Below are 230686 nucleotides of genomic sequence, written 5' to 3'. Positions count from 1 at the left end.
CGTCAATCCTGGCAGCCTCGGCCAGGGCCTTTGGTATGGATTTAAAATGCTGTCTCAGCAGGAAAATGGCCAGGGCGCTTCCAAAGAACGGCAGCATGATGCCCACCTTGGTATCGGTGAGTCCCAGGTCAGCCAGGGTCATGAAGTTAGGGGTGATGAGCACGTCATTGGGAATGATAATCTGCATAAAAATGACTGCAAACACCAGGGTCTGCCCCTTAAAATCCATGACAGCCAGCGCATAGGCGGCCAGGGTGGAGGTGACGAACTGCACACAGAAGGTCACTGCCACCAGAATCAGCGTGTTCAGGTAATACTGGGCAAAAGGAATGGCATTCCACACATAGGCCAGGTTCCCAAAGGTAAAGCTGCTGTTGGGAAGAAAGGTCATGTGGAAGGTGGGTTCGCTGAAGGCAGTCCCCACCAGCCATACCAGGGGAGCCAGCCACATAAGCGCCAGGGCCAGGGCGAAAACAGAAATTGCAGTACTTTTAACTTGTTTCATACCGGCTCCCTCCTTTAATTATAATGTATCTTCTTATCCTGGCTGATGAACCTTGGCAGGGACACCACAAGAAGAAGTCCCAGCATGATTACGGTCAGGGCCGATGATACGCCGTAGTTGAAATTGGTGAAGCCCTGCTGGTAAATATAGTACAGAAGCAGGGTGCTTGCATTGTTGGGCGCTCCCTCTGTCATGATGACCACATGGTCCACCAGCTTAAAGCAGTTGGTGAAGGCGATGGTGGACACAAACAGGAAGGTGGGCGCCAGCAGGGGAATGGTGATGCGCCTGAACACGGTCCAGTTGCCTGCCCCGTCAATCCTGGCAGCCTCCATCACCTCGTCGGATATGCTCTGGATACCGGACAGGAAGAATACCATCAGGTATCCGGCCTCCTTCCATACATACATCACCGCCATGGCCGGGAGCACCGTATTCTTGCTGGACAGCACATTCATGGGTTTTAACCCCATGGCTATCAGCAGCTGGTCAAAGAGTCCGTTCTTTGCCATGTAAATAAACATCCACACGCTGGCAATGGCAATCATGGGCATGACCACCGGGTAGAAATAAGCCGTGCGGATAAATCCCACCCGTTTGCCCTTGCGGTTTACCAGAACCGCCAGGCCGAGGCCCACCGCCATACTGGGAATCACCGTCATAAGGGCGAATACGATGGTATTTTTCATCACCTTCCAGAACAGCTTGGAACCGGCCAGCTTCACATAATTCTCAAGGCCGATGAACTCGGCGCTGTCCATACCAAGCTTGTACTTTGAAAGGCTTAAATACAGGCTCCTGAATATGGGGAACACTGTAAATGCCAGCATAAATATAAGCGCCGGGGCCATCAGGGCCCAGGCCGTCGCATTATTCCTGATTTCACGCTGCTTCTTTGTCTTGGTTTTCATCCTCTCACCAGCCTTTTCATATTCCGCCTGCCGGGCCGGGTTTTGTGACACACCCCGGTCTCTTAAGGCGCTGTGTATGCCCGGTCATGGAGGCGGAAACCTTGCCTCCGCCCCACATGGCACCGGGCCACAGCGCCTTACTTGTTCCTAACAGGTATTACGTTCATGTTTCATCCGGTCTATTGATACTCGGACAGAACCTCCTCTGCCTGTTCCTGGGCTGCATCCAGGGCCTCCTGGGCAGACATATCGCCGACCACGGCTGCCTGGATGTTATCATTTAACACCCTCCAGATTTCAGCTGCATTGTATGTAGTAAGCTCAGGCTTTGCGTAGGGAAGCTGCTCGTAAGCAACAGATGCCTGGGGAACCTCTGCATAATAATCCTTAATCAGGTCCGTGTCAAAGCAGGACTGCCTTGTGGCCACATAACCAGTATCCAGGCTCCACTGCGCCGCCCTGTCCGTAGAGGTCGCGAACTTGATGAACTTCCAGGCAGCCTGCACCCTGTCCTCGGAAATGCCGCTGGAGATATAGAAGTTGCCGCCTCCTGTAGGCGCTCCCACTCTCTTGTGGGCCGGAAGGAAGGCTGTCCCGAAATCAAAGTCCGCATTGTCATGGATATTCGCCATATTGCCTGTGGTGTGGTAAATCATGGCCACCTCCCCTGCAAGGAACTGGGTGGGCAGGTCGGTCCACTGTACAATACCCTCCGCCATGCATTTGTACTCATTCTGAAGGTCCAGCCAGAACTGAAGCGCCTCCACATTCTCAGGCGTGTTGAAATACACGCTCTTCCCGTCCTCGCTCATCAGGTTCTGTCCGTCGGTGCTGTTCTGCAGGCAGAAGCCTGTAAACGCCCACTGTGCGGAACCTGAGTTCAGAGCGATTCCCACGCCGTAGCGTCCGTCGTCCGTCAGCTTCTGGCCGTACTCAGCCAGCTCTTCCCAGGTGGTGGGAGGCGCTTCCGGATCCAGCCCCACTTCCTTGAACGCGTCCTTGTTGTAATACAGCACCATGGTGCTTCTCTGGAACGGTATGGAGTAAATCTTTCCGTCCACATAGGAGTCTTCCATGAAGCCCGGAAGGAAATCATCGATATAAGCCTTTCCCTCATCTCCGTCAGCCTCAATCAGTTCGTCAAGAGGCATGGCCATGCCGGTGGAAGCCATGGTGAAGCGCTGGGTGGCAAGGCTTACAAACACATCCGGAGGCGTGCCGCCCTGCATGGCTGTCTGAATCTTTGTCACTGTATCGTCATAATTGCCCGTATAAACAGGCTCCACGAAAATATCAGGGTTCTCTGCATTGAAATCCGCACAGATTTTCTCAATCAGCTGCGCCGCGGAACCGCCCACATTGACCGGGTAATAAAAGGTAAGGTGCAGCGCGCCGTCGTCAGCCTTGGCTGCATCATCCTTGGAGTCATTCGTGCCCCCCCCCGGTTTCCTTAGACTGCTCTGCCGGCGCCCCGTCAGTCCCGGTACTTCCTCCCTTTCCGGAACATCCTGTGACGGCAAGGCCTGCTGCCATGGTCATGGCCAGGACTGCTGCTGCAATCTTCTTTGTTTTTTTCACAATACATACCTCCTCTTATACTATTGGGAATTTGTCATCAGTTCTGTAATTTCATCATAGCATTGTATTTGAAACGTGTCAATATTATTTTAAGGCATTTTGCACATTTAATTTATGTTTTAAACGGATTTTACATTAACTTTTTCTACTTTTTGCATGTTTTTTACATTTTAACGTATTTTAATCAATCCATCCTATATGTGATTGCCCATTTTTATTGAATCGTAGTTACAACAGTTTTACAAATTCTCCGACATATGGTAAAATTGAACCAAACGTATTACTCGAAAGGAGAGCCGGCAGATGACTACCATCAAAGACATTGCAAAGGCGGCCGGGGTGGCCCAGGGCACTGTGTCCAACGTTCTCAACGGAAAGGGAAATGTGAGCAGCGAAAAAATAAGGCAGGTCATGGACGCCGCCGCCGCCCTTGGCTATGTGCCCAATGAACGGGCCAAGCTGCTGAGGAAAGGCCATTCCAATACCCTTGCGGTCATTCTACCCAACATCCGTTCCAAACAATATATAGACTTTTATCTGAGTTTTAAGGCGTATGCTGAAAGCCACGGCTACAGCGTGTCCCAGTACCTGACCAGCGATGACAACCGGGAAGCGGAATACGCAGCCATCCAGGAGGTCCGTTCCTCCATGGCCCAGGGCATGGCCGCTGTTTCCTGCTGTTCCTTCACCGACGTAAATCCTTACCTGGACGAGCAGGGCATGCTGGCAGACCATGTGGTGTTTGCAGAACGCCGTCCTCCCTTTCCGGCCCCCTATGTGGGCTTTGACTACCACAAGGCCGGAAGCGAACTGGCGTCAAGGGCGCTGGAGCGCGGCTTTTCCAGCCTGTGTCTTCTTACAGGCAGTCTCCAGCTGCCCCATGAATCCGACTTCTGCAACGGATTCATGGGAGTCATGGGTTCAGCCGGCTGCCGGGTAAACCACATTCAGACAGACCCGTACCGCAAGCTGCAGAATATCATGCAGATGTTCGGCGGCGCTGCGCCCCAGGCCATTTTTATTTCCAATTACGGCTTTGCCGAGAGTGTCAAGGATATATGGAACACCTTTTATTCCGGGGACAGCCCTGAGATTTACACGGTTTCCCCCATGTTCACCATGCCGGAAAATGACTTCCAGAAATATGAGCTGAACTACCGGCAGCTGGGAAAGATTGCGGCAGAATGCCTGATTGAGGACATAGGACAGGAAAAAAAGGCAAAAACGGAGGCCGCCGGAGAACAGGAGGAACCAGGCCGCCGGGCAAGGCCCCACAGCAGTCATCCCTGTCTGCTGCTGGAAAATTCCGGTTTCAGGGACTGGTTTGCAGGCATCCTTATCCCTTCCTCCAAGAAGCCCCTAAATGTACTGACCCTGGACAGTCCCAGCGCTTACACCATGCGCAACCTGTCCCGCATTTACACAAAAAAGACAGGGGTTCCCGTGAACATCACCATCTATTCCTATGAGGAGATATACGAGGCATTCAACCACATGCGCCACGACTCGGTCTTTGACGTGCTGCGTCTGGATGTGACGTGGCTGTCCTGGTTTGCGGACAAAATTCTGCAGCCCCTGGACCAGATTGACCCCCACATCTCCAGCTGCCTGGACACCTTCCTGGACGGGACCATCAACCAGTATTCCATTGTCAGAGGAAGGGTATACGCCCTGCCGTCCACCCCCAGCGTACAGCTGCTTTATTACCGCAAGGATCTGTTCGAAAGTCCCATCTACCGCAGGATGTACCACGAAACCTACCGCCAGGAGCTGAGGCCGCCCCAGGATTTCAAGGAGTTCAACCAGATTGCACGGTTCTTCACTAAGGCCTGTACCCCATCCTCCCCGGTGGAATATGGGGCCACCATGACCCTTGGCTCCACCGGAGTGGCTGGTTCCGAATACCTGGCCCGCCTGTTCAGCCACCAGGAGAATCTGTACGGCGGGGACTGCCGGGTCACGCTTAATTCCCCTGCAGCCATCGGCTCCCTGAAGGAGCTCATTGCCCTGAAGGAATACTCGGACCCCAAGTACTGTTCCTGGTGGACCAACACAGCCACCACCTTTGCCGGAGGCAATGTGGCCATGGCCATCCTGTACAGCAACTATGCCTCGGACCTTTTAAGCCACTCCTCCCGTGTGGCGGGAAACATCGGGTACGCCCTGACGCCGGGCAGCAATCCTGTCATTGGAGGCGGTTCCCTGGGCGTGGCCAAGTATACCAGACGGCCCGAAGACGCCCTTTCCTTCATCAAATGGATGTGCAGCGAGCCGGTGGCCTCTGCAGCCACTCTGCTGGGCAGCGTGTCTCCCTGCCGCAAGTCCTATGACAATTACGAGATACTCAATACCTTCCCCTGGCTGAACCTGGCCAAGGACGGGTTCGGCCTGGCGCACGGGCGCCGCACTCCTGAATTCTCCACCCAGCCCTTTGATGAGCGCAGCTTCCTGAGCATCATAGGCATGGCAGTAAAAAATGCCTACAGCCAGGTCATGACGCCAGAGGACGCACTGAATTATGCCCAGAAGCTGTACGATGAGCAATTCCTCCATACTGATTTATAATAAAAAGCGTGTCTTAAACCAAAGGTTCCAGGCAGACTCCCTGATTATGGGGCGCGGCCTGGAACATCTGTGTTTAGACACGTATCTGATTGGTTTTCTGATTGGTTTCCTGATTGGTTTCCTGAATAATTTTCCGTTTGGTTTCCGCGGGCTTCGTACCTTCCCCCTCTCAGCACAGCTTTGCCATGACAGATGCCGAGGTCTTTTCATTGTTCACGCTGCACCGGTCGTAGTAGGTCCTGTAATATTCCGTATACAGCATGTCAATCAGAAAGAGCTGGCTGATTTCCGCCGAGGACGAGCCTGCCTGCAGGGGGCTTTCGTTGGCGCCGCACAGGAGCGTCAGGTCCGCATAGGCCGTAAGCGGGGATTTGATGAACCGCGTTACGCAGACAATGGCCGCCCCTGCCTGCCTGGCCAGCTGGGCCACATGGATGGTATCCTTGGTCGCCCCGGAATAGGAGAAAATAACAGCCACCTCGCCCCTGGACATGGTGGATGCCATCATGGCCTGCATATGGGAATCAGGCGAGCAGTAAACCTTCGGCTCAATCTTAAGGAACTTATCCGCCGCCTTCATGGCCGTTGTCATGCTGGTGCCCACTCCGTAAAAGCAGATGCGTCCGGCCTTGTGGAAGGACTCGATAACCCGTCTGAACACGGCCTCCTTTAACAGGGACTGAGTCTCCTTAAGGGCCTTTATATTGGAATTCAGCACCTTCTCCGCCACCTGTGAGAAGGAGTCCTCCAGGCTTATGTCGCTCTCCATCTGTCCGAACCCCTGCTTTCCTTCATGGAGGCTCAGGGACAGAAGCATCTTAAACTCCTGGTATCCTTTGCAGTTCATGGTTTTGCAAAAGCGGAACACACTGGTATCCCCTACCCCGCAGGCCTCAGCCAGCTCCGTGATGGACATGAACAGAACTTTCCTGGGGCTGCCCAGGATATAATCAGCCACCTTTTTCTCCGCTTTTGTAAACTGGTTATACCCGCCTCTTATTTTCAACAAAAAATCTTCTGCCATTTTCCTTCCTCCTTATGCCGCCCGCCCTATGAAAATTTAATTTAATCTTATTATAAAAAAAAATATTTCTTTTAGCAAGAAATGTAGTAAAATTAAATTAAATAATTGCCATTTTCAAAGAGGGGGGCTGTATTATGAGGCGTATTTCGAAAAAAGAGCTTTTGTCCATCCCCAACCTGATGGGGTATTTCCGTTTAATCATGATTCCTGTATTTGTGTGGCTGTACCTGAAAGCCTCCACAGACGCAGACTATTACAGGGCTGCCATTGTCATGGGCGTCTCCTCAATCACCGACATGTTCGACGGAATGATTGCCAGAAAATTCAACATGATTACAGAGTTCGGCAAATTTCTGGACCCGCTTGCGGATAAGCTGACCCACGGGGCCATCCTGCTCTGCCTGTGGAGCCGTTATCCCCTGATTCTGCTCCTTCTGGTACTCTTTGTACTGAAGGAAGGCTTTATGCTGGTCATGGGAGCCATCAAGCTCAGGGAAGGCAAGAAGCTGAACGGCGCCAAATGGTTCGGCAAGTGCTGTACCGCACTGCTCTTTGTGGTGCTGTTCCTCCTGCTGCTCTTCCCCCATATGTCCTTAATTGCGGTCAATGCGCTGATTCTGCTGTGCGCGGCAGCCATGGCCATTACCCTGCTGCTCTACATACCCGTATTCCGCAGCATGTGATGCAGGCTGCATGTGCTTTACTGCCGGGCATCCTTATACACCCTTTTCAGGGTAAATCCTCTTCCCCTTACTTCATTAATCTGGTTGATAATCATGAAGGCTTCCGGGTCCTCATCCATAACCAGATTGTTAAGTCTGGGCAAGTCCCTCCTGGAAATGACTGCCAGTATCATTTCCTGCTCCCTGTGGAGATAACCGGTCTCCATGTGCAGAAGGGAGGTTCCGCAGTCAATGCGCTCCGCTATGAGGCGGTTGATTTCCTCATGCTTTCTGCTGACAATCTTCACCTGTATCCTGGCATTACCCGACATTAGGACCTGGTTAAGCACCATGGTGTATACAATAATCAGTATGATTCCGTAGAGAATGGCGTGGGAATCAGCCGCAATCAGCTGGAGCCCCAGAACCACACAGTCCATAAGATACAGGGTCATGGACACATTTACATCCAGCTTTTTCTTGAGCACCAGGGCAGGTATGTCCATGCCTCCGGTGGATGCTCCGGCCCGCATCACAATACCGATTCCTCCGCCAATGAGCAGGCCCGCATATAGCACTGCCACCAGCTTCTCCTCCAGCACAAAGCCACCGAATCCGCTTCCCTCCAGCACGCCCAGGATGACCGGGTATATAATGGTGCTGAGTACGGTCGTCAGGGCGAACTGCTTCCCCAGCACCCATGCGCCCAGAAGGAACATGGCCGCGTTGAACACGCTGACAAAGAGACTGATGGGGATGCCCAGGGTATGGTTCACAAAGAGGGCCAGTCCCGTGGTCCCCCCGGTAATCAGCCCGTTTGGCACGATAAACAGCACCACTGCCGCTGCGTACATCACATTTCCCAGCACAATCTCTCCCAGGCTGAATGCAATCCTGGCCGTTGTTTTTTTCTTTTCCATGATTTTAGTCCTTTCTCACTGCATCGGAATAAATTCGCAAATTAAAAGACGGCAGATTTCTCTGCCGTCCTGATGCTCCGATTCTTCTATATATAGGCTCCCGTTTCTGCCCGGGCCCTTCCCTGTATGCTTTCAGTACCATTATGTTCTGTCCGTTCTCTGTTCCGTATAGTAAATCCTGCATTTTATGGTAGCATGTTTTTTCGAACCTGTCAAGGACCCCTTCCATCCGGCCCTTCCTTGTGCTAAACTGTAGGTATAAGAAACCATATAATAAGCGCTCAAAAGAAGGAGGAACACCTATGAAAAAACTGATTCGCTGCGCCAACCAGTACATCTGGGAGTCCGACTGGAAAACCATCGGACTGTTAAAATTCTGTCTCCTGTCCCTGGGCATCTGCATCGGCATGACCGTGCCTGCGGAAAAGAAAAAGACGGTCCTGCGAGCCGTCTTCCTATCTTTTGTCATAAGTTATATACCGCTTACAGCCAGGTTCATCCGGATTATCCGGTCTGACGAGGGAGACTGGTAGAATCCCCCTTTCCCCGCAGCAGCGGGTCCCGGTTCAGCACCTTCAGATATATGCCGCAGAGCAGGATTTGGAGCAGGGTGGAGGCAGGTGTGGCCAGCCCGATTTTAAACAGGGACACCGGTACCAGGCGGCTCATGAGATAGGATACCGGTATGCGGACCCCAAAGGCCCCTGCGATTCCCTGAAACATGACAAAGGCAGTCCTTCCGCACCCGTTAAAGAAGCCTGTCATGCAGAACATGAAGGACACCAGCAGACAGTCAATGGCATATGCCCGCAGATAGTCCGCTGCCGCCAGCACCACCTGCCGGTCCCTGGAGAAAACGCCTGCCAGCACATCCCCATGGAAAAATGCAAAATATGCCAGGAACACCCCTACCCCCAGGGAGGTGAGTATGCCGTACGCCAGGGCCCGTTTGGCCCGGTCCGGCCTTCTGGCGCCGATATTCTGGGCTACAAACGCCGACATGGCCTGTCCGTAGGCAGACGGCACCAGCAGTACGAAACCGCAGAGTTTTTCAGCCACGCCCACACCGGCGGACGGAATCACTCCCAGCGTATTGACAATGGCGGATATGACCAGGAAAGATATGGACACCAGCACATCCTGGAAGGCAATGGGGAATCCCAGTTTTACCACCCGGCCGGCCAGCTGTCTGTCATAGCGGATGCTCTCCTTGCGAAAGGCAAAGGGGAGCTTTTGTTTCTTTATAATCATAACTGACAGCACCACGCTGACTGCCTGGGCAAAGACCGTGGCTATGGCCGCTCCGGCGGAGGCCATGTGGAATACTCCCACCAGCAGCAGGTCCCCTGCGATATTTACCAGACAGGCAATGGACACGGATATAAGGGGAAGCCTGGAATTTCCCAGTCCCCTGAATATACTGCCCAGCAGATTGTAGGCCACGATGAACAGCGAGCCCGCGGAACATATCTTCACATACACCGCCGTACTGTCAAAGGCCTCCCTGGGCGCCCGCATCCATGCAGTGCAGGGAACCGCCAAAAACTGCATGGCCCCGGTGACCAGGATGCCGATAACTGCGAATATCCATATGCTGGCGCCCATGACCCGGCCGGCTTCCTCAGGCTGCCCCTCCCCAATCCTCCTTCCCAGAAGAATGGTGGTACCCATGGCCAGCCCCACAATGGCCGTTGTTATGGTCTGCATAATCCAGCTGCCCGTGGACACAGCAGACACCTCCGCGGCATGGCTGAACTGCCCCACAATCATCATATCCACTGCCCCGTACATGGTCTGCAAAAACAGCGCCGCCAAAACCGGCAGCGCAAATCCCATCAGAGATGTAAGAATGTTTCCCTCTGTCAAGCTGTGCTCTCTGCTCATGATACCCCCTGTTTATCCACAATCCGTTTTATCCACAATCCTGTTATACCAAATGGGCTTTATCCCCAAAAACAGTGTGCTTTTGGCGTAAAAGCCGGATGGAGAATTAGCATACCACATTGCCCCTGCAGTGTCAACAATTTGTATAAAAACCATTTTTATACTTGATAATTTTTGTCAACTTTGTTATAATAGTATATATGATTTGTTACATTTTTAACAATAAGGTGGCCTTACTATGATGATAACACGTGAATCCGACTATGCAATCCGCATCATCCGCGCCCTGAAGGATGGGGAACAGCTTACCATTGAGCAGATATGCCTGCGCGAAAAGGTGCCGAAGCAGTTTGCATACAAGATACTGAAAAAGCTGGAGCGGTCCGGCCTGGTGTCCATACGCAGGGGCGCCGGTGGCGGGTGTATGCTGAGCCGGAGCCTGGAGGGCCTGACCCTTCTGGACATTATACAGGCTGCGGACGAGGAATTTTTTCTCAACCCCTGCCTGGGCGGTCAATTCCAGTGCGGCTATGCCGCCAATTCCAACGGCTGCAGTGTCCACTGGGAACTGGCCAGGGTGCAGCATGTGCTGGAGGAGGAACTGCGGCGCACATCTCTGGAACAGCTTTTCAACGGACCGTGCTGATATCCGGCTGCTCCATCTGTTCCCGGCTTTCCCACCTTCCCCGGCTGTCTCAGCTATTCCCGGCCAGTACAGCCTTTTTATTCGTTTCTAAAGTAGATAATTTTTATCCACTTTACAATATATTAACCCACCAAACCATACAGTTAAACAGGAGGTATCCATCATGAATCATTGTTACAGCTGCACCACCTGCAAAAGCGCAGACAAACCACTGGAAGGTTACATAGCAGGTCTTCCCATGGAAACATCCCACCACAGGGTTGAAGGACAGTCCGTCAAATGCGGCTTCGGCCTGCAGGGCGTATGCTGCCGCCTCTGTTCCAACGGTCCCTGCCGCATCACGCCTGAAGCGCCTCATGGAATCTGCGGCGCTTCCGCCGACGTAATTGTGGCCAGGAATTTTCTCCGCGCCGTGGCTGCAGGTTCAGGCTGCTATATCCACGTAGTGGAGACAACCGCCCTGAATTTAAAGCAGACAGCCCTGTCCAAAGGCCCCATAAAGGGAATGAATGCCTTAGAGCATCTCTGCGGACTCTTCGGAATCCCCCAGGGCGACCCGCACACCCGTGCCGCAGCCGTGGCCCAGGCAGTTTTAGACGACTTATATCTTCCTGACTACATCCCCATGAAGCTCCAGCAGAAGCTGGCCTATGCCCCCCGGCTGGCCAGATGGAAGGAGCTGGGAATCCTGCCCGGAGGCGCCAAGTCCGAGGTCTGCGCAGGTGTGGTAAAATGCTCCACCAACCTGAATTCAGACCCAACGGACATGCTGCTGCACTGCCTTAAGCTGGGCATTTCCACCGGCGTATACGGGCTGATGCTGACCAACCTGATCAATGACGTTATGCTGGGCGAGCCCGAAATCATCCCTGCCCCGGTAGGCCTTGGAGTCATTGACCCGGACTACATCAACATCATGATTACCGGACACCAGCACTCCATCTTTGTCCATCTCCAGGAACAGCTTAAGGACCCCAAAATCCAGGAGATGGCGAAGGAAGCGGGAGCCAGGGGATTCCGTCTGGTGGGATGCACCTGCGTGGGCCAGGACCTGCAGCTGCGGGGCGTCCACTATCAGGATATATTCAGCGGACATGCAGGCAACAACTACACCAGCGAGGCTGTCCTGGCCACAGGCGCCATTGACGCTGTACTCAGCGAGTTCAACTGCACCCTTCCGGGCATTGAGCCAATCTGCGACCGTCTGAATATAAAGCAAATCTGCCTGGACGACGTGGCCAAGAAGCAGAATGCCCAGTTAAAGCCCTTTGTGTTTGAGGACCGCGAACGCATCAGCCGTGAAATCCTGGATGAGATACTGGAATCCTATAAAACCCGCAGAGCGGAGGTTCCTTTAAACCTTTTCCCGGAGCACGGCAATGCCAACACCATCACCGGCGTCAGCGAAGTATCCCTGAAAAAGTTCCTGGGCGGCAGCTGGAAACCTCTTATTGACCTTATTGCATCCGGGGATATCAAGGGAATCGCCGGGGTGGTCGGATGTTCCAACCTGACAGCAGGCGGCCATGACGTGCTGACCGTGGAACTGACAAAGGAGCTGATTGCCAGGGATATTCTGGTGCTGACAGCGGGATGTTCCTCAGGGGGCCTGGAAAACTGCGGTCTCATGACACCTGAGGCAGCCAGCCTGGCAGGTCCCAGACTCCGGGCGGTCTGTGAATCCCTTGGAATTCCTCCGGTGCTGAATTTCGGCCCCTGTCTGGCCATCGGAAGGCTGGAAATGGTTGCCACGGAACTGGCCCAGGCCCTTAACATCGATATTCCTCAGCTCCCCCTGGTGCTCTCAGCCGCCCAGTGGCTGGAGGAACAGGCACTGGCAGACGGCGCTTTCGGACTGGCCCTGGGCCTGCCCCTCCATCTGGGACTTCCTCCGTTTATCACCGGCAGCAGCCTGGTGACAAAGGTCCTCACCGAAGACATGAAGTCCCTTACAGGCGGACAGGTAATCGTAAACAGCGACGCTGTCCGGTCCGCGGATATCCTTGAACAGATTATCATTGAGAAAAGACAGGCATTAAACCTATAGGAGGGGTGGCTATGAAACGGATATGGATTGACGCCGGCAAGTGCGACGGCTGCCTGAACTGCACACTTGCCTGTATGAATGCCCACAGGGCGGACAAAGGCAGTATATATGATTTGGACCTGACAGACCCTTCCAATGAAAGCCGCTGCTTCATACGGCGGCAGCCGGACGGTTCCTACCGCCCAATCTTCTGCCGCCACTGCGATGAACCGGAATGCGCCAGCTCCTGCATGAGCGGCGCTCTATCAAAAAACCCGGAAACAGGAATGGTGGAATACGATGAAAAACGATGCGCCGGCTGTTTTATGTGTGTGATGAACTGCCCCTTTGGTGTCCTTAAGCCTGACACCTCCACCAGAAGCCGCATCATCAAATGCGACTTTTGTAAAGACAGCGGCGGCGAACCCAGCTGTGTAAAGGCCTGTCCCAAAAAAGCAATCTGGATTGAGGAGGTGCAGTCATGAGATATGTTATCGTAGGAGCCGGCCCTGCCGGCATCAGCGCAGCCAGGACACTGCGCCAGCTGGACAGGGACGGTGAAATCATCCTGGTATCAAAGGACAGCCAGGTCCACTCCCGCTGTATGCTCCACAAATACGTGAGCGGCCAACGGGATGCAGAGGGAATCAGCTTTATCTCTCCCGGCTTTTTTGAAGAAAATAACATCACCTGGCACCCCGGTAAGGCCATGGTGGGGCTGGACTGCGGTGAAAGCTGCATCCGTCTTGACGACGGCTCTTCCCTCTCCTATGACAGGCTCCTCCTGGCCAGCGGCGCCTATTACCTTCTTCCGCCCGTACCTGGTCTTAAGGAGGCGGGAAATGTCTATGGCTTCCGTGATTTATCCGACGCCCAGGCCATTGACAAGGCTGTAAAGCCCGGGACCAAGGCGGTGATAATCGGCTCCGGCCTGGTGGGCATGGACGCAGCCTACGCCCTTATGGAGCGTGGAATCTCCCCTGTAATCGTGGAAATGGCTGACCGCATCCTTCCCTTGCAGCTGGATGCCAAAGCTGCCGCTGAGTACCAGAGGCTCTTTGAAGACCACGGATGCAGCTTCCGGCTGTCAGCCAGGGCAGCCCGGACCCGCCTGGATTCCCAGGGCAATGTAAGCGCCCTGGTTCTGGAAGACGGGGAAGAGCTGGCCTGCGACTTTATCATTGCAGCCGCAGGGGTCCGCCCGGAAATCCGTTTTCTGGAGCACTGCGGCGTGGAGACAGGCAGGGCCGTCACGGTGGACCGGTATCTTGCTACCTCTGTTCCAGGAATCTATGGAGCCGGGGATGTATGCGGCCTGTCCGGCATCTGGCCCAATGCCATGAAGCAGGGCGTTATTGCCGCCAAAAACATGTACGGCATCTCCACTCCCTATGAGGACACATATGCCATGAAGAACACCATGAACTTTTTCGGCCTGCCGGCTCTCTGCATCGGGGACATTAACCGGCTGGACAGCACCACCATGACCATAACAGAGGAGGACAGCAAAAACTACAGGAAAGCCCTGGTGGAGGACGGCGTACTGAAAAGCATACTGTTGGTGGGAAATATATCCGGCAGCGGCATTTACCAGTATCTGATTAAAAACCAGATTAAGCTGCCAACAGACGGCCGGAGCATCTTCAGACTGTCATTTGCTGACTTCTATGGCTTTGACACCTCAAAAGGAGCCTATACATGGGACACGGACCTGTGCCTGGGATGATTTGGTTCACATTTTGGTAAACTGATAACTGCTTGGGGACAGCCTTCACCCCATGCATCACAAAAACCCCCGGAAGATTATCTTCCGGGGGAATCTTACTGTTTGGGCATAATATCAATTCAGATATATCAATTTATGATAAATAAAGGTATAAGCTTACCGGGATTATTCGATGATGCTTACAACTCTGCCGGAACCAACGGTTCTTCCGCCTTCACGGATAGCGAAACGAAGACCCTGCTCCATAGCTACTGGATGAATCAGCTCTACGGTCATCTCTACGTTATCGCCAGGCATACACATCTCAACACCCTCTGGCAAATCGCAAACGCCAGTAACGTCAGTTGTTCTGAAGTAGAACTGTGGACGGTAGTTGTTGAAGAAAGGAGTATGACGGCCGCCCTCGTCCTTGGTCAGAACGTAAACCTGAGCGGTAAACTTGTTGTGGCACTTAACGGAACCTGGCTTGCACAGACACTGTCCTCTTTCGATTTCAGTTCTCTGAACGCCACGCAGCAGAGCGCCGATGTTATCGCCGGCCTGAGCCTCGTCAAGCAGCTTACGGAACATCTCGATACCAGTAACAACGCTCTTGCGAACATCCTCATGGATACCGATGATTTCAACTTCGTCATTCAGGTGCAGAGTTCCACGCTCTACTCTACCGGTAGCAACAGTACCACGGCCGGTAATGGTAAATACGTCCTCTACAGGCATCAGGAATGGCTTGTCTGTCTCACGAACTGGGTCTGGTACCCACTCGTCAACAGCCTTCATGAGCTCAAGAATCTTGTCGCCCCACTCGCTCTTGGGATCTTCCAGTGCTTTCAGAGCAGAACCCTGAACTACAGGAGTGTCATCGCCTGGGAACTCATATTCATTCAGCAGGTCTCTGATTTCCATCTCTACTAATTCAAGCAGCTCTGGGTCATCAACCATGTCGCACTTATTCATAAATACAACGATATAAGGAACGCCTACCTGACGGGACAGCAGGATGTGCTCTCTTGTCTGAGCCATAACACCATCGGTAGCAGCTACAACCAGGATAGCGCCGTCCATCTGAGCAGCACCAGTAATCATGTTCTTAACGTAGTCAGCATGTCCTGGGCAGTCAACGTGTGCGTAATGCCTGTTCTCTGTCTCATACTCAACGTGTGCAGTAGAGATAGTGATTCCACGCTCTCTCTCTTCTGGAGCCTTATCGATATTCTCGAAAGCAACAGCCTCGCCGGTACCTAATCTCTCATGAAGAGTCTTTGTGATTGCTGCGGTTAAAGTTGTTTTACCATGGTCAACGTGTCCGATGGTACCAATGTTACAATGAGGTTTGTTTCTTTCAAACTTAGCTTTAGCCATTTTATAACGTCCTCCTTAATTTGCGCCCTGTATAGTGGGCTATTATAGTTAATGTCAGGCTATCAACCATTATATTCTATTTTCCTTTAGTTTACAAGCCTTTTATCAAGAATCTATCTTATTTCTTGTGGTCGGAAAGTACTTTTTCCTGTACATTCTTCGGAACCGGTTCATACTTATCAAAGAACATGGAATAGTTTCCGCGTCCCTGTGTTCTGGAACGAAGATCCGTAGAATATCCGAACATTTCTGACAGCGGAACGTATGCGCGGACCATCTTGCCGCCTCCGATGTCTTCCATACCCTCAATACGTCCACGGCGTGAGTTGATATCACCGATAACATCACCCATGTAGTCTTCCGGCATGGTTACTTCCACCTTCATGATAGGCTCAAGCAGGATTGGGTTGCCCTTGTGCATAGCTTCCTTGAATGCCATGGAACCGGCAATATGGAATGCCATCTCAGAGGAGTCAACCTCATGGTAAGAACCATCGTATACATCAGCGTGAACGCCCAGCACTGGGAATCCGCCAAGGATACCGGTCTTGCATGCCTCTTCAATACCTTCTCCTACAGCAGGGATGTATTCCTTCGGAATAGCACCGCCCACAACGGAGGAAGTGAACTTGAAGGTTTCTTCTGCGTTTGCTTCCATTGGTGTGAAGTGAACCTTACAGTGACCGTACTGTCCACGTCCGCCGGACTGCTTCGCATACTTGCTGTCAACATCAACAGCCTTGGTAAATGTCTCCTTGTAAGCAACCTGAGGCGCGCCTACGTTTGCCTCAACGTTAAACTCACGGAGCAGACGGTCAACAATAATATCCAGATGGAGCTCGCCCATACCGGAGATAATGGTCTGGCCAGTCTCTTCATCGGTACGTACGCGGAAGGTCGGGTCCTCCTCAGCCAGCTTAACCAGCGCATCGCCCATCTTATCCTGGCTTGCTTTGGTCTTAGGCTCGATAGCGATATCGATAACCGGCTCTGGGAATTCCATGGACTCCAGGATAACCGGATTCTTCTCATCACAGATGGTATCACCGGTGGAAGTCACCTTAAAGCCAACTGCTGCTGCGATATCACCGGAGTAAACCCTGTCCAGCTCGTTTCTCTTGTTGGCGTGCATCTGAAGGATACGTCCAACACGCTCCTTCTTGCCCTTTGTTGCATTCAGTACATAGGAACCGGAGTTCAGGCTTCCTGAATACACGCGGAAGAATGCCAGCTTACCAACAAATGGGTCGGTCATGATTTTGAATGCAAGAGCAGCAAATGGCTCATCATCAGAGGAATGACGCTCAACCTCGTTGCCGTCCAGGTCAGTACCCTTTATAGAAGGGATATCCAACGGTGAAGGCATAAATTCGATAACTGCATCCAGTAACTTCTGAACGCCCTTATTTCTGTAAGCAGTACCACAGCATACCGGAATAGCGGCACACTCACAGGTAGCTTTCCTTAAGGCTTTCTTAAGGTCATCATTGTCAGGCTCCTCGCCCTCCAGATATGTCATCATTAAATCGTCATCCAGCTCGCAGATTTTCTCTACTAACTCGGAACGGTATAACTCGGCATCATCCTTCATATCCTCAGGGATATCAATGATGGATATATCGTCGCCCTTATCATCATTATAGATGTAGGCTTTCATTTCAAACAGGTCAATGATTCCTTTGAAATCATCTTCCTTGCCGATTGGCAGCTGAATGCAGATTGCATTCTTGCCAAGTCTGGTCTTAATCTGGTCTACTGCGCCGTAGAAATTCGCACCCAGAATGTCCATCTTGTTGATGAAGGCCATACGGGGTACATTGTAGGTGTCTGCCTGACGCCATACATTCTCAGACTGTGGCTCTACACCGCCCTTTGCACAGAACACGCCTACAGCGCCGTCCAGTACACGCAGGGAACGCTCAACCTCAACAGTGAAGTCAACGTGTCCTGGAGTATCAATGATGTTGATACGATGCTCTAATGCACCTGGCTTCGGCTTGCAGTTTTCCTGCAGGGTCCAGTGACAAGTGGTTGCAGCGGAAGTAATGGTGATACCTCTCTCCTGCTCCTGAGCCATCCAGTCCATGGTAGCAGTACCTTCATGGGTATCGCCAATTTTATAGTTTACACCAGTGTAATACAGAATACGCTCAGTCGTTGTGGTCTTACCAGCATCGATATGGGCCATGATTCCGATATTCCTGGTTCTCTCCAATGGATATTCTCTTCCAGCCAAGGGATTTTCCTCCTTAAATAATCAAACAGGTTAAACACATTCCAGAGATTAGAAACGGAAATGTGAAAATGCCTTGTTTGCTTCTGCCATCTTGTGCATGTCTTCTTTCTTCTTTACAGACGCACCTGTGTTGTTGGCAGCATCCATGATTTCATTTGCCAGTCTGTCCTTCTGGGTCTTCTCGCCTCTCTTACGGGAGTAGAGGGTAATCCAGCGAAGAGCCAGTGTCTGCCTTCTCTCAGGCCTAACCTCGATTGGCACCTGGTAGGTAGCTCCACCGATACGTTTTGCCTTAACTTCCAGAACAGGCATGATGTTGTTCATTGCTTCTTCAAAAACTTCCATAGCGTCCTTGCCGGTTGTCTCTGCAACACGGTCAAATGCGCCGTATACAATTTTCTGTGCAACACCCTTCTTACCATCTAACATAATGTTGTTAATCAGCTTGGTAACAACCTTGTTATTGTAGATTGGGTCTGCCAGAACGTCTCTTTTCTGAGTATGTCCTTTACGTGGCACGTTACTTCCCTCCTTAATAGAACTGTTAAAACCTGCGCTGCAGATTCCTAACAGCGTTTCATTAAATCATAGGTACTCACATTGAGCGCCTGACGAGGTCTCTCACGAGTCCAGCGATCAAGTGCACCTGCGAAACGGACGCGTCTTTTTGCGCGACACCACGCATGGTGCTTCCTTGTATCTCCCGCCTGGCCCACTTATGTGTCTCATGCACGGTACTACAATATATAATCCTGCAACCTACAGGTCAATATCATCATTCCGGCATAATTCCTACAAGTTAAATTTGCGGTCTAACTAAATTATTTCTTCTCTTTTGGCCTCTTAGCGCCGTACTTGGAACGGGCCTGCCTTCTGTTTGCAACACCTGCTGTATCCAGGGTACCTCTTACGATATGATATCTGGTACCTGGAAGGTCCTTTACTCTTCCTCCACGAATCAGTACAACGCTATGCTCCTGAAGGTTGTGACCCTCTCCTGGGATGTAGCTTGTAACTTCGATGCCATTGGAAAGACGTACTCTGGCAATCTTTCTGAGTGCTGAGTTAGGCTTCTTAGGGGTAGCTGTCTTAACAGCTGTACAAACACCACGCTTCTGTGGAGCGGAAACCTCTGTAGCCTTTTTCTGTAAGGAGTTGTAACCCCTCTGCAGAGCAGGTGCAGTAGACTTCTTAACGCTGGTCTGTCTTCCCTTTCTCACTAACTGGTTAAATGTTGGCATTCTTTTCACCTCCTGTGATATTGTCTGCGGTTGCTGTATATCAGCTTTTTGCGCACGAAAACATTACGTGTTTCAGCACGCCATATCATTATATACATGCAAAAAAATTCTGTCAAGGAATTTCTTTATTTTTTTCGCAATTTCCAGCTCCAATCCCCTTGAAACACGCCTGGCAGGGCAGTATATGCCTTAATAACAGCAAAAAACAGCAGAATCCGCACACAAAAAAAATGCTCCGGGAAGAAACATTTTATGTCCCTTCCCAGAGCATTATGATTATTCTTCCTCTATGACAGCGTCTTCCTCATCCACATCCGCCATATCGTCCATTCCCAGCACTTCCTCGGCAACATTGTCCTCAGTGAGCCCGCTGCCGCTCTCATCCTCAGAGGAGAGTACCAGTTCGTCGTCCTCAGACAGCATGATTTCATCGGAAATCAAATCGTCTGTGTCCAGCTTCACCTTGCGGTAACGCTTCATGCCCGTACCTGCCGGAATCGGCTTGCCGATGATTACGTTCTCCTTAAGGCCAATCAGGTGGTCCACCTTGCCGTTGATGGCTGCCTCGGTCAGAACCTTGGTGGTCTCCTGGAAGGATGCTGCTGACAGGAAGGAATCCGTTGCCAGGGATGCCTTGGTGATACCCAGCATGACCTGTCTGCCTTCAGCCGGCTTCTTGCCGTCGGCAATCAATGCCTCATTCATCTCGTTATAATCCAGAACATCCATGGATACGCCCGGCAGCACATCGCTGTCGCCGCTCTCCTCAATCTTGATTTTCTTAAGCATCTGGTGAACAATCATCTCAATATGCTTGTCGTTGATTTCCACGCCCTGGAGACGGTATACACGCTGTACTTCCTGGAGCATGTAATCCTGCACCGCACGGACACCCTTGATTTTAAGGATATCATGGGGGTTAATGCTGCCCTCTGTCAGCTCGTCGCCGGCTTCCAGCACCTGGCCGTCCATTACCTTGATTCTGGAACCATAAGGAATCAGATAGGTCTTGGCATTGCCGGTTTCATTGTCGGTTACCGTAATCTCGCGCTTCTTCTTTGTATCCTTAATCTGCACTACGCCGCCGAACTCGGTGATGATGGCAAGGCCCTTTGGCTTACGGGCCTCGAAAAGCTCCTCCACACGGGGAAGACCCTGTGTGATATCGCCGCCGGCCACGCCGCCCGTATGGAAGGTACGCATGGTAAGCTGTGTACCGGGCTCGCCGATGGACTGTGCCGCGATGATGCCGACAGCCTCGCCCACCTGTACAGGCTGGCCCGTTGCCATGTTGGCGCCGTAACACTTGGCGCACACACCGATATGGGACTTGCAGCTGAGGACGGTACGAATCTTTACAGACTTTCGTCCTGTCTTATTCAGCACCTTCATGACAGCTGCTGCGCGCTTCGGCGTACACATATGGTTAGCCTTGACCACAACCTCTCCCGTATCCGGGTCAGTGATGGTCTCAGCGATATAGCGTCCTGTGATTCTCTCTTCCAGGTCCTCGATTACTTCGTTTCCATCCATGAAAGCCTTGATTTCCATGTATGGGATATCCCTGCCCTCGCAGCAGTCCACTTCACGGATAATCAAATCCTGTGATACGTCTACCAGACGTCTGGTCAGGTAACCTGAGTCAGCCGTACGCAGAGCCGTATCAGACAGACCCTTACGTGCTCCATGAGCCGAGATAAAGTACTCCAATACGTCCAGTCCCTCACGGAAGTTGGACTTGATAGGAAGCTCAATGGTATGGCCGGTGGTATCTGCCATCAGTCCCCGCATACCTGCCAGCTGCTTAATCTGCTTATCAGAACCACGGGCTCCGGAGTCAGCCATCATGTAGATGTTGTTGTACTTATCCAGGCCGGTCAGCAGGTCGTGTGTCAGCTGGTCATCGGTGGTCTTCCAGGTCTCGATAACTTCTTTGTAGCGCTCTTCCTCGGTGATGAGTCCGCGGCGGTAGTTCTTCGCAATACGGTCCACGGTTGCCTGTGCTTCCTCAATCAGCTTGGGTTTGCTCTCAGGCACGGTCATGTCGGAAATGGATACGGTCATGGCCGCCCTGGTGGAATATTTATATCCAATGGCCTTGATGTCATCCAGGGTAACGGCTGTCTGGGTTGCGCCGTGTACGTTGATGACTTTTTCAAGAATCTGCTTTAACTGCTTCTTTGCAACGTGGAAATCCACTTCCAGCTTCAGCTCGTTCTCCGGAATGCTTCTGTCCACAAATCCCAGGTCCTGGGGAATGATTTCATTGAAGATAAAACGTCCAATGGTGGATTCAATGGTTCCCGTCTTCACCGTGCCGTCCGGCATGGTCTTGCTGACCCTTACCTTAACCCGTGAATGCAGGGTTGCCTCCTGGTTCTCATATGCCAGGATTGCCTCGTTGACACTCTTAAATACCATGCCCTCGCCCTTTGCTCCCGGACGTTCCTGGGTCAGGTAGTAGATACCCAGCACCATATCCTGGGAAGGAACAGCCACAGGGCCGCCGTCAGAAGGCTTTAACAGGTTGTTAGGGCTTAAGAGCAGGAAACGGCACTCTGCCTGGGCCTCTACGGACAGGGGCAGATGGACAGCCATCTGGTCGCCGTCAAAGTCAGCGTTGAAGGCCGTACACACCAGGGGATGCAGCTTGATGGCCTTGCCCTCTACCAGAATAGGCTCAAATGCCTGGATACCAAGTCTGTGGAGCGTAGGGGCGCGGTTCAGCATAACGGGATGCTCCTTGATAACATCCTCCAGCACATCCCACACCTCGGGCTGCAGCCTCTCTACCATTTTCTTGGCGTTCTTTATATTATGGGCGGTTCCGTTGGAAACCAGCTCCTTCATTACAAAGGGCTTGAACAGCTCAATGGCCATTTCCTTTGGAAGACCGCACTGGTATATCTTAAGTTCAGGTCCAACCACGATAACGGAACGTCCGGAATAGTCCACACGCTTGCCTAACAGGTTCTGGCGGAAACGGCCCTGCTTACCCTTTAGCATATCGGAAAGGGACTTAAGAGCCCTGTTGCCCGGGCCGGTTACAGGCCTGCCGCGGCGTCCGTTGTCAATCAGGGCGTCCACTGCCTCCTGGAGCATACGCTTCTCGTTGCGGACAATGATATCCGGCGCGCCAAGCTCCAGCAGTCTTGCCAGACGGTTGTTCCTGTTGATGATTCTTCTGTATAAGTCATTTAAGTCAGAGGTGGCGAAACGTCCGCCGTCCAGCTGTACCATGGGACGGATATCCGGCGGGATAACGGGAATCACATCCATAATCATCCACTCAGGACGGTTGCCAGAGGTAAGGAATGCCTCCACTACCTCCAGCCTCTTGATGATTCTTGCGCGCTTCTGTCCGGTGGAATCCGCCAGGGCCCTTCTGAGGTCAGCGGAATCCTTCTCCAGGTCAATGGCCTTAAGCAGCTCCTGGATGGCCTCGGCGCCCATTCCCACACGGAAACCGCCGGTGCCGCCGTACTTCTCCACTTCCTCCCTGTACTCCTTCTCGGACAGGACCTGCTTATACTGCAGGCTGGTGGAGCCTGGGTCCAGAACAATATAGGATGCAAAGTACAGCACCTTCTCCAGTGTCCTGGGGGAGATGTCCAGAATCAGGCCCATACGGCTGGGAATCCCCTTAAAATACCATATATGGGATACGGGAGCAGCCAGCTTGATGTGGCCCATACGCTCTCTACGGACACTTGCCTTTGTCACCTCTACGCCGCAGCGGTCGCAGATAACACCTTTATAACGAATCTTTTTATATTTACCGCAATGACACTCCCAGTCCTTACTAGGCCCGAAGATTCTCTCACAGAACAGACCGTCCTTCTCAGGCTTCAATGTCCTGTAGTTGATGGTTTCCGGCTTCTTCACCTCACCGTGGGACCACTCCAGAATCTTATCAGGGGAGGCCAGACCAATCTTAATGGCATCAAATGTCATTGGATGATAAGTTTCATTAGTTTCTGGCATGAGCATTTACTCCCTTCTATTCTTCGTCTTCACCGTCAGCAGCTTCATCCAGGAATAACTCATCCTCGTCATCAGCCTCTTCGGTGTAATCATCGGCGCTTACTTCCTCTTCCTCGTCCACAGTCACAAGCTCGTCATTCTTAAACTCCTGCTCCTGATAGCCGAATTCGGCATAGGACTCTTTCTCTTCGAAGCGGCGGTCGCCCTCTAACATGGCCCGCAGCTCTGTATCGCCGTAATCAATATTCTCGTTCATCTCGACCTCGGTGCCGTCATCCCTCAGTACCTGTACATCCAGGCCAAGGGACTGCATCTCCTTAAGGAGTACCTTAAAGGACTCGGGTACGCCCGGCTCAGGGATATTCTCTCCCTTGATGATGGCCTCGTAGGTCTTCACACGGCCCACAACGTCGTCGGATTTAACGGTCATAATTTCCTGCAGGGTATAGGAAGCGCCATATGCCTCCAGTGCCCAAACCTCCATCTCTCCGAAACGCTGTCCGCCGAACTGGGCTTTACCGCCCAGAGGCTGCTGTGTAACCAGGGAGTATGGGCCGGTTGAACGGGCATGAATCTTATCGTCAACCAGATGGTGCAGCTTCAGGTAATGCATGTGCCCAATGGTAACAGCGCCGTCAAAGTACTCGCCGGTACGGCCGTCCCTCAGACGCACCTTACCGTCCCGGCTGATGGGCACACCCTTCCAAAGCTCCCTGTGCTCCAGGTGGGCGCCCAGGTAGTCGATAACGGAAGGCTTCAGCAGGTCCTCGTATTTTGCTTTAAATTCATCCCAGGTCGTGTTCACGTAATCATTGGCCACTTCCAGGGTATCCATAATGTCATTCTCGTTTGCACCGTCAAAAATCGGAGTGGATACGTTGAAGCCCAGAGCCTTGGCAGCAAGGCTTAAGTGAATCTCCAGCACCTGTCCGATATTCATACGGGAAGGCACGCCCAGCGGGTTAAGCACGATGTCAAGAGGGCGTCCGTTGGGCAGGAAAGGCATATCCTCAACAGGAAGCACACGGGAAACAACACCCTTGTTGCCGTGACGTCCTGCCATCTTATCACCAACAGAAATCTTACGCTTCTGGGCAATGTAAATACGCACGGTCTGGTTCACGCCCGGCGACAGCTCGTCTCCGTTCTCCCTGGTAAATACCTTTGCATCCACGATGATTCCGTATGCGCCGTGAGGCACCTTAAGGGAGGTATCGCGGACTTCTCTTGCCTTCTCGCCGAAAATAGCGCGCAGCAGGCGCTCCTCTGCGGTCAGCTCAGTCTCGCCCTTGGGAGTAACCTTTCCTACCAGGATATCTCCTGCGCGGACTTCTGCGCCGATACGGATAATACCGCGCTCATCCAGGTCTTTCAGGGCATCCTCGCCCACGCCCGGTACGTCGCGGGTGATTTCTTCCGGTCCCAGCTTGGTGTCACGGGCTTCCGCCTCATACTCCTCAATATGGACGGAGGTGTAGACGTCTTCCTGAACCAGACGCTCGGACAGAAGAACCGCATCCTCGTAATTGTAGCCTTCCCATGTCATGAATCCGATGAGCGGGTTCTTGCCAAGGGCAATCTCGCCGTTATCAGTGGACGGACCGTCTGCGATTACCTCTCCGGCCTCCACGTGGTCGTTCTTATATACAATCGGCTTCTGGTTGTAACAGTTGCTCTGGTTGCTTCTCTTAAACTTGGTCAGATGGTACACATCGCGGTTGCCGTCGCTGTCCCTGCGGATGATGATTTCATTGGATGCGGAGCGCTCTACCACCCCTGCATTCCTGGCTACCACACACACGCCGGAGTCAACAGCCGCCTTGGCCTCGATACCAGTACCAACGGCAGGAGCCTCTGTGGTCAGAAGGGGCACTGCCTGACGCTGCATGTTGGAACCCATCAGGGCCCGGTTGGCATCGTCGTTCTCCAGGAAAGGAATCATGGCCGTAGCAACGGAGAATACCATCTTGGGAGATACGTCCATCAGGTCAATGGTCTTTTTCTGGAACTCGGATGTCTCTGTACGGAAACGTCCGGATACATTGTTGTGTATGAAGTGGCCTTCCTCATCCAGGGCCTCATTTGCCTGTGCCACAACGAAGTTATCTTCCTCGTCAGCAGTCAGGTACACCACCTCATCCGTTACCCTCGGGCTCGCCGGGTCAGTGGTCTTATCCACCACGCGGTAAGGAGCCTCAATAAAGCCGTACTGGTTCACTCTGGCATAGGTTGCCAGAGAGTTAATCAGACCGATGTTAGGACCTTCAGGCGTCTCAATGGGGCACATACGTCCATAGTGGGTGTAGTGTACATCTCGAACCTCGAATCCGGCACGGTCCCTGGACAGACCGCCGGGGCCCAGGGCGGAGAGACGGCGCTTATGGGTCAGCTCAGCCAGGGGGTTGTTCTGGTCCATGAACTGGGACAGCTGGGAGCTTCCGAAGAACTCCTTTACAGCCGCGGTCACGGGCTTGATGTTGATTAAGGACTGGGGCGTGATGCCATCCATATCCTGGGTGGTCATACGCTCTCTCACCACACGCTCCATACGGGACAGACCGATGCGGTACTGGTTCTGAAGAAGTTCGCCTACGGCGCGGATACGGCGGTTGCCCAGATGGTCGATGTCATCTGCATTGCCCACCTGCTCCTCCAGATGCATATTATAGTTAATGGAAGCAAGGATATCTTCCTTTGTAATGTGCTTTGGAATCAGGTCGTGGATATTCCTGCGGACAGCCTCCTTAAGGGCCTCCTCATCGGTGCCAGCTTCTTCCAGGATAGAAGCCAGGGCGGGGTAATATACTAACTCCGTAACGCCTGCTTCCTCCGGGTCAAAGGACACATGGGCGGAAAGCTCCACCATCATGTTGGAGAGGACCTTCTGCTTTCTGTCAGGACCATCCACCCATACATAGGGAACTGCCGCGTTCTGAATCTGCATGGCGGATTCCTTGTTCAGCTTGGTGCCTGCCTCTGCCAGGATTTCGCCTGTGGCGGTATCCACCACATCCTCTGCCAGTACCTGTCCGTTCAGGCGGTACTTAAAGGACAGCTTCTTATTGAATTTATATCTGCCGACTTTTGCAAGGTCATATCTTCTGGGGTCAAAGAACATGCTGTTAAGGAGACTTTCGGCACTGTCAACAGATAACGGCTCACCGGGACGAATCTTCTTATATAATTCCAGAAGGCCATCCTGGTAATTATCCGAGGTGTCCTTTCCGAAGCTGGCTAAGAGCTTTGGCTCCTCGCCGAAGAGTTCCAGGATTTCCGCATTGGTTCCGAATCCCAGGGCACGGATTAACACAGTCACAGGCACCTTACGGGTCCTGTCTACACGTACATAAAATACGTCATTGGAATCTGTCTCATACTCCAGCCATGCGCCACGGTTGGGGATGACAGTACAGGTATACAGTTCCTTACCCACTTTATCATGGCCAATACCGTAGTAGATACCAGGGGAACGTACCAGCTGGCTGACAATAACACGCTCAGCACCGTTAATCACAAAGGAACCGGTATCTGTCATCAGGGGCAGGTCGCCCATGAAAATCTCGTGTTCATTCATTTCATCTTTATCTTTATTGTACAGTCTTACCTTTACCTTAAGTGGTGCGGCGTAAGTTGCGTCCCGTTCTTTACACTCTTCGATGGTATACTTTATATCATCCCTGCACAATGTAAAGTCAACGAATTCCAGACTCAGATGGCCTGCAAAGTCCGCTATGGGAGAGATATCATCAAATGCCTCCTTCAGTCCTTCTTTTAAGAACCACTGGTAGGAGTCTTTTTGAATCTCAATCAAGTTAGGCATTTCAAGAACTTCTTTCTGTCTTGAATAGCTCATTCTTACGCTTTTCCCGGCCGGTACCGGACGTATTCTGCTTTTCTCCATTGACGTTTCACCCCTGTTTTCTAATTTGGTTCGCAATATTTCCATCTCAATCCAACGCCGAACCGGACGCCGGATGCAGCAAAATATCACTGTCGTTCTCTGTAATTGGGCGCCATACAGCCTAAAACCGTACGAGAGGGCGCAAAAAGCCCACGTCGCCACAATAGTGCACACTCCATAATAACACAGACCTGTCAAGGTGTCAAGGATTTTTGCTTGCAATTTGTTGTTGAAAATGATATACTATTATAGAATGTCCCCTGGGGTTGTAGATAGTTTAACGAGGGGAATGGTACTATAATTACATAGGTTGGAGGTAAACCCCATGGCTCAGACAATTTTAAGTGTACTGATTGTCATTCTTATCATTGCCCTGGTTGCCCTGGCTGTTCTCTACTTTCTGGGAAACAAGCTCCAGAAGCGCCAGGTGGAACAGCAGCAGCTGTTAGATGCAGCCGCACAGACCGCATCCATACTTGTCATTGACAAGAAGAAGATGAAAATCACACAGGCCGGGCTTCCCAAGGTAGTGACTGACCAGACGCCCAAGTACATGCGCTGGGCAAAGGTCCCTGTGGTCAAAGCCAAGATTGGCCCCAAGGTCATGACCCTCATTGCAGACGGACGTGTTTTTGACTCCCTGCCAGTGAAGACCGAGGCCAAGGTAGTCATCAGCGGTATCTACATCACTGAGATTAAAAGCGTGAGAGGCGGCGCGATTCCGGCTCCGCCAAAGAAGAAGGGATTCTTCGCAAGATTTAAAAAAAATAAGAAAGATAAGAAATAAAAAGAAGCGGCAGTCACGCCGCTTCTTTTTTATTCCCGATTGTATCTCATTCCACGTCGCTGCACGGTGTATTCCGTACCTTGTCACTGCGGGCAGGACTGGACATCCAGACGGATACTGCAATCGGACAAATGCTCATAATTGATATCCAGGGAATAATCCACATTTACCATCAGACTGTCCGGTTCTTCATTAATCTTAATCCGGTTAGCCTGAATGCCCACCACCATATCGCCCAGGGGAGTGGTGTAGCATGAAAGATTCTTCTTGTTCTTCTCAAACTGCATATGGGTGTTGGCGATTCCCTTTTTAATTATGTCCATTCCGGAAGGGGATATCTTGATTACGTTCTTGACTTTGCCTGTAAAGCCTTCCATCATCTCTTCGTAGAGGATGTAATGCTTTCCATTCTTCTGATAATAATCTCCCCTTACTATCATTTCCACATCGGAGTCCTCTTCGTCTATCATCTGGATGCCACTGATTGTAATCAGCACGTCTTTTGTCATATTCCTTCCTCTTTCCCTTAAGTGTATCGTTCCATCCCATGTTCCATCAGCATATCCACCAGCTGGTCCTTTGTAATCCCTCTGGCTTCCCACAGCATGGGATACATGCTGATGGCCGTAAAACCTGGCATGGTATTAATCTCGTTGAATACCACTTCTCCGTCATCCTTCACAAAGAAATCCACTCTCGCCAGTCCATAGCCGTCCACTGCACGGAATATGGCCATGGCTGCCTGACGTACCTTTTCCGCCGCCCCTGCCGGCAGTTCCGGGTCCGTCACGGTCCTGGATTCTTCGTTGTAATACTTGGCCTCAAAGTCATAGAACTCTGCTGCGGCCAGTATCTCTCCTACGCCGGATGCCACCACCTCCTTAAGTCCGCCTCCGAATACCGCGCACTCAATCTCCCTGCCTACGATGGTTTCCTCTACTAATATCTTACGGTCGTGCCGTGCTGCCTCTAAAAGTCCTGCTTCCAGGGCCCTGCGGTCCTCCGCCTTGGTAACGCCCCTGGAGGAGCCTGCATTGGACGGCTTGATAAATACGGGATAGGCAAAATGCTTTTCCACCCGTTCTGCCACCTCTTCCATATGAGCCAGCTGCTCCCTGTACACTGCCTCGTAGGCTGCCTGGCGCACGCCCAGGTCATCCACAATAATCTTGGTGTACAGTTTATCCATGGCCACTGCGGAAGAAAGGACCCCGCAGCCCACATAGGGAATCTTAGCCAGTTCCAAAAGCCCCTGGATGGTCCCGTCCTCCCCGTAAAGCCCATGAAGGACCGGGAACACCACATCCACCCTGACCTCGCGGACCGAACTGCCGTCCATGAGAAGGATGCACTTCTTTGTTGCATCCGGCAGCAGGACGGCTGATACTGTCCCGTCCCTCCACGTACCGTTTTTTACATCTTCCAGTGATTCCGCCTTAATCCAGTGTCCATCTTCTGTAATTCCGACAAGTAATACATCGTATCGCGTCCTGTCTATATGCTCAATGACATTGACGGCCGACATGCAGGACACAATATGTTCTGATGACTGGCCGCCAAATATGACTGCAGCCTGAAGTTTACCCATGCTAGTCTCCTTAAACTCACTTATTTTAGTGATTGTTCTACGTTTATAGTATAACATATGTGGCAATAATTACAAACAGAAATTAAAACAGCATCAACGGCCAAGGAGGTCTTACATCATATGAAATATAAAATAAGCCTGTGCATATCCGCACTTTGTTTCTTTACTGCATTCCTCATTCTCATGGCGTCCCGCACCACCGGCGAGGAAGCCCTGGCATCACGCATTGCGCCGGAAATTCTCCGGTTCCACGTGCTGGCGGAAAGCGACAGCACCAGGGACCAGAACCTGAAGCTGGGGGTAAAGGGCCTGGTTCTGGACTATATTCACAGCCAGGTTCCCGAAGACACAGACAAGGCACAGCTTGAGCAGTGGATAGAGGGAAATAAGACCAGCATTGAAACCATGGCCCAGGACTGGCTGGCAGACCAGGGGGCCTCCTATCCCGTAAAGCTGGAGCTGACAAGGGATTATTTCCCCACCAAGGCTTACGGGGACATGGTATTTCCCTGCGGCACCTATGACGCGGTCCGCATCACCATTGGCAGCGGAAAAGGCCATAACTGGTGGTGCGTCCTCTATCCCTCCCTCTGCTATACCGACGCCATCCACGCAGTTGTGCCGGATTCCTCCAGAAAGACCCTGGCATCCCTTTTGCCGGAAGACGACTACGATGCCCTGCTGTCCCCCCGGGACAGGTTAAAGCAGCCGCAGCAAAAGCCGGAGGTCCGCGTGCGGTTCCGGCTCATGGATTTATTTCATTAAAATGGATGCGGTCCTCTGGGACACTATTTTTTCTGGCTGTCCAGCATCTCCTGAAGGGCCTGGTCGCTGACGTCAATCCACACATCCTCTTCCTCCGCATTCAGACCCAGATACCGGGCCAGGGTGCGGGGGTCGTCGCTGTTATTCCAGCGGCTTACATACCGGTCAATCTCTTCAAAGGGAATCTCCCCTGCCAGATACCGTTCCTTAAAGGTTCCTTCCTCCATTATTTCCTCCCCCGGGCCGGTAAGGCCGGCTCCTGCTCCTGCTCCTTAATGTTGCGCGATACCGTGATTTCCTGGTTGTCGATGTGTTCCCTGGCAGCCTTCTTTGCCTCTGCTATGTTGCGGCTCTTAAGAGCGCTCAGTATGTGTTCGTGTTCCACCAGAAGCACCTGTCTCTTGTCCTCGTCCTTTATATATTCCAGACGGTAGCGGTACATCTGCTCCCGCAGATTGTTAAGCATCTGCACCAGTTTGTCGTTGCCAGTCCCCTGGTAAATGACATCGTGGTACTGCTCATCTGACTGGGCAATGCTCATGGCCTCCCCTCTGTCAATGGCGCTTCTGAAGTTGCCCTGGACCCGTTCCAGCTCAGCCATGTCGTCATCCGACATCCGCTGGCAGGCCAGCTCAATGGCCAGCTCCTCCAGGGAACGGCGTACCTCCAGCACATCCCGCAGGCTCTTTTCAGATATCTTGGCCACCTCGGCGCCCTTCCTGGGAATCATAAGTACCAGGCCCTCCAGCTCCAGCTTGCGGATGGCTTCCCTGATAGGAGTCCTGCTGACGCCCAATTTTTCAGCCAGCTGTATTTCCATCAGCCTCTCCCCCGGAGCCAGCTCCCCTTTCAGTATGGCCTGGCGCAGGGTGTTGAACACCACGTCCCGGAGGGGAAGATACTCGTTCATATTAACCTTGAAATTATTTTCCATATAAAAATGACCCCTTTCCTGCATTATACTCTTCCTTATCCATTCCTTCTCACATTAAAGAAATTGGTCAGATACACCTGTTTTGCCAGCTCCGACGCCTTGCCGAACCGCAGGTCCTCATAGGCTGCCTGGGCTGCCCTTGGATTGGCGAAAAGCCCGAAAACCGTCGGACCGCTTCCGCTCATCATTGCCCCCAATGCCCCATAGTCACGCATGACCTGTTCAATCCTGGCAATGGCCGGATACTTTTCTCCCGTAACCAGCTCCAGCACGTTCCCGAACCGGCCGGCCACTTCCAGCAGATTCTGGCTGCGGATGGCTTCTATCATGCCGTCTATGTCGGGATGGTCTGAGGCCGCAAGCGTCATGGCGTCCAGGCTCTCATACACCGCCTTGGTGGACACGCTGATGCCGGGCTTGGCTATAAGCACCTGGCACTGGGGCATGGGAGGCAGCGGCGACAGCTTCTCGCCGATACCCTCTGACAGGGCGGTTCCCCGCATGAGACAGTAAGGTATGTCCGCTCCCAGGGTCACGCCCCGTTCCATCAGTTCCTCGGTGGACAGGCCCAGGCCGAACATCTTGTTGACTCCAAAGAGTACGGAGGCTGCATCCGTACTGCCGCCGGCCATACCTGCCGACACGGGTATAAACTTGCGCAGATGGATGGACAGCCCCTGGCGTATACCGAACTCCTCCATCAGCAGCCTGGCCGCCTTATGGGCCAGATTCTGCTCATTGTCCGGCAGATAAAACAGATTGGTTTCTATTTTGATGCCCGGCTCCTGGGTGGCGTAGAGGTCAATCCGGTCGTGAAGCCCCACGGTCTGCATAATCATCCGCACCTCATGGTAGCCGTCCTCCCTCCGCCCCAGCACATCCAGGGCCAGGTTAATCTTTCCATATGCTTTTAAGCGTAAGTGTTTTATCATCCGCGGACTCCCCTCTATGTACATTGTTTGTATTTCTGTTTTTATAATACATTATATTGTATACATTACTTTCACTCTATTTGCAAGAGGAAATTGCAGAAAACCGGCAGAAATGTTCCGGCCGGTTTTGATATTGGTAATAATTGGATTATTTCCCCCTCAGATTCCGAATCGCTTCCTTCATCTCTTCATCCTCTTCTCCCAGCATCGGGGTGGCATCCGTGTGCCCCTGCCCTTCTTCCTTGGGCATGTACTTCCTGAAAATAGCTGTGAAAAAGTATGAGTTCACAAAAGCAATGAGGGGCATGCCGAACAGGAACAGCAGCATGGCAAACTGCGGAAAATAAAACAGCCCGAAATAGGTTGCCGCCACGATTCCCAAATCCGTGGCCAATATTCCGATGGTCTGGAACAGATGGCGCACAGACATAAAAAATGCATTGAACAGGGTCCGCTTCACCGGATTATAAAACCGGGACTGGAGCGCGAACACATAGGTGAGTATAAACAGGTAAATCAGCAGCAGACCGCCGGAGGCAGCTGTCAGGACGGTTCTCAACGCTCCGTTGATGGGCATCTGTCCTGATACAAAAAACCAGAAATCAAAGCCCAGCACTATGCCGGCAGCCAGCATAATAAGCCAGATGCCTGTGGCCTGCCTGAAATTACTCTTAAAAGACCGGAAAAAGGACCGTATGGTGGAATCCTCCTCATCCCGCACCAGCTTTAACGTCACGTAATAGACGGCTGTGGTGGATGCGCCCGCTGTAAACACGGGAATGGAGCAGACAATCCACAGGATGTTCAGTATGATTAAGTCTCCCAGCTTTCCTATGAACCGCCACACCGGATTATCATAATTAAATATACCTTGTAACATAAGTCTTCCTCTTCTTTCTGTAACTGCGCCTGGTGATATTTTATCATATTAAGCGGAAAATGCAAAGAGCTGCCGGGATTTCATGAAATTTTTATATTCTCCTCCGGTCCGGATGTGGTATACTAACAGGAAACGGCCTGTCCGTGCAAAAACAGCAGAGAGAAACGGAAGGAATACATAAATTATGTCCATCAGAGAAGAAGCAGAACAAGAACGGCAGAAACTGAAAAACATGACCTGGAAGGACCGTGCCTGGTATGTGTGGGAGTATTATAAGTTCCACCTGCTGGCCGTGATTCTTGCCATCGGCGTATTAAGCACCATCGGCACCATGATATACCGCCAGACCTTTACCACCCGCCTGTCCGTGGCCATTATCAATGACCGCTCCGGCGGTGCCGGCTCCAGCGAATTGCTGGAATCAGAGCTGAGGCAATACCTGGGATGCGGCAAAAAGGACCTGATTGAATTCAACGAGGGCCTGATGGTGGATTTTGATGAGGAATCCACCTCCCAGTACGGATATGCCACCCTGGCCAAAATTTCCGCCCTGGTGGCCAGTAAAAGCCTGGATGTGGTTATCGGGGACCAGTCCGCCATTGACCATTACGAAACCATATCCGCCTACCAGAACCTGGAGGAATTGCTGCCCCCGGCCCTTTATGAGCGTGTAAAGGAACATATTTACCGGGCAGAGGACGGTGCAGGAAACCTTACTCCGGCAGCTCTCTCCCTGAAGGATACTGCCTTCGGCGAAAAGACAGGCATCATCATGGACCCGCCTTATCTGGCCGTCATACAGGGCTCTCCCCATAAAGAAGCTGCCCTCCGGATGATTGAGTACCTGTTTCCATAAGACACATCATTCCCAGGCCCTCCGCCGCTTTGCGGGAGGCCTGGTTTTCTCTGTAAATCAGGGCGCAGAGACGCGCTCCCAGCACCTCATGGCTGTAGCCGGCAATGGCCCTGAGGGCCTCCCCGCAGTACCCCTGATGCCGGTAAGGCAGGAAAATATGGTACCCCAGTTCCAGCCAGGGAACAGATTGGCCCAAGGAGTCCAGACATTTCTCCATCTCCCTCATGAGCCTGGGATTGGATACGCCTGCCAGCCCCACCAGAATCCCGTCTTCCCTGCGCACCAGGGCCCATGTGCCGTACTCATAGAAGCCATACTGGTTTTTACAGTACATCTCCAATGCCTCCCTTGAACGGAATATGGCTTCCTGGGGTCCGTACTCCTCCTCAGGAATACAGTCTGCATCCTCTGCTGTCAGCTCCCGTATGAGCAGCCTGGAAGTGCGGCAGATATTCCACGGAAGTCCCAGGTGGCGGCGTATCACCAGCTCCAGCAGCTCATCCGTGGCATCCTCTATGTCCGGAATCACATAGGGTATGCCCTTCATGGCCCAGATTTCTGAGTTCCCGCTCTCAACGCCCACAACGGCCCTTCCGGCAGCTTTCGCTGCCAGAAGGGCCTCTGGTTGGTCTGATATGACTGCTGTACAGGTAGTCCCGTTTAAACGGATGCTCCGCTCTGTTACCATATTACCGCCTCTTTGTCACATTGCTGTTCCCGCATATTGCCGGCCCGATACCGTGTAATAGCATGCACGGCAAGGGTCATCTCTCTGTCAGCACTTCTCAGGCTCCGGATAGTCCACCCCAAAGGTTTCCACTGTCATGGACTTAATCTTCTGCTCCTGCAGGGGGCGGTCGCTGTAATCCGTCTGGACATCCGCGATTTTATTCACCACATCCATACCCTCTGTAACCTTTCCAAAGGCTGCATAGGCACCATCCAGATGGGGTGATACCTTGTGCATGATGAAGAACTGGGAACCGCCTGAATTGGGGTGCATGGCCCTTGCCATGGAAAGTACGCCCTCTGTATGCGCCAGGTCGTTCTTTACGCCGTTCTGGGCGAACTCTCCCTTGATGGAGTAGCCCGGGCCTCCCATTCCGGTACCCTCAGGACAGCCTCCCTGAATCATAAAGCCATTGATGACCCTGTGGAAAATCAGTCCGTCATAGTATCCCTTTTTAACAAGGCTGATAAAATTGTTTACTGTATTGGGAGCTATATCCGGGTATAACTCTGCTTTCATTACATCTCCATTTTCCATGGTTATGGTAACTATAGGATTTGCCATTTTTCTTTCTCCTTTTTCAATTAGAATCTTTATCCACTATAGCAAATTCCGGCGGCTTTGTCCAGCACGGCTTATCTCTGTCCGCCTTTATCTCACACCTGCTGTCCTTCCCCCGGTCCTCCTGCCAGTCTCAGGCTCTCATCCGGGGTCACAAGCAGCCCTGCCTCCGAAATCCCCCAGACCGCCATGGAATCGCGCACAAGCTCCAGTGCATGGCAGTAGCACTGCGGCACCAGGCGGGCAAATTCTTCTGCTTTTCCGGCCTTCAGGCACAGAAACGCCTCATGGCTGATTTGATTCAGCTCATTGCCTGCCTTGATTCCCTCCTCATAAAAGGAATAATAATACCCCCAATGAAGTATGCTGCCCACCTGCTGCAGTATAATCCTGTATGGCTCCAGGGGCAGGGCGGCAATGATATGGCGCATCAGGATGCTGATGGGAACCGCATAGGGACCGGCAAGCTCCTGTTCCATACACCCTATCTCCCCCTTCCCGATTAAAGGCACGGCCATCAATGCAGCCGGACCGGAGGCCAGCGCCATGAACTGCAGGCCGCTCAGGTACAAAAGGTTATCCTTTTTATGGACCTTATTCTTCATGGACAGGAGGGTGGCCTGGTCATTAAACAGGGTCACCTGGGTTCCTTTTACATTGTACGTACGGCAGAAGCCCAGCCGGTTCAGCATGGACATGGACCTGCGTATGGTGGCCAGCGATACTCCGTATTCCCGGGCCAGCGCAGCTTCCGGCGGAAGAAAGGAGCCGTCCGGATAAATGCCCAGGCCAATGCGGTCAATCAGGTCGCGGGTAATCTGCATATAGTAGTGGTCCCTTCCCCGTTCCGCATTCCAGGAATAGCTGCTCTTCTGCTCTATATTCCCTGTTCCAATCCCGGACTCAATCCATTCCAGATACAGCTTTATGTCATGCCTAAGGGACCGGTACATGCGCGCGAACCGTTCCTGAATCACCTGGATGTCGCCTGTGGCCACTGCCTGGGCCATCCACATGGGGTCATCGTATTCACTGCAGCAGGATGGAAAGGGAGGCCTGTACTCCGGCTCTAGGAAAAAGGGAATTCTGGCCCCAATCTCAAGGCTGGTAAATATATCCCTGAACAGCAGGTTGCGGGATGCATCCAGCAGGTTGTAGAGTACATTGGAGGAGGACTTCCATCTGGTATATACCTCCTTCCTCCTGCTCCTTTTCAGATGCCTGAAAAGCTCCATGGCTGTCTGCGTGCCGCAGGCCTGGACGGAACACGCAAACAGCCTGGGCATCACATGCTCCATTGTCTCATATACCGCCAGAACCGAGGTCTTCCGCTGAAGCACTGACAGTACATCGGACCCGGCATCCCCTTTCTCCGGTTTACGGTACACTATCACCGAAGGCTTTCGTTCCTCTGTCCGTATCATTCCCTGGTCCCTCAGTTCCCCGAGTACGTCCCTCACTGTCCGGATACCCACATGGTAGGTCTCGCACAGCTGGTTCATGGATGGCAGGGTTCCGCCGTATTTATAATACCCGGTCAGAATCTGTTCCTTCAGATTCTCATATAAATAATCATGCAGCGTCTTTTTCCCTTCCATATACCGCCCTCCCCGGCCTTATTTTGCCCATATGTCCGCCTGTGCCGTTTGACTGTATTATACCACAAATTTATTCCGATACTATATGCATATGTACACAAATATTGCGTTGATTTATCAGGTACAGTCACTTAAAATGAAACCATCAAGCCTTCTTTCTATTACACATTCATAGAATTACGGAGTATACCTGGAAATGAAAAAAGCAGATGATTTTATATCCGATTATCACAAACCAATATTCAGCAGGGGATGGAGCATAGGATTCCTGTCCCTGGTACTGATTTCAGTTTTTGCGCTCTCTATCTGGAATGCCGCAAAGCTGCAAGTGGCGCTGGACAGCACGACCCAGGAATATTTGACGGATGTGACATCCCAGCTCTCCCGGGACATCCGGGACGCCATTAACCACAAAATAATCAACCTGGTCATGACGGCAGACAGTCTGTCACAGTTCACGGAAACCCAGGATATGGGCGCGGTATCCGGCTTTCTGACCCGCAAAGCGCAGATACTGGAATTTGACCCTCTGATTCTGTTTGACAAAGAGCAGCGGTTTGTAGCCTCTGAAACAGAGTCAGGCAAAGTCCCGGCCCATCCCGAGGACTTTCTCAGCCTTCCCAGTATCCAGTCCTCCTTCCAGGGCAATATACAGGCCAGCTACATGGGAGGCAAAAGCATTTTTTATTCCGTGCCCGTGTACCGCGGCGGCCAGGTAGGCGGGGTGCTGGTGGGAATGCGCAGCAAAGAAAACATGCAGTCCCTGATTTCCTCCAAAAGCTTCAGCGGCCAGATGCTGAGCTGCATCGTGGACAGCCGGGGGCAGGTGGTCATAGCTCCTACGGACTTAAAGCCGTTTTTACAGCTGGACGATATTTTTAAAAACGAAAAAAACAAACAGGTGATTGCAGATATCCGGCAGATGCAGAAGGATATGGCGGAAAACCGGGACGGCATACTGAGATTCACTGCCGTCACAAAGGAGGAACTGGTCCTCTCCTATAATGCCCTGAACCTGAACAACTGGTTCCTGCTGACCATTATTCCGGCGGATATCATATCCGGCGGTCTGAGCCGGTACATCCTGCAGTCCTTTGTTATCATAGGGGCTACCATACTTATATTTTCCCTCTTTTTATTTGCAGTATTCCGGTTCTATAATGCCCACAAAAGGCAGCTGGAGCTGATTGCTTACAGCGACCCGCTCACAGGCGGGCTCAACAACGCCGCCTTCCAGGCTAGATACAGGGAGCTCTCAAAGACCATGGAGCCCTGCTCCTATTCCATTGTGCTGCTGAATGTCCGCGGATTTAAGCTGGTCAATGAACAGTTTGGCATCCCGACCGGCAATCAGACCCTCTCCTATATATACAGGGTGCTGAAGCAGCATGTGCGGCAGGCCCAGGACGAATTCGTTGCCAGAGGCGAATCAGACCATTTCTTTCTCTGCCTGAAGGAGTACACCCAGGCAGCCCTGCAGTGCCGTCTGAATGAAATGATTCATGATATCAATACCTTCCAAGACACGGACCTTCCCTTTCTGGCCCTGTCCTTTAAGCAGGGGGCCTGTCTTGTAAATGACCCGGACCAGGAGATTACCCTGCTCCAGGACCACGCCCGGCTGGCGCTGCAAAACTCCGGGACCGATATACGCCATGAGTGTTCCTTCTATAATGAAAGCCTGACCAGGCACCTGAAATTGGAGCAGGAGTTAAACGCACTGTTTGAGGATTCCATTGAAAACCGGCATTTCCAGGTTTATCTGCAGCCGAAAATCGGCCTTAAGAGCAACCTGCTGGAAGGAGCCGAAGCCCTGGTGCGCTGGAACCATCCTCAAAGGGGAATCATCTTCCCATCTGAATTCATACCCCTTTTTGAGAGCAATGGAAAAATATGCAGGCTGGACCTCTATGTGTTTGAAGAGGTATGCGCTGCCATGGAGCGATGGAAACAGGCCGGTCTGCCGCTTGTGCCGGTTTCTGTCAACCTGTCCCGCCAGCATTTCCGGGACGCCGGCTTTTTGGATACCTTTGCCGGAATCGCCTCCCGCTTCAGTATACCTGACAATGTCCTGGAATTTGAGCTGACGGAGTCCATTTTCTTTGACAACCAGCAAATCAGAACCGTCAGACAGGCCATCCAGGAAATGCACAGCATGGGTTTTCTGTGTTCCCTGGATGACTTTGGTTCCGGCTTTTCTTCTCTGGGGCTGCTGAAGGAATTTGATGTGGATTCCCTGAAGCTGGACCGCTCCTTCTTCCTGAACATGTCGGGCCGGAAGGCAAAGGATGTTATAGCATGCCTGATTGATTTGGCCAGGCATTTGAAGGCAAAGACCGTGGCCGAGGGCATCGAGTCCATGGACCAGGTGGACCTTCTCCGGTCCATGGGCTGCGACATGGTCCAGGGCTATGTCTTTTCCGCGCCGCTGCCCATGGCTGAATTTGAAACGCGTTATCTGTACCGTCAGGGCTCAGATACGGCGCCCGCCCGTTCATAGACCAAGTCAAAACTGAACATGCGCCCGCGTGTTAAATATTAAGGCCAAATAAAAAACGTATCATCCGGCGGATGGTACGTTTTTTGGAAAAAAGTATTATTAAAAGGGAGGAGAGCTGATAAATACTTATCAGCTCGAGTATTATGAAAAAAATCTTGTAAGCATTATTTGGCTTTGCAGTTATTACTAACTTGCTATGTTTACAGTATATAAGCCAAACATGAAGAAATAATGTTGATTGTGTAAAAGGTTTTTGAATGAATTATGAACGAAGTGTGAATGCCGGAAAGAAGCTGCTATCTTCCTCCTGATTTCCCGTATCCCTCCGGCACCGTGACCTCCTTTGACAAAAACAGCAGGGCCGTAAGATTGGGAAATGCCATAAGACCGTTCCATATATCCGACAGCAGCCATACCAGGGCCAGCCTGGCCTCGCTTCCTAAAAATACAGCTGCAATAAACAGCAGAGGATATACCTTGGATGCAAACAGGCGCTGGGCGCCCTCTCCCATGCCGCAGCCCTTAATAAAATAGGCGGCAGCCTGCCTTCCCAGATAAAACCAGGCCATAATGGTGGCAAAGGCAAATACCACCATGGAGCCGCTGACCAGATATTCCCCCACGATTCCCAGACGGCCGCTGAAACACCAGGCGGCAAGAGCCGCCCCCTCATAGGGTATGCTCTCGGGATTGGAACCGGTCATACACAGGATTACCAGGGCCGTCAGGGTACACAGGACCACCGTGTCAAAAAACACTTCAAACATGGCCCACATTCCCTGTTCATGAGGCGTGGTGCCCTCGGCAGGCCCGTGGAGCACTGCCAGTGTTCCAAGACCTGCCTCATTGGAGAACACGCCCCGGGAGATGCCGTAACGCACACTGCGGCTGATTACATATCCGGCGGTCCCTCCTGCCGCTGCCTCCGGCCGGAAGGCTGAGGACACCATGGAGGCCAGGGCTCCGGGTATCTGGTCCAAACAGGACAAAATCACAATCATGGAAAATACAATGTAGATTCCGGAGGCGGCCGGCACCAGCTTTTCAGCCACATTTCCGATTCTTCGGATTCCGCCCCAGGTGACCAGCACCAGAAGCCCGGTAAATACTAGTCCTCCTGTCAGGGCCGGCACATGCCAGGTGTATTCCATGGTGCTGATGGCTGAGTTGGCCTGGACCATGCTTCCCATTCCAAGGGAGCTCATCAGACACAGGAAGCTGTAGAGCACTCCCATCCCTCTGAGCCCCAGCCCCCGTTCCATGTACACAAAGGGACCGCATACGTAGTGTCCCTCCTTATCCTTGTAACGGTACCGTATACCCAGCATGGTTTCCGCATAGGCGGTTATCATGCCAATCAGGGCCGACACCCACATCCAGAACAGGGCTCCGGGCCCTCCTGCCGTTAGCGCGGTTGCCACGCCTGCTATATTGCCTGTGCCCACTGTTGCCGCCAGGGCGGTGCAGACCGACTGGAACTGGCTGATTCCCTTTCCTTTTCCGGTCCCGTCCCCGCCTTCTTTTTTGGATGCTTCCCCTGATATGAGCCGTCCTGCCGTGTGGCTCCACCAGAATAAAAAACCTTTGATTTGGAAAAAATGACATTTCAGGGTAAAGAATATCCCCACCCCAAGGAATATGACAAGGGTCCACGGTCCCCACACCATCTGGTGGACCTGCTCTAATACATTCATCATCCCAGTTAAACCTGCCCTGCTTGCTTCTTATAAATGTCTTATTCCAAAGTTCCCCTGACTATGACCGCTGGAAGGAATTTTCTTTGTTTCCGGCTCGCAATTCACAGTTGTTTATGATAGAATATGAGATAGGAACAACTGCAAGAATCCAATAGAAAAGAGGTATGCCGATGCCAGGTTTCACAACACACTACGTCTTGGGCATGAAAGCATACAATGATATGCCTCAGAATAATCTGAAGTTTATCATTGCCAAGTATCGGTGGCTCTATCAGCTGGGTCTCCAGGGACCGGACATGTTTTTTTATAATCTGCCCATCCTGCGCCATCGAGACCACCGCAATGTAGGTTCCTATATGCATGAACACCATGTCAATGACTTTTTCCGTTGCTGTTTCATGCAGCTTACCCGAATCGGTTCCAGGCAGCAGCGCGAGGAAGGCCTGGCCTACATGTGCGGCTTTATCTGCCATTATATCGGTGACTCCATATGCCACCCCTATGTATACGGACGTATTGAATACGATGTCAATAACCCGGGTTCCTATTACCACGGGCTCCATGCCAAGCTGGAGAACGACATCGACGCCCTTCTCCTCCAGAAGTATAAGAGGAAGAAGCCGTCCCAGTTTAACCAGGCAGCAACCATCTGTCTGAATGGGATGGAAACCCAATTTATTTCCCAGTTCCTGTCAGACTGCATCAACGAGGCATTCTATCCATTGAGCTACAAAAACCGCTACCAGGTCACGGCGCCCATGATACACCGTTCCATCCTGGCCCTCCGTTTTGGATGCAGGACCCTGTCGGACCCCAACAGCAGGAAAAAGGACAGGATTGCATTTTTTGAATCCCTGTTCCTTAAGAATCCCGTGGCTTCCAGCAAGCTGGTTACGGACACGGTGGAGAACCCGGCCTGGAGCCTGAACCTGCACCATGAGACATGGTGCAACCCATGGGACAAGAGCATTGCCTCCAAATCCTCCTTCCCCGACCTGTTCAGACAGTCCCTGGGGAAGCTGAGCACCATCTTTTACATGATTAACTCCATGCTGGAAACAGGACAGCCCTTGAAGCTGAACGCCCTTGAAAACCTGCTGTCCGAGCTGGGCAACTATTCCTACCACAGCGGACTTCCCTGCGCAGATGACTGAACACAAAAAAGCAGCGGCCCCTATTCCTGAATCCTCCGGAAAAGGGGCCGCTGTTCTTTTTTTATTTCACGCCGTATTCATGATACCCTTTATTCAATCACCTGGTCTCCGTCCTTGATGCAGTAATTTGCATTCACCCCAAGGCGGACCATCCAGTTCTTTGTCTCCTGCGTCACCCATATACCGCTACCGGCTCCGCCGCCGTTGTCATTGTCCCACAGCCACTGGGGAGTGGGCCACAGTGCAACGCTGGGCCTTAACGCCTTGTATACCTCGTAGCCCACGCCGTTCTGACCATGGTGGGCAACCTGTACAATATCACACTTAAGGGCGCTCAGGTCATGGTCAGCCATCAGCTGCTCGCCGCCCGACTTGGCCAAATCCCCAAGGAACACTGTGTTTGTCCCGTTCAGGGATACCATGTAGGCTACGCTGCTGTTGTTGACAAAGTCATTGTTCATCTTATATGCCTGGTTCAGCACCTGAATCCTGGCAGGTCCTGCCTGGATGACCTGTCCCGATACAATATCCCCGTGAAGGATATTCTGGGGAACCAGGCCGAAGGCTCCCTTGATATAGGCCACCATCTTGGCAACCTCAGGGTCCTTCTCAGCATACCAGCTGTCCTCAGCAAAGGAGTAATAGATACCGTCAATGGTAATCTCCCCGTTATGCTTGTACAGGATGTCTGCCAGCGCTCCCGCATGGTCGGAATCCGGATGGGTCAGGAGCCATGCCTGAACATGACCGCCCTTCTGCTTAATCTGGTTCAGAAGATAATCCGCATTATTGGTCCAGCCTCCGTCCACTACAATGAGTCCGCCTTCCCCGGTTTCAATGATAACCGACAGAAGCTGGGCTGACGTGTCATGGTTGGCCAGCATGGTGAGACGGCCGGCCCCAAACAGGGAGGTGGAATCTGTCTTGGGCGTGGTAACCTCACCAAATGCGGCAATCTGGGCCTTGGCCTGAATCACCGGCTGGCTGGCTGCCGCTGCCTGGGATGACTGTGCATTCTCCCCTTCGTCCCTGATGATAATCTTGTCCGGTGAGGACAGCATCTGCCCCTGGGCCTTTAACGGTTGGGAGTTGGTCATGGCTAAGCTGTCCAGGTTCCCTCCGGTCATTGTCAGTGTCATGATGGCCAGCAGCCCGGCGGCCGCCTGTTTCCAGTATCTGTCAATCCTCATCCCAATATCTCCTTAATCCTTTTTTACTGAAGCTGAGCTGTCAGGGCTCTCTGCTCCCCCGCCTTCACCACGTCATTCACAAGATATGCGCTTTCATCCCCTTCTTTGTCATAAGGGAACACCTGTACCAGCACATCGTGCTCGTCAAAATAGCTGCCGTAGTAGGTGCCGTCAATATCCTGCGGGTCAGGCGCTTCATAATAGAAGTTTTGCTCCGCAACATAGGTGCCCACTGCCTTCAGCACATCCTGCGCATAAATCACAGCAATGTCCCCTGTGGTCTTGTGGGTCACAGGAAGCAGGACCACCACCCGGCTGCTGCCTGCGTCATACTTGGCGTCCAGGTCCAGCACATAATCAGCAAACTCGCCGTAAGGGTCCAGGAACTGGTCCCTGAGGTCTTCCCTTACCTCCTGCCAGTCGATGTTAATATTTTTATCAACCTCCAGGTCCGGCTGTCCGTCCCCCTGAACCACACCGTTACTGGGAGAAACAATGTTACTCTGGGTACAACCGCAAAGCAGGGCCGCTGAAGCTAATAATATCAATGATAACTTCTTTAAATTCCGCATGATATAATAATCCTCCTTTTTGTCAACGCTACTATTATAGCTAACATTACAATAATTTAACAGTCCTTTTTTCTTACAAAATTATTGATGTTTTTACAAGTTCCTCTTGATTTTTCCAGTAACTGATGATAATATGTTCAATATACTTTATTTTAACTATTTTTTGAACATCCAGGAGGATACAGCCATGAAACAAAATGAAAACATCAGCACAGATACCCCGTTAAAGAAAAGGCTGGACTGGGTCACCACCATCATTCCCTTTGTAACCATACTGGCCCTGTGTTCCCTGTTCATGCTATTCCCGGATGCCTCCTCCCAGGTACTTGGGTCCGTGCGTTTTTTCCTGGGAGACCAGTTTGGAAGCTATTATCTGCTCCTTGGACTGGGCGCCTTAATCTGTTCCCTGTACATGGCGTTTTCCCGGTATGGAAACATAAAACTGGGAAATCTGGAGAAGCCCCAGTACTCCTCCTTCCAGTGGGGTTCCATGATGTTTACGGCGGGACTGGCAGCGGACATACTGTTTTACTCCCTGTGCGAGTGGATGCTCTACGCCGGCGAGCCGCACATTACGGACATGGGAGCCATGCAGGACTGGGCGTCCGCCTATCCGCTGTTCCACTGGGGTCCTATTCCCTGGAGCTTTTACATCATTCTGGCCGTGTCCTTTGGTTTCATGCTCCATGTGCGCAGGCGGAGCAAGCAAAAGTATTCCGAGGCATGCCGTCCCCTCCTGGGCAGACGGGTGGACGGTATCCTGGGCAAGCTCATTGACCTGACAGCTGTATTTGCCCTTCTGGCCGGCACAGCCACCACCTTTTCCCTGGCAACGCCCCTTTTGTCCATGGCCTTAAGCCGTGTGCTGGGCATACCTGAAAACAACGTTCTGACCATCGGCATCCTGGTTATCATCTGCGTGGTGTATACCATGGCCGTATACTTCGGCATGCAGGGCATTGCCAAGCTGGCCGCCTCCTGCGTATATTTGTTCTTCGGACTGCTGGCCTATTTCCTTCTGTGCGGAGGCGAGACACGTTATATCATCGAGACAGGCATCACAGCAGTGGGGAACATGGTGCAGAACTTCATCGGCATGGCCACCTGGACCGATGCCATGCGCACCTCCTCCTTTCCCCAGAACTGGACCATCTTTTACTGGGCTTACTGGATGGTATGGTGCGTGGCCACCCCATTCTTCATCGGCACCATCAGCAAGGGCAGGACCATCCGCCAGACTGTGCTGGGAGGCTATTTCTTCGGCCTCTCAGGCACCTTTACCTCCTTCATTATCCTTGGGAATTACGGGCTGGGGCTGCAGATGCACGGGAAACTGGACCTGATGGGCGTCTATGCACAGACCGGGGACCTGTACCAGGCCATCATCTCCATATTTGAAACAATGCCCCTGGCAAAGGCCGGGCTGGTACTTCTGGCCATTACCATGATTGCCTTTTATGCAACATCCTTTGACGCCCTGACCATGGTGGCCAGCTCATATTCCTATAAATCCCTGGGCGCTGAGGAGGAACCCCACAAACAGGTAAAGCTGTTCTGGGCCATACTGCTGATGCTGCTGCCCATAGCCCTGATTTTTGCAGAAAATTCCATGGCCAACCTGCAGACCGTATCCATCATAGCGGCCTTTCCCATTGGTTTCATCATTGTATTGATTGTATGGAGCTTCTTCAAAGACGCCAGACATTACCTGGACAAAGAACCGAATTCCGGAACACGGGATATGGAGTCATGATATTGAACATTGAATCACAATAATAAACGAGGGCCGGTCTCCCTGCCCTCGTTTAATTTTGTACACACATAATTATGTACTCTCCTTATCCTTCAATATCCTCCCACAGAATCTTCTGAATCCTGTCCTCGGCCTCCAGCTCGTCACTTCCCTTAAAGTAAAAAGTCAGAAAGCCTGTCATTCTAAGATTCTTTACTTCGTCGTATTGCTTGACATTTGCTGTATACTTATCGCTGGTGACAAAAATATCGCAGTCAAATTGATTTGCCGTCTGAATCAAATAAGAAATGGGGATTGGCCGGAAGACCCTCTCCCTGCTGTCAACTTGTTTCGTTAACATAGAATCACCTCAATTCAAAACAAAACCGACTACTGGTTACCACCCTCCTCTGAATAATTATACATGCCCCTATGTATTAAGAATAACATTTTTTTCCTGTAAATTCAAGAGATAGACGGATAAATTTTATATAGTTTTTGTTAATTTTAAACTAAAAGACAGAGAAAAACCCTATTTTCACCACTATTTTGTTGCAAATGTAACAAAACTGGTAAAAATAGGGTTCTTCTGTAATTTACATTTATCCTGCGTTCACACTGACTCCGGTTACAGCCCACTGGTAATTGCGCAGCGCCTGCTGCAGATTCAGGTCTGCACATTTAAACCCGGACTGGGCCTGGAGATAGGCCAGCTCCTGCTGCATGAACTGAATCTGGCTCAGCGTGCCGTTCTGCCTCTGAATCTGCGCCGCATTCCATGTGAGCTGGGCGCTCTGGTAAGCGGTTGAGGCAGAATCATAGGCAGCCTTTTTCTCCAATATGGTGTCGTACAATGTCTGCATATCGGAACGGAGCTGGTCCTCTGAATAGTCCACGGTACGCATCTTGTTGGCTTTCTGGGTCATTTCCTTGGTGGTGCGGACCTGGAAATCGCTCATACCTGCCCCGGACCCGCTCCGCATGCTGATTAAGCTGTAATTATTGTTCACAGCGGTTTCCTTGTCAGATGCCAGGTCCAGAGTTGGGATGACCGATGGGTCGGCTGCCGGAACCGGGCCAATGACAGTCTCCGCCCCCTTATCCCACCCGGTATAGTAGCACAGGGTCTTATATATCTGATCAATGCCCGCATCTATGCTCTCCAGCTGGGATTTGGCCGAGGACAGCTGGGCTGCCGCCGAAAGCACGTCGGCATCCACCGCAAGGCCCTGGGCCTGCATGGTCTGCTGTATGGCCTGGGCTGTCTGGGCTATCTCCAGCGCCTTGGCCACCACGGTCCTCTGGGACTGGTAATACTCATACTGGTTCATCAGAGTCTCCGCGCCGGACACAATCATGTTCACCTGGCGGTCCACGCTCCGGCTGGACTTGCTGCGCCCAATGGAGCGGTCCATGGAGCCCGCGCTGGAGCGCAGCATCCTGGCGCCTCCCACTACCTGCATAACCGCGGGATTTCCGCTGCCCAGGACGTCTTTCAGCTGGTCTGCCTGGGACATATAATCATCCGCCACCACCCGCATGGCAGCTGCAATGCTTCCCTGGTCCTCCTCCATGGTGTCAATCATGGCGTATGCGCTTTTTATGGGGGCGTAGTAATTCTTAATCAGGTCTGTCAATTCGTCGTACTCCATGTGGCTGTCCTGGAGCCGGGCCATGGCCCCGGTGTATGCATCTCCCGGTACAACACCGGGTTCATCGGCCAGAGCAGCGCCCGTAGCGCCCACTGCCATCACAGCTGCCAGCGACAGTGCCATGAAGCTTCTTCGTCTGTTTATATTCATCTGTTCAACCTCCTTACCTTTCTTCAACCGGCCTAATTGGAGGTTGTAAGACCTTTTACATTCCAGTCATATGCTTCCATGGCCAGCAGAAGCTGAAGCTTATCCGTCTCCACACTGTTCCTGGCAGACACATAGCTGTTCAGCGCGTTCTGGTATTCCAGCTCTGTAATTTCACCTACCGCCCTCTTGGCCGTGGCCGTATTCAGGTTAACGGAGGCAACATCCAGGGCCATCACGGCTGCGTTCAGGGCATCCCGGTTGGTAAGCACTGCATTGTACTGGGTCCTGAGGGATTTGGCCGCCTTATCCTTTGCATCCTTAAGCTGGGCCTGGTTGGACTCAATCAGGTACTGGCTGGTCAGGTTTCCGGCCTTTTTCTCATAATATTTCACATCGTAATTGTTTGCAATGGCAGTCTCCAGATCGGCATCCGGATTCATGGACCCTATCCGGTTTAAATCCGGCTCAGGCACATCCCTGATTTCAGGCTGGCCGTCCACCGCCCATCCCAGCATCAGGCAAAGGCTTCTGTGTACATTGTCCGCTGATTTCTGCGCGGACAGGATGGCTGTATCCTGGTCCTGGACGCTCTTTAAGGCGCTGAGTACATCTGCCTGGGTTGCCATGCCGGCAGCCTGCCGGGCCACGGTTGCCTCGTACTGGGTCTGCAGCAGATTCCTGGCGCTCTGGAGATTCTCCATATTATACCGGGACTGCTCATAGGTCACCATGAGCTGCTGGGCCTGATACACCAGTCCCGCCTCTGTCTGGTCATACTGAATCTTTTCCATGTCGGCGTCCTGATAATTGTTGTCAGCCTGCTGCTGGAGCACGCCTACCTGGAACCGGGCAGTTGCCCATGCCACATCATCGTCGCTGTCCGCATTATTCCAGATAGCGTCAATGTCATCCATATAGTCATCGTAGGCCGCATTCAGGTCCTTGCCCTTCTGGTCCTTATAGGTGGAACGGTTGCTGCGGACCGTTGGGTTGTACTCATGTATTAAATCCTTCAGCTCATCAAATTCCAGCACATTATCCCTGAGGGATGCCCATTTGTCCTCGCTGTATGCAAATTCAGGGCTTAAATCCTTGTTGATGTCCGGAGCGGGCGGCTCTGCAATGGTATGGGCATCATCCGGTTTGCTCACATTGGGCTTTTTCCCGCCGGCTGCCAATGAGGTCATGGACATTGACCCCGCCATGGTAATGGCTGCCAGAACAGCAGCAGCCCTGTATCCATATTTCCTGTTCCTTAAATTCTTCATCTCTTCTCTCCTCTTTTCAGCGTTTCCTTATTGCGTCAGTTTCCGATGTTCCGACAGACACCGTATTCCAATATAAGCATTTCCTTTCTTGTCACTTCCAAAAGCTTATCCCGGTCCACCACATTCTTATAATACAGCGTCACGGCCTTGATAATGATAAGCATGGCCATGTCCACCAGATATGCCAGGGTCTCTTCATCAATGGGATAGCGTTCCCTGTCAATCCCTTCATAAAGCTTCTGAATGAATTCACGGTAGCACTCATCCTGAAATAAAAAGCCTTTGATTCCAAACAAATGGTTCTGGTTCACCACGCTTAAATCCGACAGCATGTTCCTGTACATCTTATAGCCCAGGCCGCCCTGGTCCTCATCCACCACTGCCTCCAGAAGCTTAAGAGCCGTCCCGAAGGGATTTCCCTCCTGCTCCTTCAATGTCCTGAAAATCCGCTCCTGGCAGTTATCCCTGAAGCCTCTGAGCATATACCGCATCAGGTCGTCCTTATCTTCAAAATATGTATAGAAGCTTCCTCTGGATATGTCCGCCTCCTTGATAATCTGGTTGATGGATGCAGATGAATAGGGAACCCTTGAGAATTCGTGGACCGCTGCCTCCAGTATCGCCTGCTTCTTCTCTTCCTTTAGTTTCAAAAATCGTTGTGTAGGCATGAATCCCGCCTCCTAGCCCTCTTTTGTATGATACAATCATATTCCGTTTGGTGACACAATGTCATTTGTGACAATATGTCACGAACCCAATTATAAACACATATGCCATGGATTGTCAAGAAAGGAAGAATTAAATTTCCATAAACAGAAAGGAGGCCGCCTTTTCACGGGCAGTCTCCTCTCTGGTATAAAAAGCTTATTAGAATTTATCTTTCCACTGTGCAATGTTGTCCTTGTCAAATCTCAGCGGTTCTCCTAACAGTACCTGGGTTCCTCCGTCATAGTATTCTTCAATGGTGAATTTCCCCAAATCCCCTGCATCCACAATGTCTCCAACCTTACCGGTTGCAGCTCCTGTAACCAATGCATGGGCTGAGTATGCTCCCAGCGCTCCCTGGTCCAGCGGATTCCACAGATATGCATCATAGCAGATTCCATTTTCAATATAAGGCGCCATCTCAGAGGGCAGGCCCACTCCTGTTACCCTGCATTCAGACCCCTGGTCCTGTATCACCTTAGCTGCTGCCAGTATGCCTACTGTTGTAGGGGATATGATTGCCTTCAGGTCCGGATTGTTCTGAAGCATTGCCTGGGCCTCGCTTGTGGATTTATCAGGAAGGTCGTCGCCATAGGCAATATCCAGCACCTCAATGTTTTTATAGTCCTCCGGATGTTCCTCCACCTCCAGAAGCATTGCCTTGCACCAGTCAGCGTGAAGCTGGGATTCCGGGTTTGCTGAAAGGATACCAATCTTTCCCGAGCTACCCGGTCCGCCGCAGATTGCCAGTGCTGACTGCATCTGGGCCCTTCCCACCTCGTCAATGCTGCACTGCTCCACATGCACCTGACGGCTGTCAGGATTCACTGCCGTGTCCACGGAGTTTACTGCGATTCCCTGGGACATTGCCTGCTGGAGAATGGGCTGGAGGGCGTTAAAGTCAGCGCCGATTACTGTAATAGCATCCACATTCTGTGCAATCAGCTGGGTAATGATTTCAATTTCCTTTTCAGCTGTGGGCTGGTCAGCCCCGCGGTATACGGCTTCCACGCCAAGCTTGTCGCAGGCTGCCTTGTATCCGTCAAACATCAGAAGGAATATGGGGTCTGCCGCTGTCTTGGACACAAAAGCATATACCTTCTTCTCCCCGTCCTCTGCCTGTGTCCCTGCTTCCTGTGCAGCTGTGGCAGCCGCGTCCTCCCCTGCCTTTGCAGCCTCCGTGGCAGCCTCTGTCCCCTTGCTCTCCGCCTTCTGCCCGGTACCGCATCCTGTCAGGCTTCCCAGTACCATGGCCGCTGCAAGAATGAGTGATAGTGTGCGTTTCTTCATAATCTTTGTTCCTCCTTTTTATTTTTGTTTGTTATGTATAACACGTTGTCGAATCCACCTGCCTGAGGCAGATTCAGAAATCACTTCCTTCAGATTTGGAATGGCAACCGCTACCACCAGCAGCGCTCCAATGATAATCATGAGAATCTGGGATGACACATTGACAATTCCAAGGCCGTACCGGAGAAATCCAATGGAAAACACCCCCAGAACAGCGCCCAGAACCTTGCCCTTTCCCCCTGCTGTGCTGACTCCTCCCAGGATTGCCATTGCTATGACTTCCATCTCGTATCCCTTTGCAATGCTTGCCCTGGCGCTTCCCAGCTTGGATATAAGGAAAAGCCCTGCAAAACCGGCGCATAGTCCGCTGAGTGTAAACACCAGTACCTTAATCTGGTTTGTCCTGATACCAGAGAACCGGCTGGCCTTGGCATTGCTTCCAATGGCATACAGGGAACGCCCGAATTTCGTCCTGTGAATCACAAAGGCAAATATCAGCGTCTCAACCAGGAATACAATCAGAATCAGCGGAACCCCCGCCACCTTACTCCATGCCAGGAATGACATTTTGGATGAAATGGATGTAATGGGCTTATCCTCCAGAATCATATAGGCGATTCCACGAAACAGAATCTGATTGCCCAGGGTGACGATGGTGGAGTTTAAATCCGGGAACACAACCAGCAGAATCCCGTTAAAGAAACCGCAGGCAGCTCCCACCAGCATGGCCGGAACAATGGGAAGTCCTGCCTCAAAGGCAACACCTGTTAAGCACCCGGAAAGGCACATGATGGATGCAATGGAAATGTCTATCTCGCCCAGAAGAAGCACCATCATGGTGGTAAAGACCATAAGCGCCTTATCCATGAACACCACCATATTGTTCATCATGTTGTTAAAGTTCAGGTAATTGGCGGACAAATTGATGTTGATTACATTTATGATAATGAAAATTACAAATATCATTGTTTCCCATTGGAATAAAACGGATTTTAAGGAATGGGATTTTGTCTTTGCTGTTTCTTCCATATTAATCCCTCCCCTGCAATGCCCTTTTGTCCATATGCTGCTGTGTAATGGAATTGATTACAACAGAGGCAATGATGACAAAACCTTTAATGCCCATCTGCCAGAAGGATGAAACCTGTATCAGCGGCAGAATATTGTTCAGTGTTCCGAAAAGCAGTACTCCCAATACAACGCCGCCCACTTTTCCGGAACCTCCTGTAATGAACACTCCCCCCAATACAACGGATGCAATTACATTTAATTCATAGCTGCTGCAGGACTCGCCCTGGGCGTTGCCGAACTTGCATATCCACAGCATTCCCGCCAGGCCTGCAATCATACCGTTAATCACATAGGCCAGGAATTTGGTCCTCACCGGATTGATGCCGCTTATCTTGGCAGAAAGCTCATTGTTTCCAACTGCATACATATATCTTCCATTCCTGAAATACTGCAGGAATATGTATCCCATAATTGTAATGACAATTGCAATGAATACCAGATTGTTGATACCCAAAACCTTGCCCGTGGATATGCTCATAAACTCCTGGGTCATATCTCCCTGGCCCACCCATGCACCCTTGCTGAACACATACACCAGGCCTCTCAGCATATCGCATACCCCCAGAGTACCTATCAGGGGAAAGATTCTCAGTTTGGCCACAATAAAGCCGTTCAGAAGCCCCGCCAGAAGGCCAATGCCCAGCGCTATGAGCACGATTACCATGATAGGCGTTTCCCTGTGGTCCCGCAGAGTCAGGGCGCATACCATTCCCGCCAGACCCATGGTGGAACCCAGGGACAAATCAATGCATCCTGTCAGTATGACCATCATCATGCCCACGGATACCATCATAAGGATGGCCGTCTCCCGCAGCAGGTCATTTAAGTTGGACCCGGACAGAAAACGTCCTCCTGTCCTTGCCTGCACCAGGACCGCAATGACAATCAGGATTGCAAAAAGCGTCAGTTCCCTTATGTTGTGAGACACAAAGCGTTTTAAATCAAATTCTTTTGATATGCTTTTCATCCATCTCACGCTCCCTCTTTCAAATCTTCATCTTTGGCAGTCATGGCTGCCGCCAGTATCTCCTCCTGGGTCACATGGGACGCATCAAAAACCGCTGCCAGATGCCCTTCATGCATGACGCCAATCCGGTCCGCCATGGACATAACCTCAGGCATTTCGGAGGAAACCAGGACAATGGCGTATCCCTGGGCAGCCAGGTCTGACATGATTGAATATATCTGTGCCTTCGCGCCTACATCCACGCCCTTTGTGGGCTCGTCCAGCAGCAGGATATTCACATCTGAGTTCAGAAGCTTTGCAAATACCACTTTCTGCTGATTGCCTCCTGACAGTGAATCTGCCCTGGAACATATTCCCTTGGCCTTAATCTGGAGCTTTTTGCAAAGCTCCCTTCCGGTCTGTTTCTCCCTTGCCGTATCAATACCGGTCAGACGGTTGTATTTATCCAACGTGGAAAGGGTCATATTCCTGAACAGCTCCCACGAAAGAATCAGTCCCTGCTGCTGCCTGTCTTCCGGCAGATACCCTACCCCCTTCTTTAATGCCTGGGACGGATGGGTAAAGCTGCATTCCTCTCCGTTCACAAATATCTTTCCGGCGTCCGGCTTCAGCAGACCGCATATTCCCTGACATACCTCGGAACGCCCCGCCCCTACCAAACCTGTCAGTCCGAATATCTCGCCCTTTTTTACATCAAAACTGACATCCTTAAAATACCCCTTTTTTGTAAGTCCCTTTACCTCAAGAGCTGTTGCGCCAATGGGAACCGTCTGTTTCGGATACAGCTGGGTGACCTCCCGTCCAACCATGGCTGATATCAGCTCATCCCTGGAAATCTTATCCACATCCCATGTGCCTATGTATCCGGCATCCCTGAATACAGTGACCCGGTCAGCCAGCCTGTACATGTCCTCCATCCTGTGTGATATAAATATGATAGAGGTTCCCTCTGCCTTTAACTTCTCCGTAATGCGGTACAGTTCCTCGCATTCCCGCTTGGACAGGGCAGCGGTTGGTTCGTCCATAATCACAATCCTGGCCTTGGAGGAAACCGCTTTTGAAATTTCCACAATCTGCTGCTCCGCCACGCTCAGATTTACCATCCTGGTCCTGGGATTGATGTCGCATCCCAGGCTCATCAGAAGCTCTTTTGCTCTGCCATGCATCTCATTCCATTTAATGGAGCCAGCCATTGTCAGCGCCTCATGGCCAATGAATATATTTTCTGTCACGCTCAGATACGGATAGACCGTGCTGTGCTGATAGATGGCTGCAATGCTGTTGGCTGCCGAATCATTTGTATTTTTAAATACCACCTTCCTGCCATTAATCAGGATATCTCCCTCTTCCGGCTCATGTACCCCGGTAATCACCTTAATCAATGTGGATTTTCCTGCGCCATTTTCACCCATCAATGCATGTATCTCACCCTGTTTCAGCTGGAACTGAACGCCGTTTAAAGCAACTACACCGGGAAAACGCTTCGTGATATTCCTGAGTTCCAATAGATACTCATCCACCAAATCCCACCTCCCAATCCAGAATTTAAAAACACAATGCAAACTCCTTACATAAAGCATAAGGCATGCACTGTGTTTCGTAAATGTAAAATCAAGAACTATTGTTGCACTTTTTTGAACTTTTATATATCTTTTTGATTCTTTTTGTTCTCTTTTCACCCCTCCCCAGCGTTTTTATTAACCAATGCATATTTTTTGCACATATTATCAGCAAATCACCTCTGGTATTTGGTCATTTATACTCACTGGGCCATACACCCATTTCCTTTCTGAACACCTTTGAGAAATAATGGATGTCCTTATATCCCACCTGGTCCGCCACCTCCTTAACCTGAATCTCCGGATGGCTCTTAATCAATTGGCAGGCTTTCTCCATCCTTATCTTTGTCAGGTACCGGGAGGGAGAAAGACCCACGTATTTTTTAAAAATACGGCTAATGTACTCCGATACAAATCCGAATTCCATGGACAGTTCCCCCGCCTTAATATTCCGCTGGTAATTATCCATAAGATACTGCTCTATCATGACAACCATCTGGGGCATGGCTTCCTCGCTGTTCCCATCCTCCGCCATGTCCTCATCCTGTCCATTCAGCCTTTCCGCCAGCCGGAATACCCGTTCCTTTAACTCCCCGTAGGAGAATGTCTCGTAAACAGCATTCCACACACTGGCGCGCACAGAATGGCTGCTGCCCTTTCCTCTTTCCAGAAATTCCATCATGAAATTTTCGATGGCCATGCATGTCTTGTTTTTTTCTTCAAATTCCTTCAGAAATACGTCCAGCCGGCTGCATACTCCCCTTAAATCCCCGGCTTTCAGGGATGCTGCCATGGCGGAAAATGCCTCTGTCTTTATATCCTGCTCCCACATATCATCGTGAGGAGGGCAGGAATATCCCCCGCAGCTGTAGCATGATTTACCGTATATGGATTCTGTCATGATTTGAATCCTCAGCTCCAGCAGATGCTGTCTGAAGTCCTGGGCCCGGCAGGTTCCGGGCAGGCCCGCGATTGTAATCACGCCCTCCCACGGCTCCATGACAGCCAATAGCTCCAGTGCCTTAGCCTTCACATCCGGAATACTGTCTTTGACAGCCACCACATATTCCCCGGCCCCGTCCGATGTCTGAAAAACAGTATCTCCATTTCCAAATATCCGTATCAGGCCGGATTCCAGAAGCTCCCGGGACTCCGGGTTCTGTCCTCCCTTGACGCCGTCCCTGCCAAATACCCGTATCAGCAGCAGGTACCACGGCGATGACAGCAGTTCATCATAAAAACACGAATTCTCCGGCATCGTTCTTCCGTCCAGCAGGCATTTAAAACATTCCTGCCGCCGGTTCCTCATCCTCAGATTATACTGCGTCTTAAGAACTCCAAGAATATCCCTCAGCTCTGTCTTGTTCACAGGCTTCAGCAGATAATCCGTGACGCCGTTTTTATATGCCTGCTTTGCATATTCAAACTTATCATACCCGCTGAGCACCACGGTCTGAATCTCCGGCCTGTTTTCATGGAGATACTGGAGAAGGGTGATTCCGTCCCCCCCTATCATCATGATATCCGTAAAAACAACATCCACTTCCTCTGCCTCCAGAATCCTCCTGGCCTGGATTCCATTATACGCAGTGTACCTGACCCTGAAATCCTGGTCTATCCCGGAAATGGCTTTACAAATCATACGCTGGATAGGAGGCTCGTCTTCAACAACAAGAACATTTATCATTTATAATTTCCTTTCAAAACCACATAGGTGTACCCGTCGTTTCCGGTATATATTTCATATTCCACCTGCTCCTCATACAGAAGCCTCAGCCTGATAATGGTATTTGTAAGCCCTATGCCGCTGATTTTCTTCTGCTCCCCTTTCAGGAACCCCTCTACCTTTTCATTCAGCTCCCTCAGGTCCTTTTCCTGGAAGGGCCGGCCATTATTCCTTACCTGGATTCTCCAGTGTCCGCCATTTGCAGTAACAGACGCATGGATAATCCACGGAAACCCGTTTTCACCAAATCCATGTTTAAAGCAGTTCTCCACAATGGGCTGAAGTATCACCCTCGGCACCTTCACACGGTCCAGGTCCCCCTGTTCCTCAATGTCATAAATAAGGTTTTCCTCGTACCGGTCCTTCATCAATTCCAGATAATTCCCGGCATGGCGGACCTCATCCCCCAGGGTGCTGTTGCTCTCATCCTCATAGACCGTGGAGTAGCGCAGCATGTGGGAAAGACGGCTGCACATCCTCTCCACCTTTTCCTGCTGGTCTGCCGACGCGCTTATGACCGACAGTGTATTGTAGAGAAAATGGGGATTCATCTGGCTTTGAAGCGCATTCAGACGTGCGCCAAGCTCCAGCTGCATACTTTTGGACAGCCGCTCCAGCGTATCCTTAAATGTGTTGTTAAGGGCCATGATTTCATTCTGGTCATTGTCCTCCAGAGCCTTCATGTCCAGGTTTGACCATGAGATAGACTGGGCCGACACAATCATGTCATTGATTGGCCTTGTCATCTTCAGCGATATGCGGTACGCCATGTATGCGGACAGAACCATGAATACCAAAATAGCCATGATGATTACCTTCTGGATATCCTGTATCACATTGACGATGGAGCTTTTATTGCGCACCATCACAGCCGTCCAGCCGGATGTCTCAGACATACCGGCAGAGAGATACTGCTCTTCGGCCCTGTCACCGGCCCTTACCCGGCTGAACCCATACCGGCTGTCCTGGTTCCGGGAAGCCTGGCTGTAATAAAAATCATAATACGCAGGGCTGCAGATACTCTCCATACTGTTAAACACACACCTGCCCGTGGAGTCAAACAAAAGCACCGCCATGTCCTGGTCAAGGCCCGGAAGGAGGGTCTGTACCAGTTTCTGGAAATCCTGCTGTATCTCGATGATGCCGTACATATTCTCCTGAACCTTATTGCCCAGCGGACAATACAGGGAAATCATCTCATAGCCCACTTTACTGTTCCAGTAATCCGGATGGGGACCCTCCACATAGATGTGCCCGTCATTGCGGACCAGTCTGGATACGATTTCTTCTATATTCATACGGTGGCGCAGCACGTCATCCGCATATATTTTGGACTGGGGCATAACACCGCTGCTGACATAATCCCCATATCTGTTAAATACACTGATTCTTGTGGCAATTCTCTGTATTCCATTGATGTCGGCCAGGGCGCTGACCGCATTAATATGGTCCACAATATGGTCCCCATAGTAATTATCATCTGCCCTGTCTTCAGAAAATGTGCTGAAGTCCTGAATCAGCCGAGAATTCATCATCACCTGAAAACCCACGTTGCGCATTTCAACCATAAAGCTTTCCAGCTGCTGGGAAACCTTTATGCACATGGATATCTGATTGCGTTCCGCTGTCTTCAGGCTGGACTCCCTGACCATCACCGCAACCAGCGTATAGAAGAGCACCAGGCCGCCTACAATAATAATCAGGTAAGACTGCAGTATTTTTTTCTGGAAATTCGAAAAAACAAAGGGCCTCTTCACTGTTTCCTCCCAAACGGCTCCCTGACCATCATATCCCCAGTTCATTCCTGATTTCATATATCATTCTCATGGTATTGGCAAGATATAATTCAGGGTCCCTGTAATTTTCCGAGTACAGTTCGCATGTAATATATCCATTATACTTCCAATTGGCAAAGACTGTAAACATGTCTTTTATAGGTATCACCCCTTCATCCAGCCTTTTATGGGCATCCGTCATTCCGTCATTATTGCAGATATGGATATAGTTCATCCTGTCCTTCAGTTTGTCAAAATACACGGAAAACGGCTCATTGGCAACGGTCGGGGGCGCCACATCCATCATGGCCTCCACATTATCCCTTCCGATTCTTTCCATGGCATCCACACAGTCATCTGCTGTCGTAATGACCGGACTTTCCATGGGAGTCAGGGGCTCGATTACCAGCGTGACTCCCTTGGGCGCCCCGTAGTCGCAGAGCCGCTGCATGTTCTCTGTAAAGCGCTCACGGACCAGGGCCCTAGAAGCCTCATACCCCGGATGGTCAGCCACCACCAGCATCCTGGGGCATCCAAGTTCGTATGCAATGTCAATGGACCTCTGAAAAAAATCCAGGGTTTCCCGGGCTGTCCGTTCTTCCAGGGAACACAGATTATATGGCCCATTCAGTGCATTGGGCGTATACATGGGGATTTCCAGCTTATATTTCTTTTTCAGGGCTTCAATCTCCTGTATCCGCTCCCGGGTCATGTCCGTAAAATACCCGTGAGGACGCCCGCCCCACAGCTCCACTCCATCCAGGCCGTAACGCCTGGCCATCCTAAAGCAGTATTCCAATGAAAACCGTTTAAAATCCAATGAAATCAATCCAAATTTCATGCCGCTTATTCCTCCTGTCCTCTCAGCACTGCCAGCTGCTTCAGTATCCTGCTCTCTTTGCCCAGATAAAAGTACATCTCCCTGTACATTTCAAATAAAGGGTCATAGGCAGCCGAGGCAGATTGGTTTGGCGTGTACCGTTTTCCCACGGACGGTCCCATTGCCTCCACGGCCTCCTCAATGGCGTCATATCCCCCGCCCTTTTTTCCGGCTGCAACCGCCCCGTACATGGCGCTTCCCATACAGCTTCCGTTTGCAATAGCGGGAATCCTGATTTCCCTGCCAAGAACATCCGCCATAATCTGCATGATAAGAGGATTCTTTTCCGCCACGCCGCCTGTGGCATAGAGGTGTCTGCATCTGACCCCTGCTGTCTCCATCTGTTCTATTATCATCCTCTTTCCAAATGCGATTCCTTCCATCAGCGCCCTGTAGATTTCCTCCGGCCTGGTCTGCAGGGTCATGCCCAACAGACATCCCCCAAGGCCGCTGTCCATCAGAACAGAGCGGCACCCGTTCCACCAGTCGAGAGCAATTACTCCGCTGCTTCCCGGTTTCAGTCCGCCTGCCTTCTCATCCATCCACCGGAATACGGACATGTTCTGCCTCTTCGCCTCCTCATGATAAGAAGCAGGAAGACAGTTCTCCATGAACCAACTGAAATGGTCCCCCATACAGGCCTGCCCCGCCTCATAGCCGTAGTATCCGGGAATGGCGCTGTCCGGGCATATGCCGCAGAAGCCCTCCACCGGCACCTGCTTCCTGCTTATGAGGATATCACAGCCCGAAGTCCCAATCACCATGAGCATAGCGCCCTCACGGCACAGACCGGAGCCTGCAAAGGCGGAATGGCTGTCCCCCAGGCCGCAGGCCACAGGCGTCCCCTCAGGCAGTCCTGTCTTTTCAGCCATCCGGGCAGTGATACCCCCCACACAGGTACCGGGCCTTACCAGTTCCCCTCTGAGCTTTTGTCCCACCCCCGCCAGTCCGGGATGAAGCGTCCTCAGAAAATCAGCGGAAGGATACCCCTCTTCCTCCTGCCACAATGCGGCTACCGCCGCAATGCTTTTGCTTCTCATCCTGGTTCCTGTGAGCTGCCATGTCATCCAGTCCGCACCTTCCACAAACTGGTCCGCTGACGCGTATATATCCGGCGACTGCCTCAGTATCTCGAGGATTTTTGGAAACAGCAGTTCAGAAGATATCTTATTGCCGTAATATCTGAGAAAGCGTTCCTGCCGCAAACCGGCCTGCCTGGTGATATCATCCGCCTCCTTCTGGGCTCGGTGATGCATCCAGAGCTTGACATAGCTGTGAGGGTCATCCCTGAATGACCGGTGCATGCACAGCGGAATGCCTTGCCTGTCAACCGGCATCATGGTGCACTGGGTGAAGTCAATGCCGATTCCCACCACCTGGTCCGGTCTGAGCTCCTGGTCCTTAAACAGGTCCTGCATCAGGAACTGCCAGGCATCCAGGTAATCCTGGGGATTCTGCAGGGCAGTACCCGGCTCCAGCTTTCTGCCTGTGGGCAGGGAATCCTTCATGATTCCGTGAGGATAGCCATACACGGATTCCTTTAGAATCCTTCCGTCCGACACATCCACTGCCATGGCCCGCGCTGACAGGCTGCCAAAATCAACTCCTATGGAATATCCCATCTTATCACCTCTCCCTATTGACCGTAGTCCAGCCAGCCCCTTTTTTCTTTTTCTATATCTCCCGGAGACAGCAGCGGTATCTCCGCCCCCATGGCCTTTGCCAGCACAAAGGTTTTGGCTGCTTCCTCCAGATAAATTGCCGAGTACAGCGCCTCCTTCATATCCGCTCCGTAAGCCATAATTCCGTGGTGTTTCAATATGACGGCCCGCGCCTCCCCTGCATACTCTGCGGCCATGATGCCCATTCCAATATCAGATGAAGGGGTAAACGGCGCCACATTGACCGCAGCCCCATTGGCATCAATCAGGGTCACCAGGAATTCCGGAATCTGATTCGTTACAAACCCGGCAGCAGTGGCATAGGGCTGATGGGTATGAATCAGCGCATTGATATGGGGCATATGCTCAAACATATATACCAGGGCCGGAGAATCCGAGGAAGGCTTCCGTTTTCCCTCCACCACTCTGCAGTCCCTGTCTATCACCACCACGTCCTCCGCTGTCATGTCCTCATAAATCATACCGGACGGCGTTACCAGGTACAGATCATCCCCCGCCCTCATGCTCACGTTCCCGCCTGACAGGGATATGAGATTGCATTTTTTAATCTCCAGCGCTGCATCCAGTATTTCCTTTTTTTCCTTTTCAAACATAAATGCTACCTCCTGGCACATTTTATTTTATCCATCATAAATATCCGCGCGCGGCTTATGATATCCATATAATCCTCTTCTGTCTCATTCCACATCTCAATGGTAAGGGGACCCCTGTACTCCATGGCATCCAGGGCCTTAAACACTCCTATGAAATCCATATTACCGGCCCCCAGAGGCACACCGTAGAAGTAGTCCGGCAGGGAGTCCCTCACATGCACGTTGGCAATGTGCCCCCTGCCCTGGGGCAATTCCGTAACCGGGTCAATCCCCAGGGACTTCATATTGGCTATATCAGGATAAATCTGAAGCCACGGCGAGTCCGCCTCCCTGACCAGACGCAGGGTATCGCTAACCCTGACCAGGTTCACCTCCACAGGTTCAATGGCCAGCATCACCCCTGCCTGCTCCGCCCATTCCAGACACCTTAAAATGTTCTCCCTGTACCGGGCAGCCGTTTCCTGGCTGCGGGGTTCATAAAAGGCATCATACCCCGCAACCTGCAGCATACGGACACCAAGATTCTGACAAAAGTCAATTCCTTCCCGCATCAAACGGATTCCCCGCTCCTCCAGTTCCCTGGAACCGCTTCCCAGAGGAAACCGGCGGTGGCCGCTGAAGCACGCCGACAGAATCCGTATATTCTGGTTCCGCGCAGCCCTCCTCACTTCATCATATTGCCTGTCATTCCAGTGCAGGCGCGCCAGACGCGCATCGCTTTCATCCAGGCTGATTTCGTAATTCTGGTATCCTGCTGCCGATGCGTCGGCAAACATCTTTTCCCATTCCTGGGGCTTAATGGCCTTTTCGTAGATTCCGAAAGGCCTTTGAATCAGTTCCATATCCATTTAATGCCTCCATCTCCCTCCAGGCTTTGGCCGGGTTCTCTGCTCCCCATACAGCCCGCCCCATAATCACGCAGTCAGCGCCGGCCTCTGCCACCTTACCCAGCTCATTCCTTCCAATTCCCCCATCAGCGTATATCATCACATCATCCGGAATACAGGCCCTGGCCCTGCGAATCCGTTCCAGGGCGTTCGGACAAAACATCTGCCCGGAACCATCCGGCTCAGACGTCATCAGAAGCAGGTAGTCAAAGGAACCGGCATAGCTCATGATTTGCTCTACCGGCAAAGAAAGGTTCAGGGCAAGACCTGCCTTCATGCCTGCACTATGCACCTCATTTAAGAATTCCAATGGATAGGAAAGGGCCTCCATATGTCCGCAGACAGCAGAGATGTTCATTTCTGATAGTTCTTGAATATAACTGATTGGATTTGTCACCAAAAGATGAACATCCAGCTCTGCCTTTGAATAGGCCGCCATCTCTCTTACAGTCTTCATGCCAAACGTAATATTAGGCAGGAAATTTCCATCCTCCACATCAATATGCAGGTATGGCACATCCTCAATCCGGTCCAGCTGGCCTTTTAAATCCAGCTGACGCGCTGACGCGATTGACGGTATAATCCTCATCTCATCCCTCCTTTTTGAATCAATCTTAGCATATTATGAACTATTTTGCAATATTTATGATTTTATTATTGCATTTATTGATTCTTTGTGATACTATTTGAGTGCAAACTCGATGCAAACTCCTAATTTGAATTGAGAAAGGAATATACGATTATGTCAAACTGGATGCAGGAATTATTTCATGTAGAAAAACCAATTATTGCAATGTGCCACTTACAGCCGCTGCCCGGCGACCCTTACTATGATGCGGACGGAGGTATGGAAAAGGTAATGGCGGCTGCCAGAGCAGACCTTCTGGCCCTTCAGGAGGGCGGGGTTGACGGCATTATGTTCTCCAATGAATTCAGCCTTCCCTATCTCACAAAGGTGGAGCCTGTCACCATTGCCGCCATGGCAAGGGTAATCGGGGAGCTGAAACCGCTTATAACCGTTCCTTACGGCGTCAACTGCCTGTGGGACCCCATTGCCTCCATTGACCTGGCAGTTGCGGTAGACGGTAAATTTATCCGTGAAATCATCTCCGGCGTGTACGCCTCTGACTTTGGGCTTTGGAACACCAATGTGGGAAAGACCGTCCGCCATAAAATGGCAGTAGGTGCAAAGGACTTAAAGCTTCTTTTTAATATCGTGCCGGAGGCTGCCAGATATCTGGCCGACAGGGATATAAAGGACATTGCCAGGTCCACAGAGTTCAACAACCGCCCTGACGCCCTCTGCGTATCCGGCCTCACTGCCGGCAGTGAAACCGATACCCAGGTACTCAGCCAGGTAAAAGCCTCTGTTAAGCGCACCCCTATTCTCTGCAATACAGGATGCAATGTGGGCAACATCACAAGGCAGCTGTCAGTTGCTGACGGAGCAGTATGCGCAACCACCTTTAAATACGACGGTGTCTTTGAAAACGCAGTGGATGTAAAGCGGGTTAAGGAATTCATGGATAAAGTCAAGGAATACCGGGCAGCACTCTAAATCAGGAATCCTGCCTGCATATAATCTGTGGTATACTTAGGGCATCTCTAAATCAGAGGATGCCCTTACTATTTTAAAGAGTCATCCAAAGGAGGTCCCCACTTGAAAAAACATGCATACTTTATCGGAATTGACAACGGCGGCTCTGCCATCAAGGCAGCGGTATTTGATGAAAGCGGCAGGGAGCTGTCTGCGTCCCAGATTCAGATTCCCATGGACCACCCAAACCCCGGTTTTACAGAACGCGACCCCTTGGCTGTCTGGAACGGCAATTGCAGGGTCATACGGGATGCTGTGGCCGGGGCGGAGCTTTCGCCCCGTGAAATCAAAGGCGTGTCTGTCTGCGGTTATGGAGGGGGACTTGGTCTTTTAGACAGTGCAGATACACCGGTCGCGCCCTTCATCGTGTCCACGGATACCCGCGCCCAGCCGCTTCTGGAAGAATATACGGAAAACGGAATCAACAGCCGCCTGTACCAGCTGACCCTCCAGAATCTCTGGGCCGGCCAGCAGGCCATGCTTCTTCCCTGGCTGAAAAAGCACCGGCCGGACTTGCTTAAACAGGCTGCTCATATGGTATCCATCAAGGATTACATCCGTTATCGCCTGACCGGTGTACTGGCCACTGATTATACGGATGCTTCCTGCACCAACCTGTTTCATATACGCAATAAGGAATTTGACCCGGAAATCTTTGAACTTCTCGGTATCCGCGAGTATTTCAGCCTGGCCTCCCTCCCCGTACTCCATTCCTTTGAAACAGCCGGCTTCATCACCTCCGAAGCAGCCGCCCAATGCGGCCTTACGGAGGGCATACCGGTGGCAGCCGGATTATATGATGTGGATTCCTGCTGCCTGGCCAGCGGTATTCTGGATTCCAGCTGCCTGTGCCTCATCACCGGCACCTGGTCCATCAATGAATATCTGACCAATGACCTGGAAGAATGCATTGGAAAAAACGGCAACACCATTGCTTTTTTACCAGATTATTATATAATTGAAGAATCAAGCCCTACATCTGCAAGCAATTTTGACTGGTATGCCAATCATTTTCTGAGCCGGATGTATCCGGACCTGGACCGGCGGGAGTTATATGAATACTGCAATCAGTCCATTCTTTCATCGGGATTAAAGCAGACTGATATTTTGTTTTTGCCGTACCTTTATGCCTCCAACTCTGTTCCTGATGCCAAAGGCGCATTTTTCAATCTTGACAGCAGCCACACTCCCACGGACCTCCTTCTGGCCATTTATGAGGGAATCCTTTTCTCATCCTGCTGGCACATTGAGAAGCTGACCGGCACCATCCATCCCCAAAAACAAATCCGTTTATCGGGAGGCATCACCAACTCACCTGTCTGGACCCAGATACTGGCCGACATCCTGCAGCTGCCCATACAGGTAATGGAAGGAACGGAACGGGGGGCTCTGGGCGCAGCCATCTGCGCCTCCGTTGCCAGCGGTTATTATCCTGATTTTCAGAGCGCCGTGAAGGAGATGTGCCATTTGTCCCGCACATACACCCCTGATTCTTCCAGGGCCGTATTCTACAGGAAAAAGTATGAGATGTTTAAAAAGGCAATCCAGGCATTAGGGGTTTTTTATAAGTAGGAATCAAGGAGAACTGTCATGTTGAAAGCAGAGCGCCTTCAGGCGATTGTTGATTTAACCAACAGAGAAAAGATTGTAACATCAGAGGAACTGATGCGTCAGCTGAATATATCCAAGGCAACCGCCAGAAGGGATATAGAGGAGCTGTCCGGCCAGGGACTGATTCAAAAGACCCGCGGCGGCGCCATGTCCGCGAATCACGCCTCCCTGGAGCCCTCTTTTGTCAAGAAAAAGGAATCCAATGCAGACGAAAAGGCCCGCATTGCCAGAGCTGCCAGGGAACATATCTGTCCGGGCGAGAAAATCATACTGGATTCCGGCACCACGGTATTGGAGCTTGCAAAGCTTGTGGGCGACATACCGGACCTTACCGTGGTCACCAATGATTTGCATATTGCATCTGAGGTAAGCATTTTTCCCAATGTCACTCTGCTGGTGGTGGGAGGCGTGGTCAGGAAAGGCTTTAATTCCACCTACGGGTATTTTGCGGAAAAAATGCTGGGCAGCATCTCTGTCAATAAGACCTTTCTTTCCATTGACGCCGTGGATGTGGACCAGGGGCTGCTCAGCTATATAACCGACGACACAAATATAAAAAAACAATATATTAAGTCCGGCAAGGAGGTCATCCTTCTTTGCGACCACACCAAGTTCCTGGCCAGCGCCTTCATTAATATCAGCCAGCTGGACTGCATCAACCGGATTATTGTGGGTAAGGAACTGGATGAAGAGTATGCAGAAAAACTTGAAAGTATGGGAATTGAAATAGAATTGGTATAGAATGCCAGGGACCGGTTGCCCGGTCCCTGTTTTTATTCCCGGCCGTCCATATTCTCCGTCCGGTCCACAATATAAATCGGCCTGTCCTTCAGCTCCGTGAACAGAATGGCAATATACTCGCCGATGATACCGATAATCACAAACATCATGGCAAACATAAAGCAAATCAACACCACAATAGTGGCATAGCCGCTGGGAGCCCCTCTTCTGGTGCAGAGGGTGTATATCATAACCAGGAAACCCAGCAGGGCCGAGAATATGCCTGCGTAGATTCCCAGCTTCAGGGGCATATTGGAAAAGCACAGGATTGTATTGATGGAAAACACAAACAGCTTCTTGATGCTGTACTTGCTCTCCCCCGCCACCCTGGCCCTTGCCTCATACTCAATGGTGGTTTTCTGAAAGCCCACATTCTGCACATAGCCCCTTAGGAAGCGCACCTTTTCCCGGTAGCTGTCCTTCAGCACCTGGGCCACATGGCGCGAAACCGCAAAAAAGTCAGAGGCATTTGCCTCAAAATGTACATCTGAAATCCGGTTGATAAGCCAGTAAAAGCCGGATGAGGTGATGTTCTTCACCAGTCCTGCTGTTTTGTTCCTGGTCCGGACCATGTTGATAACCTGATAACCCTCCCCAAACTTCTCCAGTATATCCGGGATGCACTCCGGGGGGTGCTGCAGGTCTGCGTCCATACAGATGATGCCGTCCCCGCGGCTGTAATCCAGCCCCGCTATCATGGCTGCCTCATGCCCGAAATTCCTGGAAAAGCATACCACCCTGACCCTTTTATCGGCTGCCGCCAGCCGGTCCAGTATGTCCTGGCTTCCGTCCCTGCTGCCGTCGTTGACAAAAATCAGCTCATAGTCCCAGCTGATTTGCCCCAATACCTTTGTGGTTTCCCTGTAAAATTCTTCCAATGCCTTTTCTTCGTTGTAGACTGATACCACAACCGATAACAACCTGTCCATGTCTTTTGTCTGTAATCCTTTCCCGGGAGCCTGACGCGTGTCCGAAAACTGCATTAATCAAAAATCTGGATTTGCTGGCTGGAGTGGGTGGGCACCCGTTTGTCCTCCGGGGGCATTTCCATGTAGTTCCCATACACCTCTGTCAGTATCTGGTGCCATCCCCTGGGTATCATCAGACGGGTATCCTCAAAATCCCAATCCTCCACCTGGTCACAGCTGGACCTGTCCACAGTCACATACAGGTAATCAGGCTGATAGTTGCTGTAATAGCACTGGTTCCCCCTGCTTTTCCTGTCCTTCAGGGCTGCCGCTCTCTGCATGGCAAAGATAAGCTTCATTGGCACCAGGCGTCCAACGGCTGCCAGTCCTCCCACAAATATCTTGTGCATCAGGCTGTATTTGCTGAAATCCAGCTTATACCTGTGCCCCATGGCCATTCCATACACTGCCTTGTGCAGGAAGCGGGTGAATTCCGCCCCTGTCACAGAGGCAGGAAGCTTATCCAGAATAAACAAATCCACCCATATATGGTTCAGCTTTCCCTCATAGTACTGCATTTCGGGGCTGTCCTCATGGCACTTGCTTTTCTTGTAAATAATCCTGGGAGTAAAATCATAAAACGCCTTTCCTCCCCGGAAGCTGTCCGGTTCCAGCAGTTCCATGGTGTCGGGCAGCTCCCTTGGAGCCACCTTCATAAACGCCTCATACTGGTTTCTGGTAAATGCCACATCCGCATCATCGTCCCAGGGAATGAATCCCTTGTGGCGTACAGCGCCTATGAGGGTGCCTGCGTCCAGCATGTAACGGATATTGTACTTGCGGCAAATCCGGTCTATCTCTTTTAATATAGTCAGGTTAGCCTCATGAACCCGGCTCATATCATAGGTTTCCATCATAATCAGTACTCCTGCCCTTTATACTTATGGTACCGCGCGGTTCCTATACACACTCCGCTGCTTCCTTAATTGTCTGGGCCATATAGTCAATCATGGCGTCTGTCATTCCCGGATACACACCTACCCAGAAGGTGTCGGCCATAATGCGGTCCGTATTGTCCAGGCTGCCCGCAATGCGGTATCCTCTGCCTTCTGTACGCATCTCATCAAAGCAGGGATGCTTTGTCAGGTTGCCGGCAAACAGCATTCTGGTCTGCACGCCCTTTTCCTCTGCATACCGTACCACCTTATTGCGGTCCACGCCTTCCCTGCATGTAATCAGAAAACCAAACCAGCTTGGCCTGGAATGCGGGCAGGCTTCCGGAAGAATCAGCTGATTTTCCGTCCCCTCCAGTCCTGCCTTCAGCCGGTCGAAATTGTGGCGGCGGCGCTCCACAAAGGAGGGGAATTTATCCAGCTGGGCACAGCCAATGGATGCCTGCATGTCCGTGGCCTTCAGATTATACCCAAGATGGGAATATACGTATTTGTGGTCATAGCCCAGGGGAAGCTCCCCGAACTGCCGGTCAAACCGGTGTCCGCACATGTTGTCACGGCCAGAGGGGCATACGCAGTCCCGGCCCCAGTCCCGGAAGGAACGTATGATTTTATTGAGAAGGGGATTGTCCGTATACACGGCGCCGCCCTCGCCCATGGTCATGTGATGGGGCGGATAAAAGCTGGAAGTACCGATGTCCCCGATGGTACCTGTAAACCGGGTTACTTCCTTCCCATCCTCTTCCATGGTGTACTGTGTGCCCAGGGCATCGCAGTTATCCTCCACCAGCCACAGGCCATGCCTTTGGCAGAATGCCTTTACTGTCCTTAAATCAAAGGGATTTCCAAGGGTATGGGCTATCATCACTGCCTTTGTCTTTTCAGACAGCGCCTCCTCCAGCTTTGTCACATCAATGTTATACTGGGGGATGGTCACATCCACAAACACCGGCACTGCCCCAAACTGGATGGCAGGCGCCACCGTGGTTGGAAACCCGCAGGCAACTGTGATAATTTCATCCCCTCTCTTCACCCTGCGCTCCCCCAGCAAGGGGGAGGTCAGCGTCATGAAGGCCAGCAGATTGGCGGAGGAACCGGAGTTTACCAGGGAGCAGAAACGCACGTCCAGATAAGCTGCCAGCTTCTTCTCAAATTCATCGGTGTACCTGCCGGAGGTCAGCCAGAATTCCAGTGAACTGTCCACCAGGTTTACCATCTCCTTATGGTCATAGACCCTGGAAGCATAAGGGATGCGGTCGCCCTCCTGAAAGGGTTCCTTTTTATTGTGATAGGTATCGCAGTATTCGGCCACCATGTCCAGAATCTGCTGTCTTGCTTCTGTCTCTGTTTTATGTTCAAAAGCCATGTTTATATCTCCTCTCTGCAAAAAAATTCGTAACAGTTCAGACGCCCATGCCCCCGCATCCGTTTCCCTGCTGTCCGGACCGTTACAGAAATTCTGTTATCTGCCGGTCCATGACCTCCAGCATGTCCTCACCGTCCAGATAGGCCTTGGACCACTCCACGGTCTTCTGTACAGCTTCCTCCACCCCGTATCTGGGCCGCCAGCCAAACACCGACTTTATCCTGGAACAATCCAGCTTCAGGAAATTGGCCTCATGGGGGCCTCCGTCATACTGGTTTACCCACGTTACGCCCTCGCCCCAGGCCCGGCAGAACATGTCCACCAGACGGCCCGTGGTCACACAGTCCTTATCATCCGGTCCCACATTATAATACCCCTGGTACCGGCCGTCCTCATACTGCTTCATGGCAATGGTAAGATATACCAAAAGAGGCTCCAGCACCAGCTGATAGGGCCTGGTGGAATGGGGATTCCTTACAATAATATCTTTCCCTGCAGCAGCAGCCCTGATACAGTCAGGTATAATTCTGTCATTGGCAAAATCGCCTCCTCCAATGACATTTCCGGCCCTTGAAGTGGAAACAGCACAGCGTCCGCCGCTGAGAAAGGACTTCTGATAGCTGTGGGTTACCAGCTCGGAACAGGACTTGCTGTTGGAATAGGGGTCATATCCGTCCAGGGGGTCGCATTCCCTGTAGCCATACTCCCACTCCCGGTTCTCATAAACCTTGTCCGTGGTCACATTGAGGAAGGAGCGCACACTGTCCGTCAGCCTGACACACTCCAGCACGTTCACGGTTCCCATAACATTTGTCTCATAGGTATACACCGGGTCCTTATAAGAATCCCGCACAATGGGCTGGGCTGCCAGATGAAACACCACCTCCGGCCTCACCCGTTCAAACACGTCCTGAAGTCCCTTAAGATTCCTGATATCGCCAATCACGCTGTCCATCACATCCTCCAGCCCGGCAATTTCAAACAGGCTTGGGTCTGTGGGCGGCTCAAGGGAATACCCCGTCACCCGGGCCCCGGCCAGGGTCAATATCCGGCAGAGCCAGGCCCCCTTAAACCCGGTATGCCCTGTCACCAGTACCTTCTTTCCCTTATAGAAGTCCGTCAATTCTTTCATCGTCATAAAATATTCATCTCCTACCAAATCTTCCAGGGCGCCTTACCGGACTGCCACAGCCCCTCCAGCTTATTCATCTCCCGCTGGGTATCCATGCACTGCCAGAATCCGCTGTGATAAAAGGATTTAAGCTGTCCCTCTGCCGCCAGACGCTGCATGGGGCCCTGCTCAAATACAGTGGAATCCCCTTCCAGATAATCAAATACCTCAGGATTCATTACCATGAACCCGCCGTTAATCAAAGCGCCGTCATTATCTTCCTTTTCCCGGAAGGAAAGGACCGTATCATGTTCATCAATATCCAGGACCCCCTTCATCTGGCCAATGTTGACCGTTGTGATGGTGGCTGTCCTGCCATGGGATTCATGGAAACGCACCAGTTCATTCAAATCCACAGTGGACACCCCGTCCCCATAGGTCAGCATGAAGGGTTCATTTCCCACAAAAGGCTGGATGCGCTTTACCCGCCCGCCTGTCATGGTGTTGAGTCCGGTATCCACCAGAGTCACCTTCCACGGCTCGGAGTAGTTATTGTGGACCTCCATCTTATTATTGGCCAAATCAAATGTCACGTCTGAGGTGTGAAGGAAATAATCCGCAAAAAATTCCTTCACCACATACTGCTTATAGCCCAGACAGATGATGAAGTCGTGGAATCCGTATTCCGAATAATACTTCATGATATGCCACAATATGGGCTTTCCCCCGATTTCTATCATTGGCTTTGGCTTCAGATGGCTCTCCTCGCTGATTCTGGTACCAAAACCTCCTGCTAAAATTACTACCTTCATCTCTGTCCTCCATTGTATTTCCGACACATTTTATTTCTGCCGCATTCCATTTCTGCCATATTCCATTTCTGGCGCATTCCATTCCTGGCGCGTCCTATTCCCGGAACACATTCAGTCTGTTCTCTTCCAGTATCCGGAACGCGTTCTGTATCTTATCCAGTCCTTTGTAGTATTCAAACTCTCTTTCCAGCTCCCCGCCCCTGTCCTGCAGCTCTTCCCGGCTCATTCCGGGGACCTCCAGGGCAAGATGTGCCTTTCTCTCAAAGCTTTCCTCCCTGCTGGGCGCTTTCTGAATCTCACGATAAGTAGTATAACCATTTCCCATAAGGATTGCAAGGCAGAATAGTGCCATGACCCACCGGTATCCCCGGCTTGTCCTCCCCTTCATCTGCCATACAAGTGCAAAGGTAAGTACGATACCCAGTATTCCCACCTGGAACTGCAGGGCATAGCGGGAACTTAAGGCATAGCTTTCCTTCTCAAATATATACCTGGAAATAAAGATGATTACATGGTTCATACCGCCTCCTGCCAGAAGCATCAGGGGCATGATGGTCCTCTCATACAGGCGGAACCGGAAATTAAGCCACAACGCCAGCAGATAGCCGCAGACCACAAACAAGCCCAGGACATAACACATCCGGTTGCTGAGCAGGCCGCTTTCCATGAAACGCTGAAGTTCCTCCCCTCCCACCAGAACCCCTGCAAAGGACTTCAGCAGAAAACGGATGGGAAATGTGGGATTTTCCGCCAGAATCGTACCCAGGGAACGTCCCGTGGCTCCGGCATGTTCCTCCACTGCCATGGAATTGCTCAGCATATACAGAAGCAGGGGAACCAGGGTGCAGGCCATGCAGGCCAGATACCGCATATCCCAGGAACCGTATGTCCGGCCTTCATTCTTTCCCAACCGGTCCATGACCATGCAGAATCCGTAGGAAAGCAGCAGTGTGGCAGCATAAACCGCACAGTAAGGTCCGGCCGTTCCCAGTATAATGAGCCACGGCAGCACAAGCAGCTTTACGCGGTCACCTTTCTTTTCCTCCCCTGCCCATACCCGGTCCAGGACCAGCTCATGGTAGTAGAAGCAGGCAAAGGCAAAGAAATGGGACCAGCCGCTTCCATTGGTAATCATCTCCCATTTATTCAGGCTGAACATGACTGCCATCAGCAGTGCAAACCAGAGGCATCCCACCTTTCTGCCACTGCAATAGGCTGCAAATACCCAGCCTGCCAGTCCTAAGCTCACCACTCCCAGCACCCGTTCCAGGGTTATGGTGAAACCAAAGAACTCCACATTGACAATACGGCAGAGATAATTGACCGGGATGCGTGTCAGCACATCCGGCACAAAAAATTTCTCCGGATTCCACACATCAGGCAGGTAGCTGTTCACCAGCCGGATGTAGTCTGAGTACACCACGTCGCAGGTGGCGTTCTTTACGTACCAGAGGCAGAACAGGATGCCTGCAAGAGGAAGAAGCCAATATATGATTTTCCTGTTTCGTTCTGCATTCATGGTTATCCTGCCCCTTTCCCGTTTTCTCCGTCCTTACCGGACTATGTTCTTATCTGACCGTCATATGCACAATGGCAGCCAGCCTGTCCTCACCCCTCTGTTCCTGGGCATTCTGCATATAGAAATTATACTCAAAGGTAAGGTGCACCATCTGCCATGGCTCGGCCTGGATTGTTGTATTTACAACGTTAGACCGTACCGGCAGGTAGCGGGGTTCATCCTTATCCTTTGTAATCTTCACAGCCTCTCCGCCGCTCATGATGCCCGGATACACCACCTCCAGGTCAATCATGCCTGTCTCACCGGCCATGACAGTCAGGCTGGCGCGTTCATCCATCCAGTCATCGCCGTAGTAACCGTAATCCACCTGGAGCTTCATTTCCCTTACAATCTCTGTAATATCCTGGAACCCATCATGGTCCGGGTCCTCCCGCAGCACCAGCATCCGGTCGTCCACCAGTCCGATGTCCCGGATGCTCTCTATGAACTCCACTCTGGTGCCTTCCGCTGCCCGGTTCCTGTCAAATACCTTGAAAAAGGTCCTGGCCGTGAAATCACTCATCTCATAGCTGTCCCCTATGATGTAGATGGTCCTGCCGAATATATCATCCCCGTATCTTCCATAGGTCTCCTCAGCCAGGGAATTATACCGCAGCTGGTTGGGCCAGAGATACAGCTTGGGATAGTCTGCCCGGTAATAAAGCTCCGCCGGAAGCATGAATACCACATAGCAGGCAAAAGCAGCGCCCCAGGGCCAGAGCCGTTTCAGGTACAGCTCCGGCTTCACGCCCTCTGTCAGTTCCCCATACATATACGCCAGAAACAAAAGCGCGGATACCAGCGATACATACACCCACCGCATCTCCACCCGTATGGTCACGCTGGAGGATGCAATGCAGAGTCCGGTAAACAGAATGAACAGGGCGCTGTTCTTCAGCATCCTGACCCTGTATTCCTTCCGTTTCTCCCTCACCAGCTTCGCAGCAAATGCCAGGACAATGACTGCAATGGCTGCATCTGCCAGAAGCACCAGACCCTTGACCGCCAGAGGGCTCTGCCCCCATGGACAGCCGTTGAGATGTTCCGGTCCCGCATTGATGCCGAACACATAAGCAATCTGGCTCAATGCGTATTTAAAGGTATCCGACAGGCTGAAGGTATCCGCCACCTGGGTGCCCCCTGTGCCCGCGGGAAGTATACTTCCAATGGTAAAGGCCCGTATGATTTGAACCAGGAGGAAGGAGGCCAGACCCGCTCCCCATTCCCACAGTTTCCTGCTCTTCTTAAACAGAAGGACCAGGAGAAGCAGGGGAAACAGGGCCATGTAGCGCTCATGTACAAAGCATACCCCGAAATAAAGCAGGCAGGAAATATAGAAGCATACCGGACTGTCCTTTTCATTGAGATACCGGAACAGATACCAGAGAACCAAAATGGCCATCCACAGGGCCATGGTCTCCATAAGCCCCAGCACCTGGCCTATCTGGTAATAGGCCATGCGGCTGATAAGAAACATGGAGGCGCAGAGAAAGCCGATACCCTTTGCCCGGGACAGCCTTCTGCCAATGAAATATATGCTCCAGGCCACTGCTGCGTTCAGCAGAATATTAAAGGGAACAAACCATCCCACATGGTTTCTGACCACTGCCATCTCCAGCCAGGCAGCCAGATAATACAGGAATCTGAATCGGGTGCTGCCTACCGGAAACACATATTGGAGGAAGCTCTGCTCCCCGTAGCAGGACCAGAAATACAGGTCATCCATGTATAAGCCCTTTATTTCAATTCCCCTGTTGACCCACACTGCCATGGCTAGCAGCAGTCCCATGAATATCACATGGTCCTTCCACTCATATTTCTTTTCCATCCTGGAGAACCCAATCCTGGTCCTCGTACTCTCTTTTGCCTCCAATGTATGCGCCTCCTTCTGGCTGTCAATCAAGTTCCGTCATGCTGTAGTTCTCCCTGAATTCCTTCAGGGCCTGCTCCGAATCATCCGGAGGTCCGGCGTCAAGGGTAACTCTGGCCGTCATATTGCCCCACTCATAGCGTATATCGGAAAGGCTTCCCTCCGCAATCATATCCTCAATTATCTGCAAAGCCCTGTCCTGTCCTGCCAGGTATCCGGCTTCCACAAAAAAATACTCTGTACCGGCGTATTTAAGGAACTCCTCAAAGTATGCCAGCCGCTTTACCAGGTACACATTCCCCCCGCTGCCTGTCACATCATAATAGCTCTGGACGCTGCAGGGCAAATCCAGGACCCTGGGATGCCTGCCAAAGGCCAGGACGCGGCTCCTGGGCGTAAACATGCAGGACAGGGTAAGGTTCCCCTCCCTGGCTCTCCGGTCAAGCATTTCCTTCCGGTGGTCGTAATAGCCCATGTGACGCAGGCTCACAGGCGTGAAACCCGGCTCTCCCGCCCAGCCCGTGGTACAGGTCACCGCTGTATTCACCGCAAAAAATAAAACCAGCACCAGGGACACGGACCGTCTGACCGCGCCTCCCCAGTTCTGCCCGCTTCCCATCCGCAGCGCGCTGACGGCCAGTAAAGCGTAAAACAGAATAAAATAATTTCCGTCAACCTGGTACAGCGTATAAATACTTGCCAGTGAACCAAGGGCCAGAACCGGAATAAGAATACAGTCAAAGAAGTTCAGAAAACCCTGGGAGCCGCCTGGCTGGTTCAGTTCGTCCGGCTGGTTCAAACCGTCTGGCTGCGCCTTCCCTCCCCGCGCTCCGGCAGCATGCCGTTCCTTGACGGCCTTCCATGCAGCGCCGAGCCATATGACCAGAAAAACCGTCACAATTCCGGTTCCCCATGCAATGATTACATGAGCCATGTCCTCTGATACCGGGGCAAACAGAATTCCCTGCACCCGTGCCCACAGACGCGCTGATTTTTCTTCTGCGGTCAGGGCAGACGGGTCCCCAATCACATGCGTGAAGGTATAGGGGTATTTTACCCGGCATCCGGCCTTTTCAAAAAACCCCGCAAATATGGATGTCACCGGCACACCGGTGAAAAGCCATGTGCGGTACCACAATCCGGCTGCTGCTGCTGCCGGAACCAGAAGGAGCAGCCAGCCTCTTCTGCAGCCGAAGGTGAAGCGGCGGGTAAGAATCAGGCATAAAAGGGCCGTCCCGCCCAGAGCCGTGGAAAACACCAACGCCGTGGGCTTGTACACCAGCGTCAGCAGATAGGTGCTCACAGCCATGAGAAGCCAGGGCGTACTTGCGGACGGGCCGGATTTCCTGCCCTGTCTCCCGCTGCAAAGCCCAAAGCAGATAAAATCATATATAATGAGCTGGTGCAGCAGCGTTATGTTGTCGCTTTTTGCAGTGGCAGCCATATTCATGATTCCCGGAATGGCTGCCAGAACAGCTGCTGCCCATATTCCTTTTTCCCGTCCGCAGTACCGTCCCGCTATGCCGGCTGACAAAAGCAGGATTCCCACGGTACACCAAAGGGAAAAGGCCAGGACAAATCCGTAGGTGGGTGTCCCGCTCAGAGGGAGCACCAGGACTTCCAGGCCTTTGCTGTAGGTATAAACCAGGTTAATCATGCCCAGATTTTCATAAATTCCCTTTCCGTTATCCAGGACATAGGCGGAACGCAGGCCATAGTGAAGGGAATCATAGTCCAGTTCAATATTCATGCGGCCTGCCTGAATCAGAACCATGGTGATGATAAAGGCAAGTAAGGCAGCACTGCCAATGCTCCGCCTCTTATCCCCAGGTCTGTTTTTCCTCACAGCATCCTGCCATGACAGGGAAAACGCGCGCTTATTTTTTCGCACCTGCAGGACTTCCATTACAACAGCCCCAATAGCCATAGCTGCCGCCAATCCCCTCCACAGCATCAGCCCGCCGTGTCCTGTAAGGGATACAAGGCACACCAGAACCATCCACAGGGCGCTTCCCAGCACAAGGCACATAGCCGTCTTCTGCGGAAAAGGTATATGGACAGGTGTATGTCCTCTCTCCAGCAGCAGCCTGAGAAGCTGCCTCCCTGCCAGTATCAGTACCCCCATATATATGCCGGACACCAACATGGGCAGGAAAATACGGTGGCACCATGTAAACAGGATAACTCCTGCTGCCAGTCCCAGCGTCCTGGCACCCATTCCGGGGCACGGCCCTGGCTTTCCCCTTCTGCCCCCGGCCAGACAGAGCAGGTTCCACAAAAACACAAGGACCACCTCCGCCATCATAAAAAGGGTCCGGGGATTACGGAGCACCGGCACCAACGGGCCCCGCAGAAGCACACTGTGCACGGTCACGGCCAGGACCGCCAGCCCTGCCGCCCCTATGATGATTGCGGGTATTTTATCTCTTTTACCAGTTTCCATGCAGCCAATCCTTATCCCTGTATCTTTCAGTCATATTCGCCATAGGCCTTTTTATAAAAGCCCATAATGATGTCCGCCACGGGCTCCGGCCAGAAACGGCAGAACATTTCCCGTTCCTCCTCAAACCGGCGGTTGTCCCTTATACATGCCTTTGTGGTGGCATCCTCATGGACCCGGTAATAGAGAAGGGGCCGCTCGTCACAGATAAAACGCCCGGGCGTCTCTGCCAGCCTCACAAGGTTGTCCCAGTCCAGGGCAAACCTGTACTCCGAACGCACAAACGGTTCACCCAGCACCGCCTTGTGATAGGTGGTGGCAGGACAGCATACGGGATTTCCCAGGACAAAGGCCAGCTTCTTTACCCAGGCCCTGTCGTTGAAATCCGGAAACCGCAGAGGCATTCTCAGAATCCGCTTAATCCACAGCATTGCATCTCCTGTTATGAGCCTTCCCTGCTTGACAATCACATAATCCGTGGTGAAAACCGTCATATCCTGATATCTCTTATGGGCTGCCAGAAGCCTTGCGCTGTATTCCCGGTGATACATATCGTCCTGGTGGGCAATGGTCACCAGTTCGCCCTCTGCCATGGAATAGGCAAAATTCCAGTCATCCTTTATATTGCTCTCCCCCTGCCGCACATATACCTGCAGACCGTATTTCCAGGCCATCCGGTCAATGTAGGCGCTGGGAGTGGAGGTGCAGATGATAATATGAGCAGGCACGGTCTGGGCCTTAAGGGAACGGATGCACTGCTCCAAATAAGGCGAGTCCTGATAGGCGCATATGGAAAATACGTGCTTATACTTCATAAAAATGTTCCTCCAGCATCAGACACAGGGCATGGTAAATGGGGAGGTGCAGCTCCTGTATTTTGAATGTCTCATCAGCAGGCACCACAATGGCGCAGTCGCAGGCTTCCGCCATCTTCCCGCCGTTCTTACCCGTAAGGCCAATGGTCCTGATGCCGGATGCTTTTGCCACAGCCACAGCATACATCACATTCTCAGCATTGCCCGAGGTGGAAATGCCGATAAATACATCCCCCTTTTTTCCATAGCCGTATAACTGCTGTGCATAAATCATTTTCCCGTTCACATCATTAAGAAATGCGGTTGACAGTCCCGCATGACCCGTGAGGGCAATTGCCGGAAGTCCTCCCTGGAGGCAGGATGCCAGCTCCTCCCCGCGATTTGCATCTGCTTCCCTTAGCGCAGCCGCAAATTCGCCGGACACAGGGCGGCGTTTGACAAAACCCTTCATCAGTTCGCCCACTATGTGCTCGCTGTCCGCACAGCTCCCGCCATTTCCTGCTATCAGTACCTTGCCGCCGCCCGCGTAACAATCACGCAGGATTTCATAGGCAGCCAGCACCTGGCCCTTCACTGCCTCCAGAACCGGATACCGGCTGGTTAACTCTTCCAGATACTCCATCTCTCTCATCCTTAGTCTGCCTGTCCTTTCTCAATAATCCACCGGGCTGCCTTCACAAGGTCCTCCGCATAATAATCATAAACCGGAGGTATGCCTTCCTTTTCTTCCCGGCTGTGTATCCCGCTTCCATAACCGGTTCCCACCAATATGGCGGTGAGGCCGTAATTATGTCCTGCCTCCACATCCAGCAGCTTATCCCCTATCATAAAGGAGCGGGATTTATCCACCGCAAACCGCTGGCCCGCCATCTCAAACATGCCGGTTCCCGGCTTGCGGCAGCTGCACTCCTTCTTATATGGGCCGGTTCCGTGCTCCGGGTGATGGGGGCAATAATAAAATGCGTCAATGGATGCCCCCTGTGCCTCCAGGATACGGTTCATATAGACATGAAGGTTTTTTACGTCCTCCTCACCATAGTATCCCCTGGCCACTCCTGCCTGATTGGTGACAACCACCAGACAATACCCTGCCTCCTTAAGCATCCGCAGTGCCTCCGGCACTCCCGGAAGGAGCTTAAGGTCCGAAGTACGGTGAAGGTAGTGGACTTCCTCATTTAATGTGCCGTCCCGGTCCAAAAATACAACTCGCTCCATAATATCCGTCCATCCTGTATGTTCATTCCGCTTTGCTGCTTCTGTCTTTCTTAAATGTTGAACCTGTACTCTCCATTAGGCATATGGACCTTCACCTGGTCATACTGCCATCTGGACTCATCCGCCACCCAGCTCTGGGCGCCCCGCAGTTCAAAATTCCAATCCGCCAGCTGTCCGCCCACCTGCTCCATACGGGCAGCCACCTTATGGCGCACATTGTAGGGGCAGTACATGAGAAGGTAGCCTCCTCCTCCGGCTCCCAGAAGCTTGCCTCCCAGCGCGCCGGCCTTAAGGGCCTCGTCATACAGTTCATCAATCTGAGGATTTGTTATCTTGCTGCTCATACGCTTCTTGCTCTGCCAGCCATAGTCCAGAAGCTTGCCAAAACTGTGGAGATTCCCCTTTAACAGTTCATCCTTCAGGGCATAGGCCAGGGCCTTTACCTCGCACATGGCCTCAAAGGCATCCTTTTTCTCATAGTTCTGCACCTGGTCCTTAATGATATTGGCAGAGACATGGATTTTTCCCGTATAACAGAGAAGGAGATTATACTGAAGCTCATGTATGATATCCTTTTTAATGCGCAGGGGATTTACCACCACATTGTTGCGTCCGTGGAATTCAATGAAATTGAATCCTCCAAAGGTAGCCGCATACTGGTCCTGGTACCCTCCGTCAATCTTCAGGTCCAGGCGCTCCACCTGGTAAGCCTTGTCCGCCAGGGCATAGGCATCCATCATCACACCCTTCCAGCGGGCCATGGCAGTAAGCATGGCCACCATGACAGTGGACGAGGTTCCAAGGCCTGAGCCGGGAGGCGCGTCGCACTGAAGGTACACTTCGCAGCCCTGGTCAATTCCCATGGCATTAAGAGCCGCGGTTACCAAATCCAGTCTTCCGTCATACACATAATTTTCGCTGGTGTTATATTTCACTGTCATATCAAAGTCCAGGGAATGAACCACAATCTGGTCGTCCTCCCTGGGCACAATGGAACAGTAGGCATATTTATTGATGGTACTGCCAATGATGGCCCCTCCCTGCTCCTCGCAGAATGGTGCCACATCCGTACCTCCGCCTCCGAAGCTGACCCTCAAAGGCGCCCTTCCTCTGATTACCATATATGTCTCCTCTCTCTGTCCTGCATTTATCTTCTGAAAAGAATCGTTTAAACGATATCTCCCGGAATAAATCCATTATCAGACAACGACTTTATTCCTCACATCATCCTGAAACTGGAAATACGCCTCCGGAATTCCTATGTCAATAAAATACCCGTCATTGACAAAGCCTCCCAGCCGTTTTCCCTCTGACAGCCATCTGGGAATCATATCATTCTCCAGGGACACCTTACCCTCCGGTATTTGGTCCAACAACTGGCGTTTCATCAGGTAAATGCCTCCGTTGATGGTTCCCTCCCTGGTCTTCTCTGTTTTTTCGTTAAACCCGGTCAGAAAACCGTCCCGGTCCAGAACTGCCTGGCCGTACCGCGAAACATCCGGCACCTTACGCAGAACCAGGGCCATATCCAGATTCTGGCTGTCCTGCTGTCTCAAAAGCCGCGTATAATCAATCTGGTAAAATGTATCCGCATTCAGCACATAAAAGCAATCCTCCGTAATGAACCTGCCGGCATTCTTTATGGCGCCGGCCGTGCCCAGCAGCGTCTCCTCATAAGCATAGGACCCATGGAACCCAAAAGCAGCCCCATCTCCAAAATGCTCCTCCACCATAGACCCCTTATAGCCCACAGCAAAGACAATATCCGTAATCCCGTGACGTACCAGCTCACGGGTTACATATTCCATAAAAGGCTTTCCCTCAATCAGCGCCATTGGCTTGGGCCTGTCGCTCACCACACTGCGAAGCCTGGTCCCCAAACCTCCGGCCAACAAAATAGCCTGCATTCTAAAATTCCTCCTATACGATTACCGGGAACAACATTCCCCGGCCTGACATGGTTATTCCCGAATCATGCCGGTACGCCAGGCCGCTGGCTGTGGGGCGCACCACACGGCCCGCCGGATGTCCGGCTTTACTTAACCGCGCCGCTCACTGCCTTCACGAAAGTCTCCCTCCACCACCTTCCAGGCGCCGTCCAGACTGTAATGCTTCTTTATATACGCCTGGGTTTTACGGCAGAGCCGGCTTAAACGTTCATTATCCTGATATAATTCCACGGTCTTCCCGGCAAACAGCTCTGCCTGGTCCTCTATCTCCAGCACTGTATCTGCAAAGGGAATCCCCTCTGCTCCTGTGGATGTGGTCACAATGGGCGCTCCGTTGTATAAGGCTTCCACTACCTTGCCCTTCACGCCTGCCCCGTATCTTAACGGCACCACCACAACCTTGCACTGGCCGTAGAGCCGGGACAGCTCCTCCTCGCTCACAAATCCCTTGATGATTATTCCATTTCCAGGTTCCTCCAGGGCCTTGATTTCATCTGTCACCTTGGAGCCCACCACATAGAACTTTACGTCCGGCAGTTTCCTGCGTATAAGCGGGAATATTTCCCTGGCAAACCACAGCACTGCGTCCGCATTGGGCGGATGGGCGAAACCGCCTACAAACAGCAGCCCTTCCCTCTTTGCAAAGTCGTCCTGTATGTTATCCAGGAATGTGTCATAGACATAGGCCGTGATGGCCTTTGCAGGAATACTTCCATCAATGGCATGTATGGCGTTAATCTCCACATAGGAGGGATAATAGGAAATGGCTGCCTTGTGCATCATGGTCAGCTCCACGGATTTCCAGTAATCCGCCTCCCTCTTGATGCTGATATCACCAGTCAGCTCATACTCCCTTCCCAGACGAAGAAAATGCAGGTCATGGCCATAGTAAATCACCTTCATCTTGGTGTAATCTTTTATAAAGTCCACATATTTGGAGGCAATATGGGGTCTGTTCAGGTATGCAAATGATATTTCGCCGCCATTGGCCTTCAGCCAGTCCCAGATGCCTGCTGCATAGGAATCTCCGTAGAGCACCTCAATTCCCATCTGCTGAAGGGTGGTGGTATAGGGCTCCTCATGAAGGAAATTGTCACCCAGGAACTTCACCACATAGCCCTTTTTCAGGAACATCTTCAGGTACTGGTAGGTTGTCTTGGACCCCGCATCCCTGTCAAAGGTGGGCACATAGTGGTCCACCACCAGGATGATTTGCTTCCCCTGGCTGCGCTCCCTGGCCCTGAACGGGTTGGGATTTCCGGTGTTGACACACTGCTTTTTAAATTCCTCCGCCCATTTCTCTTTTAATTTTTCACTGTTTTCCACCTGGTAGCGTTTCAGGCCGGTTCCGTTTACATCCGTACCATTGGAAACACCCTCAAAGTGGATGACCTTGGACAGAGGCTGGTAAACAACCCTGTATCCGGCCTTTCTCACCTCAAAGGCCAGGTCCGAATCCTCGCAGTAGGCCGGGGCAAACCGCTGGTCAAAGCCGCCAATCTGTTTCCACAGCGCCGTGCTGAGAAGGATGGCTGCTCCTGATATATAGTCTACATCTTTTACATAATTGTATTCTGCCTTGTCCGGGTCATCCAGGCGGCCATAATTCCAGCCTGAACCGTCGCTCCAGATAATGCCTCCGGCTTCCTGGAGACGCCCGTCCGGGTACACCAGCTTGGAGCCGGCCATGCCAATGGTGGAATCGGACTCAATCAGGTCCACCAGGGAAGATAGCCAGCCCTCTGTCACCTTGGTGTCATTGTTGAGGAACATGATATATTTTCCCCTGGCAGCCTTTGCAGCCTGGTTGCAGTTGCGCAGGAACCCCTGGTTGGTTTCGTTCCGGCAGATTACAAGCCCATCCACGTACCGCCCCAGTTCTGCCGTGGCATCGGTTGATACGTCATCGGCGATAATGACCTCGTAGGTTACATCCTTTGTAAACTCCAGGATGGACTGGAGGCATGCATAGGTATAGTGCACCTGATTATAACAGGGAATCACAATGGAAACCATGGGTCCGTCCCATGTTCCGGCGCCTTGCCCTGAAGTTATATATTCTCCCCTGCCAGGCACCTGTGGAAATACCAGCCTGCCGTATTTAAGATATTCCCCTCCAATCCTAAAATCACCGTCTATCTGGTTGCGCCCCTCTTTGGTGGCGTACAGCCTGCCGTAGCGCACCGGATGCTTCACTGTGTTATAACAGTAGTTGAGTATCTTGCGTTTACGGGTGCCCCTTGGAAACGCCCGGTTGACCTGGGCTCCCAGCTTACGGCGGGCCTTGAACACAAGGGCCTCATGTCCGTTGAGATAGGTGGCCAGCTTGCCCAGCTCATTGATTTCATGGCGCAGGTCCTTAATCATCACTTCCAGATTCGCCACATGGTTATTGGTAAGGCGCTGAACCTCCTGTTCCTTGCGAATCTGAAGATTTTTTTCCTCAACCTCCGCCTGAAGCTGGTTGATACGCTCCCTTGCCTGTGAGAGAGCCTGGTCCGTCTCCTTAAGCTCATCCAGGGTCGTAACCTTCTGCTGGTAATTTACCAGGTATCCCTGGTCAGGGTCGCCGTGGACATAGGACTGGAAGGAGGCTTCCATGGATGCGTACACGGACGCAAGCCCGCTTCCTATGCCGAACTCCTGTAAAAATTCTTCCAGGGAAGAATATGACATCAGGCCCTGGTACTTATAATAGAAATAAGCCAGATTGCGGTATTGTACAAAGCGGGCCGGAACCGGAAAATCAAAAACCCATTCGTAATCCAGACAGTATAACTGCTCACGCCCGTCCATTTCTGTTATCATCAGGTTCTCAAAAAGCCCGTCAATATTGCTTACTTTATAGGAAAAATCCTCTAAATCAGGAACCGTTCCAAATATATCTGTAAACTCCGGCGTCACAGTAAACGGAACTATCTGGTCCTCCGGCACATCATAGAGGAACGCAAGCCCTGCCTTAATGTCCTCCACCGGCGCCTTGCCGTCCCTGATGCCCTGCCCCAGACGCTCTGCCAGGGTTATGCCTTTCAGATACCGGAACTCCACCTTACTGCCGTCCCCGGATATCTCCGGCTCCAGGATTCTGACTCTGGGATTGAGCCGGCTTAACTGCTGGTATTTTTTTCTCAGGGAAAGGATATGGAGGCTCCCTGCCCTGCCAAGAGCAGCCTTTTCCACCCGGCGTTCCCCTTCCAGTTCCCGTATGCTGGTGCGAATCCGGAACTCTTCCCTCCTGGTACGGTTATATTTTGCGAAAATAGTATTCTCCTGTCCGCCGTCCCGGGAGGCTATAATCAGGAAGGAATTGGAAAACCGGCCGAAATCCTCTTCCTCAATCAGCCGGTCAAACACTTCCTCCTCATTGAGGCAGGCATACCGGGGGCTGTCATAGGAGACAGAGGAGCTGGTGATTTCCCCCTTTCCCGGCAGGTACCGGTCTGAGTAGACTGATATGGGCATTCTGTGGTCAGGTACGGGATAATAAAAATCCGCCTGGGTAAGCCCTGCACTCCGGCAGGCTTCCTCTGCCTGCCTTCTGGTACAGAAACCTTCCTCATGGTTCCCCCCTGCCAGGTACCTGAGTCCCAGCGCATTTTCACAGGCAATAACCAGGCGTCCCTCCTGTCCCAGAAAGGAAGCGCCAAAAGCAGCCGCATCCCGGATTTCCTGGCCTTCCCTGAGTCCTGCAATGACCACAAGGTCATAGGACGGTCCTGGCCGGCTTTCCTCTGCATCCGCCCTAAAACCGTAGGTAATGTTGCTGTAATCCTTGTTGCGCTCCCGGTTTACGGCAAGGTTTTCATCCGCCTGGTCCATAACCGTCACATGGGCGCACCTGGACGCCAGCAGCCCTGTCAGAACACCATAGCCCGAGCCAATCTGAAGCACTTCCCGGCTGCCCGTAAAATCCAGCCATTCCAAAAGATTTTCCCTTATATCAGACAGCGCATGGAGCACCTCCGGCCTGGACTCATTGTCCAGGGCCCTCCTGATGCCCTCAGGACTGCTTCCGTATTGTTTCAATAAATCTAATATTTCATAACTGATATCCTTCATGGAAAGTAGTAATCCTCCGTTCACAGTTGCGTGCCCTTTACCGGCCTCCGTCATTTCGGCCTCCATCATTTCGGCCCCGCCATTTCAGCTCCGTCATCTAGGCCTCCGTCATTTCAGCTCCGTCATCTAGGCCTCCGCCATTTCGGCCTCCACCTTCTCAGCCGTCACCTGGGACTCCATGTCATACACCCCAACTGTGTTCTTATTGGAAATAACCGTAATATTGGTCACATTGTAAAGGCGGTGATACACCACATGCTCACCCTGCTCAAATCCGGTGCAGCTCATGCTCAGCAGATATTCCCCGCCCTGGAGTGTCATTTTCTGTGTAAATTCCACCACATACTCATCCCCGCGCTTCACAGGCTTAATGTCAGCCCCTTCAAACATGGTGTTGGTGCCGGTAAGCTCCGTACCCTTTTTATCCTTTATGGTGTAGGTGAAAATAGGGGACTGTATCTCCGTATTAAAATGAATCCGTTCTTTTATGGTAAACATCTCCCCTTTTAACAAAAGATTGGTGATATTTCCCCTCTCGTCAAAAAGACCCAGGTCCACAATCTCGGCCCGGCCGTCCCCGTATTCTGTGCGGTCATAATTAATAGTCAGCTGGTCCTTCATGAAACGGCTTCCCTCTAATCCCATACCGCCGGAAAAATCAGACATCTCCACATCTCTGCTGTCGGATACGCCTGATTCCTGTCCGGCTGTCTTAGGGCCGCCTGACTCTGTCCCGCCATGGTTTCGGCCGTTTTTCTGTTCTTCCCTTCCTTCTGCGTTATGGTCCGGACCGTCTCCGTTATCATCCAGTCCATTTCCGCCAGGCAGCCCCTCTCTCTGCTGTCTCTCCCGTTCCAATTCCGCCTTTAAGGCATCCAGCTGTCCGGCCAGAATCTTCTTATACATATCCACTACGCGGCCCGCAGGACCTTCTGCGATAAATTCCCCCTTGTTCAGCAGCACAACCCGGTCACAGTATTTGATGATGCTTCCCATATCGTGGGTCACCATAAGAATAGTGGTCCCCTTCTGGCGGATTTCTTCCATTCTGCGGTAACATTTTGACTGGAAGAACACGTCGCCCACCGAAAGGGCCTCATCCACAATGAGGATTTCCGGGTCTACATTGATGGCCAACGCAAAAGCCAGCCGTACAAACATACCGCTGGAATAAGTCTTCACCGGCTGGTACACAAAATCCCCGATTTCCGCAAATTCCAGGATATCCTGAAGCTTGGCGTCCATCTCTTTTTTCGTGTAACCCATCATGGTGCCGTTCATATATATATTTTCAATGCCTGTATAATCCATGTTGAATCCAGCTCCCAGCTCCAAAAGAGCAGATATCTTGCCGTCCACCTTTACCTCCCCGGTGGTAGGGGTGAGAACCCCGGTAATGATTTTTAAAATGGTGGACTTGCCGGAACCATTGGTGCCGATGATTCCCACGGTTTCCCCCTTCCTTACCCGGAAGGAAAGCTGGTTCAGCGCGTAAAAATCCCGGTGGTAATTCTTATGGGAAATACTCATGGATTCCTTCAGACGGTCAATGGGCTTCTCATATAATCTATATACCTTGGTCACATCTGCAACGTCTATGGCATATTTATTGTCCTGTTCTTTCACTGACATAACATTCTCCATCTCTATGCATACTTCTCCACTTTAGGCATAAGTATAGCATACAATGCAGGATTTTTATACCTCAAACCATATTTTTCAAAAAAAGTTAAGAATCCCCTTGACATATACAACTGTATATATTATAGTTACAGTATGAACTGTATACGATTTAATTACAGAATAGGAGGAAACACATGAAAGGTACGATTTTTACGGCTGTCCTTATATGCAGCGCCATACTGGCAGCCTGCAGCCCCGCTGCCCCCAGGGAAGCCATTGCTTCTACACAAAGCCCGTCTCAGGCCGCCGCAGAAGAACAGGCTGCTTCCGGCATGGCGGAACAAAGGCAGTCATCTGCTGAGTCTGCTTCCCCTGATTCCGATGAGAATGCATACCATAAAATTACTGCCGGGGAAGCAAAGCAGATGATGGACCAGGGAAATGTTACGATAGTGGATGTACGCACAGCGGAAGAATACGCGGACGGACACATACCCGGCTCCATTCTGGTTCCTGTGGAGTCCATAGGAGATACGAAACCGGAGGCACTTCCCGACACAGAGGCAGTCCTTTTAGTACACTGCCGCACAGGCATCCGCAGCAAGCGGGCTTCGGACCAGCTGGTGGAATTGGGATATAAGCATGTATACGATTTTGGCGGAATTGTGGACTGGCCCTATGAGACAGTGAAAGAAAACTGACTTATATTAGAAAAGCTTAATACTGATAGTTTATATATAAGATTAAAGAATGAATGTTCGGTGACTTTTATCACATAACTCAAGTACAAAATGTGGTATCCTATAACTAATAGAGCAAAACACAAAAAAGAGAAAACCAGGAGGAAATAACAATGGAATTGAAACATTTAAATAAGGATGAATTTGAGCAGGCTGTCAATGCCGGTGATGAGCTGGTGGTTGTGGATTTCTTTGCAACCTGGTGCGGCCCCTGTAAGATGCTGGGTCCGGTGGTAGAGCGGGCAGCAGACAAATTTTCAGACGTACATTTTTATAAAGTGGATATTGACGAGGAAATGGACCTGGCGGCCCGTTTCCAGGTTATGAGCGTTCCCACCCTTATCTATTTCAAGCGGGGCGAGGTATTATCCAAATCAGTTGGTCTGGTTTCACCGTCAGATATTGATAATGAAATCAGCAAATTAAAATAATAAGCCATCACACACTTTTTTGCATCCCCTTTTTGGCAGGCCGGTTCCTTACATGGACCCGGCCTGTGTTTTATCCCTGTTCTTTTAACTTTCCATTAAGCTTGGCATAAATCCGTTCACGTATCCATGGCTCAGTAGATGCCCTGAGTGAATCCTCCAGACCAAACCAGGCCACACCGCTGTTTTCATCTGCCTTTGAAAACAGGGCATCGTTCTCATCCGCCTCCAGCAGATAGGTCACATTCAGATGCAGGTGGGACCCCACATATTCCCCCCGTTTCACATGCCCGTCCACGGTCAGAACCTCCAGGCTGTAGATGCTTTCAGATACCGGCCGCACCATGGCAAGCCCGCTTTCTTCCTTCACTTCCCTCACAGCCACTTCCAGCAGGTCCTGCTCATTGTCCGCATGTCCTCCCAGCCATGACCAGGATTTGTAGATATTGTGATATACCATCAGAACCTTTGTCCGGCCGGAATTGACCACCCATGCAGAAGCCGTCATGTGAGCCAGACCGTTCCCTCGGTCAAATATGTCATCTTCCTCCCTCAGGCATTTTAGAATTATCCGGCGGTCTGCCTCCTCCTGTTCATTATACGGACAGTACTCCTCTATCTGCCTAACTAGCTCTGTGCGGTCCATCCCGATTTTTCCTCCTTCCAACAATATGTATGTTCCGGCGCCTGTGTGACCCGGGTCACCGAAACCATTTCCGCTTTATGATATCCTTAATACATCAATCAATTATGAGGTGTTTTATTATGAAGCATTTATCCAAAAATCTTGCCTGTGTGGATGCCGGGGCCTGCGTGGCCTGCGGCTGCTGCCTTAAGGTATGTCCCCGCCAGGCTATTTCCGTGTTTAAGGGTTCCTTCGCCGTGGTAAACCAGGACGCCTGCGTGGGATGCGGGCTCTGCGCAAAGGAATGTCCGGCCAGTGTAATATCCATCCTGCCCCGCAGTCCGCAGGATTACGAATCAGTCCATACAGGAGGAAACTGCCATGAATAAGTCAGCCTTAAAAATCAAAAAACACTGGTATGATTACCTTTGGATTGCATCCCTGCTTTATCTGTTCCTGGGCTTCTTCAACATCATGTTTGCATGGCTGGGCCTGATTTGTTTCCTGGTACCGCTGGGCATCTCCATTGCCACCGGCTCCAAGCTTTACTGCAACCGCTACTGCGGCAGGGGACAGCTGTTTTCCATTCTTGGCCGTAAACTCCACCTGTCTTCCAACCGGGAGATGCCCAGATGGATGAAGTCCAAAGCCTTCCGCTATGGTTTCCTTGTATTCTTCCTGGTTATGTTCTGCCAGATGCTCTTTAATACCTACCTGGTGTTCAGGGGAACATCCGGCTTAAAACAGGCCGTCACATTGCTCTGGACCTTCCGTCTGCCCTGGCAGCACGCCTACCGCAGCACAGGACTGCCCCTGTGGACCGCCCAGTTTGCCTTTGGGTTTTACAGCGTCATGCTGACCTCCACTATCCTGGGCATGGCCACCATGGCGCTGTTCCGTCCCCGCTCCTGGTGTGTCTATTGTCCCATGGGGACCATGACCCAGATGATATGCAGGGCAAAGGCAGGCGGCTGTTCCGCTGCAGCTTCCCAAGGCGGCTGTTCCGGGTGCAGCTCCGCCGAATGCGGGACCTCCGGGTGCAGCTCCATTCCGTCAAATGACCACTTTGCGTAACCCGTTCCCCCACTGCCGGCAGGTCCACCTTACCGTTTCAGCCTTTGACAAAATACAGGAAATTGTCTACACTATAAGAATATATATAATTACACCCTGTATTTAACCCAAACCGTAAGGAGGCCCTGTCCGCCATGAACCGTACAGACCGCAGCATCACAGAAACCCTGAGAACAAGCTACCCCTTCTGGGAAAAACTTACCGATTCCCAGAGGGAGCAGCTTAAAACCAGTTCTTTTATCCGGGATTATGGGCCCGGAAGCTTTGTACACAGCCGTTCGGAGGAATGCCTGGGCATTCTGATAGTATTGTCCGGGCAGCTGCGCACCTATATACAATCCGAGGAAGGCCGGGAAGTCACCCTGTTCCGTCTGGGGCCAGGCGAGGTATGCACCCTGTCCGCCGCCTGCATGATGCAGGAAATCACCTTTGATATCTTCATTGAGTCCATTGGCAGTTCCGCCCTTCTCATCACCAGCGCCTCCGGTATCCGCCGTCTCATGGAGGCAAATATATATGCGGAGAACTACATCTACCGCCAGACCGCCGAACGTTTCTCCGACGTCATGTGGTCCATGGGCCAGCTTCTCTTTTCCAGCTTCGACAAACGGCTGGCCGCTTATCTGGCGGATGAACAGATAAAACTGGGCTCTGATGTGATTTCCACCACCCATGAACAGATAGCCAAGAACCTGGGCACTGCCAGGGAAGTGGTGTCCCGTATGCTCAAATATTTTGAAAAAGAGGGCCTGGTCGCCCTTGGCCGGGGAACCATTACCATAAAAAATATATCCGGCCTGAAAAAACTGCTGTCCTGAAATACCTGCAGCCCTTATGCACCGTCTATTCCATATCCCCCTCCTTGCACAGCTCCATCAGTGTCCTGGCGCTTTGGGGCAGGAATTTATTCTTGTGGTAAATCACCGAAAACTTCCGGTTCAGGGCAAGTCCCTGTATCCTAAACTCAGCCAGCTCCCCGTCCTGTATGGCCTGGCGCACCAGGAAATAAGGCAGGATGGAGATGCCCAGCCCTGCCTTCACCCCCTGGAGGATTACCTGGTTGCTGGCGCTCTGCCATATGGGCCGGACATTCAATTCCTGCGCTGCCAGAATACCGTCAAATATCTCCCTTCCAGCACTCCCCTTTTCCCGTAAAATGAAATCCTGGTTTCTTACCTCTGCCAGCTCCTCCAGGGTCTTTCCCGCAAATTCATGGCCGGCCGGACATATAAAGGCCAGCCGGTCCCCCTCAAAGCTTTCGCTCAGTATAAAGGGGCTGTGAGCCGCCCCTTCTATAATTCCCACATCAATCTCATTGTCCAGAATCTGCTGTTCAATGGTTCCTGAATTGGCAATAAATGCCTCTACCTCCAGGGCAGGATACTGCTGTTTCAGTCTCTTGATGTATCCGGACAGCAGATAGGTCCCTATGGTGATGCTGGTTCCCACCTTAAGCCGTCCTATGGCGTCCCCGTCCCGTACTCCCTGCTCCATCTCATCCAAAAGGTCTATGATATGCCTGGCATACTGCAGGGCCCTGCGGCCATTATCCGTCAGGTACAGCTTGCGGGAAATACGGTCAAACAGCTTTACCCCGTAGTATTCCTCCATCTCCGAGATGGCCAGGCTGATGGACGGCTGGGCAATGAAAAGCTGGGATGCCGCAGCCGTCATACTGCCTGTCTCACATACGGTGACAAATATTTTCAGATGGCGAAGTGTCATGGTCCTCTTTTCCTGAACCCCATACGGCCGGCAGCGGATGCAGCCTTAAAATTAGCCATATGGTTCATCTATAATAAATTTATAATACTTATTATTTAATTATAGTATTTTACATATGTATTTTCAAGCTGTATAGTATATAGAGGAAAAAACAAATACATTTGTATCGTTAGGAGGATACCGTCATGGTAGTTAACATAAAATCAGGAAACCATGCCTCATCCGGGGTACCGGGACACGGGGGCAGCCGCAGTTCCCTTCTGGTCAAACTATTTCTTTCAACCTTGTACCTGAGCGCCTTTACCTTTGGAGGCGGTTACGTCATTGTCACGTTAATGAAGAAAAAATTTGTGGATGAATACCATTGGATTGATGAACAGGAGATGCTGGACCTGGTGGCCATTGCCCAGTCCTCCCCCGGCGCCATTGCAGTCAACGGCGCCATTGTGGTGGGCTATAAGCTGGCCGGAATGACAGGCGTACTGACCACGGTCATTGCCACCGTCATCCCTCCCTTTACCATACTTACCCTGATTTCCTTCTGCTACGCGGCTTTCCGTTCCAATCTTTTTGTGGGATGGATGTTAAACGGAATGCAGGCCGGAGTGGGCGCTGTCATTGCCCAGGTGGTCTGGGAGATGGGCAGCGGCATTGTAAAAGACAGGCAGTGGATATCCGTCCTGATTATGGCTGCGGCCTTTATGGCCAATTATGTGTATAATGTCAATGTTGTCCTGATTATCCTTTTGTGCGCCGCCATAGGCGTGGTTCGGACTCTTTCTTCTGAGCGCGGGAAAAAAGGAACAGAAGGAGGTGCCCAATGATTTACCTTCAATTGTTTTTAAGCTTTCTCCAGATTGGAGCATTCAGCTTCGGAGGCGGATATGCTGCCATGCCTCTGATTCAGAATCAGGTGGTAACTCTCCATGGCTGGCTGAACCTGGCTGAATTTACAGACCTGGTCACTATTTCCCAGATGACTCCCGGTCCCATTGCCATCAATGCAGCCACCTTCGTGGGCACCCGCATCGCCGGAACGCCCGGAGCCCTGGCAGCCACTGTCGGCTGTGTCCTTCCATCCTGTATCCTGGTCACGCTTCTTGCAAAAATTTACCTCAAATACAGGGATTTAAGCCTGATTCAGGGCGTCCTCAAATCCCTGCGCCCTGCCGTAGTAGCCATGATTGGGGCAGCCGGCGTCAGCATACTGGTCACTGCCTTCTGGGGACTGAACGGATTTTCCCCTGAACTAGGCGCCCTGAACCTGCGTTCCGTCTGTATCTTCCTGGGAGCCATGATACTGCTCATACGTTTTAAAATGAATCCCATCCTGGTGATGGTGCTGTCAGGACTGGCTGAAACAGCCTGTCAGCTGGCAATGCGGGCAATGCAATATTAGTCCCCATTGACTTTAAGGGGATTCCGATATAGAATCGAGTCAGTAAATCAGACAAAATTCCGGGAGGATTCCATGTTGGCGGAATGTATTACACTTGGATTATTTCTGGCAGGTCTTGGACTCTGCATTTTTACGGGCATACAGATTCTGTATGCCCTGTTGTTCGGCCTGTTCTGTTTTTCTGTCTACTGTCTGTGGAAGGGATATTTGGTAAGGGAAACCTGCGCCATGTTGTGGGAAGGCATTTCCCAGGTGCAGAATATCCTTATTATTTTTGCTTTTATAGGGGGCCTGACCGCTGTCTGGCGAATCTGCGGCACCATACCCTATATTCTCTACCATGCGGTCGGTCTGATAAACCCTAAATATTTCGTGCTCTGCACCTTTCTCCTGTGTTCTGCCATGTCCTTCCTCACAGGTACCTCCTTTGGCACGGCCAGTACCATGGGAGTCATCTGTATGCTCATTTCTAATGCAGCCGGCCTCAGTCCCCTTCTTACAGGGGGCGCCATTCTCTCCGGCAGCTTTTTCGGGGACCGCTGTTCCCCCATGTCATCCAGCGCCCAGCTGATATGCAGCCTGACCAGGACAGACATTTATCTGAACATGAAGCTGATGTGCCGCAGCAGTGCTGTTCCCTTAGCCCTGACCTGTCTCCTGTACGTGGTTCTGGCCTCGGGTTCCGGTGCTCCGGTGGATAAGGGGCTCACGGACTTGTTCAGGGCGAATTTTTCCCTCCACTGGTCTTCCATGCTTCCGGCTGTCCTGATTCTGGTTCTGGCTCTGCTCCATGTGGACGTAAAATATGCCATGGCAGCCAGCATAACAGCCGGCGCCGCAGTATCCCTGATTATCCAGGGAACCTCCCCGCTGGTCCTGCTCCGCTGCCTCTTAAACGGATATGAAGCAGAGGCCGGGACACGTCTGGCCCAGCTGTTAAACGGCGGCGGCATACGCTCCATGGTAAAGGTGGGCGTCATCGTGCTCATATCAGCCTCCTACTCCGGAATCTTTTCACATACCTGCCTGCTGTCCGGTATAAAGCATGCGCTTTTACGGTCTGCCCGGCGTTTCACTCCCTTCGGCACGGTTCTTCTGACCTCGGTTCTCTCCTGTGCGGTCAGCTGCAACCAAAGCCTGGCCGCCATACTTACCTGTCAGATGTGCGGCGGACTTTATCCCCAAAAAGAAAAGCTGGCCCTCGCTCTGGAGGACACAGCCATTCTCATTGCAGCCCTGATTCCCTGGGGCATTGCCGGCACTGTGCCTGTGGCCGCCATCGGCGCTCCCATGGAATGTATGTTTTTTGCTTGTTACCTGTATCTGGTTCCTGTATGGAACCTGCTGTCCGCCCTTTACCATGACCGGACGCGTACCGAGAGGACTGCGTCCATATCTTCCTCCTAACATACATATTCCGGCGTCTCAAGAGGATAGAGGCTCAAATTCCCATAGCCTACCTGCTCACAACCGCCTTGTCACTCTTTATCATTTCCCTTTTGTCCCTGCCCTCAGGGACAAACCGGAACACCACAAATTCCACATCCTCATCGGTCTCGTTGGCAAAGGTGTGGACTGAGTTCCCCACCCGTACTATCTCCTGCTCATGGACCCTTCTTGTCCTCTCCTCCCCATCCTCCAGCCACCGGCAGGTCAGCACTCCCCTAGTTATGAGAAGGCACTCATCAATCAGGGTATGATAATGCCATTCCTGTGTGCTTGCCGGTGTGATTCGGTTCAGGTGAATCTCGGATTCCTCAAAAATATGGTAACTCACATGGGTTCCATTTGGCTTATCTACGGTTATGGCATCTTCCATGCCTGAAAAACTGATTGGCCCCATAGGCTGGCATCCTCCTTTTCCCTCCGTCTCAACGGTTATCTCCAGTTTACCGCCTTCGGGCACACGCGTCAATCCTTTCCCTGCTTTCCGCCTGTCCCCGGACAATCGCCCTGTACTCATCCTCCCAATCATGCTATAATAAACATGCCTTAACACACAAAAAACAATCAGAACAGGGGAATCCGCCATGGAAATTATTCAAGTAAAAGAAAACAAAAAGAAATACCTGGACCTGCTCCTGCTGGCAGATGAACAGGAGGATATGGTTGACCGCTACCTGGAGCGGGGCGATATGTTTGTGCTGTCAGACGGTTCTGTCCGGGCAGAATGTGTGGTGACAAACGAAGGTCCGGGCACATATGAGCTTAAAAATATAGCGACAGCCCCCCTGTTCCAGAGACAGGGATACGGCCGCCGCCTGATTGAATATCTTTTTAACCATTATCCGGATTTGCAGACCCTCTATGTGGGAACCGGGGACAGCCCTCTCTCCCTGGACTTTTATCATGCCTGCGGTTTTAAAGATTCCCACCGGGTGGAACGCTTCTTTACCGACAACTACGACCATCCCATCATTGAGGCCGGCATCCAGCTGGTGGACATGGTCTATCTGAAACGGGAACGCGTCCGGGACTGACTGCATAAACCGGAATTGTTATAATTGTTATTTAAGCCTCTAAACCTGGCTTCCAAATTCCTTCAGCCACTTTCTCCGGGCCTTATAATCCGGCAGGATTCGTTCCACCTCAGCCCAGAACCGCTGTGAATGGTTCGTCTCTTTTCGGTGGGCCAGCTCGTGCACCACCACATAATCCAGTATCTCCGGAGGCATGAGCACCAGCTTCCAGTGAAAACTCAGATTTCCCTGGGCGCTGCAGCTGCCCCAGCGGGTCTTGGCTGCCCGCACAGCTATACGGCTGTAATCCACTCCCATGCGCTCTGCAAAATAGGCGCAACGGTTCTCCAGCAGCTTCCCCGCCTTCCTGCGGTAAAGCTTTTCCAGCTCAGGGTCCTTCTCATAGTCCCGGACCGGTCTGGTTTCCTCCTGCCTGCGCCTCTCCATAATCATAAACCATTTCTGCACAATCCAGTCCTGGCGCTCCTTTATGAAGTCCGTCACATACTGGTTGGGAATACGCGCAGGCACCCTGGCGTACACATGGCCGTCCGCCTTGATTTCCAATCCAATGGTGCGCCGTTTGGAGTAGACCACCTCCACGGGAATGATTCCCTCCTGGTCCCCATGGCGCCAGCTAATCTCCACTTTCTGTATCATAAAACGCTCCTCACCATCCCGGAGCACAAACTGCCGTTCCTACAGGACATCGGAAAAATGAGGCCGGAGACGCTTGAACATCTTAAGGCCCAGCAAAAGCACTGCCGCGGTAAATCCCCAGTAATAAAGGGTCAGGGTGGGCCGTTCCCAGAACCAGTTTCCTGTAAGCATGGTATCCCTGTACCCGGCCACCACGTAATAAAAAGGATTCAGCTTAAACAGCACCTCCACCCATTTTCCCGCTCCGGTAAACATGGATTCATGGTACATGATGGGAGTCATCCAGATACCGAACTGGAGACAGATGCTCACAATCTGCGCCATATCCTTAAAAAACACATTGACCGCGCTGGTAAAGAACCCAAATCCCAGAGCCAGCAGGGAGGCCGCCAGGGAATAATAAACCAGCTGAAACCATATGAGGGAAGGCCTCCTGCCTATTATCAGATACATACCAAACATGATGACCACGAAAAAGGCGTGGACCAGCAGACAGGATATGAGCTTGATGATTGGCAGTATTTCCACCTTGAACACCACCTTTTTCACCAGATAGTTGTACTCCTGGAGACAGTTGGTTATGCTGTTGACGGATTCGCTGAAAAAGAACCAGGGCACAATGCCGGGCACCAGCCACTCCACGTATGTGAACCCCTCAATGGGAGGCGGGGATTTAAATCCCATTCCGAATACAACTGCGTAGATGCTGACCGTCACAATGGGCTGTATGAACATCCACACCACCCCAAAGTAAGAGCCCACAAAACGTTTCCTGAAATCAGCCTTGCCCAAATCCCATATAAGCTTCCGTTTTCCTATAATCTCTTTCATCAGAGAAAGCACATAATTCATATAAGTAAATTCCTTTTCATCAGAACTTGAAGGTATCCTTAAGACCGCTCCACTTTCTGTCCTTATCCGATATAATCAGCTGCATATCCGGTTGGATGGGCCAGTCCACCCCAATCTCAGGGTCGCTCCACAGCAGGCCGCCCTCATCACCCGGATGATAGAAGTCCGTACATTTGTAGGCAAATTCCGCTTCATCGGACAGTACCAGGAATCCGTGGGCAAAGCCTTCCGGTATATAAAACTGTTTCTTATTCTCAGCGGAAAGGATGACGCCGAACCATTTTCCGTAGGTTTCGGAATCAGAACGCAAATCCACTGCCACATCGTAGACAGTGCCCCGCACCACTCTTACCAGCTTGCCCTGGGGATACTGCTTCTGGAAATGCAGCCCTCTCAGAACGCCCTTAACGGACATAGACTGGTTGTCCTGTACAAACACCATGTCAAGACCTGCTTCCCTGAAATCATTCTGGTTGTAGGTCTCCACAAAATATCCTCTCTCATCCTTAAAAACCGTTGGTTCAATCACATACAGCCCCTTGATGTCGCAGGGGGTTACCATAATCTTTCCCATAACTCCATTCGCTCCTTTTTTATTATCAAACACGCCTGACCGGTTCATTGGCATTTATCAGGCGTTATCCACATCCATCTGGCAATTCTATCACTTTATCCACTGACTGGCAAGTCCTTATGCACCTGCGGACTGCCAAAGTCCAATGCCCAATCCCGCATAGCCGCTGTATGGACCGCAGGAAATACGGGCCATGACGGTACTCCTGACAGCCTCTTCACACCCGCAGGCATACCAGGCTGAACAGACGCAGCACCACGTAGATATCCATGGCCGCCATGGCAAACAGCAGACCCCTGTCATCCCAGTCCGTCCGCACCACCTTGTCATTTTTCAGGGTAATAAGGAAAATGGGGAGCAGCGGAAGCAGATACCTGCCCTGGACTCCCTTTATGACATTGGAACTCACCGGCGTCCATGCCAGCAGCATGGAGAACATCAGCGCCCCCAGGCACACCAGGCAGAGAAACCAAATCCACAGACGGCCCTTCCACCGGATAAAAATGCTCTCTCCCGGTTTTCGCAGCGCCAGCATCACCAATATGGCTGTCAGCCCCAGTATAACCGCATAGGGAGTGTTGAGCACTGCATCCATGTTTCCCAGCGCCCCTCCAATCATGCCGGAATAGAGCTGTTCTCCCTGCCAGGCCAGGGTATTGTAACACATCTTAAGGACCAGCACAGGACTGTGAAGCAGCTGCCCGAAGGTATACCCTGTTTCCTCTGCCCAGGCTACATATCCCTGGTCAGCCTGGGTGTAAAGGGACACAGTCCTGTGGTTCACCACTGCCATGGCTGCTGCAAATGCTCCCAGCACCGAGGCAGCGGACAGACTCCATTTTCCCCATCCCCCGAACTTCCTCACAGGAATCAGGAGACAGTAACCCGCTATAACGCCATATACCATCTTACATGGTCCCATCACTGCCATCACCAGGGCCAGGGCAGCCACATCCCCCACTCGTACCCGCTCCGCCTTATAAGCCAAATCAAGGCAGACCGCAGCAAAGTACCCGCTGAGCGCTATAATCATTACATCGTAGGAAAAGGAGGCTGCCAGATGAAGCGTCATGGGAAGCAGGGCTGCACCAGCCGCCACTTCCTTTCCAAAGGGCATCCTGCGTATGGTCAGGCACCCCATGGCGGTGAAGAACACCAGGTTGAACAGGCGTCCCAGAAACAGCAGGCCCAGCCCGCCCAGGCCCAGTACCCTTCCCAGGGCAATCCCCAGGGCCTGGGGCACATAGGCCAGGGGCGTGGTGCGCACCGGCATCTGGTATGACAGGACGGTCCCGTCCTCACCGGTGCTTCCCAGCCCCCGTTCCTTCATGGTCCGGTATGTTCCCTCATCCAGCTTCTGCCCCAAAACCACAGCCGCGGTCTTGCTGTCAGCCATGGATTCATAGTCCATAACCCCTGTCAGGTCCTCAATAAAGACATCCTGGGACCGGATAAATACCCGCTCATCCTCTGCCCTGGCTGTCCTGCCCATCAGATAGCTGGAGAGCTGGTAAGAACTGATATAATGGCTCACCTCATCCGGAGCCGACAGGGGAGGGAGCACCACCATATACATGAGGCCGATTCCCATAGCTGCCGCCGGAAATATCCGGGCCAGTCCATACTCCCGCCGCACCAGAAACAGGTATCCCACTGCCGCCAGCACCAGAAGGGCGAAAACCATCAGCCCTGCGTACCAGCCGTAGAGGAAGCGGTCCCCTGTCTCCAGGACGCCGGCCCTGACATCTGTAAAATGCCACAGTCCCAGGGCAAGAACCCCGCAGGAGCCTCCCAGCCAGACAGCAAGGGTATGGCCGCGCAGCATTCCTGATTTACTCCCCGCCTTCTTACCTGCCATCTGCTTCCTCCCCGCCTGTTTTCCCTGTACTCACGTTTCTTCCTCCGGTTTCCCCCCTGCACATATCTCCCTTGCAGTCCCTGCCAGCCAGTTCCTCCTGTTCCAGGAATCTCTGTATCCTGCGCTCCAGTTCCTCCCTGTCCTTCTGGTCCAGTGCAATGCGCTGCACCAGCTCCTTCTGCCTGCTTTCCATCTGGGACATCTGAAGGGTCATGCCAAATACCTTTACAATCAGCAGAAAAATCATGAACAGGAACAGGAAATTGGGCGTGGAATAAATTCCCAGCAAATGGGCGCAGGCATCCGCCACAGCCGGAAACAGTGAGAACACCACCAGTATCAGGGCCATGATAACCCAAAACAGCGCTGCCTCAATCTGTACCTTAGCCTGCCGAATCTTCCGCATCATAAAAGCCATAGTCAATATAGAGACTATAACCAGAATCACTCTGAAAATCATTGTCATCATAGGATGAATCCCTGCCTTCTTTTGTTATTTCCCAGATACTGCATTCTCCGGCATACGGCTACTTCCAGTACTCCTTGTTCATGCTGCAGGCCGCGGCCAGCTTCACAGGCAGGAAACGGTAGCACCTGCCCAGACGGTAGCCCGCATATTTGAATCCGCTTTTTACAATCAGACCGGGCACCAGCCATGGACGGCGGTGGGACACAAGATAACGGGCTGTCTGCCTGACCAGACGGATTCCCTCGCCCTCTGAGCGGATGCCCCCAAAGACCTCCGGATGGTCTGCCTGGGACACAGCCAGGTCGAAATTACGGTGGAACTGGGCTGTACACCCATAATTGTGGGAATGGATAACCCTGGCCTCCGCCACATATGCCACAGCGTAATCATCCTGCAGCACTGCCTTCCCTGCAAATATCATATCTTCATTAAATATAGTCTTACTGATAAAACCGCCCTGGAACCAGAACTTTTCCCTGTCATAGGCGCAGCATACGTTGGAGGCAAAAAAAGTCTTGATGCCCAGCCGCCCCAGGTCCTCCTTGGTCTTGATGCAGCTCTCCTCCGGATAATTAAAGGACCGGGTATAGCGCTCCGCCATGGCGCAGTCCTTATCCGGCAGCTGTCTGGCATAGGCCATGATAACCGATTCCCCGCCGGGCCCTCTCTTTTTAAAGGCAGCGGTCAGGTTCTCAATCAGCCTTTCATCCGCCGGAACCGCATCATCTGTCATGAACACCATAATATCCGCCCTGCTGTAGCGGGCTCCCCTGTTTCTGGTGGCGCCGTGGTCAAACTCCTCCTTGGACAGATGATGCACTTCCAGATTGGCGATTCCCTCAAAGCCCTTATCATTCCAGTAGGACTGCTCTGTATTCATAACAATAATCTTACCTATGGGATAAGTCTGCATGGAAAGCATCTTCAAAAGCCTGGAGAACTTCTTTCCCGGCTTGTAGGTGGGTATGATTACATCCACCCGCAGCCCATGCCTTCTCTCCCGGACATCCGTCGCCTCAGTATTACGTGTTACTTCCTCCATTACCGGCATTCTCCTTTTTCTCACTCTGATAGGCGCCCGCCGTATGCAGGCCGAAACCCATCACTAATCCCATCATAAGCAGCAGATAGCAGCCTGCCGCCCCATTAATCCCAAATTTTGATACCAGAAAGCCGGATAATACCGCAGCCGCAGCCGCAGCCGCCAGATATACGGTGAATATCGCTTTCTGCCTGCGCATGATTACAAGGGCATAGTACATCAGGTTGGCCAGGGCATAGAAGCCGCCTCCCAGCACGATGATGATGAAAGCCCCGAAATAGCTGACCAGCCTTCCCTCATAACCGCTTCCAAGAATCATCTCCATTACGGACAGCACCCATCTTCCCAGAACAGCAGTGGCTCCCACTGCCAATACCGTAAGTCCCAGAATAATGGCGCCGATGTGCATAAGCTCCTTTTTAAAGCAGTCATAGTCCTTTCCGGTCCACAAATCCGTAAGCCTGGTCAGAAAGGGCCGGATTACAAAGTTGGCTACCATATAAATAACAGAGGTAGGCATAAAAATCAAGTTAAAATATCCCGACGCAGCGTTGTTCATCCTGGCGTCAATGGCATATTTGGCCGCGGAGAACACATAAAAGTCCAGAAACGCTGATATGAACAGGAATAAGGTGCTCCTAAACAGCCTTCCAGTCTTTCTCTCCCCCTTGTCCCAGTCCACTGCAGGCAGGGCGTGGATGACATCCAGATTGAACAGCGCGATTCCCACGGCCTGGGCAGCCACCGCAGCCAGACAGGATAACAAAAGATGCTCAAATGCAGCCAGCGTCACCAGAAATACGCTGACCGAGAAAAGGGTACGGAAAAAATTGGATTTTCCCGTCAGATACAGGCTTCCCTGCCGCTGGAACTCCGACTCATATACATCAGCATACCCATCTATTACCTTGTATATGACAAGCAAAATGAGAATCATGCATTTGTCCGCTGTGTAGCGCCCCATGCCGTGCATGAAGGTGAGGAATAGGGCCCCTGCTGCCAGGGCCATGACACAGGTGATATTCCTGTGCTCCAGGTAATCCCCGAAGGAATACTCGCCTGTCCCGTCCGTAATCTGGAAGGGGCGGATGCCAAAATAGGCCACTATGAACATCTGCTGTCCCAGAGTGGAAAATCCAAAGGAAAATATGCCTCCCTGGTCATCTCCCACCACCCGTATGACCAGAAAAGACAGAACCATGCTGGCCAATGCATAGACAAAACTCCCTGCAATATTCCAGACCACGTTCTGCCGTCCGATATCCGTTCCTTTATATAGTAAATGTTTTGTCAGATTTTTCATGATGTTCTCCAAGCTCCGGGGATGAATTTTCAAACAGGCCCTAGCGTTTCCTGAAATTCTGAATCATAAGGATGGAAATCAGCATCCTGGCCATATAGTGAACGGCTGTCAGCGGCTTTAAGTAGCTCTCTCCCTCCAGCCTTTCATCAATGGTCACCTGCAGTTCCGCCACCCTGGCTCCCTGTTTAATCAGAAAAGAAACCGTGTCCGGCTCCGGCCCGTAATTCAGGTTAAGGGCAAATTCCTCTATCATTTTACGGTTGAACATGCGCATACCCGAAGTGGGGTCCGTCACCCTGGTGCCTGTGGTGAGCCGGATGGCGCCGCCTATGATTCTGCTTCCAATCATCCTGGCCGACCATCCCTTTTTCTCCGACACAAACCGGGAGCCGATGACAATGTCATACCCCTCCTCCATCTTCTGTCTCATGGCCTCAATATACTCCGGCCTGTGCTGTCCGTCCCCGTCAAACTGGATGGCGTAGCGGTACCCCTTCCTGTAGGCGTATTTCATTCCTGCCTGAAAGCAGCCTGCCAGTCCCAGATTCACAGGCAGGTCCAGAAGGTTATATCCCCTTTCCCTGCAGATTCCGGCTGTGCTGTCCCTGGAACCGTCGTTCACCACCACATAATCCAGCTGGGGAAAGCCCCGGACCAGGTCCTCCACCACCCGCTGTATGTTCTTTTCCTCGTTATAAGCCGGTATCACCAGCAGTACCTTATCCATGTTCGTCTCCTACATTCCCCTGATGATGCCGCAGATACGGTCCACATCCTCCGGAGCCAGGTCAGCGTAGCACGGCAGCGTCAGCACCCGGTCCGCCACATAGGCTGCCACCGGCGTGTCCTTGGAGGAAAACCTGCCCTCATAGCACTGGAAATCATTAATCAGGGGATAAAAATATTTCCTGGGGTATATTCTGTGCCCGGCCAGGCAGTCGTATACCTGGTCCCGGCCGGCCTTAAATCCTTCGAACAGCACAGGGAAATAGGCGTAATTGGGCGTAAGCCCTTCTTTGAACGAGGGCAGCCTGATGCCCGGTACGCCTGAAAGGCCGGATAAATAGCGCTCCACCACCAGCCTGCGCTTTTCTATCTCCTGATTCAGGTGATGCAGGTTGCAGAGCCCCATGGCTGCCTGGAATTCGTTCATCTTGGCGTTTCCGCCCACCCAGACCACATGTTCCTGGTCCACAATCCCGAAGTTCTTAAGACAGTTCAGGCGGTGCTCCATCCAGTCCTCCTGAAAGGTCACTGCGCCTCCCTCAATGGAGTTGAACACCTTGGTGGCATGAAAACTGAAGATACTTGCATCCCCAAACTCAGCCACGCTTTTCCCTTTATACCGTTCCCCAAAGGTATGGGCTGCATCGTATATCACCTTCAGCCCGTGTTTCCTGGCTATGGCCTCAATCCGCTCCACATCGCACAGATTTCCGTACACATGGACCGGTATGATGGCCGAGGTCTTATCCGTAATCAGGGATTCAATTTTTTCCGCATCCATGGTGTAATCCGTGGGATTGATGTCGCAGAACACCGGAGTCAGGTTGTTGCGCACAATGGCGTGGGTGGTGGATGCAAAGCTGAAGGGGGTGGTAATCACCTCCCCAGTAAGTTCAAGGGCCTGAATGGCCATCTCCAGGGCCATGTGCCCGTTTACAAACAGCACCATGTTCCGGATGCCCATGTACTCCTTGAGCTCCTGTTCCAGCTGTTTGTGAAAATCTCCCATATTGGTCAGCCAGGCGCTGTCCCATATGGGTTTTATCATCTCTATATATTCTTCGTAAGAAGGAAGGGAGGACCGGGTAACCAGTATCTCCTTCTCTTTATCTTCCTGTCCGTTCATAGGTCGTTTCGTCCTTTCCTGTATGCCGTCCCGCATTCCGTAGCCGGCTGCCGCGCCGTTCCATCCCCGGCGCCCTACCACCGCATCCTGCACACCACGGTCAGGAACCACACCTCTGCCAGGATAAATCCCAAAATAATCCTGGCCGCAGCCATACCGGCGGGTCCGGTTCCCAGATACTCCTTATAATAGTACAGCTTGCTCCGGTGGAGCAGTCTCTGCTTATCCACGATTCGTTTAAAGCTTTTATCAATGCTGACAGAATGGGCGTGGACATAGGACTGGTCTGTTGCCAGCACGGTCTTAAGCCCCATTTTCCTGAACTTCTGTCCCAGCACCTTCTCTTCATAATACAAAAAGATGCGTTTGTCAAATACTTCTTTTATTTCTCCCGGCGTGAGAAGGCCTGTTTTCAGCATAAAAAAGGACCCGGGAACCGCATCCACCAGGCGGCAGTCCTCATCCCCGGCATTTGGAAGCCTGTAGGCAGGCGTATTCAGCATGCCCTTAAACAGACGTCTGGTGACCAGCCCCGTATCCAGCAGGTCCTTCCACAGAGGCAGAAGGGTCCAGTAAGAAAACAGCTCCCTTCCCTGGGGGTCCTTCACCCTGGCCGAGGCAGCCACTGCGTCCCGGGTCCTGTCCAGAGCCTCCTTTACCCGCCCAATGCACCGGGGCGTCACATGGATGTCCGGATTGGCAATGATGACATAGTCCGCCTCCAGATAGCCTGCGGCGTAATTGATTCCCTCCTGGTTGCCCATACCGTAGCCGCCGTTTTGTTCCATGCGCAGCGCATGTACCTTTCCGCTGCCGTTCAGGGCTTGAAGGCGCTCCCATGAATCATCGGATGAATGGTTGTCCACCACCACCACGGAGTCCAGACACTCATAGTCCTTAACCTCCTCCACCAGGGACAGGGTGGTGGCCCAGTCATTATAGTTCAATATAATCATGCTTATCTTATCCATCGTCATTTTCCGCTTCCGGAGGCCTTCTGCTTCCTGCGGCTGTCCACCAGCCTCATGCCCAGCCTGCGGCTTATCCACAGCCTGAAAGCAGGGCACATAAGGCTCACATGGTTAAATACCCACCACATGTGCATGTACAGCCTCTTTCCCTCCTGTTTTGGGGTTCCCTTCCAGGGAGTCTTATCCAGATAATACTCGTAGAGTTTTCTGAAATGGTTGTGGTTTCCGGCTATCCAGGGCCTCTCATCCCCCAGATAATGGATGATGACAGGAGACATTCCCGCCTGCCTGTACCCATCCTCTCCCACCTCCCGGTAGGCCCTGCACATGGACACCAGTGTCCTGTACCTGAAATACCGGTAATTGGTAAAATAATTATATCGGACCGGCAGCGTCATGATTCTGCCTCTCAGAGCGCCGTTAATGGTATCCTGGTCACAGGCAAACAGGCTGCCCTGATGGCTTTTGTAAAATTCCAGCAGCTGCCCCAGCACATCCTGGTCCCTCCACGCCTCCAGGTCCATGAGCAGAACACCGGAATTGTAATAAGGCTCATCCTTCCCCATGCCGATGGATTCCTTCATCTCCCTGTAAACCGTTGGCTCCATCACCATGCCTAGCAGATGGTTTCCAAGCTCTGTCCCATACAGGGGGCGGATGCTTCCGTTGACAATGGTATCACAGTCCAGATACAATGCCTTCCTCACGTATTCCGGCAGCACCGCAGGGGCAAAGAGGCGGCCCATGGCGCTTATGTCAAATCCCCTGGTATCCACCTCGTAATCAAACCGTTCCCTCAGATTGCCCAGCTCCGCCACATGAAGGCTGCGGCAAAACTCCCCGGCAACCGAGGCCAGACGTTCCAGACACCCTTTGCTCATTCCCACGGACAGGATATATATGTCCATCCGGGGGATGTTCCTGTTGTGGTCCAGAAGGGAATAAAGGGAGGCTGCCAGATGTCTGGCATACCCGTCGTTGGACGCATATATGATATTAACAGTTTCTGTATTCCAATCCATATTATGGCACCTATTTCTTACATTCTCTAGTCTTTCTAAGGTCATTTTGTTTACAATTTTACATTATAGCAGGTAAAAAGTAAATCACATCTGGAATTTTCCTGCCAAATATGATAGATTAAGACATGTATGGTAATCTATATAAAAATTCAGGAGGATGTTACGAATGAATAAGTTAACGAAGCGTGCTGTCGCAGCCCTTCTGTCCGGACTTCTGGTCTTAGGTCAGGCCGGACCCGCACTGGCCGCGCAGGATGATTCTAATTATGGTCCGGCTTTTTCCACAAAAGTCGAACAGACCTCCCCTGGTTCTTCAGACGGCCAGAGTGGGGACGGGCAGGGTTCCGGCCCGCAGGCAGTGGCCCCTGCCAACGCAGCCCCGGCAGAACAGTCCGATGGGGGCGGCGCTGCAGCAGACGGCAGCACCGCCGAGGCAGCAGCCGGCACGGACGGCGTGTCCTCAGCCGCCACGGACCAGAATGCGGCACAGGCAGCCGATGACTCGGCACAGGCCGACGCAGAGGCAGCCGCAGCAGCACAGTTTGCGGCAGAGGAGGCAGCCAGACAGGCAGCAGCCAACACACCCTATGTCCAGATTCAGGTACTCCGTCCGGATACCACATGGACTGACCCCGTGGTGGGCGACACCCCGGTGGAGTCAGAACAGGGCTTCCGTTCCATGTCCGTCTATCTGAACAACATCGTGGGCGACATCCTTTACAGGACATATACAAGCGCACATGGCTGGAGTGACTGGGCCATGAACGGCGGCCACACAACGGTATGGGATGACGGCGCCCTGGTAGAAGCCATCCAGATGCGTTTTATGGGCTTTGTGGGCAACACATTTGATATTTACTACTGCACGACCCTGAACGATGGGACCGAGTTAAACTGGGCGCGCAACAGCGCAACCGCAGGAACCATGGGTACAGGAAAGGTGCTGAAGGGCTTCAGGGTCTCCCTCTGGGGCAAGGGCGTGGAAGGCGCCGCCTACAACATGGAGAAACCATTGGAGGCAGCATTCCCGGACGGAATCCAGGTTGTGGACGGCGCAGTGGCATACAGCAGCGGCACCGGCGTTCCCTTTACCGGATGGGCCTGGAATGACAGGGACCGCTACTACTTTGTGAACAATGCGCCTGTAACAGGCTGGCAGTACATAGACGGTTTCAAGTATTACTTTGACGAGACCGGCAAGCTGCTGACTGATTTGGAACCGATTGTGGGCAACAGCGGCCCATTCCTCATCAGCATCAACAAGCAGATGAACTGTATGACCATCTTTGCACAGGACGGCGCCAACGGCTTCATCATCCCGGTAAAGACCTATCTTACCTCTACGGGACCTGATACGCCCATTGGAACCTTCCAGACTCCGGCCAAGTACCGGTGGCGTGATATGAACCACGGAATTTTCACCCAGTACGCAACGCGTATCTACAAGGGTTTCCTGATTCACTCCATCCTGTACAGCCGTCCGGACCCCATGACTCTGGACCCGCTGACCTATAACTATCTGGGAATCGCAGAGTCAGCAGGCTGTGTACGCCTCCTTTCCGGAGATGCCAAGTGGGTATATGACAACTGTGCCCTGGGCACCACGGTGACCATTTACAACTCGCCTAAGGCAGGTCCTTATGACCGGCCGGCCATCGAGTGGGTGATTCCGGGCGACCAGCATTGGGACCCCACAGACCCTCTCTTTGCCCAGCAGTAATTATAAACAAGTAATCAAACATACAGCCAAAATGGCGGGGAACCGTTCATTGGAATCACTTTCCAATGAACGCCTTCCTCGCCATTTCATATACTGCCGGCATGGTGTGCTCAAATCTCAGAAAGAACCGCATCCTGGGCGTAAGCTCTTTATAATACCTTCTGTATCCGGGATTGAATATTTCCTCAAACCGCTTGGTGTTCACCATTGTCTGGTAATAAGTCCTGCGGGAAGCGCTCTCTGCCGCTACCTTAAACCTGCCTCCCGTGGCCCTGTCAAACTGCTCATAAGTACGCTTCATGCGCTCACAGTAGACCCTCTGCTTTCCCTCGTAGTCCCCGTTCTTTCCCTCCACTGTCCAGGAACCGGCCACGCCTACCCGGTAAGCGCTCATGGGCTCATCGAAATAATAACCATACCCATTTGCAGCCGCAATCAGCTGGATGGGCGTGTCTCCCACGGGACAGTCCACATAGTAATCAGGCAGCTCTTTTACCAGCCGGGCCGGAAAGGCCATGGACGACATGGCGTAGCCCGAAGGCTTGTCGATGATTTCCTCCGGCGGCAGGATGCGGCTCTCCCTGTACGGCCTCATCTGCCCCTCTGTCAGCGCCTTTCCCACCAAATCTATCCTGGCGCTGTGGATACACAGAGTACAGTCAGGATGGGACTCCATATAATCCACCTGCTTCTGCAGTTTGTCCGGGGACAGGAAATAGTCGTCCCCATCGCACATAAAAATATACTTTCCCCTGGCCCTGGGAAAATTAAAGGCCCCGCTGATATTGTCGATACCCTGTGAATACTGGTTTTCAGTCTGAATCAGCGGCTTTACCTGGTCCGGATACCTGGCCGCGTATTCCCGGATGATATCGCTGGTTCCATCCGTAGACGCATCGTCATGGACCAGTATCTCAAATGCAAAATCCGTCTTCTGCATCAGAAAGCTGTCCAGGGCCGTCCTGATATAATTCCCATGATTGAATGTGACACAGTTGATGCTGGCCATTATGTTTGTATTTCCGGTTTCCATCCCGTCTCCCATGTCCTGTACCGCCTTCCTATGGTTCCACCCTGGTAATATATTCCTCGTATTTCCTGGCAATATACATGCCCTTGACACACTCAGCCAGTTCTATTTCCTGTCCCTCAAAGCAGCGCAGATGGTTTGTCACACAATCATATCCCGCCAGACAGGAAAACTCCACACCGCCGGAAAACCTGGGGTTGCACTCCAGCATGTGGCAGACGCCGTCCTGGTCCTCTATAAATTCCATGTTCACGCATCCCCTGACTCCCAGTAATCCTGCAATGGCCCGGCACTGTTCTTCCAGCTGCGGGTTTCTGAATACCAGGACAGAGGTTCCCGCGCCGTTGGGGGTCCGAAGAAGCTCCCTGCGGCAGACGGCCGCGCACGCCTCCTGCTCCGGACTGCGCACCACATCCACCGTTACCACCGTTCCCTTTATCATGGGCTGGACGATGTAGCCAGAGGGGTCTGTTTCCTGCAGGAACCCTTCCATCTCGCGGCGGGAACCCACAAACTTAAGTCCCTGGCTGCTTCTCCCGTTATAGGGCTTGCACACGGCCGGATACCGGATTTCGTCCAGGCAGGCATCCTCCAGGCGCCTGGTAGGTATGGCAATCCCCTCCATATGCGCCTCCAGGTATTGGTACAGTTCCATCTTGTCGCGGCACAGGCCGATGCATGCCCTGTCCGACATGCATAAGATAACATCCATCTCACCGAATTCCGCACGGTGGAGGTTGAACACATCAATCTCCGCATCTGTCAGGGGAATGACGGCCTCTGCCCCTTCCTTCCGGCATATGGTCATCATCGCTTCCATAAACCGCTCTGTATCCGTTGCATAGGGAACCTGATAAAACACATCCACATTCCCGGCATCTGCAATCCATTCCCTGGGATATACATCGCAGCCTATGACCCGGATTCCATTTTCCCTGCATTTCCTGATGACGATATCAGCCGAAAAAGACCCTATAGCTGTCACAACCACTGTCCTCATTTTGCATTCCTCCTGATTGCTCTTTTTAATCCCTTTTCTTAATCCCTCTTTTTGATTGCTTTCCTCTCAACCGCTGCCATACCGGCCTCTCTCTTCCCGCTTACTTCCTTCCGGGCAGCCTGTCCCTTGCCAGACCCCTGATATAACGGAACACCTCCAGTCCCAGGACCCAGGACACCAGCGTGTACACCGCCGCCCCAAAGAAAATCTGCATTCCCAGTCCCAGCCATCCCGCGGGAACATGCCTTCCCGCCGCCATAACCGCTGCGGCCATAAGGATTGAAACAGCCACCGAGGGAATGATATCCCTCCACTGTTCCAAAATGCTGTAGTTAAGCAGCCGCTTATTGGGCCAAGCATTGATAAAGGTGCACAGGAAATCCGCCGCAGCCTTAAGAGCTACCAGCACCAGGGGATTATAGCGTATGCCCACCACCAGCACTGCCAGTCCCACCATCTTTTTCAAAATCTCCAGTTTAAGGAATATGTCACTGCGGCCCATGGCGTTCAGCGCCTGGAGATTGGCAATGTGTATGGGCCAGAAGGAATAGGCTATGCACATGATTTGCAGGAACGGAACACAGGGCAGCCACTTTTCTCCCAGCAGCAGCAGAACCATGGGGCGGGCCACCGCTATGAGTCCGGCCATCATGGGCAGCACCAGATAGGAGCTGACCGTGATGGCCCTGCGCAGCATGGACTTTACCCGCTCCGGCTCGTCCTGGCTGGCTGACAGTACTGGCAGCATCACGGACTGGATGGCGGCTCCCAGGTTGCTGACAATCAGCTTGGGGAACTGTTCTCCCCTGTTATAATTGCCCAGCATTGACTCGTTATAAATCCTGCCAATCACAAGCCCGTATATATTGTTGTACACCGTGTCCAGCAGGGAGGCGCACAGCAGTTTCCATCCAAAGGCGAACATGGTTTTAATCCGCAGAAAGCTGAACATAAGGCGGGGCTTCCAGCTGATGCTCATAAATAAAATCAGCATGTAAAAAAAATAATACCCAATCTGCTGCCATACCAGAGCCCATACCCCCAGGCCCCTGAAGGCCATGAATATGCTGATGGCCCCGGAAATCATGGATGCCGCAAAGGAAGAAATGAACAGTCCCTTGAATTCCATGTTTCTGGACACATAGGCATTCTGTATGGAGATTACCCCTCCCGGAAACAGGACCACGGCCAGTACCCGCACCAGGGCCGTCATCTCCTGGTTGTGATAAAAGTAAGCAATGCCTGGCGCTGCCAGAAACAGCACCAGGTAAATGACAGCGGATACAGCCATGTTAAAGAAGAATACCGAAGAAAAATCCGTGTCATCCACCTTCCGCTTCTGAATCAGCGCAGTGCTGAAGCCATTCTGCACCAGCACATTGGCAATGGTGACAAATATGAGTATCACGCCTACCACACCGTACTCTTCCGGCGAGAGCAGGCGCGCCAGTATGATGGAAACCAGAAACTGGACGCCCTGGGCGCCTCCGTTTTCCATCAACTTCCAGAACAGGCCGTTTAGGACCTTTGTCGTTGTCTGTTTTTCACTCAATCCCTGTTTTCCTTCCTTTCTTTCCGGAACCGCATAACAGCCTGATTCCCCAAACGTCTCCTGAACAGGCTCTGGGTCAGTCCCCGATAAACAGCATCTGCCCCAGTGTCCGCAAAAAGGTGTTCTTAGTAAAGCCGTACTTCATGATAAGCCCCATCTTCCCCGGGCGGCTGCACCGGGGCAGCCTTATGAAAGCCTCCAGCGTTTCCCGCTGCTCCCGGCTTAAACGGCTGCCGAACATACGGTAAAAACAGTCCGCCTGTCCGAACATTTTCCTGTAATTCTCCCTGGCGCTGCTTCCGTCCTTTACACGGTCCCTGACAGAATCCAGGCTGTCCCCCTTCTCGGCTCCCAGGGCATTGCCGCCATGCTGCCTGTAATAGTACAGGGGACAGTCCACCCACCCTATCTGTCCGAAACAGGAGGCAATCAGGGCCAGCCAGGCATCGTGCATCAGACATACCCCGGGAAGCTCTCCCAGGAAGGGCAGCATTCCCCGGCTGAACATTACGGCGCCGCCGGTCACATTGTTCTGTACCAGAAGCTGGGGCAGGCGGGTGCGCTCCGGGGAGATTTTCTGATACCGGAAAAAACTGTCTGCCAGAGGCCGCAAATTCTCATCCGTCACAGTCAGGTCTGAATGCACCAGATAGGGCAGACCTCCCCTGCCCGCTGCCCTTTCCATGTCCTGCAGCTTCAGTGACAGCATCCGCGCCTTCTGAGGCATCCAGACATCATCCTGGTCGCTCAGCATAAAATACTCCGCCCCGGCCAGGCGCAGCAGGCGCTCACAGACAGACAGGCTCCCCCCCGGCTCATACTCCGACAGCAGGCCTTCACACACGCACAGCCCTCTCTCATCCGCTGCAGCGTCCCATGCCATTGTCCTGCAATCCGCCATCAGCTTAAGGATTTTCAGGAAATGGGCGGCCGCGCCCCCGGAAGGCTCCTTCCGGAAAAGCACCAGAACCCTGTCCCGGCGGCTCTCCTCGTATTCTCTCAGCAATTCCCTGGTGCCGTCCGTGGAACCGTCATCCGATACCAGAATATGGATATCCCCGGCATCCTGTGCCAGAATAGAATCCAGCTGCTGTTTTATATATCTGCTTCCATTATAGGCAGCCACCAGAACTGTAATCATTTCGTACGTCTCTTCCTTCCATTCATCCATGGCAGCCGTGTCTCAATCAGCCATACCACCCCCGGCTCCACTGCCAGCACCAAGGCAAAAAGCAGGATATCCCACGGTGCGGCGCTTAGCACCCCCGGATAGGCCATCCTGCCGGCTGCCACCCTGAAACATGCAATGACAGGAACCAAATGGGTACACATGACAGTGAGGGAATGGGTCCCGTAATATGTAAAGAAGGGCACAAGGACCCTGCTGAAAATCCGCAGTTCCTTCCAGCGCCCATTTAAGCCCGATACCCTTTCCCCAAACATCAGTATGGTGACGGAGGAAAACCAGGCGGTCAGAATCCAGGACACCGGGTTCTTCATGGTCAGAAAATTAAAATCACACCCCGGAATCAGGACCGTGAGGGCAATACCAAAACACATAAGCAGGAATGCCGCCGCCAGGCCGGACAGGCCCTTTAAGGACCTGCATGCCCTCTGCCACGCATCGCAGGCAAATACGCCTCCCAGAGCAAGCAGGAAGCCCACCAGTCCCTTGATATACACCATGATGGGCAGATGAACGACACGCCACAGGGTGGTATCCTGCCTGGAGCTGTTGATACAGAGAATGAGGAACACGCTGGCTGCTCCCGCCGCACATGCCGCAATCCCCATGTTCCTGCGGCTGCCGTATATCATGTTTAACAGCAGCTCTGCTATGAAAATGCTGGGCAGAAACCAAAGTGTCTCCAGCCCCACCAAGGTGCCGGTATAATAGATGTCGGACATGAGTACCAGGAAGGTATACTGCTGGGGCCACACCAGGAATATCCGCGAGAGAATAAACAGCACACTGTAGCACACGTACGGAATTCCCAGGGATATAAGCCTTCTGCCTGCCATCTCCCGTGTGGATATGCCTGTCCTGTCCTTTCCGTAACGGAGCCCGTAGCGCCATCCTGTATAGACATAAAAAATAGCCAGCATGAAGAAACCATACCAGTCAGAGAGTATGCCAAGGCTGGTCTCAGCCAGACAATGGCTGGCCACCACCCCCAGCATTCCCATGCCCTTTGCCACGTCCAGATAGACCTGGCGGTCCTGTGTCTTAGTCATCTGCCGTATATCCTTCCTGTCCTTTATCCTGTCCTATCCAAATATTTCCTCTGCCCTGTTCATGGCGGACTCAATTACCTTGTCCATGTCGTAGTACTTATATTCTCCCAGACGGCCGCCAAACAATACATGGGACTCTGCCCTGGCCAGTTCCCCATACTTCTGGTACAGCTCCTGGTTCCTCTGGTCATTCACCGGATAATAGGGCTCCATGCCCTCCTGCCAGCTCACCGGATACTCCCTGGTAATTACTGTCCTGGGCTGTGTGCCGAACTCAAAATGCTTGTGCTCAATTACCCTGGTATACGGCGTTTCCCGGTCCGTGTAATTGACCACCGCCACTCCCTGGTGGTTTTCCTGGTCCAGCACCTGTGACTCAAAACGCAGGCTGCGGTATTCCAGCTTGCCGAACCTGTAGCCGTAGAACGCATCAATGGTGCCCGTGTATACCACAGTCTCTCCCAGGCTGTCATAATGTTCCCTGTGTTCCAGGTAATCCACTCCTGTCTCAATGTCGCAGCCCTCAAACAGCTTCTCCACTATGACGTTATAACCTCCTATGGGAATTCCCTGATAGGGGTCATTGAAATAATTGTTGTCATAAATATACCGCACAGGAATGCGTTTGATGATAAAGGCCGGAAGCTCCCTGCAGTCCCTGCCCCACTGTTTTTCCGTATATCCCTTGATTAATTTCTCGTACAGCTCCCTGCCCACCAGACGGATGGCCTGTTCCTCCAGGTTCCTTGGCTCCCCTGTGATTTCAGCCCTCTGTTTCTCAATGATGGCCTTTGCCTCGTCCGGCGTGGATATGCCCCACATACGGCTGAAGGTATTCATATTAAAGGGCATGTTGTACATCTGGCCCTTGTAATTAGCCACCGGGCTGTTGGTATAGCGGTTGAACTCCGCCAGGGAATTCACAAACTCCCACACCTTCCGGCTGCCGGTATGGAAGATATGTGCCCCGTATTTGTGGACATGGATGCCCTCCACGTCCTCACAGTACACGTTGCCGCCTATGTGGTTCCGCTTCTCCACCACCAGACAGCTCTTTCCGTTCTTCCTGGCATACCAGGCAAACACACCTGCATACAGACCGCTTCCCACCAATATATAATCATATTTTTTCATATCCGGATATACTCCTTTGCTCACTGCGCTCTCAGTTTTTTGTTCCCTCTGCTTCCCGTTCTCTTTGCTTTCACAATTGTACTATGTTTTACCGGAATTGTAAATGGATTATGTCCCCTGCCATCCCCTCTAAGCCGTGGAAACATAAGGAAACAGGACGGCATATGAAAATACGGAATAAGGACAGGTCCATCCTTCCCCCTGCGGAGGTTGGATACCCCTGTCCCTGCTTCCTGTTCTTGTTTCCTGTCCCGGCTAACCGGAGACAATAAATTGTTTCAGCGCATGCAAAAGCTGATGGAAATCAATGGGCTTTGCAATATGGTAATTCATGCCGCTGGTCAGCGCCCTGGCCACATCCTCTGCAAAGGCATTGGCAGTCAGGGCAATGATGGGAATGGTGCGCGCCTGGGGATGACTGCTGGCCCGAATCATGCGGGCAGCCGTGCAGCCGTCCATCACCGGCATCTGCAGGTCCATGAGCACTGCCTCATATGTACCTGGTTCCGAAGACGCAAAGCAGTCATATGCTGACTGTCCGTTTTCCGCCTCATCCACATTCAGGCCATGTTCACAGAGTATGGCCCTGGCGATTTCCATGTTAAGGGCATTGTCCTCCACCAGAAGAATCCGCTTTCCCGCCAGGACACTGTAATCCGCTGCCTCTTCCCGGATGCAGGCGTCTGTACCCTGCACCGCCTCCTGTTCCTCACCCTGGATTCTGAAATTCAGAGTGACCGTGAAACAGCTTCCCCTTCCCTCCTGGCTCTCAACCTGTATGTCCCCCTGCATGGTGGACACAATGCCCTGGGCAATGGACATGCCCAGGCCGGTACCCTGCTGCTCCAGGACCATGGGCACTCCTGCCCGGAAAAAGGGTTCAAAGACCTGTTCCATATATTCCTTTGACATTCCGATGCCGTTGTCTTCCACCATAAACCGGTAGCAGGCCCAGCCAGCCTTACCCATAGATACTTCCTGGGTTGTCACAAGAATGGTTCCGTTGTCCGGCGTATATTTCACTGCATTGGAAATCAGGTTTAAAAGCACCTGCTTTACCCGATTGGCGTCCCCAATCAGCGCTTCATGCTGCACATCCTTCTGTCTGAAGGTTATCTCATGGTTTTTCTCCATGACAGAGGGCTTGATTATGGAATATATGTTATCCAGCATGGTTCCCAGATAAAAGGGCTCCTCCAGCAGCTCCAGCTTTCCCTTCTCAATTCTGGACATATCCAGTATCTCGTTAATCAGGGACAGCAAATGGCTGCTGGATACGCTGATTTTCTCAAGACAGTCCTTCACACGCTCCGGCTGGTCTGCATGGGATGCCGCCAGGGCAGTCATCCCTATGATTGCGTTCATGGGCGTGCGGATGTCATGGGACATTTGGGCCAGGAAATTGCTCTTGGCCTCATTGGCCATGGTTGCGGATTCATAGGCCGCAAACAGGCTTTTCTTGTTCTCAGTCTCCTCCTCCAGTTCCTTGCGCTTCTGCTCGTCAATGCCCATGTTGGCAAAAACCACCTTGGTGACAATGCCGTCCGTCATTTCGGCAATACTGAACCTGGACCTGACCCACTTTAGGCCCTCCGGATAGACCCGGCGGAAATCCACGTCGTACACCGGATGTTCCGGTGTAAGGTTTGTCCTTAGAAACTCCGGACTTCCCGCACGGCGCATCTTTTCCTGGTCCTCCTCATAGACATGGTTACGGACAAATTTCTCATAATACACAGCCATGGAACCCTTAGGGAATTCCTGCCGCCTGCGTATGAATTCCTCCTGCCAGATTGCCTCCTCCACATCGTTTTCCAAATCGAACAGATAGATGGAGTAATAACACTGGCACAGGTTGGTCAGAACGCTTTCCCGTATCTCTACCTCCTGTCTGGCATCAATATTACGCCCGGTTATCAGTATCCGGTCCCCCAGTTCCATATGGATGGGAACCGCATAGTAACGGTAGTAGTGGAGCTGCTGTTCCCCGCCCCGAAGCCTCAGGATACCCTCCAGGGATTCCTCATCCCGGTAGCTGTCCAGGGAACAAACCTGTTCGAGCCTTGCCCTGTCCTCCCGGGGCAGCAAAGGCATGACCTGACGGCGGAATTCGCTCATCTTTCCCTTGGGCGCCAGCTTCAGCTGGTCCCCCATGTAGTGGAGGCAGCTGTACTCCTGGCTCACCGGGTCCAGGCTCAGGACCAGGGTGTATATGGTGGAGACAGCCACCCTGGCTGTCACCTCATCCATACGTTTTTCCACCTCTCCGTCCTGTACGTCAAATGCCAGGATGGCCCTGGCCTTTAAATCAGATTCAGGCGCAAAGGGGATGGCCATGACCCGCTGCCAGCTTCCGCTGCAGATACGGTATAAGGCCTCCATCCGCTTTTCCCCTGACCGGAACCGCTCCCGTATATATCCTTTGTCTGCAAACCGCTCTATCCGGTTCCTGAATTCCGGCATCACGCAGGCCTGTGCATACCCGCGGAGAAATTCCCTAAAATCCGTATATCCCGCCAGGTTTTCACTGAAATCCTCTTCCGCCTTGATTATCTTATAGGTACCGTCCCTCAAATCACACAGCAGGATTCCCCGATACCGTCCGCTTAAGGTCCGGATGACCGCGTCATATTCCTGCTGGAACATGACGGTATCCGTGATGTTCTGGTGGTATCCCCGCAGGCGGATTCCATCCTCCCATTCCCGGTCCTTCATGCCGCCGCACCGCACGGAAATAGGCCCCCACAGGGGATGCATCCATTTATACTGGACTTCCTGGACCTCTGCCCGGGTACTGGCAATGGACTTGTCCACGGTCTCCTGCACAGCTCCCCTGTATTCTTCCTGGATACTGTCATGCCATGTCCGGTAGCAATCCTCAGGTGAGGGCGCTGTCTCCAGCCCCAGAAGCTCCAGCATGACACTGTCCGCGTACATGGCCGGTTCCCTGCCCTGGCGGAGCACGATTTCCCACAGCCCCGTACGGGTGCTGCGCAGAATGTCTGTCTTCCCTTTATCCGTAAAGTAATCCTGCATAGAGGCTATTCCTTTCCCGGGCGGACTTTTCCGCCCTCTGTGCGCTGCATTGCGCTGGTATGCCTCTATTATACACAAAACCTCCCTTCCATGACAAGTAAATAACAAAACCCTAACAATGAATTTATATCACATTGTCCCCATATATACCCTGCATTCATAGGGTCTCAGCTGTTTTAGCGGCTGCCGGCACGCTTCCTCTTTGTAGCTGCCAATCAGCTGCCTGAGCCCTCCCAGCTCCGGACTGTCTCCTAAAACCGCCTCCCTACCCGTCATATTGGCCAGCACCACAAGCTCCTGGCCCTGGTATGTTCGCCTGTACGCCAGCACCTGAGGATGTTCCCTATATATAAATTCAATCTCCCCTTCTGATATGACTTTGTGTTCCTTCCTCAGGGCAATCAGCCTCTTATAATAGTTTAAAATAGAATCAGAATCCGCAGCCTCCGTTTCCGCATTGATATAGGAATGGTTCTGCGGAATGCCAATCCACGGCTCCCCCTGTGAAAATCCGGCATACCGGCTGCCATCCCACTGCATGGGCGTCCGGCCGTTGTCCCTGGAACGGGCAGCCAGCACCTTCAGGGCTTCCTCCCCGGTGCTCCCCTGCTCTGTCAGGATACGGTAATAATTAATGCTTTCAACATCCCGGTACTGGGAAATATCCTCATAATGGGGGTTGGTCATGCCCAGCTCCTCTCCCTGGTACACATAGGGCGTGCCGCGGAACATATGAATTACGGTTGCCAGCATCTTGGCGGATTCTTTCCAGTATTTTCCATCATCCCCAAACCGTGATATGGCTCTGGGCTGGTCATGGTTGCACCAGAACAGGGCGTTCCATCCGTGTTCCTGGGCCATGCCTTCCTGCCATTCCATAAACAGCTGCTTAAGCCGGACCAGGTCAGGCTCCATCAGCTTCCATTTATCCCCGTCCCTGTAGTCCACCTTCAGGTGGTGGAAGTTAAAGCACATGGACAGTTCCCGGTCCTCCGGCCTGCTGTAGCGGATACAGTTATCCAGGGAGGTGGAGGACATTTCGCCCACAGTCACCATGTCCTCTATGCCTGTATCCCGCACCAGTTCCTGGAGATACCGGTGGACCCTGGGCCCATCGGTATAGAAGCGGCGTCCGTCCCCTTTGTCGTCATCTGCAAATACATCGGGCTTGGATATCAGGTTCACCACATCGAACCGGAACCCCTTCACCCCCTTTGCCTTCCAGAAACGGATTACCTCCTTAAGCTCCTCCCGCACCCTGGGATTATCCCAGTTTAAATCGGCCTGGCTTACATCGAACAGGTGGAGATACCACTTTTTTAAATGGGGGACATACTCCCAGGCATTCCCCCCGAATTTGGACTGCCAGTTGGTGGGCGGCGCATCCGGGCTCCCTTCCCTGAAAATATAGTAATCCATATACTCCGGACTGCCCTCAAGGGCCTTCTTAAACCAGCGGTGTTCCGTGGATGTATGGTTGAATACCATGTCAAACATGCAGCCCATACCCCTTATGTCCGCTTCCCGAATCAATTCCTGCACATCCTCCATGGTGCCGAATACCGGGTCAACGGCCCTGTAGTCAGCCACATCGTACCCGTTATCATTGAGAGGGGAGCAGAAAAACGGCGTCAGCCAGATATAATCAATTCCCAGCTCCTTCAGATAGTCCAGCCTGCTTATGACCCCGCGGATATCTCCCAATCCGTTTCCTGTTGTATCCTGAAAGGACTTGGTGTAAATCTGGTAAACCGTGCTGTCCTTAAAATGTCCCATGCGTGATTCCTCCTTCATCTCTGCACCGTTATACGGCTCCATTTATCACGGCCACCGCGTCTGCGAAAGCCCTGACCCTGCGGCCGGTCTGCCAGTTTATATCCCCTGCCCTTCCGGGGTTTGTAAGGACCATAATAACCATGTCGCTGTGGCCTGCCCGGCCAATCTTATCCCTGTCAAATGCGATTAGTTCATCTCCGGCCTTTACCCTGTCTCCCGGTTTCACAAATGCCCTGAAGCCATCTCCCTTCATCTCCACGGTATCCAGCCCTATGTGCAGCAGCAGTTCCATGCCGTTGTCCAGGACCAGACCGCAGGCATGAAGGCTTTCCTCCATGACAACAGCCACCAGCCCATCGGCCGGCGCCCTTAAAATGCCGTCCTCCGGTTTAATGGCCACTCCGCCTCCCAGTGCTCCGGAGGCAAATACCTGGTCCGGGACCCGCTCCATGGGGATGACTTCCCCGGATACATAAGCCTTTAATTCCCTGACCGGCTGGTTCCGGGCGTCTTCACGCTTCTCAGCCCTGTCCTCCGGTACGTTCTCAGCCCTGTCCTCTGTCCTTTCCTCCCGGCTGCTGCCGACTCCTTTCTTCCTTCCGATTGCATAAGTCAGGCAGAAGGGAATCAGGATTACCAGTCCCATAGCAACTGCGAATATTCCCATGTACCGGGGCTGGATGGACAGGATACCCGGAATACCGCCCACGCCAATGGCATTGGCCTTGATTCCGCTGACAACAGACAGCACTGCTCCCACCGCGGAGCCGGCCATACCGCAGATAAATGGAAATCCGTATTTCAGGTTCACGCCGAACATGGCGGGCTCTGTCACGCCCAGGTAGCAGGAGATGCAGGCAGGCACGGATACCTCCTTTGCCTTGGCATCATTTTTCTGGAGAAGAATCATGGCCAGTACAGCAGAGCCCTGGGCAATGTTGGACAGGGCAATCATGGGCCACAGGGTGGTGCCTCCAAAGTCAGCTATTAACTGTAAGTCAATGGCATTGCTCATATGATGAAGTCCTGTTATTACAAGGGGCGCATAGAAAAATCCAAACACACCTGCAAACACGCCCTTAAAGGGGGAGGTCAGACCTGCGTTCACACAGTCTGAAATCACAGCGCCAATCTTCCATCCAATGGGTCCCAGAATACCATGGGCCACTGCCACTGATATCAGCAGGGAGAAGAAGGGAACCACAATCATGGAAATCACGGCCGGACATATCTTTCGGAAAAACCGTTCCAGATACACCAGGGTAAAGCCGGCCAGCACAGCCGGAAGCACCTGGGCCTGATATCCAATCATATCCACCTGGAAGAGTCCGAAATTCCACTTTGGAATCTCTGCCGCCGCCGTGGTGGCAACACTGTATGCATTCAGCAGCTGGGGCGATACCAGGGTGATTCCCAGAACGATTCCCAATGCCTGGGTGGTTCCCATCTTCTTGGTAATGGACCATACAATGCACACAGGCAGGAAATGGAACACAGCCTCGCCAATGAGCCACAGGAAGCTGTTAATCCCTGCCCAGAATACGGATATCTGGGTCAGTGTCTTCGTCCCGCCGTCAAACAGGGCGATTTCCCCGATGATGTTGCGGAATCCCAGAATCAGACCGCCTACAATAATGGCAGGAATCAATGGGGCAAATATCTCTGCCAGGCTGCTCATGATTCTCTGAAGCAGGGTCTGGTTCTGCATGGCGGCCTTCTTTACCGCATCCTTGGAAACGCCCTCTATGCCGGCCACTTCCGCAAAATCATTGTAAAAGGTGCTGACCTCATTGCCTATAATGACCTGGAACTGTCCGGCCTGGGTGAATGTGCCCTTGGCCGAAGGAAGGCTTTCAATTGCCTTTGTATCTGCCTTGGACGGGTTATTTAACACAAAACGCATCCTGGTTACACAGTGGGATACGGCTGCAATGTTCTCCCTGCCGCCCACATACTCCAACAGTTTCTTTGAATCCCCGGTAAACTTTCCCACCTTCAATACCTCCTATGAATCTGACTGCAATACCCTTCCATGTTTCCATTTTACCCGAATCTTGTTTAAACAAGTATCTTATAATAGGATTATATCTTGTTTAAACAAGTTTGTCAATATGGATTTGTATTTTTTACAGCATTTAAAAAGCACCGGACAAACATCTGGCTGCAGTCTCCTGTTCCGCCTGCAGTTCCCTGTTCTCCGGTGCCCTGATTATCTTATTTTGCCCGATGGGCCAGGTCGTAAAATACGAACCGGTCCGGTCTGTGCCTGGACTGGGTGAATTCAAACATAACGCCATCCTTGTTATAGGTCATACTGCTCACCACCGCCATGCAGTTATAATCCTTTAAATCCAGATACGTCTCATCAATCTGGTTAACCCGCTCCACGGTCATCTTCCTCTTGGTGGTGACAATGCTTTCCCCCAGGTTCTTTTCCATGTATTCATAGATGGAGTGTTCTGCAATCTCCGGTGTCAAATCCCGCACAATATCCCTGAGAAAATAGTTGTGGTCAATGATTAATGCCTCCCCCTCAATGTATCGCACACGCTGTATATAATAAATCTGGGCGCCCACAGGAAAAGTGGTCCGCCTGCGTATGGTCTCGTCCACGGTCAGTTCCGCAAAACAGACCACCCTGGTGGTATAGTTCTTCCTGTTCCTGGCCACTGCCTCCTTTAAGCTCTCTATGCCTCCCAGTATGAACTCGGACTGCTGCTGTCCCGGCTGGTAGATGATTCTCACGCCCTTGCCGTGGATGCTCTGCACATATCCCTCCGATGCCAGCTGTCCAATCGCCCTGCGGATGGTATTGCGGGAACAGTCAAACTCCTTTACCAGCGTGTTTTCTGAGGGCAGCAGTTCCTGAAACCCGTAGGTTCCATCCTCCATCTTTTCCCTGAGCGCCATATAAATCTGATTATATTTTGTCTTAGCCATATAAACCTCGTATATCTCTTTTTCTAATATTCCTGCAGTGCAGCCCCGCTTAAACCCGTATCATCCAAGGGGAATCCCCATAACATAAAGCCGGATAAAGAACAGCACAATTAAATGCAGCGGATAAAACCAATAAAACCCATATTTCCACCGGGCCTGTCCTTTTCTGCCGTTATAAAAAAGGAGGGGCACCGCGGACAGAATCCCGGCCCCGTAACACATGTACAGGGACTCAAGAAAGGTCAGGAAGGCGCCGGACAGCACCTGTACGGCACGCTTTTGCCGCAGGAAATAAAACAGTGAAATGATGAGAATTCCGTCTATGTCATAATCTGCCCTTAATAACACGGCCGCCAGACAGCCGCTTCCGATAACAGCCGTTATCCCGGCAGCACGGCGCAGCCCCCCATAGCCCTCGCTCTGTTTCAGTCCCCGGAGCACCATGAGACCGATTGCCAGCTCAACGTACACGCTGCTGCTCCTCCCTGACCATGTATTCCACACAGCCAGACGGAAGGGGATTTCTGAAACAAGTGCAAACACAGCCATCCTCAGCCAGTATTTGCGCCAGTTCCTGGTATGGAGAAAACCCTCCACCAGCAGGAAACAGTATATGGGAAATGCAATCCGCCCCACGCACCGGAGCACCCGGTACAACAGGAATACAGCGTCCCCCCATTGCGAGGTCATGACCATGGGAATCCATTCCAGGCTGCCCCGGTAATATATAATCTGCTCCAGCAGCACGGCCCCTATATGGTCTGCAAGCATGGAAGCCATGGCAATATACTTCAGGGCACTACCGCTTAATCCTCCCCCTGTTTCCGGTCTTTTCCTGCTGGACGGCATACTTCATTCCTTTCATACATGGATTCTTTCTCTTTATCTTATCACCAGGCCATTGGTTTGCAAAGTATTTTCTTAATACATTCTTTATGGATTCCCCAGCTTTTTCCCCTTGTATTTATTTCCACATGATATATAATGCTCTATAAAGCTTCTGTTAAAAAAGCGTTAAGGACTGGAGGAACTATGAAAAAAAAGACACAATTTTTACTGAACCTGGCACTTACTGCCATCTTTCTCATATTGATTTTATTCCAGGGGCCCAATTTGAATCCCCTGTATCCGGACGGAGCATTTTCCTGGTGCTTCATCATCAGCTGCTACCTGGTGCTGAACTTTTTCGTGGCCCTGGGCAGTGTACGGGTGGGAGCCAATGAATACGGCCGGCCCCAAATCAGCATTGACAAAAGTGTCAAAGGCTATAAAAGAGGATTTATCCTTCTGGCCATCCTTTGGGCCCTGTATTTCGGAGTATCCATCCTGTCCATGCCTCTTTTCAATTACAAGGCCTACAGGGACCAGTTAGGCGTCCCGGCCGTATCGGAATTCACGGATACCGTACAGCCCCTGGCCCTGGACCAGCTCCCCATCGTGGACAAAAGTCTGGCAAGAGAGCTGGCAGATAAAAAGGTGGGAGAAAATCCCGGCCTGGGAAGCCAGGTCATCCTGGGTACCCCTGTCATACAGAAGGTAAACGGCAAGCTGGTATGGGTGGTCCCCCTGGAGCATTCCGGCTTCTTCAAATGGCTGAAAAACATGGACGGCTCTGCAGGTTATATAGTGGTGTCTGCCAGCGATGTCAGCGATGTAACCCTGGTAACGGACCATAAAATTAAATACCAGGCCAATGCCTACCTGTTGGACGACCTAAACCGCCATGTGCGTTTCTTTGGGGGCGGCCTCTTCAAAGGTCTTACGGATTACTCCTTTGAGCTGGACGATGACGGCGTACCCTACTGGGTCATTACCTCCTACCAGAACCGCTGGCTCTTTAACCTGCCGGAGGCCGACGGGGTGCTGACCGTCAATGCCACCACAGGCGAAACCACCCATTATACCATAGCTACCCTGCCGGAGTGGGTGGACCGTGTACAGCCCGAGAATTTTGTTATGCAGCAGATACAGAACCAGGGTGTCTATGTGCACGGCATATTCAACTTCTCCAACCAGGACAAGTTCCGCCCCAGCCAGGGTGATATCATCATCTATAACGGCTCCCGCTGTTACCTGTTCACAGGTCTTACCAGCGTCGGCTCCGATGAATCCGCCATTGGTTTCATATTGGTGGACATGGTAACCAAGGAATCCAATATCTACCAGATGAGCGGCGCAACCGAGATGGCGGCCCAAAGCTCCGCAGAAGGAAAGGTCCAGCAGTTTGGCTACAGGGCGTCCTTCCCAATGATTATCAATATGGACGGACAGCCCACCTACTTTATGACCTTAAAGGATAATGCGGGCCTGATTAAGCAGTATGCCTTTGTATCTGTCTCCAATTATACCAATGTGGGAACAGGCGAGACCATTGACAGCGCCCTGCGCAACTTCCGCCAGGTGCGGGGAACCGCGGGAGTGAACATTACCACAGGCCAGACCATTTCCAGTGAGGAAGGCACTGTCCTGCGTATCGCCAGCGAGACCATTGACAATACCGTAACCTATAAGCTGATATTGGAAGAAAAGCAGGACTATATCTTCACTGTGTCCTACGACCTGAGCAATGAGCTGGCCCTGACACAGCCTGGAGACAAGGTGGCCCTGAAATATATGGATGACCCGTCCGGTATCTGCTCTGTGTCGTCCTTTGACAATCTGGAATTTGACCAATCACGGTCTGAACACATTAAGTAATGCAAAAAGACGGTACTGACCATGAGCGCAATCCAAATGCGCTCCTGTTCAGACCGTCTTTTTGTAACCGGAATTCCCGCCTGTTTTTGCGGCAGGTATTTTATGGATAAATTAAATAAATCCTAACCGCTCAGAGATTTTCCCGGCGCACTCCCGAACCTTCTTCTGCTCCTCTGAGTAGTCCATTCCTACCTCCTTCACGCCAAACACACCAATCACCCCTGACAGCCTTGTCTCGAAATTATAAATCGGGCTGGCAATGTTGTAAAAGGGGCCGGGGCCGTCTAACCCGCAGGAAGCAAGTTTCTCCGTCCTGATACGGTTCTTCTCCTCCTTGGTCAGCTGGCATATTTTCTTCTCATGGTGTGTAAGCACCTCGGCTATTTTGGCAAACGCCGTATTCTTGATTGGTTCCTCGTCTCCGATGGACGGCGTCATGACAACCGGATGCTTTGGTTCGCATTTTGCAATATAGAGAATCTTTTCACCGTCTATTTTCCCTAACAGCACCGACTTTCCGATATCCTCCGCCAAGGCCTTCATACACTGGTGGGAATTGCTCAGCAAATCCGAATTCTTCGAGTAGGAACGCCCGATGGCATATGCACGGAACCCGATACCGTAACAGACCTTATCTGTGCACCTGTATATCATGGCGCGCTCTTCCAGGGCGTGCAGGATATCATACACGCTGGTCTTAGGATATCCGGTTATCTTCACTAAATCTGCCAGCGATATTTCGCCGTGCTTGGAAATTATCTCCAATATCTCCACCGTTCTTAACACAGTCCTGTTCATGTTTCACCCTTATCCTTTGTATATTGACTTAATTATACAATAAATTAGGCAAAAACAAAACAATCTGTGGAAAAATCACAAGAAGCCCAATTACCGACATAATCATTGCCACAAATATCCATACCTCTTTACCTGCCTTTGAAACCGTGGTTTTGGCGATAGAGGACCCCAGATATAATAAACTGCCCACAGGCGGGGTGATAGAGCCCACTAAAACTGTGAGAACCAGGACAATACCGAAATACAGCGTATCAATCCCATAGGCTTCCATGGCTGGCACCAGAATGGGCGCAAACACAATCAACACAGGGATTCCCTCCACAAAAAGCCCCAGCACGAACAGAAACAGAATCACCATGCACAGGGCCGCTGTCCCGTTAGAGGTAAGGGCCTGCATCACACTCACCACGGTTTCCGGGAAACTCTCCCATGCCAGGAACCAGCTGAATATGGATGCCATAGCGATTATAAACAGGGACACGGCAGTTGTAGCCGCCCCCTTTACCAGTATCCGGGGGATGTCCCTCAGCTTAATGGTTTTATATACAAATATACCGATAATAAACGCATAAACCACCGCTACCACGCCGGCCTCCGTGGCCGTGAAGATTCCTGACAGAATCCCGCCCATAATAATAATAGGCATCAGCATAGGGATAACCGCCTGCTTTGCGGCTTTACCTATATTTCTAAGAGAAAATGTACCTGCTGTACCATATCCGCGTTTGAGGCTGATAAAGTAAACGGCAATACTCATAGCCAATGCCATGAGAATCCCTGGTATGATTCCGGCAATCAATATCTTTGTAATATTCACGCTGGCAATCACCGCATACATCACCAGCATAACACTGGGCGGTATAATGGGTCCAATGGTAGAGGAAGCCACTGTAACCGCCACGCTGAATTCCTTTGAATAGCCGTCCTTTACCATCATGGGAATCTCCAGCGAGCCCAGGGCTGCCGTATCGGCCGTGGCGGAGCCGGACAAACCCGCAAACAAGACGCTGGCCAGGATATTGACAATAGCCAGTCCTCCCCTTAAAAACCCTACCAGCGCACGGGCCAGATTCAATATCCTATCCGTCAAATCCGCCTCATTCATAAGCTCCCCTGCAAGGATAAAAAATGGAACCGCCATCAGCGAAAACGAATCCGTGGCGCTGAACATCCTGGTTATAAGCATATTGAGGGGCATTTGGGCGTATACAACCGTCCCCAGGCAGGCAATGCCCATGGTAAATGCAATAGGCATTCCAAAAACCAGCAGTATGATAAATATAGACGCAAGTATAACGAGCACGTTTACCCTCCTCCTCCCGGAGACAGCCTTACAGCTGTCTCCGAATTCCTAAGTCATCCATCAGATGGTCCAGATAGTATAAAAACAACAGAAAAAATCCCAGCGGTATTGCCGCGTATACCGCTCCCATAGGAACATTAAGTGCGGGTGAAAACTGTCTGAAATTAATCGGTATCACCTGTGCCCCCACAATCACAATTACAGCAGAAAATACCAAAACAAGCAAATCTATAATTACCGACAGCCGCCTCACCGCCGTTTCCGGCAATTTGGAAGTAAAATAGTCAACACCCAGGTGCATTCCCTGTTTCCCGGCCCACGCCGCGCCTATGAATACAATATAGATAAAGGAATAACGGGACAGCTCTTCCGTCCAATACAGAGGCGAATTGAATACAAACCGGAATACCACCTGCAAGAACATGGATATAATCATAGAGGAAGCGGCGATTGTGAGAAGAAATGCAACGACAAAATCCGCTGCCTTTATAAGAATTTTCATTTTCCTCCCCCTCATGTTAATTGAATGATTTTCCCAGCTCCTGTTCCGCCAGCGCTTTTACAGTATCGCTGATTCCTCCCGCATATTCCGTATAGACAGAAGCCGTTGCGTCGATAAAACTCTGCTTATCCACCTCGTTAATCTGAACGCCTTTTTCCTCCAGCTTATCCTTCATCTCCTCCTGAAGCTTCTCGTCCATCTCGCGTTCCATCCTGCCAAAGCGAATAGCTGATTCAGTCAGGTATTCTTTCAAATCGTCAGGAAGGGAATCATATGCCTTCTGGCTGATAGCCACTACTCCTGGAGGCGCGAAATGCTCCGTTAAAGACACATTTTTGCATATCTCATAGTATCCGTCTGAATAAATATTACCCAGGGCATTTTCCGCACCATCCATAACGCCCTGCTGAATAGCTGAATACAGTTCACTGTACGCCATAGGTGTTCCTGAAGCCCCCATTGCGTTAAGGGTTGCAATCATTACGTCGCTCTCCATGACGCGTATCTTCAATCCCTTCATATCTGCCGGAGTGGTCACCGGAGTATTCTTCGTATACACATTTCTAAAGCCGTTAGAAAACCATGTAAGGCCTTTTATTCCGATTCCTTGGAGTTCAGCAAACAGCTCGTCTCCCATTGGCCCGTTAAATACTTTTTCCATCTCCGCATAATCTTTGAAAAAATACGGAAATGACAGCACCGAGAAATCATTGAGGAAACCGTTGACAGCTGCGCTTGAGACCTGAGCCATCTCTATATTGCCAAGCTGCATTCCCTCCACATAGTCCCTCTCGCCTCCCAGCTGGCTGCTTCCCATTACTTTAAGAATCAGCCGACCATTGGTCTTTTCTTTTGCCTCTTGAGCCCACTGATTCAACACAGTATTATGCAGATGGCTGTCGCTGGATACAATGGCAATTCTGATGGTATATGTCTTGCCGTCATTCTCCGCACTCTTAGGCGCAGGCGTCTCTGCCACGGCTTCTTCTTCCGTTTTCTCCTCTCCCTCCACCGTTTCCGCTCCGGCCGCCTGCCCGGATACGGCCGTTGGTGCAGGCGTTTCTTTTGCCCCGCAGCCCGCTGTCCCAAATGCCATAGCAACTGCCAATAATCCCCATAAGAACCTTCTCGTCATATTTCCTTCCTCCCTCGTTATAAATCGTACAGATAACGGTTCAATGAAACACACGCATTTTCCTCAACCAACATAACGGTCTCAATCCTAAGTCCGCCCCACTCCATTCCGTGAAGGTCAAACTTGGTGGCAAGCGTCATACCCGGAACCATGATGAATGAAGCGTTATCGTCCAGGTTGGGCCTTTCCACACAGTCCAGTCCTATGCTGTGCCCCACTGCTCTAAGGCCCTTCGCATATGGTTCGAAATACTCCTCCACATGGTTTTTTCTGGCATAGTGCAGAAACATCTCATAAATCCGGGAAGCCGGTTCCCCTGGCCTTAAACATTCAATCGACCGGATTACTGCATCCCTGGATGCCTTTAAAACAGATTTCTGGCTGTCCGTGGCATTTCCATTGATTACCGTCACCGCTACATCTGTGGCATAGCCCTTGTATGCAGGCGCCACATCAATGATTACCGCCTCCCCGTCCTCTATCCTCTTATGAGTGGGCCTCCATGTAGGCACCTCCGTATTCATGCCTGAGGACAGTACCGTGGCGCAGCTTAAATCGCAGCCATTGGATTTCATCACATATTCAGCCGCAGCGCACAGGTCAATCTCCGTCACCTCTGACTCTCTCATCTTCTCTACGCAGGCTTTCAGAGACATGTCTCCTATGTGCGCCGCGTATCTGGCCAGCTCTATCTCCTCCGGCTCCTTCACTGCCCTCATCTCAGTGAGCTTGTCATCCATGTCAACATAGTCATTTCCTACAAGCCAGCCCTTAAGGCGCTTAAAATACTTTACGGGAAGCAGGTCCTGTCCGCTCAGTCCAATGACCAGGGGACCTCCCTTTTCATCCCTAAGTTCTTTAAAATAATCAGACAATGTCTCAATATTCCGGATATCCTTAATCCAGGACACCCTCCTGGCTGACTGGGAATTGATGGCCCCCAGAAATAATGTCACCTTCCCCTCCGGAGTCACAAATACTCCCTGAGGAGATTCCTCAATCACATTGATTGGTTTATAGTCAGAAAAATAAGTTGTAAATCCCGCCCTGTACTCATCCGAAAAAATAAATGCCCCATCCAGATGATTACTGCAAACATACTGTGCAATTACCTGAATTCGTTTTTCAAAAATAGGCACAGGTATACCTGTATACCCTCCCATACAACACCTCCTATAATATTTGTATTTACGAACGACGTTCTAAATTTTGTACTTATATTATAGCATTGCCATCCGGTGAATTCAATTTATTTGAGGCCTCAAACGTTCGTATATACGTTTTCTTAGGCTTCTCTATTCTATTAACCCCTTATTTTACAAGGAATTCTCCCCCTTCCTCCTAAAATAAAAGCAATTAAAAAGCAGATTCCGAAGAACCTGCATGCTTCCCATCCCTCTGCCGGATTTCATACCTTCCGCCATCATTTTTATGGCCTGCGGCAGATTAACGATTCAAATTACTATCTTCACTGCAATCGGAGCAAAAAAGACCGGCCCCAAAAGGCCGGTCCTGCAATCCTTCAATCGTTTTCATACCATCACATCAACTATAACGCACCCAATCTCAGCTTCCGGTTAATAGAACAGCCTGTTCACCGCGCTGAATATACCGCGGATAGACGCCCTCGTGATATTGGAGCTGATACCCACGCCGTAGGTGGCTTTTCCTGTTACCTGGTCTACCAGATGGATATAGGAAGCAGCCTCTGCGCCGGAACCTGACGCCAGTGCATGTTCGCTGTAGTCCAAAACCTTAATCTGGATACCAAGCGCATCCTCCATACCTCTCTGGACAGCATCAATAGGTCCGTTTCCAACGCCCTCAAATGTCTTCTCAATACCGTGGTCTGAGTAGGTAACCTTAGCCAGGGTTGCAAACTCGCCGTCTCCTGTCTCCGTATCGGTTATGCGGCACTTTCTGAAATGCATGGGCTCCTTGCGCTCCAGGTAATTCTTCTTGAATTCCTCCATAATCTGCTCAGGCGCAACCTCACCCTGCTGCTCGGAAATCTTCTGGATAACATCTGCAAATTCCTTGTGCATCCCCTTCGGCAGCTTGAAGCCATAGAAGGTATCCATGACAAACGCTACGCCGCCCTTGCCGGACTGGCTGTTGATACGCACAATAGGCTCGTACTCCCTGCCGATATCGCTGGGGTCGATAGGAAGGTAAGGCACCTCCCAGTACTGTCCGTTTCTCTCGTGAAGAGCCTGCATACCCTTGTTGATGGCATCCTGATGGGAACCGGAAAATGCGGTAAACACCAGCTTGCCCGCATAGGGATGTCTGGGCGGAATATCCATCTTGGTGCAGCGCTCACAGACATCTGCAATCTCACGGATATTCTCAATATTAAGTTCAGGGTTAATTCCCTGTGAGAACATGTTGTAGGCAACTGTCAGTATATCTACATTACCGGTGCGCTCCCCGTTGCCGAAAAGGGTTCCCTCCACCCTGTCGGCTCCTGCAAGAAGAGCCAGTTCCGTGGATGCCACACCCTCGCCCCTGTCATTGTGGGGGTGGATGCTTAATATGATGCTTTCCCTGTCCTTAAAATGTGTATTCATCCATTCTATCTGGTCCGCATACACATTGGGGGTGGTCATCTCCACCGTGGAAGGAAGATTGATGATAATGGGATTCTCCTTGGTGGCGCCCCATGTCTCCTGCACGGCTGTACAGATATCAAGTGCAAAATCCAGCTCTGTGCCGGTAAAGCTCTCAGGTGAATACTCCAGACGAATCTGGGTGTCGCATTCAGCCATATACCGCTGGACCATCTTGGTTCCTATGACAGCTATATCCTTTATATCTTCCCTGTCCTTATGGAACACCACATCCCTCTGTAAGGTGGATGTGGAATTATAGATATGTACAATGGCCTTCTTAACGCCCTCAAGGGCTTCAAAGGTCCTCTTAATCAGATGCTCGCGGCACTGCACCAGCACCTGGACCTCCACATCATCCGGGATAAGCTTGCGCTCCACCAGGGTGCGTAAGAAATCATACTCAATCTGGGATGCGGCCGGAAATCCAACCTCAATCTCCTTAAAGCCCAGCTTCACAAGAAGGTTGAACATCTCCACCTTCTCCTCCACCACCATGGGCTCCACCAGGGCCTGGTTGCCGTCCCTTAAGTCCACACTGCACCATATAGGGGCCTTCATGATTTCCTTATTCGGCCATGTACGCTCCGGAAAATCCACCACCGGGACCCTTTTATATCTTTGATAGTTTAACATAATTCTTTCCTCCATTCTGTTCATCTGATTTCAGGCGCCTGGAAACGCCTGGTTCCGTCCATATTCCATTCTCACTTCATACGATGTCCTGCTTTTTGATAACTGCGTTCTTCATCTTTGCTTCTGTCTTCAGCCCATTCCGGGCAGTCGCTCAATGACACCGTAATGACGGATGATGAACAGCACGACTCTTACTGGTTCAGCCCCATTTCACATCATTCCTTTACTCTGAAAATCGCTGGCTGTAAGGACAATCCCCTGTCCGGGCCTGCATGATGAATGCACAAATCCCGGAGCACGGCGCTCCGGGATTTATTTTGTCCTCTTCGCAACGTTATCTAATTATAGCACATTTCAAAATAACTGACAATAAGGAGTCGCCGGTTAACTATTCTCAATAGTTATGGCTTTTATTCCTCTGTTTCATAAAATGTGCACCGGAGCCCATACCTCCATTCCCTGAAAAATCTGCCGGAGCCGGTATGGTGCGTTCCTATATACAGTGTCCCTGCTCCTTCATAACCCGGATTACCTGGTCCACATAGGCTTCACAAGTCTCGATATCAGGAGCCTCCACCATGACGCGGACCACTGGCTCTGTTCCTGACTGGCGCAGCAGAATCCTTCCGTCGCTGCCCAGGCTCTCTGTCACCCTGGCAACCTCTGCCTGCACGGCCTGGTCGTCCTGGGCTGCCGTTTTATCCTTAACGCGTACATTCTTAAGTACCTGAGGATAAATCTCCACCTCTGAAGCCAGCTTATCAAGGGGCTGCTTTTTCTCCAGCACCACCTCCATCACCTTTAAGGAGGTAAGGATGCCGTCCCCCGTGGTGGCATGCTTGCTGAATATAATATGGCCGGACTGCTCGCCGCCCAGGCAGTGGCCCGTGGCCGCCATATTCTCGTACACATATTTATCGCCCACAGCCGTCTTCACATAGGCAATGCCCTCCCGGTCAAATGCCTTATATAATCCAAAGTTGGACATAATGGTGGTGACCACCGTATTATTGAACAGGCTGCCCTGCTCCTTCATGTATTTGCCGCAGATGTACATGATGCTGTCCCCGTCCACCACACGGCCGGTCCTATCCACCGCAATGCACCGGTCCGCATCGCCGTCATAGGCAAATCCGATGTCGCATTTCTCATGCACCACAAAATCCTGCAGATGCTCGATGTGGGTGGAGCCGCAGTCCGTATTGATGTTTAATCCGTTGGGTTCGTTGTTCATCACATGGGTTTCTGCGCCCAGGGCGTCAAATACGTTCTTGGCAATGGCGGATGCGCTTCCGTTGGAACAGTCCAGGGCCACCTTCATATTCTTGAAGGAACGGGTGGCAATGGATATGAGGTATCCGATATAGCGGTTCCTGCCTGCTGCAAAGTCCACGGTCCTGCCGATATATTCCCTCTTTGCCAGCGGAATCTCTTGCGTCTCCCCATCCAGGTATGTTTCAATTTCCAGGATAACGGACTCTTCCAGCTTCTCGCCTCTCTCGTTGATGACCTTGATTCCGTTGTCGTAAAATGGGTTGTGGCTGGCAGATATCATGATTCCGCAGTTAAATCCCTCGGTGCGCACCACATAGGACACGCTGGGGGTGGTGGTGACATGGAGCAGATATACATCCGCGCCCGAGGCTGTAAGCCCAGCCACCAGGGAATATTCAAACATGTAGCTGCTGCGCCTGGTATCCTTTCCGATAACCACCCTGCAGCGCTCATCCGGCGTCTTCTGTCCATAGTACCAGCCCAGGAAACGGCCCACCTTATAGGCGTGCTCCACTGTCAGGTCCACGTTGGCCTCGCCGCGGAAGCCGTCTGTTCCAAAATATTTTCCCATTGTCATTAATTCCTCCCTGTCTTGTTATTAAAGCCCCCGTTACATGCATCTGCCGCCCCTGTCTTATGCCATCCCGTTTTCCTTAAGAGCCTTCAGGTAACGCCCCAGGGCATCCTGCCATGAGGGCATACGCTCAAAGCCGTTTTCAGTCAGTTTCTCCTTGCTCATGCGGCTGTTGGAGGGGCGCTTTGCCTTGGCCGGGAAACCGGCCGAATCCACCGGAGTCACCTTAACCTCATCCATGCCGGCCTGGCGGAATATCTCACACGCAAACTCATACCAGCTGCACAGCCCCTCATTGGTGGCATGGTAACGGCCGTACCTGTCTGTCTGAATCATATCCACCAGCAGGCGGGCCAGGTCGTAGGTATATGTGGGGGAACCAATCTGGTCGTTGACCACTGACACGGCCCCCTTTTCCTTCCCCAGGCGGAGCATGGTCTTAATGAAGTTCTTGCCGTTGATGCCGAACACCCAGGCAATGCGCACAATGAAATATTTCTTCACATTCTGCTCTACCGCAATCTCGCCCTCATACTTGGTCAGGCCGTACACATTAAGGGGTTCCCTGTGGTCATCCGGCTCCCATGGGCGCTCGCCGCAGCCATTAAACACATAGTCCGTGCTGATATACATCATCTTGATATCCATGGCCTTGCAGACCCTGGCGATATTGCGTGTCCCCTCAGCATTGATTTTGCGGCACAGTTCCAGGTTATCTTCAGCAGCATCTACTGCAGTATATGCTGCACAGTGAATGACTGCGTCTGGTTTTTCCTGTGAAATCACAGTTTCGCACGCAGCGCGGTCCGTGATATCCATTTCCTCCACATCCACTCCGGTTCCCTCAATCCCGCGAAGGGCCAGTTCATTCATCACATCATGGCCCAGCTGGCCCTTTACACCTGTTACCAGAACTTTCATAATCCATTTACCTCCGTTCTTAATAATGGCTGGCAGAGAACAGGAATCCCCGAAACGGACACGTCTCTCAAACGCGCTCCGGGGCATTCCCTCCTCCGTCAGCCACATGTTTACCTACAGGCGGCTGCCGTACATCTTATCGAAATAATTACTGTACTCGCCGCTGAGAATATTTTTCCACCAGTCCTGGTTGTCCAGGTACCACCGGATGGTCTGCTCAATTCCCGTATCAAAATTATACGTTGGCTTCCATCCCAGCTCTGTCTCTATCTTGGTTGGGTCAATGGCATAGCGCATGTCATGGCCGGGACGGTCTGTCACAAATTTAATCAGGCTTTCAGGCTTATCAAGAGCCTTCAGAATCGTCTTTACCACTTCCAGGTTGGTGCGCTCATTATGTCCGCCGATGTTGTACACCTCTCCCTCGCGACCCTTGTGGATAACCAGGTCAATGGCCTGGCAGTGGTCCGCCACATGAAGCCAGTCACGCACGTTCTCTCCTGTGCCGTATACAGGAAGCTCCTCATCTGCCAGGGCGCGGCTGATAATAAGCGGAATCAGCTTCTCCGGGAAATGATAAGGGCCGTAGTTGTTGGAACATCTGGATACGGTCACGGGCAGGCCGTATGTCCTGTGATACGCCAGCACGAACAAATCAGCGCTGGCCTTGGATGAAGAATAGGGGCTGGATGTATGCAGGGGCGTTTCCTCGGTGAAAAAAAGGTCCGGTCTGTCAAGAGGCAGGTCGCCGTACACCTCATCCGTGGAAACCTGATGGTAGCGCTTGATGCCGTAAGTACGGCAGGCGTCAAGAAGGGTGGTGGTTCCCATGACATTGGTCCTGACAAAGGCTTCCGGGTCTGTAATGGAACGGTCCACATGGCTCTCCGCAGCAAAGTTCACCACCACATCCGGCTTCTCCTTCTCAAACAGTTCAAATATAAACTTCCTGTCGGCGATGTCGCCCTTTACAAATTTGTAATTGGGCTTGTCCTCAACCGGTTTTAAGTTTTCCAGGTTGCCTGCATAGGTCAGCAGGTCCAGGTTGATGATTTCATAATCCGGGTATTTGTTTACCATATGGTGCACAAAGTTGCTTCCAATAAAACCGGCTCCGCCGGTGACGATGATTTTCATATATAGTTTCCTCCGTTAAAAATCCTGTGGATGTATCTTATCCACATATTTACCGTCCAGAACGTCCTTTAAGTACTTGCCGTACTGGTTCTTTTTCAGAATCTCATAAGTCTCCATGACCTGTTCCCTGTTAATCCAGCCCCTGAGATAGGCAATCTCCTCCAGGCAGGCAATCTTGCGGTGCTGGTGCGTCTCCACGGTCTTCACAAAGTTCGTGGCCTCCACCAGAGACTCATGGGTTCCCGTATCCAGCCATGTAAAGCCCTGTCCCAGAAGAATCACATCCAGCTCCCCGTTCTCCAGGTAAATGCGGTTTAAGTCCGTGATTTCCAGCTCTCCTCTGGCTGAGGGCTTTAAGTTTTTCGCATACTCCACCACCCGGTTATCGTAAAAATAAAGTCCGGTGACACAGTAATTGGACTTTGGCTTTTCCGGCTTCTCCTCAATGGAAATAGCCTTGCCGTCCCCGTCGAACTCCACAATGCCGAAACGCTCCGGGTCGTCCACATAGTAGCCAAACACCGTTGCTCCCTTTTCCTTGGACGCTGCCGCGCGCAGGCGCTTGGCCAGACCCTGTCCGTGGAAAATATTGTCCCCCAGGACCATTGCCACGGAATCTCCCCCAATGAACTCCTCGCCGATGATAAATGCCTGGGCCAGTCCGTCCGGGCTTGGCTGTACCGCATAGCTCAGCTCAATGCCGAACTGGTGGCCGTCGCCCAGCAGGGCTTCGAATCTGGGCGTGTCGTCCGGAGTGGAGATAATCAGGATATCCCTGATTCCCGCATTCATAAGGACAGACAACGGATAATAAATCATCGGTTTATCGTAAATTGGAAGCAGCTGTTTGGAAGTAACCTTGGTCAGCGGGTAGAGCCGCGTCCCGCTTCCTCCGGCCAGTATAATCCCTTTCATATTTCCTCCTTGGTTCGCTGTGAGCGCGAAAAGACCGCTTAGCGGACGTCTTTGCCTGATTTTTTCTTTGTCCAATATATCATACTATCTCTATTTTTTCAAATAATCTGTTAAATATTTCGTTATTATTAAGAAGATTATAATATCCATGATTACTGAATGATTTCAACACCATTACCCACATCCCCCACCTCTCCCACAGGGTTGTCGGCGATGTTCAGATACTCCAGAAATTCCGCCTGCTTCAGGGGCGCCAGGTCCGTTATATAATTGTCCTTAACCCCCAGTCTCTTAAGGTTCTTAAGACCCGCGGCAAAATTCACATCCGTCAGCTCGTTGCTGTCCAGGTACAGCTCCTCCAGATTGGGAAAACGGGACAGGATATCCATATGTTCCCCCAGCTTCACATCATCATACCACACGCTGGTCATTCCGCCGTAGGACTCCACGTAATAATTCTTGTGAAGCTCCATATTTTTCAGGCTCAGCACCCGCAGGCTGGGGTTTTCCTTTATCCGGTCAAAATTAATCTCAAATTTGCCGTTGTCCAGGTACAGTTCCTCCAGTCCCTCATGGTTAAAAATGGAACTCACATCCCCGTACACCTCCACCAAGTAGTTATAGCCGCTCCAGCCCGTTCCGTCCAGGTTGCCGGTAAAGTCAGCATATTTAAGCCCTGTCATGCCTTTGAGAAAGTCCAGGTTTCTCAGGTTTCCCCGGGAATTCCACACGGAGTAAAAGGTAAGCCGTTCCACCCCGGTCAGGGACGAGAGGGCCTCCGCCCCGTCCACATTGCAGTTGTGTATGGAAAGCTCCTTCAGGCTGCTTAGCCCCCGGAGGGAGGAAATGGACATAAAGCCCTTTATTTCCAGCCTTTCCAGGCTGGAAAGGGAGGACAGGTCCGGGTCTGTCTGGGATGTCATCTTGTCAATGTTTAAGGACGTCAGTCCTGCCGCTGTTCCCACCGGTCCGAAATCCTGGACCTTGTTATTTCCCAAAAGGGTCAGGGAGCGAAGGGCCGGCATCTCCGACAGGGGAGCCAGGCTGATGATGGCAGTATCCTCCAGGGTAAGGTCCTCCAATGCCGGAAGTCCCTTGATAAAGCCTATGTCCCTGATGATATCCGAATTAAGGTACAGGGACTCCAGACCGCTCATAACCGAGATGGCAGAGTAATCCGTCACCCTTACCTTATCCTTGCCCGTGCTGATAATGGAATCCGAGTCCCCTGTGTCTTCCAGCGACAGATATTTTAGGCTCTTTAAGGGCACCAGCTGTTTCAGGTTGGCGTCAGGATAATCCCGGACAGTCAGACGCTCCAGATTCCCAAAGGAGGCGATTCCGTCCATGGATGTGATTCCCCGAAGCTGCAGCTCCGTGATTCCCGACGGGTCATCCAGCATATCCTTAAGGTCTGAGATTTCCACGTTTCCGGCCGTGATTCCCTTAAGGTCCTTAAGCCCTTTTAAACTATGGACCCTGGAAAGCCCTGACCCCAAATCCAATTTTACCAGTCCGGTAAAGGCCGCTGCATCCTGGGGCTCCCAGTCCATGGCCCCGAAGACGGCAGTCTGCACCAGGGGCTCTTCCCCGCTGTAAGGGTCCTCAAAGCTGTACCATATCCGGTTTGTTTCCCGGGATGTCTCCACCTTCAGATACCTGACCCTGGCCAGGTCCTCCTGGCTGAACGCAGCCTGGTCCCCGTTGAACATCTTTGCTGCCATGGCATGGAACAAAGGAGAATCCGCCTTGGGAACCCTTTCCTCCGCTTCTGTCTCTTCCCCTTCTGTCCCGGCGTATCCTGCCGCGCCGCTGTAGGCGGGAACCGGAAGGGGCGCTGTCCCGGGGCCAGAGGAGGAACCGGAGCCTGAGGACAGAATGAAAATGGCGAGCAGCGCGCCCACGCAGGCCACACCTGCAGCAAGGGCTGTTTTAGCCCCGTTTCCCTGGCCTTTGCCGGAAGGGGCTGTTTGATATATATTGTAATTCGTGATGTTCTGGACCTTTTCGTCGTCCAGCAGGAACTGGCTTTTGCAGAATTCACATGTTATAAGCTTTGTCTGGGAATCCTCCACCTTAAGCTTGCCCCCGCAGGAAGGGCATTTTATCTCTACCATCTTCATAATATGTTTCCTCTTTGCCTTTGCTGGGTCTTATATGACACCATTATAGTTCATTGCAGGCAGGTATGGCAAGCAGGTTCGCAGTCTTGCCCCAACCATAGTATAATACTTAAAAAGCAAATCAATCATCCGGGAAGCCATACGCATCCCCAGGGACCTCTATGAAATGCACCTGGCGCATCCTCCCTCTTAGTTTGGATAATAGTTAATTACCAGAAATGAAAGCAATATATCCTGACGGTTGATATAAGTATGTCCGATGGAACTGTCAAACACCAGGGAATCCCCCGCCTCCAGTGTGTAGTCACCTGCTTCGGTGCGAAGGGCCAGCTGGCCCTTCATGACGAAGATGTACTCCTGGGCTTTTTCCGAATGTCCAATGGAGATGTTGGAAGCCCCCGGGTCCAGTTCCGCATAAAAAAGCTCAAAATTTCTCACAGGCGTGCTTGGAAAATAGCAGTACACCCGGTAATGCTCTGTCTCCCCTGTCTGCACGGCAGGCTCATCCCTGCGCACAACAGTTGCCTTATTCTCAATACCCTCCATCAGTTTTGTATAGGGCACATTCAGCCCATTGGCGATTTTCCAGATAGTATTGATGGTAGGATTGCTGCTCCCCTTTTCAATGTCCGAGAGCATGGCCTTGCTGATGCCGGAAATCTTTGATAATTGCCCCAGGGTCAGGTTGCGCTCTGTCCGCAGTCTCCTGAGATTTACTGCAATGATTTTTCCTAAATCCATATATAAGTCCTCTTTTAATTGCTTGACATATAAATCGAACAGTTGTAAGATATATCATACAGTTCGTTCGATTTAATAAACGATTGTCTGGTACGATATAGAATAGTATAAGAGCATTATGCCGAAAAAGCAAGAACCAGACAAAAAACCAAAGGAGGATTTCAAGATGGAAAAAAAGTTGTCAAGAGAAGATGCATGGAGCCTGCTGACCCAATACACAAAGACACCGGCCCTTCGCAGACATGCCCTGGCCGTGGAGGCTGCCATGAGGCATTTTGCCGGACTGAACGGCGGGGATGAGGAGGTCTGGGGGGCGGCTGGTCTTCTTCACGACCTGGACTACGAGAAATTCCCGGAGGAACACTGCAAAAAGGCAGAGGAGATTATGCGTGAACAGGGCATTGACCCAATCTATATCAGGGCCATGAATTGCCATGCCTATGGAATCTGCACTGATGCAGCGCCGGAAACCCAAATGGAAAAGGTCCTGTTCACCATTGATGAACTGACCGGACTCATCAATGCCCTGTGTCTTATGAGACCGTCCAAAAGCGTACTGGACCTGGAAGTCAAATCCGTGAAAAAGAAATTCAAGGATAAGTCCTTTGCTGCCGGAGTGAACAGGGACACCATCCGGGCCGGCTGCGAAATGTTAGGCATGAGCCTGGATGATGTCATCCGTGAAACCATCCAGGGCATGAGGAAAAAGGCAGAAGAAATCGGATTAAAAGGCAGCATAACATCAGACAACTAGTTGAGTGGGGAAAATACAATAAGAGTGAGGGCAAAGGAAAGAGACATCCCCTGCATTACAGCTTATGCATCGGGTGATGTCCCTTTTATTTGCTTTCTCTCTTACTTTTTCCTGACTTCTATTCCTGTCTGCCATGAACCGCTTTCATGAACCGCTCCGCAATCTCCAGCGGCCGGGTGATGGCTCCGCCCACAATGACTGCCCATGCTCCCATATCCAGCATTTTCACAGCTTCCTCCGGCGTATGGACACGGCCTTCCCCGATGACCGGGATGGGAAGTTCCGCTGAAAGCCGCCTGACCAGTTCAAAATCCGGCCCTTCCAGCTTTGGCGTATAGTCCGTATATCCGCTCATGGTGGTGCTCACCAGGTCAATACCGCTTTTCCACGCCTGAATGCCTTCCTGGTAATCGGAGATATCGGCCATCAGAATCTGGTCCGGATATTTTGCTTTGATGCTGCGGATGTATTCCCATGGGCTCAGCCCGTCTCCCCGCCTCCTGTCCGTGCAGTCAATGGCAATGATGTCGGCCCCTGCCTCTGCCAGAGCATCCACCTCCTCCATGGTGGGTGTGATATACCCGTCAAATCCATCGTACACCTGCTTTATCAGTCCAATGACAGGAAGTCCTGTCTCCTTCTTGATACCCAGCACATCCCGCACCGTGTTGGCGCGTATCATGGGACTTCCGGCCTCCTTGGCCGCCCTGGCCATAAAAGGCATCAGGGAGCGCTCCGGGTCATAGAGCGGTTCCCCGGGCAGGGCCTGGCAGGAAATGATAAGCTTTCCTTTGATACGGTTAAAAAGTTCTGTCTTGTCCATCTCGTTCCAATCCTTTCACTCCGGCTTTCACGGCCTGTCATCAGCCGCAGCCACCTTTACCACACATTTTCTGATACATTCAGGCGCTTCCAGGCATCCGCCCGGCCCATGGGCCTCACCGGCCATGCACAGGATGAACCTGCCCGGCCCCATGACGCAGCGTCCTCCTGCCCCGCCCCAAACAGCGGCTTTCTGAAAATCCGGCTGGTATTCCCCAATGGGTGTCACCCCGTCCAGGGCTGTTTCTATGACCTCGCATCCCTCAATGTCTATCTGGATATCCATATAGTCCCTGTGCAGTTCATAGCTGTCATCCCTCAGCTCGCGGGTCCGCGCCTCCATCACCTGCAGGAACACCCTGTCCCCGTCAATCTCCGTCCTTCCCATGGGAAGCGCTGTGATATCCGCAGTCATCAGATAGTCAATGGCCTTGTCCAGGTTCCTGTTCATGCCCCTGTAATTTCCTATATTAACCAGCAAGTCATATATCATATCAGCAATATTTCTCCTTTGCTGCTTCTATCATGGCGGCTGCTTCCCGGGCAATGGCCCGGTCGTCCCCGCTTAGGTCTGTCAGCGGCTTCCTGACCCCGCCTATATCGATTCCCCTGCTGATACGCAGCACTTCCTTAATCATGGCGTACATATTGCATGTTCCTGAACACAGCTTATATATGATTTCATCTGCTTCATACTGGATAGCCCTGGCCTCTGCCATCCTGTTCTGTGCAGTCAGCTCATATATCTTTAAAAACAGCTCCGGCATGGCACCGTAGGTACCGCCGATACCGGCGTCCGCCCCCATGGCCAGACCGGATACCAGCTGTTCATCCGGGCCGTTGAACACAATAAAGTCCTCCCGCGTCTTCATGGCCTCTGCCTTAAACATCTGGATGTCCTGGACCGGCATGGATGAATTTTTCACGCCTGCCACCTGCCCGTTTAAGAGCATGGTCTTTAAAAGGCTCATGGTCAGGGCTGTACCGGCCAGCTGGGGTATGTTATAGATAATGAAATCCGTGTGGGGCGCTGCCTCCGATATGTCATTCCAGTACCCGGCAACCGAATACTCCGGCAGCTTAAAATAAATAGGCGGTATGGCGGCTATCCCGTCCACGCCCAGGTCCTGGGCATGGGACGCCAGAATCCGGCTGTCCCTTGTGTTGTTGCAGGCAACATGGGCAATCACCGTGAGACGGCCTGCAGCCTCATCCATCACGGCCTCCAGAGTCTTCTTCCTGTCCTCCACGGACTGGTAGATGCATTCCCCGGAAGACCCGCCCACATAGACGCCCTTCACTCCCTGTTCCACAAAGTACCGGGTCAGCGCCCGGACCGCGTCAGCGCTTACCTCCCCCGTCCTGTCATAGCAGGCATAGAAGGCCGGGATGATTCCCCTGTATTTATCCAGTATCATACCTATTTCACCCCCGTTATCTCAGACAGCTTTACCTTCCTGTTTTCAAACCGCGACCTGGTGCAGGCGTCCGCCGTTGCAATGGCGTTCCTGGCAGCCTCCCCCGTAAGCAGGGCCTTAAATTCCTCGTCCGGCTGTTCCCCATGCATGATGTTGTTAAAGTACTCCATCTCATCATACATAATGCTGTGAAGCCACATAGGCGGCTTCTTGCCCGGTTTGCCGTACATGATGGCGCCGTCCATCTCCGTGCCGTGATAGATTCTGGTCCGGTCATCGTCCTCCTCCTGGGTCTTGTGCATAAGGAAATGCTCTTCCTTGTCCCCCTTCTTAAGGGTTCCTCCGCAGTTAAACATATCCAGCCGGATAGCTCCCTCGGTTCCCTGAATCAGCACATAATGCTCCGGCCAGTGGAAAGCGGAGCCATACTCCAGCACAGCATACCGGTTATCCCCGTATTCCATGGTGATGAACAGCATATCATCCTCATCCCCGAACTGTTCCCCGCAGTGGGCCACATTGCCCCCTGCCATGGTCACTTCCTCGGGGCAGCCGCCCATAAGGAACTGGATGCAGTCCAGCTCATGGATATGGTGGTAGAGATGGCCTCCTGATTTGGCCCTGATTTTCTTCCAGCTGACAGAGGGCTGTATATCCTCCCAGCCGTTCCTGGCGGAATGGCAGTACAGCACCCGGCCGATGACTCCGTCATTAATCATCTTTTTCGCTGTGCGGACACCTTTGAAGAAATTCATTACATGGCCTGCCATAAAAGTAACATTGTGGGCAACGCATGTCTCTACCATCTCCACACAGTCCTGATAGGACAGGGCAATGGGCTTTTCACAGAATACATGTACCCCGTGCTCCGCGGCCTTGATGACCGGTTCCTTGTGAAGATAATTGGGCGCTGCCACGATTACGGCATCCACATCCTCACGGCTGTATAACCGGTCCAGGTCCGTCTCCACGCCGCATCCCAGCTCAGCAGCCACTGTTCCTGCATTCTCCGGGTCATAGACAGCCACTACCCTGGCCCCCTCCTGTTCCTTCATGATGCGGGCCAGCTCCGCCCCAAAATATCCCGTACCAACCACTGCATATCCGATTGTCTTCATGACTGTTCTCCTTTACCAATCCTATTTTTCACTTCATGATTTCGCTGAGTCTTACCTTCCTGTCCTCCTTAAGGGACAGGGTGCAGGCGTCTGCCGTGGCTATGGAGTTCCTGGCAGCCTCTCCGGTTAGAAGGGGCAGGAACTCGTCTGTCACCCGGGCGCCGTGAAGCACATTGTTAAAAAACTCCATCTCCTCGTCCATGATGCCCTGAAGCCACAGGAAGGGCTTTCTCCCCGGCCTTCCGAACTGGTTGCCGTTGTCCCGTTCTGTTTCCCTGTAAATCCGGGTTCTGTCATCGTCCTCCTCTTTTGTGCGGTGAACCAGGAAATGTTCCTCCTTGTCCCCGGTTTTAAGAGTCATGCCGCAATTGCACATGTCAATTTTAATTGCTCCCCTGGTTCCCTGTATCAGCAGGTAATGTTCCTGCCAGCGGAAGGCGGAGCCATACTCCAGGACTGCGTAGCGCCTGCCCGGATATTCCATGGTGATGAACAGCATGTCGTCCTCATCCCCGAACCGGCTGTCCCTGTGGGCTGCATTGCCTCCTGCCATGGTTACTGTCTCAGGACAGCCTCCCATAAGGAACTGGACACAGTCCAGCTCATGGATATGATGGTACAGGTGGCCTCCTGATTTGGAACGGGTCTTTTTCCAGGTTTCTGAGGCCCCGGTACCCTCCCATGCATTGCGGGCCCCGTGGCAGTAGAGGATGTCCCCGATAACGCCCTGCCCGATAAGCTCCTTGGCCTTTCTCACACCACAGAAGAAATTCATCACATGGCCGGCCATGAACACCACATGGTTGTCCTGGCAGGCATCCACCATTTCCCGGCAGTCCTCATAGCTTAATGCAATCGGTTTTTCACAGAACACATGGAGTCCATGCCTGGCAGCGGCCAGCACCGGTTCCTTGTGCAGATAGTTGGGAGTGGCCACAATCACGGCCTGTATATCCGTTCTGGATACCAGGGACTCCAGGCTGCCCTCAGCATCACATCCCAGCTCAGCCGCCACCGTCTCCCCGTTTTCAGGGTCATAGACAGCCCGTATCTGCGCCCCCTGTTTTGTATTCATGATGCGTGCCAGCTCCGCCCCAAAGTAGCCGGAGCCCACCACGCCGTATCCAATGGTACCTGTTATAGTTTCCATAAAATATAGCACCTTTTACCTTTCTATTAAAATCATCAGGACTTTACAGCGCCCTCCGACATGCCCCCTGCAATCTTATTCTGTATGAGGCAGAAGAATATGACAGAGGGAAGCACCACCAGGGCAGAGGCAGCCATCATGTCGCCCCAGTCCAGTATCTCGGCTCCGTCCAGGGAGCGCAGGGCAACCGCAACCGTCATCTTGCTGGTATTGTTCATTAAAATCAGCGCGTACAGGAACTCGTTCCAGGTATTGATAAAGGTGTAAATGGCTGTGGCCACCACACCGGGCGCCACCAGCGGAAGCACCACCTGGACAAAGGTCTGCATTTTATTGGCTCCGTCGATTCTGGCCGCTTCCTCAATTTCCAGGGGCACTGTCCTGAAAAATCCGGTCAGGAGCCACACCGCATAAGGCACGGAGAAGGACAGATACACAATAACAAGGCCAATCCTTGTGTTAATCAGCCCCAGCTTTCCCATGACCACGGAGTAGGGAATGGCCAGCAGGATGGGAGGAAATATGTAGGTTGTCACCAGCACCTTGGACATGGCTGACCCCAGACGCTTAAAGAACCGGACGATTCCGTAAGCTGCCAGCGCCGCCACTGTAATGGCAATCAGGGTGGTTACCAGGGAAATGATGATACTGTTCTTGATGTTCACAAAGAACTTAAGGTCATTGATAACATGGGTATAATAATCAAACGTCCATGTCTTAGGCCAGAAAGCCGTGGGATTTCCCGTCAGCTCTCCTTTGCCCTTCAGGGAGGAAATGATAATCCATACCAGCGGGAATATGGAGATAAGGGTCAGAATAATCAGGTATATATGGCTGATAACGTTTCCTGCTTTACACTTTTTCATTTACTGTCCTCCTTTTCCCACTTGTTTATGACCGCAAAGTAAATGCCGCATATAATCATCAGGAATATAAACAGCAGCACGGTCACTGCCGATGAGCGTCCGATGAGTTTGGTGCTCCAGCCCATATTGTAGGCATAGAGCGGTATGGTCTGGGTGGTGCCCGCAGGCCCGCCGCCTGTAATCAGATAAATCAGGTCAAAGTTATTGAAAATCCACACAGTCCTTAAGACCACCAGCAGTCCCACCACCATCTTGATATGGGGCACCGTGACATAGTAGAAGGACTGCCAGGGCCTGGCCCCGTCAATCTGGGCAGCCTCATACTGGTCCTTTGGGACTGTTTCCAGGGCCGAGAGCACGTTGACCATTATCATGGGCGCTCCGAACCATATATTTATCAGCACCAGGCTGACAAAAGCCAGTGTGCCGCTGGTCAGAAACTGGGGAGCCACCTGGCAGATACCCAGCTTCACCAGAATATTGGGCAGAAAGCCGTACACTCCGTTGAGAATCCATTTCCAGGAAAATGCAATGACAATGGAGGGAAAGGCCCAGGGGATGATGAGAAGGGTCTTGTAAACGCCCTTGCACACCTTAATCCGCTTCAGGGCCAGGGCAGCGGTAAACCCCACTCCTATCTGTCCCACCAGGGACAGGACCGTCCATTTCAGGGAATTGAAAAATGAAAGCCAGAAGCCGCTGTCCTTCAGCACCTCGGCATAATTCTTAAGGCCAATGAATTTATAGGCGGGTTTAATCAGGTTCTTGTTTGTAAAGCTGTATACGATGCTGGAACAGATGGGATATATGAATAATGCGATTACAATGACGATTGCAGGAAGTACGAACAACCATCTTGTATAACTTTTCTTCCCCAAGATTTCCTCCTCCTTCTCAGTATTAGAGCGTGTCTCAAAAATGCATCCGCCTTTTCAGACACGCTCCCGGACGGCTTATTCAGCTGTCTCAAACAGTGCGTTCAGTTTATCTTCTGCTGTTTTCGCAGCAGTCTTTACATCCGTTCCGTTGGTAATGATATCCTGGAACATATCTTCTATCACATGATTGTTCTGCATGATTCCGGCCTGGACATTGGGGCCGTGCTCATAGCCGAATGCAGTGCCGATATCAGCTGCCGCAGTCAGTACTTCCTCAGCATGGGTGAACTGCCTGATGGTGTCGTCATCCCTGTATGCATCTGTGTCGGCAATCCCCTTGATGGCAGGAAGCATGCCCACCGGTGTCGCGTGCAGGAATTCCACGTATGTATCCTCGTCATAAAGGGTTTTCATAAATGCCTTGCAGATTTCCGGATGCTTGGAAGCCTTCCATACCACCATAGGTGTGTTGGTGGTCATGATTCCCTCATCCGGGTTATCTTCATGAATCTTTGGAACCGGGTAGCAGTCCACATACTGGAGCAGGTCCGGCGAGTTGGCCGCAACGCCTGAAATCTGGAAGCCGGAGTTAAAGTCAAATGCGGTCTTGCCCTGGTAATACAGGGTTGCCTGATCCAGTACATCAAAGTTAATGGAATCCTTAGGCGAGCAGTCATTGTACACCTTCAGCCAGTAGTTGATGCCGTCAATGGCCAGGTCGCTGGTCAGGTTAGCCTTCAGGTCATCGGTCAGCAGGCTGCCGCCCCCGCTTCTCACATAGAAATCCAGGAAAAAGGTTGCCTGGAAGTCATTGGTGCCGCATGGGAAGGACAATCCGTAGACGCCGTCCTTTGTGAGGGCCTTGGCTGTGTCGTAAAGCTCATCCCAGGTCTTTGGAACCTCCAGCCCGTTCTTCTCCAGCAGGTCCTTGCGAATCCACATCACATGTGCGTGTCTGTAAAGGGGTACCGAGTAATTATTGCCGTCCATCGTGCCCTCGGAAATGGCTGCTTCTGCAAATTTGTCACGGCCAATGTTGTCAATCAGGTCATTGATGGGCGTCAGGGCGTCTGCGTTAATCATCTCCGCCACCTGGGCCGGAAGGGCTGTACTCATATCAGGTACATTGCCGGATGCAAGTCCGGTGGTCCACTTGGTGTAAAAGTCATTCCAGGAGAATGTCTCAATATTGATTTTCACGTCCGGGTTCTCTTCCATGAACTTGTCAGCCGCTTTCTGTATGGTTTCCAGCCTTGGTCCCTGGGTAAATGAATGCCAGAAGGTAATCTCTCCGGAAAGGGGGCCCTCTGTCCCGCTGTCATTTCCATCCTGGGCCGCCGCCTGCGCCTGGGTCTGGCCTGCTGCTTCTTTGGAAGCAGAACCATCCGAGGATGACCCGGAACCGCTGCATCCGGCCAGCAGGGCTGCTGCAAGTGCTGCTGCTAGAATTAAACTTACATGACTCTTTTTCATATCATTTCTCCTTTTTTCTGAATTATTTCCGTTCGTCATTTTGCTGTTTCTATTGGTATTATATTGGTTTTCTTTATGCATTTCAACATTCTGGACAACTTAAAATAGCACAAAACGACTATTAAACTATTTTTTTGTCTTGTTTTGAATCAGATGAGTTGGGTTACAGCCGGAAATTAGCCGGGGGAAGGCCGGGAACTGGCCGGGGTATAGCCGGGGGCTGGCCATATCCCATATTAAAACATTAAAAAGACAGGGCCGGAAGCTAATTCCGGATACCTGTCCTCCTGTTTCTTGTCCTGTTTCTTATCTTATTTTTAACCTTGTTTCATATCCTGCTTCTTATCCCTGCATCCAGTCCTACTGTCTCTGCCCCTCCGGCACAATCCATTCTTTCTTAATCTGCCACAGGGCTGCCTGGACGCTTTTTGCCCCGGATTCCTCTCCTGCCCGTATCTTCGCATGATGACGGAACAGCCTGGGCCAGCTGCCCATGATTTTCTGTTTCAAATCCGGGTAAAAACCAGTGAGCACTGCATCCATCTCCCTGACCCCTAACTGCTTTAAATATGCCTGGAACGCCTTTTCATCCGCCTCATCTTCTCCCAGATATTTAAGGCACAAAATCTTATTCCAGTCATACATATCAAAAAACACAGCCTCATCCCTGGGAACGGAAAGCGTCAGTGTACTGGTTCCCGCAGACTGGTCCAGACTGTACAGGTTCATGAAGGACCAATAGGGGAACTCAGCCCCCTGGGGCATTGGAACCAGCTTCACTGCCTCCTTTACAAACCATTTGTAGACAGTCAGGAAAATGGGACCGCTTTCCCCATACTTTCTGCGCACGTATTCCTCACGCGAGAAACAGCGGCCGTCTCTCTCTATGGCCTTTAATACTGCCTCCGCCTGTGCTGCGTATAAAATTACTCTATCACCTGTGTCACCCATTCTTTTCTTATCTCCCATATATTTCCATATTTCGAATCGTTCCCCAGAATCACGCTGTCATCAAAAAGCCGGTCCCAGCTGGCAATGATTTCCCGCTTAAGGTGGGGATAAAACTGGGACATGTAAGCCTTGGCATCGCTTACGCCATACTGCTCCATCCTATCCTGATGGCGCCTGGCATCCTCCTCATCCTTTGGAATATAGGAATAATTGAGGATGCTTCCCCATTTTTCTATATTGACAGAGGTAATGCAGGCCGGATCCAGGGTCAGCTCCAGTATGACGGTTCCCGGGCTGGGAAGCATAACCGCTTCGCTGGTAAAAGAAACCCATACCGGATACTGCACATCCTCCGGCCTTCGGGCTGCATCCGGACTGTGCCTCACCAGCCAGTCATATGCCTCCAGCACCAGTCCTGCGTGTTCCTGCAGGTCGCTGCGGATATACTCCCGCCTGGCAATGTATCTGCCGGTTTCATTGAGCTCCTTCAGCACATTTTCATGCTGCTTTGTCCATACCTTGATTTGTTCCATCCAGCCACCCTTCCTCTCTCTTTTTTGGTACCGCTGTCCTTATCCGGCCCCGCTGTCCTGGTACCGCTGTCCTGGTCCGGCCCCGCTGTCCTGGTACCGCTGTCCCGGCCTGGTTCCGTTGTGTTCCTTCCCCTACTCCTGAGACATCTTCCTATACCGGCCCGGCGTCATTCCAAACGCCTGCTTAAATACCCGTGTAAAATGATTGGCGTCCTCAAACCCCACATCGTGGGCAATGCAGTTCACAGGATTATTGGACACCAGCAGCAGTCTGGCCGCCGTGGTCAGGCGCACCTGGCGTATGAACTCCGTGGCGGTTTTCCCTGTGGCCTCCTTAAACAGGCGCCGGAAGGTTGTCTCTGCCACCTCTGCCATACCGCTTAATTTATCTGAGGTATACTCCTCTGTCGGATTCAGCATGATATAGTCAATAACGGTCTGTATTCTGGGGTCGGTCTGGACCGTGGATTTCTTCACCCGCTTGCGTATCTGCTCCAGGTTGTACTCCAGTCCGTTGATTTCCGCCTTCACATCATCGGGCTCATCGGAATTCAAAATATCAATCAGGCTGGCAATCAGCGTATCAAGGGCGCCTCTTACGTGAAACGCCTTCGACTTTTTGTCCGTTCGCACCCACTTGTAGATATCGCTGAAATAAGACCCGATTCCCTCCCCCACATCCATCACCAGAGGGAAGTTATAGTACTCCCTGAGGAAATTAGCGCCCTCATAAAACACAGATGTGGTGAAGCGGATGCTGTAAAATGCAAATGTATCCTCCAGCGCCCTGCACGACAGCCAGCAGCCCTCCGGTATATAAGACACCTGACCCTTCTTTACAATAACCGTCTCCCCATCCACCACAAACTCAGCGCTTCCGTCAATGATATAGCGCAGCATATTGTACGGTATGGCGCTCTCAGGATAGGTCCAGGTCCTTCCGAACGAGTATTTATCTATATATAGAAAATTAAAGCGGATGGTATTCATGAATGAGGAAAGCGACTGCATGCTGTACACCCCCTTTTTGCCATATCTTTTATCACTTCCGGCACAACGGTGCCCTGCGTCCGGGGATTTGTCCCCCTGTCCGTTTCCTATTCTGATTGTACCAAATCATGCTTCCAATAGCCAGCCCCGGAGCCGGAAATTTTATCCGCCTGAACTGTTACATTTTATCCGCAATACCCAGGCGCTCAATCAGCCTCTGAATTCCCTCCGGGCTGTCTGCAAATGATTTCACAGGAGCGCCGGCCATTTCCCCGCACTCCTCCTCCGTAATGGAGCCATGCCGCCCTGCCGGCCCCTGTTCCAGCTCCACGGTGTAATTCCAGCTGACCTGGCCCAGGTTGTCAGTCAGGGCTATCAGCACACAGGCATATGCCTTCATGCGTTCCTCAAACACGGCTGAGTTGGACGTACTCTCCTCAAAGTTAAGGGTCCACCCATAGGGTTGGCCGGAGGTCTGGAGCTCATTCTTAAAGCTTCCCAGCTCTCTGGAAATCCCCAGGGTGCCTGAAAGCGTTCCGTCTGCCGAGGCATCCCCTATATATGGATTCCTGGCCCTGTACAGCTCATTTGCAAGACTGCTGACCACGGTTCCATTGCTCTTGACGGTAGCGCCCTTTATATCCAAATCCTGTCCCCCGCCCGGAAGCTTAAGTTCCAGGTTAAATACACCGTTCCTGTTCCAGAATGAGGGCAGGCAGGAGTAAATGACCAGCTTCTGCGTTCCGTCATCCTGCTGCACCAGCTTATATCCCCTGTAAACAGAGGCTGAATCAATCATGATTCCTCCCACATCCACCTGTCCCCCATTGACATCCGTATAGGTGACCACATATGACTCCGTGGGATAGCCTATCACAAACAGCTTCATAAAAAATGCAGCCGCCATAATCAGGAACACCCCGGCAGCGCCCAGAACCACATTTCTTACATTTCTCCTTCTCACCTTTTTCAGATAATCAATTTCCGGTGTTTTATCTGATGTCCGGGATGCATTTCCTTCCATCTCGGTTTTCATCCGCTCATACATTTCCCTGCAGCTGCCGCATTCCTCCAGATGGACCCTGATTTCGCGGTCCGTTTTCTGGGACGTCAGGCCGTCCACATACATGGGCATTAAATCCTGAATGATTTCACATGGTATCCTGTGTTTCATTGTTCTCCTGCCTCCTTCACGATTCTCTCTTTCCCGCGGTAATAGGTTACTCTTGCCCAATTCTCGCTGCGCCCCATGATTTCGCCAATCTGGCCAAAGGTCAGGTTTCCCACCAGCCTGAGGTACATAACCTCCCGCATAGGGTCCTCCAGACCATGAATCAGCCTCAGTATCTGCACATTATCCCACAGGGATATGGCCTGGGACTCTGCGGATTCCACAGGTACCTGGTCTGCCTCTTCCAGGGGAACATGGTGTTTCTGCCTGCGCAGATAATCCCGCCACAGATTTTTTGCGATTCCGCAGAGCCAGGTGGATATGCTGCTCTCTCCCTTATACCTGCCTATATGTTTCACTGCCTGGTAAAAGGTTTCCTGGGTCAGCTCCTCCGCCAGGCCGGGGTCCTGGGTTCTGGTCAAGAGAAAACCATATATCATTTTTCCGTGCTTTTTATAAATCTCTTCCATGGAATCCATATACGTATTTCCTCCTTCTGTTAATTAGTGTCCCGTGGCCCGGAATCGTTACAAAAAATATATAAAAAGTTACGTTGATATCATTATACTAAAACCATGGCCGGATACAATATACGGCTGTTTTATTTCAGGCGCACATCCGGCCGTAACCGGCAACAAAACAGACCCGGCCAATACCTGAGCATGTCTCAGTTACCCGGCCGGGTCCTATTGTGTCGATTTCATGTTATACATCTTCTGTGAGGTTTTTCCTCTCAGGCATTTGGAATCTCCAGCCTGTCCCCGTCACACATTAAATCGCCTCGTTCATCTTTGCCAGCTTTGCCGCCTGGTCGGCCGCAATCAGGTTGTCCAGCAGTTCCTGAATGTCACCGTTCATAATGGAATCAATCTTATACAGCGTCAGCTTGATTCTGTGGTCTGTCACACGGCCCTGGGGGAAGTTGTAGGTACGTATCTTCTCAGAGCGGTCGCCGGTGCCAATCTGGCTGCGGCGCTCCTCTGCCTCTGAACTCTGGCGCTTTTCCAGCTCAATGTCATAGAGCTTGGAACGCAGCAGACGGAATGCCTTTTCCTTGTTTTGAAGCTGGGATTTCTCTGTCTGGCTGTAAATAACGATTCCCGTAGGAATATGGGTCAGACGCACTGCGGAGTCCGTTGTGTTAACGCACTGCCCGCCGTTGCCTGATGCACGCATGACGTCGATACGGCAGTCGTTCATGTCAATCTGGACATCCACTTCCTCGGCCTCAGGCATAACGGCCACCGTTGCAGTGGATGTATGGATGCGGCCGCCGGATTCCGTCTCAGGCACACGCTGGACACGGTGCACCCCGCTCTCATATTTAAGCTTGGAATATGCGCCCTTTCCGGTAACCATGGCAACCACTTCCTTGAAACCGCCGATGCCGTTTTCATTGAGACTGACAATCTCCACCTTCCATCGCTGGCTGTCCGCATAGTTGGTATACATGCGGTAAAGTTCAGCTGCAAACAGGGCTGCCTCATCGCCGCCTGCGCCTGCCCGGATTTCCAGGATGATATTCTTGTCATCGTTAGGGTCCTTTGGAAGCAGAAGAATCTTAAGCTCATGCTCCAGTTCATCAATCCGTTTCCTGGCGTCGGACAGCTCTTCCTTGGCCATCTCACGCATCTCCTCGTCGTTCTCTTCCTCCAACAGGGCCAGGCTGTCCTCCACATCCTGCTTTGCCTGCTTGTACTGCTTATAGGCTTCCACAATAGGAGCCAGGTCAGCCTGCTCCTTCATGAGTCTGGTAAAACGCTTTGTGTCCTGGGTCACATCCGGGTCACCCAGCATAAGCATCAATTCTTCATAGTGAATCAACATATCATCCAGCTTATCAAACATATCTATCTCCTGCTCCTGCGATTATTCCAATTACAACCACTACATTAACCTGTTACCCTGTGTTATCTCCCAATCCGCCCCTTACCATCCGGTCCTCGCCGGGCGGCTCCTGCCGGACGCTCTCACCAGCCTGCTCTCACCGGACGGCCCGTACCACACGGTCCTGTCCGGCCAAATCCTTAAAGGTTCTGACGTCCCTGTATCCCCGGGACACAAACAACCCTTCCACTGCCTCCGACTGGTCATATCCAATCTCCATGTAGATGCTTCCGCCCTTGGTCAGATGGTTTTGCCCTTCTTCTGCCAGTATGCGGTAAAATGTCAGCCCGTCCGCACTTCCGTCCAGGGCAATCCTGGGCTCATGGTCCCTTACCTCCGGCTCCAGGTCCTCAATAACCCGGCTGGGGATATAAGGCGGATTGGATACAATGATATCAAAGGTCCTGTCCGGCTCCAGAGCACAGAACATATCGCTCCTGATTAGTTCAAACACGCCCTGGTAACCGCCCAGCAGCCTGTCACGGTTCTGCTCTGCCACCTTAAGGGCCTTTGCCGACACGTCCAGGGCAGCCACATGACGGTATCCGCCCATAAGAGCCAGGCTGAGGGCAATGCACCCGGAACCGGTACACATATCCAGTATGCTTTTTTCCCTGTCCGTTTGTTCTTCCAGGACCAGCTCCACCAGTGTCTCCGTGTCCTGCCTTGGAATCAGCACATGCTGGTTTACAAGGAACTCAAATCCCATAAACTCCTGGGTCCCGGTCAGGTGCTGGAGCGGTGTCCGTCCGGCCCTTATTTCTATGAGCTTCATAAACTCCCGGCAGCGTTCCACGGTTCCCTCATCCGGCGGCATTTCCCTGCCCTTCATGGCCAGGAACGATGCCAGGCTCAGATGGAACACCTCCAGAAGCAGGTACCTGGCATCCAGCTCCGGATCCGGCACCTGGGCCTTATTCAGTTCCTGAACACCCTGCCACAGCAGCTGCTGCATGGTCATGTTTTACTGCTCCTTCACTGTCATTGCCTTTGTCTTTGTGATTGCCGCCATGGTGCCCGCCTTCCTGCCAGCCCGGAAAATTCTCATCCAGGTAAGCCCGCCAGTCAAACACGGTCTCCACTGCCGCAATGGCCACCTCTATCATACTGTCATCCGGCTCCGTGGTAGTCAGTCCCTGCATCCACATGCCGGGACGGCTGAGCACATTGACCAGCCTGGAATCATGGCGTCCCGCAAAACGCAGGAACTCATAGGACACCCCTGCTATCACAGGAATCAGCGCAATCCGGCTCACAACGCGCAGCCAGACCGTATCCACCCGGATGACCATAAAGAACAGGATGCTGATAACCATGACAATCATGATAAAGCTGGTGCCGCACCGTTTATGTTCCTTGGAGCTTGCCCTTACATTGTCAACCGTAAGCTCCAGCCCGTGCTCAATGCAGTTGATGCACTTATGCTCTGAGCCGTGGTACATAAAGGTCCTCTTGATATCCTCCATGCGGGATACCAGCTTGATATAAGCGATAAAAATCACAATCCTGATAACGCCCTCCAGTACGGCCATCACTGTATCGGAGCGGATGAACCCCCTGCATATATTGGCAATAAACAGGGGCAGCACCATAAAAATACCGATTGCCATAACAAAGGAAATTATCATTACCAATGTCATGAGGGCGCTCTCCAGCTTTTCGCCAAATACCTTATCCAGCCACGCCTCAAATTTACCGGGCTTTGCCTCCTCATCGTCCTCAAAAAAACTGCAGGACCAGGTCAGGGCCCTCATGCCCACTACCATGGAATCTATAAAACTGAAAATACCTCTGACAAAGGGAAGACCTAAGATTTTATGCTTCTTGGTCATACTCAAATAGGTATCCTTTTTCACCTCAATATCCCCGTCCGGCTTGCGGACTGCAATGGCGTAGTCATTGCCGTTCTGCATCATAATACCCTCGATTACGGCCTGACCACCAATTCCTGAATATTTCATCCCATTAACCTTTCTGTTGTACGAAAAAGAAACCCTCTTTCCATGATTTCCCATGAATTCAGAAAGGGCTGAGCCTGCTCCCAAGCTCAACCCTCATCTCTTTGCTTATTAGTTAGCATTCATGCCATATTTACGATTGAACTTATCAATACGTCCACGAGCCTGGGCAGCCTTCTGCTGTCCGGTGTAGAATGAATGGCACTTAGAACAAACCTCAACGTGGATGTCCTGCTTTGTTGAACCTGTTACGAACTCATTACCACAGTTGCAGACAACCTTTGCCTGGTAATAACTTGGATGGATTCCTTCTTTCATGATTTTCACCTCTCTGATATTATTTGCGGTTTCCGACCGCGGCCTGTGTATGCCAATCTGTCTCTGTACATTACAGGCAGCCGGTCCCATACCGTCACCAGAACGCACAGATATCAGCAATAACTAAGTTAAACACGCCCTCACCGTAAGGTTCTGACTCACGCAGACGCTAAAACTGCCGTCAAATTAGACAGCTTACATAGTATATCATAAAAAAACAGGATTTGCAATATTTTTTATGGCCAATTCCTGGTTATTTTTGAGCGGAAATCCAGCATTCCGGCAGCTCCGGCTCCCTGACCCTTACCGGTTCCGGATAAACCCTTCCGTAAAGCTCCAGCTCCACCCGTTCAATGATTTCCGGTCTCACCGGACGGTTGACCTCCACGCCCTCTATGGGGAAATCATCCACAGGGACAGTCTCCACCTTTTCCAGACGGTATATCTCGTCCATGCCCTCCAGAACACGGCCGAACACAGGATAAACGCCCTTGTGCTCCGGACAGTCCCTTAGAGGAAAGAAAAACTCACAGCCTGCCAGTCCTGCCTCGCCGTAACCGCCCATGCACACGGCTCCCGGATGGGAATCCAGCGGAGCCACATCCGGGTTCAGTTCAAATTCATTGGGAATCAGATACCGGCATTCCTTTTTCCCAAAAGCCGTGTAGCTGACATCCACCCAGTTTCCCGGCACTATCCGCTCAATGGCATGGTGGTCCAGGTAACCCCTTAAAGCTGTATAGATAAAGCTGTTCACTGTGTTTGGCGCTGACTCCGGCAAAAGCTCTATGACAATCTTTCTGCCGTTGGCCATATGTAATGTTGCAATCGGATTCATAATACCGCCTCCCATCTCACAGCAGCCACCGGATTCATGGCACTGCCTCCCATCCCATAGCCGCAATTATATTCATATCTCCTCCCGGTACACCACAGATTAACCGATTATCTCAAATTCTTTGGAATCGTGGTTGAGCACCTCGCATCCATCCTCTGTCACCAGCACCAGGTCCTCCACACGGACCCCTGTATCCCCGGCCAGATAGATGCCCGGTTCAATGGAAAATATCATTCCCGGCTCTGCCTTCTGGGTATTCACAGAGGACACGTCTCCGAACTCATGCTCTCCCAGCCCAATGAAATGTCCCAGCCTGTGGGTAAAGAAGGGTCCGTATCCCTGCTCCGTAATCAGGTCCCTGGCCGTTTTGTCCAGCTCGCACAGAGGGATGCCCGGACGTATTTTGGAGATGGCTGTCTCATTGGCGCTGCGGACAATATCATAGATACGGCGGTGTTCCTCACTGGCCCGCTGAAAGTAGAAGGTGCGGGTCATGTCGGAACAGTACCCGTCCTTGATGCAGCCCACGTCAAAGAGTACTGCGTCCCCCGGCTTTATGACCGTGTTGTCCGGTCCATGATGGGGGTCAGCCGCATTGGCGCCAAAGGCCACCAGCGGCTCAAAGGAAAATCCGTCCGCCCCCAGGTCCGTATATATCTTAAGCATCTGGTCCGCAACCTGACGCTCCGTGACCCCTTCGTGAATCAGCTGCCTGAACCGTGCCATGGCCTTATCATTGATATCGGAGGCAGTACGCATCCTTTCCTGCTCCTCCTGGTCCTTCACGCCCCTTGTCCTGTCCACGGCAATGGAGGAATTGACAAAGCCCGCAGCAGCTCCCATCTCCATGAGAGGAAGCAGGAACCTGGCCTTTAAATCCTTATCAACTCCCAGGGGACTTTCTTTATCCAGATAACCGGCCACGATTTCCGCCGCCGGGTCCGTATCTGAATACCACACCTTCTCCACGCCCACATCCTCAGGCACAGTGAACAGGTTGTTCAGGAAATACACATGCTTTCCGTCTTCCCTCAGATAAAGGGCGTAAAACCGTTCAAAGGGCTCCACATACACGCCTGTGAGATAGTAAATGGACATGGGGTCCACAATCAGCATCTGCGTCAGCCCCATCTCCTTCAGGGCTTCCATGATACGCTCCACTCGATTCTGCTTCATGATAACTTCCTCCTGTTTTAAAACTGTTTTCTCAGCTTGGGGTCCAGCAAATCGCGAAGACCATCACCAATAAAATTAGCTCCTACAGCCATTGTAAAGATTGCCAGTCCCGGGAATCCTGCCACCCAGAACTTATTAAAATAATCAGCTCCATCCGAAACCATCATGCCCCACTCCGGCGTAGGCGGCGCAGAACCCAGTCCCAGGAAGCTTAAGGTAGAGAACATCAGAATCTGATTGCCGATATCTGTGGTGGCCATGATGAGTACCGAACTGATACTGTTGGGAATGACCTCCTTCATCAGGATTCGGATTCTGGAGGCGCCCAGGACCTCAGAAGCCGCCACATATTCATTTTCCTTTACGCTGAGCACAACGCTGCGCATCATACGGGCATAGGTGGGCCACGCCACCACAATCAGGGCAAACATGGTATTGAACAAATTGGAACCCATAACTGCATTGATAATCATTGCAAGAATCAGGGAAGGAAAGGACAATATCATCTCAGAAAAACGCATCATCACATTGTCCACCCAGCCGCCCACATAGCCTGCTATGGCACCGTAAAACGTGCCGATAAATCCTGCTATGACAACGGTAAGGCAGCCTGCCAGCAGGGAGTACCTGCCTCCGTACAGCACACGGCTGAAAATATCCCTGCCAAAGTTGTCCGTGCCAAACCAGTGCTCTGCGGACGGCGCTTTCAGCCGCTGCCCCAAATCCTGCACAATGGGGTCATAGGGCGCCAGCGCCGGCGCCAGGATGGCTGCCGCAATCCACGCCAGACAGATAATCACGCCCAGCGTAAACAGGTAATTGGATTTAAATAACCTTTTTAAAGACTGTACCATCAGCTGCACCTCACTCTCGGGTCTATGATTCCGTATAATATATCCACCACTGTATTGATGACCATGTAATTCAGGGCAATCAGCAGGGCCACTCCGATGATGGATGGGAAATCCACTGAAAGCACGGACTCGTAGGCAAATTGTCCCACGCCAGGCCAGTTGAAGATGGTTTCCACCAGCACCATGCCGCCTAACAGGTTGCCCAGGCCCAGGCCGATTACAGTGAGTACGGGAATCAGGGCATTGCCCAGGGCGTGGCGGATAATCAGTCCCGGCCTTGACAGGCCCTTTGCCTTTGCAGTGCGGATATAGTCCGTGGACATGACGTCCAGCAGGTTGGAACGGGCTGTCCTGGTAATCAGACCCATGGTAAACGCCGCAAGCACGGTTCCCGGAAGAAGCAGATGGCTGACAGCGTCCAGTGCCTTGGGTATATTTCCCTCCAGAAGACTGTCAATCACATACATGCCCGTGACCGTGGCCGGAGCCGTAAAGGCGTTGCTCAGGCGGCCCGGACCCGGAAACAGCTTCAGCTTGTAATAGAAGAAATACAATACCAGCAGCGCAAACCAGAAGCTGGGGATGCTGACGCCTGTAACGGATATGGCCCGGACTATCTGGTCCAGGATACTGTTTCGCCTGATGGCGGAAATAATGCCGAACAGAACGCCCAGAATAGCTGCAATGACAATGGCAAACAGGGCCAGCTCAATGGTGGCCGGATAACACCTGGCCAGCTCTGACAGCACAGGTTTGTTTGTGCGCATGGAAGTCCCCAGGTCAAACTGCAGGAGATTCTTCATGTACAGAATATACTGCACGGGCAGGGGCTGGTCCAGGCCGTATTTTGCCCGGTAGGCAGCCACGATTTCCGGGTCGTTCAGGGCTCTCTGGCTTAAGTTTGCAACGGTGGGGTCTCCCGGTATCATCTTTGTCAGTATGAAAACCAGGGTGGCGACACCAAACAGCATGACTACCAGATACACCAGTCTCTTTCCTATAAATTTCAGCTGTTCCATACGATACCTCTCTTTTCTTATGTTTCAATCCAAATTTGTATTGCGATTGCTGTTTCACACAGATATTCCCGTCAACGATATCCCTTAGGATGAGCGTTCACGGCAATACCTGCCCGGTTATTGCCTGGGGCACCAAAGCGTTGTTTACGGTACCAGCGGGCAGGAAGAAATCCGCCTGCCCGCATAACAGTTCCGTATATGCAATCATTATTTTACATGAATCAAAGTCAGGTCCAGTGCATACGGGTCAGATATGGCCACGCCCTCCAGCCTGGTGTTATAGCCGATGTGGGACGGCGCCTGGGCTACCATAATGAATGGTCCATACTCATACATGGCGTCCTGGATTTTCTCCAGAACCGCGATACGCTCATCGTTGTCCGTTGCAGACATGGTTTCTTCATACATGGCTGCCAGCTCCGGGTCCATTTGCGCGCTCCATCCGGCCCTCTTTCCTACAACGCCGCCCGGAAGGAATTCCAGCTGCACGTTGGGGTCGTTATAATCAGTTCCCCAGTACATAACCGTAAAGCCCAGGGTTCCGTCGCGGTAAGCATCGCCGTATCCGGCCGCCCATGGCTGTGAAACGATGTTTACGTTAATTCCCACCTGAGCCAGGTCATCCTTAATCTTCTGGGCCAGGTCTGTCAGAAGGATTCCCTCCATATCCAGGTCTGTCACGGTCAGGTCCACGTCAAATCCATCTGCATATCCGGCCTCTGCCAGCAATGCCTTTGCTTCCTCCAGATTCGTATAGTCAGCCGGTCTCTCGCCCTTGCTTCCCATGAATCCCACCTGGATGATGTCATAAGGAGTGATGGTGCCGCTGCCGCAGATGGTCTGGATGCCAGTGTAATCCAGGGCTTTGCGGATGGCATTCTGGACCTGCGGATTGGATACAGGGCCGCCGTAGGCTTCATCCATGTTCATCATCACAAAACCAACGGTCTTGGTTGCTCCGTTGATAATTGAAATATTCTCAGCGCCTTCCAGCTCAGACATGGTGTCGTCCGTCATGTTCATGGCCACATCAATATCCCCGCCGGACAATGTCATCATCTGTGTGTTTGCATCCGGCTGTATCTTAATGATAAACTTGTCAACATTGGTTGCTTCTCCCCAGTAATTAGGGTTCTTTTCCAGCACCACTTCCTGGTCCGGAATATAGCTGGTCATCACATACATGCCGGAACCTGCGCTGGCTGAATCCAGATAGGACTGTGCCGTATCAGCGGAGGATGCGTCCTCTGCGTCCGTGCCGCCGTGCTCCTTCACAACCGCGCTGTCTAAAACAGCCGTGGAGCTGTAGGTCAGCTTGGACAGAATGGCGCTGTCCGCCTGGGTCAGATGGAATACCACCGTGTAATCATCCGGCGCCTCCATGCTCTCAATGGTGTCGCAGATAAAGGATGGATTTCCCTGAAGGTTCTTGCAGCGGTTGATGCTGAAAAGAACATCCGCGCTTGTCATGGGATTGCCGCTGGCAAATGTCACATCCTGTCTCAGCTTAACGGTCAGCGTCAGGCCGTCATCTGAAAATTCATAGGTATCAGCCAGACAGGGCTCCGGCGCACTGTCATTGCTGTAGAACTTAAACAGGTTCTCATAGCATGCATTGACAATGAGAGGCGGATACTTCTCATATACATACCCCGGGTCCAGGGTGGAAAATCCGGAGCCCATGGCTACTACAACCGTATTGGAACCGGATGCCTGTGAAGCTCCCTCTGCTGCCGCGTCTGTGCTGCCGGCCTGTGTGCCGTCCGTTCCATTGCCGCCGCATGCGCTTAAGGCAAATGAAACCGCCAGGCACAGAGCAGCAGTCAATAACTTCTTTTTCATAATAGACCTCCTCTAGGTTTATTGGCAACAGTTCAGCCGCAAATCGTCTGAACTGTTCTGTTTATTGAGATGCCAGTTATCTGGCAGTGTCTCCTTATTGCAGTGTTTCCTTATTGCAGTGTCTCCTAATAAAGATGGCAGGCCACAAAATGCCCCTCCGTCACTTCCTTTAGTTCCGGCACTTCCTGGCGGCACCTGTCGCACGCCTTGCTGCAGCGTGTATGGAACCGGCAGCCGGAAGGCGGATTGGAAGGACTGGGCACCTCTCCTTCCAGGTGGATGCGCTCTGTTTTCACATTCTGGTCCACCTGGGGGATGGCTGACAGCAGCGCCTCCGTATAGGGGTGGTAACGCTTCTCATACAGCTTATCGTAATCAGCTATCTCCACCATATTTCCAAGGTACATAACCCCCACCCGGTCGCTGACCTGATAGACCACATTCAGGTTATGGGAAATGAAGAAGTAGGTCAGACCCAGTTTTTCCTTTAACTCCTGAAGCAGGTTCAGTACCTGGGCCTGCACCGACACATCCAGGGCCGATACAGCCTCATCGCAGATAATGATATCCGGCTCCAGAGCCAGCGCCCTGGCTATGCCGATTCTCTGCTTCTGTCCTCCGGACAGCTCATGGGGATATCTGCTCAGACAGTACAAATCCAGACCGACCAGGTTAAGAAGCTTCATGATGCGGGCCTCCACATCCATCCTTCCCTTCATTCCGTGGATTTCAAAGGGTTCCATCAGAATCTGGCGCACAGTACGCCTGGGGTTAAGACAGGCGGAAGGGTCCTGGAAAATAATCTGGACCTTCCTGCGCATCCTTTTCAAATCCGCGCCCTTTAATCCTGCTATGTCAGTGCCGCCCATGTAAATGTGGCCCTCTGTTGGTTTTATAAGCCGGACCAGGGTCCTGCCCAGGGTGCTCTTGCCGCAGCCGCTCTCCCCGACCACGCCAAAGGTTTCGCCTCTCATAATGTCAAAGCTTACGTCATCCACAGCCTTCACTGCCCCGGACTTCTTATCCTTGCCTTTAAAATATACCTTCACATGGTCGGCCTTAACCAGCACTTCTTTTTTGCTCTTGTCTGTGTTTATGTCTGCGTTTGTGTCCGTATCTGTGTTTGTATTTATGTTTGTATCTCTGTTTTCATTTTGCGCCATATGTTAAGCCTCCTTCCCTGCAGCCTGGTCCTCAAACAGCCAGCAGCGGACCTGGCGCCCCTCTGAGAGCTGCTTCATAGGAGGGCTGGCCGTCCTGCACCGCTCTTCTGCATGGGGACATCTGGGCCAGAAGCTGCACCCTGTTATCCGCTCCGTGGGATTGGGCACCATTCCCTCTATGGTGGACAGGGGTTTCCTGTCCTTGGTGATAACCGGTATGGCGTTCAGCAGACCAATGGTATAGGGATGTTTGGGGTCCCGGAACAGTTCGCCGGCCGGAGCCTGCTCCACGATATGGCCCGTATACATGACAATGACCGTATCGCACAGCTCGCTTACAACCCCTAAATCATGGGTGATGAACAGGACTGAGGAATGAAGTTCCTCGTTCATCTCCCGGATTAAATCCAGAATCTGGGCCTGAATGGTTACATCCAAAGCCGTGGTTGGTTCATCTGCAATCAGAATCTGGGGCTGGCAGGCCAGTGCCATGGCAATCATCACACGCTGCCTCATTCCTCCTGACATCTGATGGGGATACTCATGGGCCCGCGCCTCAGGGTTGGCGATTCCCACCGCCTTCATCATGCGGACAGCCTCCTCCATGGCTTCCTTTTTCTTCATGCCCCGGTGCAGGCGCAGGGATTCCGCAATCTGTTTTCCGCACTTAATAATGGGGTTTAGGGAGGTCATTGGTTCCTGGAAAATCATGGAAATCTCATTCCCTCTGATTTTCTGCATCTCCCGCTCAGGAGTCTTCACCAAATCCCTTCCATTGTATAAAATTTCCCCTCCTGTAATCTGTCCGGGGGGGTTGGGAATGAGCTGCATCATACCAAGAGTGGAAACGCTCTTGCCGCTTCCGCTCTCCCCCACGATTCCCAGCTTTTCTCCCTTATGTAGTACATAGCTCAGATGGTCCACCGCCTGAACAGTGCCTTCTGCTGTCCTGAATTCCACACATAAGTCTTTTACTTCCAATATGATATCTGTCTGTGTCATTTTATCCGCCCTTTGTTTTATTGCATCAAAGCGTCAATGCGGTGCCAATGTATTCACCCGCAGTTTTCTGCATATATACTCAAAACGATACCACATTTTCGGGGATAATTCAATATATAGATTGACCTGTTTTATCTGGAACCAGGACAAAAACAGCATAGAAACGCAAAAACAGGACGCTGCCAAGGCTGTTTTAACAGCTTCTTTACAGCGTCCTGCTCTTAATCTTTGTTTTTCTTTCCCTTCACATCCCAGGGCTTCTTCCAGTAAATGGCATCCGCGCTGCACTCCTTCATGCACTCGCCGCACTGGATGCATTCCCTGTCTCCCACCTGCCTGATATCCATTCTGCAGGTCCTGACACAGCGCCCGCAGTCCGTACAGGCATCCCTGTCAATCTTCACGCCAAACAGAGCCGCCGGGGCAAACAGGGAATAGACGGCACCCAGAGGACAGAGAAACCGGCAGAAACTTCTGTACACAAAGCAGGCGCTTGCCAGTATCACTGCCAGTACAAAAACCTTCCAGTTAAAAAGGGCGCCTGCCAGACCGCCCAGCGACTCATCCAAAAGAACCAGAGGGATTCCTCCTTCCAGGGTTCCCGCCGGACATATGTACTTGCAGAAGGCCGGAACCGGAAGACCGGAAGCCATCTTGAACACCACCGGCAGAATAATGACAAACACTGCCAGTATCACATATTTTGCCTTGGAAAGGACCTGGGTGACACGGTTTTTCTTTACCTTGGGCACAGGTATCTTGTAAAGAAGCTCCTGCACCAGACCAAAGGGACACAGAAAACCGCATATGGTCCTTCCCAGGGTAACTCCAAAAAGCAGCAGAACCCCCAATATATAGAAAGGAAGCTTCCTGTCCATGGCGGACAGGGCGTTCTGCAGGGTACCCAGCGGACAGGAACCAACGGCCCCCGGACATGAGTAGCAGTTAAGTCCCGGTACGCACAGTCCTTTGGACTTTCCCTTGTAAATAGACGCCTCTGCAAATCCCTTCAGGTTCAGGTTGTATAATAATGCTGCACAAAGCTGTATCAAACGACGTTTCATCACTTCTGTCCTCTCACCCGATTCCGATACATTCCAGGCATACCCTGACTGCCTTGCGCAGGGTATCCTGGTATCCTCCCTGGGCTGCTCCGATGCACAGGAAAACCACGCCCAGGACCAGAAGGACGGCAGCCGTCTTATTCTGTCTGCACCAATCCATCATCTCATCACCGCTCCGTCCCTTACACCCCAAGGGCTTCCTTATATCTCTCATACATGGTGTCAGCGTCCAGGGCTCCTGTGGATATATGGGTTACCTTTCCCTCTGCATCCAGAACCACTGTATAGGGAATGGAATTAGTGGGGTACAGCATGGATATGGAATACTCCTCATCCAGGACCACCGGGAAGGTGTAGCCGTTCTCCTCCACAAAGTCCTTTACAGTCTCGGCATCATCCCCGCAGTTCACCGCGATAATGCCGATTTTATCCCCAAAATCCTCCTTCAGACGCTCAAATGCAGGCATTTCCTTGACGCACGGACCGCACCAGGTCGCCCAGAAATTGATGATAACAGGCTTGCCCTGCAGCTCGGACAGGGTAATACTGGAGCCGTCCATAAGTTCCCCTGTAAAATCAGGCGCTGCCACGCCCTCCTTAATGGGCATGCCCGGCTTATACTCAATGACGCTGTCTCCCTGACCAGCCGCTGCCTGGCCGTCCTGGCCGGGCTGTTCCCGGCCTGCTGCCTTACCGCCGTCTGCGGACTGCTCCCGGTCTGCGGACTGCTCCCGGTCTGCTGCCTTACTGCTCCCTTCTGTTTGTTCTGTTGTCCGGTCAGCCTTATCCTGGCCCGCGCTCTGGCTGCATCCCGTTATCTGCAGGGCCAGGAAGAGGGCCAGCATAGCGCCGGCCGCAGTCCTCTTCACAGCCCCTTTATCCGTGTAAAACCGTTCTTTCCTCATGTGTTATTCCTCCCTTTTCAACTATTGGAATAGACAAAAAACCCAGAGAATGCCACCTGTGCCATTCTCTGGGTTTTACTCTAACATAATTATTATTTTCTGTCCACCCGGCTTTATGGGGTTTCTATGAAAGTTTTATTAAGCTTTCATGAAGATGCCTCTACACCTCATCTATCACGGGAACCACTTCCCGCTCACTGTAGTGGTGTGCCTGCTCAAGCATCATATCCTTTACCTTCATAAGCCTTGTCTGGGAGCTTCGCTCATTCTCATCCAGCTTCATGGTGATATAGCGGATGTTTGACTGGGTATCGGGAATCATCACGTGCTCCAGCGCATTTACACGGCGGCGGGTCTTTTCAATCTCCGCTGCCATGAGCTGGCAGGATTTTTCGCACTCAGCCAGACGCAGCATGTCGGGCAGTAAATCTGCCAGACTCTTCACCGCATCATCCAGGTCACTGGAAGTAAATGCAAAGCCGTAGGAATAGATGTCGTTTGGGTCTGAAGTCCTGGTCTTATATTTGAACACAGGAATCTCCACACTCATGACGTTCTTAGTCTCAGTTTCCAGATAGACCTCCTGCTTGGGAGCCATCAGGGCTACGTTCAGGGCCTCGTCTGTCATGCCGGAACGTGCCAGCACGAAATTCTGGTTAGCCGCAGCGATGCCTGCCTCCACCTTCTCGCGGAGGGCCTTGTTCTCACGCACCAGGTCCAGGAACTGACGCATCAATTCATCCCGCTTGTCTTTCAGGAGCTTATGTCCGCGGATGGCTGTCGCCAGCTTTTTCTTAAGGCGGGTAAGCTCCATACGGGTGGGATTTACATGTTTTGCACCCATGTTATGTCAACTTCCTTTCTGCCGGCCGGAAACCGGGAACGCGTCTTATCCGCACATGGCGGAGGGCCGCGGCGCCCGCATGTTTCCTGCCGGGCTGTGACTGCCAGTTATTTTGCTTCGTAGTATAAATCAAGGAATTTGTCCTTAATACGTTTCAGCTCGCTCCTTGGGAGGATGCGCAGAAGCTTCCAGCCGATTTCCATGGTCTCTTCGATATCACGGTCAGCGTAATAGCCCTGGGATACATACTCCTTCTCGAACTCGTCAGCAAACTTGGCGTACAGCTTATCCATATCAGTCAGGGCTGCCTCGCCCAGAATAATCATCAGTTCCTTTGCGTCCTTACCACGGGCATAGGCTGCAAAGAGCTGGTTCATGACATCTGCATGGTCTGCGCGTGTCTTGCCTTCGCCGATACCCTTATCCTTAAGACGGGACAGGGATGGCAGTACATCAATTGGAGGCGTTACATTCTTACGGTACAGCTCACGGCTCAGGATAATCTGTCCCTCAGTGATGTAGCCTGTAAGGTCAGGAATGGGATGAGTCTTATCATCCTCAGGCATGGTAAGAATGGGAATCATGGTGATGGAGCCGTTCTTGCCCTTCTGACGTCCGGCTCTCTCATACAGGGAAGCCAGGTCAGTGTACATATATCCGGGATAACCGCGGCGTCCGGGAACTTCCTTACGGGCTGCGGAAATCTCACGCAGGGAGTCTGCGTAGTTTGTAATATCAGTCAGGATAACCAGTACGTGCATGTTCTTCTCAAATGCCAGGTACTCTGCTGCTGTCAGCGCCATACGCGGGGTAGCGATACGCTCTACGGCAGGGTCGTTAGCCAGGTTGATGAACATGACGCTTCGGTCGATAGCGCCTGTCTCACGGAAGCTCTCCATGAAGAAGTTGGCCTCCTCGAAGGTGATACCCATGGCGGCAAACACAACGGCGAATGACTCGTCGGTGCCGCGGACCTTTGCCTGGCGCGCAATCTGGGCAGCCAGGTTGGCATGGGGAAGACCGGATGCTGAGAAAATAGGCAGCTTCTGGCCGCGGACCAGGGTGTTCAGTCCATCGATGGCAGAAACACCGGTCTGGATAAACTCCTCAGGATAGCTTCTGGCTGCAGGGTTCATAGGCAGGCCGTTGATATCCATACGCTTCTCAGGCAGGATGTCGGGACCGCCGTCAATGGGCTTGCCCATGCCGTCAAACATACGGCTGAGCATATCCTCAGACACGCCTAATTCCATGGTACGTCCTAAGAAACGCACCTTACTGGAATCCAGGTTGATACCGGTAGACGCCTCATACAGCTGTACCATGGCATTTCCGCCGTCTATCTCCAGTACCTTGCAGCGGCGTCTCTCGCCGTTAACCAGCTCAATTTCTCCCATTTCATCGTAGGTTACTCCCTGTACGCCGCGGACCAGCATAATAGGACCTGCTACCTCTTCAATTGTTCTATATTCCTTGGGCATTAGAAGTCCTCCTTTCTGCTCAGCTCACTGTTAATCTCTGACTCCAGGGTTTTGATAACATCCTCGTAAACCTTATCCAGGTCAGCTTCCTCTGTATATTTGAAACGGCCGATGGCCTCGCGCACGGGAAGGCCTACAAGACGCTCGATATTCACGCCCTGTGACAATGCATCCCCTGCCTTGTCATAATATGCCAGCATCAGCATCATCATCATGTGCTGCTTCTTTAAGGACGTAAATGTATCAATCTCATGGAAAGCGTTCTGGTGGAGGAAGTCCTCACGGATAGAACGGGCTGCTTCCAGTTTCAGACGGTCAGGCGCGGATAATGCATCCATACCTACCAGCTGAACGATTTCATTCAACTCAGACTCTTCCTGCAGCAGGCGCATAAGACGGGCGCGCAGCTCAGTCCAGTCGCTCTCCACCTCTGCGTTGAACCATTTTTCCATGGTGTCCACATACAGGGAGTAGCTGGTCAGCCAGTTGATGGCCGGGAAGTGTCTCTTGTATGCCAGGTCGGCATCCAGGGACCAGAATACCTTTACGATACGCAGGGTAGCCTGTGTAACCGGCTCGGATATATCACCGCCTGCAGGGGAAACAGCTCCGATAACGGAGAGCGCGCCCTCGCGGTTGTCCTGACCCAGGGAGATAACACGGCCGGCACGCTCGTAGAACTGTGCCAGACGGGAACCCAGGTATGCGGGGTAGCCTTCCTCACCAGGCATCTCCTCCAGACGTCCTGACATCTCACGCAGAGCCTCGGCCCAGCGGGATGTGGAGTCTGCCATCAGGGCTACGGAATAACCCATGTCGCGGAAATACTCTGCAATGGTGATACCTGTATAGATGGATGCCTCACGGGCCGCAACAGGCATATCGGAGGTATTGGCAATCAACACGGTACGCTCCATCAAAGACTTGCCTGTCTTCGGGTCCTTCAGTTCCGGGAACTCGTTCAGAACGTCGGTCATCTCGTTGCCGCGCTCGCCGCAGCCAATGTAAACCACGATGTCTGCATCAGCCCACTTGGCCAGCTGATGCTGTACAACCGTCTTGCCGGAACCGAAAGGTCCGGGAACAGCCGCAACACCGCCCTTTGCAATTGGGAACAGACAGTCAATAACACGCTGTCCTGTTACAAGAGGCATGTCAGGCGACAGTTTCCTCTGATAAGGACGGCCTTTACGTACAGGCCACTTCTGCATCAGTTCAACCGGATGCTCCTGTCCCTTCTCATCCGTCACAACAGCCACTGTATCGGTAACCGTATACTCTCCGCCGCTGATATAGGTAAGGGTACCGCTTACTCCCACCGGAATCATGATTTTCTGCTGCACCACCTCGGTCTCCTGAACCGTACCGATGATGTCGCCGCCGCCAACCTTGTCTCCCACATTTGCAGTGGGTACGAAGGTCCACTTCTTCTCACGCTTCAGGGAGGGAACCTCCACGCCGCGGTTTAAAAGGTTTCCGCCTGTCTTTTCCATAATAGCATCCAGCGGACGCTGGATACCGTCGTATATACTTCCAATCAGGCCAGGCCCCAGCTCCACGCTCATGGGTACGCCTGTGGATTCCACCGGCTCCCCTGGTCCCAGTCCGGATGTCTCCTCATATACCTGGACGGAAGCCTTATCGCCATGAATCTCTATAATTTCGCCAATCAGACGCTGCTCACTGACTCGAACCACGTCGAACATGTTCGCGTCACGCATGCCTTCTGCGATGACCAGCGGACCGGCTACTTTTTTAATTACGCCTTTGCTCATCTTTTACCTCCATTGTTATTGCCCATTAAATATAATATCCGAGCCAACTGCCTGCTCCACTGACTTCTTAACTGCCAGGATACCTTTTCCCGTATTGCCTGATATGCCGGGAATCAGTATGATGGCCGGAAGGCCAGCCTCACGGTAGCGGTTAATCTCCGGTTCAATCTGGGCAGCCAGGGCCTCTGTGATGTAAATCACCGCATAGCCGCTTTCTGCCAAATCCTTAACCTTCTTTCCTGCCTCCGCCGGGTCTGTCAAAGGAAATGGCTCCAGACCCAGACTGGCAAAACCGTAGATACTGTCCCGGTCGCCCATAACTGCAATCTTATACATACATCTCCCTTATCCTTTCCCGGATGGACTCCTCGGGAAGATGGTTTAATTTCCCGGAAAGCACAATCCGAACTGATTTAATCTCGTTCTCCCGTGCCAGAATATAAGCTGCCAGCGGACCCAGACCAAAGGCGCTGTACTGCTGGGGCTTAATCTTACGAATCAGCAGATTGTCGCACCACCGCTCAAAAGCTGAAGGTGAGCGCCGTAATTCTTCCACTGCATCTGCATAGGCCGTGGTTTCCAGGTATGACCCGATGGAATCCACGCCTTCTATGGCTGCCTGAGCCAGACGGGCAACGTTAATGCTGCCGCATGGCGCCAGCGCCTGCTCCAGGAATGCCCTGTCCTTGCCGGTACGGGATGCCCGCACCGCCGTCTTTATATCTGCTGCCGCAACCGTCAGCTCCGCATAAAGTTCCAGGAACTCGTTGCCTGAGGATTTGCCGGCCTGGTAGATTGCATCCAGGGCTGCTTTGTCGATTATGATGTCGCAGAGCTGTCCGTCCTGGGTGTGAAGGAGCGCTTTGTATGCCTCCTCAGCAGGCGTCCTCATGGCTGCCGGAAGATTCTGGAATTCCCTGGTCTGAACCGCTTCACGTATAAGCTTCACATCCACAGTCCCCTGCTCCATGAAGATGCCCGGGTATTCATCACCCATGCGGACCTCCTTGATGGCTGCCTTCAGATTGTGGTAGTCGTTGGCGTACAGGAATACGTCGAATACAGACATATCCTCCACCAGCTCATTAATCAGTTCCCAGGTCCTTCTCTTCTCTATGGCCAGGATTTCTCCGGCATTTGTGATGCCGTCCTCTCCCCAGCCCTTCTCCATAAGAAGCTGGATACACTCGTCATAGTCTTTTGCAGCTGTCAGCTGCTCTAAAAACGCGCCGGATAGCAGGGACAATTCTTTGGAACGGATGCGGGCTACTGCATAAACATACTGTTTGTCTGCCATTTAATTAGTTCCTCCCTACGTTCATGAAAACAGAATCTCCTGCACTTTATCCTGTAATACCTCATGGGCTGCATCAAAGAGAGCGTCAATGGAACAGTTCTCCTCAATTCCTCCATAAGTAAGCACAAAACCTCCGTCTATATCCCTGGTGTCTCCGGATATGCGCAGCGCTGCCCCCTTGTCCTTAAGCGCGGCATTTAACCTGTCCTCAAAGCCTTCGGGCAGGCGTTCCAAGTCCTTCTTTGAGAACAGGAGCTCGCCTTCTCCGGGCTGTGCGGATTTAACTGCCAGTTTCAGAATCATATCAAAGTAGGCGCCGGTTTCAAGCCCCTTGAGTTCAGCCTTAGCCATCCCAATGGTTGCTCCGATGAGTCTTTGCTTTTCAGCCAGAACAGCACCGCGTTTCTTAAGTTCGGCTGCCGTGCGTCCTCTTTCCAGAATATTGGCTACTGCCTGTTTGGAGCGCCTCTCAATATCAACGCACTCCCTCTCTGCATCCGCACGGGCCTGTGCCAGAATCTCATCTGCCTTGGAACGGGCTTCAGCCCTGGTGCGTTCCGCTGCTTTCTGGGACTCTTCTTTAATCTGGCTGATGATTTTATCTAATCCCGCCATGCCATGTTCTCCTTTCCTGATGTCTCCTTATTTGGTATGCTGTTAGATGTTAAGGCCTGCAATACCAAAGATGGAAAGGATAGAAATCAGCAGTGCCAGGATGGCGTATGTCTCAACCATGGCCGGGAAAATCATAGCTTTACCAAACTGCTCAGGTCTCTTGGCAACCAGGCCGATACTTGCTGCTGCCGCCTTGCCCTGTGATGCGCCGGAAATCCAGCCGACAATGCCCATAGGAAGGCATGCTGCCAGGTATAAAGCACCCTTTACTAAAGAAAGGTCAGCGCTTCCGCCCATGATACCAATCTGTGTCAGTGTGATGAATGCAATCAGCAGTCCGTAAATACCCTGTGTACCGGGAAGCAGCTGTAAAACCAGAACCTTACTGAACTTGTTTGGGTCCTCTGTAACAACTCCGGCTGCAGCCTGACCTGCAATACCAACTCCGATAGCTGAACCTACTCCTGCAAAAAGTGCTGCGATTGCAGCTCCTAATAATGCTAAAGCAACTCCCATATTTCCCATAACTAAATGTCCTCCTTGACTTTATAATATTTGGTGTGAACGGCAAAGGGCTCAAATTTCCTTCCGCCGCCTTCATAAAACTTTCCAAAAAACTCTACATACTGCAGACGGTTAGTATGGACATATGCGCCCAGGGCATTGATTGCCAGGTTCAGGCTGTGTCCGATTACAAATACCAGTATGAATATGATGGCTCCGGGAATGGAACCGCCCATCATACTTCCCATCTTGTTAAATACCGTGGATATAACGCTGGTAGCCAGACCCAGGGCCAGAAGTCTGGAGTAGGACAGGATGTCGCTCAGGTATGAGCTGACTCCGTACGCTCCGTAAAGACCCTTAAGTATCCTCTTAACCCAGTTTTTGGATTCCCTTCCGCTGGTAAGTACAATACCCACAAAACCAATGGCTGCCGCGTAAGCAGCCACAGTGCCTGCAACTGCCGGAAGCGTAAAGGTAAGGCCCAGCATCTCGGTAAACATCTGCATGGTCAGCAGGTAAACAATGCCGCCGCCAACCAGCATATACCAGAATATGGCGTCATATATACCGTCAGCCAGGCTGCCGTTCTTCACACAGGAGTAGAATTTGATTCCAAGTCCTATGAACAGGTGAAGAATACCAAGTCCAAATGCAAATACCAGAAGCTTCATGGGAAGGCTTACTGGCTCAAACCAGAGAGGAGCAAGCCTGATATCCGGCCGGTTGAAGAATGTGGTCGCGATAACATTCACCGCGTCTCCGAAAAAGCTGCCGAACATAAAACCCCAGAATGTTGTGGAGATGCCGCAGTACATGAACATCTTCATAAACTTCTTCATTCCGGCTTCCATGTTCTTGAATTTGGTCAGGCAGTATGCGGTGCCCGCCACCATAATAAGACCATAAGCCGCATCCGAGAGCATAAGCCCGAACTGTACATAGTAGAACAGCGCCACTATCATGGACGGATCAATCTCTCCCCTGGACGGAACGCTGTAACTCTCAATAACGCCCTCCACAGGTTCTGCAAACTTATTGTTGTGGAGCAGGATTGGTACATCCTCCTCCTTATCCGGCTCTGTGTACTCTACCACCACCTCATATTTCTCCTGAAGCAGCTTCTCCAGCTTTGGAGCCGCATTCTCAGGCACATATCCGGTTATGAAGAATACCCGCCTTGATTGGGCCAGGCCGTTTAACACGCCGTATTTCTCAGCACGCATGGTATAGTAGTCCATGACGAACTTAATGAGCTCCCGGTCCGGAGCCATCTCCGCCACGGCCTTTTCCGCCTTCTCAATCTCCGCCTTTTCCATTGCAAGCTCTTCTTCCAGCTGCTGCTGGCGTTTAGCAGGCACTGTCTGGCTCAGTGGCGGTTTTACAAAATTCATTTTCTTTAGCGCATCTTCCACTGCATCTGCATCCGGTTTTCCGCAGACAATGAACAGACAGGTCTGTTCCTTGGATGCACTTACAATGGTCACGTCAATTGTCTCTGCCTGAGGAGCCAGTTCCCCAAGCTGTTCTGTTACCTGTTCCAGGGTAACTTCATCCTGGATGGAACCGATGAATGCCGCAGTTTTCTTTGTTCCCTTAAAATCAAGGGGCAGGTCAAAGGACCTCCATGGCACCAGTGCTTCCATCTGCTGTTCCAGCTTCGGAATCGCTGCACTGTGCTCGCCTATCTGCTTTGCAAGTTCCTGCAAGCGGTAGGCCTTTTTCATGGCCTCGTCGTGTTTGCCTGCATTGGCCTCATATTCGTCCAGGGAAAGTACTTCCCTGCCTTCGAATGAGGACAGCATGCCCTTCTCCTCAGGCGCGTACCTGTCCAGAATATTAATGGCCTGCTCTGCTATATTGGCATTTCGTTCAAATACGGTTTTGGAAGACGTCACGTCCATTCTGCCAAACATGTCATCTTCCTGCAGCACATTGCTGATTTCAAGTACCCCTTGGCGCTGCAGAAGCTCAAGGGTGCCCTTGCGGTCTTTTTTAAGGCCACAAATCAGCACTTTTTTCATAGGCACTACTGCCAACCTTAAGCGCCTCCCTTCCTATAGCAGCTCTGATAAGATAACTTCAACTGCCTTTTGTTGTTTCTCAGCTACAGCTTTCTGCAATGCTTCCAAATCCTTGCCTTCCTCGGCGCTGGCTGCCTGCATCATCTGCTCGCTTTGAGCCTTGGCATCCTCCTCGGCCCCCACCGCGCCTTCTCTGGCAGATTTCGTCATCTCTGCCTTCATCTGCGCCGCCTGAGCCTTTGCCTCTGCCACAATTGCCTCCGCCTCTTTTACCGCTTCTTTTTCGGCTGCTTCCGCGGCCGTTTCTGCCTGACGGATTGCGTCAATCGTCTCCTGGGCCAATCCAAATCCCCCTTTCTGTACCGGAATCCCGTTAGCTATCCTGCCGGAATATATGGTTAGTTTGCGCAGATATGCCTCCGGGAATACGATGGACCATAGGTTTGTGTTGCAAAATGACAACTTATCCAGTATTTGTCCATAGCTTTCCTATTATTTTTGTACAATATGAATAGATTATAACCCATGCGTAAAAATTTATCAATCCACTTTCTCAATATTTCATGAAAAAATTTTAGACTTTCTAAATATTTTTGTACAGCATACAAAAAACTTCTATCCATATTAAAATAATTGTCCCCTTAAACATCACTTCCGGCGGGACCTATTTGTTACATTAATAACAAATTTTTTTATAAAAATAGGCTGCAGTTCCAACGCCTTCCATCTGCGTCATAAGCTACAGCCTATTTAATAACATCATACCATTTAATCCTGTAATTTGAAACAGTAATTTTTTAACATCTTTTTAACACCCGGTCATATGCCGCTGTCCGCCAGCCGGCTTCCGGCTGATTTCCGGCCTGTGTCCGGTTAATCCGCAATAATCATACGCTTCTTTCCGCCGCCGTTCATCAGGCTGTAGTATGCAGGAAGCATGAGCAGCGAAAGAATGGTGGATGCGGTCAGACCGCCGATATTAACAAGGGCAAGGCCCTGGGTCGTGGAACCGCTGTCGCCCAGAGCAAAGGCCATGGGCACCATGGATACAACCGTGGTCAGGGTAGTCATGAGAATCGGTCTCAGACGGGTGGCCCCTGCTTCCACCAGGGCTGTATTTAAATCCATTTCCCTGCGGTACTGGTTCACCGTATCCACATAGAGGATACCGTTGTTAACAACCGTACCAACCAGCATCAGGAATCCCAGAAGGGATGTCATGCTGATGGCGCTGTCTGCCAGCCACAGAAGTCCGAAGGCTCCAATGAGACAGAACGGGATGGTGGTCATTACCATGATTGAGAACTTGGGCGACTCAAACTGCGCCGCCATGACCACGAATACCAGGAAGACAGCCAGGGCAATGGCCTGGAACAGAGCCGTGAACTCTTCTGCCATGGATTCATCCATCTGGTTCTGGGCAACAGTCACATTGGCATTACTGCTTACAGCCGGCTTCACCACTTCGCTTAAAAGCTGGGTCTTTGTGTTCTTATTTGAATTCTCGGTATAGATACCGCTGATAGTGGCGCGGTACTGCTTATCCTGCCTGGTGATGGATGCAGGGCTGTCTGCAAAGTGAATATCAGCCACATCCGTCAGGGCAACGGAGCTGCCCTTAGGCGTCTGGAGGGTGATTGTCTCAATCTGGTCCAGGGTCTTATAGCGCTCCTTAGGATACTCCACCTTTACATCAATATCATTTCCGTCAATATTAAGGGAGGTGGGCGTGGTGCCGCTGAGCATGTTATTCAGGGTGCCGCCAATCTGGGCCGGCGTCAGTCCTGCCGCCCTGGCCTTGATGGGATTCACCGTAACCTTTACGACAGAAGCCGCATTCTCCAGGGTGGAGTGGACCTTGGTCAGCTCCGGACGTTTGCTCAGTTCAGCCGCCACATGGTCGCTGACCGCCTTCAGGTCATTGTAATTGGTACTCTGAAGGTCTACTGAATATTCATCGTCCGAACCCATCATGGCGCTTACCTGCGAGTAGGCCTCCACGGTTATGTTGGTATCAGAGATTCCGCCCATCTGCTGTTTCCAGAGCCGGACCACCTGGTCTGTCTCCATCTTCCTGTCCTTCTTAAGGTAGACAGTGATGCTGGGGTCGGAGCTCATGCTCAGTCCCGAGCTTCCGGCAAGGGTGATGTAGGATTCCACATCCTCCTGCTGGGAGATAATATCCTCTATCTGCTTCATGACACGGTCAACCTTGTCAATCTTCATACCCGGCTTTACTTCTGCAGTGATGGAAATCTGGCCCTGGTCATCCTCAGCCATCATCTCCACGCGCAGGAACTTGGCGATGAAGAAGGAGAACAGAAGGAGCGCCACAGAAGCCAGCATGACAAGGCCTCTCTTGTTCAGGAGCTTTGTCATGATTCCCCTGTAGGCTTCCTGCATCTTCTCAACCGGTCTGGACAGAGGCGCCGTCTTTCTCTCCACGGGTTTATAAATCATGTAGCACAGAGGCACCACCGTAATGGCTGATATGAGAGATGCCGTCATACAGAATACAATGGTAAAGCCCAGAGGCCGGAACATCTGTCCCGTCATGCCGCCCAGCATGGCCAGCGGCAGGAACACCACGCAGGTGGTCAGGGTGGAACCGATAACCGACTGGTATACCACTCCGGTACCGTTTAGGGCTGCCTTGGAAAATTCCCGGAAGCCGGTATCATCCGTGGCCCTGAAACAGCTCTCCAGCACAACGGTGGAGTTATCCACCATCATACCGACGCCCAGTACCAGGGCGCTCAGGGTTATGACGTTCAGGCTGAAGCCCATAATCTGCATCAGGATAAGCGACGACAGGATGGATACGGGGATGGAGCTTCCTACAATCATGGACGCCTTCAGGTCCCCGAAGAACAGCCATATGATGACCATGGAAATGATGATGGCCAGAATCATTGTCTCAATAACGGAGCTCAGGGATGACATGATGGAATCCTTGTCATCGTCCACTATGGTTATCTGAAGGGTGGGGTCCTGTCTGGTAAGCTCACCCACCACACGCTTTACATCCTTGGACACATCCAGGGTGGCTGCGTCCTGCTGCTTGCTGACAGTCAGGGCAACGATATCCTCAGGAAGCCCGTTCTCCGCCTTATAGCGCGCAATACTTTCCACATCGTCCGCACCCATGTACACCTTTGCCACATCGCTCAGGTATACGGTCTGGCTTCCGGATACGGTCAGGGGGATGTCGTTAAGACTGTCCATTGTCTCAAAGGGCTGCTCCGTTGACACGGACAGCTTCTGGTCTCCCACTTCCGTGTCTCCTGCAGGATATGTGATATCCGAGCCCGCAATATCGCTGGCAATGGAGCTCATGGATACGCCGTACTGTTTCAGCTTCTCCGGCATCAGCTCCACTTTAATGTATTTCTGGAGGCCGCCCGTAATGGAAACCTCGGCTGCCGTGGACAGCTTTTCAAATTCAGGAACAATGTTATTGTTCACATAGTTGTAAAGGTCATCGTCCTCGCCGTGGCTGACAGCCATGATAACATTTGGCTTCAGGCTGGTATTCAGCTCCAGCATGATGGGGTCATCCGCATCATCGGGAAGCTCTACCTTAGCCAGGTCCATCTGCTTCTTCAGGTCATCATACGCATCGTTCATGTCAGTGCCGTACTTATATTTCAGCATGACGATGGACATGTTCTCTTTTGACTGGGAGGATATGGTATCCAGACCGCTCAGGGTACTGGCCCTGTCCTCAATCGGTTTGGTGACCAGCTCGCTGACATCGTCAGGGCTGGCGCCGGAGTAGACGGTCATTACAATCATCATGGACATGTTCATGTCCGGCATCAGCTCAAGCGGTGATTTCATCACTGAGGACAAGCCGAACACAATCAGACACAGGATTGCAAGCACCGTACTGACCGGTCTCTTTAAGACAAGTTTCGTTAAGCCCATTTTCCTGCCTCCTTCTACTGCGCCTGACTCTGGTCTGCGGCCGGACTTTCAGCTTTGTCTGTCTGACTGTTTTCCCGGATGACCTGCATGTTTACCTGTACTTCGGCTTCCGTTCCATTCATCTCTAAGGTTGCCGGCACCTCGGTCTCCAGTGTCACCTTGGTGCCCTCCTTTAACTCGGAGGTCCAGGTGGTAAGAACCCGGTCATCCAGGGTAATCCCTGAAAGCACCGCTATGTTCTCCTTGTCATAGATGCCCACTTCCACCGGCACCTCATGGATGATGCCGTTATCATATGTATACACATAGGCATCCCCTGCTTTATAGTACACGGAGTTGTTGGGAATCAGCATGGTATTCCTGGCAGATGCGGAAGGAACCCGCAGTTCCACGCTGGTGCCGGCTGCCATGGCCTCATTATCGTCCACAGATGCTTTAATCTTGAACAGGCCCACAGATGCCTCGGCCATATTGCTGACCTCGATGACATTGCCGCCGTACTCTGTGCCTTCTTTGATGACCGTAATAGGGTCCCCTGCGTTCAGATGGTTCTTTACCTTCTCCGTCACATAGAAGGTCACATTGTTGCCACTGTCTCCGGCAATGACGCAGAGCTGGTTGGAATTTCCAACCGTGTCATGTACCTCCACGTTCAGCTGCTCCACCCGTCCGCTTATGGGCGATGTCACATGGCTGAATTCCATCTGGTTTTCATATGCAATCTTCGCAGACTCATACTGCAGCCTCTTGGCCTCAGCAGCAGTCTGATATCCCTCAAACTCTTTATCAGACACAAAACCTGATGCATGGAGGGGAGCCATGCGGGTCAGGGTGGACTGTGCGTCGTCCCATGCCACCTTGGCTGCATCCATGGAGTTTCTGGATGTATCTACCTGCTTTGTATCAATCTCTAACAGCACCTGTCCGGCTGCAACCACATCCCCGGCCTTCACGTTGACAGCTGTCACGTCGCCTCCTGCCTTGGGATATATGTACACAATGTCGGCCGGCTCAATGGTGCCTACCAGGTCTGTTGTCAGCAGTATGTCGCCCATCTGCGGCGTCTGTACTGTTACCACCGGGTCAGGGGTGGGGACAACAGGCTCTTCCTTTTTGAAAATTCGGGCAATCACAATGACTGCTATAATTACAATCACGATTCCCCAGATAATGCGTGTCCTTGCCTTTTTCATCTTCTCCTCTTTCCTTTCATGTCCTTTTTAATATGAGAATCTGTCACAGCGCCGGCACTGTCATGTAAAAGAATACAGCGCCAGAAAAAAACAAGGGAAATGAGCTGCTTTGGTCCACAGCCCTTCCCCAAAATACGGCTTCTTTCTTTTTTACCAACCATCTTGTATTTTAGACAGTTGCCCCCCTTTTTGTCTAACACCAAAATACGGATAATTAACAACTCGTTGTTGTTAATTATAATTATTTTTCAAAAATTTAATAAAACTTTCAAGTCTCTTCTCATTTTCTTTACGCCATACTATGATTACGCTGGCATGGGCCTGATTTCTGGAGTTGGGCATGGGGTGCATGACCAGCCGGTCCCCGTAATTGTGATAAAATTCCTTAAACCCGATATGGATTCCCTCGTTGGCAATGATTGCCAGCTCCAGGCTGTTGACATTCTCATAATAGCGGGCCTTCTGCAGAATATGCTCCTGCTTGGAAATAAGTTCAAACAACCGCATTTCCGCACCTGCAAAAAAATTCTTGAAAAGACAGAGCATGGTCTCTCCCCTGAAGTCCTCCATGACCACCTCCTCCTTATGGGCCAGAGGATTTTTCTTGGACATGACATAATATAGGGGCAGGCTCTTTACCACAATGAGGCCGCATTTTTCCTTCAGCTGTTCATAGGAAGGGGTAAAGCTCACAGTCATCATCAAATCCGGGTTTCCGTTGGTTATATCCTTTATATTGGTAAATTCATTGATTTCAAATTCCACATCCGGGTCCTGGGCCATATAATCGGCCAGTATGTTTCCGGCCATCTCAATAATGCCGCTCATGCCCACCACGGACAGGTTAATCCGCCGTTTTGCCCGCTCCCCTTCCTCCCTGGCCATATCCACGGAATCATATATCTCCTTGGGTATATCCTTCCAGCGCCACAGGAGCAGTTCGCCGCTGCGGGTCAGCCTCACATCCCTGGTGGTCCTGTCAAAAAGCCGCAGCTCCAGCTCCTTTTCCAGGGATGCTATCTGGCGGCTCAGTCCCTGCTGCGATATATACAGATGATTGGCTGCCTCCGTAAAGTTAAGGGTCCTGGCTGCTTCCAGGAAACATTCTATCTGATGGATGGTCATAAGCATGCTCCTTTTATGTGCTTGTCAATATGGCGGGCTGCTTCTAAGGTATATTCCGGCCAGGCATGTCCCTGTCTGATGCATCCCGGACCGGCATGTCACGCCCCGGCGTATCCTGGTCCGGCGTATCCCGCCCCGGCATATCCTGCTCCGGCGTATCCTGCTCCGGCATGTCCTGGTCCGCCCCGCCCAGATTCAGGACCGCCGAAGGGTCCAGGGCATCTCTCAGGGCATCGCCCACAAAATTGATGGCAACCACCAGGACCACAATCAGAAGTCCGGGAGGAATCCAGAGCCACGGCTGCTTTGTCAGCACGGTCAGGGACTGGGCGCTGTTTAACATGTTGCCCAGGCTGGCCGTGGGAGGCTGCACTCCCATGCCCAGGAAGCTGAGTGAAGCCTCGTCCAGCATGGACAGGGCCATGACCGAGGTGGCGTACACCAGAATAGGCGCCACGGTATTGGGAAGTATCTCTGAAAAAAGGATATGTCTGGCAGGCATTCCCGCCACAATACTGCTCTTGACAAAGTTTGTCTCCCGCAGACTCAGCACATTGCCCCTGACCAGACGGGCAATGCCGGGCCAGTCCACAAATCCGAGAATCAGAATAATACTCCAGAGTCCCGGCTCAAAGATGGCGGCAGCCACCAGCACCAGCAATATATAGGGAAATGACATAACCATGTCCGTAAAACGCATAATGGCTATGTCCAGCCAGCCTCCGAAGTATCCTCCCAGCAGTCCCAGGCTGACTCCTATGGCCGTGGATATGGCCGTGGCCAGCACCCCCACCAGCAGGGAGATACGTGTTGCGTATAACAGGCGCGAGAGCATGTCCCGGCCAATCTGGTCCGTCCCCAGCAGGAACTGCAGGCTTGGCGGGGCTCCAAAAGGCCCTGCGATGGCGTCCGGGTCATAGGGTGCTATGACAGGCGCCAGGACAGCCGCTGCGCAGATGACCGCCAGCACCACCAGGCTGATGCAGGCCAGGCGGTGGTGCAGAAACCGCCGTCTGACAGTCTGCCAGTAATTTTCTCTTCCAATATCCCCGTAAGGGTTCTTTCTGTTCATTTTCATTCTATCTATGCTTACTCCTGTTATGTGCTTACGCCGGTCTGTCAGTCATACTGAATAGCCGGATTTACGATGGCGTACAGAATATCCGTCACCAGGTTGGCTGCCAGCACCACCACCGCGGAAAGCAGGCAGACCCCCATAATCACCGGGTAATCCCGGTTCAGGATGGCGCTCATGGTCATAAGCCCCAGGCCGGGCCAGGAAAACAGCTGCTCCACAATAACCGCGCCCCCAAACAGCACCGGTATCTGCATGCCAATGACCGTCACAATGGGCACCAGGGCATTGCGCAGGGCGTGCTTATATATGACCCTTCTGCGGCCGATTCCCTTGGCCCTGGCCGTGCGCAGATAATCCTGCTGGAGGATTTCCAGCATGGCGCTGCGGATATAGCGGATATTGGTCCCTGCCATGGAAACAGACAGCACCAGCACGGGCATTATCATATGGGCCGCCACATCCGCTGCACCGCCTGCCGTGCCCAGGGTTGTCATACCTCCGGAGGGCAGGATTCCCAGGTTCACGGTAAACAGGTACACCAGCAGCAGGGACAGGAAGAATCCGGGTATGCTGCTTCCGAAAAAGGAGGCTGTCACCACGGCGTAATCCCCCCTGGAATACTGGTGGATGGCGCTGTAGATGCCGGCGGGAACCGACATGATAAGGCTTACAATCAGCGACACCCCCATCAGGAGAAGGGTGGGGCCCAGATGGCTTCCAATCATGGCGCTGACCGCCTCATAGGATTTCACGGAATACCCCATGTTTCCCGAAAGAAGCTGTCCCAGCCAGATAAAATATTGTATATAGAAAGGCTTGTCCAATCCCATGGCTGCCTCCTTGGCGGCGATAGCTTCCTGGGAAATACGGGCTCCCTGAAGCATTTCCAGGGGACTGCCCGCAAAACACATAATGGCATAGTCAATGATGGTAATGCCAAGCAGGGTTGGAATGGCAATCAGTATGCGCTTTAAGATATAGTTTGTCATGCCTGTTCACCCTCTTTCTCTAGTTCTTTATACCGGATACAGGCTGTCAGATGGCTGCTTCCCGGAGCAGCCGGTTTCAGCTCCGTTTCCCCGCTCATGCACTCCTCCTTACAGTGAGGGCATCTGGGGTGGAAGGGACATCCTGAGGGCATATTTACATTTGAGGCTGTTTCACCGCCGATGATTCCCGCAGACCGTTTCCTGCGGTTTCGCGGGTCAGCTATGGGCACCGCCTCAAACAGCGCCCTGGAATACGGGTGGAGGGGATGGGCAAACAGCTCCTTCCGGTCCGCAATCTCCACCATTTTTCCCAGATACATGACAGCAATCCGGTCGCTGACATAGTTCACAGCTCCCAGTCCATGACCGATGAAGATACAGGTCAGTCCCAGCTCCTTCTGCAAATCCCTGAGCAGGTTCAGTATCTGGGCCTGGATGGACACATCCAGGGCGCTGACCGGCTCATCGCATACCAGCAGCCTGGGGTTTAAGGACAGGGCCCTGGCAATGCCTATGCGCTGCCTCTGCCCTCCTGAGAATTCATGGGGATACCTTCCCAGACAGTTTCGCGGAAGACCCACCATATCCAAAAGCTTCTCCACCCGTGAATATATATCCCCCCGCCCGGCCAGGCCATGGTACAGCATGGGTTCTGCCAGTATTTCATACACATGTTTCCTGGGATTCAGGGATGAATAGGAGTCCTGGAATATCATCTGCAGCTGGGTGCGGAAGGGCTTCATCTGGGCCTGGCTCATATTGCCCAGGTCCTTTCCGTCGTAGATGACCCTTCCTCCCGTGGGATGCTCCAGGCCCACCAGCTGGCGTCCCAAAGTAGATTTGCCGCAGCCGGATTCTCCCACCAGTCCCAGCGTCTCCCCCTCAAACAGCTGAAAGGATACGCCGTCCACAGCCCGCACCACGCCGGCGGAACGGGAAAACATGCCTGACTTAGCCGTATAGTATTTTTTCAGTCCCTCTGCCGAAAGCAGAGGAATACGCGTTTTATCAGCCATCCGCCAGCACCTCCTCCGCCCGGCAGCAGCGCACAGTATGGGAATCCCCAACCGTTATCTCCTGCTGGGGCTCTGTGCACATCCCGGCCCTGTAGGGACATCTCCTTGCGAAACGGCAGCCCCGTATTCTGTCATAGTGCTCCGGCACAATTCCCTCTATGGATTCCAGTCTTCTGTCCTCATCATCCCGGATGCCGGGCACGGAGCGCAGAAGAGCCCTGGTATAAGGATGGGACGGATGGTCAAACAGCTCCAGGACACGGGCCTGCTCAATGAGCTGGCCTGCATACATCACCAGTACCCGGTCAGCCATCTGGGCCACCAATCCCATGTCGTGGGTGATAAGCAGCACCGCCATGCCCATCTCCTCCTTAAGCTCCAGAATCAGCTCCATAATCTGGGCCTGAATCGTCACATCCAGGGCTGTGGTGGGCTCGTCGGCAATCAGAAGGGACGGATTGCAGGAAAGAGCCATTGCAATCATGACGCGCTGGCGCATCCCCCCTGACAGCAGGTGAGGGTATTTTTTCATGACCGAAAGGGTATCCGGCAGCCCCACCTTCTTAAGAAGATACAATGCCCGTTCCCTGGCCTCATCCTTTCCCAGCCCCATATGGGCGCGGATACTCTCCGTCATCTGGCTTCCAATGGTAAATACAGGGTTAAGGGAGGTAAGGGGGTCCTGGAATATCATGGTCAGGCGGTCTCCCCTGACTTCGTCCAGCTCCCTCTCAGTCATGGAGAGCAAATCCTTTCCCTCAAACAGGACCTGGCCGCTGGTCACCTTCCCGCCTTTTCCCAAAAGTCCCATGACAGACAGGGATGTGACACTCTTTCCGCAGCCGGACTCCCCCACAATACAGACCACTTCCCCTGAATCCACATGGAATCCCACATGGTCCACACCTATATTCTTCCCCCCGTCGCCGGAAAATGTGACTTCCAGATTCGCGACTTCCAGAATATGTGACATACTGTTTCCTCATTTCTTCATATTAATCGCTGATTTCCCATGAATGAAGATACCCAGAGAGCATATGCCCTCCGGGAATCCGTTCACTCTTTCTGATTATTGGGTTGTCCTGACGGGACCCATCCTACCTGGACACATCCCACTGCTCCACATGGTTGAGGAAGCCATAGACACTGGGCTTAACTCCGGTCAGACGTTTATTGGCTGCCGCCATGGTCTTGATAATGTAGGCGGAAAACATAGGCACATCTTCCTGGACATTTCTGTCCACAATCCCATACAATTCTTTCAGCTTGTCCTTGTCATTTGTCAGGGCCACATTTGCCAAGGCTTCCTCCACCTCCGGATTGGTATAGCCGGTCCAGCTTCCCTCACCCCCTAATAGCCAGGCAACATCCGCGTAGGGGTCCACCGGCGGATAGGTGTACTGTACGGCCAGCACGTCGAAATCCCCGCTGGAGGCAGTGCTCATCAGGGTATTGATATCCATGGTCTGGATATCTGCCTTGATGCCCACCGCAGCCCACTGGGCAGCCATGACAGAAGCCGCATTCACAAAGGTGCTGTCCCCTGAGTCAATACAGAAACGGATGCTCTTATTCTGGTCCCATCCGCTCTCCGCCAGCAGGCTCTTTGCCTTTTCCGGGTCATAGGAAACAGGCTCCAGGGAACTGTCAAAATAAGGACTGGCAGATGACAGGAAACCGTCCACCACTTCTCCGTTTCCCTTTAAAAGCTGGTCCAGAAGCTGGTTCCGGTCCACTGCATACAGCATGGCCTGACGCACCCTTGCATCGGTGATTCTGGCTGTGTTGATGAACACGGACTGGTTGGTAATGGGGTCGCCGTAAGAGACTTCCACGTTCTCCAGCGCCGACACGCTCTCATAATCCTCCAGCGGAATGGTGCTCATGGTGTTCTGGGTAATGTCGATTTCCCCGGACTTAAGGCCTGCATAGAGCTGGCTGCCTTCCACGATTTTTATATTAAGGCGCTCAATCCCGGGAGCACCCTTCCAGTAATCCTTGTTGGCCTCATAGGACACATAGTGGTCACGGTCAAATTCAGTTACCTTATAGGGACCGCTCACCACGTCCGGATGGCTGAACCATGGGTCTGAAGCCAGCGCCTTCTCGTCAATATCCCCTATCACATGCTTTGGAAGGGGCATGAGATAGCGGGCATAGGAGCTGTTAAAGGTTATTAGGGACATGGGTGCCTTGGTGGTAAAACGAACAGTCTTATCATCCACCCTGGTAATCCCCTCCACATGGTCAGCCCCTTCTTCCACAAAGCCGTCGTCTCCAACGCCTTCAAATACATAATACATCATGGCCGGGTTTCCAATAACCGGGCTGCACAGCCTGAGGGCCGTGTATACCACATCATCCGCCGTAACCGGAGTCCCGTCGGACCATACCGCCTTATCGTCAATGTGCACCAGGAAATTCCTCTCATCCTCCGCTGTCACGGAATCTGCCAGCATTCCTTCAAACTCCATGTTCTGGTCCAGTTCCATCAGCGGCAGAAACATGAGGCCCGTGGCATATTTATTCATCTCCACACCGTCCATCAGCAGCGGATTCAGCGTATTAAGGGAGCTGGTCACGCCAATGTTGACGATTTTCCCGCCGTCAGAGGCAGCTGCCTGGGTCTGACCTGACTCCGTCTGCCCTGACGGCTGGCTGCCGCCTTTGCCCGCGCATCCTGCTGCTGACAGAACCATAACCGCAGATACAGCCAGGGCAAGACATCTGCCTGCCATTCTTCCTGCTGTTCCTTTTGTATATTTCATAAATCTCCTCCTTAAAACCATGGAGCGCCCATAGATGCGCCCCGGCCGCCGGCACCTATTGTACATCTCTACACGGCGCGGCGCTGAGTCATGTGACAAAACCACACTATTCATAGTAAATTAGTATGGTTTTATTTATATCATTACATGCTATAAATGTCAATAGCTCAATCCCCCCGGCTTTCAAAATAAAGTGGAAATTTACTCCAAACTGCTATAGAATAAAGGTAGAAAGCGTAAAAGGAGCAACGTATGTCGGATTATTTCATATCACAAATCAGCCCCAAAGACAAAGCCGCCAGCCAGCAGCTGGACCGGCTGCTGACAGCAGAAGGCATCCGCAGGGACGGTAACCTGGACTATACCTGCGGCATGTTTGATGAGGACATGAATCTGATAGCCACCGGCAGCTGTTTTGGCAATACGCTCCGGTGTCTGGCCGTGAGCAGCAGCCATCAGGGCGAGGGGCTTATGAACCAAATCATGACCCATCTTATGGAAATTCAGGTATCCCGCGGAAATACCCACCTGTTCCTGTATACAAAATGCAGTTCCGCCCGTTTCTTTGGGGACCTTGGTTTCTATGAAATTGCACGGATAGACGGCCAGGTGGTTTTTATGGAAAACCGGAGAAATGGATTTTCCTCCTATTTACAGAGGCTCTCCGGGGAGTCCGGCATCCATGCCCCCCGTGAAAGATGCGCTGCCCTGGTGATGAACGCCAATCCCTTCACCCTCGGCCATCTGTATCTGACAGAACGGGCAGCGGAGGAAAATGACACTGTCCACCTGTTCATGGTCAGCGAGGAGGCAAGCCTTGTGCCCTTCCAGGTGCGCAGGCGCCTGGTAATGGAGGGTACCGCCCACCTGAGCAATCTCATATATCATGACAGCGGCCCCTATATCATCAGCAGCGCCACCTTTCCCAGCTACTTCCAAAAAGACATGGACGCTGTCATTGAAAGCCATGCGCGGCTGGACCTGGCCATCTTTGCAAAAATCGCCGCCGCCCTGGGAATCCGCAGACGCTACGTGGGTGAGGAGCCTCACAGCCAGGTAACAGGTATCTATAACCGGATTATGGAAACAGAACTGCCAAAAGCCGGAATCCAATGCACTGTTATCCCCCGCATACAGCAGAACGGCGCTGCCATCAGCGCTTCCACAGTCCGCAGGGCTATCAAGGAAAACCAGATGGAGCTTCTGCCGTCCCTTGTGCCGCCATCCACCCTGAGGTACCTGCTCAGTGAGGAAGCTGTCCCTGTTCTTAGCAGAATCCGCCAGGCAGAAGATGTGGTGCACTATTAATCAGGACAAGCCATATCCAATAAAAGTAAAAACCAGGATAGCCATCCCCTCCGCATTATGGTACAATGCCTTATAATAAACAAACCAAACTCTCAATGAGGTAACGGAGGTATTCTTATGGATATGAACGTGATGCTGATTATCGTACAGGAGAATGACGCTGAGGCCCTGGCATCTGCATTTAAGAGAAACCAGATTCAGGCCACCAGGATAGACGCCAAGGGACTGGTGTCCAGCAGGAAGCTCAATGTATTCCTGGTTGGCACAGAACGGATAGACGAGGTATTGCAGCTGGTATCCTCCAACTGCAAAGAACGCGCCGTGGAGATAGAGGACCAGGAATACAACGGCCACATGTTTGTGGATGTGCAGAAGACTATCGTCATAGGGGGCGCTACCATCTTCATCATGGGCGAGGCCAGATTGGTGAAGGTCAAGGGGGGATGCTGCGGGGATTAGCAAAAAACGGGACTCCATATGCAATATATGGAATCCCGTTATCTTTTACGCTTTAATCCCTGCAAAACAAACCATTAATCGCAGGTATACGGCATCAGAGCGATGTGACGTGCGCGCTTGATAGCTACAGTCAGGGCTCTCTGGTGCTTTGCACAGTTGCCAGTGATACGGCGGGGAAGGATTTTTCCTCTCTCGGATACGTATCTCTTTAACTTGTTAACATCCTTGTAATCGATGGTTCCGTTCTTATCTCCACAGAATACACAAACTTTTTTTCTTCTGCGCATTCCGCCTGGTCTTCTCATCTTAGCGCCATCTGGTCTGTCTGTTTTATTAAATGCCATTGGTGTTGTCCTCCTTTATTATTAACCATGGAACATTCTAGTTAAATGGAAGTCCTTCGTCCTCCACTCCGTCAGGAATGTTCATAAACCCATCACCAATCGCACTGGTAGGAGCCGGTCTCTGAGACGGAGCTGCCTGGGCATATCCTCCCATATCAGATGCCGCACCCTTACTGTCTGCGAATTCCTGGTCATCCAAAATGACCTCGGTGGTGTATACTTTCTGACCTTCTTTATTTACATAGCTACCTGTCTGGATTCTGCCTGACACAAGCACCCGCATTCCCTGACGGAAATACTTCTCGGCGAACTCGGCAGCGCGGTCAAATGCAACACAGTTGATAAAATCGGCTGTCTGCTGGTCTGAAGAACTGTCCTGGTTCCTGCGGCCCCTTCTGTCCACTGCAAGTGAGTACCTGGCAATGGCCATGGAACGCTCTCCCTGTGAATATCTGACTTCCGGGTCTCTTGTCAATCTTCCCATTAAGATAACTCTGTTCATACGGTCACACTTCCTTTTTCTCTCCCGCCACAGGCGGTCTGGGTATCTCTTATGCCTCTGTCTTAACGCATAAGTATCTGATTACTGGTTCCATAATACGAATGTGAGCCTCTACTTCATTCGGGCATACAGAATCAGACTCGAACTGGATGAAGTAGTAGTAAGCTTCGTGCATCTTCTGAATCTCGTAAGCAAGTCTCTTCTTGCCCCATTCATCTACATTTGTTACAGTGCCGCCGAAACGGGTGATGTAACCCTTTACCTTTTCGATTGCTGCTGCACGCTGCTCGTCTTCCAGCTTCACATTCAGAACAACGGTTAATTCATACTTGTTCATCTTGCTTTACCTCCTTGTGGTCTCTGGCCCCTGCTTTCAGTAACAGGAGCAAGGATATAATATGTCACGGAGTATTATTTTAACAAATTCCCGGGACAAATGCAAGATGTTTTTTTGTTTTTTATTACGTTTTATTACGCTTTTATGGCGGATTTCAGGATATTTCCCCTGACAGCGCCCTAAGAACCCGCGTTTGCCTTGGTAAGCCCTCTGGTATTTTTCTCCACCAGCCTGCGGGCAATCATAATCTGATGTCCGCATCCCATGCATTTGAGCCGGAAATCAGCTCCCACCCTGAGGATTTCCCACTGGCTGCTGCCGCAGGGATGGGTTTTTTTGAGCTTTACTATGTCCCCTACTTCATAATTCAACTTTTCGTTCATGTACGCGACTCCATTTCTGTATATCGGTCTGACCGCCGCCCGGCTGTCACGCTTTCAGAATGCCTTCTATCCCAGCCAGTTCCTCCTGGCTGAATGTCAGGTTTGCCAAAGCCTTTGCATTATCCTCCAGCTGGGCAATGCTGCTGGCCCCTATGAGCACGCTGGTAACTTCCTTCCTGCGGAGCACCCAGGCCAGGGCCATCTGCGCCAGGGACTGTCCCCGCTCCCCGGCCACTCTGTCCAGGGCTCTTATTTTAGCCAGCTTGTCCTCTGTCAGGTATCTTCCGCCTATGGTGGTCCCTTTCCTGGAAGCCCTGGAGCCTTCCGGTATCCCTTTCAGATACCTTCCTGTCAGAGCGCCCTGAGCCAGGGGGCTGTAGCATATGCAGCCCACGCCCTGACGGTCCAGAAGCTCCAGAAGTCCGTCCTCCACCCAGCGCTCAAACATATTGTACCTGGGCTGGTGAAGCAGGCAGGGTGTTTTGTTCTCCTTCAGGATGCGGATGGCTGCCTCTGCCTCCTCTGCCTGATAATTGGAAATTCCCACATACAGGGCCTTTCCCCGGCGCACTATGTCAGACAGGGCCTCCATGGTTTCCTCCAGAGGCGTATCCGGGTCCGGACGGTGGTGGTAAAATACATCCACATATTCCAGCCCCATACGCTTTAAGCTGGAATCCAGGCTGGCCATAAGGTACTTCCTGGAACCCCAGTTGCCGTAGGGTCCGGGCCAGAAGTCAAATCCTGCCTTTGTGGATATAAACAGCTCATCCCTGTACCTTCCCAGGCCGTCCCGAAGAGCGGCTCCGAAATTCTCCTCCGCCCTGCCCACTGCCGGAAACCCATAATTGTTGGCCAGGTCAAAATGGGTGATTCCCATATCGAATGCCCTGAAGAGAACTGCCTCCTGTTCCTCCAGGCTCTTTTCCAGCCCAAAATTCTGCCACAGTCCCAGGGATATCCTTGGAAGCAGGATACCGCTCCTGCCGCTGCGCTTATATTCCATTGTGTTATATCTGTTCTCTGCCGCCTGATACATCTGCTGTTCCTTCCTTTCCTGTCCGATTGTGGGTTTGAAAATAACGTTCCGCCAGATGCACGTCACCCTTTGCGGGAGTTTGGGGCCCCATGAAGGAGGCGCAGCGGGCGGCGGAAATGAAATTTCAAACTGCCCCTAGTCAACCACAGCCCCAAGTACCTCCCCGATACGGTGGCTGATAACCAAATCCGCCTGGGAGTCCCGTGAAGTGGCCGCTTTATTGATGAGCACCAGCTTATTGCCCCTGTAATAATCAATCAGCCCGGCCGCAGGATATACTACCAGGGAGGTTCCTCCTATGATAAGCATGTCCGCATGTCTGATATAATCCACGGCTTTCTGCAGGGTCCTGTTGTCCAGCCCCTCCTCATAAAGGACCACGTCCGGTTTAATCACGCCGCCGCAGCTGCAGCGGGGCACGCCCTGGCTTGCTGCAATGTAGTCCAAATCATAAAACTGTCCGCATCTGGTGCAGTAATTCCTATGTACACTGCCATGGAGCTCCAGTACCTCCCTGCTTCCCGCCATCTGGTGAAGGCCGTCTATGTTCTGGGTAATGACCGCCTTAAGCTTTCCTCTGTCCTCCAGCCGTGCCAGGGCCTTATGGGCTTCGTTGGGAGCAGCCCCGGCAAAGAGCATCCTGTCCTTATAAAAGCGGTAAAACTCCTCCGGATACCGCATATAAAAGCTATGGCTGATGATAGTCTCAGGCGGGTATTTGTATTGCTGGTTATAAAGCCCATCCACGCTGCGGAAATCCGGAATCCCGCTTTCCGTGGATACTCCGGCCCCGCCAAAGAACACAATGTTACCGCTGCCGTCAATCCATTCCTTTAACTGCTGCCATTTTTCATCCATAACATTCCCCTCCTGATTCTGCCGTCCCGCTCATAATATATTCACAGACCGCATCTTTGGCCGCCGCGCTCCGCCTGTCCTGGGGACCGCACCCCGGCCGCCAGACTCCGGCTGTCCCGCGGTCCGGCTCCGCCGCTGCTACACAACCTCATCCAGATACACGCCATCCAGGGCCCGCACATACGCGCACCAGAAAGGCGCTCCGTCCTGACTTCCATCCGCCAGCTCCTCCAGGGTTCTGTATCCAAAGAGCCAGGACGCCAGCTGTTCTATGGTTATATCCAAAACCTCCGAGGACACCAGTGTACCCGGAAAAACAGGCTCCCCGGCGTCTTCCCTGGCATGGACCGCTGACAGGGACACCCCCCTCTTTGTGAGGGACGACCCGTTTCCGTCTATTTTCCATTTCCACAAACCGCTGTTTTCCGGTATCAGCGAGTCATGGATATTGACCATCACATCCATGGCAGGGCAGGGACACCCTTCATCCAGGACAATGGCTTCCATAAAGGACATCACATCGGTGATGCGGGCCATGATGGCCGGCCTGGGCGGGTACTGGGAATTGTCCGGTTCCAGCCATTCATCCCTGCCTGCGTACAGGAACCTCTGGCTCTGCTTTTTAAGACCCCAAAATGCCTGGAATGCCTGGAGTGCCCCTGTGCCGTCGTACCATCCGTATATGTTTCCGGCCTCGCTGTCCAGCTCAGCCTGAAGCATCTCCATATAGTCCCGGTCACGCAGCGCATACACCTGGAACCGTGAAGACAGCCAATGGTTCATCCAGCCGGCCAGGGAGGAACAGAGATTCCCGTCCAGCCTCAGTTCCCGCCTGTGAAGGCATTTCTGCGCCTCAGGCCCCAGCCTGTAGCGGGGCTGGTCAAATATATACCGGAATCCAAAGGGCCTGTATATATCCGGCGACGCCGGCATGAGGTAGCAGAAGGGTTTCCTGTCCTGATGCATGTCATCCAGCATCCTCATGAGCACATCCCTCATGTGTCCGCGGTGACGGCTGTCCGCTGCCGTGGCAACCCCCACAATATAATCCAGGTTCCACATCTTCTTTCCCACATTTACCCTGTACGGATTCATATGGGCCATGGTAACGATACGGCCCCTGTCATCCTCCTTCACCAGTACAGCGCTCTGTAATATCTTTTTATCAAAATAATAGTCTGCAAATTCCCTGGAATCCTCCGGAAATGCTTCCTCCCACAGGGGCCTGCACGCCCCGAACTCACGTTTCTCCAAATACCGAATCATCGTTCCCTCACCATATATTTTCTTGCAAACCCAATGGGATTATAACTCATTTTGGCTTTTCTAAGGCCCTCCATCCCCACATCGTCCTCCCTGTTCACCAGCTCGGCCTCGGGGAATTCATTTACCAGGAACTGCTGGTTGATAAACTGGTACAGTCCCCTGATTTCAGGATTGGCCTTCTCAATGTGGATGACAGCCATATTCTCCCGTACATTCAGGCTTCCAATGGTAAATGCCTCCAGCTGCCCGTCGATATAAACCCCTGCCATCCTCACATAGAGGCTGGAACAGTTCTTAAGTATGTCGTGAATGCCTGCCACCTCATAGTCCAGGGACAGCTCCATGGCGCCCACTTCCTCCTTGTGCTGCCTCCAGCGCTCCATGAACTGCCACACCTCATGCCGGTCGGAACAGCAGAGACGCCTGTACTCATATCTGCCTTCGTACGTGCGTTTAAAGCCGTTCAGATGGTTTCTCTTCTTGACGAACTTCTTCCCTTCCAGCTTTCTCAGTTCCTCGCCGCTGTAGAGATAGTCCTTTAAATCCACCTGTTCTTCCACCTCGAACAGGGCCGGGTCCAGATTAAGGTATTGGACCGCCTCCTCATCGGCCAGGGAAATATAGAACGGCTTATGGAGCACCCCTGAAAAATAGTCCACCATCTGCTGAAAGAAATAAGGCAAATCCTCCTCCCTGCACAGAGGCATGGCAGTGGAAACCTGTCCGTCCTTTTCCATGAGCCACAGGACGGCTCTTCCCTCGCTCACCGCACACCGTACATGATAATAGTCCTTCCACAAAAAACTGTCCAGAAACACGCTGTCGCATGTCTTATTGGGCCTCAGCCCATAAAAGGGCCGGAGCCTGTCTATATCCCCGGCCACTACCGGCTTAAAATCCAAATCCATAGTATAACAACCTCTTTTCATTTAACTTCTGATAGTATACCATAAAACCGGGTTCTATAACAGTTTTTTTGCTTCACAGGAAAAAGACCTGGAAGCCTTTTTGTTTCCAGGTCTCTTTTAATTCCCAGACTTCTTTTTTCCAGAGCTGCCCGGCCTCTCTCGGCGGAATCCGGCCCTACAAGCCCTGGGCAATCTCTTTCACCAGCAGCAGCCTCTGCCCCTGTTTCACCTGGTCGTCAGCCAGTTCATTGGTGGATATGATATTGCCAACGGTTGTATGGAATTTTTTTGCGATTCCCCACAGGCTGTCTTCCGGCTGTACAATGTATCCCACGATTCCCGGCAGCTCCTGCAGCTTCTCCAAATCCATGGGGTGGATGGCAGCTCCTGTAATCACGGGTTCGCACACAGGCTGCAGCACCAGGAAATCCAGGGCAATCACAGCCTTCACTTCCACCATATCCCCGCCCATCATCACTGCGCTGAGCTGTTCCAGGCCCGCGTCCAGCTGGTATACGCTGTCCTCCCGGATTCCTCTGGCCTCGGCCACGCAGTGGAAGGGCACCTGCTCCACAGAGGACTGGACCGGTGACGTGTCGTCGCTGGTAAGGTATAACAGGGTCACCTCCAGCACGCCGTCAATTTCCAGACAGTCATCCCCGATTTCCACCTCATCCAGCTTGATGGTCCCCTCGTTGTGGCAAATCTGAAGAATCCGCTCAGCCTGGGGCAGACTCAGCTTCTCCGCCACCTTGGACTTGCACACATTCCTGGTCAGTATCTGGTCGAAACAGGCATCCGAACGGTTCAGCTCTATTTCCCGGTTGTTGGAGTACATGTCGCTTAAGAGCTCCACTTCCTCCTCCTCATAGAGCTTGATATCCAGCTCCAGCACCGCGTCCACGTCCATTTCCCGCATTTCCCCGTCATAGTCGGGCTTGGCTTCCATATCCTTATGGGCCAGGCGCACGGTCACCATGGGAATCTGCTCCTCCTTCACATCGCTCATTTCCATGTCCCCTGAAAATGGTATGGTCTCCTCCAGCCACTGGACAGGCATATTTTCATCCTCTGCCCCGTAAATGACAAACACGCTCAGTTCGCCGTCCAGATGAAGCCTGCCGTCCAGGGGTTTCGCCGTCACGTCCCTCAGCTTCATCTCCCGCCATAATAACTGCCCTATGTTGGGCTTGCCTCCGGTAAGGCTCAGTTCCTCCTTAATCCGGTATGTATCCTTGCGCCTTACAGCAATGGCCGCTGCATTGGCCGTGCGTTTCAGCGTCTCCACCTGCACCTGTCCCGCCCCGTCCGTGTCAGACATACCGGCCCCGGCGGGCCGGCTGCTGTTTTCCATGTCCACATCCACGGCTGCTTCCACATCCCTCAGGGTCTCCACCCGCACCTGAAGGGTTATAATGGCCTGGACCCCCAGTTTCCTGGAATTAATCATATCCGTGTTAAGGTCCTCCAGCATCCAGTTAAGGCCCACATAATCCTTTTCCTCCAGTCCCTGGACATTGACCACCTCTTCAAAGGGAATATTGCCGCCCAGAGTCTGGAGTCCGCCGCTCTCCTTCCGGTAAAGCACCTGGAATTCCAGCTTGCCCTTTACCGCCACCTTATCTCCCTGGTTCTTCACTGTCTCAATCTGTATCTCGCCGGTGTCCAGCATGACCTGCTCCATATCATCCAGGGTATCCGGTACAATAAAGTCATCATCCAGGGTAATCTGCGTGGTTACGTTGCCCTTCCATTGGTTCATATGTATCTGCTTCTTTATTAATTCCATAAAAAACACCTGCCATCTCTCATAGTCTTTTAGAAAAATCTATGCGGACAGCAGGTGATTTATGCTCTTTTTCTATCTTTCATCGTATTCGTCCATGAAATGGCGGCGGACCCCGTCCTTTACATAGCCAAGGCAGGCATCCAGGTTGATGTTCTCAACGCTTTTCATGATATTTGCGTCTATAAAGGGGCTGGTTTTTCTGAGGGAACGGATAAGTTCCTTCATCTCCTGGCGCTTGGAGGTGTGGACAATGTCGGCCGCCTCCCCCGCCATTCCCCTGGCCGCCTGTTCCTCTGCAATCTGCTCCGTAAACCGGCAGGCGCACTGCAGGAAATGCAGGCTGTTGTAATCCTTCCAGGCCAGTATATCCTCTTCCTTTACATAATACAGGGGGCGGATTAACTCCATGCCCTGAAAATTGGTGCTGTGAAGCTTGGGCATCATGGTGTTAATCTGGCCTCCGTAAAGGATTCCCATAAGAATGGTCTCAATCACGTCGTCAAAATGATGACCCAATGCTATTTTATTGCAGCCCAGCTCCCTGGCATGGGCGTACAGATATCCCCTTCTCATGCGGGCGCACAGGTAACAGGGCGACTGCTTCACGTCCACCACAATGTCAAATATATCTGAATCAAAGATGCGCACAGGTATATTCATAAGGGCTGCATTATCTTCAATAAGCTTTCTGTTGTCCGGATTGTACCCCGGGTCCATGACAATGAACTCCAGCTCAAAATCCGTCCGGCTCTGGCGCTTCAACTGCTGGAGGCATTTGGCCAGAAGCATGGAATCCTTTCCTCCGGATATGCAGACAGCCACCTTGTCGCCGTCCTTTATCATCTCATAATCCTGAAGCCCCCTGACAAAGGGGCGCCATATCTCCCTGCGGAACGCTTTGATGATGCTCCGCTCTATATTTACATGGGGTGCTTCCTGTTTCATGTGCAGTGTATCTTCTCCTGGGTGGGTTATTTTTCCGTATCAGCCGGCCTGGATTGGGCATCTTTCCGGGCATCCCTTAAGGCGTCCTTCAGGAAACCAATCTCCTTCTCCATCTGCTCCATACGCCGTTTCATACCTTCATACTCTTCGGGCGTCAGACTCTTCTTTTCCTTTGGTATGGTAACGCCATCCTTCTTGATTGCGCGGGCGGGTATGCCGACAGCGGTCACATTATCCTCCAATGGCTTCAGCAAAACTGCATTGGCTGCAATGGAACAGTTATCGCCAACCTCAAACGCGCCCAGGATTTTGGCGCCTGCGCCTACCATTACATTATTGCCCAGGGTGGGATGGCGTTTCCCCTTCTTGGTACCCACGCCGCCCAGGGTAACGCCCTGGTAAATGGTGCAGTTATCACCCACCACAGTGGTCTCGCCGATAACCACCCCGCATCCGTGGTCAATCAGGATGCCGTGTCCCAGCCGGGCGCCCGGGTGAATCTCAATAAGAGTAAAGAAACGGGCAATCTGGGAAATCAGCCTGGCAATGAAAAACATCCTGTGGTTATAAAACCAGTGGGCAAACCGGTGCCATATAAGGGCATGGACTCCCTGGTACAGAAGAAATACCTCCAGGGCATTGCGGGCAGCGGGGTCACGTTCCTGTACGGCCTTGATGTCAAGCCATATGTCCTTGAATATCATATTTACTCCAGCCTTTCTTTAACAAGTTAACACAATGCTACGGTAATACGACATTTTCCTAAAAAGATTAAATATCGTATAGTATAGCATATGATATTCAAATTAAAAAGAGCTTTTTACACTTTACAACCTGTTTCATAGCTCTTTTCAGGCTTTTGTCTCCCCCCTGCCCTTTTATACTACTGGAATACCACAGGATTCTCCAGATACTCGGTTCTGATTACAATATATGGAAATGACTGTTCCGCGCCGGCGTTCTCCCCCTTTTCAGGTCCCTTCAGCTCTGTATTGATGACAATGGAGTTGTCGGTGAGATAGAGCTCGTTGACGCTGATGCTGTAACCCCCTGTGGGCTGTACGCCGTAACCCACTGCTATGTACAGATTCTGTTCATCGCTGTATGTGAGTTTAAACGGCTGCTGCTGTTTCTCAGCAATCAGATTCTTAAGCTCATCCGGCACATCCATATCGCCTGCCACTGTGAAATCCAGGTCCCTGACCTTATCTCCGCTGTCCTTTGATGCAGAACAGCCGGCCAGCCACAGGGTCATGGCAAACAGCATCATGAGCCCAAGGTACACGTTACCCTTAATCGTTCCTTTCATGTTAAAAACCTCCCGGAATATATGATACAATTACTATCAATATATTCCGGGAGGCTCTGATTATGCGTTGAAATGCCCGCTATACTATTTTCCTGATCCAGCCCTCAGGCGCTTCGATGGTGCCCATCTGAATGCCGGTAAGGGTATCGTACAGCTTCCTGGTAACAGGTCCCATGGCGTCCATGCCGCTTGGGAAGCAGATTTCCCTGCCGTGGTCCACAATCTTGCCCACAGGGGAGATGACGGCTGCTGTTCCGCACAGTCCGCACTCTGCAAAATCATCCAGTTCAGAAAGCTTCACAGGTCTCTGGGTCACCTTAAGGCCCAGATAATGTTCTGCCACGTACACAAGGGAACGCCTTGTAATGGATGGAAGGATGGAATCAGACTGAGGCGTCACCACCTGGCCGTCCTTTGTGACAAACAGGAAATTGGCTCCGCCTGTCTCCTCGATATATGTCCTGGTACCCGGGTCCAGGAACACGTTCTCGTCATATCCTGCTGCATGGGCCGTGACAGATGCGTGAAGGCTCATGGCGTAGTTCAGTCCGGCCTTTACATGTCCGGTGCCGTTGGGTGCTGCGCGGTCAAAATCGCTGACGCAGAGAGTCAGAGGTTTTGCGCCTCCCTTAAAGTATGGGCCCACGGGCGTTCCAAAAAGTCTGAACTGGTACTCCTGGGAAGGCTTGACGCCGATAACAGGACCTGAGGCAAACATATAGGGTCTGAGGTAAAGGGTTGCTCCGCTTCCGAATGGAGGCACCCAGGCAGCGTTGGCCTTAACCACCAGGTCCACTGCCTCCAGGAATCTCTCCTTGGGGAAGGGCGGCATCTCCAGCCTTCTGGCGGAATTCATCATACGCTCTGCATTCAGGTCGGGGCGGAATGTGACAATGCTTCCATCCTCAGTTGTATAAGCCTTAAGGCCCTCAAAAATCTCCTGGCAGTACTGAAGAATACCCGCACACTCATTAATCACCACATTGGGGTCAGAGGTCATGGCGCCCTCATCCCATGCTCCGTCTTTATAATTCGCCACATAGCGCTTGTCCGTGGGCATATAGGAAAATCCGATATTTCCCCAGTCCAGGTCTTTCTTTTCCATAGTCAATTCCTCCATTCGGGTAGATATAAAATGTATTTTGAACACAATTATAATCGTATTAATCCGCAAAATCAATGGGTTCCTCGCAAATATACTATACAATTCCTGCATATCAGCCATAACCTCTCCTGTAATTCACATTCCCCATAAACACCTGGCAGCTGCATTGCGAAACCCGGCAAACTGTGTTAAGTTATAAAATAGGAATGAACCAACGCAAGGAGATGTGCATACATGACCAAGAAAAACGCCCGCAACACCCGCGGAAAGATTGTAAACGCAGCATGGCAGCTGTTCTATGAGCAGGGATATGAAGATACCACGGTGGAGGAAATCATCGAACTCTCCCGTACCTCCAAAGGGTCCTTTTACCACTACTTCGACGGTAAGGACGCGCTTCTCAGCACCCTGAGCCTGCTCTTTGACGAGAAATACGAGGAACTTATGGATACCCTTACGCCGGAGATGTCTGCCATGGACAAGCTCCTCTTTCTAAACAGCGAACTTTTCGGAATGATTGAGAACAGCATATCCCTGGACCTGCTGGCCCGCCTTCTCTCCACCCAGCTGGTCACCTCCGGCGAAAAGCACCTGCTGGACCACAACCGGACCTATTATAAGCTGCTCCGCAGAATCATTGCCCAGGGACAGGAATCCGGAGAACTGAACGCTGAGACAAGTGTCAATGAGATGGTCAAGCTTTACGCCCTGTCGGAACGCGCCCTGTTGTACGACTGGTGTCTGTGCGCAGGCGAATATTCCCTGCGCAGATACAGCGCCTCTGTCATGCCTGCGTTCCTGAGCAGTTTTCTGCCCAGGTGAGGACACGGTTATATCCGGCATCCTTACCCTGCCTGCCGCTTGGTCTTAATCCGGCACCGGCAGGCAGGGCCTGTTTGTATCCTATATCTGTTTGGTTATATGTATAATTATTTTTTCTCTTATAGTGTTCCATAATCGTCTAGTAATATTTTATTGTAAATGCGTCATTTTTTCTCTAATTCTTAATCTTTAGTCTAGTATTTAGTCTATACTTTGTTCTGTATTGCGTTCCACCCATCCCCATGCTATAATGTCAGCATTATGTCTGTTTTCCGCAAAGGAACACATAACAGGAGGGTAATCATGAGTACTGGACAAATAGGAATCCTGGCAGCCATTGTCGTGTATCTGGCAGCCATGGTGTATGTAGGTTTTTATTTCAGCAAAAAAGGCGGCGGTGATTCCGCCGACGAATTCTACCTGGGCGGCCGTAAACTGGGCGCCCTGGTAACTGCCATGAGCGCCGAGGCATCGGATATGAGCAGCTGGCTTCTCATGGGCCTGCCGGGAGTCGCATACCTGACCGGCATCGCAGACGCAGGCTGGACCGCCATCGGCCTGGCCGTGGGTACATACCTCAACTGGCTGATTGTGGCCAAGCGCCTTCGCCGCTATTCCGTTGTCTGCAAAGCCATCACCATACCGGACTTCTTCTCCCGCCGTTACCGGGATGACAGGAACATATTAATGTGCATTGCCGCCATTGTAATCCTGATTTTCTTTATCCCCTATACCGCATCGGGCTTCAAGGCTGTGGGAACCCTGTTCAACAGTCTGTTCGGCGTGAATTACCATGTGGCAATGATAGCCGGTGCCGTGGTCATCATCGGATACACGGTCATGGGCGGCTTCATGGCAGTGTCCACCACGGACCTGATTCAGAGCATTGTCATGAGTATTGCGCTGGTTATCATTGTATTCTTTGGCATCCATGTGGCCGGAGGCTGGAGCGCGGTGGCTGACAATGCCCGTTCCCTGGCAGGATATCTGAGCATGACACATATCCACAGCATGGCTGACAACACAGCGTCCCCCTATGGTTTTATAACCATATTGTCCACCCTTGCATGGGGACTGGGATATTTCGGAATGCCCCATATCCTTCTCCGATTCATGGCCATCAGCCATGAGGATAAGCTGAAAACATCACGCCGCATTGCATCTGTCTGGGTTGTCATCTCCATGTTCGTGGCCATCCTCATTGGTATCATCGGATACGGCGCATCTGTGGCCGGAAGCATTCCCATGTTCTCCTCCAGCTCTGAATCTGAGACTGTTATCATCCGGCTGGCGGATTTGCTGGGACGAAACGGAGTCCTGCTGTCTGTTGTGGCAGGGGTGGTACTGGCAGGTATCCTGGCCTGTACCATGTCCACAGCTGACTCCCAGCTGCTGACAGCTGCTTCAGGCGTATCGCAGAACCTGCTTCAGGACTTCCTGAAGATAAAAATGGATTCCAGGGCTTCCATGACAGCTGCCCGCCTTACCGTTGTGGGCATTGCCCTGGTGGCCATCCTGCTGGCCTGGAATCCCGACAGTTCGGTATTTACCATTGTCTCCTTTGCCTGGGCTGGTTTCGGCGCCTCCTTTGGTCCGGTAATGCTCTTTGCCCTGTTCTGGAAGCGCAGCAATCTAAAGGGCGCCCTGGCAGGCATGATTTCCGGAGGCATCATGGTGTTTGTGTGGAAATACGGCGTGCGCCCCTTGGGCGGCGCCTGGAATATTTATGAACTGCTTCCCGCCTTCATCGTGGCCTGCGTTGCCATTGTAGCCGTGTCGCTGATGACAGAAGCCCCGTCCAGAGAAATCTGCGATGAATATGATTCTGTGGGAAAATAGGACTGCATACAAAATACAAAAACCGCTGTTTTCAGATATGACTGTTTCTATCTGAAAATGGCGGTTTTCTCTTATCTATGGGTTTTCCATCTGCTGTTTATATGCCTGGCGTCTGCTTTTCTCCTGTGCCTTTTATTCCTCCTGCTTACTGCAGATAGCCAGTCTGTGCTGGTATTTCTCCCTGGTAGCCAACCCTCCCCGGATATGGCGCTCTGACTTATTCACATCCAGTACAATCCTGGCCTGGGCCGCCAGCCCCGGATTGATGTGCGCAAGCCTGTCAGTTACATCCTTATGTACCGTGGATTTGCTTATCCCAAATTTCTTCGCCGTCTGCCTTACCGTGGCATTGTGGTCTATGATGTAATTGGCGATGGCTACCGCACGTTCTTCAATATACTCCTTCAAAATGAGTCTCCTGAGGATTTTTTTATATCTTATGCAGGAGACAGAAGGATTAGCACATCCTGTACGGTTTCTGTCTTAAATTATTTTTAACTGTGCAGACGGTTTGACCGGCACCGCTGCCCTCTATCCCATCAATATCTCCACTGCCTCCCTAAGAGTTTCTGTTTCCCCTACATTTCCGGGAAATATGACATAAGGCGTCCCAGGGAAACGGCTCTCCGGTCCTGTGCGCCATACCGGTATGCCAGGACGGATTTGTCCCAGAACCGTGGCACGCTTTACCCTCAGGGCCTTGGTCCCCACATCGCTGGAGGTGATGCCGCCCTTGGCCACCACAAAGGCGGGCCGTACCTTCAGCCTGCCCACCAGCGACTGGACTGCATCGGAAATCCTCACCGACCGCACCAAAGCCTCCTCAGGGCTGTCATGTTCCAGGGAGAGCAGCTTTCTCCTGGTATAAACCGCAACCGTCACGCCCCGGCTTATCAGCTCCTCCTCCCGGCTTATGACAGAGCTGATTTCCTCCTGGAATTTCTCCTCATCCAATACCAAATCAGAATTAAACTCAATGAACCGGATTCCCTCCACGTTTTTTAAGGCCTCCAGCTGGCTGGTGGTCTTTTTCGTATGGGAGCCCACCACTATGATTCCGCCTGTACGGCAGTTTCCTGACACCATCTCTTCCCTGGACAAAAGAGGCCTCTGGCTGATGGCGCCGAATTCCTTTACAAATCCCGCCGCTGTGCGGAACATGAACCTGCGCCCCTGGTTCATGGCATCGTAAAGGGCAATGCAGAACACCTTCAGGTCACAGGCATCCACTGCATTTACCACGATTTTCCCAAAGTCATGGAGCGACAGCAGCTTCTTTGTAATAGCTGCATAATCCAGGCTGCGCAGCTCCTCCACAGAAACATCCAGCACCTCCCGGGCCGGGTATCTGCCGCCTGTCTTTTCCTCCACATATTCCTTTAAATTGGAACAATGGTATCCAAAGGTCTTATCCCCGGCAAACTCTGTCTCCCCCGCAGGTACAAGCTCATTCCCGTACTTTACATAGTGCACGTTTCCAATGGTAAAACGCCCGCCCTCCTTAAAATAAGGACAAATGATTTCCCCGTCAACAGCCCTTCCCCTGTATGTTTCCTCTGCCCCGGCCAGCAGCTCTGTCTCCAGGGGATAATGCCCCCTCAGGGTGGAATCTCCCCTGCTGACAATCACATAGTCAATTCCTGTCTCCTCTGACACCTTGGCCACGGTTTCCCCGATTTCCTGATGGGCCCTGGTGGTCTGCTCCACGGTAAATCCCCTGGAATTGGTCAGGATGTAAAACAGCTTTTTATCCTCCTCAAAGCCCCTCTTAACGCTGTCATAGGACCAATCCGTGTACACGGAAATGTCATGGACTGTCTGAACACCTGTGGGGTCGTCGTCCAGGACAATGATTTTATGTTTATCTTCCCGGCATTTTTCTTCCAGCAGGGCCTGTACGGTTTCCATATCCACTCCGGGGTACCGGTCTAATACAGATGCATTTAACATGGTTTGCATTCTCCTCTCTTCTATCTTCCGATGCAGAACAGGGACCTGGCCTCCTCCGGGGACATGGGTTCTTTATCCATGGCCCTGAGAAGCTTCACGGTCTTTTCCACAAGGGGTGCATTGGAGGAAACCCGGGTCTGCGCATCCAGGTAATTGCTGTCCTCAAATCCAATCCTTACGGTCCTGGCTCCCATGCCCACGGCGCCTGCCAGCAGCGAGAAATCCTTTCTGTGGGCCTGCGTAATGCCCCATATGGCGTTGGAAGGAATCATCTGAATCATGGCAGCCAGCGCCTGGGGCGTTGCCGGCGCTTCCCCCTCATGGCCCAGCACAATGCTGAATAAAACCGGGTCCGCAAAATCATATTTCCTCATCAGCTGCGCCATGGTCCAGGTATGGCCGATTTCAAATGTCTCCACCTCCGGGGTCTTTTTCTGCTTCAGGATTTCCCGGATGCAGTACTCCACATCGTCTATGGGATTGCAGTACACGTCCTTTCCCAGATTGGTGGAACCCACGTTCAGGGAACAGGCCTCCACCATATCGGAATACAGGGGGGCGCAGCGCTCCTGTATGTTCAGGTCCGACACCCCGCCTGTGGACACTTCGATGATAATATCCGAATCCCTGCGGATTAAGGCCAGCGTCTCCTCCAGTAATGTCATATCCGGCGTCAGACGGCCCTCCCTGTCCCTTACATGCAGGTGCACCATGGAAGCCCCCGCCTTATAGCACTGGTATACATCCTCTGCTATCTTCTCCGGTATAATGACCTTGTCCGTTGCAGCTACCGGTGCAACGGATACCAGAACCTTATTGTTTATATCTGTCATCTTTCCTGTCTCCTTCTTATGATTTTTCCCGGCTCAAAGCCTCTTCCCCGCCTTGAATCTTGTCTGCAATATTCATTTACGCATACAGTACCTGTGCAATCAATACCAGCGCATCCTCCCCTGTCTGGGCAATTCCGTGGGTGTCGCCGGGCTGGGCTGCGATGATATCCCCTTCCTCCAGATACTGCTCCTGTCCGTTGATGGTGTGGAGGGCCTTCCCCTTTACAATAACCATGGTCTCCATCTCACCCTCATGGGTATGGATGCCGATTGAGACGCCCGGATTCAGCGTATGGCGCACATAAGCCCTTCCCTTTCCCAGCATTTCCTCCTGTCCCATGAGGAGCTTTTCCATCCGGACAGTGCCGTTTCCGCCCATGCATCTGTCAATGGGCGTTATTTCCAAATCTTTTTTCTTCCTATATATCATATTAATTCTCCATTCTCTCAAAAAAATAAAGGGGCTGCTGCATCGTTGACTCCAGACACACAATCTGTCCTGTTCCAGCCATCATGCAGCAACCGCCTTGCTATTCATCTTTTACTTTTGCCCAGTACTGGTAATGCTCCTCTACAATCGCATATATGCCTGACGAATCCCTGTCCTGCAGAAGCTTCACGATTCTGCGGTGCAGGTCCAGGAAGTTCTCCACTTCCCCGTCCAGGAATATCCTGTCTATGGTCACCATGCGGGAGCGGCGCGTGATTTTATCCACGTAATTACAGATGGACTGAAGCATCACATTTTCCGTGATTCCCACAATGGCCATATGGAACTGGACGTCCGCCTCAAAAAGGCTGCGTGCCTGGGGCGTCTCCATATGAGCCTGGTATTCCAGTTCCTCCATGGCCTGTTCAATGGCTTCCATCTGGGTCTGCTCCAGGGATTTGGACCTCAGCTTATCCACTGCCAGCTGAAGGAGGCCCACATCAATTACCTTTCTCAGCTCCACAATCTGGCTGGTGGAATCCTTTTGCAGTATGATGCCGTAAAGAACCGGATAAATCATCCTGCTGTCATATTCCTGACTCACAAAGGTACCTTCCGCCCGCTTGATATGTACCACGCCGTAGGCCTCCAACACCTTAATGGCTTCCCGGACGGAATTCCTTCCAACTCCCATTGACTCCGACAATTCTGCTTCTGTAGGGATTTTGTCCCCTGGGTTTAGTTCTCCATTTATGATAGCATTGGTAATGTTGTCTACAATTTTATTAACAACTGACTGTCCTCCGACAGGTTCCTTTAAAAAACTGGTCTTTTCCATGCTGAACCTCCTTGCTGTGAACACTTATTCATAAGTATACATCATATGTTGGTTCAGCGCAATCTTCTGTTCCCTGCCTATGAAGGAATCAGGCACAGGGACAATGCCGGTATGTACGTGATGCACAGCAGCGCCAGAAGAGACATAAGCAGCAGCGGCACCATCTTACGGCATATTTCCTCAAACTTGACCTTTCCGATATCAGCCGCAACATACAGATTGGGTCCTACCGGAGGCGTTACCTGGCCAATGGACAGGTTCAGCACCAGGATGACGCCCAGCTGAATCATGTTGATATCCAGTGCCTTGGCAATGGGCATGATGATGGGAACCAGGATATAGAGGGCGCTGGTGTTATCCATGACGCAGCCCGCGCACAGGAATACAATGTTGATGATGAACAGCATGATGTACTTGTTGTCTGTAAGGGCCAGGGCCATTTCCGTAAGGGAAGCGGCAATTCCCTGCTGGGTCAGCACCCATGAGAAAATGCCTGCATTCATGATGATGAGCAGAATCATGCCCGTTGTCTTGGCAGTGGAGAATAATGTCTCCTTAAGCTCTGCCAGACGCAGCTCCTTGTAGACAAAGATTCCCACTATCAGGCTGTAAACAACCGCAACTGCCGCTGCCTCCGTAGGGGTAAAAAGTCCTGAATAAATACCTCCCAGTACAATCACCGGGCTTAAAAGCCCCCATATGGTATCCAGGAACAGCCTGCCTATTTCCTTTAAGGAAGCTCTCTGTGTATCTCCCTTCCATCCGTACCTCTTGGATTTAATGAACACCATGATGCACAGCATGAAACCGAATATAAGCCCCGGCACAATTCCCGACAGGAACAAATCGCCAATGGATTCCCCTGTAATCATGCCGTAGATAATGAACGTAATACTGGGAGGAATAACGGTTCCCAGGGAGCCTGATATGGCGGAAAGCGCGCTGGAGAATCCTGCGTCATATCCCTGTGCCACCATGGCGGGAATCAGGATGGAGCCCATGGCCGCCACGGTTGCCGTACCGGAACCGGAGATGGCCGCAAAGAACAGGGCCGCCACCACTGCCACATAGCCCAGTCCGCCGTGGACCGGTCCGATGATACTGTCCGCCAGGTTGATGAGACGTTTGGAAATACCGCCCTTGTCCATGATTGCGCCTGCAAGAACGAACAGCGGAATGGTCAGAAGGGAAAACTTCTGCACAGTAGCCTGCATCATGGAAGGAATGACGCCCAGCGGAGCGCCTGAAAATATCAGGGTCAGTGCGCTGGACACTCCCAGCACAATGGCAATGGGGATGCCGAATCCAATCATCACTGCCATGGAACCAAATAGAATCGCTGCTGACATATTATTTTCCCTCCTTTGCTAATCTGATTTCATACTGCACCATACGGGCGATGGAAAAAACCGCAGACAACGGAATGGCGATTCCAATGGTCCACTGGGGCATCTCCAGGACGCCTGTGAGCAGATGATAGTGATACTGCCTGTAAACCATCTGCGCCCCCCAGATAATCCAGATTCCATAGTTGGCAGAGCACAAAAGGAGTCTGCAGATACGGTATACCCTGCGCTTTGCGTCGGTAAATTTATCGGTCAGGTAATTAAAGCCCATATGGGAATCTGTTTTAAACACGCTGGCTGCGGCAAGACAGCAGACCCACACAAACATGGTGGTCACCAGCTCCTGGGTAAACGACATGTTAAACCAAGAAATTTTTCTTGAAAACACATTCATGAATGTGACAAGGGTCATGACAAGCAATGCAACCGAACAGAGATATTCCTCAAGATTCTCCCAGAAATCCTTTAAAAATCCTTTTTCTTTCATAGTACCCCTCCTAATTCTTATAACCGCCGGTAAACAGGTCGATTACATCCTGCCCCACGGACTTGGCATAATCGTCATAGATTCCGGCACAGGCTTTCTGGAACTCAGCCTTCTGCTCCTCTGTCAGCTCTGTGATAACGGTCCCTCCGTCCTTCAGCTTCTGGATGATGACAGCCTCGTTGTCAGCCAGGTAATCATTTCCCCAGTCCAGGGCCTGTGCCGCGCATTCCTTTACCAGGGCCTGGTCCTCAGGAGACAGCCTGTTCATGGTTTTCCGGCTCATAACCCAGATGGTGGTATCCCTTACACCGTCCCACAGGGTAACGTACTGCTGGACCTCTGCAAATTTAGAAGAATCAAACACCGCGATTGGATTTTCCTGTCCGTCAATGGTCTTCTGCTGAAGGGAGGTGTACACCTCTGAGAAATCCATGGCAGTGGGATTGGCCCCAAAGTAATTCCGGTACAGGTCAATGAAAATATTGGCGCCCGGCACACGTATGTTCATGCCCTTTAAATCCTCCGGCTTTGTTATCTCCTTCTTGCTGTTGGATATCTGCCTGGAGCCTGCATTATTAATCCCCAGCATCTCCATCTCCAGGTCGTTGCACCAGCCGTTCACCACCTCATGCACCTTGTCACTGTGGCAGAACGCCAGCAGGTCGTCTGAATTCGGGAACAGGAACGGGAGCCAGAACGAATAAAACTTCTTATCATAGTTGGCAATGTTTGGCGGTGCACAGGAATGGATGTCAATGTTGCCTGCCTGTACCAGCTCAATGGCCTTTGTCAGGTCCCCGCCCGACAGTCCGCAGTTGGAATAAATGTTTACCTCAATCCGTCCGTTGCTCCGCTCCTCCACCAGTTTTTTAAACTCCTGGGCAGTCAGGTCGCTTATGGACCCCGGACTCTGAGTATGGGTAAAATGAAGCACTACCTTCTTATCCCCGGCGGAACCACAGGCCGTCATGGACAATACCATGGCTGCAGCGCATACCGCTGCTGCCGCCTTTCTTAACCTTTTAAACATACTTCCCTCTCCCTTCGTTACAGGCACCCGGCACCTGTGCTCCAGGTGCTTATGCGCGATACATTCCGTATATTACATTCCATATATTATATTCTGTAATTACATTAATCCCTTCCTGACAAGGGCATCCCTTAATGCGGCAGCGCCGAATCTCGGACTGGATAATACTACTTTACCATACTTTTCATGAATATACTCCTCACAGTAGGCCATGGAACCCTGGGCAAAGAGAATGACATCCACCTGGTCCGCAATCTTACCGGCATACTCACTCATAAGGGCCTTAAACTGTTCCTGGTCCAGGCCAAAGGCGCCGTCCACCAGCGCATCCACCAGCTCCACCTGGCGGTTCATCTCTCTGGCAACCCTTAAAATGGTGTTCTTAGTAGGATTCAGGGTGGTGGGAAGGGTTGCCATGACACCGATTTTCTTTCCCTGACGTACCGCCTCGCGGCACATCTCCTCGTCCACACGCACAATGGGTATTCCTGTATAACGGCCTATATCCTGGGCAGCATCCGCCACCTCGCCAACCGAAGAACAAAGATTCAGAATGGCATCCGCACCCTCTGACACAGCCGTCATGTACATCCCCACCAGCCTGGCTGCCGGAGGAGGCGTCACATAACCAGCGTCCCTGACCTCTGCTAAAATGGATGGGTCCTGGTAACTGGCCACCTCCGTATCCTGAGGAAGGACAGCCCCTACCTCCTTCTCTACCAACTCAATCAACTCCGGTGTGGTGCTTGTGTAAACCAATGCTACTTTCATGAATCATCCTCCTATTATCGCTCTATTAGAACCAACGTCCAACATCCTATGTTTTGTGTTTTTAATATACTACATCCTACGTTGGTTGTAAATTGTGAATGTGCACACTGTTGAAAAAAATAATTGTGCACTTTTTACATAACAGGGGATTGGAACTGTGTATGGACAGGGAAAAGGACAGCTGCGTCACGGAATGCAGCTGCCCTTTTGGTTTTGTGCTTTTCTTCATTTATGCGGATTATGAATCCAGATACTTCCGGAGTACTGCTTTTACTGCTCCCGGTCCTGCAATCTCATCCACAAACATTTCTTCTATCTTTTCACCGATGCCTGCCTCATAGAGATTAACCCCAAATATGTTTGCATTGGACAGGATGGCCTTTAGCTGTCCGTTGTATGTTTCCGGCCTTCCCACCACAATTCCGTCCAGTACCTTGGTCAACTCCGGCACCAGGGGGTCTGGCGAGAGTTCATATGCCCTGCCTTCATCGTCCACAGCCAGCAGATACCTGCACCAACCGGCAATGGCAAGGGGAATGGCAGTAAGCTTCCCGGCATCTCCGTATTCAGCCATATATGCTTTAATGGTTTCCCCAAACCGAATCCCTACCTTCTGGGACGTATCAGTGGCAATCCGCTGAGGCGTATCTGGCATAAAAGGATTTGGTATTCTCACATCTATGACCTCGTTCACAAAAGCCTCCGGCGACAATATACCAGGGTCTGTCACAACCGGCATCCCCTCTCCAGGTCCAATCCGGCGCACCAGCCGGTTCAGCAGCGGGTCCTTCATTTCATCCGCAATCAGTGTATATCCCAATACACATCCGTATACTGCCAGGGCTGTATGAAGCGGGTTCAGACATGTTGTAACCTTCATCCGCTCCACTTGATTGACCGTATCCCGGTCCGTCATAAAGACTCCTGCCTTCTCCAGAGCCGGTCTTCCATTGGGGAAACAGTCCTCTATGACAAGGTACTGGGGTCCCTCTGCATTTACAAAGGGGGCTATGTATGTCTTTCCGGAAGTGATGATTGGAGCCATATCCTCTACACCGGCTCTCTCCAGTTCATCCTGCACCGAATCAGCCGGGCGGGGCGTGATTTTATCAATCATGGACCACGGAAAGGATACCTGCTCATGATTGGACAGATATGCAATAAATCCGTCCTCCACATACCCTCTTTCATTCCACGCCTCTGCCACGGCGGCAATGGACGCCTGAAGCCGTTCACCGTTGCGGGAACAATTATCCATGGATACCACTGCCAGAGGCAGCTTTCCGGCCTTATATCTTTCATATAAGAGGCTGCATGCCACGGCCATGGCTGACGCGGCCCTGTCCGGTCCATTATCAATGTCCGCCTGGACAAATGGGAAATAGACGCCGTCCGCCCCCTTTAAGGCATACCCCTTTTCCGTGATGGTAAAGGACATTATCTGGAGTCCTGGATCAGCAAATACAGCCTTTAACCGTTTCCAGTCCTCCGCCTCCCCAGCCCGGGCCTTCAGAGCCTCTGTAAGGGAGCCAATGACCCTCTTATCCGTGGAGCCGTCTGCTTTCAGCGTGACTCCCAGCACCAGATTGTCGTATGGCTTATAAATCCTCTCAATTATGTCAAAGTCAAAGGTCTCTGCGCAGGTGATTCCCTTGCTGCTCAGCCGGTCTGCAATCAATGTGTCTGCAATGCCTCCGATGAAGATGCGAAAGATATTTCCCGCGCCAAAGTGCACCCACACAGGGGCCTTGCGGGTTTCTTCCGCCACCGTCTCCACATCGTAGGAGGGAAGGCTGACGCCGGCCTCCGCCCACACCTTCCTGTCCTTAATTCCTTCCAATGTCAGCTTCATACATATCGTCCTTTCTGTTATTCACCTTTCTTTTACCTTTCTGTTATTTACCCAGGAAAAATGCAGCCGGAACCGTTACCAAAGGCGGGAACAGAATCAGCAGCACCAGTATGACAACCTCTGCCAGCAAAAAAGGCCACACTGCTTTCACAATTCTCTCCATATTAATCTTGCCGGCGCTGCACGCCACATTCAGCACCGTACCAACAGGAGGCGTAAGAAGTCCCATAACCGTATTCAGAATAAACACCACTCCAAAATAGACCACATCAATGCCTGCTGCCTTAACTGCAGGGAGCAGTACCGGGGTCAGTATCATGATGGTAGGCGTCACATCCATGGAGGTTCCCACCAGAAGCACAATTCCCGCAATGACCAGCATGAGAAGGGTTGGATGGGCGATAAACGGAGCCAGTATGCCTGTCACGATGGATGGAATGTTTCCCACGGTCATGAGCCAGGAAGATACCATGGCTGCTGCGGCCAGGAACATAATCACGGACGAAGACTTAGCGGCAGATACCAGACAGTCCATCAGCATGGATATCTTCAGTTCCCTGTACACAAAAAGTCCTATAATCAGGGCATACACTGCGGTGATAACCCCTGCCTCGGTAGGCGTAAATTTACCGCTTCTCAGTCCCACCAGAATAAATACAGGAAGGAGCAGAGCCCAGAATCCGTCTGTCAGCGACTTCACCACCTGTTTCCTGCTCTGTCTGGGAGCTGTGGGCAGTTCATCCTTCCTGGCCACAAAGAACCACAGGATGCACAGGGAGGCTGACAGATAAACTGCCGGCGCTATGCCTGCCATAAAAAGGCTTGTAACCGATACGCTGGCCTGTACGCCGAAGATAATCATGGGAACCGAGGGCGGCATAATGGGTGATAAGATATTTCCGGCCGCAATAAGCCCTGTGCTCTTATCCCTGTTATACCCGGCCCGGACCATCATGGGAATGAGAATCGCCCCCAGTGCAGCCGTGGATGCCACGGCGGACCCTACCATGCTGGCAAAGAGAAGAATAGCCAGTATGGACACATATCCAAGACCGCCCCTTACATGGCCTACCATGGCGTTGGCCGCATTGACAATCCGTTTGGTGATTCCTCCCCTGTTCATGAATTCCCCTGCCAGTATAAAGAAAGGAACTGCCATCATGGAAAATGAATCCGCGCCCGAGAACAGGTTCTGGGACAGAATCTGGGAATTAAAGCCGTTCATGAACAGCATCATGCAGACACCGCTGAACAGTAATGAAAAACAGATGGGCAGCCCGATTGCCATGGACCCAACCAGTGATGCCAGAAATACTATCAAAGTCATGATTATTTACCTCCCTGTTCATTTAGACGCCTGACATATTCTTCGTCAGACAGCTCCTCCGACTGTTCCATTGCTTCACTGGCAATGTCATCATCATCATTGTGCATGGTGACAATATCTGTTATTTCCCATGGGTGCTTCAGGGCATATACGATATTGGTAACAGCCAGGATGGCAATGGAAATGCCGGTTATGATGCCTCCGAAGTAAAGCACGGAATAGGGAATGCCAAGAGCAGCGGTCCTGGACTGAGTATTCTGAAGGACCATCTTGAATGCCCCATGGACCAGAATGCACATAATAGCGGCAATCAAAACCCTGGATATAAGATACAGCGCCATCTGTACCCTGGGCCTGACTCTGGACAGCAGGGTATCCACTCCCAGATGGGCATTGGAATGCATGGCGCTGATGGCGCCAATATATGTAACATATACAAAAAGGTATCTTGCCAGCTCTTCCGACCATGTAAGACCGGAATTAAAAAAGGTCCTCAATACCACATTCAGGAATACAAACAGCACCATAAGGCCGGTCAGAATCCCCGTAAAGCAGTCAATCACGTGAAACAGCTTATCAATCAATCGGTTCATAGTCCTCTCCTTACTCGATTTCTTCAATCATTTTTCTGATATCCCCAGCCCATTGGTACTTTTCATCCAGATAATCATAAACAGGCTGTATCTTTGCCTTCATGGCCTCCCGGTCCTCATCTGACAGGTCCGTAACCGTAAGGCCGTTGTCTTTCATGAACTGCTTATCGCCGGCCAGCTGGTCTATGTAAAGATTCCACGCATAGTCTGAGGTTTCATCTGCCACCTGACGGAATATCTCCCTGTCGCCCTCATCCATGCTGTCCCAGAACTGGCTGCCGGCAAAGAGCTCCAAGGAAGCCACGATGTGATTGGTATCGTAGATATAATCCTGGACCTCATACCATCCCTCATTCTTAACCGTGGACAGAGGATTGTCCTGGCCGTCCGCAACTCCCTGTTCCAGAGCCGTAAACACTTCGCCCATATCCATAATGACCACATTGGCCCCCAGACTTTCAGCCAGCTTCACATGAATTGGGTTATTCGGCATCCTCAGCTTCTGTCCTTTGAAATCATCCAGCCCCTCCAGCTTCTTATTGGAGGAAAATGCCCTTGCCCCATTGGGAAACCACGACATCAGGGTCACCGGCTGTTCTGCCTCCAGCTCTCCCGCAATATAATCCCCCAGCTGTCCCTGGTAACACCTTCTGGCATGGTCCACATCCCGGAACACAAACGGGAAATCGGGAATAGCCATCACCGGTGTCTCAGACCACATAGGCGTACCCACCACGCACATCTCTATGATTCCGCTTCTGGTATAGTCATAGGTAACCTTCTCGCTTCCCAGTACGCCGGAGTCATATATCTGGATATCATATTTTCCTCCTGTCAGCTCCTCAAGTCTTGGTTTAAATACTTCCCTCATTGCCATGGAAGCCGGTGTCTGGCTGGAAACGCAGACAGCGATTTTCACCAGCTTTCCTTTATTCATACTTCCGTCCTGGCCGCTGCAGCCCGCCAGGGTACCCATTACCGCCATAGAAGTAAGGATACACAATCCCTGCTTCACAATCTTAGCAAGCTTCATAAGTGAAACCCTCCTAAATGTAATTAATCAAAGTTTCCTCAAGTTTCCGCACACGTCATTCCATAATTATACCGGCTATATTTAGTTTGCGGGATACGATATTTCTGGTGTATCGCGTCCTACTTGTATGGTAGTATATAAGCTAAAATCTTGCAATATGTAAATATATCCAATATTTTTGGTGCATTTTTGTATATTTATACCATTATTTTTTCTTAACGCATAAAATACTTGACATTTTTCCGCGCATTAACTAGTATACAAGTATGTAAGTTCTCCGCACACGCCGGGCCAAAAAAGGAGAACATTCAATATGAAAGCAGTACAGATTTTAAACCCAAACACATTACGTGTAATCGACATTGCCAAACCATCCGTAACAGAAGAAAACAATATATTGGTACGCATGACTGCCGCCGGTATCTGCGGTTCGGATGTGGGCATTTACCACGGCACCAATGCAGCTGCAACCTATCCCAGAATCATCGGGCATGAAATGGTGGGCGTGGTAGAAGAATCAGGCTCCTCTGCCGTTTCCCTTCATCCGGGCGACCGGGTTATTGTCAATCAGGTTACAAGCTGCGGTCACTGTTATCCCTGCCGCATAGGCAGAGGAAATGTCTGCGACAGTCTGGCTGTAAGGGGAGTCCATATAGATGGAGGATACAGGGAATATATTGCAGTTCCGGAACAGGACTGCTATCTGCTGCCTGATTCCATCTCAGATACGGATGCCGTGATGATTGAGCCTGCCACCATTGCCATCCAGTCCTGCACCAGGGCGGAGCTTAAAAAGGATGACCTGCTCCTCATTTACGGATGCGGCGCATTGGGAAGCTCCATTTTAAAAATTGCACGGCTGCTCTGCGGCTATATTATAGTGGCAGACGTTGTGGATGAAAAATTAGAAGGGGCAAAATCCGCAGGAGCCGCCCACACCATCAATGTATTAAAAGAAAATCTGGAGGAAAAGGTAAAGGAATACACCCATGGGCACGGTGCCACGGTGTCCATAGACGCTGTCTGCGGAAGCGATTCCCTGATTCGTCTGCTGAAGGCTACCGGCAACGCAGGGCGGGTCATCACCATGGGATTTTCCACCTCTCCCACTGAAATCAACCAATTTCTCATCACTTCAAAGGAGCTGGATGTAAGGGGTTCCCGCCTTCAGAACAGGATGTTCGGCAGAGCCATTGACTTAATCAGGGAAGGGAAGCTTAATCTGACCGGAAGTGTATCCCACACCTTTCCCCTGACAAGGGCTCAGGAAGCATTTGATTTCGTGGACTCCCACGACCCGTCCATCCGCAAAGTAGTCCTGACCTTTGATTTTTAGCTGCATCCCGGAAGGATGAACTGTAATTAAATGGATGACCTTCTGGTAAATAATGATAGCCTATCCGTGCTTTCGGTAGTATACTAGTACATAACATAGAGTATGCTGGTATGTTAAAGGATTTAAAAGCAAGGAGGAACACATGAAAGTACTGGAAAGGCTGTCTGCTGAGAATGCCCGGACCTACGCCCTGAGGGTCCTTCAATATAATATTATCAATCTGGAGCTGGCTCCTGGAAGCGCGGTAAGCGAAAATGAGCTTTCCGCCGTCCTGCAGCTCTCCCGCACCCCTGTGCGTGAAGCCCTCATTGAACTGAGCAAGGTGGGGCTGGTGGAGATACAGCCCCAGAAAGGCAGCTATATCGCCAAGATTGACTATGAACTGATTGAAGAATCCCGGTTCATGCGCCTGGTGCTGGAAAATGCAGTGTTAAAGCTGGCCTGCGAAGGCATTTCCCAGGAATACATGGACAAACTGAAAGAGAATCTAAAAAAGGAAGGGGAGACCCTGAAGGAAGGTAAGCCGGAACGGCTCTTTGAACTGGATAATGAGTTCCACAAGCTCCTCTTCCATTCCGTGGACAAAGCCCGCACTTATGAAATCATACATTCCCAGATGGTGCATTTTGACCGTCTCCGGACTCTTTCGTTAAAGACCGTCAAGCCTGATAAGACTGTGGAGGACCACGAAAACATTCTATATGCCATTGAGCGGCGCGATGCAGAACTGGCTGAGATGCTGATGACCCGCCACCTTACACGCCACAGGGTGGAGAAGTCGGAGCTGGTAAAGGTTTATCCTGAATATTTTGTGCAATAATAAAAACCTCCCCTGAGAGCGCAGATGAAACTTATCCCGCTTCTCCGGGGAGATTTTTTATTCTTAATTTTGTCCTGTTATATCGCTGCAGGCAGTCTGTCAGGATATCAAAAAAGAGCCGCCCCAAAAATGCAGCCGCCCTTTTGGTTTTGAGGACTGATATTACCAGTTGATTTCTACCTTATAGCGCACCGGATTCACTACCTGTTTACAAATATGGATTGGCTCACCCTCAGCATTGTGTGCAGTATCCCTCTGAAGAAGCAATGCCTGGTGTGGCTCCAGATTCAGAAGCTTCTGCTCTTCCTCCGTGGCATAGCACACATCAATTACTTTGGTTCCGCCTACGGGATATATTCCATGCTCACCCAGTATTTCATAGATAGAACCTGTCAAATCTTCTGCAATCAAAAAAGAGTACTTTGATGGAAATTTATTCTCCTCCACTATCACAGGCATACCGTCACAATACCTGACCCTTTTAATGCGTATGACCCTGCTTCCTTCCGGAATGTCCAGTTTCCTGCATTCACTGATTGTGGCCTCGATTGAATCGGCAATTAAAAGCACGGAGGATGCTTTTTTGCCCATGGCTTCACAGAACTGCGTAAAACCCATGAAAGAATTGATGGACCGGCTCAGCTTTCTGACCCCTACAAAAGTCCCTATTCCCTGCTGCTTTACCAGATAATCCTCATCTACAAGTATGGATATGGCTTTGCGCACCGTTATTCGGCTGACCTCATATTCCTCACTCAACTCGGTTTCTGTCATAATACGGTCATTTTCCTTTAATACACCACTGTCTATCTGGGACTTAATTTCATCTACCAACTGCTGGTACAGAGGAACGCTTGAATTTTTGTTTAACTTGCTCATACGAATTCTCCCTATTGTCTGCCACAGGCGCATCACTTTATGATGTTACTAATGGAAGTATAACATCTTAAAACATAAAAATCAATGAAGGCAGGGGGATTTTTCTATCAATAAGGATTGAACTTTTGTACAATCTGCGCGGACAATATGGCCCCCTCCCCAAGACAATCCTCTATTTTCTTTCCTGTCATAAGGCCCCAGGTAAAGCCGGCTATGAACGAATCCCCTGCCCCCACTGTATTGACCACAGGCACTACATTGATTCCATGCTCATAAAACCGGGTTCCGTCGTAACACATGCTGCCTTCTTCCCCAAAGGTTGCAACTACGTAATCAGGTCCGTACGACTTGGCCTTTATCAGGAAATCCTTGATTTCCGGCGTCTTCTTCTCGCAGGAAAAAAATGCACAATGTACATATGGCAGTATTTTTTCCATGTTTGCCTCATCTTTATTGACAGAGAAATCAAAGATGACCTTACATCCCGCTTCTTTAAACTCCGGGAGAAGATGGAGAACCTTTCCGGTTAAATCTGTATGAACATAATCAAACGTCTTTGTATATTCAATATCTTTGCGGGTTGGAACATAGTTTTCCATTACGCCGGGTATGTTCTCCAGATGTACCCTGTCCACACCATCTTTCAAAGCCATTCTGTAAACGGAGGTCTTTCCCTCCTTCATCTGCAGGTGTGACGTATCCATGCCGTATTCCCGGCATAAATCAAACATCTCCTTTCCATATTCATCGGTTCCCACTACCGATACCACTGCAGTAGACACCCCGCGCCTTGCCAGATGGACAATACAGTCAACCCCATTTCCTGTAGCATACCTTCTACCGATATTCTCGTACACGTCAATACAGCAAAAACCAATTGCCGCCATGTTCATAACCAAATCCTCCTGCCCATTATTATAACGTTATATAACATATTGTTTAATTACAGTATAACATCGTCACAATATCATGTCAACTGTTTCCCATATATTCTAGTGATAATCTAATAAATTAATTGATAATATTATGACGTTATGATACAATATAATCACAGTCATACATTTCAAGTCTGGCTACAACAAGATACAAGGAGGACTATCTATGAACAGGAGCAGTATTGTGTGCGGTAACTATTCCTACGGTCTATACAGCCTGGACTATTTTTTAGAATCCATGAACCGGCTGGAGCAGACCAACATCGAATTCTGGGGCGCCGGCCCACACCTTTATCAGGATGAATGTTCTGTCTCTGATGTTGAGAAAATCGTCAAAAAGATACGTAAACATGATTTACAGGTCATCTGCTACACCCCGGAGCAATGTATGTATCCTGTGAACATCGCTTCCCGGGATAAGACTATTCATGCGTGGAGCCTCCGCTATTTGAAACGCTCTCTGGAAATTGCCAGTCAGATGGAGTCCCCCAGGACCCTTGTTACAATCGGCCAGGGCTACCGGAATGAGTCCCGGGACGAGGCGTGGAAACGCTGCCGTGAATCCCTTTTAGAGTTAGCTGAATATGCGGGAAAGATGGGTACTGTAATTATGCTGGAGCACCTTACCAGAACAACGACCAATCTATGTGTAACAGCCGCACAGCTCAAAAACATGATGGATGAGGTTGAAGGCCCTTACCTGAAGGCAATGGTGGATGTGGACATGGCTGCCCGTGTGGGGGAAGGCCCCAGGGAATATCTGGAGGCCATGGGTAATACAATACAGCATGTACACTTTGTCGATGGGATGCCGGGAGGTCATCTGGCACTGGGTGACGGAATTCTGCCCCTGGAACAATATATGAACGATTTAAACAGCTTCGGCTATGACCAGTACCTGACGCTTGAAATATTAAGCGACCGGTACCATGAGAATCCCGAACCGGCCTATGCCCAGAGTATTGGCTGGTTTACTGCCAGAGGGTTCATCTGATACACATTCTTCCTGGAAAAAGGGAAGCATCCGCGGCCAGCCGCAGAACGCTTCCCTTTTTTCTTTATTAATCTGTTAATATTCTACTTTCCACATATACCTTCTGGTATTATAATCCTTCTTAGAAGCAAAGGACAGGGCTCTCATATATACATTATTAAGAACCGGTGAAAATATAAGATGGTTAAAATATTCGCATACTGAATCTTTTATCCGGTTAATTCCCAATTCCTTCGCATCCAGAATGTAAACCTGGTCACCGCCATATTTTTTCAGGAAGGTAATTGCCCTCTCGTCTGCCGGCCTGGTCCTCCCCTCCGCCACAAGTAAGAATACGGAGACAGACTTATCCAGGACCTCAAACGGTCCATGAAAAAACTCACAGCAGTTTACGGTAGGAGAATCAATTTGGAGCATTTCCATAATATTGCAGATGGAAAATATATAGGCTGAGCCCATGGCCGGTCCGCTGCCCATTACATAGATGGTTTTCTGGTCCTTGTTTTTCCAGGCCCATTTCTGAGCCAGGGGCGCTGCATAGTCCACTGCCTTTCTGTAAACATCATCTAAAATCGAAAAGGCAGCCATGGCATCCTCATAACCGGCATAACCTTCCGTTTCTTCCAGCAGGGTCATGGCCAGCTTAAGGCCTATGCTGGAATTAACCTGGTCCTGGCTGCTTTCATCCAGAGCAATGCTCTGGTATTGAAGCTTAAAATCACAAACCTCCGTGAGAAGCGAATCCTGCACGTACAGTCCCACCGTAACAGCCCCCAGTTCTTTCGCAATCCGGGCAGCCTCACAAGTCTCAGGAGTTCCCCTCATGGAACAGATAACAGCCAGTGTATTGGGACCGCAGTATTTAGGCGGGGCAAACACAAATTCATTGCTGGTATACATCTGGGAACGAATACCCGCCGACTCATGGTCCATGAAATACTGTGCCGGATAAAAACCTCCATAAGAGCCTCCGGCGGCAATCCAGGCCACACTCCTGATTCCTCCCTGCTGTTCCCGCATTTTAATAACTTTTTTTACTAATTCCTTCATTTTCACTTTCCCTTTCGTCCTTTTCATTATATAATGTATTATATCGTCATATCAAATAAGCAAAGGAGACCACCATGATACAATTTGACTACCATACACACAGCAGCATTTCACCTGACGCATCCTCCTCCATGAAGGAAATGTGCATTTCAGCCGTTCAGAAAGGCCTGATAGAAATCGCCATCACAGACCACTATGAATTCCTTGACTTTGGTAAAATCCATACTACCTTCACTCCGTCCTATATCAGCCATTATCTGGACACTCTCAGCCAATGCAGAGAAATTTTTGATGGCAGGCTGACCGTCAAATACGGACTGGAGCTGGGCCAGATGTACCTTCAGCCGGAATATGCTGCCGCGGTCCTTAAAAACCACCCATGGGATTATGTCATAGGTTCTGTCCATAAACTTCATAATACAGACCTCTCCCAATTCACTTTTTCCCAGGATAACTATCTCGAAATTGCAGGTGAATATTACTCCGGCCTTTACCGTCTGGCCTTAACAGGCGACTTTGACTGTCTGGGCCATCTGGATTTGGTAAAACGTCATACCTCCAGATATGGACTGCCGGACTGCTCTGATGTTTATATGCCTGCCATTGAAAAAATACTCAAGGTGCTCATTCAAAGAGGCAAGGGCCTGGAACTAAACACCTCCGGGTTCCGGCAGCATCCCTGTGACGGATACCCATCCGCTGATATACTAAAGCTGTATCATCAGTTGGGCGGAACTATCATCACAGTGGGGTCTGACTCCCACAATGCCGGAGATGTGGCCAGCCATTTTGACCTGGCATCAAAATTCCTCGAGGAATGCGGTTTCCGGCATATTGCCCGTTTTACAAGACGCACGCCCTCCTTCATCCCCATCTGATTTGTTCCTCTTCTGCCACCGGTATTCGGCTGTCTGACTTCTAATCCGGTTGTACCGGATTTATGAAACAACAGGGGGCTGTTGAATGCAGCCCCTCTGTTTTACCACTCTTTTCCGTATCCAAAGGCACCGTCCTGCTTACATGTGCCGGACGAAAAAACGGCGGCCTGGCTAAGACATATGCGTACCAGATGCTGCTGATATATGCCTGCCTCTGTTAATCCATGTATGCCTGACTCTGCCGGGAAATCAGCAGCCCACCTCATTCCATCGCAATATCCCACCAGAAATCTGGTTATAAATGAATCTCCTGCACCCATCGTATCCACTGCTTTTATCAGATATGGGGACTGGCGGTATATCTGGCCATCCACCATGACCACGGCTCCCCTGCTCCCTCTGGTAGCTATGACGATATGCCGGCATCCGGCGTCCATAATATCCTCCATCAGTTCCAGGATATCCGCCTCCTCCATATGGCTGCAGGAAAGACATGCGCAGTCAATGTATGGGCAGTATGTCCTAAGATGATTTTTCTGGAACCGGTTGGAAAAATCCAGGGATATGAAACCGCACCATTGCCGCAGATTGGCCATCTCCTGTTCTACATAGCTGAACATACTGGTATGTACGATATCAAAACCGGACAGGTACTCATAATCCAGTTTGCTGAGTTTTAAGGGATGTTCCCTCAGCACGCCTCCTTTATTAGAGCCGGTAAATACCCGGTCCCCATCCTCCAGCTTCACTTGGGAATATCCATTTTCCCCGTCTTCATACCGGCAGTGTGACAAATCCAGCCCCAGTTCTAAGGCCGTATTGTGAACATGGGCAGCTGCCAGGTCAGAACCAAAGACACCCAGATATGCTGCCTCTGTGCCCATCATGCCTGCATATACAGCAAAATTCATGGCATTACCGCCGGGATACATGATATGTCTGTCCATATACATGTCCACTACATTATCTCCCAGTCCAATTACTTTCATGGGTCTTCTTCCTTCCATTTTACGTTCAGCCGGATATATAGGATACCAGCCAGTCATAGGACTTCTTCATGGCATATTCCGGGTTCCGCGTGTAAAGGTTATTCAATATCTCCAGGCTAAGGTAATAGGGGTAGGCTGCCTTATCCAGCTCATTCATCATATGCGGAAGGTCCAGTTCCCCTTCCCCTAATGCAAGGTGGCCGTTTGGCCTGCCATCCCCCACGTGAACATGGCGCAGGTACGGACCCAGGTCTGCAATGGCTCCCTCCATTGTTTCATTGGAAAATCCCAATGTCGCTGTATCTATCATTCCCATAACAGCCGGGCTTCCCGCCTCTTCCACCATACGGGCTATATCCTTTGCTGTCTCTGTAATAGTGTACTCCTTTGGAGAGGTTTCCAGAGCAATGGTGATGCTATATCCCTCCGCTATCCGGCCCAGATAAGCCACTGATTCCACGGACCGTTTCCATATATCTTCATCCTTTTCATCTAAGCAGCCAAATCCCGACAAAAACTGGCATAGCTGAATATCCATTTCTGCCGCAAATTCCATAGATTTCACATATACATCCAGGCTGCGTTTTCTGGCCGCCACATCCCTGGCAGCTATGTTTACCGGATACAGGCATTGTTCCGGCGTAAAACAAACAGGGGTGAGATGGCGGCCGCGCAATTGTCTCTTCACGGCCCTTACCTGTGAGAGTCCTGCATCGTCCACATGAAGATGGGGATAGCATGCATAGAACTCCATGTTTGATGCCCCCATGCGCTCCAGTGAATCCAGGGCATACTCCAGTGAATATTTAAAATAAGGATAATTGGATACTGCTATCTGGTCCGTTTTTAAATTTTTCATGCATCCGGCCTCCTATTCGCCCTGAACCTGTATAAATATTTTTCTGACTTGAGGGCCATCAAATTCCGCCAGATAAATATCCTGGGCAAAACCGCACTGGATTACCCCATCCTTGATGGGAAGCACAGCATGATTACCGCAGAGCAGGGACCTCAGATGACCCGGCGCATTTCCTCCGGTAGCCCCATAGCTGGGAAGAAAGTGGGCATGGGCATACGGATAATTAGTCGGAATCAGCCGTTCCAGAGTCTCCTCTATGTCTGTATAAAGACAGTCCAAATTTTCATTTACCGTAATTCCAGTGGTTGTGTGGGAGGTAATGACAAACACCACGCCATTTTTAATCCCGCTCTCTGCTACAAAGTCCCTGACCACCTGTGTTACCGGAATCAGCTGGAATTCCTTCTCTGTTATGTATTTTTTCTCCATCATCTTAACCATGATTTAAGCCTCCAGTCCTAAAAATCTTATTGCATTGCCGCCCAGCACCTTTTCTTTCGTAGCCGGTTTCCAGTCAAGGGAATCCAGGCCGCGTTTAATCCTGGCTGTGCGGAAACGCGGGTTATTGGAACCAAACATCACCTTATTCTGGATATTGTGTTCAATCCACAGATGGCCCAGCTGTTCTGTCAGCACCTCCCGAAGGAAAATTTCCGGGGAATCCATGTACAGCATGGAAGTATCTGTATAAACATTTGGGTATTTAAGTACAAGGGCCGTTGTCTCATAAATCCATGGCCATCCAAAGTGCGCCAGGCAGAATCTCAGTTCCGGGAATCTGACTGCTACTTCCTCGAAATTAATGGGCTGGGAATACTTCATAAGACAGTCCGGCTCCCAGGACATACCCGCATGGAACATAATAGGTTTGTTATATTCAATACATTTTTCATAAATTTTATCCATCATGGAATCAGCCGGATAAAATACCTGTTTAGATGGATTCAGTTTAAGCCCCATAAGCTTCAGGTCCCTAAATGCATAGTCCAGAATTTCCAGAGCATCCGGCCGGTGAGGGTCAACGCTGGCAAAACCATAGAACAGGTCCGGAGCCAGGTCCATCATTTTCCGGACCTCCTCGTTGGTCACTGCCCATCCCTTCATTTGGGTAGTCAGGTCCAAGGGCAGCAGTACCAGCTTATCCACTCCTGCGAATTTCATCTGAACCCGAGTTAAATCCACCGGGAATGTGGACATCAAATCCCATCCCATAGCCTTTTTTCTAAATTCAATCTCATCCTTATCCTCGCTGATTTTTTCATAGAAACCAGGATGTACATGCATATCAATTACCATTGTTATACCACCTTTCATTATTGGTTCTTCATTATTAATTAACGTTCCATTTACAAATCTTCATTGCTGCTTCCTTATTCTCACTTCTCCGGTACACCTATCCTTTGACAGCTCCTGCCGTAAGTCCCTGGACGATATACTTCTGCATGAAGACAAAAATGAGAATAACCGGAAGGACAGCCATGCATCCAAAAGCCATGGCGCGGCACCACTCAACACCGTAACGCCCTACCACATTATAAATGCCAGTGGTAACCGGCCACATGGTACTGTCTGTTACATAAGTCAGACTGTACATCATATCCTGATATCCGAAAAGAAAGCTGAATACAAAGGTGACTGCCAGCCCATTGGCGCTCATGGGAAGCATAACGCGGATGAAGGACTGGAATGCATTGCATCCGTCAATCCTGGCCGCCTCATCAATTTCCGTGGGAATTCCCACGAAAAAGGCCCGCATCATCATCAGTGAGAAAGGAATGGCCAATGTACAATTGGACAGGATTGGAGCCCAATATGTATTGTAAATGCCAATTTTCTTGAATATGATGAAATTCGGTATTAATGTAAAAATCTGAGGAAGCATCTGTGACACCAGAAACAGGAAGACAATCAGGTTCTTTCCCTTAAGCCGGAATCTTGCAAGACCATAGGCTGCCGGCACTGCAAGACATACCGAGATGACCATGGTACAAAAGGATATGAGCAGGCTGTTCTTAAACGACCCCAGAATATCAAAGGTAACCTGGTTAAGCTGTGTTATATATGCCTCCAGGGTAGGGCGAAGGGGAAATATCTCCGGAGGCCGCGCAAAGACGGATGCCTCTGTCTTGAGAGAACTTGAAAACAGCCAGTACAGTGGGAATATCATAAACAGAAAGCATATCACAGCTACTGCTGTCTGTAACTGTTTCATTCGCTTCTGCGTAAAAAGAGCAGTCCGTATTGTCATGATGCATCCTCCCTTCCCAGCATCCTGGTATAGAAAAGCCCAACCACAAATAATATAAGAAACAGTACATTTGCAACCGCTGCTCCCTGCGAGAAATTGAATTCCACGAAGGAGGAACGGTAAGACAGAAGAGTCATAAGCTCAGTTCCATTGGCCGGTCCTCCTCCTGTCATAACGTAAATCATCTCAAAGCAGCGGAATGTGTATACAAATCCAAGTACCAGAATTGCCTCGATGGAACTCCGAAGCTGCGGCACCGTAATATAAAAGAACTTCTGAAATATATTTGCACCGTCCAAAATCGCGCTTTCATACAGCTCTGCAGGGATTCCTGCCAGTCCCGAAGAAAGCAGAATCATATTAAATGGAATACCGCACCAGATATTTCCCACGATAACGGAAATCATGGCTGTCTTTTCCGTTAAAAGCCATTCAATCGGCTGACGGATAAGGCCAAGCGCTAAGAGAATCTCATTTGCAATACCTCCGCTCACATTAAATATGAACTTAAACAGTATGGCGCTTACGGTGGCCGGCATGATATAGGGAACCATCATCACAGCCCGCATGAACTTGAATCCCTTCGATTCTCTGTTAAATAAAACCGCCAGAAAAAAACCAATACTGAATTGAAATACAATGCTTCCAATTGTAAAGATAAAGGTATTCTTCATGGCATTCCAGAACATCTTATCTTTAAATATTTTCACATAATTATCGAATAGGACAAACTTTTTATCTTTTGACAGCAGTGTCATAACATCCACATGCTGCATGCTGAGTATGGCATTGTAAATCACAGGATAGAACATGAACATGGCCATAAACAGAAATGCCGGTACAACAAACCAATATCCTACCTTATCACTTCGTCTCATGTAGTCTTTAAGCCCCCTTAAGGATAATCATCACATAAGATGCCGCAGGCCCTGTCAGAAAAGACATGCGGCATCTTAAATCCACCAAATTAAAGCTCAGGCACGGGGCATGGTACAAGCACTATCCGTTGTCTTACAAAACCCCTGTTAAATGGCATCTGCCGTCATCAAACCATTTACCGGCTGTCTATTTTGCCAAAGCTTCGTCAATAATCTTCTGGCCTTCCTTCACCGCTTCCTCTGGCGTCTGCTTTAAAGTCAATGCATTCTGAAGGGCTGTCTGATATCCAACTGAAATTTCAGGCCACTTGGGAGTCACGTCCCGCGCCCTTGTGTAAGGAATCTGTTCAATAAATGCCGGCCAGTACTCTGCCTCTGTATAGTCAGGGTCAGTCAGGGTTTTCTCCATTGCCGGGAATTCATCTGTTGCCAGGTTCCATTGGGAGTTCCTGTCATAATCCAGGAACCACTGCATGAACTTAAATGCCTCATCCACGTTCTTACCCTTCACAATTGCCAGGTTCTCCCCGCCGTACACATTTGCCTTCACTTTATCACTTGGAAGAGGCACTACATCCCAGTTCAAATCCGGTGCGTTATTTTTAAGCCACTGAATTCTCCAGCATCCCATAACCATGGAAGCCACCTTTCCATTGATGAACTGGGTGGGAATGTCTCCCTGAGTCCAGTTAACCACATCCTTGGGCATGGAACCGTCTTTAATCATATCGGTAAACATAGTCAGTGCCCTGATGCCTGCTTCACTGTCCAGTTTCATGGATTCACCGCCCGCAGACCAGAAGAAGGGGATAAACTGGGATGTTCCTTCTTCAGATGGATGAGCACAGAAGGAAAATCCATAATGGTCATCTGTTGTCATGGCCTTTGCAAATTCCTTAAGCTCCTCAAAATTGGCAGGCGGCGTAACTCCTGCTTCTTTTGCCATATCCACATTGTAGTACAAACCCAGGCAGTTGGATTCTGCCGGAAGTGCATAAATCTTATCCTCATATGTACAGGTCGCCATGATTTGGTCATAATACTCGTCAAACTGCGGGAACTGGGAAACCCGCTCTGTGATATCCTCAAAAATTCCCATGGCTGAATACGCCGCACAGTCGCAGTTGTCAATAAATACCATATCCGGCAGGCTGTCCGCCACAGCGCTCATGGATAACTGTTTCTTAAAGTCTGCAAATGGCAGCACTGTCACCTTTATGAAGGCAGTATCACATTGGGCGTTGTATTCGTCCACCCATTTCTGGAACTCTACCTGTATGCTTTCGGTTCCAAAATAGTGCCAGATATTGATTTCCTGTTTTTCCTGGCTGCCGTTGGCTGCTGTTGTCTGTCCTGCTGTCTGTCCTGCCGTAGCTGCAGCATCTCCTCCGCCTCCGGCTGCTGTGGTGGGCGCGGCTGAACTGCCTCCGCATCCTGACAGCATACCTGCCGCTATAGCTCCCATGGTAACCCAAGCCGCTAGTCTTTTTCTGGTGCTGATTTTCATGGTTCTCCTCCTTTTTAATCATGTTTATTGTTAATTCATTATCTGTTCCATTACATACTCGAACGCTTCCATGGCATATCTGTGGGCATCCATAAAATAGGCCCTCTGGCATATCTCAATGGTAATATACTCCTTATACTCTTTCGCAGCCAGCTCTCTGAGATACTTCCCTATGGGCAGGTTTCCTTCCCTCAGGCCGATATGCCCAACTACCTTCCGCCCTTTCCTCAAATGCTCGGGAAGCTGCCTGTCATACCATGACCTTTCCTGAACAATGGTATTACCCAGATGGACATGCTTTACATTATGAATCCCCAATACCCCGATGTTTTCATCCACCCCCTGGTCAAACTGCGCTAACTGTACCGTATCCAGCATTGCCTTCAGATTTGGGTGGCCTACCTGGGCAATCATCTGCTGCTGTTGGTATACTGTATTCATAAAAAGCGATTCTTCCTGTGATTGGGTTTCCAGCATAAGGCACACCCCGTAATCCCCTGCTGTTTCCGCCAGCTCCTTTATGGAAATCTGGCATCTCTGCCATATGTCCGTTTCCGGTTCATCGATATACCCGTTTCCCGGACACAGAAGCATCCGGTCTGCCCCCAGCCAGGAGGTAATCTCAATGGCCTTCTTCATATGTTCGATGCTGCGGCGTCTGATTCTGTCATCCCTACAGCTTATATCAACCGGATATGTATTCTGCTCCGGACAAAAGCATACCAGATTCAGCCCTTTGTCCTCTATTCTCTTTCTGAATTGCCCGGTGCTCTCCCGGTCCTGGTCATCTACACAAAAGTGAGGCTTTGCTCCCCATAACTCAATGTTTTCTGCGCCGATTTTCCTGACCGAGTCCAAAAAATATTCAAAAGACCATGACACATAATGGTAATTGCCAATAGCAATCCGGGATTTATCAATCGTTCCCATATATCCCTCCGTTTTCTGTAAAGCCTGTTCTGCCGCCTTACTTCCCGGATATCAATACTCCAGTTTCCACATATATCTTCTCTTTGTCAGGGGATGATTTCTTACAATAGCTAACTGTTCCGCATATACCCTGAGTACAGCCGAGAGTACGATGGGGTTAAAATAATCGACTACCGATTGATGTAATTCGGAACCCAGGCCAAAGTCCTTTCCATCCAGCACGGTTACCTTTGCTCCGAACCTGTTCAAAAAATCCAATGCCCTGGAATCAAGGGCTCTTGTTTTCCCTTCGTTCATCAAAAGGATAAAAGGAACATCCTTATCCACGATTTCAAAGGGACCGTGGAAGAATTCACCGTCATGGAACGAGCCGGAATTCATCCACTGCATTTCCATCAAAAGGCAGATGGAAAAAGCATACGCCTCTTCATGGCTGGCCCCGCTGCTCATCACATATATAACAGAATCATCTTTGTAGCTCTTCGCAAACTGCTTTGCATTTGGCAGTACAAAGCTGACGCTTTTTTCCACCAGGTCATATATTTTTGATATGGCATCCTGCATTCTGTCATAATCTTCATATCCCTCAAACTGGTTAAGAATCTCTGCCGCCAGAGCCAGGACATTCACTGCCTTCTCCTGCTTTGCAGCATAGTTGGCTTCAAATCCATGCACAATGATGTAATGCGCATTCTGGGCTAAGGGCGAATTACCATCATGGGTAACTGCAATTACCTTTGCCCCTAACGCCATGGCTTTTTTAGAAGCTTCCACTGTCTCCGGAGTATTGCCTCCCAGGGAACAGGTAATGACAATACTGTTCTCGTTGACAGCAGCAGGCGTGGCATGCACGAACTCATTGGCAGTATAAAGGCTTGCCCTTAAAGTCCTGGCCCTCTCCTCCAGAAAGTATTTTGCAGGATACAATTCTGCCTTGGATGCTCCGCATCCAACAAAAAATACAGCCTTTACATCTGGCCTTTCTTTCTTTATCTCTGCGATTATCCTTGTTATTTCCACCTTGATTTCCTCCTTGATTTTGTTGATATATAATGTCTTATAACCTATTGACACAAGTATATCATATTTATAAAATATTGCAATATATATTTTTAATTATTAAATATTTTTGTATATATTTCACAATGCATTGTATGGTCCCTTAGATAATTACACTGATTTTTTATTTACTTTTAGGATATTCAGCTTAATATATATAACGTTATATAATGATGGACGCCATTTTATCATGCCGTATTTTTACAGAGATTAAAAGGAGAGCGCTGTCTGAAAGCAGCTCTCTCCTCCTCGTTTTCCGTCTTAATAATCCAATCGTCTGTAATATCTTCTGATTGCCAGCGGATGTCGTCTGGCATATTCCAGGTGAATGGATACCCTTTGAAATGCCGAGCGCATAATGATTGGGCAAAGGATTCCTCTGAATTCATCACTGATACCTTTAAGCTCATAATCTCTGCTGTCAAATACCGTTACCTTTGCACTGATTTTATGTACAAAATTCTCCACCCGGTCCATAAGGGGACGAGTCCTGTCTTCACCCTTAATCAAAATAACAGATGTATCCTTGTCAATTACTTCCAGGGTTCCATGAAAGAAATTGGAAGCCGATATGGGCCTGGTACGCATCCACTGCATTTCCTCCATGATACACATGCCATAGCAGGTTGCCCAATCCTCCAGATTCCCGGAACCTACCAGATACTGAATCGGCTCATCCTGATACGTATCAGCATACTTGGCAGCTTTCGCATCTGACTTTTTATAGATTTCAACCACATTTTCAGGCATATTTTTCAGTTCCTCAAAAAACGTGTCATAGCTCGGAAACTGACCCGCATGATACATGAACCGCAGTGTTACTGTATACCAGAAATAATAACCTCCTCCTGTGGTGGTAATCAGGTAATCGGATTTTTCGTAAAGAGGACTCCCTTCCTTCTCCACATATCCTATTACCACAGCCCCTGCCTCATGGGCCTTATCCACAGCTTCCACCACTTCCTTGGTGTCTCCGGATATACTTTCAATCACCACCACGGAGTCTTTGGAAAAATGGGGATTTGGTACGGCACAAAAATCTGCTGCATTTTCAACGAATAACGGAATGGTTGAACCCTCTTCCCGGACAATATGTGCCATCTGGCTGGCATAGAGAACAGTTCCACCTATTCCAATATAGAAGATATTGGAATATCCTCTGGCAGCAATCTCATCTACTGCTTTCTCTGCTGCGCTTACAATGCCAAGACCGTTTCTGTGTTCCTGAAGAATCTTTGCCTCATCAAAATTAAACATGCCTTTGCCTCCTGATATAATATATTTATGTATATAACATATCATAACATCATATTATGTTCAAGACATTTCTTGTTTTTACATTATATTTCAATTACATTCTGCTGCATTACATACCATTCTCAGATAAAAAACAAAAAAAAGGACCACCCATGCCGGATTTTTGGTTCTTTCTGGACTTTGGGTATTACAAGAAAAAGTAGATACGAGAGTATCTACT

Annotated in this window: 210 protein-coding genes and 1 pseudogene (1 of these 211 cut by a window edge); 36 read left to right on the top strand and 175 right to left on the bottom strand. The window is 51.4% G+C overall.

The features are described 5' to 3' along the window. The 4 genes from FGS84_RS06105 to FGS84_RS31375 form a co-directional block, all read right to left on the bottom strand. Positions 1-505 carry the 5' portion of a carbohydrate ABC transporter permease gene (locus FGS84_RS06105; protein WP_138306785.1) on the bottom strand. Its footprint begins 311 nt before the window's first position, so only the first 505 of its 816 coding nucleotides appear in the window; the start codon lies at positions 503-505; its stop codon lies beyond the left edge, outside the window. Positions 506-519: 14 nt separating this feature from the next. Next, complete coding sequence (locus tag FGS84_RS06100) at positions 520-1467, bottom strand: sugar ABC transporter permease (protein ID WP_084414754.1); 948 nt, start codon at positions 1465-1467, stop codon at positions 520-522. Between the two features lie 128 nt (positions 1468-1595). Continuing rightward, entirely contained in the window at positions 1596-2774 is a 1179-nt protein-coding gene (locus FGS84_RS06095; RefSeq protein WP_347563802.1) for an ABC transporter substrate-binding protein, read from the bottom strand. A gap of 67 nt (positions 2775-2841) precedes the next feature. Next, positions 2842-2994: a hypothetical protein gene (locus FGS84_RS31375; RefSeq protein WP_243129869.1), complete on the bottom strand. Its 153-nt coding sequence runs from the start codon at positions 2992-2994 to the stop codon at positions 2842-2844. Between the two features lie 303 nt (positions 2995-3297). Here FGS84_RS31375 and FGS84_RS06090 point away from each other — a divergent pair, with 303 nt between their 5' ends. After that, entirely contained in the window at positions 3298-5559 is a 2262-nt protein-coding gene (locus FGS84_RS06090; RefSeq protein WP_138306784.1) for an extracellular solute-binding protein, read from the top strand. A gap of 169 nt (positions 5560-5728) precedes the next feature. Here the strand turns inward: FGS84_RS06090 and FGS84_RS06085 are convergent, their stop codons facing one another. After that, a complete protein-coding gene (locus FGS84_RS06085) occupies positions 5729-6583 on the bottom strand; it encodes a MurR/RpiR family transcriptional regulator (protein ID WP_138306783.1) in 855 nt (284 codons plus the stop codon). A 134-nt stretch (positions 6584-6717) separates the two neighbouring features. On the opposite strand from FGS84_RS06085, the gene FGS84_RS06080 reads away from it, so the two are divergent. Beyond that, positions 6718-7266, top strand: a complete 549-nt coding sequence (locus tag FGS84_RS06080; RefSeq protein WP_138306782.1) for a CDP-alcohol phosphatidyltransferase family protein — start codon at positions 6718-6720, stop codon at positions 7264-7266. Between the two features lie 17 nt (positions 7267-7283). Here FGS84_RS06080 and FGS84_RS06075 read toward each other — a convergent pair whose 3' ends face one another. Then, entirely contained in the window at positions 7284-8165 is an 882-nt protein-coding gene (locus FGS84_RS06075; protein ID WP_138306781.1) for a YitT family protein, read from the bottom strand. A gap of 302 nt (positions 8166-8467) precedes the next feature. Here FGS84_RS06075 and FGS84_RS06065 point away from each other — a divergent pair, with 302 nt between their 5' ends. Then, positions 8468-8698 (top strand): permease of phosphate ABC transporter, encoded by a 231-nt coding sequence (locus tag FGS84_RS06065; protein ID WP_138306780.1) that lies wholly within the window; start codon positions 8468-8470, stop codon positions 8696-8698. Here the strand turns inward: FGS84_RS06065 and FGS84_RS06060 are convergent. After that, positions 8670-10049: an MATE family efflux transporter gene (locus FGS84_RS06060; RefSeq protein ID WP_138306779.1), complete on the bottom strand. Its 1380-nt coding sequence runs from the start codon at positions 10047-10049 to the stop codon at positions 8670-8672. The two genes, FGS84_RS06065 and FGS84_RS06060, sit on opposite strands and share 29 nt — an antisense overlap. Before the next feature lie 238 nt (positions 10050-10287). Here FGS84_RS06060 and FGS84_RS06055 point away from each other — a divergent pair, with 238 nt between their 5' ends. From FGS84_RS06055 to FGS84_RS06040, 4 genes are all read left to right on the top strand, one after another. Continuing rightward, the gene (locus FGS84_RS06055; RefSeq protein WP_138306778.1) at positions 10288-10695 is read left to right on the top strand and encodes an Rrf2 family transcriptional regulator; all 408 of its coding nucleotides are present in this window, start codon (positions 10288-10290) and stop codon (positions 10693-10695) included. A gap of 163 nt (positions 10696-10858) precedes the next feature. Next, positions 10859-12742, top strand: coding sequence for an anaerobic carbon-monoxide dehydrogenase catalytic subunit (cooS, locus tag FGS84_RS06050; RefSeq protein WP_138306777.1), 1884 nt, complete (start codon positions 10859-10861; stop codon positions 12740-12742). 11 nt (positions 12743-12753) lie between these two features. Beyond that, a complete protein-coding gene (locus FGS84_RS06045; RefSeq protein ID WP_138306776.1) occupies positions 12754-13206 on the top strand; it encodes a 4Fe-4S dicluster domain-containing protein in 453 nt (150 codons plus the stop codon). Further along, a complete protein-coding gene (locus tag FGS84_RS06040; RefSeq protein ID WP_138306775.1) occupies positions 13203-14447 on the top strand; it encodes an FAD-dependent oxidoreductase in 1245 nt (414 codons plus the stop codon). The genes FGS84_RS06045 and FGS84_RS06040 overlap by 4 nt, the downstream gene beginning before the upstream one ends. A gap of 165 nt (positions 14448-14612) precedes the next feature. Here FGS84_RS06040 and tuf read toward each other — a convergent pair whose 3' ends face one another. The 6 genes from tuf to FGS84_RS06010 form a co-directional block, all read right to left on the bottom strand. Next, positions 14613-15806, bottom strand: a complete 1194-nt coding sequence (gene tuf / locus FGS84_RS06035; RefSeq protein ID WP_138306774.1) for an elongation factor Tu — start codon at positions 15804-15806, stop codon at positions 14613-14615. Positions 15807-15924: 118 nt separating this feature from the next. Beyond that, complete coding sequence (gene fusA / locus FGS84_RS06030) at positions 15925-18042, bottom strand: elongation factor G (RefSeq protein WP_138306773.1); 2118 nt, start codon at positions 18040-18042, stop codon at positions 15925-15927. Between the two features lie 48 nt (positions 18043-18090). Next, positions 18091-18561 carry a 30S ribosomal protein S7 gene (gene rpsG, locus FGS84_RS06025; RefSeq protein WP_002568226.1) on the bottom strand — a complete coding sequence of 157 codons (471 nt, stop codon included), beginning with the start codon at positions 18559-18561 and terminating at the stop codon, positions 18091-18093. A gap of 302 nt (positions 18562-18863) precedes the next feature. Next, complete coding sequence (gene rpsL / locus FGS84_RS06020) at positions 18864-19283, bottom strand: 30S ribosomal protein S12 (protein WP_002568228.1); 420 nt, start codon at positions 19281-19283, stop codon at positions 18864-18866. Positions 19284-19559: 276 nt separating this feature from the next. Continuing rightward, positions 19560-23267, bottom strand: coding sequence for a DNA-directed RNA polymerase subunit beta' (gene rpoC, locus FGS84_RS06015; protein WP_138306772.1), 3708 nt, complete (start codon positions 23265-23267; stop codon positions 19560-19562). Positions 23268-23283: 16 nt separating this feature from the next. Continuing rightward, positions 23284-27168, bottom strand: coding sequence for a DNA-directed RNA polymerase subunit beta (locus FGS84_RS06010; RefSeq protein WP_138306771.1), 3885 nt, complete (start codon positions 27166-27168; stop codon positions 23284-23286). A 325-nt stretch (positions 27169-27493) separates the two neighbouring features. Here FGS84_RS06010 and FGS84_RS06005 point away from each other — a divergent pair, with 325 nt between their 5' ends. Beyond that, entirely contained in the window at positions 27494-27955 is a 462-nt protein-coding gene (locus tag FGS84_RS06005; RefSeq protein ID WP_138306770.1) for a hypothetical protein, read from the top strand. An 83-nt stretch (positions 27956-28038) separates the two neighbouring features. Here FGS84_RS06005 and FGS84_RS06000 read toward each other — a convergent pair whose 3' ends face one another. Together FGS84_RS06000 and FGS84_RS05995 are read right to left on the bottom strand one after the other, a co-directional pair. Beyond that, positions 28039-28464, bottom strand: coding sequence for a DUF1934 domain-containing protein (locus FGS84_RS06000; RefSeq protein ID WP_138306769.1), 426 nt, complete (start codon positions 28462-28464; stop codon positions 28039-28041). Between the two features lie 17 nt (positions 28465-28481). Further along, positions 28482-29543 carry a D-alanine--D-alanine ligase family protein gene (locus FGS84_RS05995; RefSeq protein ID WP_138306768.1) on the bottom strand — a complete coding sequence of 354 codons (1062 nt, stop codon included), beginning with the start codon at positions 29541-29543 and terminating at the stop codon, positions 28482-28484. A 120-nt stretch (positions 29544-29663) separates the two neighbouring features. On the opposite strand from FGS84_RS05995, the gene spoIIR reads away from it, so the two are divergent. Beyond that, complete coding sequence (spoIIR, locus tag FGS84_RS05990; RefSeq protein WP_138306767.1) at positions 29664-30308, top strand: stage II sporulation protein R; 645 nt, start codon at positions 29664-29666, stop codon at positions 30306-30308. Positions 30309-30331: 23 nt separating this feature from the next. Here spoIIR and FGS84_RS05985 read toward each other — a convergent pair whose 3' ends face one another. The 4 genes from FGS84_RS05985 to FGS84_RS05970 form a co-directional block, all read right to left on the bottom strand. Then, positions 30332-30535, bottom strand: a complete 204-nt coding sequence (locus FGS84_RS05985; RefSeq protein WP_138306766.1) for a hypothetical protein — start codon at positions 30533-30535, stop codon at positions 30332-30334. Further along, positions 30535-31242, bottom strand: coding sequence for a GntR family transcriptional regulator (locus FGS84_RS05980; protein WP_138306765.1), 708 nt, complete (start codon positions 31240-31242; stop codon positions 30535-30537). Before FGS84_RS05980 ends, FGS84_RS05985 begins: the two co-directional genes overlap by 1 nt. Positions 31243-31277: 35 nt before the next feature. After that, positions 31278-32174, bottom strand: a complete 897-nt coding sequence (gene ispE / locus FGS84_RS05975; RefSeq protein WP_138306764.1) for a 4-(cytidine 5'-diphospho)-2-C-methyl-D-erythritol kinase — start codon at positions 32172-32174, stop codon at positions 31278-31280. A 148-nt stretch (positions 32175-32322) separates the two neighbouring features. Then, the gene (locus FGS84_RS05970) at positions 32323-33054 is read right to left on the bottom strand and encodes a YesL family protein (protein ID WP_138306763.1); all 732 of its coding nucleotides are present in this window, start codon (positions 33052-33054) and stop codon (positions 32323-32325) included. 184 nt (positions 33055-33238) lie between these two features. Between FGS84_RS05970 and FGS84_RS05965 the strand changes: the two genes are divergently transcribed. After that, positions 33239-33910 carry a hypothetical protein gene (locus tag FGS84_RS05965; RefSeq protein WP_138306762.1) on the top strand — a complete coding sequence of 224 codons (672 nt, stop codon included), beginning with the start codon at positions 33239-33241 and terminating at the stop codon, positions 33908-33910. On the opposite strand, the gene FGS84_RS05960 is transcribed toward FGS84_RS05965, so the two are convergent. The 3 genes from FGS84_RS05960 to FGS84_RS05950 form a co-directional block, all read right to left on the bottom strand. Then, the gene (locus FGS84_RS05960) at positions 33849-34598 is read right to left on the bottom strand and encodes a GNAT family N-acetyltransferase (protein ID WP_138306761.1); all 750 of its coding nucleotides are present in this window, start codon (positions 34596-34598) and stop codon (positions 33849-33851) included. The two genes, FGS84_RS05965 and FGS84_RS05960, sit on opposite strands and share 62 nt — an antisense overlap. Positions 34599-34685: 87 nt before the next feature. Further along, complete coding sequence (locus tag FGS84_RS05955) at positions 34686-35204, bottom strand: peptidylprolyl isomerase (RefSeq protein ID WP_138306760.1); 519 nt, start codon at positions 35202-35204, stop codon at positions 34686-34688. Positions 35205-35296: 92 nt separating this feature from the next. After that, positions 35297-36799, bottom strand: coding sequence for a winged helix-turn-helix domain-containing protein (locus tag FGS84_RS05950; RefSeq protein WP_138306759.1), 1503 nt, complete (start codon positions 36797-36799; stop codon positions 35297-35299). A 196-nt stretch (positions 36800-36995) separates the two neighbouring features. Between FGS84_RS05950 and FGS84_RS05945 the strand changes: the two genes are divergently transcribed. Next, the gene (locus FGS84_RS05945) at positions 36996-39299 is read left to right on the top strand and encodes a GGDEF domain-containing protein (protein WP_138306758.1); all 2304 of its coding nucleotides are present in this window, start codon (positions 36996-36998) and stop codon (positions 39297-39299) included. A gap of 296 nt (positions 39300-39595) precedes the next feature. On the opposite strand, the gene FGS84_RS05940 is transcribed toward FGS84_RS05945, so the two are convergent. Beyond that, positions 39596-40996: an amino acid carrier protein gene (locus tag FGS84_RS05940; protein WP_138306757.1), complete on the bottom strand. Its 1401-nt coding sequence runs from the start codon at positions 40994-40996 to the stop codon at positions 39596-39598. A 164-nt stretch (positions 40997-41160) separates the two neighbouring features. Here FGS84_RS05940 and FGS84_RS05935 point away from each other — a divergent pair, with 164 nt between their 5' ends. Continuing rightward, on the top strand, positions 41161-42150 hold the full coding sequence (locus FGS84_RS05935; RefSeq protein ID WP_347563797.1) for a zinc dependent phospholipase C family protein: 990 nt from the start codon (positions 41161-41163) through the stop codon (positions 42148-42150). An 89-nt stretch (positions 42151-42239) separates the two neighbouring features. Here the strand turns inward: FGS84_RS05935 and FGS84_RS05930 are convergent, their stop codons facing one another. Together FGS84_RS05930 and FGS84_RS05925 are read right to left on the bottom strand one after the other, a co-directional pair. Continuing rightward, positions 42240-43340: an MBL fold metallo-hydrolase gene (locus FGS84_RS05930; protein WP_138306755.1), complete on the bottom strand. Its 1101-nt coding sequence runs from the start codon at positions 43338-43340 to the stop codon at positions 42240-42242. A gap of 23 nt (positions 43341-43363) precedes the next feature. Then, entirely contained in the window at positions 43364-43912 is a 549-nt protein-coding gene (locus tag FGS84_RS05925) for a hypothetical protein (protein ID WP_138306754.1), read from the bottom strand. A 187-nt stretch (positions 43913-44099) separates the two neighbouring features. Here FGS84_RS05925 and FGS84_RS05920 point away from each other — a divergent pair, with 187 nt between their 5' ends. Continuing rightward, complete coding sequence (locus FGS84_RS05920; protein WP_138306753.1) at positions 44100-45665, top strand: BCCT family transporter; 1566 nt, start codon at positions 44100-44102, stop codon at positions 45663-45665. A gap of 85 nt (positions 45666-45750) precedes the next feature. On the opposite strand, the gene FGS84_RS05915 is transcribed toward FGS84_RS05920, so the two are convergent. The 15 genes from FGS84_RS05915 to FGS84_RS05845 form a co-directional block, all read right to left on the bottom strand. Continuing rightward, positions 45751-45945, bottom strand: coding sequence for an HPr family phosphocarrier protein (locus FGS84_RS05915; RefSeq protein WP_243129868.1), 195 nt, complete (start codon positions 45943-45945; stop codon positions 45751-45753). Positions 45946-46246: 301 nt separating this feature from the next. After that, entirely contained in the window at positions 46247-47446 is a 1200-nt protein-coding gene (locus FGS84_RS05910) for a TolC family protein (RefSeq protein ID WP_138306751.1), read from the bottom strand. A 32-nt stretch (positions 47447-47478) separates the two neighbouring features. Next, positions 47479-48714: a TolC family protein gene (locus FGS84_RS05905; RefSeq protein WP_138306750.1), complete on the bottom strand. Its 1236-nt coding sequence runs from the start codon at positions 48712-48714 to the stop codon at positions 47479-47481. Positions 48715-48749: 35 nt separating this feature from the next. Then, positions 48750-49382: a TetR/AcrR family transcriptional regulator gene (locus FGS84_RS05900; protein ID WP_138306749.1), complete on the bottom strand. Its 633-nt coding sequence runs from the start codon at positions 49380-49382 to the stop codon at positions 48750-48752. 199 nt (positions 49383-49581) lie between these two features. Next, positions 49582-50709, bottom strand: coding sequence for a substrate-binding domain-containing protein (locus FGS84_RS05895; RefSeq protein WP_138306748.1), 1128 nt, complete (start codon positions 50707-50709; stop codon positions 49582-49584). 18 nt (positions 50710-50727) lie between these two features. After that, the gene (locus FGS84_RS05890) at positions 50728-51738 is read right to left on the bottom strand and encodes an ABC transporter permease (protein WP_138306747.1); all 1011 of its coding nucleotides are present in this window, start codon (positions 51736-51738) and stop codon (positions 50728-50730) included. 1 nt (position 51739) lies between these two features. Next, positions 51740-52747 (bottom strand): ABC transporter permease, encoded by a 1008-nt coding sequence (locus tag FGS84_RS05885; protein WP_138306746.1) that lies wholly within the window; start codon positions 52745-52747, stop codon positions 51740-51742. 5 nt (positions 52748-52752) lie between these two features. Then, positions 52753-54267, bottom strand: coding sequence for a sugar ABC transporter ATP-binding protein (locus tag FGS84_RS05880; protein WP_138306745.1), 1515 nt, complete (start codon positions 54265-54267; stop codon positions 52753-52755). Between the two features lie 232 nt (positions 54268-54499). Next, positions 54500-55993: a response regulator gene (locus FGS84_RS05875; protein WP_138306744.1), complete on the bottom strand. Its 1494-nt coding sequence runs from the start codon at positions 55991-55993 to the stop codon at positions 54500-54502. Then, positions 55990-57846, bottom strand: a complete 1857-nt coding sequence (locus FGS84_RS05870) for a histidine kinase (RefSeq protein WP_138306743.1) — start codon at positions 57844-57846, stop codon at positions 55990-55992. Before FGS84_RS05870 ends, FGS84_RS05875 begins: the two co-directional genes overlap by 4 nt. Further along, positions 57818-58648 (bottom strand): TIM barrel protein, encoded by an 831-nt coding sequence (locus FGS84_RS05865; RefSeq protein ID WP_138306742.1) that lies wholly within the window; start codon positions 58646-58648, stop codon positions 57818-57820. Before FGS84_RS05865 ends, FGS84_RS05870 begins: the two co-directional genes overlap by 29 nt. Before the next feature lie 5 nt (positions 58649-58653). Continuing rightward, a complete protein-coding gene (locus tag FGS84_RS05860) occupies positions 58654-60309 on the bottom strand; it encodes a ribulokinase (protein WP_138306741.1) in 1656 nt (551 codons plus the stop codon). 14 nt (positions 60310-60323) lie between these two features. After that, on the bottom strand, positions 60324-60962 hold the full coding sequence (locus FGS84_RS05855; protein WP_138306740.1) for a class II aldolase/adducin family protein: 639 nt from the start codon (positions 60960-60962) through the stop codon (positions 60324-60326). Positions 60963-60967: 5 nt separating this feature from the next. Beyond that, complete coding sequence (locus FGS84_RS05850; RefSeq protein ID WP_138306739.1) at positions 60968-61810, bottom strand: L-ribulose-5-phosphate 3-epimerase; 843 nt, start codon at positions 61808-61810, stop codon at positions 60968-60970. Further along, positions 61758-62438: a ribulose-phosphate 3-epimerase gene (locus FGS84_RS05845; protein WP_138306738.1), complete on the bottom strand. Its 681-nt coding sequence runs from the start codon at positions 62436-62438 to the stop codon at positions 61758-61760. The genes FGS84_RS05850 and FGS84_RS05845 overlap by 53 nt, the downstream gene beginning before the upstream one ends. Before the next feature lie 153 nt (positions 62439-62591). On the opposite strand from FGS84_RS05845, the gene FGS84_RS05840 reads away from it, so the two are divergent. From FGS84_RS05840 to FGS84_RS05830, 3 genes are all read left to right on the top strand, one after another. After that, positions 62592-63407, top strand: a complete 816-nt coding sequence (locus FGS84_RS05840) for a BtpA/SgcQ family protein (protein ID WP_138306737.1) — start codon at positions 62592-62594, stop codon at positions 63405-63407. Between the two features lie 102 nt (positions 63408-63509). Next, entirely contained in the window at positions 63510-65018 is a 1509-nt protein-coding gene (locus FGS84_RS05835) for an FGGY-family carbohydrate kinase (protein ID WP_138306736.1), read from the top strand. Positions 65019-65036: 18 nt separating this feature from the next. Then, positions 65037-65798, top strand: coding sequence for a DeoR/GlpR family DNA-binding transcription regulator (locus FGS84_RS05830; RefSeq protein WP_138306735.1), 762 nt, complete (start codon positions 65037-65039; stop codon positions 65796-65798). A 32-nt stretch (positions 65799-65830) separates the two neighbouring features. Here FGS84_RS05830 and FGS84_RS05825 read toward each other — a convergent pair whose 3' ends face one another. From FGS84_RS05825 to FGS84_RS05755, 15 genes are all read right to left on the bottom strand, one after another. Further along, positions 65831-66766: a glycosyltransferase family 2 protein gene (locus FGS84_RS05825; protein WP_138306734.1), complete on the bottom strand. Its 936-nt coding sequence runs from the start codon at positions 66764-66766 to the stop codon at positions 65831-65833. Between the two features lie 53 nt (positions 66767-66819). Beyond that, entirely contained in the window at positions 66820-67662 is an 843-nt protein-coding gene (locus tag FGS84_RS05820; RefSeq protein WP_138306733.1) for a LicD family protein, read from the bottom strand. 43 nt (positions 67663-67705) lie between these two features. Continuing rightward, positions 67706-69064 (bottom strand): lipopolysaccharide biosynthesis protein RfbH, encoded by a 1359-nt coding sequence (gene rfbH / locus FGS84_RS05815; protein ID WP_138306732.1) that lies wholly within the window; start codon positions 69062-69064, stop codon positions 67706-67708. 82 nt (positions 69065-69146) lie between these two features. Continuing rightward, complete coding sequence (gene rfbG, locus FGS84_RS05810) at positions 69147-70202, bottom strand: CDP-glucose 4,6-dehydratase (RefSeq protein WP_138306731.1); 1056 nt, start codon at positions 70200-70202, stop codon at positions 69147-69149. A 14-nt stretch (positions 70203-70216) separates the two neighbouring features. After that, complete coding sequence (gene rfbF / locus FGS84_RS05805) at positions 70217-70987, bottom strand: glucose-1-phosphate cytidylyltransferase (RefSeq protein WP_138306730.1); 771 nt, start codon at positions 70985-70987, stop codon at positions 70217-70219. A 94-nt stretch (positions 70988-71081) separates the two neighbouring features. Beyond that, the gene (locus FGS84_RS05800) at positions 71082-72506 is read right to left on the bottom strand and encodes a hypothetical protein (RefSeq protein WP_138306729.1); all 1425 of its coding nucleotides are present in this window, start codon (positions 72504-72506) and stop codon (positions 71082-71084) included. 49 nt (positions 72507-72555) lie between these two features. Then, the gene (locus tag FGS84_RS05795) at positions 72556-74418 is read right to left on the bottom strand and encodes a hypothetical protein (protein ID WP_138306728.1); all 1863 of its coding nucleotides are present in this window, start codon (positions 74416-74418) and stop codon (positions 72556-72558) included. A 22-nt stretch (positions 74419-74440) separates the two neighbouring features. Then, positions 74441-76858 carry a hypothetical protein gene (locus FGS84_RS05790; RefSeq protein WP_138306727.1) on the bottom strand — a complete coding sequence of 806 codons (2418 nt, stop codon included), beginning with the start codon at positions 76856-76858 and terminating at the stop codon, positions 74441-74443. Between the two features lie 26 nt (positions 76859-76884). Next, on the bottom strand, positions 76885-77670 hold the full coding sequence (locus FGS84_RS05785) for a glycosyltransferase (protein ID WP_138306726.1): 786 nt from the start codon (positions 77668-77670) through the stop codon (positions 76885-76887). Beyond that, a complete protein-coding gene (locus FGS84_RS05780; RefSeq protein ID WP_138306725.1) occupies positions 77660-78301 on the bottom strand; it encodes an SIS domain-containing protein in 642 nt (213 codons plus the stop codon). The genes FGS84_RS05785 and FGS84_RS05780 overlap by 11 nt, the downstream gene beginning before the upstream one ends. A 2-nt stretch (positions 78302-78303) precedes the next feature. Further along, positions 78304-78885: an HAD family hydrolase gene (locus FGS84_RS05775; RefSeq protein ID WP_138306724.1), complete on the bottom strand. Its 582-nt coding sequence runs from the start codon at positions 78883-78885 to the stop codon at positions 78304-78306. A 50-nt stretch (positions 78886-78935) separates the two neighbouring features. Continuing rightward, on the bottom strand, positions 78936-80006 hold the full coding sequence (locus FGS84_RS05770; RefSeq protein ID WP_138306723.1) for a GHMP kinase: 1071 nt from the start codon (positions 80004-80006) through the stop codon (positions 78936-78938). Positions 80007-80084: 78 nt separating this feature from the next. Beyond that, entirely contained in the window at positions 80085-80792 is a 708-nt protein-coding gene (locus FGS84_RS05765) for a nucleotidyltransferase family protein (protein WP_138306722.1), read from the bottom strand. Positions 80793-80924: 132 nt separating this feature from the next. After that, the gene (locus FGS84_RS05760; RefSeq protein ID WP_347563796.1) at positions 80925-84962 is read right to left on the bottom strand and encodes a glycosyltransferase; all 4038 of its coding nucleotides are present in this window, start codon (positions 84960-84962) and stop codon (positions 80925-80927) included. A gap of 57 nt (positions 84963-85019) precedes the next feature. Then, positions 85020-86525: an ABC transporter ATP-binding protein gene (locus FGS84_RS05755; RefSeq protein WP_138306721.1), complete on the bottom strand. Its 1506-nt coding sequence runs from the start codon at positions 86523-86525 to the stop codon at positions 85020-85022. Positions 86526-86710: 185 nt separating this feature from the next. On the opposite strand from FGS84_RS05755, the gene FGS84_RS05750 reads away from it, so the two are divergent. Beyond that, positions 86711-87217: a rhodanese-like domain-containing protein gene (locus FGS84_RS05750; protein WP_138306720.1), complete on the top strand. Its 507-nt coding sequence runs from the start codon at positions 86711-86713 to the stop codon at positions 87215-87217. A 131-nt stretch (positions 87218-87348) separates the two neighbouring features. Next, positions 87349-87687 (top strand): annotated as a pseudogene (gene trxA / locus FGS84_RS05745) (thioredoxin); the annotation flags it as partial. A 70-nt stretch (positions 87688-87757) separates the two neighbouring features. Here the strand turns inward: trxA and FGS84_RS05740 are convergent. Further along, positions 87758-88330 carry an NUDIX hydrolase gene (locus tag FGS84_RS05740; protein WP_138306718.1) on the bottom strand — a complete coding sequence of 191 codons (573 nt, stop codon included), beginning with the start codon at positions 88328-88330 and terminating at the stop codon, positions 87758-87760. Between the two features lie 119 nt (positions 88331-88449). On the opposite strand from FGS84_RS05740, the gene FGS84_RS05735 reads away from it, so the two are divergent. The 3 genes from FGS84_RS05735 to FGS84_RS05725 all read left to right on the top strand — a co-directional run bounded on the left by FGS84_RS05735 (position 88450) and on the right by FGS84_RS05725 (position 90201). Then, a complete protein-coding gene (locus FGS84_RS05735) occupies positions 88450-88698 on the top strand; it encodes a 4Fe-4S binding protein (protein WP_138306717.1) in 249 nt (82 codons plus the stop codon). Positions 88699-88711: 13 nt separating this feature from the next. Next, positions 88712-89383 carry a 4Fe-4S binding protein gene (locus FGS84_RS05730; protein WP_347563801.1) on the top strand — a complete coding sequence of 224 codons (672 nt, stop codon included), beginning with the start codon at positions 88712-88714 and terminating at the stop codon, positions 89381-89383. A 134-nt stretch (positions 89384-89517) separates the two neighbouring features. After that, positions 89518-90201 (top strand): Crp/Fnr family transcriptional regulator, encoded by a 684-nt coding sequence (locus FGS84_RS05725; RefSeq protein ID WP_138306715.1) that lies wholly within the window; start codon positions 89518-89520, stop codon positions 90199-90201. Positions 90202-90226: 25 nt separating this feature from the next. On the opposite strand, the gene FGS84_RS05720 is transcribed toward FGS84_RS05725, so the two are convergent. Then, positions 90227-91108, bottom strand: a complete 882-nt coding sequence (locus tag FGS84_RS05720; protein ID WP_138306714.1) for a LysR family transcriptional regulator — start codon at positions 91106-91108, stop codon at positions 90227-90229. Between the two features lie 185 nt (positions 91109-91293). Between FGS84_RS05720 and FGS84_RS05715 the strand changes: the two genes are divergently transcribed. The 3 genes from FGS84_RS05715 (at position 91294) to FGS84_RS05705 (ending at position 93914) form a co-directional block, all read left to right on the top strand. Continuing rightward, positions 91294-91932 carry a chromate transporter gene (locus tag FGS84_RS05715; protein WP_138306713.1) on the top strand — a complete coding sequence of 213 codons (639 nt, stop codon included), beginning with the start codon at positions 91294-91296 and terminating at the stop codon, positions 91930-91932. Next, positions 91929-92507 (top strand): chromate transporter, encoded by a 579-nt coding sequence (locus tag FGS84_RS05710; RefSeq protein WP_138306712.1) that lies wholly within the window; start codon positions 91929-91931, stop codon positions 92505-92507. The genes FGS84_RS05715 and FGS84_RS05710 overlap by 4 nt, the downstream gene beginning before the upstream one ends. A 72-nt stretch (positions 92508-92579) precedes the next feature. Then, positions 92580-93914 (top strand): Na+/H+ antiporter NhaC family protein, encoded by a 1335-nt coding sequence (locus tag FGS84_RS05705; RefSeq protein ID WP_138306711.1) that lies wholly within the window; start codon positions 92580-92582, stop codon positions 93912-93914. Between the two features lie 49 nt (positions 93915-93963). Here the strand turns inward: FGS84_RS05705 and FGS84_RS05700 are convergent, their stop codons facing one another. Then, positions 93964-94350, bottom strand: coding sequence for a cupin domain-containing protein (locus FGS84_RS05700; protein WP_138306710.1), 387 nt, complete (start codon positions 94348-94350; stop codon positions 93964-93966). A 187-nt stretch (positions 94351-94537) separates the two neighbouring features. On the opposite strand from FGS84_RS05700, the gene FGS84_RS05695 reads away from it, so the two are divergent. After that, a complete protein-coding gene (locus FGS84_RS05695) occupies positions 94538-94987 on the top strand; it encodes a GNAT family N-acetyltransferase (protein WP_138306709.1) in 450 nt (149 codons plus the stop codon). A gap of 39 nt (positions 94988-95026) precedes the next feature. Here the strand turns inward: FGS84_RS05695 and FGS84_RS05690 are convergent, their stop codons facing one another. From FGS84_RS05690 to FGS84_RS05640, 11 genes are all read right to left on the bottom strand, one after another. Next, complete coding sequence (locus FGS84_RS05690) at positions 95027-95626, bottom strand: SprT family zinc-dependent metalloprotease (protein ID WP_138306708.1); 600 nt, start codon at positions 95624-95626, stop codon at positions 95027-95029. 39 nt (positions 95627-95665) lie between these two features. Then, positions 95666-96478 (bottom strand): ABC transporter permease, encoded by an 813-nt coding sequence (locus FGS84_RS05685; RefSeq protein ID WP_138306707.1) that lies wholly within the window; start codon positions 96476-96478, stop codon positions 95666-95668. 19 nt (positions 96479-96497) lie between these two features. Beyond that, on the bottom strand, positions 96498-97052 hold the full coding sequence (gene rfbC / locus FGS84_RS05680) for a dTDP-4-dehydrorhamnose 3,5-epimerase (RefSeq protein ID WP_138306706.1): 555 nt from the start codon (positions 97050-97052) through the stop codon (positions 96498-96500). A 217-nt stretch (positions 97053-97269) separates the two neighbouring features. Next, the gene (locus FGS84_RS05675; protein WP_138306705.1) at positions 97270-98910 is read right to left on the bottom strand and encodes a DUF2142 domain-containing protein; all 1641 of its coding nucleotides are present in this window, start codon (positions 98908-98910) and stop codon (positions 97270-97272) included. Then, complete coding sequence (locus tag FGS84_RS05670) at positions 98900-99379, bottom strand: DUF2304 domain-containing protein (RefSeq protein WP_138306704.1); 480 nt, start codon at positions 99377-99379, stop codon at positions 98900-98902. The genes FGS84_RS05675 and FGS84_RS05670 overlap by 11 nt, the downstream gene beginning before the upstream one ends. A 58-nt stretch (positions 99380-99437) precedes the next feature. After that, positions 99438-100421: a glycosyltransferase family 2 protein gene (locus tag FGS84_RS05665; RefSeq protein WP_138306703.1), complete on the bottom strand. Its 984-nt coding sequence runs from the start codon at positions 100419-100421 to the stop codon at positions 99438-99440. Continuing rightward, positions 100402-101724, bottom strand: coding sequence for a lipopolysaccharide biosynthesis protein (locus FGS84_RS05660; protein WP_138306702.1), 1323 nt, complete (start codon positions 101722-101724; stop codon positions 100402-100404). The genes FGS84_RS05665 and FGS84_RS05660 overlap by 20 nt, the downstream gene beginning before the upstream one ends. 40 nt (positions 101725-101764) lie before the next feature. Next, complete coding sequence (locus tag FGS84_RS05655) at positions 101765-102451, bottom strand: glycosyltransferase family 2 protein (RefSeq protein ID WP_138306701.1); 687 nt, start codon at positions 102449-102451, stop codon at positions 101765-101767. 9 nt (positions 102452-102460) lie between these two features. Beyond that, complete coding sequence (locus FGS84_RS05650) at positions 102461-103576, bottom strand: DegT/DnrJ/EryC1/StrS family aminotransferase (protein ID WP_138306944.1); 1116 nt, start codon at positions 103574-103576, stop codon at positions 102461-102463. Positions 103577-103650: 74 nt separating this feature from the next. Beyond that, entirely contained in the window at positions 103651-104547 is an 897-nt protein-coding gene (locus tag FGS84_RS05645) for a glycosyltransferase family 2 protein (protein ID WP_138306942.1), read from the bottom strand. A gap of 2 nt (positions 104548-104549) precedes the next feature. Then, on the bottom strand, positions 104550-105569 hold the full coding sequence (locus FGS84_RS05640) for a glycosyltransferase family 8 protein (RefSeq protein ID WP_138306700.1): 1020 nt from the start codon (positions 105567-105569) through the stop codon (positions 104550-104552). Positions 105570-105735: 166 nt separating this feature from the next. Here FGS84_RS05640 and FGS84_RS05635 point away from each other — a divergent pair, with 166 nt between their 5' ends. Beyond that, positions 105736-107289: a L,D-transpeptidase gene (locus tag FGS84_RS05635; protein ID WP_138306699.1), complete on the top strand. Its 1554-nt coding sequence runs from the start codon at positions 105736-105738 to the stop codon at positions 107287-107289. Positions 107290-107344: 55 nt separating this feature from the next. Here FGS84_RS05635 and FGS84_RS05630 read toward each other — a convergent pair whose 3' ends face one another. The 11 genes from FGS84_RS05630 to FGS84_RS05580 all read right to left on the bottom strand — a co-directional run bounded on the left by FGS84_RS05630 (position 107345) and on the right by FGS84_RS05580 (position 122841). Then, a complete protein-coding gene (locus FGS84_RS05630) occupies positions 107345-108334 on the bottom strand; it encodes a glycosyltransferase (RefSeq protein ID WP_138306698.1) in 990 nt (329 codons plus the stop codon). A 16-nt stretch (positions 108335-108350) separates the two neighbouring features. Continuing rightward, positions 108351-109319, bottom strand: a complete 969-nt coding sequence (locus FGS84_RS05625; protein WP_138306697.1) for an ATP-grasp domain-containing protein — start codon at positions 109317-109319, stop codon at positions 108351-108353. A gap of 100 nt (positions 109320-109419) precedes the next feature. Then, positions 109420-110871: a lipopolysaccharide biosynthesis protein gene (locus FGS84_RS05620; RefSeq protein ID WP_138306696.1), complete on the bottom strand. Its 1452-nt coding sequence runs from the start codon at positions 110869-110871 to the stop codon at positions 109420-109422. A 76-nt stretch (positions 110872-110947) separates the two neighbouring features. Then, positions 110948-112042 (bottom strand): glycosyltransferase family 2 protein, encoded by a 1095-nt coding sequence (locus FGS84_RS05615; RefSeq protein WP_347563795.1) that lies wholly within the window; start codon positions 112040-112042, stop codon positions 110948-110950. Next, entirely contained in the window at positions 112009-113106 is a 1098-nt protein-coding gene (locus FGS84_RS05610; protein WP_138306694.1) for an acyltransferase, read from the bottom strand. Before FGS84_RS05610 ends, FGS84_RS05615 begins: the two co-directional genes overlap by 34 nt. A 33-nt stretch (positions 113107-113139) precedes the next feature. Then, a complete protein-coding gene (gene glf, locus FGS84_RS05605) occupies positions 113140-114240 on the bottom strand; it encodes a UDP-galactopyranose mutase (protein ID WP_138306693.1) in 1101 nt (366 codons plus the stop codon). 255 nt (positions 114241-114495) lie between these two features. After that, positions 114496-117276, bottom strand: coding sequence for an ATP-binding protein (locus FGS84_RS05600; RefSeq protein ID WP_138306692.1), 2781 nt, complete (start codon positions 117274-117276; stop codon positions 114496-114498). Between the two features lie 129 nt (positions 117277-117405). Beyond that, complete coding sequence (treC, locus tag FGS84_RS05595) at positions 117406-119052, bottom strand: alpha,alpha-phosphotrehalase (protein ID WP_138306691.1); 1647 nt, start codon at positions 119050-119052, stop codon at positions 117406-117408. Between the two features lie 28 nt (positions 119053-119080). Continuing rightward, positions 119081-121045 (bottom strand): PTS system trehalose-specific EIIBC component, encoded by a 1965-nt coding sequence (gene treP, locus FGS84_RS05590; RefSeq protein ID WP_138306690.1) that lies wholly within the window; start codon positions 121043-121045, stop codon positions 119081-119083. Between the two features lie 221 nt (positions 121046-121266). Next, positions 121267-121992 carry a trehalose operon repressor gene (gene treR / locus FGS84_RS05585; protein ID WP_138306689.1) on the bottom strand — a complete coding sequence of 242 codons (726 nt, stop codon included), beginning with the start codon at positions 121990-121992 and terminating at the stop codon, positions 121267-121269. A 60-nt stretch (positions 121993-122052) separates the two neighbouring features. Further along, complete coding sequence (locus tag FGS84_RS05580) at positions 122053-122841, bottom strand: TraX family protein (protein WP_138306688.1); 789 nt, start codon at positions 122839-122841, stop codon at positions 122053-122055. 183 nt (positions 122842-123024) lie between these two features. On the opposite strand from FGS84_RS05580, the gene FGS84_RS05575 reads away from it, so the two are divergent. Beyond that, the gene (locus tag FGS84_RS05575; RefSeq protein ID WP_138306687.1) at positions 123025-124689 is read left to right on the top strand and encodes a hypothetical protein; all 1665 of its coding nucleotides are present in this window, start codon (positions 123025-123027) and stop codon (positions 124687-124689) included. A gap of 111 nt (positions 124690-124800) precedes the next feature. On the opposite strand, the gene FGS84_RS05570 is transcribed toward FGS84_RS05575, so the two are convergent. The 12 genes from FGS84_RS05570 to FGS84_RS05510 form a co-directional block, all read right to left on the bottom strand. Next, the gene (locus FGS84_RS05570) at positions 124801-125487 is read right to left on the bottom strand and encodes a helix-turn-helix domain-containing protein (RefSeq protein WP_138306686.1); all 687 of its coding nucleotides are present in this window, start codon (positions 125485-125487) and stop codon (positions 124801-124803) included. A gap of 28 nt (positions 125488-125515) precedes the next feature. After that, positions 125516-126790 carry a TRAP transporter large permease gene (locus FGS84_RS05565; protein ID WP_138306685.1) on the bottom strand — a complete coding sequence of 425 codons (1275 nt, stop codon included), beginning with the start codon at positions 126788-126790 and terminating at the stop codon, positions 125516-125518. A gap of 28 nt (positions 126791-126818) precedes the next feature. Further along, positions 126819-127292 (bottom strand): TRAP transporter small permease, encoded by a 474-nt coding sequence (locus tag FGS84_RS05560; RefSeq protein WP_138306684.1) that lies wholly within the window; start codon positions 127290-127292, stop codon positions 126819-126821. Between the two features lie 16 nt (positions 127293-127308). Further along, positions 127309-128427, bottom strand: a complete 1119-nt coding sequence (locus tag FGS84_RS05555; protein ID WP_138306683.1) for a TRAP transporter substrate-binding protein — start codon at positions 128425-128427, stop codon at positions 127309-127311. A gap of 17 nt (positions 128428-128444) precedes the next feature. Next, positions 128445-129590 carry a Xaa-Pro peptidase family protein gene (locus FGS84_RS05550; protein ID WP_138306682.1) on the bottom strand — a complete coding sequence of 382 codons (1146 nt, stop codon included), beginning with the start codon at positions 129588-129590 and terminating at the stop codon, positions 128445-128447. Between the two features lie 414 nt (positions 129591-130004). Next, positions 130005-131672 (bottom strand): 2-isopropylmalate synthase, encoded by a 1668-nt coding sequence (leuA, locus tag FGS84_RS05545; protein WP_138306681.1) that lies wholly within the window; start codon positions 131670-131672, stop codon positions 130005-130007. 493 nt (positions 131673-132165) lie between these two features. Further along, positions 132166-133518, bottom strand: coding sequence for a phosphoglucosamine mutase (gene glmM, locus FGS84_RS05540; RefSeq protein ID WP_138306940.1), 1353 nt, complete (start codon positions 133516-133518; stop codon positions 132166-132168). Between the two features lie 63 nt (positions 133519-133581). Continuing rightward, positions 133582-134442 (bottom strand): dTDP-4-dehydrorhamnose reductase, encoded by an 861-nt coding sequence (gene rfbD, locus FGS84_RS05535; RefSeq protein ID WP_138306680.1) that lies wholly within the window; start codon positions 134440-134442, stop codon positions 133582-133584. Positions 134443-134556: 114 nt separating this feature from the next. Beyond that, positions 134557-135579, bottom strand: a complete 1023-nt coding sequence (rfbB, locus tag FGS84_RS05530; RefSeq protein ID WP_002568333.1) for a dTDP-glucose 4,6-dehydratase — start codon at positions 135577-135579, stop codon at positions 134557-134559. Between the two features lie 15 nt (positions 135580-135594). After that, on the bottom strand, positions 135595-136494 hold the full coding sequence (gene rfbA / locus FGS84_RS05525) for a glucose-1-phosphate thymidylyltransferase RfbA (RefSeq protein ID WP_138306679.1): 900 nt from the start codon (positions 136492-136494) through the stop codon (positions 135595-135597). 152 nt (positions 136495-136646) lie between these two features. Beyond that, positions 136647-138617, bottom strand: coding sequence for a leucine-rich repeat domain-containing protein (locus tag FGS84_RS30720; protein WP_171042547.1), 1971 nt, complete (start codon positions 138615-138617; stop codon positions 136647-136649). 189 nt (positions 138618-138806) lie between these two features. Beyond that, positions 138807-139358, bottom strand: a complete 552-nt coding sequence (locus FGS84_RS05510; protein WP_138306678.1) for an XRE family transcriptional regulator — start codon at positions 139356-139358, stop codon at positions 138807-138809. 166 nt (positions 139359-139524) lie between these two features. Here FGS84_RS05510 and FGS84_RS05505 point away from each other — a divergent pair, with 166 nt between their 5' ends. Continuing rightward, positions 139525-140112, top strand: coding sequence for an HDIG domain-containing metalloprotein (locus FGS84_RS05505; RefSeq protein WP_138306677.1), 588 nt, complete (start codon positions 139525-139527; stop codon positions 140110-140112). Between the two features lie 118 nt (positions 140113-140230). Here FGS84_RS05505 and FGS84_RS05500 read toward each other — a convergent pair whose 3' ends face one another. The 44 genes from FGS84_RS05500 to FGS84_RS05290 all read right to left on the bottom strand — a co-directional run bounded on the left by FGS84_RS05500 (position 140231) and on the right by FGS84_RS05290 (position 186144). Continuing rightward, positions 140231-140935 carry an N-acetylmannosamine-6-phosphate 2-epimerase gene (locus tag FGS84_RS05500; protein WP_138306676.1) on the bottom strand — a complete coding sequence of 235 codons (705 nt, stop codon included), beginning with the start codon at positions 140933-140935 and terminating at the stop codon, positions 140231-140233. A gap of 27 nt (positions 140936-140962) precedes the next feature. Further along, positions 140963-141427 carry a YhcH/YjgK/YiaL family protein gene (locus FGS84_RS05495; protein WP_138306675.1) on the bottom strand — a complete coding sequence of 155 codons (465 nt, stop codon included), beginning with the start codon at positions 141425-141427 and terminating at the stop codon, positions 140963-140965. A 1-nt stretch (position 141428) separates the two neighbouring features. Continuing rightward, entirely contained in the window at positions 141429-142352 is a 924-nt protein-coding gene (locus FGS84_RS05490; RefSeq protein ID WP_138306674.1) for a dihydrodipicolinate synthase family protein, read from the bottom strand. Between the two features lie 2 nt (positions 142353-142354). Next, the gene (locus FGS84_RS05485) at positions 142355-143470 is read right to left on the bottom strand and encodes a Gfo/Idh/MocA family oxidoreductase (RefSeq protein ID WP_138306673.1); all 1116 of its coding nucleotides are present in this window, start codon (positions 143468-143470) and stop codon (positions 142355-142357) included. Positions 143471-143498: 28 nt separating this feature from the next. Further along, entirely contained in the window at positions 143499-144620 is a 1122-nt protein-coding gene (locus tag FGS84_RS05480; RefSeq protein WP_138306672.1) for a Gfo/Idh/MocA family oxidoreductase, read from the bottom strand. A gap of 35 nt (positions 144621-144655) precedes the next feature. Beyond that, positions 144656-145486 carry a carbohydrate ABC transporter permease gene (locus FGS84_RS05475; RefSeq protein WP_138306671.1) on the bottom strand — a complete coding sequence of 277 codons (831 nt, stop codon included), beginning with the start codon at positions 145484-145486 and terminating at the stop codon, positions 144656-144658. Next, positions 145483-146364: a sugar ABC transporter permease gene (locus tag FGS84_RS05470; protein ID WP_138306670.1), complete on the bottom strand. Its 882-nt coding sequence runs from the start codon at positions 146362-146364 to the stop codon at positions 145483-145485. The genes FGS84_RS05475 and FGS84_RS05470 overlap by 4 nt, the downstream gene beginning before the upstream one ends. A 75-nt stretch (positions 146365-146439) precedes the next feature. Beyond that, entirely contained in the window at positions 146440-147837 is a 1398-nt protein-coding gene (locus FGS84_RS05465; RefSeq protein WP_138306669.1) for a sugar ABC transporter substrate-binding protein, read from the bottom strand. 360 nt (positions 147838-148197) lie between these two features. After that, on the bottom strand, positions 148198-148788 hold the full coding sequence (locus FGS84_RS05460) for a DUF3841 domain-containing protein (RefSeq protein WP_138306668.1): 591 nt from the start codon (positions 148786-148788) through the stop codon (positions 148198-148200). Continuing rightward, positions 148764-149321, bottom strand: coding sequence for a DUF3841 domain-containing protein (locus FGS84_RS05455; RefSeq protein ID WP_138306667.1), 558 nt, complete (start codon positions 149319-149321; stop codon positions 148764-148766). The genes FGS84_RS05460 and FGS84_RS05455 overlap by 25 nt, the downstream gene beginning before the upstream one ends. A gap of 132 nt (positions 149322-149453) precedes the next feature. Continuing rightward, positions 149454-150332, bottom strand: a complete 879-nt coding sequence (locus tag FGS84_RS05450; RefSeq protein ID WP_138306666.1) for an AraC family transcriptional regulator — start codon at positions 150330-150332, stop codon at positions 149454-149456. 157 nt (positions 150333-150489) lie between these two features. Then, on the bottom strand, positions 150490-151485 hold the full coding sequence (locus FGS84_RS05445) for a DUF4825 domain-containing protein (RefSeq protein WP_138306665.1): 996 nt from the start codon (positions 151483-151485) through the stop codon (positions 150490-150492). Further along, positions 151482-151961, bottom strand: a complete 480-nt coding sequence (locus tag FGS84_RS05440) for a sigma-70 family RNA polymerase sigma factor (RefSeq protein WP_138306664.1) — start codon at positions 151959-151961, stop codon at positions 151482-151484. The genes FGS84_RS05445 and FGS84_RS05440 overlap by 4 nt, the downstream gene beginning before the upstream one ends. A 292-nt stretch (positions 151962-152253) precedes the next feature. Next, entirely contained in the window at positions 152254-153330 is a 1077-nt protein-coding gene (gene prfA / locus FGS84_RS05435; RefSeq protein WP_138306663.1) for a peptide chain release factor 1, read from the bottom strand. Positions 153331-153466: 136 nt separating this feature from the next. Further along, positions 153467-154330, bottom strand: a complete 864-nt coding sequence (gene prmC, locus FGS84_RS05430) for a peptide chain release factor N(5)-glutamine methyltransferase (RefSeq protein ID WP_138306662.1) — start codon at positions 154328-154330, stop codon at positions 153467-153469. Continuing rightward, the gene (locus tag FGS84_RS05425; RefSeq protein ID WP_138306661.1) at positions 154284-155330 is read right to left on the bottom strand and encodes a DUF1385 domain-containing protein; all 1047 of its coding nucleotides are present in this window, start codon (positions 155328-155330) and stop codon (positions 154284-154286) included. The genes prmC and FGS84_RS05425 overlap by 47 nt, the downstream gene beginning before the upstream one ends. Before the next feature lie 108 nt (positions 155331-155438). Beyond that, a complete protein-coding gene (gene rpmE / locus FGS84_RS05420; protein WP_002568352.1) occupies positions 155439-155645 on the bottom strand; it encodes a 50S ribosomal protein L31 in 207 nt (68 codons plus the stop codon). A gap of 253 nt (positions 155646-155898) precedes the next feature. Continuing rightward, a complete protein-coding gene (locus tag FGS84_RS05415) occupies positions 155899-156483 on the bottom strand; it encodes a peptidylprolyl isomerase (protein ID WP_138306660.1) in 585 nt (194 codons plus the stop codon). Positions 156484-156582: 99 nt separating this feature from the next. Further along, on the bottom strand, positions 156583-157659 hold the full coding sequence (locus tag FGS84_RS05410) for a Xaa-Pro peptidase family protein (protein WP_138306659.1): 1077 nt from the start codon (positions 157657-157659) through the stop codon (positions 156583-156585). Between the two features lie 17 nt (positions 157660-157676). After that, positions 157677-158513, bottom strand: coding sequence for an ABC transporter permease (locus FGS84_RS05405; RefSeq protein WP_138306658.1), 837 nt, complete (start codon positions 158511-158513; stop codon positions 157677-157679). Next, a complete protein-coding gene (locus FGS84_RS05400) occupies positions 158513-159532 on the bottom strand; it encodes an ABC transporter permease (protein WP_138306657.1) in 1020 nt (339 codons plus the stop codon). The genes FGS84_RS05405 and FGS84_RS05400 overlap by 1 nt, the downstream gene beginning before the upstream one ends. Before the next feature lie 207 nt (positions 159533-159739). After that, a complete protein-coding gene (locus FGS84_RS05395) occupies positions 159740-161374 on the bottom strand; it encodes an ABC transporter substrate-binding protein (RefSeq protein WP_138306656.1) in 1635 nt (544 codons plus the stop codon). Positions 161375-161499: 125 nt separating this feature from the next. Further along, a complete protein-coding gene (locus tag FGS84_RS05390; protein WP_243129866.1) occupies positions 161500-162537 on the bottom strand; it encodes an oligopeptide/dipeptide ABC transporter ATP-binding protein in 1038 nt (345 codons plus the stop codon). Positions 162538-162540: 3 nt separating this feature from the next. Continuing rightward, on the bottom strand, positions 162541-163539 hold the full coding sequence (locus FGS84_RS05385; protein ID WP_138306655.1) for an ABC transporter ATP-binding protein: 999 nt from the start codon (positions 163537-163539) through the stop codon (positions 162541-162543). 221 nt (positions 163540-163760) lie between these two features. Continuing rightward, complete coding sequence (locus FGS84_RS05380) at positions 163761-164603, bottom strand: 4Fe-4S binding protein (RefSeq protein WP_138306654.1); 843 nt, start codon at positions 164601-164603, stop codon at positions 163761-163763. A gap of 13 nt (positions 164604-164616) precedes the next feature. Continuing rightward, positions 164617-164766, bottom strand: coding sequence for a CD1871A family CXXC motif-containing protein (locus FGS84_RS30715; protein WP_195469880.1), 150 nt, complete (start codon positions 164764-164766; stop codon positions 164617-164619). 19 nt (positions 164767-164785) lie between these two features. Next, positions 164786-165508 (bottom strand): TlpA disulfide reductase family protein, encoded by a 723-nt coding sequence (locus FGS84_RS05375; protein ID WP_138306653.1) that lies wholly within the window; start codon positions 165506-165508, stop codon positions 164786-164788. Positions 165509-165668: 160 nt separating this feature from the next. Continuing rightward, positions 165669-166352 (bottom strand): V-type ATP synthase subunit D, encoded by a 684-nt coding sequence (locus FGS84_RS05370; protein ID WP_138306652.1) that lies wholly within the window; start codon positions 166350-166352, stop codon positions 165669-165671. A gap of 107 nt (positions 166353-166459) precedes the next feature. Continuing rightward, the gene (locus FGS84_RS05365) at positions 166460-167833 is read right to left on the bottom strand and encodes a V-type ATP synthase subunit B (RefSeq protein ID WP_002568364.1); all 1374 of its coding nucleotides are present in this window, start codon (positions 167831-167833) and stop codon (positions 166460-166462) included. After that, positions 167833-169608, bottom strand: coding sequence for a V-type ATP synthase subunit A (locus tag FGS84_RS05360; protein WP_138306651.1), 1776 nt, complete (start codon positions 169606-169608; stop codon positions 167833-167835). The genes FGS84_RS05365 and FGS84_RS05360 overlap by 1 nt, the downstream gene beginning before the upstream one ends. Before the next feature lie 15 nt (positions 169609-169623). After that, positions 169624-169944, bottom strand: coding sequence for a V-type ATP synthase subunit F (locus FGS84_RS05355; RefSeq protein ID WP_002568366.1), 321 nt, complete (start codon positions 169942-169944; stop codon positions 169624-169626). Continuing rightward, a complete protein-coding gene (locus tag FGS84_RS05350; protein ID WP_138306650.1) occupies positions 169937-170905 on the bottom strand; it encodes a V-type ATPase subunit in 969 nt (322 codons plus the stop codon). The genes FGS84_RS05355 and FGS84_RS05350 overlap by 8 nt, the downstream gene beginning before the upstream one ends. A gap of 21 nt (positions 170906-170926) precedes the next feature. After that, positions 170927-171520 carry a V-type ATP synthase subunit E gene (locus FGS84_RS05345; RefSeq protein WP_138306649.1) on the bottom strand — a complete coding sequence of 198 codons (594 nt, stop codon included), beginning with the start codon at positions 171518-171520 and terminating at the stop codon, positions 170927-170929. Positions 171521-171562: 42 nt separating this feature from the next. Next, a complete protein-coding gene (locus FGS84_RS05340) occupies positions 171563-172045 on the bottom strand; it encodes a V-type ATP synthase subunit K (RefSeq protein WP_002568369.1) in 483 nt (160 codons plus the stop codon). A gap of 2 nt (positions 172046-172047) precedes the next feature. After that, positions 172048-174054 carry a V-type ATP synthase subunit I gene (locus FGS84_RS05335; RefSeq protein WP_243129878.1) on the bottom strand — a complete coding sequence of 669 codons (2007 nt, stop codon included), beginning with the start codon at positions 174052-174054 and terminating at the stop codon, positions 172048-172050. A gap of 27 nt (positions 174055-174081) precedes the next feature. Continuing rightward, positions 174082-174390, bottom strand: a complete 309-nt coding sequence (locus tag FGS84_RS05330) for a hypothetical protein (protein ID WP_243129864.1) — start codon at positions 174388-174390, stop codon at positions 174082-174084. Between the two features lie 531 nt (positions 174391-174921). Then, complete coding sequence (locus tag FGS84_RS05325; RefSeq protein WP_138306646.1) at positions 174922-177975, bottom strand: efflux RND transporter permease subunit; 3054 nt, start codon at positions 177973-177975, stop codon at positions 174922-174924. Between the two features lie 14 nt (positions 177976-177989). Further along, positions 177990-179168, bottom strand: a complete 1179-nt coding sequence (locus FGS84_RS05320) for an efflux RND transporter periplasmic adaptor subunit (protein WP_138306645.1) — start codon at positions 179166-179168, stop codon at positions 177990-177992. A 231-nt stretch (positions 179169-179399) separates the two neighbouring features. Further along, positions 179400-180293 (bottom strand): LysR family transcriptional regulator, encoded by an 894-nt coding sequence (locus tag FGS84_RS05315; RefSeq protein WP_138306644.1) that lies wholly within the window; start codon positions 180291-180293, stop codon positions 179400-179402. Between the two features lie 43 nt (positions 180294-180336). Further along, the gene (locus FGS84_RS05310; protein WP_243129863.1) at positions 180337-181371 is read right to left on the bottom strand and encodes an ABC transporter permease; all 1035 of its coding nucleotides are present in this window, start codon (positions 181369-181371) and stop codon (positions 180337-180339) included. Positions 181372-181412: 41 nt separating this feature from the next. Next, complete coding sequence (locus FGS84_RS05305; protein ID WP_138306643.1) at positions 181413-182360, bottom strand: ABC transporter permease; 948 nt, start codon at positions 182358-182360, stop codon at positions 181413-181415. After that, complete coding sequence (locus FGS84_RS05300; RefSeq protein ID WP_138306642.1) at positions 182357-183376, bottom strand: oligopeptide/dipeptide ABC transporter ATP-binding protein; 1020 nt, start codon at positions 183374-183376, stop codon at positions 182357-182359. The genes FGS84_RS05305 and FGS84_RS05300 overlap by 4 nt, the downstream gene beginning before the upstream one ends. Beyond that, complete coding sequence (locus FGS84_RS05295) at positions 183369-184349, bottom strand: ABC transporter ATP-binding protein (protein WP_138306641.1); 981 nt, start codon at positions 184347-184349, stop codon at positions 183369-183371. The genes FGS84_RS05300 and FGS84_RS05295 overlap by 8 nt, the downstream gene beginning before the upstream one ends. A 124-nt stretch (positions 184350-184473) precedes the next feature. Further along, complete coding sequence (locus FGS84_RS05290) at positions 184474-186144, bottom strand: ABC transporter substrate-binding protein (RefSeq protein WP_138306640.1); 1671 nt, start codon at positions 186142-186144, stop codon at positions 184474-184476. A gap of 252 nt (positions 186145-186396) precedes the next feature. Between FGS84_RS05290 and citC the strand changes: the two genes are divergently transcribed. Together citC and FGS84_RS05280 are read left to right on the top strand one after the other, a co-directional pair. Further along, positions 186397-187452: a [citrate (pro-3S)-lyase] ligase gene (citC, locus tag FGS84_RS05285; RefSeq protein ID WP_138306639.1), complete on the top strand. Its 1056-nt coding sequence runs from the start codon at positions 186397-186399 to the stop codon at positions 187450-187452. Between the two features lie 117 nt (positions 187453-187569). Continuing rightward, entirely contained in the window at positions 187570-187911 is a 342-nt protein-coding gene (locus tag FGS84_RS05280; RefSeq protein ID WP_138306638.1) for a cyclic-di-AMP receptor, read from the top strand. A gap of 74 nt (positions 187912-187985) precedes the next feature. On the opposite strand, the gene rpsR is transcribed toward FGS84_RS05280, so the two are convergent. The 13 genes from rpsR to FGS84_RS05215 form a co-directional block, all read right to left on the bottom strand. Further along, positions 187986-188255, bottom strand: a complete 270-nt coding sequence (gene rpsR, locus FGS84_RS05275) for a 30S ribosomal protein S18 (protein ID WP_002568382.1) — start codon at positions 188253-188255, stop codon at positions 187986-187988. A gap of 37 nt (positions 188256-188292) precedes the next feature. Then, positions 188293-188757 (bottom strand): single-stranded DNA-binding protein, encoded by a 465-nt coding sequence (locus FGS84_RS05270; RefSeq protein ID WP_138306637.1) that lies wholly within the window; start codon positions 188755-188757, stop codon positions 188293-188295. A 49-nt stretch (positions 188758-188806) separates the two neighbouring features. Next, a complete protein-coding gene (rpsF, locus tag FGS84_RS05265) occupies positions 188807-189094 on the bottom strand; it encodes a 30S ribosomal protein S6 (protein WP_002585697.1) in 288 nt (95 codons plus the stop codon). Positions 189095-189273: 179 nt separating this feature from the next. After that, positions 189274-189477 carry a DUF951 domain-containing protein gene (locus tag FGS84_RS05260; RefSeq protein ID WP_138306636.1) on the bottom strand — a complete coding sequence of 68 codons (204 nt, stop codon included), beginning with the start codon at positions 189475-189477 and terminating at the stop codon, positions 189274-189276. Between the two features lie 46 nt (positions 189478-189523). Next, positions 189524-190516: an aldo/keto reductase gene (locus tag FGS84_RS05255; RefSeq protein ID WP_138306635.1), complete on the bottom strand. Its 993-nt coding sequence runs from the start codon at positions 190514-190516 to the stop codon at positions 189524-189526. A 135-nt stretch (positions 190517-190651) separates the two neighbouring features. Continuing rightward, on the bottom strand, positions 190652-191374 hold the full coding sequence (locus tag FGS84_RS05250; RefSeq protein WP_138306634.1) for an NAD-dependent protein deacylase: 723 nt from the start codon (positions 191372-191374) through the stop codon (positions 190652-190654). A 138-nt stretch (positions 191375-191512) separates the two neighbouring features. After that, complete coding sequence (locus tag FGS84_RS05245; RefSeq protein ID WP_138306633.1) at positions 191513-192640, bottom strand: GNAT family N-acetyltransferase; 1128 nt, start codon at positions 192638-192640, stop codon at positions 191513-191515. After that, positions 192637-193569, bottom strand: a complete 933-nt coding sequence (locus tag FGS84_RS05240) for a phosphatidylglycerol lysyltransferase domain-containing protein (RefSeq protein WP_347563794.1) — start codon at positions 193567-193569, stop codon at positions 192637-192639. The genes FGS84_RS05245 and FGS84_RS05240 overlap by 4 nt, the downstream gene beginning before the upstream one ends. Positions 193570-193723: 154 nt before the next feature. Continuing rightward, on the bottom strand, positions 193724-195337 hold the full coding sequence (locus FGS84_RS05235) for an SPOCS domain-containing protein (RefSeq protein ID WP_138306631.1): 1614 nt from the start codon (positions 195335-195337) through the stop codon (positions 193724-193726). Positions 195338-195409: 72 nt separating this feature from the next. After that, positions 195410-196282, bottom strand: a complete 873-nt coding sequence (locus tag FGS84_RS05230) for an ATP-binding protein (RefSeq protein ID WP_138306630.1) — start codon at positions 196280-196282, stop codon at positions 195410-195412. A 26-nt stretch (positions 196283-196308) separates the two neighbouring features. Beyond that, positions 196309-196986: a serine O-acetyltransferase gene (gene cysE / locus FGS84_RS05225; RefSeq protein ID WP_138306629.1), complete on the bottom strand. Its 678-nt coding sequence runs from the start codon at positions 196984-196986 to the stop codon at positions 196309-196311. Between the two features lie 179 nt (positions 196987-197165). Beyond that, positions 197166-197591 (bottom strand): protease complex subunit PrcB family protein, encoded by a 426-nt coding sequence (locus FGS84_RS05220; protein ID WP_138306628.1) that lies wholly within the window; start codon positions 197589-197591, stop codon positions 197166-197168. Positions 197592-197670: 79 nt separating this feature from the next. After that, positions 197671-198711 (bottom strand): branched-chain amino acid aminotransferase, encoded by a 1041-nt coding sequence (locus FGS84_RS05215; RefSeq protein WP_138306933.1) that lies wholly within the window; start codon positions 198709-198711, stop codon positions 197671-197673. 219 nt (positions 198712-198930) lie between these two features. Between FGS84_RS05215 and FGS84_RS05210 the strand changes: the two genes are divergently transcribed. Together FGS84_RS05210 and FGS84_RS05205 are read left to right on the top strand one after the other, a co-directional pair. Then, entirely contained in the window at positions 198931-199518 is a 588-nt protein-coding gene (locus tag FGS84_RS05210) for a TetR/AcrR family transcriptional regulator (protein ID WP_138306627.1), read from the top strand. Between the two features lie 303 nt (positions 199519-199821). Further along, positions 199822-201357 carry a sodium/proline symporter gene (locus tag FGS84_RS05205; protein WP_138306626.1) on the top strand — a complete coding sequence of 512 codons (1536 nt, stop codon included), beginning with the start codon at positions 199822-199824 and terminating at the stop codon, positions 201355-201357. A gap of 132 nt (positions 201358-201489) precedes the next feature. Here the strand turns inward: FGS84_RS05205 and spoIIID are convergent, their stop codons facing one another. From spoIIID to FGS84_RS05140, 13 genes are all read right to left on the bottom strand, one after another. Continuing rightward, positions 201490-201765: a sporulation transcriptional regulator SpoIIID gene (spoIIID, locus tag FGS84_RS05200; RefSeq protein WP_138306625.1), complete on the bottom strand. Its 276-nt coding sequence runs from the start codon at positions 201763-201765 to the stop codon at positions 201490-201492. 123 nt (positions 201766-201888) lie between these two features. Then, positions 201889-203307, bottom strand: a complete 1419-nt coding sequence (locus FGS84_RS05195) for a four-carbon acid sugar kinase family protein (RefSeq protein WP_138306624.1) — start codon at positions 203305-203307, stop codon at positions 201889-201891. 20 nt (positions 203308-203327) lie between these two features. Next, the gene (locus FGS84_RS05190; protein WP_138306623.1) at positions 203328-204140 is read right to left on the bottom strand and encodes a 3-keto-5-aminohexanoate cleavage protein; all 813 of its coding nucleotides are present in this window, start codon (positions 204138-204140) and stop codon (positions 203328-203330) included. Positions 204141-204216: 76 nt separating this feature from the next. Further along, positions 204217-204570, bottom strand: coding sequence for a cupin domain-containing protein (locus FGS84_RS05185; protein WP_138306622.1), 354 nt, complete (start codon positions 204568-204570; stop codon positions 204217-204219). 100 nt (positions 204571-204670) lie between these two features. Beyond that, positions 204671-205408, bottom strand: a complete 738-nt coding sequence (locus tag FGS84_RS05180; protein ID WP_138306621.1) for a GntR family transcriptional regulator — start codon at positions 205406-205408, stop codon at positions 204671-204673. Positions 205409-205485: 77 nt separating this feature from the next. Beyond that, the gene (locus FGS84_RS05175; RefSeq protein WP_138306620.1) at positions 205486-206757 is read right to left on the bottom strand and encodes a TRAP transporter large permease; all 1272 of its coding nucleotides are present in this window, start codon (positions 206755-206757) and stop codon (positions 205486-205488) included. A 1-nt stretch (position 206758) separates the two neighbouring features. Then, on the bottom strand, positions 206759-207241 hold the full coding sequence (locus FGS84_RS05170) for a TRAP transporter small permease (RefSeq protein ID WP_138306619.1): 483 nt from the start codon (positions 207239-207241) through the stop codon (positions 206759-206761). A 10-nt stretch (positions 207242-207251) separates the two neighbouring features. Continuing rightward, complete coding sequence (locus FGS84_RS05165) at positions 207252-208271, bottom strand: DctP family TRAP transporter solute-binding subunit (RefSeq protein WP_138306618.1); 1020 nt, start codon at positions 208269-208271, stop codon at positions 207252-207254. 99 nt (positions 208272-208370) lie between these two features. Beyond that, a complete protein-coding gene (locus FGS84_RS05160) occupies positions 208371-209042 on the bottom strand; it encodes an aspartate/glutamate racemase family protein (RefSeq protein WP_138306617.1) in 672 nt (223 codons plus the stop codon). A gap of 238 nt (positions 209043-209280) precedes the next feature. After that, on the bottom strand, positions 209281-210894 hold the full coding sequence (locus FGS84_RS05155; RefSeq protein ID WP_138306616.1) for a mannitol dehydrogenase family protein: 1614 nt from the start codon (positions 210892-210894) through the stop codon (positions 209281-209283). 43 nt (positions 210895-210937) lie between these two features. Then, a complete protein-coding gene (locus FGS84_RS05150) occupies positions 210938-212221 on the bottom strand; it encodes a TRAP transporter large permease subunit (RefSeq protein ID WP_138306615.1) in 1284 nt (427 codons plus the stop codon). Between the two features lie 2 nt (positions 212222-212223). Beyond that, complete coding sequence (locus FGS84_RS05145; protein WP_138306614.1) at positions 212224-212814, bottom strand: TRAP transporter small permease; 591 nt, start codon at positions 212812-212814, stop codon at positions 212224-212226. A gap of 10 nt (positions 212815-212824) precedes the next feature. Further along, the gene (locus FGS84_RS05140) at positions 212825-213847 is read right to left on the bottom strand and encodes a TRAP transporter substrate-binding protein (RefSeq protein WP_138306613.1); all 1023 of its coding nucleotides are present in this window, start codon (positions 213845-213847) and stop codon (positions 212825-212827) included. 313 nt (positions 213848-214160) lie between these two features. Here FGS84_RS05140 and FGS84_RS05135 point away from each other — a divergent pair, with 313 nt between their 5' ends. Continuing rightward, a complete protein-coding gene (locus FGS84_RS05135; RefSeq protein ID WP_138306612.1) occupies positions 214161-215183 on the top strand; it encodes an alcohol dehydrogenase catalytic domain-containing protein in 1023 nt (340 codons plus the stop codon). A 142-nt stretch (positions 215184-215325) separates the two neighbouring features. Beyond that, entirely contained in the window at positions 215326-216003 is a 678-nt protein-coding gene (locus tag FGS84_RS05130; protein WP_138306611.1) for a GntR family transcriptional regulator, read from the top strand. Between the two features lie 162 nt (positions 216004-216165). Here FGS84_RS05130 and FGS84_RS05125 read toward each other — a convergent pair whose 3' ends face one another. Together FGS84_RS05125 and frlD are read right to left on the bottom strand one after the other, a co-directional pair. Then, the gene (locus FGS84_RS05125) at positions 216166-216882 is read right to left on the bottom strand and encodes a GntR family transcriptional regulator (RefSeq protein ID WP_138306610.1); all 717 of its coding nucleotides are present in this window, start codon (positions 216880-216882) and stop codon (positions 216166-216168) included. Positions 216883-216989: 107 nt separating this feature from the next. Beyond that, a complete protein-coding gene (gene frlD / locus FGS84_RS05120; RefSeq protein WP_138306609.1) occupies positions 216990-217775 on the bottom strand; it encodes a fructoselysine 6-kinase in 786 nt (261 codons plus the stop codon). Positions 217776-217983: 208 nt separating this feature from the next. Here frlD and FGS84_RS05115 point away from each other — a divergent pair, with 208 nt between their 5' ends. Beyond that, the gene (locus FGS84_RS05115) at positions 217984-218811 is read left to right on the top strand and encodes a sugar phosphate isomerase/epimerase family protein (protein ID WP_138306608.1); all 828 of its coding nucleotides are present in this window, start codon (positions 217984-217986) and stop codon (positions 218809-218811) included. Positions 218812-218886: 75 nt separating this feature from the next. Here FGS84_RS05115 and FGS84_RS05110 read toward each other — a convergent pair whose 3' ends face one another. After that, on the bottom strand, positions 218887-219861 hold the full coding sequence (locus tag FGS84_RS05110; protein ID WP_138306607.1) for an SIS domain-containing protein: 975 nt from the start codon (positions 219859-219861) through the stop codon (positions 218887-218889). Between the two features lie 74 nt (positions 219862-219935). Between FGS84_RS05110 and FGS84_RS05105 the strand changes: the two genes are divergently transcribed. Further along, on the top strand, positions 219936-220739 hold the full coding sequence (locus FGS84_RS05105; protein WP_138306606.1) for a histidinol-phosphatase HisJ family protein: 804 nt from the start codon (positions 219936-219938) through the stop codon (positions 220737-220739). A 101-nt stretch (positions 220740-220840) separates the two neighbouring features. Here FGS84_RS05105 and FGS84_RS05100 read toward each other — a convergent pair whose 3' ends face one another. The 10 genes from FGS84_RS05100 to FGS84_RS05055 form a co-directional block, all read right to left on the bottom strand. Further along, positions 220841-221728, bottom strand: a complete 888-nt coding sequence (locus FGS84_RS05100) for a PfkB family carbohydrate kinase (RefSeq protein WP_138306605.1) — start codon at positions 221726-221728, stop codon at positions 220841-220843. A gap of 25 nt (positions 221729-221753) precedes the next feature. Next, the gene (locus tag FGS84_RS05095; protein ID WP_138306604.1) at positions 221754-222587 is read right to left on the bottom strand and encodes a sugar phosphate isomerase/epimerase family protein; all 834 of its coding nucleotides are present in this window, start codon (positions 222585-222587) and stop codon (positions 221754-221756) included. Between the two features lie 12 nt (positions 222588-222599). Next, complete coding sequence (locus tag FGS84_RS05090; RefSeq protein WP_138306603.1) at positions 222600-223028, bottom strand: secondary thiamine-phosphate synthase enzyme YjbQ; 429 nt, start codon at positions 223026-223028, stop codon at positions 222600-222602. A gap of 3 nt (positions 223029-223031) precedes the next feature. After that, positions 223032-223883 (bottom strand): amidohydrolase family protein, encoded by an 852-nt coding sequence (locus FGS84_RS05085; protein WP_138306602.1) that lies wholly within the window; start codon positions 223881-223883, stop codon positions 223032-223034. 97 nt (positions 223884-223980) lie between these two features. Further along, positions 223981-224835, bottom strand: coding sequence for a carbohydrate ABC transporter permease (locus FGS84_RS05080; protein ID WP_138306601.1), 855 nt, complete (start codon positions 224833-224835; stop codon positions 223981-223983). Continuing rightward, the gene (locus FGS84_RS05075; protein WP_138306600.1) at positions 224832-225713 is read right to left on the bottom strand and encodes a sugar ABC transporter permease; all 882 of its coding nucleotides are present in this window, start codon (positions 225711-225713) and stop codon (positions 224832-224834) included. The genes FGS84_RS05080 and FGS84_RS05075 overlap by 4 nt, the downstream gene beginning before the upstream one ends. Before the next feature lie 187 nt (positions 225714-225900). Next, on the bottom strand, positions 225901-227220 hold the full coding sequence (locus FGS84_RS05070; protein WP_138306599.1) for a sugar ABC transporter substrate-binding protein: 1320 nt from the start codon (positions 227218-227220) through the stop codon (positions 225901-225903). Positions 227221-227250: 30 nt separating this feature from the next. Continuing rightward, positions 227251-228150 (bottom strand): sugar phosphate isomerase/epimerase, encoded by a 900-nt coding sequence (locus tag FGS84_RS05065; protein ID WP_138306598.1) that lies wholly within the window; start codon positions 228148-228150, stop codon positions 227251-227253. Positions 228151-228201: 51 nt separating this feature from the next. Further along, entirely contained in the window at positions 228202-229170 is a 969-nt protein-coding gene (locus FGS84_RS05060) for an SIS domain-containing protein (RefSeq protein WP_138306597.1), read from the bottom strand. Between the two features lie 300 nt (positions 229171-229470). After that, complete coding sequence (locus FGS84_RS05055; protein ID WP_138306596.1) at positions 229471-230466, bottom strand: SIS domain-containing protein; 996 nt, start codon at positions 230464-230466, stop codon at positions 229471-229473. Positions 230467-230686: the final 220 nt, after the last annotated feature.

Source organism: Clostridium sp. 1001271st1 H5 (assembly GCF_005845215.1).
Classification (GTDB): Bacteria; Bacillota; Clostridia; order Lachnospirales; family Lachnospiraceae; genus Enterocloster.
The sequence above is the reverse complement of the archived record's forward strand: the minus strand, read 5'-3'. Positions and strand labels throughout refer to the sequence as shown.

Bases quoted from the DNA above. Each gene is read 5' to 3' on its own strand.
- FGS84_RS06090 (WP_138306784.1), top strand. From the start codon at position 3,298: ATGACTACCATCAAAGACATTGCAAAGGCGGCCGGGGTGGCCCAGGGC.
- FGS84_RS06085 (WP_138306783.1), bottom strand. From the start codon at position 6,583: ATGGCAGAAGATTTTTTGTTGAAAATAAGAGGCGGGTATAACCAGTTT.
- FGS84_RS06080 (WP_138306782.1), top strand. From the start codon at position 6,718: ATGAGGCGTATTTCGAAAAAAGAGCTTTTGTCCATCCCCAACCTGATG.
- FGS84_RS06075 (WP_138306781.1), bottom strand. From the start codon at position 8,165: ATGGAAAAGAAAAAAACAACGGCCAGGATTGCATTCAGCCTGGGAGAG.
- FGS84_RS06065 (WP_138306780.1), top strand. From the start codon at position 8,468: ATGAAAAAACTGATTCGCTGCGCCAACCAGTACATCTGGGAGTCCGAC.
- FGS84_RS06060 (WP_138306779.1), bottom strand. From the start codon at position 10,049: ATGAGCAGAGAGCACAGCTTGACAGAGGGAAACATTCTTACATCTCTG.
- FGS84_RS06055 (WP_138306778.1), top strand. From the start codon at position 10,288: ATGATGATAACACGTGAATCCGACTATGCAATCCGCATCATCCGCGCC.
- cooS (WP_138306777.1), top strand. From the start codon at position 10,859: ATGAATCATTGTTACAGCTGCACCACCTGCAAAAGCGCAGACAAACCA.
- FGS84_RS06045 (WP_138306776.1), top strand. From the start codon at position 12,754: ATGAAACGGATATGGATTGACGCCGGCAAGTGCGACGGCTGCCTGAAC.
- FGS84_RS06040 (WP_138306775.1), top strand. From the start codon at position 13,203: ATGAGATATGTTATCGTAGGAGCCGGCCCTGCCGGCATCAGCGCAGCC.
- tuf (WP_138306774.1), bottom strand. From the start codon at position 15,806: ATGGCTAAAGCTAAGTTTGAAAGAAACAAACCTCATTGTAACATTGGT.
- rpsL (WP_002568228.1), bottom strand. From the start codon at position 19,283: ATGCCAACATTTAACCAGTTAGTGAGAAAGGGAAGACAGACCAGCGTT.
- rpoC (WP_138306772.1), bottom strand. From the start codon at position 23,267: ATGCCAGAAACTAATGAAACTTATCATCCAATGACATTTGATGCCATT.
- FGS84_RS06010 (WP_138306771.1), bottom strand. From the start codon at position 27,168: ATGGAGAAAAGCAGAATACGTCCGGTACCGGCCGGGAAAAGCGTAAGA.
- FGS84_RS06005 (WP_138306770.1), top strand. From the start codon at position 27,494: ATGGCTCAGACAATTTTAAGTGTACTGATTGTCATTCTTATCATTGCC.
- FGS84_RS06000 (WP_138306769.1), bottom strand. From the start codon at position 28,464: ATGACAAAAGACGTGCTGATTACAATCAGTGGCATCCAGATGATAGAC.
- FGS84_RS05995 (WP_138306768.1), bottom strand. From the start codon at position 29,543: ATGGGTAAACTTCAGGCTGCAGTCATATTTGGCGGCCAGTCATCAGAA.
- spoIIR (WP_138306767.1), top strand. From the start codon at position 29,664: ATGAAATATAAAATAAGCCTGTGCATATCCGCACTTTGTTTCTTTACT.
- FGS84_RS05985 (WP_138306766.1), bottom strand. From the start codon at position 30,535: ATGGAGGAAGGAACCTTTAAGGAACGGTATCTGGCAGGGGAGATTCCC.
- FGS84_RS05980 (WP_138306765.1), bottom strand. From the start codon at position 31,242: ATGGAAAATAATTTCAAGGTTAATATGAACGAGTATCTTCCCCTCCGG.
- ispE (WP_138306764.1), bottom strand. From the start codon at position 32,174: ATGATAAAACACTTACGCTTAAAAGCATATGGAAAGATTAACCTGGCC.
- FGS84_RS05970 (WP_138306763.1), bottom strand. From the start codon at position 33,054: ATGTTACAAGGTATATTTAATTATGATAATCCGGTGTGGCGGTTCATA.
- FGS84_RS05965 (WP_138306762.1), top strand. From the start codon at position 33,239: ATGTCCATCAGAGAAGAAGCAGAACAAGAACGGCAGAAACTGAAAAAC.
- FGS84_RS05960 (WP_138306761.1), bottom strand. From the start codon at position 34,598: ATGGTAACAGAGCGGAGCATCCGTTTAAACGGGACTACCTGTACAGCA.
- FGS84_RS05955 (WP_138306760.1), bottom strand. From the start codon at position 35,204: ATGGCAAATCCTATAGTTACCATAACCATGGAAAATGGAGATGTAATG.
- FGS84_RS05950 (WP_138306759.1), bottom strand. From the start codon at position 36,799: ATGGAAGGGAAAAAGACGCTGCATGATTATTTATATGAGAATCTGAAG.
- FGS84_RS05945 (WP_138306758.1), top strand. From the start codon at position 36,996: ATGAAAAAAGCAGATGATTTTATATCCGATTATCACAAACCAATATTC.
- FGS84_RS05940 (WP_138306757.1), bottom strand. From the start codon at position 40,996: ATGATGAATGTATTAGAGCAGGTCCACCAGATGGTGTGGGGACCGTGG.
- FGS84_RS05935 (WP_347563797.1), top strand. From the start codon at position 41,161: ATGCCGATGCCAGGTTTCACAACACACTACGTCTTGGGCATGAAAGCA.
- FGS84_RS05930 (WP_138306755.1), bottom strand. From the start codon at position 43,340: ATGAGGATTGACAGATACTGGAAACAGGCGGCCGCCGGGCTGCTGGCC.
- FGS84_RS05925 (WP_138306754.1), bottom strand. From the start codon at position 43,912: ATGCGGAATTTAAAGAAGTTATCATTGATATTATTAGCTTCAGCGGCC.
- FGS84_RS05920 (WP_138306753.1), top strand. From the start codon at position 44,100: ATGAAACAAAATGAAAACATCAGCACAGATACCCCGTTAAAGAAAAGG.
- FGS84_RS05910 (WP_138306751.1), bottom strand. From the start codon at position 47,446: ATGAATATAAACAGACGAAGAAGCTTCATGGCACTGTCGCTGGCAGCT.
- FGS84_RS05905 (WP_138306750.1), bottom strand. From the start codon at position 48,714: ATGAAGAATTTAAGGAACAGGAAATATGGATACAGGGCTGCTGCTGTT.
- FGS84_RS05900 (WP_138306749.1), bottom strand. From the start codon at position 49,382: ATGCCTACACAACGATTTTTGAAACTAAAGGAAGAGAAGAAGCAGGCG.
- FGS84_RS05895 (WP_138306748.1), bottom strand. From the start codon at position 50,709: ATGAAGAAACGCACACTATCACTCATTCTTGCAGCGGCCATGGTACTG.
- FGS84_RS05890 (WP_138306747.1), bottom strand. From the start codon at position 51,738: ATGGAAGAAACAGCAAAGACAAAATCCCATTCCTTAAAATCCGTTTTA.
- FGS84_RS05885 (WP_138306746.1), bottom strand. From the start codon at position 52,747: ATGAAAAGCATATCAAAAGAATTTGATTTAAAACGCTTTGTGTCTCAC.
- FGS84_RS05875 (WP_138306744.1), bottom strand. From the start codon at position 55,993: ATGATAAATGTTCTTGTTGTTGAAGACGAGCCTCCTATCCAGCGTATG.
- FGS84_RS05870 (WP_138306743.1), bottom strand. From the start codon at position 57,846: ATGAAATCAGGAATGAACTGGGGATATGATGGTCAGGGAGCCGTTTGG.
- FGS84_RS05865 (WP_138306742.1), bottom strand. From the start codon at position 58,648: ATGAAATTTGGATTGATTTCATTGGATTTTAAACGGTTTTCATTGGAA.
- FGS84_RS05860 (WP_138306741.1), bottom strand. From the start codon at position 60,309: ATGGGATATTCCATAGGAGTTGATTTTGGCAGCCTGTCAGCGCGGGCC.
- FGS84_RS05855 (WP_138306740.1), bottom strand. From the start codon at position 60,962: ATGTTTGAAAAGGAAAAAAAGGAAATACTGGATGCAGCGCTGGAGATT.
- FGS84_RS05850 (WP_138306739.1), bottom strand. From the start codon at position 61,810: ATGGATATGGAACTGATTCAAAGGCCTTTCGGAATCTACGAAAAGGCC.
- FGS84_RS05845 (WP_138306738.1), bottom strand. From the start codon at position 62,438: ATGAGGATTATACCGTCAATCGCGTCAGCGCGTCAGCTGGATTTAAAA.
- FGS84_RS05840 (WP_138306737.1), top strand. From the start codon at position 62,592: ATGTCAAACTGGATGCAGGAATTATTTCATGTAGAAAAACCAATTATT.
- FGS84_RS05830 (WP_138306735.1), top strand. From the start codon at position 65,037: ATGTTGAAAGCAGAGCGCCTTCAGGCGATTGTTGATTTAACCAACAGA.
- FGS84_RS05825 (WP_138306734.1), bottom strand. From the start codon at position 66,766: ATGGACAGGTTGTTATCGGTTGTGGTATCAGTCTACAACGAAGAAAAG.
- FGS84_RS05820 (WP_138306733.1), bottom strand. From the start codon at position 67,662: ATGATGGAAACCTATGATATGAGCCGGGTTCATGAGGCTAACCTGACT.
- rfbH (WP_138306732.1), bottom strand. From the start codon at position 69,064: ATGGCTTTTGAACATAAAACAGAGACAGAAGCAAGACAGCAGATTCTG.
- rfbG (WP_138306731.1), bottom strand. From the start codon at position 70,202: ATGACGATGAAAGAATTGACGGACTTCTATAAGGGAAAGAAGGTACTG.
- rfbF (WP_138306730.1), bottom strand. From the start codon at position 70,987: ATGAAGGTAGTAATTTTAGCAGGAGGTTTTGGTACCAGAATCAGCGAG.
- FGS84_RS05800 (WP_138306729.1), bottom strand. From the start codon at position 72,506: ATGAATGCAGAACGAAACAGGAAAATCATATATTGGCTTCTTCCTCTT.
- FGS84_RS05790 (WP_138306727.1), bottom strand. From the start codon at position 76,858: ATGGAAACTGGTAAAAGAGATAAAATACCCGCAATCATCATAGGGGCG.
- FGS84_RS05785 (WP_138306726.1), bottom strand. From the start codon at position 77,670: ATGAAGTATAAGCACGTATTTTCCATATGCGCCTATCAGGACTCGCCT.
- FGS84_RS05780 (WP_138306725.1), bottom strand. From the start codon at position 78,301: ATGAGAGAGATGGAGTATCTGGAAGAGTTAACCAGCCGGTATCCGGTT.
- FGS84_RS05775 (WP_138306724.1), bottom strand. From the start codon at position 78,885: ATGGAGCGAGTTGTATTTTTGGACCGGGACGGCACATTAAATGAGGAA.
- FGS84_RS05770 (WP_138306723.1), bottom strand. From the start codon at position 80,006: ATGGTAATCAGAGGAAGGGCGCCTTTGAGGGTCAGCTTCGGAGGCGGA.
- FGS84_RS05765 (WP_138306722.1), bottom strand. From the start codon at position 80,792: ATGCAGGCTATTTTGTTGGCCGGAGGTTTGGGGACCAGGCTTCGCAGT.
- FGS84_RS05760 (WP_347563796.1), bottom strand. From the start codon at position 84,962: ATGATGGAGGCCGAAATGACGGAGGCCGGTAAAGGGCACGCAACTGTG.
- FGS84_RS05755 (WP_138306721.1), bottom strand. From the start codon at position 86,525: ATGTCAGTGAAAGAACAGGACAATAAATATGCCATAGACGTTGCAGAT.
- FGS84_RS05750 (WP_138306720.1), top strand. From the start codon at position 86,711: ATGAAAGGTACGATTTTTACGGCTGTCCTTATATGCAGCGCCATACTG.
- FGS84_RS05740 (WP_138306718.1), bottom strand. From the start codon at position 88,330: ATGGACCGCACAGAGCTAGTTAGGCAGATAGAGGAGTACTGTCCGTAT.
- FGS84_RS05735 (WP_138306717.1), top strand. From the start codon at position 88,450: ATGAAGCATTTATCCAAAAATCTTGCCTGTGTGGATGCCGGGGCCTGC.
- FGS84_RS05725 (WP_138306715.1), top strand. From the start codon at position 89,518: ATGAACCGTACAGACCGCAGCATCACAGAAACCCTGAGAACAAGCTAC.
- FGS84_RS05720 (WP_138306714.1), bottom strand. From the start codon at position 91,108: ATGACACTTCGCCATCTGAAAATATTTGTCACCGTATGTGAGACAGGC.
- FGS84_RS05715 (WP_138306713.1), top strand. From the start codon at position 91,294: ATGGTAGTTAACATAAAATCAGGAAACCATGCCTCATCCGGGGTACCG.
- FGS84_RS05710 (WP_138306712.1), top strand. From the start codon at position 91,929: ATGATTTACCTTCAATTGTTTTTAAGCTTTCTCCAGATTGGAGCATTC.
- FGS84_RS05705 (WP_138306711.1), top strand. From the start codon at position 92,580: ATGTTGGCGGAATGTATTACACTTGGATTATTTCTGGCAGGTCTTGGA.
- FGS84_RS05700 (WP_138306710.1), bottom strand. From the start codon at position 94,350: ATGGGGCCAATCAGTTTTTCAGGCATGGAAGATGCCATAACCGTAGAT.
- FGS84_RS05695 (WP_138306709.1), top strand. From the start codon at position 94,538: ATGGAAATTATTCAAGTAAAAGAAAACAAAAAGAAATACCTGGACCTG.
- FGS84_RS05690 (WP_138306708.1), bottom strand. From the start codon at position 95,626: ATGATACAGAAAGTGGAGATTAGCTGGCGCCATGGGGACCAGGAGGGA.
- FGS84_RS05685 (WP_138306707.1), bottom strand. From the start codon at position 96,478: ATGAATTATGTGCTTTCTCTGATGAAAGAGATTATAGGAAAACGGAAG.
- rfbC (WP_138306706.1), bottom strand. From the start codon at position 97,052: ATGGGAAAGATTATGGTAACCCCCTGCGACATCAAGGGGCTGTATGTG.
- FGS84_RS05675 (WP_138306705.1), bottom strand. From the start codon at position 98,910: ATGGCAGGTAAGAAGGCGGGGAGTAAATCAGGAATGCTGCGCGGCCAT.
- FGS84_RS05670 (WP_138306704.1), bottom strand. From the start codon at position 99,379: ATGATGACAATGATTTTCAGAGTGATTCTGGTTATAGTCTCTATATTG.
- FGS84_RS05665 (WP_138306703.1), bottom strand. From the start codon at position 100,421: ATGGAGGAAGTAACACGTAATACTGAGGCGACGGATGTCCGGGAGAGA.
- FGS84_RS05660 (WP_138306702.1), bottom strand. From the start codon at position 101,724: ATGAAAAATCTGACAAAACATTTACTATATAAAGGAACGGATATCGGA.
- FGS84_RS05655 (WP_138306701.1), bottom strand. From the start codon at position 102,451: ATGGATAAGGTACTGCTGGTGATACCGGCTTATAACGAGGAAAAGAAC.
- FGS84_RS05650 (WP_138306944.1), bottom strand. From the start codon at position 103,576: ATGAACGGACAGGAAGATAAAGAGAAGGAGATACTGGTTACCCGGTCC.
- FGS84_RS05645 (WP_138306942.1), bottom strand. From the start codon at position 104,547: ATGGATAAGATAAGCATGATTATATTGAACTATAATGACTGGGCCACC.
- FGS84_RS05640 (WP_138306700.1), bottom strand. From the start codon at position 105,569: ATGGATTGGAATACAGAAACTGTTAATATCATATATGCGTCCAACGAC.
- FGS84_RS05635 (WP_138306699.1), top strand. From the start codon at position 105,736: ATGAATAAGTTAACGAAGCGTGCTGTCGCAGCCCTTCTGTCCGGACTT.
- FGS84_RS05630 (WP_138306698.1), bottom strand. From the start codon at position 108,334: ATGGGAGACGGGATGGAAACCGGAAATACAAACATAATGGCCAGCATC.
- FGS84_RS05625 (WP_138306697.1), bottom strand. From the start codon at position 109,319: ATGAGGACAGTGGTTGTGACAGCTATAGGGTCTTTTTCGGCTGATATC.
- FGS84_RS05615 (WP_347563795.1), bottom strand. From the start codon at position 112,042: ATGGATGAATGGAAGGAAGAGACGTACGAAATGATTACAGTTCTGGTG.
- FGS84_RS05610 (WP_138306694.1), bottom strand. From the start codon at position 113,106: ATGACTAAGACACAGGACCGCCAGGTCTATCTGGACGTGGCAAAGGGC.
- glf (WP_138306693.1), bottom strand. From the start codon at position 114,240: ATGAAAAAATATGATTATATATTGGTGGGAAGCGGTCTGTATGCAGGT.
- FGS84_RS05600 (WP_138306692.1), bottom strand. From the start codon at position 117,276: ATGCAGGATTACTTTACGGATAAAGGGAAGACAGACATTCTGCGCAGC.
- treC (WP_138306691.1), bottom strand. From the start codon at position 119,052: ATGGGACATTTTAAGGACAGCACGGTTTACCAGATTTACACCAAGTCC.
- treR (WP_138306689.1), bottom strand. From the start codon at position 121,992: ATGGCTAAGACAAAATATAATCAGATTTATATGGCGCTCAGGGAAAAG.
- FGS84_RS05580 (WP_138306688.1), bottom strand. From the start codon at position 122,841: ATGCCGTCCAGCAGGAAAAGACCGGAAACAGGGGGAGGATTAAGCGGT.
- FGS84_RS05575 (WP_138306687.1), top strand. From the start codon at position 123,025: ATGAAAAAAAAGACACAATTTTTACTGAACCTGGCACTTACTGCCATC.
- FGS84_RS05570 (WP_138306686.1), bottom strand. From the start codon at position 125,487: ATGAACAGGACTGTGTTAAGAACGGTGGAGATATTGGAGATAATTTCC.
- FGS84_RS05560 (WP_138306684.1), bottom strand. From the start codon at position 127,292: ATGAAAATTCTTATAAAGGCAGCGGATTTTGTCGTTGCATTTCTTCTC.
- FGS84_RS05555 (WP_138306683.1), bottom strand. From the start codon at position 128,427: ATGACGAGAAGGTTCTTATGGGGATTATTGGCAGTTGCTATGGCATTT.
- FGS84_RS05550 (WP_138306682.1), bottom strand. From the start codon at position 129,590: ATGGGAGGGTATACAGGTATACCTGTGCCTATTTTTGAAAAACGAATT.
- leuA (WP_138306681.1), bottom strand. From the start codon at position 131,672: ATGTTAAACTATCAAAGATATAAAAGGGTCCCGGTGGTGGATTTTCCG.
- glmM (WP_138306940.1), bottom strand. From the start codon at position 133,518: ATGGGAAAATATTTTGGAACAGACGGCTTCCGCGGCGAGGCCAACGTG.
- rfbD (WP_138306680.1), bottom strand. From the start codon at position 134,442: ATGAAAGTTCTGGTAACAGGTGTAAAGGGCCAGCTGGGCCATGATGTG.
- rfbB (WP_002568333.1), bottom strand. From the start codon at position 135,579: ATGAAAATCATCGTCACCGGCGGAGCCGGTTTTATTGGAAGCAACTTT.
- rfbA (WP_138306679.1), bottom strand. From the start codon at position 136,494: ATGAAAGGGATTATACTGGCCGGAGGAAGCGGGACGCGGCTCTACCCG.
- FGS84_RS30720 (WP_171042547.1), bottom strand. From the start codon at position 138,617: ATGAAGATGGTAGAGATAAAATGCCCTTCCTGCGGGGGCAAGCTTAAG.
- FGS84_RS05510 (WP_138306678.1), bottom strand. From the start codon at position 139,358: ATGGATTTAGGAAAAATCATTGCAGTAAATCTCAGGAGACTGCGGACA.
- FGS84_RS05505 (WP_138306677.1), top strand. From the start codon at position 139,525: ATGGAAAAAAAGTTGTCAAGAGAAGATGCATGGAGCCTGCTGACCCAA.
- FGS84_RS05500 (WP_138306676.1), bottom strand. From the start codon at position 140,935: ATGGACAAGACAGAACTTTTTAACCGTATCAAAGGAAAGCTTATCATT.
- FGS84_RS05495 (WP_138306675.1), bottom strand. From the start codon at position 141,427: ATGATATATGACTTGCTGGTTAATATAGGAAATTACAGGGGCATGAAC.
- FGS84_RS05490 (WP_138306674.1), bottom strand. From the start codon at position 142,352: ATGATACTGGATAAATACAGGGGAATCATCCCGGCCTTCTATGCCTGC.
- FGS84_RS05485 (WP_138306673.1), bottom strand. From the start codon at position 143,470: ATGAAGACAATCGGATATGCAGTGGTTGGTACGGGATATTTTGGGGCG.
- FGS84_RS05480 (WP_138306672.1), bottom strand. From the start codon at position 144,620: ATGGAAACTATAACAGGTACCATTGGATACGGCGTGGTGGGCTCCGGC.
- FGS84_RS05475 (WP_138306671.1), bottom strand. From the start codon at position 145,486: ATGAAAAAGTGTAAAGCAGGAAACGTTATCAGCCATATATACCTGATT.
- FGS84_RS05465 (WP_138306669.1), bottom strand. From the start codon at position 147,837: ATGAAAAAGAGTCATGTAAGTTTAATTCTAGCAGCAGCACTTGCAGCA.
- FGS84_RS05460 (WP_138306668.1), bottom strand. From the start codon at position 148,788: ATGGGTGACACAGGTGATAGAGTAATTTTATACGCAGCACAGGCGGAG.
- FGS84_RS05455 (WP_138306667.1), bottom strand. From the start codon at position 149,321: ATGGAACAAATCAAGGTATGGACAAAGCAGCATGAAAATGTGCTGAAG.
- FGS84_RS05450 (WP_138306666.1), bottom strand. From the start codon at position 150,332: ATGCAGTCGCTTTCCTCATTCATGAATACCATCCGCTTTAATTTTCTA.
- FGS84_RS05445 (WP_138306665.1), bottom strand. From the start codon at position 151,485: ATGAAACACAGGATACCATGTGAAATCATTCAGGATTTAATGCCCATG.
- FGS84_RS05440 (WP_138306664.1), bottom strand. From the start codon at position 151,961: ATGGATTCCATGGAAGAGATTTATAAAAAGCACGGAAAAATGATATAT.
- prfA (WP_138306663.1), bottom strand. From the start codon at position 153,330: ATGTTTGATAAGCTGGATGATATGTTGATTCACTATGAAGAATTGATG.
- prmC (WP_138306662.1), bottom strand. From the start codon at position 154,330: ATGACCATGCAGCAGCTGCTGTGGCAGGGTGTTCAGGAACTGAATAAG.
- FGS84_RS05425 (WP_138306661.1), bottom strand. From the start codon at position 155,330: ATGAAATATTCAGGAATTGGTGGTCAGGCCGTAATCGAGGGTATTATG.
- rpmE (WP_002568352.1), bottom strand. From the start codon at position 155,645: ATGAAAGAAGGAATCCATCCAAGTTATTACCAGGCAAAGGTTGTCTGC.
- FGS84_RS05415 (WP_138306660.1), bottom strand. From the start codon at position 156,483: ATGAATCCGATTGCAACATTACATATGGCCAACGGCAGAAAGATTGTC.
- FGS84_RS05410 (WP_138306659.1), bottom strand. From the start codon at position 157,659: ATGAAGCAGAATCGAGTGGAGCGTATCATGGAAGCCCTGAAGGAGATG.
- FGS84_RS05405 (WP_138306658.1), bottom strand. From the start codon at position 158,513: ATGGTACAGTCTTTAAAAAGGTTATTTAAATCCAATTACCTGTTTACG.
- FGS84_RS05400 (WP_138306657.1), bottom strand. From the start codon at position 159,532: ATGGAACAGCTGAAATTTATAGGAAAGAGACTGGTGTATCTGGTAGTC.
- FGS84_RS05395 (WP_138306656.1), bottom strand. From the start codon at position 161,374: ATGAAAAAGAAGTTATTGACTGCTGCTCTGTGCCTGGCGGTTTCATTT.
- FGS84_RS05390 (WP_243129866.1), bottom strand. From the start codon at position 162,537: ATGGCGCAAAATGAAAACAGAGATACAAACATAAATACAAACACAGAT.
- FGS84_RS05385 (WP_138306655.1), bottom strand. From the start codon at position 163,539: ATGACACAGACAGATATCATATTGGAAGTAAAAGACTTATGTGTGGAA.
- FGS84_RS05380 (WP_138306654.1), bottom strand. From the start codon at position 164,603: ATGAAACGTCGTTTGATACAGCTTTGTGCAGCATTATTATACAACCTG.
- FGS84_RS30715 (WP_195469880.1), bottom strand. From the start codon at position 164,766: ATGATGGATTGGTGCAGACAGAATAAGACGGCTGCCGTCCTTCTGGTC.
- FGS84_RS05375 (WP_138306653.1), bottom strand. From the start codon at position 165,508: ATGAGGAAAGAACGGTTTTACACGGATAAAGGGGCTGTGAAGAGGACT.
- FGS84_RS05370 (WP_138306652.1), bottom strand. From the start codon at position 166,352: ATGGGTGCAAAACATGTAAATCCCACCCGTATGGAGCTTACCCGCCTT.
- FGS84_RS05365 (WP_002568364.1), bottom strand. From the start codon at position 167,833: ATGCCCAAGGAATATAGAACAATTGAAGAGGTAGCAGGTCCTATTATG.
- FGS84_RS05360 (WP_138306651.1), bottom strand. From the start codon at position 169,608: ATGAGCAAAGGCGTAATTAAAAAAGTAGCCGGTCCGCTGGTCATCGCA.
- FGS84_RS05355 (WP_002568366.1), bottom strand. From the start codon at position 169,944: ATGTATAAGATTGCAGTTATGGGCGACCGGGACAGTATCTACGGTTTT.
- FGS84_RS05350 (WP_138306650.1), bottom strand. From the start codon at position 170,905: ATGGCAGACAAACAGTATGTTTATGCAGTAGCCCGCATCCGTTCCAAA.
- FGS84_RS05345 (WP_138306649.1), bottom strand. From the start codon at position 171,520: ATGGCGGGATTAGATAAAATCATCAGCCAGATTAAAGAAGAGTCCCAG.
- FGS84_RS05340 (WP_002568369.1), bottom strand. From the start codon at position 172,045: ATGGGAAATATGGGAGTTGCTTTAGCATTATTAGGAGCTGCAATCGCA.
- FGS84_RS05325 (WP_138306646.1), bottom strand. From the start codon at position 177,975: ATGGGCTTAACGAAACTTGTCTTAAAGAGACCGGTCAGTACGGTGCTT.
- FGS84_RS05320 (WP_138306645.1), bottom strand. From the start codon at position 179,168: ATGAAAAAGGCAAGGACACGCATTATCTGGGGAATCGTGATTGTAATT.
- FGS84_RS05315 (WP_138306644.1), bottom strand. From the start codon at position 180,293: ATGACCATCCATCAGATAGAATGTTTCCTGGAAGCAGCCAGGACCCTT.
- FGS84_RS05310 (WP_243129863.1), bottom strand. From the start codon at position 181,371: ATGAAAATGAACAGAAAGAACCCTTACGGGGATATTGGAAGAGAAAAT.
- FGS84_RS05305 (WP_138306643.1), bottom strand. From the start codon at position 182,360: ATGACAAACTATATCTTAAAGCGCATACTGATTGCCATTCCAACCCTG.
- FGS84_RS05300 (WP_138306642.1), bottom strand. From the start codon at position 183,376: ATGGCTGATAAAACGCGTATTCCTCTGCTTTCGGCAGAGGGACTGAAA.
- FGS84_RS05295 (WP_138306641.1), bottom strand. From the start codon at position 184,349: ATGTCACATATTCTGGAAGTCGCGAATCTGGAAGTCACATTTTCCGGC.
- FGS84_RS05290 (WP_138306640.1), bottom strand. From the start codon at position 186,144: ATGAAATATACAAAAGGAACAGCAGGAAGAATGGCAGGCAGATGTCTT.
- citC (WP_138306639.1), top strand. From the start codon at position 186,397: ATGTCGGATTATTTCATATCACAAATCAGCCCCAAAGACAAAGCCGCC.
- FGS84_RS05280 (WP_138306638.1), top strand. From the start codon at position 187,570: ATGGATATGAACGTGATGCTGATTATCGTACAGGAGAATGACGCTGAG.
- rpsR (WP_002568382.1), bottom strand. From the start codon at position 188,255: ATGGCATTTAATAAAACAGACAGACCAGATGGCGCTAAGATGAGAAGA.
- FGS84_RS05270 (WP_138306637.1), bottom strand. From the start codon at position 188,757: ATGAACAGAGTTATCTTAATGGGAAGATTGACAAGAGACCCGGAAGTC.
- rpsF (WP_002585697.1), bottom strand. From the start codon at position 189,094: ATGAACAAGTATGAATTAACCGTTGTTCTGAATGTGAAGCTGGAAGAC.
- FGS84_RS05260 (WP_138306636.1), bottom strand. From the start codon at position 189,477: ATGAACGAAAAGTTGAATTATGAAGTAGGGGACATAGTAAAGCTCAAA.
- FGS84_RS05255 (WP_138306635.1), bottom strand. From the start codon at position 190,516: ATGTATCAGGCGGCAGAGAACAGATATAACACAATGGAATATAAGCGC.
- FGS84_RS05250 (WP_138306634.1), bottom strand. From the start codon at position 191,374: ATGGATGAAAAATGGCAGCAGTTAAAGGAATGGATTGACGGCAGCGGT.
- FGS84_RS05245 (WP_138306633.1), bottom strand. From the start codon at position 192,640: ATGATTCGGTATTTGGAGAAACGTGAGTTCGGGGCGTGCAGGCCCCTG.
- FGS84_RS05240 (WP_347563794.1), bottom strand. From the start codon at position 193,569: ATGAAAAGAGGTTGTTATACTATGGATTTGGATTTTAAGCCGGTAGTG.
- FGS84_RS05235 (WP_138306631.1), bottom strand. From the start codon at position 195,337: ATGGAATTAATAAAGAAGCAGATACATATGAACCAATGGAAGGGCAAC.
- FGS84_RS05230 (WP_138306630.1), bottom strand. From the start codon at position 196,282: ATGAAACAGGAAGCACCCCATGTAAATATAGAGCGGAGCATCATCAAA.
- cysE (WP_138306629.1), bottom strand. From the start codon at position 196,986: ATGATATTCAAGGACATATGGCTTGACATCAAGGCCGTACAGGAACGT.
- FGS84_RS05220 (WP_138306628.1), bottom strand. From the start codon at position 197,591: ATGAAAGGAACGATTAAGGGTAACGTGTACCTTGGGCTCATGATGCTG.
- FGS84_RS05215 (WP_138306933.1), bottom strand. From the start codon at position 198,711: ATGGAGGAATTGACTATGGAAAAGAAAGACCTGGACTGGGGAAATATC.
- FGS84_RS05210 (WP_138306627.1), top strand. From the start codon at position 198,931: ATGACCAAGAAAAACGCCCGCAACACCCGCGGAAAGATTGTAAACGCA.
- FGS84_RS05205 (WP_138306626.1), top strand. From the start codon at position 199,822: ATGAGTACTGGACAAATAGGAATCCTGGCAGCCATTGTCGTGTATCTG.
- FGS84_RS05195 (WP_138306624.1), bottom strand. From the start codon at position 203,307: ATGTTAAATGCATCTGTATTAGACCGGTACCCCGGAGTGGATATGGAA.
- FGS84_RS05190 (WP_138306623.1), bottom strand. From the start codon at position 204,140: ATGACAGATATAAACAATAAGGTTCTGGTATCCGTTGCACCGGTAGCT.
- FGS84_RS05185 (WP_138306622.1), bottom strand. From the start codon at position 204,570: ATGATATATAGGAAGAAAAAAGATTTGGAAATAACGCCCATTGACAGA.
- FGS84_RS05180 (WP_138306621.1), bottom strand. From the start codon at position 205,408: ATGGAAAAGACCAGTTTTTTAAAGGAACCTGTCGGAGGACAGTCAGTT.
- FGS84_RS05175 (WP_138306620.1), bottom strand. From the start codon at position 206,757: ATGTCAGCAGCGATTCTATTTGGTTCCATGGCAGTGATGATTGGATTC.
- FGS84_RS05170 (WP_138306619.1), bottom strand. From the start codon at position 207,241: ATGAAAGAAAAAGGATTTTTAAAGGATTTCTGGGAGAATCTTGAGGAA.
- FGS84_RS05165 (WP_138306618.1), bottom strand. From the start codon at position 208,271: ATGTTTAAAAGGTTAAGAAAGGCGGCAGCAGCGGTATGCGCTGCAGCC.
- FGS84_RS05160 (WP_138306617.1), bottom strand. From the start codon at position 209,042: ATGAAAGTAGCATTGGTTTACACAAGCACCACACCGGAGTTGATTGAG.
- FGS84_RS05155 (WP_138306616.1), bottom strand. From the start codon at position 210,894: ATGAAGCTGACATTGGAAGGAATTAAGGACAGGAAGGTGTGGGCGGAG.
- FGS84_RS05150 (WP_138306615.1), bottom strand. From the start codon at position 212,221: ATGACTTTGATAGTATTTCTGGCATCACTGGTTGGGTCCATGGCAATC.
- FGS84_RS05145 (WP_138306614.1), bottom strand. From the start codon at position 212,814: ATGAACCGATTGATTGATAAGCTGTTTCACGTGATTGACTGCTTTACG.
- FGS84_RS05140 (WP_138306613.1), bottom strand. From the start codon at position 213,847: ATGAAGCTTGCTAAGATTGTGAAGCAGGGATTGTGTATCCTTACTTCT.
- FGS84_RS05135 (WP_138306612.1), top strand. From the start codon at position 214,161: ATGAAAGCAGTACAGATTTTAAACCCAAACACATTACGTGTAATCGAC.
- FGS84_RS05130 (WP_138306611.1), top strand. From the start codon at position 215,326: ATGAAAGTACTGGAAAGGCTGTCTGCTGAGAATGCCCGGACCTACGCC.
- FGS84_RS05125 (WP_138306610.1), bottom strand. From the start codon at position 216,882: ATGAGCAAGTTAAACAAAAATTCAAGCGTTCCTCTGTACCAGCAGTTG.
- frlD (WP_138306609.1), bottom strand. From the start codon at position 217,775: ATGAACATGGCGGCAATTGGTTTTTGCTGTATTGACGTGTACGAGAAT.
- FGS84_RS05115 (WP_138306608.1), top strand. From the start codon at position 217,984: ATGAACAGGAGCAGTATTGTGTGCGGTAACTATTCCTACGGTCTATAC.
- FGS84_RS05110 (WP_138306607.1), bottom strand. From the start codon at position 219,861: ATGAAGGAATTAGTAAAAAAAGTTATTAAAATGCGGGAACAGCAGGGA.
- FGS84_RS05105 (WP_138306606.1), top strand. From the start codon at position 219,936: ATGATACAATTTGACTACCATACACACAGCAGCATTTCACCTGACGCA.
- FGS84_RS05100 (WP_138306605.1), bottom strand. From the start codon at position 221,728: ATGAAAGTAATTGGACTGGGAGATAATGTAGTGGACATGTATATGGAC.
- FGS84_RS05095 (WP_138306604.1), bottom strand. From the start codon at position 222,587: ATGAAAAATTTAAAAACGGACCAGATAGCAGTATCCAATTATCCTTAT.
- FGS84_RS05090 (WP_138306603.1), bottom strand. From the start codon at position 223,028: ATGGTTAAGATGATGGAGAAAAAATACATAACAGAGAAGGAATTCCAG.
- FGS84_RS05085 (WP_138306602.1), bottom strand. From the start codon at position 223,883: ATGGTAATTGATATGCATGTACATCCTGGTTTCTATGAAAAAATCAGC.
- FGS84_RS05080 (WP_138306601.1), bottom strand. From the start codon at position 224,835: ATGACAATACGGACTGCTCTTTTTACGCAGAAGCGAATGAAACAGTTA.
- FGS84_RS05075 (WP_138306600.1), bottom strand. From the start codon at position 225,713: ATGAGACGAAGTGATAAGGTAGGATATTGGTTTGTTGTACCGGCATTT.
- FGS84_RS05070 (WP_138306599.1), bottom strand. From the start codon at position 227,220: ATGAAAATCAGCACCAGAAAAAGACTAGCGGCTTGGGTTACCATGGGA.
- FGS84_RS05065 (WP_138306598.1), bottom strand. From the start codon at position 228,150: ATGGGAACGATTGATAAATCCCGGATTGCTATTGGCAATTACCATTAT.
- FGS84_RS05055 (WP_138306596.1), bottom strand. From the start codon at position 230,466: ATGTTTAATTTTGATGAGGCAAAGATTCTTCAGGAACACAGAAACGGT.